Source organism: Mucilaginibacter sediminis (genome assembly GCF_051903035.1).
Taxonomy (GTDB): Bacteria; Bacteroidota; Bacteroidia; order Sphingobacteriales; family Sphingobacteriaceae; genus Mucilaginibacter.
Map to the genome: position 1 here is coordinate 5,879,566 of NZ_CP170602.1, position 230,686 is coordinate 6,110,251.

Genomic DNA, 230,686 nt, shown 5'->3' on the forward strand with positions numbered 1-230,686 from the left:
GCACTGGTGTATAAAAACAGGCCTTCGGATTTCGGAAGTGGTGATGGAGAATGAGCTGGCGTGGCGTACTGAACAGGAAACCCGTGCAGGTGTGCTGAATATTTTTAAGGCTTTAAAAGAGTGTATGTACCGCGGCTGTCATACCACAGGCCAGTTACCCGGCGGTTTAAATGTGGCCCGGCGTGCCTTTAAACTGAATGCAAAACTAATAAACAACAGGCCATACAGTAATTACGATGAATGGGTTACCGCCATAAGGGAAACAGGCGATGGCTTTAAAAATATATTGGATTGGGTGAGTTGTTTCGCGTTGGCTGTAAACGAGGAGAATGCCTCTTTTGGTAGGGTAGTAACCGCGCCAACCAACGGCGCTGCCGGCGTTATCCCTGCCGTATTACAATACTATATTGTTTTTTGCGAGGGTAACACTGATGAAAAAGTCATCCAATTTTTGCTGACTGCTTCCGAAATTGGGAGCATCTTTAAAAAAGGCGCCACCATATCGGCGGCTATGGGCGGCTGCCAGGCCGAAATTGGTGTTTCATCTGCCATGGCGGCGGCGGCTTTAACAGAATGCCTTGGGGGCACCCAACGGCAGGTACTCATGGCTGCCGAAATAGCCATGGAACATCATCTTGGCCTTACCTGCGACCCTATTGGCGGCCTGGTACAAATCCCCTGTATCGAGCGCAATACCATGGGGGCCATAAAAGCCATCACGGCATCGCAGTTAGCTTTACAAAGCAATCCCGAAAAAGCTAAAGTAAGCCTTGATGCCGTAGTAAGAACCATGTGGCAAACCGCGCTGGATATGAATTCTAAATATAAAGAAACATCAGATGGCGGGCTGGCTATTAACATACCTATCAGCTTACCGGAGTGTTAAGCCCCTGGGCCCCTAAAGGGGAGTTGTGTATCAGGTCAAACTGACTCGTCCTGAAATAACTATACACTAAAAGAAAGTGTATGAAAGAAGAATCGGAACAAAAAGGGAGTCAGATTCGCGTTACTAAGCGATGTCACTTTGAAAGCAGCCTACGGGATGAGATCATAAAATCGATAGAATCAGGGACCCCGCGGAGCGTGATAGCCTATCAGTATGGCATGTCGCGGGCATCTCTGAGTAAATGGATGCGCGACCGCGGCTCGAAAGAGTACCAGGAAAAACAGCGGGGATATCATTTAAGCGACATAGAAAAAAGATCCGTCGTCCGCCAGGTTGAGCAAGGCATTCTGAAACCTTATGCAGCGAGGAAGTCATACGGACTAAGTGGAGAAACGTTAAATAAATGGCTTAAGGCCTCGTTGAAAGAAAATGCCGAACTTGCGGTTCATGAAAAGTTTGAGATGAAGGATAAAGCTGAAGGGCAGTCTGGTGTGCCGGACCCGGAAACGGAAGCTTTAAAAAAGGCTTTGGAATATGCACAGCTAAAGATCAGTGCCTTAAATACCCTTATTGATGTAGCAGAGGATCAGTTTAAGATCAAGATCAGAAAAAAAGCTGGGGCCAGGCAGTCATGATAATGAAGCAGGATTACGCGCATTTAAGCTGGGCGTTTCTATGCGGACTGTTTGGCAAAACCCGCCATGCGCACTATGATCACTTATGGAGAAACCAGGATGACTCTATCAAAGAGGAAATTATCCTGCAGCTTGTTCATGAAATAAGGAAGCCTTTACCCCGGTTAGGGACAAGAAAGATGCTTTATCTGCTTAAGCCGCAACTGGCTTCTCATCATATAGAAATCGGCAGGGACTACCTGTTTGACTTGCTTGACGCTCATAAGCTGCTGATCAGGCAGTGTAAACGAAAAGCAATCACCACCGATTCCCGGCACTGGATGCATAAGTACGCCAACCTGGTAAAGGAAATGCATATTATACGGCCGGAGGAACTTTGGGTAAGCGATATAACTTACATTCGGGTGCAAAACCAATGGGGCTACCTGTCACTGATAACAGATGCATTTTCACGTAAGATCATGGGTTATTGTTTCCGCCTGGATATGCTGGCGCTGGGGCCTATAGCGGCCTTACAGATGGCCCTGGATGTCCGCAGTTACAGCGGGCAAACCCTTACCCATCACTCTGACAGAGGGTCCCAATACTGCTCTAAGGATTATGTGGAATTGCTTGGGAACGAAACTATTTCCATCAGTATGACTGAACGGGGTGACCCGTATGAGAATGCACTGGCCGAACGAATGAATGGCATCATCAAGGGGGAGTTCGACCTGTACATCAGCCCGGTTAACTTTGAGCAGACTTATAAAAAGATCGATAGCAGTATTAAGGCATACAACGAATTGAGGCCCCATGGAAGCTGTGACTACCTGACGCCTTGCCAGGCGCATGAACAAGGTGATGTACTGAAAAAACGCTGGAAGGAATACCCGGGCAAATGGGAGAAGGAAAAGCCGCTGGCCATACCCGCCTGACAGATGAGTTATCAACAAAAAGAGGAGGTTCAGCAAAAAGAAAAAAAGAAGCAAAAAAAGAAAAACGTGTTGAAATATGGAAAACTGAAGGAGTTTCCCACATTCCAACACAACAAACAAACAAACAACAAGTTATTTAACTTTATCTTTAAAAAAAGAACCTGTATAGTGTTTACAGGATTAACTCACAAATCTGTATAGTTATTTCAGGACGGGTCATGCATCTAACTGGGTTAACATAACTTAACATATTTCAGATATGTTTTTTGTAAATATTTGATAATCAATGTTTTGAATTTTAACATGGTTAACACTAAACTGATTGCGCAATGGAGGCGAATCAAAAAATATTTGTGCATGGTGTATTGAAATAGCAGTTATCTTATCAGAATTCCAGTGGGGTTGTTTATTACTCAACGTTATACAGGTAAACTATCCGGCCCAAATTACCGTCGGCATCAATTCCTTCCACGGTTACGCGGTAAGTGCCCCTGGTATCGGCGTTAAAAAACTCAAATTCGGCAACGGCTTTGTCGACTATAATGGTTGGGTTCCAATAAATGGTTGTACGCAAATCGGGCTTTGAGTCGCTTTCATTGATCTTATCATATTTGGGCGAATAAAACTCCCTTGCCTTGTATAATCCGTTTGATTGGTATGTGATAACATCCGGTGTTGATGGTTTAATTGCGGTGCCGGAATGTTTCCTGGAAATGAGGTAAAGTACTTCCCTTGCGCCTGTTGTCATATCCATTTGCCCGGTTGTTCTGATTACTTCGGCACTTTCAATATCTGTCAGTAAAAGGGCACTAAAAATGGCCGGGTCAATAATACTTCCGTCAAGCTTTACCATCATTGGCGGCGGGTTTGGGTAATATTTAGCTATAGACCGTGCGGTATAAAACGAAGCGCCTTCTGCCGAGCTCCTCATCTCGATACCGCGTAGGCGTACGCCCAAAAAAGTGCTCAGGCTTTCTCCGGTCGGCTCTTTCGGAAAATCATTTATCACCTGGTCGGGGTGTTCTGCATGGCTAAAAATGTCTTTTGGCGTATCCTTTTTGTCTTTTATCACCACTTCTTTAAGTTGTATAGTGCGCTTGTCTAAACTTAATTTTAGTTGTTGTTTAACCTGCTTTTGGTAAGCAGTTAATTCTTTTATTGTATCCTTTTCGCCGGGTGCGTTTCTAAACGCAAATGATTTATGACCGGATAAGGTATCAAGCACAACCATTACATTTTTTTTATCCTTATCGGTGCGTGCTTGTATCACGTACCTTGCGCTATCCTCAGGCAGCCTGTTAAAGCTGAATTTTCCGTTTTCATTGGTTACGGTATCCAGCATGAAAATGCCAGCTTTAGTTGTTAACAGCTTTACTTTGCCGTTGGGTACCGGTTTGCCATCTAAAGTTTTTACATATCCGGAAATCTGTAATGATTTTTCGGCTTCAAATACCGGTTGCTGGTGCTTATCAGCTAATACCTGTTTCCATTCAAAACGACGATAACCCTGCGTAAGCATTAATATATCCAGGTCGGCCCGGGTTTTATCGGTTATATCAGTAAAGTAGTAGTTGGGCTGCTCGATATATCCTTTAATATCCGAAGTAAGCAGCAAATTGTTCAGGATCGTGTTTTCTGACAATTCATCCACAGGTGTAAAATCTTCGTTGATCACAGATACCGAAAAGCTTCCTGTAGTATAGCTATCGTCGGCAGTTTTGGCATCTAAGCTAAATTTTACTTTTTGCCTGGCTGCAGAAGTTTTGCCTGCCGATGTTACGCTGAGTTTGAGTGCATGGTTATTTTGGATAAAGACTACGCGTTCATTAAGCGGCTCGCCATTTGCAGCAAATAGTGTAAATCGTGTTATCCCTGTTGGGAAACGTTTTTTATCAATAACCGTATTGAAGCTTTGTGCCGCCAGCCTGAATGCGGCTGTGTAACAAATTTTACCAGCCGACTGTGCAAGCAGGTAATAGCCTGCGCTTTTTTGAGTTTCAAATAGCTTATTTGAGGCAACTATGCGTACACTTAAACTATCGGCCTGTGTATTATTAATGGCGATGGCAAAACCTTCATCATGCGCTTTTGGTAAATCAAAGGTATACCGGTTGCCATTTTTACACGTTATTTTAACCTTGTAAAGTTTGCTTGCTGCCGGCGTAATGGCAATTACCCCCATTCCTAAATGCCGGGTTTTAAATTCGGCTACTTCATTGTCGTCATTATCTGTTACTAATCCTTCCAGGTCTTCGCCCAGTCCTTTTTCATCTACCGACTTTATAGCTACTTTTGATCGCAGGCCGTTAATGAGTAGGCCCCCCTCCGGAAAAAACTGCACATCGGGCTTGGCCGTTATATTTTGTTTTTTTGCCTTTATCGCCTGTAAATCGCCTATGCTTATCTGTTGGCTAAAGAAATATGCCGGATCATCGTTACGCATCCAATTAGTATACGCCCGTAATTGATATTTACCCGTTTTTAATAAGACAGGCAAGGCAATATCTCCCCATCCTATGCCCGAGCTTAAAGGCAAGGCCATCCGGCTTAATACCGAATCTTTTGCTGTAAGTAATTCAACATACGCCACGTTGCTGATTGACGACAAGGAGTGGTTTTCGCCGGTTACCACATAGGCCTTAAACCAAATGGTATCGCCAGGCATATACCCCTGTTTATCAAAATGCAGATGAACCTTCTCTACCGGGTTTGCCGATGAATATTTTTCGAGCGCATTAATGGTGCGGGCCAAAAACGCCGAATCGGTTTGGGCAAAGCCGTTCAATGCGCAAAATAAAGTAAACAGGAAAATGAAGGTTAGGCTAAGTTTCATAAAAAAACAATAAATGCAATAGTTGAGGGGGGACGCAATAATTAACTGCTACCAACCCGGTTTACTCCACCTTATAGGTATAAACCTGCCGGCCAAGGTTACCCTCAACGTCAATTCCTTCAATTAAAATGCGGTAAGTGGCTTTAGCATCTGCATTAAAAAAAGAAAACGTGGCATTGCCATCTTTATCCGTTATAATATTAGGTTTCCAGTATATGGTTGAGCGTAAATCCTGCATCTGTGTATTGGTTTTAGGATCGTCATACGCCGGCGAATAAAATTCGCGGGCTTTGTAATATCCCTTTGGTGCATAGGTTACAACGCCCGGTGCATAGCGGTTGTAAACAGAGCCATCGCCGCCGCGCCTTGTCGTGATAACCAAAACGCCACCTCCACCACGAAAGCCATAAATTGCCGTATTGCCTATGGTGCGTAAAACTTCAACACTTCCTACGTCATTTGTAGATAAAGTATTTAAATAATCTCCATCAACCTGCATTCCATCAACCATAATGGTCATCGGCTGGTTTTGGCTACGGGTTGAGTAAGGGACTCCATTTCTAAAAGTCACCCCAAATATTTTCATTTGTAAGGAAGAGACAAAGTTTCCGCCCATGTTCTCAAAATCTTTGTAAGTAAGTACCTGGTCGGCGTTGCCGGGGCCATTTAAATTGTTGGAGTTTTTAACAAGGTCTTTTTTGCTCTTTACGTCCTTTATAAATACTTCTTTTAAAACAATAGTATGGTTGCCAAGCCCATATTTAATGTCCTCGTTAAACTTGCTTTTGCTGTTTTTAAGGTAAATAGCCTGGCCATCGCTAATGTTTACCTGTATATCGGGAGCATTTTTGTTTTTGCCTGTGGCTTGCGGGGCAATATTATCCAGTTCAATTTCCAGGTTTTTGCGGTCTTTAGCGGTGCGCGCCTGTATTACAAACCGGATGCTGTCCCTGAAAACAAGGTCTTTAAAAACAAAGTTACCCTTATCGTCAGATACCGTATCAATCATAAAAACACCGCCCGCTGTAGTGAATAACGTTACTTTACCCCTTACGACAGGTTTGCCCCAAAGGGTTTTTAAATGGCCGGATACCTGCAATGTTTTTTCGGGTTTATAAACTATTGGGTTAAAACTATCATTCAGTATTTTCTTCCATTCAAAACGACGATAGCCTTGCGTCATGAGCAGCACATCCAGGTCGGCCTGCGCATTTGCGTTCGCGTTGTGAAAATAATAGCCCGGTTTTTCGATATATCCTTTCAAATCGGACGAAAGCAGGATATTTGATAGGATAGTTTCTTCTGCCGTTTCATCAACCGAAACTTTCGACAAATCAATAACCGCTGCCGAGAAACTGGCGCTTACCGGCTTGTCCTCGGTATTTTTGGCGTTCAGGCTGATGGTCACTTTTTCACGCGGGGCGTATTTTTGCTTGTCGCCGGTTACCGAAAGTTTTAAATCATCATTGTTTTTAACAAACACCAGGCGCTCGTTTAGCGGTTCGCCCTTATCCGAGAACAGGGTAAATTGCACAATCCCCGATGGAAATTTGCTTTTGGGTATAGTTGCTGTAAACGTTTTACCTCCGTTGGGGCTGTTGCCTGCATAATAAATCTGGCCGCCCACCTGGGCCACCAACAAAAGGCTGGTTGCCGGGGTGGCGCTATTTAGCAGGTCTTTACCGGGCAGTATTGTAACCTCTATGTCGTCATCAGCGGAATTATCTATAGCCAAAGAATAGCCATTATCAACGGCCCCGGGTAAATCAAACACCCCTTCGGAGCCATCGGGATAAGTAACATGCGCTTTATAGGTTTTTCCTGCAGATGGTGCAAATTTAAAAACGCCCATGCCCAGGTGGGTACTGTTAAAGGCGGTAACCATTTGGTTTTGGTTATCGGCTACGGTTCCTTTAATATCTACGCCCAAACCATCGGCGCCAACTGCTTTAAATGCTATTTTTGAGTTTACCCCGTTAACCAGAGTGCCGCTTTCGGGAAAAAACTGAACGTCAATTTTATTAGATACTGCTTTTATTGCGATCGTTTTATCGGCTGTTTTCTTGTCGGCGTATTTGATGGTTGTTAGAATTTCCCCCGTGGCAGCTAAATCATTAGTGGTATTTATAAAGCTTGCATTAATATTGCCCTTATCGTCGGTAATGCCTTTGCCTTTAAAAATGTTTTTGCCATTTAGCTGTATTTGGTAGCCTACTTCTTTAGCCACGTAAGGTTCGCCATTGATATTGCTGTAAGTGATAAGCGCGTTTACTTTTTGTTTGCCGTTTTGGGTGGTGTAGGTAAACGCCGTTTTAGTAAAAACATCATTCCTGATGCTATTTACAACAGTGATGGTTTTATCAAAAAAATAAGCATCGCTTTCGTTACGCATCCAGTTGGTATAAGCGCGGACGCGGTAGGTGCCTTCCTGCATCGAATCGGCAAGGGCAAAATCGCCATTGGCCAGGCCGCTAATTAGTGGTAGTTTGATGCTGCGTTTTACAGAGTCATTTTCATCAATCAGGTCTACATTCAAAATTTCGCTTAATGCCGAAAGCTGGTGTTTATTACCGATGGTTACGTACGCCTTAAACCAGATATCATCGCCAATGGCATAGCTGGGCTTATCAAATTGCAGGTAAACTTTTTCCTGCGGATGCTCGGCCCGCCATTTATCAAGCTGGTCGACCATTTTGTGTAGCAAATCTTCGCCCGGGCCCTTAAAACTCAAAATAGCTGTAGCGATTACAGTTATCAATAAACCGGCAAAAAGAGGTTTGTTTTTCATCAGGTAAATAATTCTCAATCTACGGAAAATATTATAATAATATTATAACAAGTGTGTTACGGCAGGGGAGGCTCGGAAAATGGTTTAGGTTTTACGTGCTACGTTATAAGTTTTACGTTGATAAAACTGTGTTTAAAGTTATGGAGGTTTTGGGTTTTCATAGGTAGAGGTTTTGGATAGTTGGCGGTTTGACTGTTGGTTTAGGTAAAGGTTTAATCCGTCGGAAAAAAAAGTGAACATGTTTCTTACGACTAAAGGCTAATTAGCCCTAAAAAAAATGCACAACGTATCACGTATAACTTACAACGTACTAAAACTTATTCTTCCACATCATGCTTTCAACCGGGCGGGTGGTAGGGTTGTTGTATTTGGCGTTGTTTTTGGTGTTGTACAGGGTTTCAATTTCGCCTTCAACAACAAAATATATCAGTTGGCCAATGGGCATGCCGGCGTATACGCGCACGGGTTGGGCGCATGATATTTCAAGTGTCCAGGTGTTGCAAAAACCAACGTCGCCTTTGCCGGCTGTGGCATGTATATCAATACCCAAACGGCCAGTGCTCGATTTTCCTTCCAAAAAGGGTACATGTTTATGAGTTTCGGTATATTCTACCGTTACGCCCAGGTAAAGGGTGTTGGGCTGCAGTACAAAGCCCTCTTTAGGTATCTCAAAGGCATCAATTTCGTTATGTTTTTTGGCATCAAGTACCCTATCGCGGTAAGTAGCCAGGTGTTTACCCAAATGCACATCATAGGAATTGGTGCCAAGTTGCTCGCGAGCAAATGGTTCAATAATGATGGTTCCTTTTTCTATTTCTTCGAGGATGCGCTTATCAGATAATATCATAGCCAAATTTGATGAGGGGCGAAAATATAACTAATTACCGCAACAGGCAACAGTAAACAATCAAACATTGTGGAAATTGATTGTTGAATGGAATTTGGTATACAGTTAATTAAAAATCAATCGTTTATGAATATGATATGGCAATTATTATAATTAAATTTATTTGGCATAAGTTTGCGTCCGATTTTGCAATTTTACTTTTATGGCGATAGCATACCGGCAGCGTATTGATGATGACACTGAGTTTGCACTCTGGAAAATAGAGGAGCAGGCAGATGACCTGTATAAGCAATTGCAATTGGATGAAGATGAGAAAGCTTATGTTGAAAAGCTAAGCCACAGTAAGCGCTACCTGCATTGGCTTGGTACCCGCGTATTGTTGCGCAAAATGCTGAGCACTGATGAATATATTGATTGCAAGGTAGACGCGCATGGTAAGCCGTACCTGGTAAACCTGCCATACCATATTTCGCTGAGCCATTCGTTTGATTATGCCGCTGTGATGATTAGCAAAACCCATAAAGTGGGAATTGATATTGAGCAGATAAAAGAAAAAGTTGAACGCATAGCCGCTAAGTTTATGCGCCCTGACGAACTTGCTTTTATTGGCGATGATAAAAAGATAGAACACCTGTATGTGTGCTGGTGTGCCAAAGAAGCCGTTTATAAATGCAACGGGCAAAAAGAAGTGTCATTTGTCGATAACATTTTTTTAGAGCCTTTTAACTTTGAACACCATGGCGTATTAAATGCCAACCTGCATAAAAATGAACTTAATTTGGATTACACAGTTGGCTATATGCAATACGCCGATTATATGATTGGCTACGTAAAAGGGGATAGGTGATGAAAAACAAGAAAGTATTTTTCCAGGATTGGGGCCTCATAGATTACCAGCGGGCCTGGGACAGGCAGGAAGACCTGTTTTCGGCAACTGTAAAAACCAAACTGGATAACCGCAATAACGAGTTGGCCTATGCCGAGGCAGCTAAAGCCCTGGTGCCGGCAAATACATTTGAGCCTTTTGAAGCCGATGAAACCTTCAATTACCTGGTTTTTTGCGAACACCCTCATGTGTATACCTTAGGCAAAAGCGGCAAACCCGAACATTTACTATTAGATGAAGCCGGGCTGAAAGAAAAGCAGGCCGTTTACTATACCATCAACCGTGGCGGCGATATTACCTATCATGGCCCGGGACAAATAGTATCGTACCCGATATTGGATTTGGATAATTTTTTTACTGATATCCACCTGTACCTGCGTACACTGGAAGAGGCTGTGATATTAACCCTGGCCGATTATGGTTTAAAGGCCGGCCGTTACCCAGGCTACACCGGTGTTTGGTTTGATGCCGATAACGACAAGGCCCGCAAAATTTGCGCTATGGGTGTGCGCTGCAGCCGTTGGGTAACCATGCATGGCCTGGCATTTAACGTAAACCCCAACCTCGATTATTTTAAAAACATTGTGCCTTGCGGTATTGATGATAAAGCCGTAACCTCCATGCAGCAGGAACTTGGCTACGAGGTAAATATAAATGAAGTAAAAGAAATCCTTAAACACCACATTTCCGTATTGTTTGATATGGAGATGTTGTCATGAAAGCACTATTTTTAATTTTATTTTCGATAAGCGCCCTAACCGCGTGCTCAAAAAAGACCGATCAGATGCAAAAGATAAACAGCGGTGCCATTCCGCAGCCTGCAGATACAGTGCCGGTAACCGGCGCTGCAACAGATACCCTGAGCTACCTTGCTTTGGGGGATTCATATACCATAGGTCAGTCTGTTAGCCCTGAAGAGTCTTTCCCTTATCAGCTTGCAGCCATTCTGCCTGGGTTTAAAGTAACCGAACCAACAATTATAGCGCGTACCGGCTGGATAACCGACCAACTGATAGATGCCATCAAAAACAGCACTATCAATGATAAAACCTATGATTTTGTAACGTTACTCATTGGTGTTAACGACCAGTACGGAGGCTATAGTAAAGATAACTACCGTATTAAATTTGCAGCGGTTTTAAACACGGCTATTAAGTTTGCAAAAGGCAATAAAAAGCATGTATTTGTTTTATCTATCCCGGATTATGGTGTAACGCCCTTCGCCAATGGAAATGATGCGTTGATTGGACCCGATATAGACAAGTTTAACGCCATTAACCTGGATGAGAGCAAAAAGGCAGGAGTTATTTATGTTGATATTACCGCCATCTCAAAACAAGCCGCATTTGACCTAAGCCTTCTGGCTAACGACAGGCTGCATCCATCTGCCAAAATGTACAACCAGTGGGTGTTAAAGCTGATACCCGAGATACTGCCACAGTTTAAAAAATAGGGCTGGGCTTTGGCCGGTGGTTATCGGCTTAAACCCAGGCCCGGTAATAAATTGTTAATTTTTATTGAGGTAAAACTTTTCCCAAAAATCGGTTGATTTGGAAAGTTCGCTGCGGCTGCCTTCGGCACCGCCGCCGCCCATGCCTCCTCCGCGACCGCCCCTGCCGCCACGTCCGCCGCCACCTCCCATACCGCCGCCACGGCCTCCGCGACCACCGCCGCCGCCCATGCCGCCACCTTGCCGTTCGCCATTGTTTTCCGTTCCGTCACCTTTTGGTTTTTGGATGCCGTTTATTTTAAAATTGAACGCCCATTCGGTTTTAAACTGGTCATCGGCATGGAAAAAACTTAAGGGTATCGCCATTTCATAAATGAGGTTGCCTTCGGCGTCATAATTAATAGCAGCTTTAATTCCGTAGGTATTTGAGGTGGTGATCATGTCGCCTTCAATATCTTTAAAACCAACTACTTTAATGTCGCGTAATTTGGTTATGCGTTCGCGCTGCAAATCGTCGCGGTCTTGCTGGGTAACTTCGGTATTGTCGTCGGGGCGTTTGCCAAAATCGGGTTTGCTTCCCGGTTCGGCTAAGGGGAAGGTGAGCGAGAAGCTTTCTTTCTTTTTACCTTTATTATCAATGCTTAGGGTGATGCCTGCATTCAGCGTACGCATCTGGTCCATTTTATCGGTTATTTTGATGGCGGCGTAAAGGGTTGTCTGGTCATTGGCCAACGCGTAGTTTAGTTTCCGGTCTTCGTTAAAGTAGCGCAGGCTATCGCCCCAATCTTTGTCGTCGCCGTCTATTTTGATTGTTGGCGGTGGGGGTTGTAACCTGGCCGGTCCGCTTTTGGATGCCTGAGCGTTTGCTGTGGCAATGGTAAATAGTTGAACTGCTAATGGGATGATAATGCAACCAGCGATTTTTTTCATGTTGTTTAGATTGTCCGGTGTGTAGCAGGCACACAGTTGGGGTATGTTTTTAAGTGAATTGAACACGATTTTAGTATTTTTATTATTGTTTTTGAGTAATTTTGTAGTTACGTATGCCAACTGAAACACAGGAAGAAACATTTACCCTCGAAGAATTGCTGGCCGGACTTAAAGAAGTTCACCGCCTGATATTATGGAACGATGATTTCAACACGTTTGACCATGTGATCCACTGTATGATGAAATATCTGGATTACTCCGAACCGCAAGCCGAAAAAATTGCCTGGAAGGTACATAACGAAGGCAAATGCGCAGTGCTGGAAGGCTCCTTTACCGAAATGGAGATTTACCGTAAAATTCTTCAGCAAGAAGGATTGACCGTATCGGTTGATTAGCGTTGTACGTGGTACGTTTGACGTTGTACGTTTGCCGGAATAGGAGGAAATCAAAGTAATTTAGATATAATAATAAAAAGGAGTGATGCGGTAGCATCACTCCTTTTTATTATTTAAAACGTACAACGTCAAACGTAACACGTTATCCGACCAGGTAATTCCAGCCATGGTTATCTTCGGCACGGCCGTATTTAATGGCATCAAGGGTGGCCAATACTTTTTGCGAAAACTCGCGCGTTTTTGGATCGCTCAGGAAATATTCCTCGCCATCAACGCTGATAGAGCCTACCGATGCGATAGTTGCGGCAGTGCCTGCACCAAAAGCATCGGTTAGTTTGCCGGTTTTGGCGCCTTCGATAATTTCGGCAACCGAAACTTTGCGGGTTTCAACCGCAATGCCCCACTCTTTGGCCAATGCAATAACAGTATCGCGGGTTACGCCATCTAAAATGGTGTCTTTTGCTTCGGCGGTTATTAGTTTGCCATCCAGCATAAACATGGCGTTTGCGGCACCCATTTCTTCAACGTATTTATGTTCTTTGGCATCTGTCCATATCAGTTGGTCAAAGCCCTCTTCGGCCGCCTTGCGCGAAGGTAACATCGCGCTACCGTAATTGCCGGCTGCTTTTGCGTAACCCATACCACCTTCGGCGGCGCGGGTATAATAGGTTTCAATTTTTACACGCAGGGTTTTTGAAAAATATGGTCCAACAGGCCCGCAAATTACCATGTATTTATACGTTGCCGATGGTGTTACACCCAGGTAAGGATCTGTTGCAAACATGAACGGGCGAATGTATAAAGCATGGTTTGGTTTTGATGGAACCCACTCGCGGTCAAGGTCAACCACGGCGGCCATGCTTTGTAAAAATATTTCTTCGGGCAGGGTAGGCATACAAAGCCTTTCTGCCGATTTGTTAAAACGGATAGCGTTTTTATCAGGACGGAAAATGGTAACCTTTCCATCAGCATGTTTGTAGGCTTTCAATCCTTCAAAAAATGACTGGCCGTAATGTAAGGCCGAAATTGCCGGGCTCAAACCAATTTCGCCGTAGGGAATGACCTGCAGGTTTTTCCATTCACCATCAGCATAATCGGCCACAAACATGTGGTCAGAAAATGTTTTTCCGAAAGGTAAGTTGTCAAAATCCGTTTCTGCTAAACGGGAATGCGTGGTCTTGGTGATCTTGATGTCCAGCGTCTCTGTCATGGCCTTAAGTATTATAAATTAGAAAACGGCAAGTTAGGAATTTTTTTGTTTAGGTAGTGTAAGGAATTGAGTGTAAGTATGTTTTTTGACGGGGGATTGAATAGTCATTAATTCTTCTTTAATAACTTTTGACTTTTTATAACATCATATCCAAGTAAACCTTTGTCAAGCGTGAGTATAACCACGTCAAGATTTTTAAGATTTAAGGTATCACATGGAAATACCAGATATTTTTGCACCTCTTCATACTCAACTTTTATATTAAGACTATAGCAGCCATTTCTATTACTATAGGAGTGCTCTGAATGCAAAATAGGCAAGGTTACAGAAGATATGTCTCCTTTACCCCAGTTAAAATTGACTGCCATAAAAAGAGCGGCAACTACGCCACCCCAGGAAATTGTATTAAACACATATTGCCAGAGTAATCCACTTCCGTCTAAAGTTTGCCGAAGGGTGTTAAGAAAAAACGGCGTTGAAAGTACCCCGCTAATAATATATATGGAAACAGGGATGTATATTGGGATGAATGTTTTTTGATAAATATGTATTTCAAATATGGTTGACGCCAATCCAGTGAAAAATAGTATAGAAAAAAATATTTTACCAGGTTGATTGTCGACTTGTTTGAGAGGAGTAAAGTGTTTTTTCACAAATAAGTACTGATTAAAGAATTCTAATTTTAAGCGCGGGGATTTGATTCTTTTGATAGCAAATCGAGATCCGCGCTAAATCGTTCTTGATTGAACCCTGGCTACCTAATTGATGTAAGCTTATCTTTGCTGACAACCATGCCACCCGGCCCTAATTCCAAATTTCCTCCATTTACCACCCAATCTTTTACATTATCAGATATTCTCCAGATGTTGTTTAATTTATGGAGCCTTTTATCAATTAAGCGTGATACTTGCATACCCCAATTTTTATGCTTCTGCCTTAGTGCTTCATGTTCTACCCATCCGGCCTTATAAAATATACGACCAGGCGAAATTAATGTTGGCGTTCTTTTACAATCGGTAAATTGTATGATTGGGTCTTTGTAATTGTTGAATACATACAGGTCCTTATTAAATCCATGATTCATTTTTACCCCTTTTGCTTCCCTAAATTCATTTTTTAGCCAAAGCGTAAAGTAGTCAGAATCAATTGACGTGGTGATTTTGCTAACAGGGGCTGGTTTTTCTTGTTCAAAAGCGCCTCCGATAAAGACGTCAACTTCGCATGTGTCGATAAGGGCATTTAGTATACTGATTGTTTCATCACGGGTTATGAAGAAGTTTAATTGGCTCATTGATGTGTGGAGGATTCAGGTTAGGGTTGATAAAGACTTACGAAGTTTTAAAAACTTCGTAAGTCTTGGATGTATACGATAATTGTGGCCCCTTCAAGTTGATCTGCACAGTTCGCGATTGCTTCGTGCCTCGCAATGACATGGCGGGGAGTAATTCAAAAGTCTCCCCCTTCAGGGGGAGATTTAGAGGGGGCCTACACCGTCAACTTCTTATACTTAATCCTCTTCGGCGCAACATCACCTACGCGTTTTTTGCGGTTTTCTTCGTAGTCGGAGTAGTTGCCTTCAAAGAAGTAAACCTGCGAGTTGCCTTCAAATGCCAGGATGTGGGTACAGATACGGTCGAGGAACCAGCGGTCGTGGCTGATCACTACGGCGCAGCCGCCAAAGTTTTCAAGGGCTTCTTCCAGGGCACGTAAAGTGTTTACGTCGATATCGTTGGTTGGCTCATCCAGCAGCAACACGTTCGATCCTTTTTTAAGGGTGATGGATAGGTGCACGCGGTTACGTTCGCCGCCGGATAGTACGCCTACTTTTTTTTGCTGATCGGCACCGTTAAAGTTGAATTTTGATACGTAGGCACGGGAGTTTAATGGCTTGTTGCCCACCATAATAGTTTCCAGGCCGCCGGTTACGTTTTCCCAAACTGATTTGTTAGGGTCAAGGTCGTCATGCATCTGGTCAACATAACCTAAGGCAACGGTTGGGCCTACGCGGAAAGTACCTGCATCCGGCTGGTCCTGCCCGGTAATTAAGCGGAACAGGGTGGTTTTACCAGCACCGTTGGGGCCTATGATTCCTACAATACCTGCGGGAGGTAACGAGAAGCTCAGGTTATCAAACAATAATTTATCGCCGTATGACTTACTTACGCCGTTGGCCTCAATGACTATATTACCCAAACGCGGGCCCGGGGGGATAAACAGCTCCAGTTTATCTTCGCGTTCTTTGGTTTCTTCGGATGCCAGTTTTTCGTAGTTGCCTAAGCGGGCTTTTGATTTGGCATGGCGGCCTTTTGGCCCCATGCGTACCCACTCCAGTTCGCGCTCCAGGGTTTTCTGGCGTTTGCTTTCAGTTTTATCTTCCTGGGCCAAACGTTTGGCTTTTTGATCCAACCATGAGGAATAATTTCCCTTCCATGGGATACCTTCTCCACGGTCAAGCTCCAGGATCCATCCGGCAACGTTATCCAAAAAGTACCTGTCGTGCGTTACGGCTATAACGGTACCTTTATATTGTTGTAAATGTTGCTCCAGCCAATCTATCGATTCGGCATCCAGGTGGTTGGTAGGCTCATCTAACAGTAACACATCCGGCTCTTTTAATAAAAGGCGGCACAAGGCCACGCGGCGGCGCTCACCTCCCGATAATACCGAAATTTTGGTATCCGGCTCCGGGCAGCGCAAGGCGTCCATGGCGCGTTCCAGCTTGGTATCCAGTTCCCAGGCGTTTACGGCGTCAATCTGGTCCTGCAATTCGCCCTGGCGGTTCATCAGCTTGTCCATTTTGTCGGCATCGCTGTAGTATTCTTCCAGGCCAAATTTTTCGTTTATTTCTTCATATTCCTTTAATAAGGCCGTGGTTTCGGCAACGCCTTCCTCCACAATTTCGCGAACAGTTTTCTCCGGATCAAGCTCGGGCTCCTGGCTCAGGTAACCTACAGTATAACCCGGCGAAAAAACAACCTCGCCTATATTGGTTTTATCAATGCCTGCAATAATTTTTAATAAGGATGATTTACCCGAGCCGTTTAAGCCGATAACGCCGATTTTGGCGCCATAAAAAAACGATAGGTAAATGTTTTTTAATACTGTTTTTTGCGGGGGATAAACTTTGCTAACCCCAGCCATTGAAAAAATGATCTTTTCGTCTGCCATTATAATTGATTTGAAATGCTGATGAACATTTTATGGTGTGAGTAGCTGTTTCTAAAAATAAAAAGTGTCGTTTTGAACGCAGGCGACGACTCACCCCGACCAGGCTTCGCCGGTCGGCCCTCTCTCTGGCTTCGCCGCAAAGAGGGTAAGGAGATCAGCACTCTTCAAGCCCCTCTTTCCACCGCAGGTGAAGAGAGGGTGGCGGGCGTAGCCTCGCCGGGTGAGTCTTTCCCTGGTTAGTTTACGGCATACTTGCCTGTAACCTGCACCCGGATTTTCCTCACCCCAATAACAACTCTCTATTTAAGAGCTATACTCACACTATAAATGAATATCGCAACAAATATGAGTAAAATAGATGGATTCGCTTAAAAAACCGGTGGCAGAAAAATTATTTACTGCCAAATGCAACTCCATGTTACTTTATACATACTTGTAAGTATTTAATTGCGTTTAACACAGTAAAATGGCAACTGTTTTGCTTGTTTTTGCGTACATATAGATGAAGACAACGTAAATATTATGTTAATGCCTTTATGGCATATGTTATGACGAAATGCCTGTTTTGTTGCTATCGTTATAATTTATTAACAAAATGTTTAAACTATTTTGAATTTTTTGTATCAAAATGGTAAGTTTCGTTCGTATATTGTAAAAAAATTGGGTGGTTGTTGGATTTTTTGATAAAAATTATTGTTTAAACCCAAACTTTAATAGCTTGCATATCATATCAATGTCTGTTTCTGCAAAGTGTTAAATGTTGGCAATATTGTTGATAAATGTTAAACCGTGCGTCGGGTTTGTAAAAACAAAATTTATAGATTGCGGCGTTCATAATAATTGAAAGGTATATATGGAAGCTAAATTTTCGCCGAGGGTTAAAGATGTCATTCAATACAGCAGAGAAGAGGCATTGCGCCTTGGGCACGACTATATAGGAACAGAGCATCTTTTACTGGGCCTCATCAGGGATGGTGATGGCGTAGCAATTAAATTGCTGAAAGGTTTGAACGTTGATACTGCAAAGCTTCGCCGTGCTGTGGAAGATGCCGTTAAAGGTACCATTGGAACCAATGTACACATAGGCAGCATCCCCCTGACCAAGCAAGCCGAAAAAGTATTAAAAATTACTTATCTGGAAGCCAAAATATTTAAAAGTGATGTAATTGGAACCGAGCACCTGCTGCTATCTATATTACGCGACGAGGATAATATCGCATCGCAGATATTGGTACAGTTTAACGTAAACTACGAGGTGTTTAAAGGTGAAGTGGAATCACATAAAAACGATGTAACTGACGAAATGCCCGGATCACCAACCGGCGGCGATGACGACTTTAAAGAAGAAGAATCATTCAGCCAGCCTAAAAAGGTATCTGACATTAAATCAAAAACACCGGTATTGGACAACTTTGGCCGCGATTTAACCCGCGCCGCCGAAGATGGGAAACTTGACCCGATTGTTGGGCGCGAAAAAGAGATTGAGCGTGTATCGCAAATCCTGTCGCGCCGTAAAAAGAACAACCCCATACTAATAGGTGAGCCAGGTGTAGGTAAATCGGCCATTGCTGAAGGCCTTGCACTGCGCATTGTACAGCGTAAAGTATCGCGTGTATTATTTAACAAACGCGTGGTAACGCTTGACCTTGCTTCGTTGGTTGCCGGGACAAAATACCGTGGCCAGTTTGAAGAGCGTATGAAGGCGGTAATGAACGAACTGGAAAAATCTCCTGATGTAATTTTATTTATTGATGAAATTCATACTATAGTTGGTGCAGGTGGTGCCTCGGGCTCGCTTGATGCATCAAATATGTTTAAACCCGCTTTGGCAAGGGGCGAAATTCAATGCATTGGCGCAACTACGTTAGATGAATACCGCCAGTACATCGAAAAGGATGGCGCTTTAGACCGTCGTTTCCAAAAGGTAATGGTTGAACCAGCTACCCCGGTTGAAACGATCGAGATCCTGAACCGCATCAAAGAGAAATACGAAGAGCATCACGGTGTAACATACACCCCCGAAGCTATCAATGCCTGCGTTAACCTAACCACCCGTTACATTACCGATAGGTTTTTACCGGATAAGGCTATCGATGCTTTAGACGAGTCGGGCTCGCGTGTTCACTTAACCAATATTCATGTGCCACAAAATATACTGGATATTGAGCAAAAGATTGAGCAGATAAAAATCGAGAAAAACAAGGTTGTACGCAGCCAGAAATACGAGGAAGCTGCCCAGTTACGCGATACCGAAAAGAATTTGATTGCCGAACTTGACCAGGCCAAAGCTGTTTGGGAAGCCGAAACCAAATCAAAACGCTACACTGTAACCGAAGATAATGTTGCCGAAGTAGTATCTATGATGACCGGCATCCCTGTACAAAGGGTAGGCCAGGCCGATAGCCAAAAGCTATTGAACATGGCAGATACTGTTGCCAGCAAAATTATTGGCCAGGACGATGCTATCAAAAAGTTAACACGCGCTATACAACGTACCCGTGCAGGCTTAAAAGATCCTAAAAAGCCAATCGGGTCGTTCATCTTCCTTGGCCCAACAGGTGTTGGTAAAACCGAGCTTGCCAAAGAGCTTGCCCGCTTTATGTTTGATACCGAAGACGCGCTGATACAAATTGATATGAGCGAGTACATGGAGAAATTCGCGGTATCGCGTTTGGTAGGAGCGCCTCCAGGCTATGTAGGTTACGAAGAAGGCGGACAGCTGACCGAAAAAGTACGCCGTAAACCATACGCTGTAGTATTGCTGGATGAGATTGAAAAAGCTCACCCGGATGTATTCAACATATTGTTACAGGTATTGGATGAAGGCCAGCTAACCGATTCATTGGGCCGTAAGGTTGATTTTAGGAACACCATCATCATCATGACCTCGAACATCGGCGCCCGCCAGTTGAAAGACTTTGGGCAGGGTGTAGGGTTCAGCACCAATGCTAAAAACTTACAGGCCGATACACATTCAAGAGGTGTTATCGAGAACGCTTTGAAACGTGCTTTCGCCCCTGAGTTTTTGAATCGTATTGACGATGTTATTGTGTTTAACTCATTAGGTAAAGAGGAGATCTTCAAGATCATCGATATCGAACTGGCATTCCTGTTTAGCCGTGTAAATGGCCTGGGATACAAAATCGAGCTTACTGAAGCCGCTAAGGAATTCATCGCCGAAAAAGGTTACGATTCGCAATTTGGGGCACGTCCGTTAAAACGTGCTATCCAGAAATATCTGGAAGATCCAATTGCCGAAGAGATCCTGAAAGGCGAATTGAGCGAAGGTGATATTATGAAAGTTGATTTCGACAAAGAAACCAGCCAGATCACCATCATCGACGAAAAAGGCGAAAGCAAAACGCCAACCGAAGAGGAAACCAAATAAGCAAGTTATTATTTAAAAATACAACCCCGTTTGCGCAGGCAGGCGGGGTTTTTTTGTGGGTGGCAGTTAAGTGAAAAGTACTAAGCCATAAGCCTAAAGCTGAGTTTTTTCTTTAGAACCGGAGACTTGGGACTAAATACTATCCTTCTATTTATAGATACATGACACCGGAATGATTTTAAGGAAAATAGTTCGCAGGCAAAACCGTTGCTATGCCGGCTGCGGCCCAAGCGCCCTCGGTAACAATGCTTTGCGGATTTATTATCCCATTGACGCCAAAAAATGCATATTGTTCATTAAAGGTAATTATAGTGGTTGCATATGGCGGAGCATAGGCCGGGAGATTAATTGCATTTACGTTTGTACGGTCATGCTTTTTTGTATAAATAATATATAAGCAATCAGTATAGCTCAGTGCAAATGTCCCTATCTTATCTGTTTTATGAACAAGGCTGTCTATTAGCAATGGTTTGTCCTTATATAATGTCTGGATATATGGCAGGCCATAATAGCCGGGCGTATTATAGTCCGGATTAGGCTTTCGGGTTAATTTTAACACCTTAAACCCCTCTTCTTCTACCTGATTGCCAACTACCGACCTGAAGAAATGCATCGATGAGCCAAAGTATGCCGTCTGGCGTTGCTTTTTCCATCTTTTCTTGTCAGAGTCGCTACCCTTAAGTTCCTCAAAAGCAGAAGTTCCATCGATATATGCCGATCCGTCCGGCCTGTAATAAAAGATACTTAATTTATATTTTATAAGATATCCTAAGGCCTTGTTTTCAATTTCAATATCTTCATCAGAAAAAGCGGTGATTTTTTTTAACAGTTTGTTATATTTTACAAAAATAACATCCGGGTTTAAAATGGTACATTGTTTTGCATTGTCAGAACGGCCCAAAAATACCTCTTTAAAAATACTAAGATCGCGTTCGCGGTCCTTGTAGTATTTGTTGTTAACAACATCCAGTTCATCTAAAAGCAACAGGTTAATATCTGGTACTACAACATTATTGTCATATACAATCAACGTATTGGCGTATGTTTCATAGTCTGATGAACTTACTACCAGTACATACTCGCCAGGTTTAACATTGGTAATGCTAAACGCCCCATCAGCATCTGTTTTGTATTTTGTTGTATCCTTATCCAAAAATACCCTGGCGTTTGCCACTGGATTTTTGTGACGTTTATCAACAACCTTTCCTGTGATCTTAAATTGGGAGAAACACACCGTGGGGAGCGATAGAAGTAATAAGAGTAAAGGTTTTAACATGAATAAAGCTAACCAATAAATTTTATTTTATAAATAGCCTATACGTACCATATGTCGGGTTTATTTGGTAACAGCGGGACCATAATCCACCGGCAGCAACTCCGCAATCCGGCTTTTGCCCCAATCCCCTTCAAATACGATACTGTGCGGATTGGCAATAATGCCGTTGTTATCAAAAAAAGCATAAGGTTCATCAAATGCAAGGATGGTGACCGGGTGGTTTGGGATCTCGAGCGGATGATAAACAGATAGGTCAGTTTCTTCACGTTTTTTGGTGTAGATGATATATAGGCAGTCGGTAAAGCCAATGGCAAATAACCCGGGCTGGTCGGTAGGGTGCGCAAAGTCTGGCGGTCCCAGCGGTGGTTTGGTGTATAGCGACTGGATATATTTATAATTGTTATTGCCCAGCCGCCCTTCTTTATAATCGGGATTTGGTTTGCGCACAAGCCGTAAAACCTGGAAGCCTTCCTTATCTGTTTGGCTGCTGATAACCGAACGTAAAAAATGCATAGACGAGCCAAGGTAAGCTGCCTGTCGCTGTTTTACCCACTTGCGCTGCTGCGATTTACTTCCTTTCATTTCCTGGAATACAGAGAGGCCCTCGTAATAAAAAAAGCCTTTAGCATCATAACTGAATTTCGAAAGCTTATACTTTATCAAATAACCCAGGGCCTTGTTTTCAACCTCGATAAAGTCGTCATTACTGGTGGCCGACAGGATCATCGTTTTGGTGTCGAAATCAACGTCCACAACATCTGGGTTCAGGATTTTACACAGGGCGGCATTATCTGAAGTGCCAAGGAACAAACGTTTAAAATCGGCATAATTGCGCTGCCGGTTTGGGTCGGGCCGGATGTTAACTTCCTGCAGCATGATTGTTTTTGGAGCCAGCGAAATATCAGCGAGCACAATATTGGCCGCACCCGCCATCAGGGTAACGCTATGGGTTTCGAAACCGATGGCGGTAACAATGAATGTATACTGGCCGGGTTTTACATTGCTAAGCGTAAATGTGCCATCGTCGGCAGTTTTATCGCCAACTATGGCGTTGTTTAAAAACACACTGGCATTGGCGATTGGCTTTTGGTCGGCAGTATTAATTACTTTGCCGGTAATTTTTATTTGCGCCAGGCAAACTCCGGGTATCAGCAACAAAAGCAAGGCAAGGGTCTTTAGCATAGATAAATTAAACTAAAATTTTAGTTATTTCAAAATGCTTTTATTCGCGCCTCGTATACCGCCTGTGGATGATGGTTAATTGTATCTTTATAGCCTATAAATGCGGGTTAATTCATTGTTTTAATTGGTAATGCGGGTAAATAAAAAGGTTATCTATAAATGGCTGTTTGTGGTTTCGGTTATGCTGAACGTGATTACGGCGGGCTATTTTATCGATCGTAAAGTTTATTTTGGTTACATGCGCCGCCACCAGTTTGAGAAGCAAAAATGGGATGCGCTTTTCAGCACTCAAAGAGATAACCAGGAAATTATATTTATAGGTACAAGCTTAACCGAAGGCTTCGCGTTAAGAAGCAACTTCGACAACATCCACCTGAAAAACATGGGCTTTGCCGGGTTGGAGACTGATGGGATCCTGGAAAACCTGAAAAGGATCATTATACGCAAACCACCGAAAATATTTTTGGAATCCGGGATAAACGATGTACGCAATGGCAAGAGTATGGACAAGGCTTACAATAACTTTGTGGAAATGAATATGGTAGCTAAAGCTGCTTCGCCCGCAACCAAACTGTATGTACAATCGGTATTGCCTACTTTGAACAGCCAGTTTAACCAAAAGATAAAAGCCTATAACCGCAGGGTGGCCGACTATTGCTTAATCAATCACGTTACTTATATAGATATGTATGATCACTTTTTAGTTGATAATAAGCTAAACGCCCTTGCAACTACCGATGGTATCCATCTTACTCCGTATGGCTATTATTTATGGAAAAAGCAGATAGAAAAATATATTGCCGAATAGTTAATACTGTTTTTGAAATAAATTATCTCAGATTCCGTTAAACCTTTTTAAATTATATTGTTCTTACAATATATACAATCGAAACATTATGAAAAAAATCTTGACTTTAATTTGCTGCACTATACTGTTGGCAGCTACATCATGTAAAAAAGAAACAATTATCGGCCCTGGTGCAACAACTGTTTTTACATCAACTACCGGTTGGAGTTTTGATAGCACAATAGGCAATAACGGAGCTTATACTTCGGACATTCCGATGCCTGAAATTGATAATTATTATGACAATCACGGAGCTGTATTAGTTTATCTGGATGACAGTGGAACTTATGAGCAGCTTCCGGATGTGTTTGACGGGATTACCTACAGGTTTGTTTATACCAAAGGGCACGTGTATATTGACGCTCAGAATGCCGATGGTAGTAAATTAACAGTTGCGCCCCCAAAGCTTAATGTTAAGATAGTTTTGGTACAATAAAGCCTAAACAGTAAAATAAAGAAGCCCCTTTGCATTTGCATAGGGGCTTCTTTGTTGAATAGTATTTTTTTATTTCGCCATCTGATCTATAACAGCTTGCGTTACACCGGTAAAGGAGAAGCCACCGTCATGGAAAAGATTCTGCATGGTAACCATTTTTGTTAAATCGCTGAACAGGGTGATGCAATAATCAGCACATTGGTCGGCATCGGCATTGCCAAGCGGGCTCATTTTTTCGGCAAATTCAATAAAGCCATCAAAGCCTTTAACCCCAGATCCTGCAGTTGTACGGGTTGGCGATTGTGATATAGTATTTACGCGTACTTTTTTGCTTACGCCGTATTCGTAACCAAAGTTACGGGCAATGCTTTCTAAAACGGCCTTGTTATCGGCCATGTCATTATAGCCGGGGAAATAGCGCTGGCCGGCTATGTAACTTAAAGCAACTACAGATCCCCAATCGTTAATGGCATCATGTTTCATAGCTGCCTGTAAAATGCGGTGCAGGCTTAAGGCCGAAATATCAAAACCTTTATGGGTAAAATCGTAGTTGTTTTCGTAATAAGGAATGTTTTTACGCACATTGATGCTCATGCCAATAGAGTGCAGGATAAAATCAACACCGCCGCCAAAATGTTCTTTTGTTTTGGTAAACAGATTGTTGATGTCATCATTACTGGTAACATCGGCACCTATAACGGGCGCATTGCATTCTTCAGCAAGTTTATTGAGTTCGCCCATGCGTAATGCAATAGGCGCGTTTGATAATACAATTTCGGCACCTTCCTGTACAGCGCGCTGCGCTACCTTCCAGGCGATGGATTGCTCATTTAGGGCACCAAATATGATGCCTTTTTTGCCTTTTAATAAATTATAAGCCATGTTTTGATTTTTTACAATTGGGCGTAAAGTTATAATATTAGTATCAAGTAGTTAGTATCAAGTATCAAGATTTTTTCTTCAAGTAGTAAGTATCAAAATTTTTGACTGTCGGACTAAAAGGCTTCCAGACTTCCGGTCTTACTACCTGATACTTGCTAATTACTACTAAGTAGTTCCCTGGCATTCTGCAAAGCGCTTTCGCCCGGTTTATCACCGCTCAGCATTTTGGCAATTTCCAATATGCGCTCCCGGGCATCCAGTTGTTTCATGCGGGTATAGGTAGTTGCCGCGCTATCGTCCTTATAAACAAAGTAATGGTTTTTACCCTTGCTGGCAATTTGCGGCAGGTGGGTAATGGTTATCACCTGTAAATTATCGGCAAGGCGCTCCATAATAGTTCCTACTTTATTGGCTACTTCGCCCGACACCCCGGTATCGATCTCATCGAAAATAATGGTTGGCAACGCAGTGTATTTAGCAATGATAGATTTGATGCTCAGCATCAGCCTGGATAGCTCGCCACCGGATGCTACCTTACTCATTTCGGCCAAAGCATGCCCTTTATTGGCTGAGAAAAGGAACCGTACGTGGTCGACACCATTTTTGGTGAGATGGTCCGCAAGTCCGAAAGTCCGCAAGTCCGGAAGATGGTTTGACTTTCCGACTTCCGGACTTTCCGGCTTCCGGACTATATTTTCAATCTTCAACGCCGAGCTTCCCATCCCCATTTCGGTAAGGGTATCAATTACCTGTTTTTCGATGGCAGGGATGGCTTTCAGGCGGTTTGCAGTTAATTTGCCTGCCAGTTTTTCAAGCTCAGCTTTATCGGCAGCAAGTTGTTTTTGCAATTTTTCGATGGTTTCATCGCCAAATAAAGCCTGTTGTATTTTCTCCGATAGGTCATCCTGTATCTGCAATAGTTCGGCGTTACTATTTACCCGATGCTTTTTTTGCAGGTTATATATCAAACTAAGCCGGGTGTTAATTTCATCAACCCTGGCATCGTTGGTATGTGTTTTTTGTTCGATGCCTTCTACTTCGGCGGCAATGTCTTTCAGTTCGATAATCGTGCTGTTCAATCGCTGGTGCAATTCCTCAATCTGTGCATCAAATTTTTCTATTGCGCCTAATTGCTGTCCGGCCTCGCGCAGTTGCGCCAGGGCAGCGGTTTCGCTTTCCTGTACCAGGTAATAGGCTCCGTACAGGTTACGTTTTATTTCTTCGGCATTGTTTAATGCGTATAGCTCTTTTTCAAGCGGCTCCTGCTCGTCGGCAGCCAGGCTAACTTTTTCAAGTTCATCAAACTGAAACTGGTAATAATCAAGGTCGGCTTTGGCCTTATCGCTTTCGGCAATCAGTTGGGCAAGCTTGCCGGTGTCTTTTTTAAATGCGCGGTATTTAGTGCGGTAGTCGTTCAGCAAATCGTCGTGTTTGGCTACCGAATCAACCACCAATAGCTGAAACTCCGGGTCATTAATCTCTAATGTGGCGTGTTGCGAATGGATATCAATCAGTTTTTCGCCTAATTGTTTGAGCGATGTAAGATTCACCGGTGTATCATTTACAAAAGCACGCGATTTACCATCGGAAGATATCTCGCGGCGTAAAACGGTTTCTGCTTCATAATCCAGGTCGTTCTCTTCAAAAAAAGAGCTTAAATGAAAGCCGCTGATTTTAAACGAACCTTCGATAACGCACTTTTTTTGCTGGTTAAAAAAGTAACGGCTTTCGGCACGCTGCCCCAAAATAAGCGACAGTGCACCCAAAATGATCGATTTACCTGCGCCGGTTTCGCCGGTGAGTATATTTAAACCTTCGCCAAAACTTATCTCCAGGTTATCAATCAGCGCGTAATTATTGATGGTTAGCTTTTGAAGCATAAAAAAAGTATCCTTATTTTATTAAGGATACTAAATTAAGCATTAAGCTTCTTTAAAATAAAATTTAATAAATTATTGCTAAATAATTTAGTGTTGGTCTTTGGTCGGAAGTCCGGAAGTCGGAAAGTCAGAAAATGCAATCCAGACTTAGGTCTTTCCGACTTCCCGACTTTCGGACTTTCCGACTTCAATTATTCTTTGTCGCTGTCCATCAGGTAAGCCTCTTTCTTGGCTTCGGCTATGCGCTTTTTAAATTCGGGGCTGTTGGTATATTCGCGCAGTTTTTTACTGGCTTCACGTAATTGTGCTTTTGCCTGTTTCATTTCGGCATTATCCTGGTAGCTACGCATTTGTTCGCCAAGTTTTCTCATCTCCTGCTTTTGCTCTTCCATTTGTGGGTTGCGGAAGGCTTTTCTCAAACTATCGCTCATTACCCTAAGCTCCTCGCTTTTTTTGCGAAATTCTGGTGAGTCATAATGACCGCGCATTTCCTCGCCCATTTTTTTCAATTGTTCGGTTTGCTCTTTTACCTCGGGCGATATTTTGCTTTGCAGTTCGTCCTGGTATTTGCGATAGTTTTCATCCTTGCGGTCATCATGATATTCGCCTTTTATACCATATTTTTTCCTCAGTTCGGCATTCATGCGTTTAAAATCTGCGCTGTTGTAGTATGCGCCAACTTGTTCGCCCAGCTTGCCCATTTGCTCGCTCATTTTGGTGGTTTCACCGGTTTCGGCCCAGTTTTTCTGAAAATCTTCGGCTATTTTTTCCTGTTCTTCCTGTATCTTCTTTAATTCCGGGTTGTTGTAAAACTTCTCCATTGCTTCGCCTTTTTCTTCCATCAACTTTTGCAGTTTTTGAAAATCGGCGCTGTTGTAGTACTTATCAATCTGTTTTGCGTACTTATCAACTTCGGCAGTTAGCTTGTTCAACTCTTTGTCATCAAAGTTATTGTAACGCTCTTCGGCAAGCCTTTTGTTCCTGATGGCGGTTTTATTGGCTACAACCTTTTTTGCTTTAACAACCTTTTTTCGGGTAGTATCGGTTAGTAATTCTTTTAATGCGGCTGGGTAGGTAATTTTTACTTTTTTGATAGCTATTTTACCATCGGCTATGGTTGGGTTAAGCCAGGCAATACTGCTGATGCCTGCTGTAAGTATTGCAACAGCCACTAAAAGGTGGCGTATGTTGCCTATTGGTTTTTGGGTTTTCATGATCCGTTCAATTCTGTTTAATAAATGATATTTTTTCCCGGTGGCGGCAAGGGCCATTTGCAGGTTTACCTGTCTTTTTTGCTCCAGTTTTAATAGTGCATGCGCATACACTAAGGGCTGGGCAGTGGTTTGTACTACCAGGTCATCGCACCGGTTTTCGCGTTCCTGGTTTATTATCCTATTAATTAATTGGGCAAAGGGGTTAAAGAAAAGCAATATGCTCATAAACTGCTGCAACAGGTTGAGCAGGTAATCGTTACGTTTGATGTGCGATAGCTCATGTAATAAAATAGATTTTATCTCGTCGGCAGATAAGTAAGTAGTGAGCGAAATAGGCAGCAATATTATCGGGCTAAAAAAGCCAATCATGCAGGGCACATCCACAAAACGACTGATGTTTACGCTCACATATTTTTTAATGTTCATTTGCCGGCAAAGCGTATCCACGTAAACCTGTACGGCATCAGATGGCATCATGGTGCGTTTTATGTGATTGATTTTTTGCCAGTTGAGCCCCATTTTTAAAATATTGAATGTGAGCCCGATAAAGTAGATGGCCGATATGTAGGGCAAATAACCCTCAATAGCGTAATAGTAATAATTATGTTGTGCTGTATAATGGATGTTAACCAAAGGCAGGTTAAGCGCAGGTAACATGTCAGGGGCATTTGTTGCAGCCAAATTTACCCACGCATGCGCCTGTAGCTGGTTTACAAAGGTATAAACAAACCACACGCTTATAGCCAACATGGCAACCATAGCGGTGTTGTGCTTTTTTATGGTTGATAACGATGGCGCGCACGTTAATAACAGGCGCAAAGCAAACCAAACCAATAACCCCTGCCATAATGAGTGGATAATAGTGATACCCAAAACCTGGCTTATATTATAGAACACACTTTCCATAACGTTTTATTTTTTGTCCTGATCAAACTGATTTAAAAAGTTTTTAATGGCATCTATCTCATCCTTTGAAGCCCGGTGCTGGCCAAGTGCCTGTATCACCAGATCGGATGTGGAGCCTTTAAACACAGTAGACAATATTTTATCCAGAGCGTTGCTTTGCGCCTGCTCTTGTGTAAATAAAGCTTTGTATAAATGTGTTTTAGAGGTGGTATCACGCTCAACCATACCTTTATCATGCATAATCTGCATTAGTTTAAGGGTAGTAGTATAGCCTGCATCTTTAGTTTTGGCCAATTCTTCGTGTACATCGCGTACGGTGCATTGTCCCATTCTCCAGATTACCTGTAAAATTTCCAGCTCGCTTTCTGTTGCTTTTATATCCATTTTAGTTTAATACGAATTTATTCGTACAAATATCTACGATAGATTTCGTATATGCAAGGGTTTTGTGAAATTTTTTTGGTGAGTGGTTGATTGGGTTGATTGAGTTGGATTAGGTTGATTAAGTTGGATTGGGTTGATTGGGTTGGATTAAGTGAATGTCTGAACTAGAATTTCCCGAATTAGCTTTTTAAATTCTGTTCATTCTTTATTTCTGTAAATTCAGGTTCAGGCAAATGTGTTAGCGATTGCAGCGAATACCGGCCATGCGGGTAATGCCCGTGCAGTATAAGCGTAAAGCCCGGCCGCAGGCAACACCATTATTTAGATGTGAGATATTAGATTTGAGACCGAAGAACTGGGGGAAGAACGATACTGAAGCAGGATTCAAATAAACGAATCAAAAACTCTCCCTTCAGGGGGCTGGAGGAGCTATTTTAAAGCCTGGTACTTATTCCCATTGGCAGGATCGGCCTGTAAAAATAAATTCATGGCCTGTACGCGCTCCTGCGGATCGGCCTTGCTGTATAGGGATACCAGTTCATCGCTTTTGGCGGTATAAAATATGAGTGGGAACATAGAGCCTACACGCTGCCTGTCGACCTGCTGCAGGGTGGGTAAAAAGGAAGAGATAGCTTTACGCCCTTTATTCACATTGTCGGCCATTAAATCGAGGCCGTTGCGGTGGTAATCGTACATAAAACCGCGTAGCTGGGCGTAAAGTTTGTTGTTTAAATTTTCGGATAACCAATAACGGTTGGTGTTGCCGTCAAACGCTTTCCAGCCTTTGTATGATCCGGTTTGGGCGTTGTTTACCACTGTTTGCGCTGCAGCAAAATAGGGGCTGCCCCCAAAGCGCGAAAAGGTATCATAATCCATCCCTACAATAATGTAGGCGTAAAATGCCATTACCGAACTTAGGTTGCTTTGAAAATTCTGATCGCTATAGTCAACTGTCTGGCCTTCATTATAGGTGAAATCAACGTCGCGGTCGTTAATATTAATCAGGGTTGTGCTGTATGACGACCCGAAAACGGGCCGTGATGATTGTACCTGCAATTCGCCGCTAAAGTTGCTGCCGCCATCCCAGTTTGTAATGTTCAATACAAAATTACAATCAATACGCTCCTGTGGCAAAATAGGGTCGGCACTCCACTTACGGCCATTTAAAAAATCTTTCATGGCCGTTTCCAGTGTTTGGAAAACCCGCTTATTGCTCACCTGTATTTTTGGCGAAACTACCGATACACGTGCATTCAGGTCCTGTGCGGTGCACCTGAAACCCCAAAAAATCAGGATAGCGTAAATGGCCAGTTGTTTCATCCGGTTATAAGTTGTGCAAGTTTAAGGCAAATATCATGTGCCACTGCCTCCTTGCTTTTTAGTGCGAAGGTTGTTTTTTGCAGGTTACGGTCAATAATGGTAATTTTATTGGTATCCTGTTTAAAACCGGCGCCGGCATCATTCAACGAATTTAATACAATAAAATCTAAATTCTTCTTTTGCAGTTTGGTTATTGCATTTGTTTCCTCGTCGTTAGTTTCCAGCGCAAAACCAACCAGGACCTGACCGGGAGCTTTTTGGCCGCCCAGTGTTTTTAAAATATCGGTGGTGGTTTTCAGGCTGATATTAAGCGCGGCATCCTTTTTTTTGATTTTTTGCGGTGCTACCTCGGTTGGAGTATAATCAGCAACGGCTGCGCTCATGATGCAGGCTTTTGCATCTTTATAATTGGTTAAACAGGCATCCAGCATTTCGGCAGCCGATGTAACGTTTATGCGTTTAACAGATTTTTGTTTGCTAACCTGTGCTGTTGGGCCGCTTATTAATATAACATCGGCGCCCATTACAGCCAGCTCATCGGCAATAGCGAAACCCATTTTGCCAGATGAATGATTGCCTATAAAACGTACCGGATCAATAGCCTCATAGGTTGGACCGGCGGTTACCATGATTTTATGCCCCGCTAAAAGGAGTTTTTTTTTAATTGCCGACGACAAAAAATCCACAATTTCTTCGGGTTCGGCTAATCGCCCTTCGCCGTACAGTCCGCTGGCCAGCTCACCGCTGCCGGGAGCTATCATGATGTTGCCAAATGATTGCAGCCTGGCAACATTTTGGCGGGTTGCCGGGTGCAGCCACATATCCAGGTCCATAGCGGGGGCAAAGTACACCGGGCATTTGGCAGATAGGTAAACGGCTGTAAGCAAGTTATCGCAAAACCCGTTGGCCATTTTTGCCAGGGTATTTGCGGTAGCAGGGGCTATAATGAGCATATCGGCCCAAAGGCCAAGCTCCACATGGTTATTCCATTCGCCGGTTTCGGTTTTGTAGTAATCAACCAGTACGGGCTTTTTAGATAGGGTAGAAAGGGTAAGCGGTGTTATAAAATTAACAGCATCTGGTGTCATCACCACCTGCACGCTTGCCCCGGCCTTAACCAATAGCCTAACCAGCAATGCCGATTTATATGCAGCTATACTGCCGCAAACTCCCAGGATAATGTTTTTACTTTTTAAATTCAAAATTCAAAATTCAAAAGTCAAAAAATATGACTTAGTCAACGACATCGATATGGCTAATTCAAAAAAGATAATTTAAATAACCATGTGAATATAGCTAAAAAAACAAAAGTCAAAACCCAAAGTAACCATACAGATCACTTTTGAATTTTGACTTTTGAATTTTGCCTTAACGAAGCTTACGCTTCTTTAGCCGGGTTACGGTAGTAAATCTTATCGTCTAAAAACTCCTGAACGGCAACCAATGATGGTTTTGGTAGTTTTTCGTAATATTTAGAGATTTCGATTTGTTCGCGGTTTTCAAAAACTTCTTCCAGGTTATCGTTCGATGATGCAAACTCAGAAAGTTTTTGGTGTAACTCTTCTTTAATATTATTTGATATCTGGTTCGCCCTTTTAGACATGATCACAAGCGACTCATATATGTTATCCGTTTTAACGTCCAGCTCGCGTAAATCGCGGGTTACAGTGCTGCTTGCTACTGCTGGTTTGTTGGTGTTGTTAGCTGTCATATCTTAATTTTTTTAATTATGGTATCCTCTGGTTCTGATTCTTTTCTGATGGTGGCTGCGTTTTGATGGTATCTTTTTTTGCCAGCTTTTTTGCCAGTTTATCATCTGCCAATGCTTCGGCCATTACGCGTTTGGCATCCACTATACCTATTTGACTGTCTTTTTTTAGCCCGGCAACTTCGTGGTTATATTTGCTTTTAGGAAACTTGTCGGTAAACTGATCGGCATAAGTTACAGCCTGTTCAAAACGTTCTTCCTGCCTGGCTTCAAAACTATGACTGGCGTATTGATACTGTGCCTTTATGATCAGGAACTCAATCTCTTCACCATATTTGGTATCCGGGTAATCGCGCAGCACATTATTAAAGGCAATAACCGCCGATTGATAATCGCTGATGGTTAAATATAATTTGGCGTTTTCATAAGCCTTTTGTTCCAGCTTATCGCGCAGGTTTTGTATCAGCTTGCTTGCCTCTGTTACACGGTCGCTTTTAGGGTAAAGGTTAATAAACAATTGTAACGTTTCAATAGCCTTTAACGTGTTTTCCTGGTCAAGCGAGTAAGTAGGCGAATCGAGGTAGTAGCAATAAGCCGAAAAGAAACGGCATTCCTCGGCCCTTGGGCTCGATGGGTAAGTATCGGCAAAGGTTTTAAAATGAAACCTTGCAGATGTATAATCCTTTAGCTTATAGTTGGTGAAGGCATAGTAATAAAACAGGTCTTCGGCAGCGCTGCGGCCACGATAGCGTTCAACCAGCACATCAAATAAACCAAGCGCTTTTTCGTACTCCTGTTTATTATAGTATTTAATAGCCTCCTGGTATTTTTTGGCGTAATCGTTACTTGCTTTTAACTTTTCGTATTTGCTTTTACAACTTCCCAATGTAATAATCAACAGGGCTAAAACACAGGCGAATAACGTTAGTTGTTTTTTAAACATTTTGCAAAGATAGGTGATTAATGTAAATCAGTCAATTATTTATTTAGGTGCTAATATATAACGTGTTTGGTGCTCCTTTTATACGTCGCGCGCGCTTTTAACATCTTTTAACTTATGTTAGTTTTAAACCACATATGCCGGGCGTATAAAGCAAAGGTTTTATTAACGTTGATTTTGCTGTAATAATTACTAGCTTGGTTTTAAATAGGCTTTGGAAAACACCTTGCCTTTTCTATTGTTTAAAAGCATATGAAAGTTTTACTTGCTGGTGCCAATGGTTACATAGGAACAAGGCTTATCCCGGTTTTGCTGGAGAAAGGTCACGATGTAATTTGCCTGGTGCGCGATAAGCGCCGCTTTCATGAACATAGTGATTTCAGTAAAAGGGTTACCCTGATTAATGGCGATTTGCTTAAGGAGGCGGATATTGAAGCTTTTCCGGAAGATATTGATGCCGCTTATTACCTGGTTCATTCCATGGCGCAGGCGCAGGATTTTGCTGCCCTGGAAATGCTATCAGCTTATAATTTTATAAAGGCCCTTGATAAAACCAATTGCAGGCAAACCATATTTTTAAGTGGTATTACCAACGATGAAAACCTGAGTAGGCATCTTGAATCGCGCAGACATGTAGAGGATGTATTGAATGAGGGCAAGGCTGCACTTACAGTATTAAGGGCAGCTATCATCATCGGCTCGGGTAGTGCGTCGTTCGAGATCATCCGTGACCTTACCGAGAAACTGCCTGTCATGACTGTTCCGCGCTGGGTAAATACCCGTTGCCAACCCATTGCTATTCGCGATGTGTTGGGCTATCTGGAAGCCGTAATGCTTAACCCCAAAACATTTAACAAAACATTTGATATTGGCGGCCCGGACATTTTATCTTTTAAAGATATGATGCTGGTGTATGCCAAGGTGCGTAAGCTTAAACGGCACATATTTATCGTGCCGTTTCTGTCGCCAAAAATATCGTCGTACTGGCTTTACTTTGTAACCTCCACCAGTTATACCCTTGCCCAAAGCCTGGTAAATAGTATGAAGAACGAAACCATCATGAAGGACCATGCCATTGACGATGTTGTACCACGCAAATGTCTTACGTATGAAGAAGCGTTAAACCTGGCCTTTGTTAAAATAGAACAAAACTCGATAGTATCCAGCTGGAAGGATGCCCTGAATATGGGCTACCTTAACAACAGCTTCATGGACCAGATAAAGGTGCCCCAAAACGGCACGCTTGAATATAAAGTAAAAGTGCCCTTTGAGCGTGATAGCCAGGACGTGTTTGTTAATTTTATGTCGGTAGGGGGCAACCGGGGCTGGTATTATTGGGACTGGATTTGGAACCTGCGCGGTTTTCTTGATAAATTATTCGGCGGGGTAGGCTCGCGCCGGGGCCGAACCAGCAGCATTGACATAGCGCCGGGCGATGTGATAGATTTTTGGAGAGTATTATTAGCCGATAAAGAAAATAAACGCCTTTTACTATATGCCGAAATGATGCTGCCGGGCGAGGCATGGCTTGAATTTAAAATAATAGAACGTAATGGCTCTAAAAATTTGAGCCAGGTAGCTACCTTTAGACCCAGCGGCCTTTGGGGCAGGTTATACTGGTATGCCATGTGGCCATTCCACCTGTTTATTTTCAACGGCATGGCCAAAGAGATTGTACACTATGGGGAGGTTGATTAGTCATTGTCGCTGCGCTTGTCATTGGTCATTTCGCTTCGCTGTCATTGGTCATTGATGGTTTGCAAAAATACTTTAGATAATCAAAACAATAAAAGCCCCGGCCAATTCCCACTAATGACTAATGACTAATGACTAATGACTAATGACTAATGACTAATGACTAATGACTAATGACTAATGACTAATGACTAATGACTAATGACTAATGACTAACATATTAATAACAGGCGGATCGGGAGGCTTAGGTAAACGGTTAAGTAAGCATTTGCTGGGCAAAGGCTACCATGTAAGCGTGTTGAGCCGGACACCGGGTGGCGACAACACTATTAAAACCTTTTTGTGGGATGTAAATAAAGGTACCCTTGATGAACATTGCATTGATGGAGTAGATACTATTATTCACCTGGCAGGTGCCGGTATTGCCGATAAACGCTGGACGGATGAACGTAAAAAAGAGATAGTTGAAAGCCGTACCAAATCAATAGCGCTTATTTATAACCTGATGAAAAATCGGGCCAATAAGGTTACAACGATAATATCCGCATCGGGTATTGGCTATTATAGCGATAGGGGCGATGAACTGCTGACAGAATCCAGCGCAGCTACCCGTGACTTTATATCCCAATGTTGTGTTGAATGGGAAGCCGCTGTTGATGAAGGCGAAAAGCTGGGGCTGCGGATACTGAAATTCCGTACCGGTGTGGTTTTGGATAAAGATGCAGGGGCATTACCAATGTTGGCCCTACCAGTTAAATTATACGTTGGCTCGCCCATAGGCAGTGGTAAGCAATGGGTCCCCTGGATTCATTGGCAGGATGTAATTGATATGTACCTTTTCGGCATCGAAAATAAGGGACTGAAAGGCGTGTACAATATGGTGGCGCCAAACCCGATTACCAATGCGCAAATGGTACAAGCCGTGGCCCGCCAGTTGCGTAAGCCACTGTGGGCTCCCAGGGTTCCGGCTTTTTTATTGAAATTATTGTTGGGCGAAATGAGTTCGCTGGTTTTGGGAAGTACTAAAGTATCGGCACGAAAAATTACGGATGCGGGCTTTAGTTTTAAATACCCCGAAGTAGCCGATGCGTTAAAGGAGATTTATGGATAATAATACACCCGTTACCATATTCTGGTTTCGGCGCGATTTGCGTTTAAATGATAATGCCGGTTTGTACCGGGCGCTAAAAAGTGACAACCCGGTTTTGCCCGTATTTATTTTTGATCAGGAGATACTGGACAACCTGGAAGATAAGAACGATGCAAGGGTAACTTTCATTTACAATACCATCGAAAACCTACGCAGCCAATTGCACAAACACGGCAGCAGTTTGCTGGTGGTGTATGATAAAGCAACAAATGCCTGGGACAAGATCATCAAAGAATACCCCGTTGCCGCAGTATATACCAACCATGATTATGAACCCTACGCGACGAAACGCGATGACGCTGTAAGGGAAAAACTAAAACAGCACGGAATCGCCTTCCATACTTTTAAAGACCAGGTAATTTTCGAAAAGGACGAGGTTATCAAGGATGATGGTAAGCCTTACACCGTTTACACGCCTTATCAGCGCAAATGGTACGCAACACTTAAGCCATTTTATTTAAAAAGCTATCCTACCGAAAAATACCTCGACAACCTGGTGAAAATCCATCACCTGCCGCTACCTTCATTAAATGAAATGGGTTTTGTGAAAAGTGAAGCCCATTTTCCCGACCAGGAATATAAAGAGATAATTGGCGACTATGCAGAAAAACGGGATTTTCCTGCCATCAAAGGTACCTCGCATATTGGCTTACACCTCCGTTTTGGCACAGCAAGTATCCGCGAGCTGGCTAAAACAGCGCATGGCTATCAAAATAAAACGTGGCTGAATGAATTGATATGGCGGGAATTTTATATGATGATACTGCACCATTTTCCGCATACGATGGATCATGCTTTCAGATCCGAATATGACCGGATAAAATGGGTAAATGATGAAGGCCAGTTTAAAGCCTGGTGCGAGGGGCAAACCGGCTACCCGATTATTGACGCAGGCATGCGGGAGTTAAATGCAACCGGCTTTATGCACAACCGGGTACGCATGATAGCAGCCAGCTTTTTAACTAAAGACCTGTTGATTGACTGGCGCTGGGGCGAACATTACTTTGCCCGTAAGCTGTTAGATTATGAAATGGCCAGCAACGTTGGCGGCTGGCAATGGGCTGCAGGATCGGGCACGGATGCTGCGCCTTACTTCAGAATTTTTAATCCCGAATCGCAAACCAAAAAGTTTGACCCTGAACTGAAGTACATAAAAAAATGGGTTCCGGAATATGCCGATTTCAGCAAGTATCCTAAACCCATTATCGATCACACATTTGCGCGTGATCGCTGTTTAAAAGTATTTAAAGCCGCCTTGGCTAAGTAATTTAATTTGTAATAGTAACTATTGTAAAATCAAACCGCAGGCTGGTGTTCCCTGCAATACCTGTGGTACCAGCCCTGCCGTAACCGTACCTTGAAGGCAACAGTAATGTAACTGCTGCACCAGTTGTAAGTCCTTGCAGGCCTTGTGCTACACCTGGCACTACACTATCAATGGAAAGAGACGCTCCGGTAGTATTGGCATCAAATTCAGTGCCCGTTAAAAATTTACCACTATACGTTGCTGTAAAAGTAGAGTATTGATCAATAGGATCTGTGCCTGTGCCCGGTATAGTTACTTTGTAATAATAACCGCCAGCAGATTTGGCAAAACCAGTTAAACTATTGGTGGCAATATAGTTTTTGATGATCTGATCGTCATATAGATTTTGATCGGATACTACATTTACATAGTAATCAAGGCATTGATTGCCTGCAATACGGGTGTTTACATTGCTTGAGCTGCCCGATCCGTAACCATTTACACCATAAGCCAGGCGCGATGGAATCAATATGCGTGCCCTTGTACCTTTATATTTGATAATATTATGTATAGCCAATTGCAACCCCTTAGGATAGCCGCTTTGGCTGATGTGTCCTGCAAAGCCATCAAAGTGGTTATTGGTAAGCGAATCGAGTGAGTTGTACTTGCCGTCAAACGATTTTAAGGTAAATACAAACTTTACGGTATCGGAGTAGGCAATGGGCGTGGTAGTTGCGCCCTGCGATAAGATCTGGTAGTAGATGCCGCTGGTGTCGCCATTTGACGTATCTCGAACCATTCCGGTAAGGCCATTGGCTTTAATGTAGTTTTGGATATTGGTGGCGTCGTATTGCGTGATATTCGGATCGTCGCTGGTTTTGCGGCAAGATAATAACCCTACAGAAAGAAGGAATAAAAGCGTAAAAGTAATTTTTCTCATTTATATTATTTGTTACCGGTAAACGGCGCGTAATTATCAACCTTTACCTTCATTATTGTCTTTTAGTTTGTTATGTTAAAAAGCTGTATATTAAAATCAAGCACCGAATTTGCCGGCAAATGTATCGAATCCTGTGCATATGGCCCGTAAGCATAGCGCGATGGTATCAATAAACGCACTTTGCCCCCTTTTTTTATCTGCGGAACGCCTAACTGCCATCCCTTTATCACACTCCCTAATGTGTACGAAGGGTGAAAATTATTGGTTTGCGCAAATGTATAACCCGTAGTCAATATCTGTCCCGTAAATCCTACAGTTATGGTTGTGGAACTGGTAAACAAATCGTTCCCTGACCCCTGCTCACCTGTTTTAATGATATAATATACCCCCGTAGTATCAATTCGTTTGGCACTGTCCCCGGGGTGTGCTGCTATGTAATCGCTTATGATCTTATCGTCGATACCCTTTTGAATATTATACTGCACCATCGGGTCGACAGATTTTTTACATGCGCCCAAGCCAGCCATCAAAACCAATAACAAAACCAGTAACCTGTTCATTTTTTCAAAAGGCAAATTTATTCTTTTATAATAGAAAAACGGCAGCTTAACATTTTTTAACACAATCAATAAAAAAAAGCACCAAGCCGGTATACAAAAACATCTGTATCAGCAAAAAACGTATTTCAATCAAAAAAATTATCTGTGCTTTTTTTAGTTCATTGGTTCACTTGTTCATTAGTTCATTGGTCTTTTCTGGTGGGATTGTCAAATAGGAGGCATTCAGCCAAAAAGCCACTTGCCCGCCATGCCCGCGTTCCAATGAACCAATGAACCAATTAAGGTTTATAGTTAAGGGTGAGTTTGTTGATCTTTTTGAGCATTTCGGTTAAGTACTCTTTATCAGCTTCGCTAATGTGCTCGTTGAGGTAGTTGTTAAACTGTTTTACTACGGCGCGGGCCTGGTGGCGTTTTTCTTTGCCGAGTTCGGTCAGGTAAATTTTTACCGAGCGTTTATCGCCCTGGTTTGATTCCCGGTAAATAAGCCCTGTTTTTTCCAGTTGGCTGAGCATCCTCGATAAACTGGTTGACTTAAGGCCCAACAAAGCTGCCGCCTGCGATACGGTGGTGCCCTCTTTTTCGTCAATATTGATCAGCAGGTAACCAATTGATTGCGTAATGCCAAACTCGGTAACCAACTGGTTATACCTGTTAGCCACAGTTTGCCACACAATCTTCAAAAAATAATCGATGGTTTCCTGGTGTTTTACGCTTTTATGCATTTTTATAAGTTGTACGTGATACGTTTTAAGTGATACGTTTTAAGTGATACGTTTTTTCACGCTGCTGGTTTATAAGTTTTTGCCCAACAAATATAGGCTGCAGATGTAAACGATGGTACGAAGGTACATTTTATTTTCTTCAACCTTAGCTGACGCGGGACGTTGTAAGTTTTACGTGATACGTTTTAAGTTACATGTTTTTTACCCTGCTGGTTTATAAGTTTCTACCCTCAAAAAATTATCGAATATAAAACGTACAACTTAAAACGTATCACGTACAACCTAATACCCTACCGTCGTATCATCTCCCCTTGGATCAGCGCCGCCTTCGTAGTAGCCCGATTGGGTTTTCAGGATGGCATCTACCCGGCCGATTGCCCCTCGGTTGGTTATTTTGTAGCCTTTACCTTGCAGTTTTAAAATTGTGGCGTCATCAACCCCATTCTTTTCAATAGTAACCTCGTCTGGCAGCCATTGCGAGTGGAAGCGTTTAGAACTTACTGCCTGCTGCATGCTTTGGTCAAATTCTATCACATTCAATATCGTTTGAAAAACAGAGGTTATGATGGTCGATCCTCCTGGGGTGCCTACTACCATAAACAGCTTGCCGCCTTTTTCGATGATGGTTGGCGTCATGGATGATAGCATGCGCTTGCCCGGCTGAATGCTGTTGGCTTTACCGCCCACCAGGCCGTACATGTTAGGTACGCCCGGTTTCGAGCTAAAATCGTCCATCTCATTATTTAATAAAAAGCCGGCGCCATTTACAAAAATCTTAGACCCAAAGCTATCGTTTAGTGTAGTGGTGATGGATACCGCATTGCCGTCCTTATCTACTATCGAGTAATGGGTGGTTTGGTCGCTTTCGTACCCTACAAAATTGCCGGGTTGTATGCTGCTGCTCGGTGTAGCCGCATCCCAGCTAAAGGTGCTCATGCGCGATGCAATATAGGCTGGTTTAAGCAGGCTATCAACAGGTACTTTATAAAAATCCGGGTCGCCAAGATATTTAGATCGATCGGCATACACACGGCGTTCGGCCTCAACAATTAACCTGATGGTTGAGTCCTGGTTATAGCCCCATCGCCTTAAGGGATATTTTTCTACAGCTTGTAATAGTTGCAGTAATGCAATTCCTCCGCTTGATGGCGGCGGCATGGTAATTATTTTGTAACCCTTGTAGTTGCCAGTTATGGCTTTGCGCCAAACCGAATGATAACTTTTAAGATCTTTTTTGGTCATCAGCCCGTTACCGTTTTTCATTTCGGCAACAATCTGATCGGCTACTACGCCTTTGTAAAAGCCCTTACGGCCTTTGTCGCGAATAAACTCGAACGTTTTGGCCAGGTCTTCCTGTACCAGCACATCGCCTTCATTCCAACCTCCTCGTTTTAAAAGATAGTTTTTACCGGGGTTCAGTTTTATAAATTGCGCCTGGGTGTAGTTCAGGTCGCTGGCCAGGTGTTTGGTTATTTTAAAACCGTTGCGGGCCAGATCAATGGATGGTTGTACCAGGTCGGCCCATTTAAGCTTGCCGTATTTTTTGTGGGCGGTTACCATCCCATCTACCGATCCGGGAACTCCGGAGGCCTGGTGGGTATAGAGGCTCATATCCGGAATTACATTCCCCGCTGAATCGAGATACATATCTGCACTGGCGGCACCAGGGCCCTTTTCCCTGAAATCAAGCGTTTTGGTTTTGCCTTTGCCCGACCGGAAAACCATAAAGCCGCCGCCACCAATATTACCGGCCTGCGGATGCGTTACGGTCAACGCGAATTGTACCGCTACGGCAGCATCAACAGCGTTGCCGCCTTTCTTTAAAATATCAACCCCCACCTGCGAAGCATCCGGATAGGCGCAAACCACCATTCCATTGCTGTATTGACCATTGTTGTTTGCACGCGGTTGTTCCTGTGCGTATCCGGCAGGTATAAAAAAAAGTGCCGTCAAAAAAAGAGTTAAGTGTTTGTTGTTTTTTATTTTAAAGCAATGTAATATCATTATAACCAAAATTTATTTTCACTAAAATAACTTATTTGAAGGCATAAACGCATTGAAAGCTCAAATTTTTGGATTGAAAATCAGTTGAATGAGCACAATCCAGGCGTGATTTTGACCTAAAATAGCATAAAAAGCATATTTGAGCGTTTATCTACCTGAACATTTGGGACGAAAATTGGTTAAGCCTATGTTAAATTCAAATGTCATTGTATTACCTGTTTAATTCATTTACTAAAACTACTACATGAAAAAAATCATCTACATCCTGTCATTATCGGTTTCGTTTTTATTGATAAACCAGCGTTCGCAGGCGCAGGATTACAAAGCTGCGGCCGGTTTAAAGTTTGGCGCTTATGAGATAGGCCCATCAGGAAAATACTTTTTAAACCAAACAACTGCTATTGAAGGTATCCTGGGCATACGCGATCATGGCATTGTAATTACCGGTTTGTACGAAATTCATACCCGAGCTTTTAACGTTGATAAACTGAACTTTTTTTATGGCTTTGGCGGTCACTTAGGCTCGATAGGCAGCGGCTATTACAAACGTTTTGGCAGCGATGACCAATATTATAAAGACAGGCATCTTTTATTTGGCGCCGATGGTGTAGCAGGCCTGGAGTGGGTAATACCCAACAGCCCCATAGCTGTAAGCCTTGATTTGAACCCGCGCCTTGAAATAGCTACCGGCCCGTTTTTTGATATTGCGCCGGGTGTTGGCGTGAAGTATACTTTTCAGTAAAGAGCCTCACCCTGCCCTCTCCAAAGGAGAGGGTTCTTAAATATCTCGAAATTCGCCATCACGCAAATCAAAAGCCCTCTCCTTTGGAGAGGGTTTGGGTGAGGCTTAATGCACCACAATTACCTTCTTGGCATAAGCTTTACTCCCCAGCATCGCCCTTAATATATACACGCCGGGCTGCACTCCTGTTACATTTATTGCCGTGCTGAAATTGCCCTGCGGGATCCTTTGCTTTTCGGAAACTATAGTTTGCCCCACGGAGTTTACCAGCGATAAGTCAAGATCGGCAGCGGTATTTGCTTTAAAAACAACATACAGGTTGGCACTTGCAGGTACCGGGAAAACGGTTAACCCAATATCGGTAGATTTATCAACGTTGGATGCCGTACGGGCATAAGCAAACACATCCGATATAACTGCGCAACCACTGGCCAGTGTATCAACAACCTGGTAATTTCCACTTTGCAAAGGGTCAAACGTAACGTCTGTTGCACCCTGTATGGATTTGCCGTTTAACAGCCACTGGTTGCCTGTTGTAAAGCTGGAGTTTAAGGTATTGTTACTTTGTGTAATAACTGGTTTAGTTAAGGTAACCGCCTTACGCGCTGCCGAAGCACAACCCAGGCTTTGTACCTTCATGTCATAAAAGTAATAGTAAAAGCCTTTGTAGTAAGTAGTATCGGCAGCATTATCACCCGTGGCATCATTGCCCACTATGCTGAAGATTTTGCCGATGCTAAACGGGTAACTTGTTACGCCTGCATTATTACGATATATAGTGGCTGTGTTGTCATAGGCGATGGATATCAGGTAATTGCCGGCCGCAGGCAATTCCAGGTTAAGGTCATACACTTTGCCCTGGTCGGCAGGGTCATCGGCCTGGGCACCGGGTAATGGGGTGGTACGTGTGGCCTGGGCATTAATGCTGTTAGTGGCAACTATTTGCCCGCTGCTGTTACTTACGTTAAATGTTATTTTGCCCGAATTGCCAATATATAAACGTGCCGACTGTATAACCACAGGAACCTTAGTGTTCACAATTACCGATGGCGTAAACTGATTATATCCGCCACCGGTAAAAATGTTTTTTGTTGCCGGCCCAACAGTGCCTTTAAAATCATTTACACCCGCGTAAAAGGTGTTATTTACAGGCGTTGTAGTAGTATTTGCAGGGCTGCCTGCCGCAATTGGCACAGCGTCATTCGCATTTTGATACCAAAGCATGGTGCCATCGCCCTGCCCCAATAGTTGGTATTGTTTGGTATCGGTACAATAATAGGCACTTAAATCGCCTATTGCCGATGGGCTGTTGATGACAATGGTTGTGGTAACCGTATCGTTATTTTTTACCGGATCGCCGGTTAAATTGCTGATGGCCGTTATGGTATAAGTGGCGCCGGCCAGGGCATTAAAGTTTTGGGCGAAGGTAAAGTTATCCTGATCGCCGGGGGCAAGGGTACCTGTGTAAGTACCGTTAAATGTAGTTACCGTATTATCGGCGGCGGTTATTTTTACGGTTAATGGCACGTTGGTGATAGCCGCACTGCCAAAGTTTTTAACCGCTATAGTAACCGGCGTACTTGCCGAACATGCCCCGCTTGAACCCGGATTAACTATAGATAGCACGCCGGCATCAATACTGGTTTGTAAAAACTGTACCCGGTAGTCCTGCGTTTCGCCTTTGGCATAGCTGCCGCAGGCTGTAATGCTGGCCGCGCTGTTGGTTTCGCTGAGTACTACCCGCATCAGGCTATAAGTTCCGGCTACAACGGTTGCCGGTATTTTGATGTTTGTAGTATAGGTGCCTGTGCCATTTATAATGCCGGTGGTTGCTACCAGTTCCGTATCTTCAAAAATGCCGTTCTCGTTATAGTCAATAAAAACTTTGGCGGCTTTATTGAAGTTGGCGCCGCAGGTGCCCAGTGTAAGGCTAAGCGGGTATGATTTATCCTGCTCGAGCTGAATGGTTAAATTGGTGTAGTCAGAATAGCTTTTGCAGCCTGCTGCCGGGCTGTTATCAATATTGGCCAGCTTGACATTGTTAATGCGCGAATCGGCATCGCTTAGAGGGGCAGACGTGCAATAGGCAGTGCCGCCTATCCCGGTAACTATAAGCGAGTAAGCCTGCGGGCCGGATGTTAAATTGCCTTTATGCGATACTGTTACGGTGTAAGCTTTACCCGGTACTGTATTGGCAATATATACCTGCTCCAAATTATCCCTGATGTTGTTGCCGGTTGTAGCGGCTGCCGATGGATGATCGGGATCTAAAACCCAGGCATTGTAAGTGGTGGTGCCATCACTTACTTTAATATCAAGGTCGTTAATTAGTTTTGGTGTGCGGCTGTTGATAGTGCCATCGGGCGAAACTGTTCCCTGGGGGTCTGTCCAGGCAATGGACGCAATCAAGGCGCTGGCGCCCGATGCCAGTACGTTAAAGGTTTGCGTTTGGCCCTGGGCAAGTGAGTTTTCCTTTACCATGCTTTTAACGCCATTATCGGTAATGGCCTGTGCCGCCTTGGGCATATCAAGCAATCCCCAGCCATAAATATAATCTGGGCCAACGTTGCCGGCATCAAAGGCGGTATGGCAAACCAGGCCTTTCAGTGTGGCCGATTTCATGAAATTTCCACTGTTTTTTTGAGCATAGTATTCCTGCAATAAATACAACGAACCGGTGATATTGGGCGCGGCCATCGATGTGCCCGATAGCGTAAGGTACGATGAACTGTTAGCTATCCCTACCGAAGTTACATTTACCCCATCCCCCATAATGTCTGGTTTTACGCGACCGTCGTCTGTAGGGCCCCAGGCGCTGAAATAGGCAACGCTCACATCGTTCCTGTTGGTAGGGCCCGATGGCAAGGGGTTTACTGCACCAACCGTCAGCGTGTTTTTGGCGTTACCGGTGGTGCTGATGATATCATAGCCGCTATTGTCGCTTATTGTTGAGGGGCGGGCGCCTTTATTTACCATAGTTTGATCGGTGCGGCTGCGGTAGCCGTAGTAAGTTGCACCTATGGCCGGCCCGTTGCTGGCCCTGCCGTTACCAGCCGATTCCACAATAAGGTAATAGGGGGCCGTATAGGCTATTTTATCCCATGACTGGGCGCGGGTATCGTAAAATCCAAAAGTGTAATCAACAGTATCACCCGGCAGGCCATACCACTCCCAGCGGCTGGCATCGCTGTTATAATCCCAGCCCGCAACATCGCCATAAGAATGGTTTGATAGCAACAGGCCCGCTGCAGCGCCACTCATTTCAGATACATCGTTATCAAAATCCCATGACAACAGGCTGCTCGCGTTAAACGCCATGCCTTTAGCCGGCGCGTAAACGCCTTTGGCAATCATGGTGCCGGCCACGTGAGTAGTATGATCAAGCGCCGAAGCGCCATCTTTTATCGTAATGGTTTTACCTGCAAATTCTTGGTGCGCGGCATATACCGAACCGCCATCCCAAATGGCCAGCTTACCAACAAGGTTGCTGCCAGATCCTGAAAGGTTTAGCCCTAATGAGCCACCTGGCTGCACGGCGTTAGTGCCCGTTGTGGCCGCAGCCGTTGTATTGTTGTGTGTGGTAAGATATATAGGAAAACCAAGGCTGTTAACACCCTGTAAAAACACGTGGTTACCGTTGCGCGACCGGCGTGTAACCGGCCAGCCTTTTTGCGCCGCCAATGAAAGGGCCTGTTGCTTATTTACATTGAAAGTACTCCTCAATTGCGAAGAAAAACTGCTTAATTCGGCTTTTTTTGCATCGCTAACCAGCGGTTGCTGAGCAAATGTTTGAACTGCAATACACAGCAAAAAAAAAGAAGTACATACCGCGGCGTATCGCTTATTCATAGGCTTGAAATATAGGTATTTTTAGTATGAATTAGTTAGTATCAAGTATCAAGATTTTTGACTTTCGAACAAAGTTTTTTTAGACTAATCCGCAACTGTCTTGATACTTGATACTAACTACTTGATACTTTTTTACGACAAATATTTCCCTACTATTGGCATCCTGCGGCCCATGCCAAATGCTTTGGGGGATACCCGTAATATTGGCGGGGTTTGGTAACGTTTATGTTCGGCGGAGTTGGTGAGTTTAATCACCCTGCGAACTGTTGCTTCGTCGTAACCCATTTTAATGATCTCGGCAGATGAGCGGCGGTATTCAATATATTCTTCCAATATCTTATCCAGTATATCGTATTCGGGCAACGAGTCGGTATCCTTTTGATCGGGTCTTAACTCGGCCGATGGCGGTTTTACAATGGAGTTTATCGGGATGATCTCTTTGTCTTTATTAATATGGCGGGCCAGGGCAAATACCTGGGTTTTGTATACATCGCCTATAACAGAAATGCCGCCGCACATATCGCCGTATAAAGTTCCGTAGCCAACGGCGGCTTCACTTTTATTACTGGTATTAAGCAATATGTAGCCAAACTTGTTACACATGGCCATTAACAATACCGCCCTGGTACGCGATTGGATATTTTCTTCGGCAATATTAAACGGAAGGTTTTTAAATTGGGGATGCAGCGACGTTTCTATAGCCTGGGTTATATCCTTTATGGCGATGGTCTCGCTCTTGCAACCCAAATTAGCCACCAGGTCTTCGGCATCTTTCAGCGAATGATCGGTTGAAAAACGGGATGGCAACAACACTGCCATTACATTTTGGGCACCCAGGGCTTCGGCAGCCAAAGCGCAAACCACGGCAGAATCGATACCGCCGGACAGACCTAAAATTGCCTGCTTAAAGCCCGATTTATAAAAGTAATCGCGGATGCCTAATATGATGCCCTGGTGAATTTGCTCAATATCGCCGGGGCGGTCTGTTTTCATGGTTGACGGATGCTCAAAGCTGATACTGTTATCCTCATTGAGGGTATAGTATGCCGTACTTTCTTCAAAATAGGGCATTTCATCTATCAGTGTCCCTTTATTATCAAACACCAGCGATCCGCCGTCAAAAATCAGTTCGGTTTGTGCGCCTATATTATTGATATATAAAAGAGGCAGCTTGTAACGGCTGGCATTATCGCTTAAAATAGCAATCCGCGTTTCATCATGGTTATAAGCAAATGGCGAAGCTGCGATATTAATCATTACATCGGGCCGCTGATGGATCAGGATATCCATAGGTCGGGTGATGTATAAAGGGTTTTCAATCGTGTTCCACAAGTCTTCGCAAATGGTAAGCGCTATTTTTTTGCCTTTAAATTCAATACAGTTAAAATCCGTTGATGGTTCAAAATAGCGGTATTCGTCAAATACATCATAGTTGGGTAGCAGCGCTTTGTTTACAATCGCCTTTACTTTACCATCCTCAATAAAATAGGCCGAATTATTTAAGTCCTTGCCTTCGGTTTTATTGTTAACTGTAGGCAGGCCGATAATACAGGCGATATCAATACACACTTCGGCTATTTTTTTTGCCGATTCTTCGCACAGGCCAATAAACTCGTCAAATTCCAGGAAATCACGGGCTGGGTAGCCGCACACGCATAGCTCGGCAAAAACCACCAGGTCGGCACCGTTTTGTTTGGCTTTTAATATATGGTCAATTATTTTGGCTGTGTTTGATTCGAAGTTACCTATATGATAGTTAAGCTGGGCTAATGCAATTTTCATGGATGGTATAGTAACGTATTAATGCAAATAAAAATTATTTTTGCTCAAAGGATAAATATGATAACTACCCGGTATAAAGCAAAACAAATTTACTTAATTTTTTTTATCGGTATGATATTGTCGGCCTGCCGCGGCAACAAAAAGGTTGATGTAAGTAATATTGACCTTGAGGTGAAGATTGAACGCTTCGACCAGGATTTCGACGCCATGCGTACCCACCCTATGGCACAGCAAGCTATCCACCTGCATAATAAGTATAAGGTGTTTTACCAGGATTTTATTGAGCGTATTTTGCCGGTAGGCAGCATTAAGGATACCGCTTATTTTAAAACCCTGCGCAATGTTTTTGCCAACAAAGCATATAACGACCTAAGGCACGATGTGGAGGCTACTTACCCCGAGCTGGATAAGCAGGAAGCCGAACTTACCGATGCCTTTAAGCATATTAAATATTATTACCCCCAAAAAAGGATTCCTAAGGTTTACAGTTATTTTTCGGGCTTCCAGGCGCAAACATCCATAGGCGATGGGTATTTTGCTATCGGGCTCGATTTGTTTTTGGGTGCCAATTCGCGGTTTTACCCTTCCATCACCAGCGCGTTCCCGCATTATTTATCAAGGCATTTTACGCCCGAAAACATTACGCCGCGGGTGGTTGAAGGCATTGCCCGCGAAGATATGTTCCCCGAAAGTGACGATGATAAATCGTTGTTGACAAAAATGATTTACAATGGTAAGATCATGTATTTTATGGACAAAATTTTGCCCGATGCCGGCGATACCCTGAAAATAAGCTACACCCGCGACCAGCTAAAATGGTGCACCGATTTTGAGCCTAAGATATGGGCTTACTTTTTAGAAGAAAACCTGCTGTACGAAACCGACTATCCCAAAATTCAAAAATACCTTACCGAAGCACCCTTTACCCCCGGCCTTGGCGAACGCAATGAATCGGCCCCAAAACTGGCCGTATGGACGGGCTGGCAAATTGTACGCGCCTATATGGATAAACATCCCGAAGTTACCCTGCAACAATTGATGGCCAATAAGGATGCGCAGAAAATATTGAATGAATCGAAGTACCGGCCAAAGTAAAGCGAAGCCAGCCGGAACCTGAAGGCACTGGTGTTAAGAAATGCAGCGGTAACAATCTTCCGGGCACCTACAGGGACAAATCAATCAAAGTGCTGGCAAAAAATTTTGCAAGTAGCGTTCAAAACTGATAAAATTAACCGCAAACTGTGTGTACCGGTACAGGGTGAAACACCCTGGTACGGGGTGGTACACCACCCGTAGTTAATTTTTTTAACCCTGGTGATGTTCGGGGTTAAACTTATCGGATTAATTCGCCCGTATTAGATAGGGGTTATTGGTAATTACAAAGCTACCTGGTGGCCTATAAGGATGCTCAAAGATATTGAGTGAATCAATGTACATGCCGATTAGGACCCTCGGCCCCCTGAAAGGGGAGTTTTTGATTTACTGTTAAAGAAAGTTTAATAGCATCAAGCGAAGGCCTGTTATCCTGAGCCTGTCGAAGACTCGCGCGGAGAGGCATTTGTCCGTAAAGGGTCCCTTAACATGACAGTTTTTTATTTTTGAATGTCATTTCCGCTTTGGTATTTTGACAATTTTATAACTGAATATGACCACTTTTTAAAAATGCACAGAAATCAAAAAAGCCCCATCCAAAAAATGAACGGGGCTTCTTTATAATATGTATTTTCCCAAACTCCCCCTTTCAGGGGGCAGGAGGGCTTTACTTCATAATTGCGAAAACAGCTTTTAAAGCTATCAGGGTACCAATTAACAATGCTGCGTTGGCTATCCATGAGAAATAAGCTGAGTTTTCATCACCTGCAAAACGGATAAATACACCAAAAATGCCTATGATGATTGCGACAACTAATAGTTTGTAATGTTTCTCTGCGTTAGCGTTTTCCATTGACTCCATGATACCGATATTTTTTGTACCGCAAAAATAGAAATGTTTACCGAAAATGCTACTAAATTTTTATGATTTTATAGTGCCGAAAAATGCCGGGTGTTTTCGCCTATAATACCTGAACAATAGCCATAAACAGATGGCAGCTAAAACGAATACCCAGATATTGGCGAAACCAACGGCCAGATTGATAAAAAGCGACCATCCATAAATTAATGCGCTAATCAAACGTTTAGAAGCAGGCAACTGATATGCTGATGCATCATTACTTGGCAGTACCTCTTTTAAAACTGTTCTGCTTTGGTAAAAACTTAATATTACAGTACTAAACTTTACATCCTGGTCTGTTTTAAGGTTAGCAATTTTTCTGTCGACAATGTCATCTTTAGCCGTGAGTTGTTTTTCCGGGTCGGTCTTTTCACCGGTGTTCGCCTCCTGTTTTACAGCATTTTCCCTGTTTTCGCGCTTGAGCTTTGATGATAAATAATCAAGAGATTTATCTTCGATGTTCATTTTCCGGTTCTCGACATATAGTCCTATCTGGGCAACCTGGTTCATGAAATCTTCCAGGCGATTTGGAGGAACGTTTACTGTCATATCGGCAACGCTGCTAAACGAAGATATGTGCATCACAGAATCATTACCGACGCTTAGGTCCTGGCTGCCTTCGTTTGTGGTTTGCATTTGGTGATGAATTACCATGCCTCCATATTTTGCAGTTAAGGCGGTAACCGTTTCTGTGGCTTTGCCAACATCTTTTACTTTAATACGCATATCGGCCGTTTTAACCAGCTTAGCATCGTCAAGTTTGTCGGTTTTGGCCGTAACTGCAGCAGGCGATACGCTGGCCGTATCTGCGCTATTGGTGCTTTTTTCGTTGTCGTAGCTTCCGCCAGAACCCTTACAGGCGCCCAGCAGCAAGACCCCCGCCGCAAGGGCAGTAAAAATTTTTGTTTTCATGATGTTAATTTGTTTTTTGGTTACTATTGATACAAAAAAGGGTATTTAGGTATCCGTTATGTTTTTAGAAAATCAGTAAGTTATGACGAGCGCCTGGACGTTGGTTAAAGATTCACCCCGCTCATGGGTATTATCTAACCATAATCTGCTCCACGCCATTTTCAACGCCCTTCGTCGCCTTTGCCGAAAGGAATGAAAATGCTATTCAGGGTTTTATCGCACCTAAAAAAGCCGGGTGTTTTCTTTTATAATATCTGAATAACATCCATACGCCTATCGCGGCTAAAACAAATACCCAAAGATTGGTAAGCGCCAAAATTAATTCGGTAAACAAAAACCAACCGTAAGCCACCGAATTGAAAAAACGTTTGCCGAAAGATAGCTGATAGGCCGATGGATCATCGTTGGCGATGTTTTCCTGGATGATGGTATTGCTTTCATAAAAGTTAAGGGTAATTACGCTAAACTTAACGGCAGCATCTATTTTAAGATTGTCAATCTGCCCGTCTACCATATCATCCTTTAACAACAATACATTCAGCGGATTTTTGATGGTCACCTTGCCTTTCTTTTGCTGATCTACCAGTTCTTTGCGGCTGTTTAGTTTTAGTTTTGCGGATAGATAATCGAGCGATTTATCTTCAATATCCATTTTGCTGAGGGTAACATGCGTACCCATATGGGCCACCTGGTACATAAAATCCTCCAGTTTATCCGAGGGGACTTTAATGGTCATGTCTTCGTTGGTATTGAATGCCGATACCCTGCGTACGGAGTCACCGCTGATGCGGTAATCCTGGCTACCCTGCGCCGACGACTCCATTTGGTGGTGCATTACCATGCCGTTGTTTTTCACCGTGAGCGCGGTTATTTTCTCGGCCGTTTGCTGAACATTTTTTACTTTGAAACGCATATCGGCCGATTTTACAAGCTTGGGCTGTACAAATAAGGAGGTATCGGCCATCGTTTCTTTATCTGACTTAGCCGAATCGGCGCTGCTGCTGTTGTTTATAGCTTCGTAATTTCCCGACCTGCCTCCCTTACAAGCGCCCAGCAGCAATACTCCCGCCGCAAGGGCAGTAAAAAATTTTGTTTTCATGATGTTAATTTGTTTTTTGGTTACTATTGATACCAAAAAGGCCATTTAGGTAACCCTACGGACGAGATAATCAGGGGATTAAAGTTGTGGGGCCGTAAGGGCAGATTGACTTCATGAAGTATTTGGCGGAACGCTGGCGACGACTCACCCGGTCGAGGCTGCGCCCGACCACCCTATCTCCGGCTGCGCCGCAAAGAGGGTGTAGCTCATTTTTTATATCTTTTAGCCCCTCTATGCGCGAAGCGGAGAGGCAGACGGGCGTAGCCTCGTCGGGGTGAGTCGTCTCCGCCGCGCACGATTTATCCCAGCTTTTCACCAATGAACTAATGAACCAGTGAACTAACCGAACCAATGAACTAACCCTCCTCCTTTAAACTATCCACCGGATTGGCCATCGCCGTTTTGATAGATTGAAAGCTCACGGTTATCATCGCAATTACAACAGCTGCCAGTGCGGTAAGCACAAATACCCACCATTGGATGTTTTGGCGGTAAGCATATCCCTGCAGCCATTTTTGCATGGCCAGCCAGGCTAAAGGTGTGGCAATGGCTATGGCAACCAGTACCAGTTTGATGAAATCTTTTGATAGCATGGTTACTAAACGGAACACCCCGGCACCCAATATTTTGCGGATACCTATTTCGCGGTTACGCTGGCTGGCGGCATAGGCCGCAAGGCCAAATAAGCCCAGGCAGGCTATCATAATGGCAAGGGTAGTAAATACCACAAATAGGCTCCCCATGCGCTGCTCGGTGCGGTAAAGGGCGTCAAAATCGGCATCCATAAATGAGTATTCAAATTGCTGGTTTGGGGCAAGCTTTTTCCACTCATGTTCTGCATGGTTTAAAAAAAGCGGCAGGTTTTTGGTATCCACTTTAACGCAAAGCAACTGCCGCCAATCCTGGTTCATGACCATTACCAGCGGACTGATGTTATCCCTTAACGAACTGAAGTTGAAATCTTTTACCACACCTATAACATGATATGTTCTGGCATTTGGCCCCTGCCCGGTAGTAAGCGTTTTATTTAAGGCATTGTTATTAAAGCCCAGCATATTGGCAGCTGTTTGATTGATGACCATTCCCGATGAGTCGGAACGGAACTGGCCCGAAAATCCGCGGCCTGTTAACACGTGCATGCCCATGGTATGCAGGTAATCTTCGTCAACCGACCAATATTCGGCCATCAAGCCGCTTTTATGCTCGCTGCTGATGCTGTTTGGGAAGTGGGTTGTGTTGGTAGGGTAGTAGGCGCTAAGTGTGGCGTTAACAACGCCCGGTAATTGCTTTACCTGCTGTTTTAACAACTGCGGATTATTTAACGCGTTTACATTTTTTATTAGCAGTAGCTGGTCGCGGTTAAAGCCAAGGTCTTTATTTTGGATATACCTGAGTTGGTTGTAAACTACCATGGTGCCAATGATCAGGAAAATGGATATCGAAAACTGGAATACTACCAAGAAGCTGCGCAGCATGCCTCCTTTAAACCCGGTTGATATTTTGCCCTTTAAAACATGAGCAGGGTGAAAGGCCGACAGGAAAAAGGCAGGGTACGAGCCGGAAACAATGCCAACAATGATGATGATAACCGCCAAAGCAGGCAACAGCCAGCTAACCAGTTGCTTGCTTATCGTTATCTGTTTTCCGGCCAGCTGGTTAAATGCAGGTAGCAACGCCCATGCCACTAATACCGCTATGATAGTAGCTGCCAGGGTAACAATAAATGATTCGGACAGGAACTGTACAATGAGCGACCAGCGCGAGGAGCCCAGTACTTTGCGCACCCCAACTTCGCGGGCGCGGTTGGCAGCGCGGGCGGTTGAAAGGTTCATGAAGTTGATACAGGCCAGCACCAATATAAACAATGCAATAGCCGAGAATATGTATACGTACTGGATGTTGCCGTTTGGCCCCAGTTCGCGCTGGCGGTTTGATTGCAGGTGGATGTTTTTTAGCGGCGTTAAATTCAGACGGATATAATTACCGCCTTTTTCAAATTTATCCATGTTCATACTGCCGTTAAGCCATTGGCGCATCAGGGCCGGGAGCTTGGCTTCGAGGCGGGAAGCGCTTGCACCGGGCTTCAATAAAATATAGGTGCTAAAACTAAAATGATTAAACGTTTTATCGCGCGATGATTCCTGCGATAAAATTGACAGGAAGAAACCGGCCGTAAAATGCGATTGCACGGGTACATCTTTAACAACCCCGGTTATTTTATGCGGGATGCTATCGGTATTAATGGTGAGTGTTTGGCCTACTACGTCGGTTTTGTTAAAGTATTTGATGGCCGACGATTCGGTAAGTACAATGGCGTTCGGGTCATTCAGCGCGGTTTTCGGGTCACCATCAATCATGGGTAAGGTAAATATCGAAAACAGGGATGGGTCGCAATAGACCACTTTATCTTCGGCAATATCCTGGCTGCCTTTTTTAAAGCGGATATTTAAGGCAGGCGAGATCCTTACGGCGTTTTCTACTTCCGGGAAATTGTTTTTTAAAGCATCGCCCACGGGTGGCGCGGCAATTGCAAATGAGGTTATAACGCCGCCATATTTTAAATCGGTGTTTACCCGGTAAATGCGTTCATATTTTGCATTGTACCTATCGTAGCTCAACTCATCAACCACATATAAAACAATCAGCAGGCAGGTTGCCAGGCCCATCGCCAGCCCTAAAATATTGATAAAAGTAAAACCCTTATTTTTTAACAGGGAACGGAACGCGGTTTTGATGTAATTCCTGATCATAGCTTTATTGGTTGATAGGATAAAGCTATAACTAAATATTTAGTTAATCAAGGATTGAAAGAAAATGGATCTGATTTGTTTTTGCCATATCAGTAAACAGAGATATTATGGCGGCGCACTCGAGAAAGATCGTAGTGAAATTTTGACCCTTTATTTACTATGTTTTCATTTAATTATCATTCATTTGCAGTATAAAAACACGCATTATGTCATTACAACCAGGCCAGGCGGCACCACAATTTACATTAGTATCATCAGGGTTGAAAACTGTATCACTGTCCGATTTTAAGGGACGCAAGGTGGTATTACACTTTTTCCCTTTGGCATTTACCGGCGTTTGCACCACGCAACTATGCACCATGCGCGATAGCTTTGGCTATTACGATGGGTTAAACGCTACCATACTGGGCATCTCGGTGGATTCGCCTTTTTCGCTGGCCAAGTTTAAAGAAGAAAATGGTTATCAGTTTGATTTGTTATCCGACTTTAACAAAGAGGTATCTACCGCTTACCAAGCCATTTATGCCGATTTTGTAATGGGCTTAAAAGGCGTTTCAAAGCGTGCCGCATTTGTTATCGACGAGGAGCAAAATATCATTTACGCCGAAGTACTGGTAGTTGCTACCGACCTGCCAAACTTTGCGGCCATTGCCGAAGTGGTAAAATAATTTTGTATACTATAGCACACCGAGCCTGTTAAGCCGAAATGCCTGGCAGGCTTTTTTATGCCTTTTTGTTTTTAGCAAAATGTTTCTTCAGCTTTAAGAAAAACTTCTCGTAATAAAAATATGATAACACCGGCACCAGCGCCAGGAACAGCAGGTTGATGGGATATTTGGTAAGCGGGAACCTGGTATCATTAGACAGGAACAGTTGCTGCCAGATGTAGATACTGTACGATAGTACGCCGATGAAACTCAATGCCGTCAAGTTCAGAAATTTATATACCAAATTGGTTTTGGGGCTGATGTTATTGACAATGATAATGCCGATAAAAATGGATATGAACAAATTGATAAAGCAAGATTGCAGCGTAAAAAAAGCATCGAACTTTAGGTAAAATATCATAAAAACGGATACCAGCGTAGCCGCCAGGCTCAATTTGCCAAAGTTTAAATAACCTTTAAATAACAAAACCGAAAACAGGCAACCCACAGCTATGCCCTGGAATTTAACCAGGTAACGTAAAGCTGCAGATAGCACGCCGTTATTTAAAAAAGCGATTATTGTTTGAAGGTAAACCAGTACCGGCACCAGCAGAATGATTACCAGCAGGATAGTTACGTATAGCTGAAACTTCTTTTTGATAAAAACCGGGAACAGAAGGTAAAACTGTTCTTCGACCGATAGCGACCAGTAATGGGCCAGGCTCCAGTCGAACTGTAACCTTCTGAAATAGGAAAGGTTGGCGATGAACAGCGCCGATGAAATAAAGCTTAACGCGCCTACCTGCAATTTGAAAAAATAATTAAGTATGGCAATCACCACTATGTACAGGTAAGCCACCGGGAGGATTCTTAACGCGCGGCGGATGTAGAAGTTTTTGAGCGATAAATCGCCGGTTGTGATTTTCTCCTTAATGCATAAAGTGGTGATTAAAAAACCGCTGATCACAAAAAACACATCAACACCCAGGGGGCCGATAAATACAAGGCTTTGAAAATAAGGGTTGTAGTTGAGGATGAAATGATGGATAAGCACCATGATGATTGAAACGGCCCTTAACCCATCAAGCGACGGATACTTTTTTTGATCTAAAATAGCAGGCACCGATTTTATTTCGGAGAAAAGGCTGGCGCTATTGTTAAACTTCACGTTGGTTATTATCCGGTTAAAAATTTAAAGATATAAAAACAAATAGCTAATTATGAAGCAAAGTAAGACCATGCAAAACTGCGGTTTATGGGTTTTTTGAAAAAAAGTATGAGAGATTAAAAAGAAATTCTATCTTTGCATTCCGTTTCGAAAAGCACTCGTAGCTCAATTGGATAGAGCGTCTGACTACGGATCAGAAGGTTAGGGGTTCGACTCCCTTCGAGTGCACATAAAATATGCCTTTAAATGGTTTTGTCCATACAGGTACAAAGTTAATCCTAAGCCTTTCTGTGTTGTACCGAAAGGCTTTTAATTTATAACGAGCATGCTAAACCTGGTATTGTTTGGTCCACCCGGAGCCGGGAAAGGGACTCAGTCACAAAAGCTTATTGAACAATATGGATTGATCCATTTATCAACCGGCGATCTTTTACGTGGCGAAATTGCGCAAGGAACAACACTTGGGTTAGAGGCCAAGAAGCTGATGGACGATGGTAAATTGGTTCCAGATGCGGTTGTAATTGGCATGATCAGCAACAAGCTTGATGGCAATAAAGACGGTAAGGGTTTCATTTTTGATGGTTTCCCCCGCACGGTTGCACAGGCAGAAGCGCTGGATAGCCTGTTAACCAGCAAACAGTCGGCTATATCGGGCATGATAGCGCTTGAGGTTGATGATGATGAATTATTGCGTCGCCTATTGCTTCGTGGTAAAGATTCGGGCAGGCCTGATGATGCTAACCCGGAAGTGATTAGCAAACGCATCCATGAATACAATGATAAAACGGCGCCTGTGGCCGGTTTTTATAAAAACCAGGGTAAATTTAAAAGCATTAATGGCATAGGCTCGGTAGATGAGATTTTTGGCCAGATACATGCCATTATTGAAGCCTGGTTAAAAGATTAATATTTAAAGTCCGGAAGACGGGAAGTCAGTAAAGTCCGGAAGTTAGGAAGGATAAAGTCGGGAAGAGAGGAAATCGGTAAAGTCCGAAAGTTAAGAACGTCAAAACTCTTAAACTTTCGGACTTTACTGACTTTCGGACTTTCGGTCTCCAAGAAAAAAGAGAAAAATTATGTCGCAAGGTTCCAATTTTGTTGATTATGTGAAAATCTGTTGCCGCAGTGGCCACGGAGGGGCGGGCTCTGCGCATTTACACCGTGATATATTAACCTCAAAAGGTGGCCCCGACGGTGGCGATGGCGGCCGTGGCGGCCATGTTATTGTTAAAGGTAATGCCCAGCTATGGACCATGCTGCACCTTAAATACCGCAAGCACGTTATTGCCGGCGACGGTGATTCGGGCGGCAGCTCATTACGCAGCGGCAAAACCGGAAGAGACGAGATTTTGGAGGTACCCCTGGGCACAACCGTTAAAAATGCCGAAACCGGCGAGGTGATCTTCGAGATAACCCAGGACGGAGAGACCCGTATTTTAACCCCTGGCGGCCGTGGCGGCCTGGGCAACTGGCACTTTAAAACCCCAACCCAGCAAACCCCCCGCTTTGCCCAACCCGGCGAAGATGGTAAAGAAGACTGGAATATACTGGAACTAAAAATCCTGGCTGATGTTGGTTTGGTAGGATTCCCTAATGCCGGTAAATCTACCCTGCTTTCGGTAGTATCCGCCGCCAAGCCCGAAATTGCCGATTACGCTTTTACAACCCTGGTACCCAACCTGGGCATCGTATCGTATCGTGATAACCGCTCATTTGTAATGGCCGATATCCCGGGCATTATTGAGGGTGCATCGCAGGGCAAGGGTTTAGGCTTTAGGTTCCTGAGGCATATCGAGCGTAACTCGGTACTATTGTTTATGGTACCCGCTGATACGCCGCGCACCATCAAAGAAGAGTATGAAATATTACTAAACGAGCTGCAGGAATACAATGCCGAACTGATGCACAAGCCCCGCGTTTTAGCCGTAACAAAAATGGATTTACTGGATGACGAACTTCAGGCCGAAATGAAGAGGGAGCTGCCGGAAGGAGTGCCTTCGATTTTCATCTCGTCGGTAGCCCAAAAAAACCTTACCGGATTGAAAGATTTGCTTTGGGCTGAGATTAATAAAATGAGCGTTTAAAAGCAGAGAGTTTAGGTCCCAAATCAGAAAGCTGGTTTCCCCAATAAGTTGTACACCCAACTAAAAACTTTAGGCTTTCAGCTTTACGCCTTCAGCTCATTTAGCTGAATACAGTACATATTTGTCACTCAGCATGTCCATACGAAAACCCTTATAACCCGGGAAACATTTGCGTATGATGTTTGATTTTGGTCCCATGTAACTTGCCGGGAGCATGATAAAGATGGGACCGGCATGGCCATAATGTACATAGTCATCAAACGCAATTTTTACATCGGGGCCAATGGGGTCTAATATTACGTAGCGGTTATGGTTTATCTCCAGGCCCAGGTCGGGGCTGATAAATACAAAAATAGCATCGGTGTTTTTCCGGTCGAGTTCCATAATCTGGTCTAACGATTGTTGATCAATAAACAGCTGCGCTATACCAGATGTTCCCCTGGCATTTTTGGTTGCATTTTGATAATAGCTTGGGGCAAAATACCTGATACTTAAAGCAGTAATAAACAGGCACATCAAACCAAAACCAATTTTAACAGGCTGCTTACTTAAACTTACCAGGTAAACAATGCCCGGCGTTATCAGCAAGCCTATGATCCGCAAATGCCTTCCCTCGTAAGAGATATTGGCCTGCTTTAAAAAGCTATACCCAAAAAACAATATTGATACCGAATAAAAAACGGCAAGCAGCAGCGTATAGTTTTTTTCAGGAACAACCCTAACAATACGTATTACTAAAATTACGCTTAATACCGCGGCCAATATCAAAACCACTAACGACCACAACGGATTAAGTATGGGTGTATTGCTATGCGTTATGAGGCCGTTTAATATATCATCTAAAGAAAAGCCCGTCAATACCGGCGAAGCTAAAGGAAAACTTAATGCTTCCCAGCTAAATTTAAACCCAAATGATATGCCGGCCGGGTTTGCCCCTTTTGACATATATTGAAAATAAATTACAGCAAATGATAGCGTGGCGGGAATACCAATCCAGATGCCATTTTTAATCCAATCAAGTACTGCTGTTTTATTTTTAGAAAGGCTGATCCACAGGTAGATACACCCGGCGCCGTACATCCACAAAAAAGATGACTTACAGAAGAACCCTATCCAGGCGGATAGCAGCAAAAATAAGGTAAGCTTCCAGTTGGCATTGTCGAAGCTAACACAACCATACAAAAACCACCCCAGGAAGCCGAAAAGTAAAACCTCGCCACCATTATAAAATATATAAGGTACAAAAAAAGCCTGCTGAATAACTATAATCAGCACGCTCACGGCAGCTAAAAGCTTTGTAAAGCCCACCTTTTTAAAAAAGGCATACAGCCCGGCTATACCTAACAAACCGCATACAGCAGTAGTAATGGCCGCTGCGCGCCCATCGTTAACACCAGGCAATGATCTAAAAAAGTACGGAGCCAGATATTGCCCCGGCGACCACCATGATAAAAACTCGCTGTAGTTTTTGCCGATATCAGCAGGGTCTGGCTTGTTTGTAATATTAAAAGCCCCGCCTGCCTGCATTTTATGCATCACCTGTAAACCCCAGGCCGGATCCGGAAAAATGGCTGCCGGGGCTATAAATATCATTATTCCTAAAATGAGCACAAACAAGCTTAATGCTATCAGTATAATTTTATGCGTTTGAGATTGCTGTGCGATCATATATAGTGGTTGTTTTTTACAGGCTAATTTCGCGGTCGCGGATTTTTAATGCCGGGTTACCCTGGTAAATGCTGTAAGATTCCATGTTTTTTGTGGCTATTGAGCCGGCGGTAAGCATAGCGTGGCTGCCGGCAGTTATACCCAGGTTTACCATAGCGCCGGCGCCTATCCAAACCCCATCCTCCAAAACAACGCTTTTGGTTATCAGGTTAAACGATGCTGTTTTATAGTTGTGGCTGCCGGTTAGCAGTATTGCCCCTTGTGATAAGCATACGTTGGCGCCAATGGTAATCATTACCAGGCTATCTATCCAAACGTTTTCGCCAACCCAGGTATGGTCGCCAATTTGCAAAAACCAGGGATATTTGATATTTACGCAAGGCTTTATAGTTACTTTTTTGCCTATCCTGGCGCCAAATAGCCGCAATAAAAATACTTTAAAACCACTTGAAGGTATAAAGCTGGTTTTAAAGAAAACGGCATTCACATAAAACCATAATAGCCTTTTTAACGCATTGCCACCCGGGTGAAAAGGGTGGTTGTTATAAGTTGACAGGTTGGTTTTGTGCATGTTTGTTTAAGTGATTGTCGCCTTGTTTAACCCAAAAATACAGGCTTGCCATTATAATGATGTACAAAATGATATTAAATACCGTATGATGGTCAACAATCCGGCTTGAATTTTTATTCCAGAATAATGCCAACAGCACAAAACGCAAAATGTTTAAAAACTGGATGGCTAAAATCCCGGTGACTAAAAAGATAACTTTTTGCTTTGTTTTTGTAGGATAGGCAATAACAAATGCCGCAAAAAAACTCATCAGCCCAAGCCCGAGGCAGGAGTATACCAGCACTATAGCCCCTTTGCCTGCCACCAGCAATTCGGTGCCATTATGAATAGCCGAAAAACCAAACCAGTTAAGTACCTGGGCGCTGATACTCAGCAATAACCAACGGAGGCCCCGTATGTAATTTAAGTGATTAGCCAAAAACGGGTAGTAATGTTTGCCCGGATTGGTTATCCCAAAAAACAAAATGTTAAAGTAATAGAACATCAAAAACAACGCAAGAAACCTGAAGATAAATTTCACTGGCGAGATATGGCCTGTTGTTGCTGCCCTGGCTTGTTGCCCGTTTCTCAGGATTTCATCAATTTTAACATCTACAATCAGCCTGAACCAGAAACCTTGTAAAAAATGAAAAATTACGCCTGTACGTCCATCTAATACACCCAATTGGAATATCATACGATAGGTAAAATAAAGCATTGGCCTTACATAGCGGGGCAATTGCCACCACAATTGCTTAAGCCAGGCGGTACGCTCGTCCGGCGAGCCAGATAATGATGGCTTAAGGGTTTGCTGCCGCATTTTTTGCATGCGTTCCACCTCTTCCTGGGCCAGTAAATCACTGTACCGGTTATGTTTGGCTATCCAGAAACTGATGTGGTTCTCTTTCAGGTTTTCTTCCAGGATATGCCCGTCTTTCCATACTTCGGTTTTGCCAGGTACGATGAACCGGTGACCATGGCATTCCGCGTTTGGGCGGTGTGGCCATTTTTGTAAGCTTTACCATTACTACACTGTTATTTAGCATAATTGATAAAGCACTCCCGCTCAGTTATGTGCTTATTTCGTGCATCATACTTTTTGCAATGGGATTAAAGGACGATCTTTCCGGCGTTAATTCAAGCACCAAGTTTTTAATCCAGTTTGTAGTTGCGTTAATATTGGTATTGCTGGGCGATATCCGTATTACCAGTATGTATGGTGTATTTGGCATTACGCTGTTGCCCTACCTGCCAAGCGCTGCATTATCTGTATTGCTTATTATGCTTATCGTAAATTCTTTCAATTTAATAGATGGGATAGATGGTTTGGCCGCTACTACCGGCATTATTGTAAACGGCGCATTTGCGTTTTTATTTATGTATATCAGGCAATATGAGCTTGCCGCCATTTCGCTGGCAATGGTGGGTGCTGTTATCGGGTTTTTAAAATTCAATATTACGCCTGCCAAAATATTCATGGGCGATACAGGCGCGTTGCTTATTGGCTTAATATCGGCAGTGATGGTTGTTAAGTTTATCGAGGTAACAAAAATTGAGCATAAAAACATCCCGGCTATCAGTCATGCACCCGCATTGGCTATAGCCATATTGATAGGCCCGGTATTTGATACTTTAAGGGTGTTTGTCTTGAGAATTGTAAGCGGTAAATCGCCTTTTGAGGCCGACAGGAACCATGTTCATCACCGTATTTTGAGGTTAGGACTTAATCACCTGCAAACAACCCTGTGCTTATCAATAATAAATTTATTATCAATAGGGATGGTGTTTATGTTTGATGGCTTGAGTAATTCATTGCTCATCGTGTTCATCCTGTTTATTTCGATAATAACTAACTGGATTATTACATTTAGCCTGCGCTCAAAAGAACGTGAGCGAGTTGCTCTCCGTAATTTTTTCGCTTAATCACATTTGTTTATTTTGCCATCTTTTGTAAAGTATTTACAACTAAAGTATTTACAACGTCACTAAATCAGTGTCGTTGTAAATACCCGTTCATCTTCATTAACTTTGCGCTCTCCATAAAAAAAACACAAAAGAAGATGAAGATCGCTATAAATGGTTTTGGCCGTATTGGGCGCATATTTTTGCGAAATATCCTAAACCGGCCAGGTATCGAGGTAATTGCTATTAATGACCTTACCGATACCCAAACCCTTGCCCACTTATTTAAATATGATTCGGTTCATCGCGGTTATAAAGGCAAGGTAAGTTTTGATGCCGGTAATCTTTATATTGATGGTAAAGCAATAAAGGTTTTGGCCGAAAGCAATCCTTTGGCATTGCCATGGCAAAACTTGGATATAGACCTCGTGATCGAATCGACCGGTAAATTTACGTCAAGGGAAGGTGCGCAATTGCATTTAGCCGCCGGTGCAAAGCAAGTAATCATCTCGGCACCGGCAACAGATAAAAGTGTGCCAACAGTGGTGCTGGCTGTTAATGACGGGCAGGTTGACTTATCATCGCCCATATTGTCAAATGCCTCGTGCACCACCAACAATGTAGCAGTAATGGTAAAAATTCTTGATGAAAACTGGGGTATTATTGATGGTTATATTACTACAGTACATTCGATGACCGGCGATCAGAATTTACATGATTCGCCGCATAAAGATTTGAGGCGGGCCCGTGCGGCATCGGCCTCCATTATTCCAACTACTACAGGTGCTGCCAAAGCTATAACTGCCATATTTCCGCATTTAACCGGTCGTTTAGGGGGCGCGGGTATCAGGGTGCCGGTGCTCAATGGTTCGTTAACCGATTTTACCTGCAGTTTAAAAAAGCAGCCAACTATAAGCGAAATTAACCTGGCATTTAAACAGGCGGCTTACGGGGATATGAAAAACGTACTGGAATATACAGAAGATCCAATAGTATCCACTGATATTTTAGATAACCCGCACAGCTGTATTTTTGATGCCCAGCTTACATCAATAGTTGGCGGGCTGGTAAAGGTTGTTGGCTGGTACGATAATGAAATGGGTTACAGCAGCCGCCTTGCCGACCTGGTTGAAAAAATAGCCCATTTTAAAAAATAACATCTAAAGTGCCTTGATATGCCACCTGCGGTTGTGTTTTATTAGCTTAACGCTTTACAAAACACAGGTTTGCACTTTTAATATTAGTTTTAAGCATGATAAAATTTATTGAGGTTGAAGCGTTACTACCCATTAGGAACGAAGTATTGCGCGAGGGGCGGCTTACCCCTGATGAATGCCGTTTCCCGACAGATGTAATAGCAGGGGCTTTTCATTTAGGGTACTACAAAAATGATGAATTGGCTTGCATCGCATCTTTTCACCCACAAAACTATGGCGAATTTAGGGGCACTGGCTACCAGTTACGCGGAATGGCTACTATCCCCCAATATAGAGGGCAGGGGCTGGGCAACCGGCTGGTGAATTTTGCGCTTACCTATCTGCGCGGCCAAAAGGTAAATTATGTTTGGTGCAATGCCCGCAAAAAAGCTGTTCCATTTTATCTCAACGCTGGTTTTGAGGTTGTTTCGGCCGAGTTTGAAGTACCGGGAATAGGGCCGCATTTTGTGATGTATGTTAAGTTAATATGAAATATTGGGCAAATTAGAACAGCTTTTTACTTTTTTAGTTAAGAATTAAGAATAAAATGCTGAATTTGCGCGCCTTACCATTAAACGACCCATATTTTATATGAAAACCGTAGATCAAATTAGTTTTGCAGGCAAAAAAGCCCTTATCAGGGTTGATTTTAACGTGCCTTTGGATAAAGATTACACCATTACCGACGATAACCGGATGACGGCTGCGTTGCCTACTATAAAAAAGATTTTGAAAGATGGCGGCAGGGTTATCCTGATGTCGCACCTGGGCAGGCCAAAAGATGGCCCTAATGAAAAAGATTCTTTGATACACGTAGTTACTCATCTTTCAGATTTGTTGGGCCAGCAAGTGCAGTTTGCTAACGACTGCATTGGCGAAGAAGCGGTTGAAAAGTCAAAAAACTTAGGTAACGGCGAGGTGCTTTTATTGGAAAATCTTCGTTTTTATAAAGAAGAAGAAAAAGGCGACGTTGCTTTTGCCGAAAAGCTTTCAAAATTAGGCGATATATATGTGAACGATGCTTTTGGTACCGCTCACCGCGCGCATGCCTCAACATCAATCATCGCGCAGTTTTTTCCTGATGCCAAATATTTCGGTTATCTGATGGCCGGCGAATTGGCTAACGCCGAAAAAATACTGAACGGCGCTACCAAACCTTTTACGGCTATCATGGGCGGATCTAAGGTTTCTGATAAGATTCAATTGATAGAAAAATTGTTGGATAAAGTAGATAACCTGATTATTGGCGGCGGTATGGCTTATACTTTTGCCAAGGCAGATGGCGGCAATATTGGTACATCATTGGTAGAAGCTGATAAACTTGACCTTGCAATAAGCCTGAGGCAAAAAGCTAAAGATAAAGGTGTAAACCTTTACTTACCGGTAGATAACGTTATTGCCGATGCTTTTTCAAACGAAGCTAAAACAGGGGTGGCCAAAACCGGCGAAATTCCGGATAACTGGATGGGATTGGATATAGGCCCCGAAACCGTAAAAATATTTAGCAAGGTAGTTGAAGAATCAAAAACCATTTTATGGAACGGCCCGATGGGGGTTTTTGAAATGGAAACATTTTTGGTAGGTACCAAGGCTATTGCCGAAGCCGTAGTTAAAGCAACCGAAAATGGCGCATTTTCCTTAATAGGAGGTGGCGATTCTGCAGCGGCAGTTGCTAAATTTAACCTTACCGACGAGGTGAGCTACGTATCTACAGGTGGTGGCGCACTGCTTGAATATATGGAAGGTAAAGAACTGCCCGGCGTAAAAGCAATTAACGAATAACTTGATATATGTAAGCTTTTTCGTGCCGGTTTTAAACGCTGGTACGAAAAGCCTTACTTCTCCCAATTAATTGGCAGTACATTTCAACCAATCCCCCCCCGGGAAATAAGCGTAATAGCACGGCCACTCGGCATAACTTATTTGCACATCAGTATTCTGTAATAATTCTTACAACCTGCACGCAACCTTATGATTGGTTAAGTGGTTTTTAACTACATTTGCACCATGATTGAATTGCCGGTAGTTCCTGCAGCGAGCCAGATCCAACGTAAGCCAGATTGGCTTAGGGTGAAGCTCCCCATCGGAAAAGAATACGCTCACGTGCGCGGCCTTGTTGACGAGCACAAACTACATACTATTTGCGAAAGTGGTAACTGCCCTAACATGGGCGAGTGCTGGGGTGCCGGTACGGCCACCTTTATGATACTTGGCAATATTTGTACCCGCTCATGTTCATTTTGTGCCGTAGCAACCGGCAGGCCGCTGGCTGTTGATGTTGATGAGCCAAACCGCGTAGCTACTTCGGTTAAATTAATGCAGGTAAAACATTGCGTTATAACCTCTGTAGATAGGGACGACCTTAAAGATGGTGGCTCCATCATCTGGGCCGAAACTATCAATGCCATCCGCCGCGAAAGCCCTGAAACTACTTTGGAAACCTTACTGCCCGATTTTCGTGGTAACTGGGATAACCTTGCCCGCGTACTGGAAACCCGCCCCGAGGTAGTATCCCACAACCTGGAAACTGTAAGGCGCCTGACTAAGGAAGTGCGTATCCAGGCTAAATACGACCGTAGTTTGGAAGCATTGAAACATGTATCAGCCGCCGGTTTGCGTACCAAATCGGGCATAATGCTTGGCCTGGGCGAAACTGAGGACGATTTGCTGGAGGCGATGGATGATTTGTTGATGGCAGGTGTGCACATATTAACCCTGGGGCAGTACCTGCAGCCAACCCGTAACCACCACCCTGTTTTGGATTGGGTTCATCCGGATCAGTTTGCCCGGTTAAAACAAATTGGCCTGGAAAAAGGTTTTAAATATGTAGAAAGCGGCCCGCTGGTAAGATCATCTTACCATGCCGAAAAACACTTATTTGAATTATAACAATTCCTTTATATATTCACCTCGTTGAGTAAGAAACATAAAATATCGCTTTCGGAAGATGAGTTGGTGCTTGCATTGAGGAAGCATGAAAAAATTGCTGTCGAGGCGCTTTATGACATGTACTCATCGTCGTTATATGGTGTAATATCCCGCATTGTTGTTGATACCGCCGTAGCTGAAGATATTTTGCAGGAAACTTTCGTGAAAATCTGGCATTCCTTTTCCAGTTACAGCGCCGAAAAAGGTCGTTTATTTACCTGGATGGTTAACATTGCCCGTAACCTGGCAATTGACAAAATCAGATCAAAAGATTTTAAAAACCAAAACAAAAACCAGGAGATTGAAAATAACGTAACTTTTATTGACGAACAAAGGAGCACTGCTTACAAGCCTGAGTTAATGGGGGTTAAAGATTTAGTTCAGACTTTGAAGCCTGAACAGAAATCAATTATCGACTTGGTTTATTTTAAAGGGTACACACACGTGGAGGCAGCCGAAGAGCTGGGTATTCCGCTGGGTACTATTAAAACAAGGCTGAGAATGGGTATACAGGAACTCAGAAAACATTTTAATTGAAAGTGGAAGATTTAAAAGCATATATAGAGACAGGGATACTGGAACTTTACGTTTTGGGGGATGTAACCCCCGACGAGAAGCGCCAGGTGGAAGAGATGGCTTCAAAACATCCGGAGATAAAAGCCGAGCTGGATGGAATTGAGCGCTCGATGGAATTATATGCAAAGGAAAACGCTGTTGAACCATCAGAAAATTTACGCAGCCGGGTTTTAGGCAGCCTGCTCACCAACTTAGGCGATGACAGGAATTTCAGTAAAGCACATCCGCAAAAGGACAATGAGACCGATGATGAGGATGAAGATAATGAAGATAATATTGTAACCCTGCCTGTTCAAAAAAAGGAAAGTGGTTTTTACAAATATGCTTTCGCGGCCAGCCTGGCGCTGTTGGTAGCAAGTACCATTGCATTGGTAAATGTTTACAGCAAGCTGCAGGCCTCAAATGAGCAACTGGTTGCACTACAGGCCGACAAACAGCATTTTGCCAACCAGGTTAAGCTAATGGATGGAGAATTGACGGTTTACCGCGATACCACCTACAAACTGCTAAGATTAAAGGGCACAGCCAAAACGCCGGAGTCGGTATTAACTGTTGCGTTTAGCCCGGTACATAAAAAAGTTGTTATCGACCTGGCCAATATGAAAATGCCAGTGAATGATAAAGCACATCAATACCAGCTTTGGGCCCTGGTAGGCGGTAAGCCGGTTGACCTGGGCGTTTTTGATTCGGGTGCTGATACCCTAACCAATATTAAAGAGATGAAGTCGCTGGCCTCGGCAGATGCATTTGCGGTAACACTTGAACCGCGTGGCGGCAGTGTTAACCCAACTATGGACCAGATGATGGTTATTGGCAAATTTTAAAAAAAACACGCAGTCCTTCCCTAATAATTATAATTTAAAGCAGCTAACACGGGATGTTGCTGGCTTTTTATATCCAATAATTGTCATTTTGAGGTAATTTGAGGCGTATTTGTTAAGCTAATACCCGGTTTGCAAAATATTTAATACTTATTTAACAATAAGCCAAACCATTTATTCGTTTTTTTGTAACTATTAGGATGTCACCGACGTCTTATAACCAGTTAGATTAAACAGAGCCTGTGAAGTAACGAAAATGAAAGTGATAGATCTAACTCATAAACATGAGTATTTAGTTCTTTATAAGATCAGTTAATAGTTAATAAAAAAGGATGTATGATACTTGCATCCTTTTTTTATGCCATCAACTTTGCCATGGTAACCGGCAATTGAGAAATGATTTTGCCTGGCAACACTACATTAAGCCGGCTTGGTAAAGCAAGTTCGTCCCCGGCCTTTCCATGTATATAAATTCCTGCCAAACAGGCTTCTAAAGGTGTGTATTTTTGAGCCAGCATAGCTGTAATTACCCCGGTAAGTACGTCGCCCATGCCTCCTGATGCCATAGCAGCGTTGCCTGTGGGGTTAAAATAACATTTGCCCCCGGGTGTTATAGTTATAGTATAGTCATTCTTTAATACAATATAAATATTTAGCTGCCGGGCTTCTTCCAGTCCGGTTTCAAGCCTTTTCCACCAACTTGTATGCGGGCCAAACAGGCGGTCAAACTCCTTCATGTGGGGCGTTAAAATGCTACCTGCGGGCAATTTTTTTAGCAATTCTTTATCCTGGGCTAATAAATTAAGGGCGTCGGCATCAATAACCAATGGTTTTTTATAGTTTTTTATGAGGGCCGCTAACAGTTTTGCGGCATCATCGTGCTTGCCCAAACCAGGCCCAATGGCTGCGGCGTTAAATTTCTCCCATTCAATCTCCGGCAATTCATTTTCATTACGTACAATCACCATAATTTCGGGCAGATAGCTATTTAAAGCAGTCAGACCGCTTGCGGGTACGCAGGCCGTTGTTAAACCAGCGCCCGCATGTGCCGCGGCCGATGCGCTAAGCAAGGCCGCTCCCATGGTTTTTTCCTGCCCGGCTATAATCAGCGCGTGCCCGTAAGTGCCTTTGTTACTAAAAGGGCGGCGGGGTTTCAGTATTTTGCGAATGTCTTTCTCTTCAATAAACTGGTATGCGGAGTTTAGCCATTGCACAAAACTTTCATTAATGCCAATATTTACGGCTTCCCAGCAATTGATGTAAGGTGCCGATTCGGGCAGCAGGAAACTGATTTTAGGCTGTTGAAAAGTAATCACCAGGTCGGCTTTTATAGCTGCGGCGTTCGGTAATATCTCGCGTTCCGAAAAAAAGCCGGTTGGCACATCTACGGCAACTATTGTTCTGTCAAGGTTATTGATGTAGTTTACCAGGCGTTCATAGTCGCCGCTAAGCGGTTTGTTTAGCCCGGTGCCAAGCAAGGCATCAATTAATATAATGCCGTCGTCTGGTGGCAGCTCTGCGCTTTTGTTTATGTTAATAATAGTAACACCGGTTTGCTTTAACCTTTGCAGGTTGGCCTTAAAGTCGTCGGTCTGCCGTTCGCTGAAGTAAGCTATTTTAACGCTTAGTCTTTTATATTGATGATCTTTAAGCAGTCGGGCTATGGCCAGTCCGTCGCCGCCGTTATTACCGGTGCCGCAATAAAAGGATATACCTACATTTTTATCCGGAAAATGGTTGATAAACCATCCTACAAACGCTTTCGAAGCCCGTTCCATCAAATCTATAGAAGCTATCGGCTCATTGGCGATGGTAAAAGCATCGGCCTGGCGTATTTGTTCGGAGAGGAGTAAAGGCAGCATATAACCTAAAGTTAGGAATTATATGTTTTGTTTGGGATTGAAATGATAATTGAAAATTATCTGCCCCAAAAGTTTTTTTGGATACCGGCGGTTACACTTTGTAAATAGAGCTGTTTTGGTGAAGCCGCTCCATCAAACGCAGGGTCCCAACATTTCTTTGCGGTAACGCATATAAAATTACCATTATTTGCGTTTAGTGTAACTTTAGCCATTTACCTTTGTCCTATCGATACATCACCCAATAACAAATTGGGGCATCCTATGAGTAAAACATGCCCATTTTGACCCTGACCAAGCCCTATACCGATCAGCAGCTCCTGGATTTGATCAGGACGGATGACCGCAGTGCATTTACCGAACTGTACAACCGTTACTGGGATAAAACCTATGCTGTTGCGCTGCACCGCCTTGAAGACGAACATGAGGCCGAAGAAGTAGTACAGGAAGTGTTTTTAAGCATCTGGCAGCGGCGGGCTACACTACAGTTAACCCACACAGTGGCTACTTACCTTGCTGTTGCCGTAAAATATAAAGTGATTAACCACCTGGCCAAACAGCACCGCCGGCAATTGCAGCATGATGAGCTTACCATCACATCGCCGGTTGTTGCCGACAGCACTGCCGACTGGCTGCATGAAAAAGAATTGCGGCAACTATTAGAGAAAACCGTCAGCCAGCTCCCCGAAAAATGCCGTATTGTTTTCCTGCTCAGCCGCGACGAAAATAAAACCTACGCCGAAATTGCCGCCGAACTGAACATATCGCAAAAAACAGTAGAAGCACACATGAGCAAAGCCCTGCGCGAATTAAGGGAAACGCTGGGCGTAACGGCACCCGTATTGGCTTTCATATTGCTTAATGCAGACCGGTTTTTGTAGAGTAAATTAGTACCTTAGATAAACCACTAATACATTCGGGACATGAGGAAGCCATCTGTAGATATCAGTAACAAAGAATTTGAACAAAGAGCCGAAATCAACCCGACTAAACCTTCTTTAAGTAAAATTGAACTGCGTGTTTACAACAGCCTGAAAGCGTCGTTTGAACAAATCAAATTACACCAGAAAGGTAAAATTAAGCTGCAAAATGCAAAAGAAGCCTTGGTAGAAGTAGAAGCATCGATTAAAGCCAATGACCTTTGATGTTGTTTTAACGCCATTAGGTATCTTTCCGCATTAGGCCCCCCAATGTTATTGAGTTAAGGATTTAAGTTCGATTTAATATCGAACAGCGAATGTCCAATTTCGAATAATGAAGGAAAAACTTCGGTGTTGGACATTCGAAATTCAATGTTCGATATTGTTTTTTCTTTTTCCTTAACTTAATGACGTTGCCCTCCCTCAAAATAAATTTCATTTCTCACTAAGGGTATCCGGCCCCGCCGTTGACTATATGTACAAAAGGTAGATATATTTTACGATGGAAAACAACGCCTACGATATTAAAGAGCTTGCCCATAAACTTGAAAACGGAACCATTACTCCCGAAGAAATGGCCTGGTTTGAGCAATGGTACCAGCGGTTTAATGATGAAGAAGTACTGCTCACTGGCAGCAGGCACTCCGGCACCAATGAACTTAAGGATAGTATTTTTAATCGTATTGCATCGCAAATGGAAGCGCCTGCGCAACCAAAACGTAAGGTAATTTCCTTATGGCGTAACGTAGCTGCTGCAGCGGCTATAGTGTTATTGGTTGCCTTTGCGGCCTTTTACAAAAACGCCATCCTGGATATTGTCGATCCGGTAAAACAGGTGGATTTAACGAGCAAAGCAGGCGAGCACAGGCAAATCAGTTTGCCCGATGGTACCCTGGTGTGGCTAAGCCCGTCTACCCACATTAGCTACCCGGATAATTTCAGGGGTGCGCAGCGTTTGGTAAAACTGGATGGCGAAGCATTTTTTGATGTAAAGCACGATGCAGCGCATCCGTTTGTTATTCAATCGGGGGCCATCAAAACCGTGGTGCTGGGTACCAGCTTTAACGTAACGGCGTATAAGGATGCAAAAACGGCCGAAGTTACCGTGGTAAGCGGCAAGGTGGGCGTGCTCACATCGGCAAGCGGCAAAAATCAGCGGCAAATCATGACAGCCAGGCAAAGGGCGGTATTCAACAAAACTGATGGCTTGCTGGTGAAAGAAAACTATCCCGACGCCGAAAAATTTCTTGGCCAGCGTAATGGCAATTACGATTTTGAAGGCGCATCAATGCAAACCGTTGCTGATGAACTTGGCAGGCAGTATGGTGTACAGATAAATGTTGACCCGCGTATTGCCAATAGTTTATACTATGGGCACTTAAACACCGCACGCCTCATCGGTACCGAGCTTGATGTGCTTTGTACCGTAATGGACAACATCCGTTGGCAAAAAGTGGGCAACCAGTATTACATCCGGGAAATTATTGCTAAACATTAACCTTTTGATCCGGCTGATTACCGGGCATGAAAATCAACTCAAACCAGGGAAAAGTTTTTAACAGGCTTACCCACATTTAAAAAATCTACACAAAATGAATAAAACCAAACCCACATGGTTATCCATGTTGATTTGCGCTGTACTGCAAATACCTATCCTGTTCCGAACGTTACTTTGCGCCATCGTTTTATTGATAGCAAGCCAACAGGTTTACGCGCAAAGCCCGCTTGATAAAACCGTAACCATCAGCCTAAATAATGAACCTGTTAAACAGGCCTTAGATAAAATAACCGCTGCCTGCGGTGTTAGGTTTACCTATAACCAAACCGTTGCCCAAAGCTTGGTGAAAATTAGTATTGACGCCAAAAAACAGCCTTTAGGCGATGTGTTAAAGCAAGCTTTTGCATCGGCCCCCTTCAGCTTTTCGGTGTTGGACCAGGACATCATGATTAAATATGATGCGGCAAAAATAAAAAAGTTGCCGGCCGCCGTGGCAGGCGGCAAATTCACCCTAAGCGGTACCGTTAAATCAAAACAAAGCGGCGAAACCATTATTGGCGCCACCATCAGGGTTCCCGACGGCAGCCAGGGCACCTCGAGCAACGAGTACGGCTTTTACTCCATTACCCTGCCGGCCGGCAGCCATCAGCTGGCTATCAGCGCTGTTGGCCAAAAAAGCACTTTTGTGCAGGTGAACCTGACAGCCAACCAGCAGCTTAACATCAGCATGGATGATAACGAACAAGCCCTGCAGGAGGTTACCATCAGCGCCAAGGCACCTGGCACCCGCGATTTGGCCAGCCCGCAAATGGGGGTTGAACATTTAAGCGTACAGGAAACCAAAAACATCCCTGTGTTGCTGGGCGAGCGCGATATCATTAAAACCATACAGCTGTTGCCTGGCATCAAATCGGCTGGCGAAGGCAGCGGCGGCTTTTACGTGCGTGGCGGCGCATCTGATCAAAACCTGATACTGCTGGATGAAGCGCCTGTTTACAACGCATCGCATTTGCTGGGGTTTTTCTCCACCTTTAACTCCGATGCCATCAAAAACATCAGCATTTATAAAGGTGATATGCCTGCCCAATACGGCGGCAGGCTATCATCCGTGCTGGATATTAAAATGAACGAGGGCAACAACCAAAAGTTTGGCGTAAGCGGCGGTGTTGGGTTGATAGCCGCCCGCATTAATGTAGAAGGCCCTATCCAAAAAAATAAATCATCGTTTTTGATCTCGGCCCGCCGTACTTATGCGGATGCTTTCCTGGCTTTCTCTAAAGATTCCATCGCCAAAAAAAGTCAGCTGTATTTTTATGATATCAACGCCAAGGCCAATTATATTTTGGGCGATAGGGACAGGATTTTCTTATCCGGGTACTTTGGTAAAGATGTATTGAAGGCCAGCGATATAGCAGGCATTAACTGGGGCAACACCACCGGCACCCTCCGTTGGAACCACATTTTTAACAGCCAGCTATTTTCAAACACCTCGGTTATTTACAGCGACTATGATTATAAGATCAATATTAAAGAGGATGTAAACCAGTTCCAGATTTTCTCGCAGATAAAAGACCTTAACCTGAAGGAAGACCTGCAATACTATGCCGGCGATAAAAATACCATCAGCTTTGGTTTTAATGCCATTTACCATACCATTAAGCCCGGCGAAATTTCATCCACCGGCAACTCGGGTATAATATCGCAGAGCCTGCAAAACAGGTACGCGCTTGAAAATTCGCTGTATGCTACCAATACCTGGAAAGCATCTGATCGTTTTAGTCTTACTTATGGCGTACGCCTGTCGGCCTTTACCATCCTGGGACAGGGCGATTATTATACCTTTGATGCCGATGGAAACATCACCGGCACAAAACACTATTCATCGGGACAGGCGGTTAAAACCTATGTTAACCCCGAGCCACGCATCGCTGCAGCCTATTCGCTCAATGATTATAGTTCGGTAAAGGCTTCGTATGCACGTAACGCGCAAAATTTGCACCTTATCTCCAACTCCAACTCTGGTTCGCCAACAGATAAATGGGTGGCCAGCACCAACGTTATTAAACCCGAACTGGCCGACCAGTTTTCGGTAGGCTATTACCGCGATTTCGGCGACCATAAATATGAGTTCACCTTTGAAACTTATTATAAAAAAATGCAAAACCAGGTTGATTACCGTAACGGCGCCAATATTTTTACCAACCAGCCTATTGAAACCCAGCTGCTTTACGGCAAAGGCCGTGCTTATGGCGCCGAGGTGCTGCTTAAAAAGAAAACCGGCCGCTTAACCGGCTGGGTAAGCTATACCCTGGCCAAAACCGAACGGCAGATAGATGGCATTAACAACAACCAATGGTACAATGCCCGGCAAGACCGTACGCACGACCTGGCCATTGTAGCCATGTATAAAGCCACCGAAAAGTGGACCCTATCGGCCAATTTCATATACTACACCGGTGATGCGGTAACTTTCCCTAATGGCAAGTACCAGGTAGATGGGGCCAATTACTATTACTACACCAGCCGTAATGCCGACAGGATGCCTGCCTATAACAGGCTTGACCTTGGCGCCACCCGCCAGCTAAAAAAGAGCGGCAAATTTGAGTCGGATTTAACTTTTAGCCTGTACAATGCACTGGGCAACCACAACGCTTACCGCATTTATTTCCGCAATAATAAAGACGATGCCAGCCGCACCGAAGCTGTGAGGACCACCCTGTTCACCTTTGTGCCTTCCATCACCTATAACTTTAAATTTTAACCGTATGCACACCACTATAAAATATATCATACCCGCCCTGTTTGCTATAGCGCTATGCTCGTGCGAAAAGGCCATTAACCTGACACTGAAAGATACCACGCCCCAATATGTTGTTGAAGGTGTACTTACCAACGAAACCGGCGGATGCAAGGTAACGCTAAGCCAAACCAAAAACTTTACCGATAACAACGATATAGTAGGTATTGATGGCGCACAGGTAACCATAACCGACGATAATACCGTTTATCCGCTTACCGCATCGGGTGGCGGCATTTATAAAAACAGCACCCTGAAAGGGGCCTATGGCCATATTTACAAACTGAATGTGCTTGTTGCCGGCAAAACATTCGCATCAACCTGCGCCATGCCCGCATTGGTACCACTGGATAGTATTTACCTGGTAAAAAGCGATTTTGGTAACAATAAGGATGGCTCCATACGTAAATATGTAACCGTGAAATACCATGATCCTGTGGCTACCAAAAACTACTACCGTTTTGTGCAATATGTAAACAATCGCGAAGAAGAATCGGTACTGTTGGATAACGATGAATTTACCAACGGCCAGGAAGTAAACACCCGCCTTAATTTCGACAACAATAATGACGATCCGGCCCGCGACATCCGCCCGGGCAACCAGGTTACCATCGAGATGCAAAGCATCGACCCGGCCGTGTACAAATACTTTTTTAGCCTTACCGCAGGCGCCACCGGCGACGGCAATAACGCCGCCCCGGCCAACCCGCTTAGCAACGTTACCGGCGGCGCGTTAGGCTATTTCAGCGTGCACCCAATTTCAAGGAAAACCCTAACCGCGCCGTAATGGGGCCGCGGGGTGGTGGCGGTTAAAAAAATATTGATGTGTGTAAATAATAGATATGATATGCAAATCCCGGATGTTAGTTTATGTCCGGGATTTTGTATTTTTAACGCCATGTCTTTAGGACAGGTCGTCGTTTTAAGTTATCTACATCCCATCACTTTAATCTAAAAATACAAAAAAACAGGCGAAACTTAAACATCAGGTGTTGCATACTCATTACTTAGCAAGGTTCTTATCGTGGCCGGGTGAAATAGCTGCCGTTTTTTTCTTAACGGATGTTATTATGCATTAAGTTTCTTATTTTAGGTGCAATAAAAAAGATCAACATACTAAACCCTCACAAGTGATAAAACCTTTACACCTGTTATGTGCAGTTGCGTTTTTGTTTTGCGGCTGTTCAAAAGATAAAATGCCTGCAAAAAGCAGTTCCTACAAAGTTGCGCTTACCACAATCGGTTATGCAGTTTCGTCGCCCGGCTGGACACATGTTTTGGGCGGAAATGCGACGCTTACCTGCAATGTAAAAGCTACCGATAGCGATATATCGCTTTCATCATTTAGCCGTAGCATGGTGCTGGATAACTCCAACAGCTATACGCAGCAGTTAGCAGGTGCCACCTATGACATCGCCCTTAAAACAACCAGTACTGCAGCAGCCGATTTGTTTATAAGGTTTAACGCCTCAGTAGCCGACTATAAAATTGATAAGGATGGAACTATAAGCCTGCCCGCCATGACAACCGATGGGCTGATCACAATAAGTACTGCTTATGCCGATACAACGCAGGTGCCCACATTTACGGCAGTCGGGACAACTAATAGTGTTGATTTGGGTAAAGCTAACGGTTATTATTTTTTATATGTAAAGGGAGGCATTAGCGGGCGGTTAACATTTACCCAGGCTGTCACTGGCGATATTTTTATAAAAGATATTACGGTAGCAGCCCTTAACCAATATGATGTTTTGCCAAAGCCTAACGCTGCCCACGGGGTTGATATTAACGCTATCCCATTTAAAATAAACAACACTTTGCTCCAATAACCTATCGCCTTAAAAATGAAAAAGTATTTTCCAATTTTGTTTCCTGTGTTGTTGTTTATGATAAGCGGGTGTAGTAAAAGTAAAGAGCCGGTTATAACCGTTGATCCGGAGTTAAGCATCCAGGATATTAAGTTGCCATCTTTTTTAAATAGCAGTTGGGTAAACGTAGCAGGCGGCACCCTATTAGTTAAAATTGATGCGGCTGCTAACGCACCAGGGGGGCAGGCATCTGTTACCGATAGTTTAACCTTCAGCAATTTAGCATCCTATCATAAAAAGCTGGCCGAAGGACATTATGATATCAATATATCGTCAAAATATCAAACAGCAATTGCCGATACCTTTTTGCGCTTCAACGCGCAAATAAACAATTATGACCTTGCAAAAAGCCGGGCTGTTTCACTAACAGCATCAACTACCGACGGTTTAATAACTATTGCTAAAAGCTACATTGCCGATAATACCATTCCGTTTTTTACCAGCCAGGGCGCATCAAAACAATACAAAATGGGGCTTAGCAATGGTTTTTATTATATTTACGTTAAGGCCGGCGCCACCGGTTCGGTTGCGTTTACGGCAAAAGCAAGCGGCCAATCGGTTGTAAAAGTAATGCCCGCTGTTACAACGCTAACGCATAGCAACCTGCAGGTGATAATAGATAAGGGGCAATTGCAGGTAATTTTTGCAAAGTTTGCGTATAACCAGTTACCTGTTGGCTCAGCAACGCTGGCAACAGTCAATATCGATTTAAACGATTATTATATCGCCCATGCCAGCAGTGTTTATTTTGTAGCTACTGATATTACAGGCAATATTATAAGCGAATTGCAGTACCTGGCCGGAACGCGCACCTTCAAATTAAACTCCCAAAATCCTTATGAAGCCGACCGTTTTAACCTTTTTGTGATTATCAATCCTGGCGATGGCGGCAAATCGCATGTTGAGGGTTACCTGCAGGTTAAAAAGGGAAGTACGTACAATAACTTTTATGCTGTTTTGCCGCAGCAAGAAAAAAAACGTTTGCAACTGTATTATGAGAATGCCACACCGTACGATTACCTGTTGGTAAGTTCAAACGTTAATGCTGCCATTTCGCAATCGCTTGCAGACACTACCACTATGGGCCCGCTAACGTATGTAGATGACAATGCCAGGTTATACGCGCAGATGAATAAAAATAACAAACAAACATACGCCTTTTTTAATGTAACGCCCGACTCATATGTGCGTATCGACTTCGCCGCTATCAATAAAACACCGCTGGTGAAAACAGTGACGGCCCCGGTAAGCAATTTTGCATTTTCGGTGTATGCAAAAAGTAAACCCGATTACTTTGATGCAATGGTATTAAGTTCGGGTACATCTCCCCTAAATACCATTAATGTTGCTTACCCAACCGAAACATTTCCTGAATACGATACTTATGCCAGTTACCGGATAGGAGATAAAATGTACGAGATAGTAACCACCGGAACAACAATTCCGGCTAAGATAGATGGCTTTGATGCCACGTTCAATGTATCGGGCACAACGCTTGCCAATTTTGTGCCTTCATTTTCCGGAACGTTTGATTACTACCATGCCAATTTCGAAAATACTAACGGACCAGGTATCATTACAGATCTGTATTCGCCTGCGGCCGCCAAATTTACCAATATAAAAATGCCCGATCTTTCAAAATATCTCCATGTAACCACTATCAACCTTAACACACAAAAATTAACAGGGTTTCAGTTGGAGCAATACACCGGCTTTGATGAAAAAGTTTTCCGTTTTAAACCGGCCAATGCCATCAGGAGCGCGCCCGATTTTAATGCAAAATCGGTAAGCCAGGGGTATTGATTAAAAGGTAAGTCTACAAGGTTACATTGAGTGGCTACACTACTGCAAGTGCTTTTTCGTACCCGCAGGTTGCCGTTTATTTTCGCTGCTGCAAGTATCCTGGCATCTGCGCCTATAAGCCATGTCTTTAGTAAATCGACGATATTGGTTGTTAACCTTAGTACTTTTGTGTTATTCTTTTGCCCCGATTAAAAATACAAAACTCCCGGATGAAGCTTAACCATTCGGGGGTTACACATTCAATAATTAGCAAGATTCTTGCTATGGCAGGATGAAATCCTACAGTTACAAACCACGAGCATAGTGGTTCGAAGTTGGAAAATAGAACAGTGGTAGACAACAGGCAACAAGGGTTAAAACGCATGCTTGCCAGCCTGTGGTCGTATCTTTTTTAACTTAGCCGAGAACCTTTTGTCAGTTAATGAAGTCAGGAGACTCTCCAGGTCGTTTTTTTCCTGTTCGGTTAAGCCCATTGGTGTGTTAAGCAGGGTATCGCGGTTTATAGCGTGCGGCACTAATTTATCCGGATCATTATAGTAATCAATAACCTGCCGCAGTGTTTTAAACATGCCGTTATGCATATAAAGAGCGGTTATAGCTACGTTTCGCAAAGCGCCTATCTTGAACCTGCCCAGGTCATTTTCTTTTTTGGTTACGCAGGCCCGGCCGCTGTCGATTAGTGTTTTTTGATCATACAGGCCGATGGAGCGAAATTCCACATCGTTGAAATCGGGGCCGAAATGGCATTGGATACACCGGCCTTTGGTATTGAAAATAGCAAAGCCCCTTTTGGCCGATTCGGTTACGGCAGCTTCATTATCATTCAGGCGCCAGTCATCAAATGGCGAATCGCCTGTTTCTAATGTCCGTTCAAATGCTGATAATGCGTTCGCTAAATTAGCAGCATTGGGCGCTTCCCGGAAAACAGCAAAAAAAGCATTTTTATAGTAAGCACTATTTTGCAGGCGCCATATGGCGGTAGCTAAGGGCAAATCCATTTCTATCGGATTTTGAAGCGGAATCAGCGCCTGTTGCTCCAGCGTAGTGGCGCGTCCGTCCCAAAAGAAAGCTACCTGCAAGCTCATATTCATGGCCGAGGGCGTATTCCGCACACCTTTCCTGCTGTGTACCCCTAAACTAACGGCAGAAGTATCCGAAAAGGCAAATTCTTCTTTATGACAGGATCCGCAGCTGATTTTTTTTGTGCGGGATAATATCGGGTCAAAAAATAGTTTGCGGCCCAGTGCTACAGCGGTTACCGGTTCATCGTTTTTAAAAGCGCTTTGCGAAAAGATCAGGATAATACCCAACGCAAAAAGGATAATGCAAAACTTTTTCATTCATGCTATTGCTATTTGACCGTAGTTATTTTTTTAAACAGAAATCCATCAGTCCCTTCCCTGCGGCCTGTACAGGTATCCTGTATCACATGAAACCTAAGCGAATCAAGTTGGCCTAAAAATTGAACTTTATAAATACCTTCATACTTAGCATTACAGGTTGGATCGGAAATGTACATCGTATCGTGTTTCATGTGATAGGTGCCGCTCACAAATTCTTTTTTGTTGATAAAGCCATCAAAAGTGCTGTTGGCCCTGAAAATCGCCAGCAACTTAAAAGGCTGTCCCTGGGAAGTGGTCGAATATTCCCATTTCCCAACAAGGGGATTAGTATCGTTTGTAAAGGCGATAACAGAGAATAACAGCACAACTAAAACGCCGGCCAGGTAAAACTTATTCATGGTAGTTTTTTTGATGTTTTCAAAAAAACAAAATAATGCGCGGTATAACTTTTGAGTTTGTTGCAAATACTTTAGTATTTGTTGCATTTGCAACAGATGGGTAATTTGATATATCACCGCTCAATATTTTGCGCAGGCACGCCGGTACACGCGCCAAACGCACGCTCAGGGAAACTACGTCGAATCTCAGCTTAGGTCAAATCACAAATCGCTGGTTTTTTGATATTTTCAACCAATACCTTTATATTTATTCTGTTTATGTAAACGTACTTGTCACCGCCGCAGGAATGAACTTATCGCAAAGCCCTAAGACCGAAGTTGTACCACACAAACCCTGGGTTAAAGGCGCGCACTTTATTATTACCCTTAGTTTCCTGGTGCTTACGGTTAGTGGTTTTGTTATCCTGATGTCGCACCCCAGGCTTTACTGGGGCAAGGCAGGTAACGACCTTACCCCGGCACTGTTTGAACTCCCGATAAGCCGCAACTACCACCATGGCGGCTGGAATAAAAGCATACCGTTTAAGCACGTAACCGGGCAGCAGGTAACCGCGGCCCGCACTTACGATATTTTTAATGAAAATGGCTGGGGGCGTAGTACGCACTTTTTGGCCGCTTGGTTCATGGTGTTAACAGGCATCATCTATTTTATAGCAGGGTTTTACAGCGGGCATTTTTGGCATAACCTGGTGCCGCGCAGCCGCGAATTTAGTTTAAAGCTACTTTGGCGCGATGTTGCCGCGCATTTGCACAGACGCATGCACTACACGGGCAAATATGGGCTATTGCAAAAGATCACCTATCTATCAGTTATCTTTTTGCTGTTCCCGGTGGTTATTTTAACCGGCTTCACCATGTCGCCGGCTATTACAGCATCTTATCCCTTTTTGCTGAAAATATTTTTCGGCCATCAATCGGCGCGCACTATCCACTTTTTTGCGGCAGTTTTATTGTTGCTGTTTTTGCTGGTACATGTGGTTATGGTGATCAGATCGGGGTTTAAACGAAATATTTGGGCAATAACTTTTGGCAGGTAGTTATGAAAAGAAAACTACTGATGAACCGCCGCCAGGCTATTTTAACAGGACTTACCTCCGCCGGTGCGCTTTTGCTTTCGGGCTGCCTTAAAAAAGCACCGCCCACCTACGGCAATATTTTGCGGATGGGCGACGATTTAACCTACATTGCCCAGCGCGGCCTGCTTTCGCAGCGGGCCCTGGCTGTGGAGTATCAAAAAAGCGAGATAACCAGCTTCCCGGTAACCGATATTGGCGACCCCGCCGATCCGGCGAGCAAAAAAGCCTACAGCAAAGCCTATCAGCAGCTGCAACTCAATAATTTTAAAGATTTTGAACTTGTTGTAGAAGGTTGCGTGGCCAAATCGCGTAAATATTCGATGGATGACCTTAAGAAACTGGGTGCGCGAACCCAAATAACCCGGCACACCTGCGAGGAAGGCTGGAGCGCCATTGCCGAATGGACAGGCGTACCACTAAGCGCCCTGCTAAAAGATGCCGGCATTTTAAAAACCGCACGTTATGTAGCCCTATACGGCTTCGACAACTATGCCGAAAGCATTGATATGCTTGATGCATTTCATCCGCAAACCATACTGGCCCATACCATGAACGGCGAAGACCTACCTGCGCGTAACGGCGCGCCCTTACGCCTGAGGGTAGAAACGCAGCTGGGCTACAAAAACGTTAAATTTTTGCAGCGCATTGTGGTGACTGATAAATTCACTGATCCGGGGCCCGATATTACTTCAGGGTGGTCGTGGTATACCGGCATCTGATTTTGGGGGCTTTGGTTTATATCTGGCTATTGATAGACGCCTATGACCGGCTCTGCCACCACCATGGCAAGACAATGCGCAAGTTTTACCGCTGACTCAGCCTGGGGCGGTGTGATGACACCGAACACAGGCTGAAAATCAAAATACTTACTGTCAGATTCTTTATCATTAATTTAGTGGCATTGCACAAACGATAGCGAAGGTGAAACTAAATTATACCAGTCCGTCCCGTATGGTCTTATTAATCAGTTCTACGGTACTTGCCGAACCTGTTTTACGCAGCAGGTTTTTCCGGTGAGTATCTACGGTATGTTTGCTGATATACAAAATATCGGCTATTTGTTTGCTTGGCTTGCCTTCCGCTAAAAGATAGAGTATTTCTTTTTCACGTTTACTTAATAAGTTACTTTCTTCCCGGAAATGATTTTTAACATCTACATCCAGGTACGAAGGCTCACCATCCATGCCGATGTATGACATAACAGGCTTGCCGTCCTTTTTGAGGTGGCTAATATCCGTTAAAACTATCAGGCATCTGATTATTTTCCCATCATCATCGTTTTGTATGACTACTGCCTGGTGCATTACCCGTATATATTCGCCGCTTTGCTTTTTAATTCTGTAATCAATCCGCAATTTATACTTCATTTGCGTTTGCGGACTCAGGCTGAATAAAAATTGCCCGGACGTTTCCTGGCAGTTAAGAAACCAGGCCCTGTCATCGGGATGGATATTTTGGATAATGTGATCAGCTGAAAATTCCTGCCTGTTATAACCAAGCAATGTCTTGACTTCTTCGCTTATAAAATCAAAATGGACTAACTGGAAATTGAAGATGAGGTAGCAGCTTTCACCGATCTGAAAAAAGATAAGTAGTTTCTTATATACATCAATCTCAAGTTGCAGCAGTTCGGCAGTACGTTCTTCGCTATCTGATATACGTTTCCAAATCTTAGTCGCCTCGTTGTTAAACAACTCAAGTTTCATATAAGAGTTCCAGGTTGAAATATAGGTGCTAAAATAAAATTTTTGTTGAAAAAATCACTATAAATGGTGATTGCGGGTAAATGAAGCAAGGGGTAATTTTAAACTAATATTTTACCCATTACCAGCCATCAGGTATAATAAATTTCAAAATCAATAAAGCCTCGTAAGCCGAAAAGGGAATAATAGATAATTAAATTTTACTATGGAAAATACATTGAAGCCAAATTCAGAAAATTTCGCCTTTAAAATTGAGTTTGGTCAATCATTTCAAGGCATTGATGATATGCTATTATTTATGAAATCTGAAGTAACAACAAAGCCGACAGCACTTCATTCTAAGCTCTACAATACGATAGTAGAACTAATTGAAGTAAGCACTCCGCAAGAAATAAAAAATCCGATTTGTCCTATTCAACCAAAAGATTTTGTTGTCTATTGGAAATGTGGAAGTTGCGGTGAGCCTGGGGCAACTGCGAATGAAGCATATTACGAATACCATTTTAATAATGGCGTCGTTATGGGCGGTTGCGCTATTTGTGCTCGGTAATAACCATTTTTAATATCCTACTTTTTTTTTCGTGCCTTTTCCTGAAAAACACTGCAAAAAAATTTAAAAATAAAAATGTCAGAAGAAACGCAAATAACTTCAGAAGATTTAAAGAAAATGCTTCAAGAAGTAAAGCAGCACTGCAATTCAATAAAAGAAGCCATTATTGTGATTGTCCCCAACGACTGTAGTGCAAATCCAATAAATAAGCAAACGTTTTCAGAACAGAATCATTTTTTGCGTTTTACTAATAAACAAGTTTTCGAAGGTGGCATTCAATTATTCGTTAAATCAATGACAGACATACTTCAAATATATAGCCACAACTTGATCTGACTGTCGGGTGGTTTTATAGATTGTCAGATGGAATTTGTGAATATAACCATTTCTCGTCTAAATAGCTTAACCACACACTAACCTAAAAAAAGCTTAATTCTGAAAAATTCAGTGTGTTTCAGTTCATTAAATCAACCCTTCCCGGATTGTTTTATTGATCAATTCAATAGTGCTTGCCGTGTTGGTTTTACGCAGCAGGTTTTTCCGGTGAGTATCTACCGTATGTTTGCTGATATACAAAATATCGGCTATTTGTTTGCTTGCCTTACCTTCAGCTAACAGGTAAAGTATTTCTTTTTCGCGCTTGCTTAACAGATCGCTTTCTTCGAGGAAATAACTTTTTACATCTACATCCAGGTAAGATGGCTCGCCATCCATGCCGATATATGACATAATCGGTTTTTCACTTTTCTTTAATTGGGAAATATCCGTAAATACCACCAGGTTTCTTAATATTTTTCCTGAGTTATCGTTATGTATAATAACCACCTGGTGCATGATGCGAATATATTCGCCGCTTTTCTTTTTGATCCGATAATCAATCCGTACTTTATATTTCATCTGTTTTTCAGAAGGTAACCCTAAAACAAAGTTTACCGAAACATCCTGGCAATTCAGAAACCACGCACGATCATCGGGATGGATGCTTTCCATGAGCAGTACCGGTGTGATTTCATCTTTGGCATAACCCAACATTGTGGTGGCCTCATCGCTTATAAAGTCAAAGCGTATTTGTTGGAAATTGAAGATAAAATGGCAGCTTTCGCCGATCTGGAAAAAAATAAGCAGTTTTTTATAAAGGTTTATTTCAAGTTGCAGGAGTTCGGTTGCTTGTTCTTCGCTATCGGAAGCTCGTTTCCAAATCTTAGTCGCCTCACTGTTAAACAACTCAAGTTTCATATAAGAGTTTCAGGTTGAAATATGGGTACTAAAATAAAATTTTCTCTTAAAAATCACTATAAATGGTGATTGCAAAAAATTTGAGGAGACAATAATTTTATTCAAAAAGGGATGTACTTCCTAAGTAATTCCATAATTGAACTATTGAAATGTCCTAATTGATCATGAAAAAGCACTTTTTTATCTTTTTGATGCTGTTATTCAGCTATTTTATAAGTAATGCTCAATCCAGCGATAATCCTTGCAATATGCACTGGACTAATGTAGTAACGCCATTAAGCACAAGTCTTGGTAACTTAATGTATCAGGTACAGTATCCGCAAAATTGCGGATGTGGCTGGCCACAGGTGGCGATAGGGCATACATTCCCTTTCCCGGTAAAACTTTACGTTACCTTGCGGGGCGTTAAATGTGATGGCACAACAGGCGAATCCGGGTTTTCTACAGGAGGAAATGAAGTAGCTGGCGGCTACATTCACAAAGAAAATAATCAGGGTAACTGGCATGTATTTAAACAAGTAATAAAAACGGTGGCTGCAGAGGTCCGCTATACACAAAACGGCGATACTTACCGGTTTTATTATGATGAGAATAAAGGAATAAATACAGTGCAGGAAACCATTAACGGCTTAACTGTAGCAGAATATAATACCCGTAAGCAACAGCAAAATAGCAAGAACACTGCATCAAACTCAAACAATAACTCTTCTGGCAATTCATCGCAAAATGGTTCTTCCTATCATACGGCTATGAACGCTAATGATCCGCGAGGCAATACCGGTAATTCTGCTTCGCAACAAGAAGTGCAACGACAAGAGCAACTAAATATACTAAATCAAAAGTTGAATTATCAGGCACAAAATTATAACAATGTGGCCGACGCGGTGAAAAGCCTGGCAAATTTGCTTATTGGCTCGATGACGCAGCATTTTATAAACGAAGATATTAAAGGCAGGAATGAACGCTTTGCCGAGTTGCAAAATAAGGTTAATACAAAACCGGGTATCTTGGTAGATTGCAGCGAATGTAACGGCGAAGGCTATTTTACGTGTACGCAATGTAATGGTAGTGGATACACCGGAGACGGCAATGACAGAACTGTATGTTCTAAATGCTATGGCTTGGGCAAAACACAATGTGTTCATTGCAGGGGCACGGGCGAAGAGTTTAAGGAAGATTATGAGGCAGAGTATGGCAGAAAATCTTCTTCTGATAATAGCAATACTGATAATACACAGCAGAATAATGAAACAAGCGGTATAATGTCTGTATCTAATGATAATATAAGTGCTGATGAATGTTATAATAAGGGTGTAGAATATAATAGAGAAGGTAATCAAACTCAAGCTTTTTATTGGTGGCAAAAAGCAGCAGATCAAGGTAATGCGAAAGCCCAATCAGCATTGGCATCGTGCTATTACAGTGGCTCTAATGTCGTAGAACGAAATGATGCTAAAGCCATTTATTGGTATCGAAAAGCAGCAAATCAAGGTAATGCGGAAGCCCAGGGACAATTAGGTTTAATGTATTTATATGGTATAGCAGTAACTGCAAATTATACACAGGCGGCTTATTGGTATCGAAAAGCAGCAGAACAAGGTGATGCGGGAGCCCAAGGACAATTAGGAGGGCTTTATTTAAATGGTGTAGGAGTTGCAAAAGGTTATGCCCAAGCCATCTATTGGTTTCGAAAAGCTGCAGATGCAGGAGAACCAGGTTCAATGTCGGCTATGGGAGATATGTACTACAACGGAACAGGCGTAACAAAAAGTTATATACAAGCAGTGCAATGGTATCAAAAAGCATTTGAACATAAGGACCTCTTTTCTCAATTAAAATTAGGAAAATTATATGAACAGGGCGGTTATGGCGTAACTAAAAATATCAATACAGCCATAGAATGGTATCGTAGAGCAGTAGCAAGTGGTGAAAATTATTTTACGCAGGTTACAGTTAATGGAATTACGACTAACATATCACTCAGCCAACAAGCAAAAGAGGCGCTTAAAAGATTAGGAGTACAAGAATAAAGCAATAGGAAACCTCAAACTTCGTAAGCTGAAAAGAGGATACATATTAAGCAAAAAAATACACTATGGAGACAGATATTTTTCAACCTTCGTCAGACGATAACTCTTCGGAAGAATTAGCAAATCTTGTAAGCCCATTTGCTTCAATAGGGAGTGTAATATTTAGTTATTTTAATTCTCTTTTTCAAGAAGGCATTGGCATTAATACCGTTTTAGACAAATTAACTCAAATTAGTACAGAGATACAGCAGCTTAAAATGACTATTCTTGACAAGCTAAATCAAACTTCTTTGAAAGAAAAAACGAGTGAAGTTTTTGGATTTCAAGATTCTCTTAATGATTATTATGCAACAAAAGATGAAAATATATTAGCTAATATAATCACAGAATCCGCCGCAACAAAACGTGGCATCATTCTCTCTTTGCAGGATCCTGACATATCTATTGAGTATTATTTCAGTTATATTAATTTGTTATCTATGTTGCAGCCGTTGCGAATAACAACTTTGCTCTTAGATGGTGCTAAATTATCTTCCAAACAAATCAATGATGAATTATCGGATTTTCTCCCATTTAAAGATAAAGGAATTGGCACTGCTGAAACTATTGGACGAGATAGAGTTATCCGCTATCAGGATCTTAAATCGTTTGGCGAATACAAAGAAACAATCTTTCAAGTCTTAGTAGATGGCAATGTAGAATATAAAAATAGCTTTAGCCCCATCGCTGTACCACCACAAGATTTGGGACAAATAACAATATCATTTGAACAAGCATATGAGTCTCTCGCTAATCAAAAAGCAAAAGAAACGTCAGAGAGTTTACGAGCTAATTTCGATAATGCCAAAAAATTATTTGATTCACTTATTTAATTGAAGAGCGAAAGCTGAACCTTTTTCAAACTCTATGCCAAATACATGCCAATTACTTACCGATAAAAGCCGCCTGCAAGTAATCTACTACATTCCACAGATATTTGCTCCCAACCATCAGTATGAAATAGAACAATGGGCACAATAATAAAATCGTTTGGACATTTCACACCCGATAAGAAAATTACCAACGATGCACTTGGTGAAAGGTTTAATATATCTAAAGAATGGATTCAGCCGGTGGTCGGTAGTTATCACCGCACCACTTCCAGTTGGCTTTTCGTATTCATTCAATCCGCTCAGATATGCTCCATATAGTGTGTAAGCAAATCGTTTTTGTCCCCTCGGGGTCTCTCGATAGAGGACTCCGAGGCCCTATGACAGTCGGCGTACCGGACCTTTCGACAATAATGCCCCCACAAAACGTGCCTACCTTTAAGCATCTTTAGATAGTTGGTTGTTGCTGCTACGGTTGTACCATTCGCCTTTTATAAAGTAATAGGTAATATTTTGGCGTATTTTTATTACCGGGAAAGTTCCTTTAAAATACCGAATAATATCTTTTGATGTTTTATAATCGTAAACGCTAAAGTATTGTGATACCACCCGGTGGTCGCTGTAAAAAACATGCTTATCGGGGTCAAAATTCAACACCATGGAGGTATCGATGCTATAATTGGTTTTAGGATCGCTTTTCGAGGTTGATTTGTCCTGCAAATTAATATTGAACCTGTAATTGCTTTTATTAGTGCCTGTTAAATGAGATTTTGACTGAAAAAAGCGGTGTTCGTCCAATACTAAGGTGTCGGTATCAGTATCCACAGCCTTGATGGAGGCATTTATAAAAGACATAATGTGTAGGGCCTGGCAAAGTTTGCCCTTGCTAACACACAGTAACAACAAATTGGTGGAGGCAATATCCGAGCCTGCATGTACACGATAAGTAATTTGCAAAAATTTGTTTTGGAGCACGCTTACATCCTGCATGTTGTTATAAAACCTCAATTTTAAACTGTCGTGCAGGCAATAGATGGTTACATTTTCATCATTGCTGCCGTGGGCTATTTTGATTTGGGTTTTAATACCTTCAAAGGATTGCACTGTAAATGTTTGTGCCCCGGCCGTTTCAATTAAACCGCAAACAAGGATAAATGATACAAGTAAAAAAGTCTTTGGTAACATTGCCTTCGAATGATATTCCCTTAAACCAGCGCCACACACTCCACCGAAACCAGGATACCACCAGGAAAGGGCATCACCTGCGGGGCGCTGCGTGCCGGCGGGTTTTTGGGGAAGAACCCGGCATAAATTTTATTGATGGCTGCAAAGGTTGGGTCCTGGCCGCTAACCATCCAGATGGTGGTTTTTACGATGTTATCCATATGGCTGCCGGCTTCCTGCAGTATGGTTTGGATGTTTGTGAAAGCCTGCCGGGCCTGCCCTTCAAAAGTATCGTCGATCAGTTTGCCGGTTTCGGGATTAAGCCCCGCCATGCCCGAAACGTATATTAATCCTCCTGCTATTACGGCCTGTGGGATAAAGGTGTTTAAACGCGATATTTTACCGGTATTGAAGCTAATTTTTGAGGCCATGGCGATAGGTTTTTGGGATGATTTACTGCTCTATAAATATAAAAATAAGCACTGATATATCTTGCAGGTGTAAATCAAATTGTCGTTAAACGATTATTTGATCCCGCCTACGCAATACTTCCGCCCAATCCGAAGTTTTGCCCTGGTTAAAAATATTAACCATTGGTAGTGTACCACCCCGTACCAGGGCGTAACACCCCGTACCAGGGCGTACCACCCTGTACCAGGGCGTGTCACCCTGTTTCACCCCGTACCGGTACACACACTTGCAATTAAATCCATTCGTCAACGTTGCCACGCTGGCTAAATATTACGGTACCAGGCGATCAACCGGAACTAATTAAAAAAATAAAAGGCGCTTTAATGTCTGTAACTTCAAATAACGCTTGATGTTCAATTAGTTAACCTTATTAACAGGTGTAACACAGTATATAAAAGGTGCAAAAGATGCTTGTAAAGTGCTGGTATTGCAGGCGGGAACAGCCACCTAAAACCCCTTCTTCCGGGTGATGCCGGGTTTGCGGTTTTTGCGGGTTTCGTCCACTTCGCCAACGCCTTCTGCGCCGTAGCGGCGGGCCATTTTGGCAATACGTTCTTCCATGGTTTCGGTGGTCAGTTTTTCCCGGCCAAGGCTGTCAACCATTATCGGGAACGCAAATGGGGTTGGCCGCTCAATGGTTTTCAGGATGATAGTTTGGGTGGCTATCCGCTGTAAAGCCGCCCGCAGTCTAAACTCCTCCAGCTGGAAGGCCAAAGCCTCGTTATATGCCTGGCGCACCAGCAGGTTATCCGGCTCATACTCGGTAAACACCTCGAACAATAGGGAGGTAGAGGCCTGCAAATGTTTATTTTTCACCTGCTGGCCGGGATAGCCGGTAAACACCAGCCCGCCAATATGGGCTATATCCCTGAACCGCCTGCGTGCCATCTCGTTGGCGTTAAGGCTATGCTGGATATCATCAATGAGGTTATCTATCGAAAAAAAGCTGGCATCTTCCAGTACATCTTCAATGGGTACGTCCTCGTCGGTAAGTAGCTCAAAGCCATAATCGTTCATGGCGATGCTGAAGCTGGCATTCCTGATTTTACTGATCCTGAAGGCCAGCAATGACGCCATCCCCTCGTGTACCAGCCGCCCTTCAAAGGGATAAAACAACAGGTGGTGCCCTTCGCGGGATTTAAACGACTCGATCAAAAACTCGTGGCTCTGGGGCAGGTGCGATAACTCCTGCTGCAATTTGAACAAAGGCTTGAGGGCGATGACTTCAACATCTTTTTCGATACCATGAGCCACCTCGTCCAGCTTATCCCTGAATACGGCAGCCAGTTGTGACGACAGGGGCATGCGCCCACCATTCCAGCTGGGTATTAAACCCTTGGTGGAGTTTGATTTTTTGACAAATGCCGTCATTTCCTTTACCCGGATAAACTCCAGGCTACGGCCTGCAAACCAGAAGGTATTGCCCGGCTTAAGCTTCGATACAAAGGATTCTTCGATAGTACCCAGGCTACCGCCGCTCAGCCATTTTACCCGGATGCTCAGCTCGCTGGTTATGGTGCCTATGCTTAGGCGGTGCCGCATGGCCACCCTGCGGCTGTTTACTTTGTACAGGCCGTTCTCTATTTCTACTTTTAAAAACTCGTCGTATTGCGCCAGTGTTTTGCCACCGGTGGTTATAAACTCCAGCAGCTGGCCAAATTCGTTGCGGGTAAGGTCGGCAAAGGCGTAAGTACCCTTTACCTCGTTAAACAGCTCATCGGCCCTAAAACCGTCGGATACGGCCAATGTAACCATGTATTGGATCAGCACGTCCATGGTAAGCAGCATGGGGTCGCGGCTTTCAAATATCCCACGTTTAATGGCGGCTTTAAGCGCGGCCCCTTCCAGCAATTCTAACGAGTGCGTGGGTACAAAATACGCCCGTGATACCGCGCCAGGATGGTGGCCGCTTCGCCCGGCGCGCTGCATAAAGCGGGCCACGCCCTTGGGGCTGCCCACCTGTATTACGCAATCAACCGGCCTAAAATCGACCCCAAGATCGAGGCTGGATGTGCATACTACCAACTTCAAAGCCTCGGCATGCAGGGCCTGCTCTACCCAGTTGCGCAACTCGTTATCTAACGAGCCATGGTGCATGGCCATAGTGCCTGCGTATTCCGGGTAATTATCTAAAATAGCATGGTACCAGATCTCGGATTGCGACCGCGTGTTGGTGAATATCAGCGTGGTTTTACTTTTGGCCACAATCTCCATCACTTGTGGCAGCAGCTTTAAACCAATATGGCCTGCCCATGAGTAATTCTCCACATTATCGGGGATGATGGACTGGATATCCAACTTCTTCTCCAGGTTGGCCCGCACCATCCTGATCTGATCTGCCGGGAAGTCATTGCCCAGCAAAACTTCGGCCGCCTGCTCCAGGTTACCTATGGTTGCGCTGATGCCCCAGATTTTGAGTTGGCAGTGAGCAGTTTGCAGTGGGCGGTGGGCAGTTTGCAGATCAATCTTATCAGAATTATCAGATAGCCCATTTTCATTTGATAGTGCATTGCCAACTGCTAACTGCCGACTGCAAACTGCCTTCAGGCGGGACAATCCCAGCTCCACCTGCACACCGCGTTTGGTGCCCAGGAGTTCGTGCCACTCGTCAATAACTACCACCTGCAGGTTGTTGAACAATTTGGGGTAGTCTTTTTGGGCCAGCATCAGGTGCAGGCTTTCGGGGGTGGTAAGCAGCACCTCGGGCAATTTTCGTTTCAGTGCGGCTTTTTCTGCTGCAGATGTATCGCCTGTGCGGGTGGCTATGTGCCAGGGCAGGCCCATTTCGTCGCAGGCTTCCTGCATGGCTTTGCGGATATCATTGGTGAGCGCACGCAATGGGGTTATCCATAGCATCAGCAAGCCGTTGTTTTTTTGCGTGGTGTAATTATCCGGGTGCTTGTTAATAAAATCGACCAGGAAGGGCAAAAACAAGGCAAAGGTTTTACCACTCCCCGTAGGGGCGTTAAGCAAGCCGGAGTAGCCGCCCAGGTAGGCCGCTTCCATTTCCTGCTGAAAGGGGAACTGTTGCCAGTTTTTTTGCTTGTACCAATGCTGTATAACCTGCCGGCCTTTTGTACTCATCTTTTGCCTAACAATTTAATTTGCGTTTAGTTAGCCAGTGCAACAAATACGCGCCAACAAATTAGTGATAAATCCTGTTAGCTATAGTATGATAAAAAATAGCCTGATCATATTGCTGGCAACAGGCCTGTTATCCTGTAACCAGCCAGCCCATAAACAACCAACTGCCGATACCGCCAAAACCGGGGCGGCTGATACTACCCTAACCGATAAATCTATCGTTGATGATTCTGCAGCCGATAAGCTGATATCATCAGATACGTCGACTATGGGCTCCGTTGCCACCGACCGCCTCATTTTGCCGGGAAAAGGAATAGGCCATATCCTGATTGACCAGGACCTGGAGCTGGCCTTGAAGCAATTAGGCAAGCCCGATAGCTCGGATGCTGCCATGGGCAGCTCATTAATGGTATGGTTTGCCAAACACGACACCAAAGGCTACCGCACCAGCATTTATTCGCACCGTAACATGGGTGGCAAAGATGAATCTATCAGCCGTGTCCAAAAAATACTGGTAACATCGCCGTGGTTTAAAACTGTCGGTCATTTGGGTGTTGGTACTGCTTTAGATGCTGTTAAAAAAAATTATTCGTTAAAACCCGTTACCAGGTATAAAGCCAACGGACACAATGTACAGGTTTATACTGATGCCGATAACGGCATATCCTTCGAGGTAGACGAGGTCACTAAAAAATGTGTAGCCGTTGTGGTGCACAAAGCACATGAGGCGGCTTCTGCTTATATCAATATGCATTAAGCGAAATACTATATTGATGGGCTCAACAAAAAGCGCCCTGCCAGGTAAACCAACAGGGTGCTTTTACTATCAGCAAAAAATAATTATTTCTTCTCGGGCAGTAAAATCAATTTGATGAAGTTTTTGCCGCTTAAGTATTTGTTGGCAGCATCTTTGGTGCTTTGTACGGTTACCTGTTCCAGGTTGCCTACGTGTTGCAAAATTTGATCCGGGTTTTCGCCGTTTTGTGACGACGATGCCAGGTATCCGGCCCAGAAAACATTTTCTTTCATTTGCTCGCGTGTGCTGCGGGCTTCTTCGGCTACAAATTTTTGGATATCGGTTGGCAGGGCACCATTTTGTTTAAGCTTGGCTATCTCATCCAAGGTAGAGGCAATCATTTTGTCAACATTCGCTGGCGCACATCCAAAATAAACGGTGATGCTATACCTGCCGCTTGGCGTTTTGTGGTAACCAGCCCTTACGCCAGGAGCATAAACACCGCTTTCCTGCTCGCGCAGGCGTTCAATCAATTTAATATTCAATACTTCCTCCAACGCATCCATTTGGATGTTATTGGCATCGTTATATTCATAATCTCCGCTAAATACCAGCTGCACGCTGCTCTTTTCGGCTTCACCCTTATTAACTATTTTGGTGATCTCTCCTGCCGGAGGTTGAATGTTCAAATTCTTGTAGGTTTCTTTGCTATTGGTTGATGGCAAACCTCCTAAATAATGCTCCAGGTAGGGTTTTACCATTTCCACATCAAAATTACCCACCAGGGTGAAGGTAAAATTGCTTGCATCGGCAAACCTGGCTTTATAAAAGCTGTAGGCTTTATCCAACGATGCTTTGCTCAGCCTTTCGGGCGTGGTAACCATTCCCCTGAAATTGTGGTTGCTTAATGTTGCTGATACCGTGTCCTGGAACACGCTCGGCGGATCGAGGCCCCTGTTGGCCAATACAGATTTTGTTTGGGCAATAGTTGATTGCCAGATATCGTTATCCTTACGCGGCTGGGTAAAGTACAGGTAAATTAACTGCAGCGCGGTTTCAAAATCGGCAGGCGAAGAGTTACCCGAGATACCCTGGGCAAATTCGCTGATGTAAGGCGTAATGCTCACATTTTTGCCGGCCATTTTTTTATCGAGCATGCCCTGGTTAAACTGGGCAATACCGCTGCTGCTAATGATAGACGAAGCCAGATTAGCCGATGTAAAATCATCATCGCTTGCTAACGACGAGCCACCAAAGGCATAGCCGTTAATCAGGATCTGGTCGTTTTTATAATCGGTTGGCTTTAATATCACTTTAAGGCCGTTGCCAAGGGTCAATGTAGTAGTACCGATCAGAGAATCGACAACGGTATTCACAACTTTGGTACCCTCGGGTAATTTACTCAGCAAAGGCTCCGATGATACATTGTCAACATAGGCCGTAACACCTTGCCCTGCCGCACTTATCCATTGCAGTAATGTGGCTTCGGTTGGTAAGGTAGCTTTATCTTTTTCGGGGGCTTCAACAATCACTGCCCTGTTCTGGTCGCCAATAAATTTACCGGCCAAAGCATTCATCTGGTCTACCGTGATCTTGTTAATATTGTTTACATAATAATTGTATTCATACTCAATACCGGGGATTGCTTCGCCTTCTAAAAAGTGTTGCTGATACTCACGTACAAAATTTGCTGACCGTGTTTTATCGCGCTCTTTATAGGCATTACCCATTTGCACCAGCGCATCCTGCTTGGCGCGTTCCAACTCAGTAAGGGTAAAGCCAAACTTGCGGGCGCGTTCTGTTTCGGCAACAACGGCTTTAATGGCGCCTTCTAACTCGGCAGGCGTTTTTGCAACAGCAATTGAAGTAAAGGCATCCTGTTCGCCCAAAAAGCCACCATAGCTTGAGCGGCCAAACAAAAACGGTGGATTTGGTTTTTGCAGCAATTCGCCTAAACGGGCATTCAGCATCTGGTTAAATAACCGGATCCTGACACTCTGCATATAGTCAACTGTGTTTTTAACCGTTGTGCCAGGATGTTTTACAATGATTTCGGCCAGCGTGTAAGGGAATTCTTTATCTGTAGCTATTTTAACAGCGGTACCCGGTGTAGCAGGCACGGTATACTTTGTGCGTGGTTTTTCGGCAGTCGGGTTTTGCAGGCCCGAGAAGTTTTGTTTTATCAAATCTTCAACATGTTTAGGGTCAAAATCGCCTACCGCAATTACCGCCTGCAAATCGGGGCGGTACCAGTCATGGTAAAAACTTTTTATTGTCTCGGGTTTAAAGTTTTTAAGGATATCTTCTTTACCTATAGGCAAACGCAACGCGTAACGAGAGTTATTGAGCAACACTGGTAATATCTGTTGCTGCAAACGTTCCTGTGCGTTTTTCCCACGTAGGCGCTGCTCTTCTAAAACAACACCACGTTCTTTATCAATTTCAGCAGGGTCGAAGCTTACGTAGCCTGCCCAGTTAGCCAATATTTTAAAGCCATTATTAAAAATAGCTGCCGTATCGGTAGGGATAGGCAACTGGTAAACAGTTTCGTTAAATGAGGTGTAGGCATTTAAATCGGCGCCAAATTTCACGCCTGATTTTTGCAGGTAATCAACCATTTGGTTTTTAGGGAAATCGCGGGTGCCGTTAAAGGCCATGTGCTCGGTAAAGTGGGCAAGGCCTTGCTGATCGTCGGTTTCTAAAACAGACCCCGCCTTGTTTACCAGGTAAAGTTCTGCTTTGTTTTTAGGTTCAACATTTTGCCTGATGTAATAAGTTAGGCCATTAGGCAGTTTGCCAATAATTACCTTATTATCTATGGGCAATACATCTGCTTTTGCAAGCAATTGCGATGCTACCGGTTTGCTTTTAGGCGATGGCGCCGGCTTTTTTTTAACTTGTGCAAAAGCACTTCCTGAAGCTATAAGGAAAGCTAAAGCGGCTACAGAAAGCTGTTTATTTAAATTCATATTGTTTAGGGAATGTTTAATGCTAAGATGCTAAACGAAAGTATTAGTTACAAATTGTGGCTCTTAATTATTGCCTGGCCGCGGGTGCTTCTTTTTTCGCAAATGCATCTTGCATCATTTGCTCCAGCTCAGGCCTGTGGTCGGCTATGGTTTTTTGTCCTAAAGCCATGCCTTTTTGCATTAAAATTGGAGTTTTCGCGCTTAACTTTTTGCCAAGCGGCGAATTGTAAAATGCCGTTAACTGATTGAGTTCATCTTCGGTATACTCTGTGGCGTATATTTTTGCAAATTCACCTTTCAATATATCCCACGAATAGTATTTGACCATAAAACGTTTCATTACGTTTACAAATTCGCCTCGTTGCGCTTCAGGAACCTGGGCGCTTGATGTATTTATCATGTTATCAACAATTCCTCCAAATTGGCTGTTTATACCGGTGGCTATTAAAAAATTTTCGGCCGCTTTTAATTGCGATGCACTGAAGGATGGAGTGGTGGTTTGCGCCTTTGAGTTGGTGATGCAGAAGAGCAAAATGCCCATTAAGGCGATAAGGGTTGGTTTAAATTTCATTTACTATATTTTGATAATTATTTTTCGAAGATACAATATCCACATCACCAGCCATAATATAATAACTGTAAATATGGCACTTGCCAATGAGGCATTCAGGGGCGAGAAATGGGGCGCAAAAAAGGTTTGATAAATAGATAAACCGCCAATTTTTATCATGTTCATATAATGCGGAATAAAACCCGAAAGCACATACGCCGTTATGGCGTTGGCCCCAAAAACCACAAAAGGATAGGTAAACCTTTTACGCCCCTGCACATCAATAAGCCAGTAGCTTAGTGCAAGCGCAATGGTGGCCAATCCGCCGGTATAAAGCACAAAAGAGCTTGTCCACAGGGCTTTATTGATTGGGAAAAATAAGTCCCAAACCAGGCCCGCAACAACGGCGATAACACCATAGGTAAACATCCAGCTAACCTTAACATTGTCATCTACATCTTTCCGCTTCAGCCAGGTGCCAATCCTGATACCGAACAATCCGGTTGCCACAGCAGGTAAGGTGCCCAATAAACCTTCGGGGTCCCAGGTGTGCGATTCACTCCAGAGGTGATTGGTGGTAAATACCAACCTGTCTATCCAGGCCCCCATGTTGGTGGCCGGCTCCAGGTTGGCATAACCTACACCCGGAACGGGGATAAATGTCATGATGATAAAATAACCAATTAACGCGCCGGCAAAAATCCAATCGCGTGTTTTTTGTGACGTTTTTAGATAGATGATGGTACAAATGAAATAGACCAAAGCAATACGGGGCAATACGCCGGGAAACCTTAAATGCGAAAAGCCACGGTCCCAATGAAATATCAATTGCGTTATCCAGGGGATGGCAATTAAGATAGCGGTGCGCTGCAGGGCTTTCAGAATTAGTTTGGAATGAGAAACGGTTGCTTTCCTGCTTTCCATGGCATAGGTAACCGATACCCCAACCATAAACAAAAAAAATGGGAATACCAGGTCTGTAGGCGTACATCCATTCCATTTGGAATGTTCAAGCGGTGCATAGATGTGGCCCCAATCGCCGGGATCGTTCACGAGTATCATGGCGGCAATTGTGACCCCACGCATTACGTCGAGGGAGAGAAGACGTGGGTTTTGAGTTTTGAGTGATGAGTTTTGAGTAGAGATCTCTTTTGTCATATACTAATTTCCTTTTCTTATTTTATCGATTAATGAAAGCATCATTTTCCGAATCTCGGTGTTACGATCGTTAAGTTCGTTCATGTTTTCGTCGCTTAGATACTTCAAAGAATTGGCAATGAGGAGGCAGTTTTCAACTTCATTGGCAGAACCTAAAGACATTTGCAAAAAATGAACTAAATCATTTTGCGTGAACCTACCACAGCCTTCGGCGATATTATTTGATATTGATATTACAGCGCGTCGTGTTTGACTAATTAAAGCATATTTTTCTTCTGATGGATACATTGCTGTATGCTGGTAAATAGCAGACACAAAATCGAACGATTTTTGCCAAACCAACAGTTTCTTAAAATCCTGCATTAATCAGATTATCGTTAATTAAAATGGCGCTTTTTTTAAACTCATCACTCAAAACTCATCACTCAAAACTTATATCGCTTAAAACCTTCCATGGCTTCATACTCCGCTAAACCCAGGCGATCATATTTCTGCGCGGTGTCTCGTGTCCTGTCTTCGGCACGTACCCAGAATTCGCGGGCATCATCACCAGGGAATACAGGCCTGTCTTTTTGCGATTGGTGTTTGAAGATAGCGTTGCGTTTACGAATTACCTCTTGCGGAGATAATGGCACGGCCATTTCAATTTCGTAAGTTTCAAATTCGTGCCATGCACCGCGGTACATCCATAACCAGCAGTCTTTCACCCAATCTTCGGTGGCTTTCAGGCGATCAAGAGCAGCTAAAATAATGTTAAAGCAAACCAGGTGGGTTCCGTTCGGGTCAGCAAAATCGCCGGCAGCAAAAATCTGGTGTGGCTTTATTTTTTGTAACAGGTCGATGGTTAACTGGATATCTTCTTCGCCAACGGTGTTCTTTTTGGTTTTACCTGTTTCGTAAAAAGGCAGGGCCATAAAGTGGATATGGTCGTCTTCCAAACCTGCATAACGGGCTCCCGAGATGGCTTCTGTTTTACGGATGAAACCTTTTACATTCCTAATCTCGCGGGTATCAATCTGGTTGGGTTGTTTTTGCGGGAAGAAGGCACGCATCTCTTCGTATAATTTGGTCAGGTGGCCGCCGTTTTCACCAATGCTATTGGTAAAGTCGATGGCGAATTCCATGTAACGCAGTACATCATCATCCCAAACTGCGGTGTTGCCCGATGTTTGGTAAGCAACATGCACATCATGCCCCTGGTCGACCAGGCGAATGAAGGTACCACCCATCGAAATCACATCATCATCCGGGTGCGGGGAGAAGATAACCGAGCGTTTTTTTGCCGGTAAAGCCCTTTCCGGGCGTTGTGAATCATCAGCATTCGGTTTGCCGCCCGGCCAGCCGGTAATGGTATGCTGTATCTGGTTAAAAATATCAATATTGATGTTGTAAACAGGGCCTTGCTCTACAGCTAATTGAGCCATACCATGGTTATTATAATCTTCTTCGGTAAGTTTTAATACCGGTTTGCCAATGGTATCAGCCAGCCAGATCACGGCTTTCTTTTTCAGCGTATTATCATCCCATGAACAATCTTTTACCAGCCAGGGGGTATCAAAGCGGGTTAATTCAGATGCTGCCGCTTCGTCAAGCACAAATTCAACATGCTCTGATAATTGCAGGTAGGTAGCAGGAACTTCACCGGATATTTCGCCTTCAACAGCTTTTTTTACAATCGGGGCTTTTTTGGCGCTCCAGGCCATCAGGATAATTTCGCGGGCTTTAAAAATGGTGCCAATACCCATGGTGATGGCTTTGGTGGGCACATTGGCCTTGCCGCCAAAATCACGGGCGGCATCACTGCGGGTCAAATCATCCAGGGTAACCAAACGGGTACCCGAATTTGGCGCAGAGCCAGGCTCGTTAAAACCGATGTGACCGGTACGGCCGATACCTAATATCTGCAGGTCTAAACCGCCTAATTCTTCAATTTGCTTTTCATAGTCCAGGCAGAAAGCTACCACGTCTTCTTTATCCAAAGTACCATCGGGGATATGGACATTGGCTTTATCAATATCAACATGACTGAAAAGGTTCTCATACATGAAAGTAACATAGCTTTGGGCGGCGTCGGGTTTCATGGGATAGTACTCATCCAAATTAAAGGTGATAACATCTTTAAACGACAAGCCTTCTTCCTTATGTAAGCGTACCAGTTCGGCATAAACACGGATGGGGGTAACACCGGTTGCCAGGCCAAGCACTGCCTGTTCGCCTTTTGCCTGCTTATCGCGGATAAGTTTGGCTATCCTGCCTGCTACGGCAATGGATGCCTCCTGCTGGTTGCCATAAACGCTTACCGGCAGCTTCTCGTACCGGGTCTCTTCCAATAAATTTAATCGGGCCATAGGATGGGTTGAATTTGGTTGAAAACAAATATATCAGATATTTATTGACCACACCCATTATTTTAACTTTTGTAAACGGCCAACAAATAGTAATTTAACCGGATGTTACCATTAAACCAGAATCTGCAAAAGCTTTTTGATATTGCACAAAAACCTGTCAAAACCGCCATTGGCTTAATGTCGGGCACATCATTAGATGGGCTGGATATCGCTTTATGCAGTTTTACGGGCAATGGCTTACAAACCCAATTTGAGTTACTACAATTCATCACGATACCATATCCCGAAAGTTTTAAAGCAGAAGTGCAGCAGGTATTCGCCCAAAAAACAATCGACCTGGAGAAACTGACTTTACTAAATGCTTTCATCGGCAACTATCATGGACAACTGGTGCTTCAGGCGCTCTCTGAATGGAATATCGAACCACGTACAGTTGATTTTATTGCCAGCCATGGCCAAACTATTTACCATGCCCCAAAACGGTTACATAAACAGGTGGGGTATCCGAATGCTACATTACAAATTGGCGATGGTGACCACCTGGCAGTAAAAACGGGGATATTAACCATAAGCGATTTCAGGCAAAAACATATTGCCGCAGGCGGAGAAGGTGCACCGTTGGCCCTATATGGAGATGTACTATTGGGCAGTAAACCCGGCGAAGAACGGGTTTTGCTAAATATTGGTGGTATTGCCAACCTTACTTATTTACCTGCTGATAGCGATGCAAGCAAGGTTTTATGTACAGATATCGGCCCCGGTAATACATTGATTGATGCGGCCTGCCGCAAGTATTTTAACAAAGCTTTCGACGAGGATTCTGCTATTGCCAACAGCGGTAAAGCAAATAATGATTTGGTTACCGCACTACTCAACCACCAGTTTTTTGACGAGGCCGCGCCAAAAACTACCGGGCCGGAATTGTTTAACCTGGCGTTTGTTGAAGATGCGCAACAACGATCACAAACAAAGGAGCTGGCTCACCAAGATCTGGTAAGTACATTAAGCGCTTTTACAGCTGCATCCATCATCAATTTTATCGAATCCAATATCGGGGCTGATGATCTAAAAATATTTGTAAGCGGCGGCGGAGCAAGAAACCCCTTTGTGATGGCCCTGTTGAGGCAGGTGTTTGCAAACATTAAAGATACCGGCAGTTTGGGGATCAACCCGGATGCTAAAGAGGCGATATTGTTTGCATTATTGGGCAATGAAGCTTTATGCGGCGAACCCATCGCTATAGGTAACAATCCAAGGGTATTGATGGGGAAATTTAGTTTTGCCCTATAAAAATTGTGTTAATCAGATTCAAATTAGGTATGATAGATAATCAATTTGCATTACAGTTTGCCGCTGATTGGATAACCTGCTGGAACAAGCAGGATTTAGATACGCTGATGGCGCACTACACTGATGATTTTAGTATTCAAACACCTTACGCCCTGAAAATATACCCCGATTGCGGCGGCATCATATTGGGCAAAAAAAACGTAAGACTTTATTGGGAAACCGCTCTGAGCAAACTGCCCGACCTGCATTTCGAGCTGTTGGAAGTACTTACCGGCGTAAACAGCATCAGCATATATTACCACAATACCGATAGCGGCAAAAATGCCGTGGAGAATTTATTTTTTAATGGTGATGGTATGGTGGATAAGGTTATTGTGACGTATAATTGAATGTTGTTGTATCTTAATATATTGCAAACGTCAGTTTGTGAAAGATACTTTTTTATATTTAACGGCATCAAAACCTTTACATGATTAAAAATAAGAAACCCCTCATCGTTAGCCTGATCTGTTTTATCGGTATTAATACCTCTTATTTTTGGGAAAGTTATACAGGTGCTTTATTGCTGCCGCTTACGCTGGCTTGTTTTATAACATTGGTTATTGCGTTTTTACTATTGTTAAGGCAGATATACATGGTGGTACGGGAGCGATTTGCCGATAAGTCAAGATTGTATACCACAATAGCGATAACCGTGTTGCTGGCTCTTATCGTAATTGAGCCGTTCGGGATCATCGATTTTGAAAAACTGGAGGGTAAAAGTATTTTCTCTGCCGGGTATAAAGGAGTTGCAAGCTGCAGTTCGGCTTTAAAGTTAACAGCAGATCATAAATATTTTGTACGGGGAGTTTGCTTTGGAGTAGAACACCTGAGCGGGACCTACACTGTTGCAAACGATACAATAAGGTTTAAGTCACCGGCATCTGGCCGATCAAACAGTTATTATGAGTTTGGTGTAATAAAGATGCATAGTAACCCGCCGGGTAGCCATATTATAGGCGAATTACGCCTGTACAGGTCCGTAAAAGATTCCATGCCATTGCCTATGGGTGTAACGCTGAACGAATTGAAAAGCGTTAATTGATACTAAAAGTTTCCTTGTGAGTAACCAAAAGATTGCAGCGTATTATGCCGCAGCTTTAACAGCTTTTTATCTTTTAAATAAACCATCCAGAATTTGGCGCGATCATCGGAGTTGCAGCCATATACGTTTGCGGAGTTACATAGTTTGGCAGGGAAACCAAGGCCCGGAATTATAACTCATTTTTTCAACGAAATATACAAAGACGCCAACATTATGATTTATCAATAAATAATGATAAGTTGGTATTCATTTCCATATAAACCGGGGATCAGCATAATGGAGGATAAAAAAGGTCGCAGAAGCTTTTTAAAAAAAGTGGGTGTTAGCGGAGCCATGGCCATGATGCCGGCTGCTGTTATAAATATTGCAGATGCCAAAGCGTTGGGCGAACCCGCTGTAGATATTAACGATACTTCGGGCAAACCTGTAAAACGGGCGTACAATACCGCCTATACCGGTGATCATTTAAACCGTGTTGCATTCCCTATAGGCGGTATGGGCGCGGGCATGTTTTGTTTGGAGGGCACGGGTGCTGTTTCGCATGTATCCATACGCAATAAGCCCGATATTTTTAACGAACCCGGTATATTTGCCGCCATTCATGTAAAGGGGGTTGCCCGGGGAGCAAAGCTTTTGGAAGGCCCCGTACCCGATTGGAAAAAGTTTGGCCTCCGCGATGCCGGCAATGGCCTCACGGGTTCAACTACCGGCTTGCCGCGTTTTCACGCCGCCGAGTTTAAAACCGAATTTCCGTTTTGCCACATTAAACTTATTGACCAGGATATCCCATTATCTGTTGGCATTACCGGGTGGAGCCCCTTTATCCCTACCGATGATGATAACTCGAGCCTGCCTGTCGGGGCCATTGAATATCAATTTACAAATACAGGCACATCTAAAGTTAGCGCGGTGTTTAGCTTTAACGCCCGCAATTTTTGGGGCGACGCAAAGGGAAAGGACGCGGTGCTACCCACAAAAAACGGGTTTACGGCTACAGCTACCGGCAACGGCGAAACCAGTTTCCCTTTAGATTTTACGGTATTTACCGATGATGACCATACGGTTGTTGATCATTGCTGGTTCAGGGGTGGCTGGTGGGATCCGTTTACTATGGCCTGGAACGCCATAAAAGATGGCCGGGTGGTTGATAATCCTGCTGTGCCTGCCAATGCCCCCGGCGCCAGCCTTTACGTGCCTTTTGATGTAGCGCCCGGCAAACAAAAAACAATAAAGGTGATGCTGGCCTGGTACTCGCCCGAAACCCGGCTAACATTTGGTACCCCGGGTAAAAAAAAAGAGGGCTGCGACCCGGCCTCGGGCTGCTGCAATTCGCCGGCAGATATTGGTTTGGATAAGTACGACAAGGATTTTGACGGTAAATTTTATAAGCCCTGGTACAGTAACCGTTTCGAAAATATAGATAGCGTAAGCAGCTACTGGCGACAAAATTATAACGACTTAAAAGCAAAGTCGCGGTTGTTTACAAAGGCGTTTTATGCCAGCACCTTACCGCCCGAAGTTATTGAAGCGGTAGCCTGTAACCTTTCTATTTTAAAATCGCCAACTGTAATGCGGCAGTACGATGGCCGCCTGTGGAATTTTGAAGGCTGCGGCGATGACTCGGGTTGTTGCCATGGTTCATGTACCCATGTTTGGAATTATGCCCAGGCAATTCCGCATCTGTTCCCCGCGCTGGAACGCAGCCTGCGGGCCACTGAGTTTTGCGAAGATCAGGCCGAAGACGGCCACCAAACCTTTAGGGCCAACCTGCCGATAAACCCGGTGGCGCATGATTTTCATTCGGCTGCCGACGGGCAACTTGGCGGCATCATGAAGGTTTACCGCGATTGGCGCATCAGCGGCGATAACGACTGGCTTAAAAAGATATTCCCCATGGTAAAAGTGAGTATGGATTACTGCATCAAAACCTGGGACCCACGGCACAAAGGTGTGATAGAAGAACCTCATCATAATACCTACGATATTGAGTTTTGGGGAGCCGATGGCATGCATACCAGCTTTTACCTTGGAGCGCTCCAAAGCTTTATAGCAATGGGCGGGTTTTTAAAACGGGATGTTGGTATTTACCGCGATTTACAGGCCAAAGGCAAGGCGATGATAGAAAACGCGCTTTATAATGGCGAGTTTTTTATACAGGAAATTAACTATACCGGCCTTAACGCCAAAGATCCATCCAAAGAAAAATCATATGGCGGCGAATACTCAAAAGAGGCTGAAGCATTGCTGCATACCGAAGGCCCCAAATACCAATACGGCAAGGGCTGCCTGAGCGATGGCGTACTTGGCGCCTGGATAGGCCGCATGTGCGGATTGGAGGATGTTATCGACAGCAAAAAAATAAACAGCCACCTGCAATCGGTATACAAATACAATTTTAAAAGCGACCTGAGCGAACATGCCAATCCGCAACGCCCGTCATTTGCGCTGGGTAACGAGGCCGGCCTGCTGCTTTGCACCTGGCCCAAAGGCGGCAAATTATCGTTGCCGTTTGTATACAGCGACGAAGTTTGGACAGGTATTGAACACCAGGTAGCATCGCACTTAATGCTCACCGGCAAGGTGGCCCAAGGCCTAAACGTGCTGCGTGCCTCCCGTAACCGTTATGATGGGAAAGTGCGCAATCCCTTTAACGAGTACGAATGTGGCCACTGGTATGCACGCGCCCTATCAAGCTACGGCTACCTGCAGGCACTCACCGGTGTAAGGTTCGACGCGGTTACAGGTGTATTACATATCGATTCGAAAATTGGCGATTTTACAAGCTTCTTATCAACGGCAACAGGTTTCGGTACGGTATCGCTTAAGGCAGGTAAACCATCCTTAAATGTTGTTTACGGGAGCATTAATGTTAAAAAGGTAATGGTGAGCGGGAGGGAAGTGGTGATGGGGTAACGGGATATTTGAAGTAAAAATGCTCCCTTTATAAGACTTGCGAAGTTTTTAAAACTTCGCAAGCCTGGTATTATCATTGTATTTTACGTCGTCAATTCTGCTTCCGCCAGTTTTGTGCCCTCAATCCTGGCTTTTATTTTCGCAAAGGCAGTTTCGCGGGTTGTGGATACATCGTCGCAAAATGGCGAGAAGCCGCAATCGTCGGTGGTGCCCAACTGGTTGGTATTGATAAAGGCTGCCGCTTCAAGTACCCTGTCGCGCACTTCTTCGGCAGTTTCTATTACGGGGTTAAGTACATCTATCACGCCAATAAACACTTTCTGATTGGGCTTTAGGTATTGTTTAATAACCTTCAAAACTTTTACCCTGTCGGGCTCGCTGGCCAGTTGCAAATAAAAGCTGCCTACATGCAGTTCAAATAAATCGGGTAAAAAATCGGCGTAATCAATATCCGCGCTATGGGTCGAATCGTGGTCGCCGCCGGGGCAAACGTGTACGCCCAGTTTTTGCTGTTCTTCAACGGTAAAACGGTCGAATACCTGGTTGTTAAGGCCAATGAAGTGTTTCAATACACCGCCGGATGGATCGAGCTTTAACGATAGCCGTCCTTCTGTAAAATCCATTTGTACTTTATATGCGCCCTGCTCCAGGCAAAGCCTGATGTCTTTTTCGCATTCATTCAGCAGGTCGGCAATAAATTCAGCTTGCGGATAGCCTTCAATTCCATCTGGCGGATAAATTAAACTAAGCGCGGATGCCGATATGATGGCTTGCTTAACGGGCAGACTGGTTAGTTTTTGAGCTGCGGCAAGATATTTTGATGCATAATTACCGTACCTGAACGGCCCTTTGGTAAGCAAAGGCAACTGCCGCGAGTGGCCATCCTCAAAATTGATGGTCATGCCTCCGGATGCTAAGTTGGTTAAGCCCTCCAGCGGATAAGTGACAAAGCTTGATTTGGTTTGCTCACCATCGGTAATAACGGGCGAACCGGTTTCAGCAAACTCCTTTAAAGTGTCGGCAATTGCAGCTGCATAAAGTTTATTTAACTCATCGGCATTGGCTTGTGTGGTAATTGCCGTTACAAGCTCAGGCGACCTCGGAATGCTCCCGATAGGTTCAGTTAGGATTTTCATAGACTTTAAATTGGGTTTATAGATTACATAAATCTACCGCAATTTTATATGGAATAAAAAATATTGCCTGGTAATTATTATAATAACTTGCCAAATGCTTTTAATAACCTAATTAAATATAGTTACTGAACCACTAAGCACCTGTTTTGTGCCTTTTGTGCTGATAACGTAATAGTATACCGAAGCGGGTAATTTACTGCCGTTATAGGTGCCATTCCAGGGCGTGGCATAACCTTGTGATTGAAATACCATACTGCCCAGGCGGTTATAAACCCTCACGGTTGTGGTTGGGTCGCCCTCCAGGCCGGCTATTACCCAGGTATCATTATGGCCATCGCCGTTGGGGCTAAATGCATTTGGTATATGTATATCATCGCAATGGCTGCTTATGGCAATGGTTTGTGATGCCTGGCACCCGTTGTTATCGGTTACCGTTAAAATAACCGATCCTAATTTATTGGTTGTAAAAGTGTTGGTGCCGGGTTGTCCGTTCCATTCGTATTTGACAAAACCTGCGGGGGCTGTAAGGGTAATGCTTTCATTGGTATACTGACAAAGCGTAGCCGATGGTACGTTTAACGTTGGATTGGGAAAATACTGCACCGTAGCAGATTCGTCAACCGTACAACCCGCCGTTGTTGTAACTGTAGCTTTGAATGTGCCCGAGTGCTGGATGCTTATTTTGTCGGATGTAGCGCCGGTACTCCAGGTAACAGTACCGCTTGTATAGCTTGCTTTAAGATCAACCGTTTGACCATCGCATAAGGTGGTATTCACAATTTGTTGAATACTGACGGTGGGCGGCGGGGTAAAACCTAAATTATAAACAGACGACGCGATACTGCACGAACCAGCACTTACAACGGTTACCGTATAGTTGCCACCTATATTGGTTGTTATGCTCGCTTTGTCCTGTTCGTCTGGTAATATATTTCCGTCCCTGAGCCAGCTTACAGTCGTAAACGGGTCTATATTAACATTCGCGATTAGTTGGGCCATATCGCCAATGCAATATGCCGGTTTACTGGCAGATACAACAGGTTTTGGCAGTTTAATGAAGTCGACCTGCAGCTCGGCGGACGAAACCGAGCCGGAACAACCGCTTACCGTCACTTTGTATTTGCCCGGTTGGCTCACGTTTATTGCTGCAGCACTGCCGGTTATGGGGCTGCCATCTTTATACCAGGCGTACTGGTAACTTGTCCAATTCAAAATAGCCGAGGCATCAATAAGTACTTTGGCCGATAGTGTAGCCTGGTCGCCATCGCAGTAGCTTGCTTTATCGGTAGCCAAAACCGGCGTTGGGATAGTAATAAAGTTTACCTGAACCTCTTTTGAAGCTACCCAATTGCCTGCACAGGCGCTTACTTCTACCTTGTATTTGGCGGTTTCGGTGATATTATCAAGCGTGGCTGTTGTATTGCCATTTAATACGCCATCCTTATACCAGCGATATTGGTAGTTGGGTTTGTCGTCGGTTTTTAAGCTCGCTGATGAACCGGCGCAGTAGTTTAATACATCGGGGTAATTAAAGCTGAATACAGGGGCGGCTACCTGGGTGACTGTTAAATGATTTGATTCAAAATGCACCTCTGAGCAGGGATCATACATCACCACATAATATTCGCCGGCCTCCTTAATTGAAAGCGAGGTGCCGCTTTGGTTAGCCATTTCTTTACCATCCTTATACCACTGTTGAATGTTGTCGTTATAAACATAGGAGCTGAAATAAGCGTTAATACTGACATTGGCGCAAAGTTCTATTTTGGTAACCTCTGGTCCATTTCCTTCAAATTGGATAGCTTGTAATTGCTGTTTTTTATCAACATAAGCGCCAAAATCGGGCTTTAAAAGATAAAGCCCGTCAATAGCGGCCACCCAAACGCCGTCTTCACAAACAGGTGTGGTATACGATGTAGCGTTAACGCAAATGTCATTAATCTTTTTATTGCCTAATGGGTCATAGTGGAAAAAGGTGTAATTTCCCATCAGGCCATCTATATTGTTTTTATATCCCGAATTGGTAAAATACAGGCCATTATCAGTGCCTGCCAATACGTTTTCTTTACTTATTGCCTTTTGGTTAAGATAGCCAAATCCAACCAGGCCTAAAATAGAAGTTACCTTGTTAATATTAATTCCTTTCAGGTATTGTTTGTGCGGCCAATCTAAGGTATAGGAGTAGTTCCGGTTGTTCTGAAATATGCCGTCCTCGGTCCCCCAAATCTGGATAAAATATACGCCTGCATTTGCGGTGTTCATGTCATCAATCCAGCCGTAGGTATAACATGCGGTATTAATGCTATTTGCGAAATCCTGATATTTATAATATAGCCAACCACCGTATATCGTCCATTGAGTAAGTTCAATTACGTCATATTGGTAATCCTGTCCGGGATACCACGGGCCATATTCCAGATCGCTGAACATTTCCGTGCGGTAGGTAGCATCGAATACTTTGGCCGGCACTTTAGACGACCCTGCTAACATGACATCATTGTCATAATCATAGTGGCACATACCTTTATCAGTGCCAATGATAATTGAATTGGCGGTAGGGCGCCCTGCCAAACCGCGCGTATTATCGGTAACGTAAGTTCCTGTATAATCTGTGCCTATTGACGTGATTGCGCCCAGCACCCCGTCTGGATTGCCTATTTTTTTTAACGCGCTGTTTTTATATTCCAGTAAAACATCGGCATTGGTGGCAACAAATACCAAATCCTTGTTAACGCCCGCGATGTCGGTAAATCGAAAATTGCCATATGCCGTAAACTTATCCGAAAAATCATCTACTTGTTTGGTGACGCTATTAATTCTGTAAACTTCATTGTTTTTTGCAAGCACCCACAAATATGGGTCATGAAAGTCTCTTTTTATTTTCAAAATATTTTTACCGGGAAGAAAAGTATTACTCAGATGCAAGTCCATATCCTGCTGAGCATGAACTTTGTAAACGGTAGCAATAAGGATTAACAGTAGCAAATAGCGCAAACGGGACATGACAAGGCTTTACAGGCAGAAAGATAAGATAAATATTAAAATATTTAAAACACTATTCTTCCCACCTGGCTGCTATCCCCCATAAATATTATGCTCCAGAAACGCGTTCCTGAATTTACCATGCGGGTCATATTCGGCAACCACCTTTTTAAAATCGGCTATTTTTTCATAACGTGAGGCCAGCACTTTCGGATCGAGCGTAAATACTTTACCCCAATGCGGCCGGGCATTGAAAGGGGCCAGGGCCTTTTCAATAACGGGGAGTAGTTTGGTAACAGCTTCTGTTTCGGGTTTCCAGGTAAAGTGAATGGTTACCGAGGTTTGATTATGGCAGGGGCTCATCCACAAGCTATCTGCCGCTATGGTGCGGATCTCGGTTATAAATAAATGCGGGCCAACCTGCTTGCCTAATTTAGCAATCGCCTCGATGGCCGCTACGGCATGTTTAATCGGCACAAAATATTCTGATTGCAGTTCTTTACCGCTGCTTGGGGTAAAGCCCATTTTAAAATGCGGCAAACGCTCGTACCATGGTCCGGGTACACCTAACTGGTCGGTGCAGCTTTCGGCGGGGTGGTCATAAATAGGGTGCAGGTTTTTGGTGGCTGCTTTGGCTCCATAAAATTCGGGGCCATCGTGATCTTTTTCGGTCATGCGGCTTTTTATCCAAACCTCGTTTACGTAGTCGTTTTGCCAATCGGTAAACAGGCTTACGCTGTAACCTGCAGATACTATCGTTTCAAAATGCTGCTTTACCTGTACCATAGGCAGTTTTAAAAAAACGCGCTGGCGCATCATGTAAGTAGGCTCAATGGCCAGGGTAACTTTGGTTATAACACCTATGGCGCCCAGCCCAACAACTACGGCATTGAACTTTTCCGGGTCGGTGGCTTTTGAAAAATGGACTATACTGCCATCGGCAACAACAACTTCCAGCGCTGTTACAGCGCTGGCCAGGTTGCCGTTTTTTACACCACTGCCATGCGTAGCCGTGGTGATTGAACCTGCAACAGAAATATGCGGCAGCGATGCCAGGTTATGTAAAGCATAGCCTTCTTTATGCAGGTAGGGGGCCAACTCGCCATATTTAATGCCGCCTTCAACAGTAACGGTCATGGCTTTTTTATCAATAGAAATTACTTTATTTAGTTCTTTGGTTGATAGCAGGTCGTCCTTACTATCGGCAATGCGGTTAAAGCAGTGCCTGGTACCCAGGGCCTTTAGCTTGCTGTGTTTTTTTATGAGCTGCTGTACCTCGGCCACCGTAGCCGGATACTGCACATTAGCCGTACTGTAAGTAAGGTTGCCCGCCCAATTTTGTAAAGGAGCCTGGCCGGCCAGGCTGATAACAGGAGATAAAAAAGGTGTAGCCATAAGTGTGCCGCCTAAACGGATAAAGGTTTTTCTTTTCATAACTAATTGGTTGATACAAGGTAGGATTTTAATTGCATAAAAAGTAAAATTAATCACAAATATGGTTGACAAAGTCAACCATATTTGTGAACTTAGCTTTTGTATCAGCATTATTTAAATGGAAACAAAGTCGTCAACGGTTCAACAAATTCGTGCATTTAGCCGTTTTTACACGGATATTATAGGCCTGCTGGATAAACACCTGCTGCAAAGTGATTACTCACTGGCCGAAGCCCGTATCTTATACGAGCTTTACGCCGCTAAAAGCATGCAGGCCTCGCACATTACCTCGGCCATGTATATTGATAAGAGCTATTTAAGCCGGTTATTGAAGAAATTGGAAAAGGATAAACTGATAGCCAGGAAACCTTCGGAACATGATGCAAGGGCGATGATGCTTTCGCTTACAGATAAAGGAATGGCTGAATTTGACAAACTTAACCAGGCATCAGATAAGCAAATTAACCAGCTGATAAAAGATTTACCTGCTGCCAGCCAGCTTGAATTGGTAGCACATATGCAACAGATTATGACTATTTTAAAATAAACAATGAATAACGAAAAGAGCACCACGTTAAACATCAGCGATATTAACATACGGACAGTATTACAACCCGGCGACCTGGGTTACATCGCTTACCTGCACGGAGATATTTATGCGCGGGAATGTGGCTACGGGCTTAACTTTGAGCGTTATGTATTACAAGGCCTGGCCGATTTTGCCAGCCAATACAACGCCGGTAAAGATAGGGTATGGATTTGCGAGCACCGGCAGCAAATGATAGGGGTGCTGGTTGGCGTTAACCGCGGCGATTGTATACAACTGCGCTATTTCATTTTCAGGCCCGAATACCGGGGGCTGGGCCTGGGCAAAAAACTGATGGACGGGTTTATAAACTACATGCGTGAATCGCAGATAAACAAATCGTACTTATGGACAACCAACGAACAGCATGCTGCCATCTCGTTGTATACCCGTTATGGCTTCCGGTTAACCGAAGAAAAGGTATCTAACGGGTTTGATAAAGAGCTTACCGAAAGGCGGTATGACCTGGAACTTAACGACAAATATTGACTACCCAATGCCGAACCCATGGCATTGAATAGTCAATATTATAGAAGCCAAAAGTAGAATGCACAAAGCTTAAGGCTTATACATTGTTTGATATCTGAAACTATATAATATCAATTGGCCGTGAGTGCCACCGGCGCCAGTTGCCTTGGCGAACCATCGGGCCCAACCGCTATAATATTATCAAAAATTACCCTTGAACCTGGCTTGATGCTGTTAAGGGATGCCGTCATGGAATCATTCAGGGTGTTGCCCGATCCAACCTGTACCGATGCGGTTTCGCGGGGGTTGGCTATAATAAGGCTGAACCGAGTGATTTTGAACCTGGCGTCAAAATCAAAATTATCCAGCATGGCAAAAATAGCATTCTGAGCTTTTAAGGCCACGGTAGGTACGCTGCCGCTTGACCGGCCCGAGAACTTTGCGACAGGATCTGGAATGCGTTTGGCCCTGAACTGGGTATGGCTTAATACCTGTACTTTACCCGGCGCAATTTCTGCCGATACCGAAACGGTTACCGTACCCGGAGTAGTCACCCTGGCTACATACTTCCCTTCGGAACCGCTGAGCGTGCCGCCGGAAATACCTATCCTGATGCTTTTTGAGGGGATACCCGGCACAGAAACCGATACCGGGTTATCCACCCCGATATAAAATACATTCATCTTATCGGGCGATACCACTGCCGATGGCCTTGAAACAATATAACGCTGCTCGGGTGTGGTATAAGTTTTTATAGTACCATCGGTTTGTTTTACGCTGATGGTGCCCTTCCAGTTAAATACCCCTTCGCGGCTGGTATTTACATTGTATACGCCCCGTCCATCCTTCACAGATATCGGGTTGCCGCCAACCTGTACAGTAGGGGTCGAGCGTGAATCATAAGCAGTTAAAAATACCTGCGCGGTGTAAGGCTGTCCTTGTATCAGGTACGATGTTGGCGCCACTGCCACTGCCTCAAATTTATCCAGATTCACTACGGCCTGGTCCATTTTGCCCAGTATCTTTTTTACTACTTCCGATTCGGCATTTTTGTTATCTGCCTGGATGCGCGATAGTATCGTAAACGTAGCGGTTAAAGGCACGCCTTCACCAAAGTTCAACTCTTCCCAGTTGCGGTGGCTGGGGCCTCGTTTTACCGGGTCATCGGCATTAAGATTGAATGATACCGTTTTGCTATCCTGCGGGCCTAACAAAGAGAGCAACCGTTCGCGGGTATCATTAATTTTTTGTTTAAGCGCGGTAGCCCGCTTTTTGTTAATCATTACATCAAAGCCGATATCAAGGTTGTCGCGCTGTTTTAAGTCGCCTGTTATAAGGTCGTACCCGTTGCTTTGATTACTAAGTTCTGCTTTGATGTCCCTGATGTAAGTATCCAGATCTGTTGTTGCTTCCCTTGCCTGTTTTGCTTTTTCATATACAGGTTTGGCCCGTTCGGGCGATTCCTTAAGGCGGGTTTGCTCAAAAGTGCTGAATAATTGCTGTACCGAATTACCCACATTTGCCGCCGAAGCAGTTAAGCTGTCGTTTATGGTTTTAAACGCGTCCAGTATGGTTTCTGATACATTCAGGGCCAGCATTGCCAATAAAACCAGGTACATGATATTGATCATTTTTTGCCTGGTGGTTTCTTTTCCTGCAGCCATTTTTTTAAAGTTTTAAATTGAATTATTAATTGTTTTGATAGGGTTGCCGGGTGTACACATTTTGTGGGATGTTGTTGCCCGTAGTGTATCGGGGTTGCTAAAACTATCGGTTTTGAACGCTGGTTAAGACTCACCCGGCGAGGCTGCGCCCGCCACCCTCTCTTCGGCTTCGCCGGAAAGAGGGGCTTGAAAGCGTTTTTGTTTACTTCCATTAAGGATATTCCCCGTTCAATTCCCTCTTTCCACCGCAGGTGAAGAGAGGGTGGCGGGCGCAGCCTTGCCGGGTGAGTTTCGCCGCCCTACATATCCACCATCCTATACCAGCGTTCCAACCCGAAAAGTCGTTCCCCTTTTACTGCATCCGCTGCTGATTCATAGCCGAAAGCATGTTGGCGTAGTAAACATTTAATGATGATATATTTTGCACCAGCTTGTTCACCTCATCCTTAAACACCCGGGTTTCGCCTGCCGACTCGTGCAAACTATTCAGGGTGCCGGTAAGGCCCTGGTAAAACTGGTTAATACGGCGCAGGTTATTATCGGCCCCGGTTAGCTCGCTCTCGTATAATGAGTTTAAATGTGCCAGGTTATGTGTTAGCTTTAAAACCTGTTGCTGATAGGCATGGGCATCATCGCGGCTATCGGCAATGGTAGCAAAGCCGGCCGATGCTTTTTCGAACATGGTACCCAACAGATCAAACTTGGACGAAGCGGTTTTTAGCTTCGCCGCAAATTCGTCTGTCCCTAATGATGCATCAGCTATAGCGTTTATCCGACTCATTTTATCCGAAAATTGTTTTAATCCCTCCCCAAGGTTGTTAATCTTTTCGGGGCTTAGGTCGGCATGAGTAAGCAAACCGTCAAGCGCCGCGGTAACGCCATTGGTTTGGTGCATTGGCCTATGGCTATGCCTTGGGAAGTCGCCCGCATAATCAACTGCCAGTTCAGGATATACCTTTTCCCATTCCGGCTCTTCGGCCGGAGGGAAAAAGCCAAGGGTAAAAAACAGCAGGGCTTCTACTGATAGGCCAAGCCCTATCATATAGGTGCCAAGCTGGCCACCCCAATGGTTAATTTTAAACATAGCGCCAAGGATAACTATACTGGCACCCCAAGAAATGGCTATATGCAGCCAGTTGATTTTTTTGCTCTTTAACATGATATTTGATTTTTAATGGTTTTACAGATCAGAATTTTACATAAATGGTTACCGCCGAATTAAGGCCAGGCAGCAGGCCCCGTAACCCGCTGCTTACTTTGCTGGCCTTATCGCCATAGGTTGATGTGGCCGAACTGGTTGGAATAAACCACCCCAAATCCGTACGCATACCTATGTTTTTGAACAGGTGGATATTACCCAGCCCGGTGCCGATATAGGGTCTTACTTTCGACATGTAGATAGTGTAGTTGGGTGTAGTGCCTATCCCTTCCCTATACACATTATTTGAAAAATAATAAGCAATACCGGTAGATATGTACCACTTACGCGCCAGCCAGTCGCTTTGGCCGTACAGGGGTTGCCAATCGGCAATGGCAAATACCGATGTGCGGTTAAATTGCGCGTCGCGGCCATTGTATTGTACCGTCATCCCCGGGAAGGCATTGAACCCAATCCTGGCGTTAAATGATTTCAAAAAACTGTATGATCCCTGGATGCCTAATCCCTGCGTACCAACCTGTACGCCAAATGATGATGTTGGGAATGCACTGTACTCGGGCAGTACCTGGGCGCTGGCCTTGCCGCAGCAAAACAATAGCCCCGATATAAGCATCATCAATAAAAACTCTTTCAATAATTTTGCTTGCGTTGTCATAGCTTGTCCTCCTTTTTGCTATCTGTTTGTGCTAAATTTTTTGCATTTACGCCCCTGGGGTTTTGCCAGATGTGTTTTTTCAGGTCGGCAATTTTTTGCTCAAGCAGTATAGCTTCGGTGCTGCCCGGCTCCAGTTGCCCGCTTTGTACCCCGCCCGGCGACGCTTGTTTTACCAGGTAGGCCGAAAACTTGTGCTGCATAAACACATCGTCCAGTGTAAAATCAAAAATGTCCTTATCTGGGTTGCTCACATCCTCCTGCACCAGCGTGTACCGCAGCTGCGGAAAATAAAGCCAGAAGGCCGGCGTAAATGCCAGGTTATCTGCCAGGTCGGCCGATGTGCTGATGTGCATCATGGGGGCCAGTGCTACAATGCGGGTATCAACCCGGCCGCGCTGCCTGTCAAAAAACACATCTTCCTTAATCCGGAACCGGCGTACTTTATCGGGGTTGAACTCGTTAAGCGCCATCCTTGAACCGGTTTGGTTGCCGTCTTTATCAAAAATTGGTATCAGCACCGAGTCGGCAAAACGCAGTTCCCCTTGTTTGGCGCTGAGTTTCTTTTTCAGGTCCTCTTTTTCATAAGGTGTGAGCTTGCCTGCTTTTATCCCCTTCATGATGTCTTCCATAAGGGATTTACCGGGGATAGTAAGGATACTGTTGCCTGAATCGGAAAGGTCGATATCCCGCCAAACCTGTGCATATAGCCTGATGTTGGCAGCATTAGCCTTTGGATAGGGGAAAGGCTTTGCTTTTCCTAAATCGGCCGATTTGATTAAATTATCATATGCGGGCAGGGTATCTGTTAACGTACTATCGGCCACTATTGCCTGGGCAAAGGACATACCCCTGCCGAAACCGATCAGCAGAAGGGTTTCAATCACTATCAGTATCTTTTTCATGAAATTATCGTTTAGCGTATTTTCTTGTTTTCACCTGCTCGCCGGGGAGTTCAAAGGCGGCCATCACGCAGCGGAAGCCTATGTAGGAGTGGGCGTTGCCCTGGTCTTCAAAACTGCGGGTATCACTGTTCAGCATCTCGCCGTTATCTTTCCATGATCCGCCGCGTACTACCTTTCGTTTTAATAGGGGCGAGTCTTTATCGGCGGCATCATACAGCAACGCCGGGTTTAAATCGTTTACCAGTTGCGATGCCGAAGGGCTAAAAGCGTCCATCGTCCACTCAGATACGTTGCCGGCCATGTTGTAAATGCCAAAGGCGTTGGGGGTATATGAGGTAACCGGCAGCGTAAATGTTGATCCATCGCTGGAGTAAGCGCCCTCGCCCTGTTTAAAGTTTAGCGAAAGTTTTTCCTTGCCGGTAGCCTTATCAATAGTGGTTTTTACTGTACGTTCTATGGTATCAGCTGGATCGAGCTTGGCTTCGGCAGCGTATTGCCATTGCGCTTCGGTAGGCAAACCAAAACTTAATTTGAAATTTTTAAGATTGGGATTGTTCCTGATGAGCACCTTTAACTGCGTACTGCGCCAGTCGGCATAAGCACGGGCCTGTTTCCAGGTTACCCCGACTACGGGGTTATACTCGTAAATTTTATTGCTGAAGTAGTTGGCATCCATCACCGTCATTTGCGCGTTCGGAAAATCCGTCGACCATACATGCTCGTTAGGATAAACGCCAACCGTATCCATTACATACTGGTTGTTTTTTTCGCCATCCATACGCACATAGTAAAACCGATAGTTCATTAATGCCGGGTCGGGCATACGCTGGCCATTGAGCATGGTCATCATACCGGCCAGCTTTTCTTTTACGTCTGCCGGTGCGCGTTTCCACAAGGGCGAAATCTTGTGCACTTTATCCCAGTCTATCAGCCTGATCTCCTTGCGGTTTTTACCAACGGTTGCCCCTGTGGATGGCAGATAAAAGGAATCATCGTGCAGGTAATCGGTAATAGCTACCGAATCGGCAACCCAGTTTACAAAGGCCTGGTATTGCTTATTTGTTACTTCGGTTTTGTCAATAAAAAAAGCGCTTACGCTTACATTGCGTTTTTCGGATTTATCATCATCATCCTGCAGTTTGTATTGGAAAGTGCCTGATGGTATATACACCATGCCTGCCGGCGGGATGAGGCGCTTTACAGAAACAGCGCGGGTGGCCGGGGTATTGTATAGTTTTGACTGGCAGGAGCTGAGCACTATTAGCAGCAAGCCTGTAATTTGAATTGACGATCTCATAATTGACTTATCGGGGTTTTAAATGAAAAAAAATAGTCGAGGTGAGATCATAGCGTTTTTTTAAGTGGTGAAACAATGACTCAAATATGGGAGGTGTGGACCCAAGGGGGCATAATGTGCCGATGAACAGACTAAATAACTCGACAAAGAAATTGCGGGGTAAAAAGTAGAATTTTTAGTTGGATGCCTGTGCAATATATCAACATGGATATGCGTTTTTAGCCGCGTTTTTGCATGTTGCACAGGGATTTAGGAGATTTTGGCTGAAAATATGGTATGATTTTTAGGCTTTATGGTTGGATATAGCGGCCCGAAATATCGATTTGCAAGAAAAGTATTTTGATAAAACGACGGACAAACAGGAGGGCAGGGCGCTATTTAAGCCACCGGTTTTCGGGACAGCGTTAAGTATGGTAGTGTAAAAATAAGGCCCCGCATTACACGGAGCCTTTGTAATATAAATCGGCTAAAAATTATTTTAAAATACTGCCCACATAACCTTCAACCGCCCGCTGAGGAGCGCGGTTAACATAAAACGATCTGTCTTGCGGCGCCCATGTGCCCAGGCCATCTACATAGCGGTTAAACATGCAAAACGATGCGGCTATCAGCACCGTGTCGTGTATCTCTATATCTGTAGCGCCTTCGCTTCGGGCGGCATCTACCTGTTCAATGGTTACATTTTTGCCCCCTTTTTGAACACTACCGGCAATAGTTAATAAAGCCTTTATTTTAGGCGATATATCGGCGGATGTAAAATCGGCTTTAATAGCATCTATATCGTCTATACTACAGTTAAGATAGTGGCCGGCTACCGCGCCATGCACGTTCTGGCAAAAAAAGCAGTCGTTCAGGTACGATACGTAAGTGCCTATCAACTCCCGCTCGCCTCGGGTTAGCGAGTTGTCTGAGCGCAGCAAAAATTCGGCAAGGGCATTCAAGGGGGCCTCGGTTTCGGGCCGGTAAAACATCAGGCCTCTTATGCCTGGCAAGTCGTTATTTAATTCAATATGTGCCATGGTATATTTTTTATGGTGAATAATTATTGCTTTGGTGTAGGTAATTCAATAACTAAAAAATGGAATTACAAATAATATCGAATAACGAATTTCGAATATCCAACACCGAAGTTTTTCTTCATTATTCGACATTGGATATTCGGTGTTCGATATTTAAATCAATCTTCGTTCATCACTTAGGAGCATTGGGAGGTAAAGTATACCCCTTTGCCATACGTACGCCCATTTCTGCATATGCTTCCGGATCTGTTGGTGTAAGGCTGGCCAGCCCGTCTACATAACGGTTAAACATGCTGAACGACGCCGCTATCAGTACCGTATCGTGTAATTCGCGGTCGGTAGCGCCAAGACTTTTGGCGGCGTCAATATCGGCCTGTTTAACTTCGGTACCCAGGATTTGCACTTTACCAGCTATGTTTAATAGCGCTTTCAGCTTATCGCTTACCGGGGCCTCCTGCATATCTCTCAATACCTCGTCAACAATAAGGGCATCGTCTTCATACAGGCACCTTGCCGCAGCGGCATGGCTACTGTAGCAAAAGGTGCAGTTGTTGCGGTACGATACATATGCGGCTATCAGTTCGCGCTCAGCGGGTGATAGGGTAGATTCGCCCCGCAGCAGTATCTGCGCCAGCTCATATAAAGGCTTACCTGTTTCGGGCCTGAACATGACCAGCGAACGGATGCCCGGAACGCCTTCGGGTACATTGATGTGTGCCATATTTTTATTGAATTATTGAATTATTGAATTATTGAATTATTGAATTATTGAATTATTGAATTATTGAATTATTGAATTATTGAATTATTGAATTATTGAATTATTGCTCTTTAAAAACCTTTTCGCTTTAACCTTTCAGCTTTTGCCTTCTCTTTTATGGCCAAAAAGCACTACCAGCAGACCTACCACAAATACTAACGAAAAAATGAATATAGCATTACCATAGCCGCCCAGGGCCGATACCAGTATGCCTACAAACAATACGGCTGTTGCGGTAAATATTCTGCCTATGTTAAAGCAAAATCCCGTTGCTGTGGCACGGATGCCGGTTGAAAATAGCTGTGGTATGTAGGCTGATAATACACCCTGGCTGGCGCCGAAAAATAAAGCCAGTACGCAGATCTCGGCATAAATAACAGGGCTGAAGGTGCTGTTGGTTTTAAACAACACGAACGATAAACCGGCACATACCGCAAAACAAATCAGCATCGACCGGCGCAAGGTAAGCAGGTTTACCAGCCACCCCGAAAGGAAACCACCTGTTAGGCCACCCATACCCAAAAACATCATGCTTAAGCCACGCTCTTTGGCTGCATCATGATTGGTGATAAGGCTTTGCACCCAGGTTGGCAGCCAGGAAAATATGGCCCACAGGCCTATTAACATAGTGCCAAAGGTCAGCGAACCTACTACCAACTCCCGGCGATGGGCGGGCGATAGTAATTTATTTAGCGGGTTGTTGCGGTTGGCAATATCGTTACGATAGCTTAGCCAGCCTGGCGATTCGGATAAAACCCAGGCGCCAATCAGCGCCAGGGCCAGCGGGATAACGCCGATCAGAAAACCTGACCGCCATGACGATACCACGTAATTGATAAGCCCGGCCGAAAAGATACCCACGGGGAAGGCGATAGACAGGATTCCGATAACAACGGCTTTGCTTTTGGCAGGCCAAACTTCGCTTATCAGGGTAATGGTTGTTACCAATACGCCGCCCACGCCAAAGCCACTCATAAAGCGGCATAGCACAACGCCCCACCAGGTGGGCATTTGCCCTGTTAAAATGGTGAAGATGCCATAACAGCTAATGGCCATCAGTAAGGCGGTTTTACGGCCCATTTTGTCGCTGATAACGCCCCAGGTAAAGCCGCCCAATGCCCAGCCAAAAATGAAGATGGCGTTAATATAGCCACTGATGGAGTTAATTTCGTTTGGAGGCAAATTGCCCTGCAAATCTTTAACTACTACCGGCAGATAAACCGACATCAGGGTAGATACCGTGCCGCCAAGCGCGCTGCTCAAAAAACAAATAGCAAATAGTATTGCCCGGTAAGGTACGCTGATATCTGTTTTCGGTTTTAAACCCGGCTTATCAATTACAAGTGTGCTCATGTTGTTTATTTTAAAAGGTCATCAAATACTATGGATACATAATAAATTGCGCCAATGGCCGGCGAACCGTACGACTGGTAGATGTGCTGGTTAAAAATATTGCTGCCACCCAGCTTAACTGTAGATTTGAATTTTGGGAGCTTTTTGCTGATCTGCGCATCAACCACCGAGTAAGCATCTACACGGCCCGGACGCGTACCGTTAAAAGTACCGTACCAGTCAAACGCGCTTTGCCAGTGCCAGGCCAGGTTAAAGCCAAAATTGTTGGCAAAATTGCTGTTGCCAAAAGTGGTATTGGTAGCCCATTTAGGCGTGTTAAAGGCTGCAATGTTATTTGGATTTGCGTTGCGCAGATTGAAAGTTGATAGCGTAGCGTTGGCACCCAGGGCATATCCTTTATCAAACAAATAAGTTAAGCCTGCGCTTGCGCCCTGTGCCGATACTTTATCGGGCGCGTTGGTGTATAGCTGGAAGGCATGTACCTTGCCACCGGGAATATCACTTGCCGATGCTGTGGTAACCTTGCCATCGGCACCTAATATTTGATCTTGTGGCTGTATTACTACCGTGTTCAGGATAAAGTTGGTATAGCTGCTGTAGTAATAGTTTACATCAACCAGTAATTTATCCATAATTAAGCCTTTATAGCCCAGCTCAAAGGCCTTTTGCTGCTCGGGCTTAATATAGGCCACATTTGATTTTTGCAATAACCCTTTGTTTTGCTCAACCGCTTGCGGAAAGGGTGTTCCGCCGGCAACAGCCGCACCAAATGCCGCACCAAAGGCACTTACTGATGATGCAGTGAACGAGTTTTCATAAACGTTTAACCCTGCACTGTTTTTGGGCGCGCCACCTAAAATGGTGATAGGGCCTACGTTAAGGTGAATAAACTGATCAACCGGGGTAGGGTTCCGGAAACCGGTTTGGTATGATGCCCTGAAATTATGGGTTTTATCAACGGTATAAACTGCCGAGAAGCGAGGCGTAAAGCTGCCTTTAAAGTTTTCGTTTTTATCGTAACGGATAGAGGCAGTTAGCTTCAGGTTATCGTCAAACAGTTTTTTGGCGGCCTGCATAAACGCGCCGTATTCGGCAATGGTTACTCGGTTGGTTTTATCATCAAACAAGCTGCCGTTGGTAAACATGCGGTAATCGCGGTAACTGCCGCCGGCCAGCAGTTCAAACACTTTAATAGCGCTCGAGAAATCGTATTGCCCATCAGCATGGTAAAATTTACTTGCACTAAATACACCCGCACCGCTTAGGCCGTAGTTATGGATAGATGCATCTTTGGCAGCGTTGAAGGCAGCTGTGCCCGGTAAAAAACGGCCCTGATCTGCAAAAGACCTTGCTGCCGCATTATCGTGGGCGGTTACGCCGCTGGCGTTGCCGTTGTATGCTGTTGAATAACGGATAAACCAGGTATCGTCGGCTTTATCGGGCGTAACGGTGTTACCGCTTAAATCCTGTACCCAATCGCGGTTGATGAACTGCGCCAGCGAGCGGGTATTATATGAATCGTGCGAGTTTTCGGCTACGGAGTATCCGCGGATAAAAAAGTTACTGCCTTTCAGCTCCACCCTGTGGGTTTGCAGTACAAAGTTATTCAAATCAAAACGGCTGCTGCCGGTATAGCTGGCGGTTCCTTTACCAAAGTTGTACTGGTAAATGGCCTCCAGGTTATTGCTGATGCGGTAATGCAAAGCGCCGTTTAACTTAAGGCTGTATACGTTATAATTCATCAGGTCTTTTTCCTCGTAACCGGTTCTCGATACCAGGCCGATGCCGGGAAGTGTGCGGGAGACTTCATCGCCGTAAATATTCAGCGCGTCGCGTCCGGGGTTATTGGGCCCCCGTTGGGCAACCGGGGTTGATGCGCTTACATCGGTATAGTTTTCGGCATACCAATCCCTGCCGGTTAAATACGAGGCGTTAATTTTCAAGGCAAATCTGTCGTTGAAGGCTTTGGCATATCGCGCGGCAAAATCATACAAACCCTGTGGTTTTACAGATGATTCGCCAAAGTGGTTCATTCCGGTTTTAACCTGCAGAGTTAAGCCCTGGTATTTGAAGGGATCTTTTGTTTTTAACGACAATAAACCATTAAAGGCTACGGGGCCATATAAAGCTGATGCCGCACCTGGTATAACTTCGGCGCTTTCGATATCAATATCCGATGCGCCGAAAAGGTTACCTACCGAGAAGTTGAGGCCGGGTGTTTGGTTATCAACACCATCAACCAACTGCAAAAAGCGGCCGTTACCAGTGCTGTTAAAGCCACGGGTGTTTACCTGTTTGTAGGTTAAGCTGCTGGTTACCGCTTCAACCCCTTTTAAGCTTTGCAAGCCATCATAAAACGTGAATGAAGGATTTTCTTTGATAGCTTTCAGGCTCATTTTTTCGATACTAACCGGCGATTGCAATATGCTTTGGTTAATACGGGTAGCAGATGATACAACCTCGTTTAGTACGATGGATTTTTGCTGTAATTTGAGGCTTACTTCGCCGGCGGCTGTAACATTGTTTTCTATTTGCTCATACCCTACGGCAGATATAATGAGCGTAAAGGGCGGCTTAATTTTATTAAGGTTGAGGGAGTAATTACCCTTCGAGTCGGTAATGGTACCGGTTAATTTTCCTTTAACGGTAATGCTGGCGCCGACAACAGCCTGACCGGTTGCGGCATCGGTTAGGGTTCCCGTTATTTTGCTTTCCTGTGCAAACAGGTTGATTGACGAGAGCAGTAATATGATAAATAAAAGTTTTTTCACAGTGATTTGGTTTTAAATTAGTTAGGGTAATGGCTTATTTTTTTAAGTGATCATAGCCTTGCGGCAGGCGGGTATAACCATGGTTAACCAGGCGATCGGCCAGGATGTTATAGTACCCCGCATCGGCAGGTAACGCTGTAGCCAGGCCATCAACATAGCGGTTGTACAGGCAAAAAAGCGCAGCTATTAGTACGGTATCGTGAATTTCGATGTCCGTCGCGCCCGCAGCTTTAGCCCGGTCAATTTCGGCGGAGGTTACATTTTTGCCGCTTTGGCCGGTTAGTTTGGCAATGGTGAGCAGTGCCTTCATTTTTTCGCTCACTGGTGCTGTCTCGATGTTTTCTTTGATTTTTCGGGCGGTATCATTTTCGCCTAAATACAGATCGGCAGCGGCGGTGTGGGCGGTAGTGCAAAACTTGCACTGATTGCCGTGCGATACGATGGTAGCTATCAACTCACGGTCACCCTCAGACAGGGTCGACGGGCCGCGGAGCAAAATTTGGGTAAGGTCGCGAATAGGAGCAGCACTTTCTTTGCTGTACTCCAACAGGCCGGTAATGCCCGGTAAATGGGATTCAAGAGGTATGTAAGGCATGAGTTTAATTTGAGGATTTGAAAATTTGAAGATTTGAAAATTTCCGAAGGGGTAATTAGCTTATCGATACTCTTACTACGTCGCTGTCGCGTTTGTGCTCTGGCTAAATGCAAAGCAGCAAACGCGTTAAAGCGCACAGGCAAATTCCAATAAAAGCAAATCATTGGTACTAACAGTACCGTCCGGAAAATGAATTAAAAAGAGGGGATTAGCAGCTGGCTTTTGGCGGTTGCTCAGGAATGTCCTGGTGGTAATAAACCAAAGGTTGTACGGGTTGTACAACGTTTTTCTGTAAGTTTTTTGTAGGGCAATTAAACTCAATTTGCGCAAAAGAGAAACTGATGTTTTCCTGCACAATGGTTTTGCCGTAGGGCACATGATCTTTTTGTGGTACCGGGATATCTTTAACGCCTTTGGCATTAACTACATTTTTATCAATATGTTGGGTGGTTTCGTAATTGGGGATGCACATCAGGTGTAAACCGGTGCGTGTCATCTTCATTTTTACGTAGTTGTAGTTGGTGTTCCCAAACTGGATTTGCCCTGCAATGTTCTCAAAATTTTTCCAGTCGCTGATATTAGGCAGGTTAACAGGGATAATTATCTCTGTTAAATCTTTAATATTGTAAAGACCTTTGCGGGTTTGTTCGGTATAAAACTTATCTGTTTTGTAAACCAGATATTGATGAAATGCCAGCTGCCCGCCAATATTTAGCAGGTGAATGTTGAGTAACATTAAGGCAATAAACTTTTTCAATCTGGTTTAAAGGCAAAAGAGTTGTTTAAAGTTGTGACTTTAAAACAAACTTTCAAAATTTTATTTAATAATAGCGTGAATATCTGCCGGGTTTACGCCCTATTTGCTCCGGAGTTAATTTTTAATGTACATTTATGCTGCCAACTTTATAAAACAGCAACCCGATGTTTAAATATTTTACCTACTGCCTTGTCTTCGTGACGTTTACTGTTAAAGTATTTGCCCAGCAAACGCCAACGCCACAATGGCGACCAGCATACCATTTTACGCCGCCCACCGGCTGGAGTAACGACCCTAACGGACTCCTCTTTCTCGACGGGAAATATAACCTGTATTATCAGCATAACCCTTTCGAAAATAAATGGGGGCACATGAGCTGGGGGCACGCCACCAGTACCGACCTGCTGCACTGGAAAAATCTGCCGGTTGCCATTCCCGAAATAGTGACCAAGGATACTTTAACCTATGTCTACTCCGGCTCGGCAGTGGTGGATAAAAATAATACCAGTGGTTTTGGTAAAAATGGTAAAGCTCCTATTGTTGCCATTTTTACTGCCGATCAGCCCAAACAGAAAAAAGAATCGCAATATATAGCTTATAGTAACGATGGAGGCATAAGCTATACCCAATACACCGGCAACCCAGTTATCGATTTGAATAAAAAAGATTTCCGCGACCCCAATGTTTTCTGGCACGAACCAACCAAACAGTGGATTATGACTGTAGCCATGGTTGACGAGCATATGGTAAGGATTTACGGCTCTAAAAACCTGAAAGAGTGGACAAAACTCAGCGATTTTGGCCCTGCTGGTTATACTAAAAGCGGCTGGGAATGCCCATCAATGGTGCCGTTGTTGGTCGATGGCAACAAATCGAAAATTAAGTGGGTGCTTTTTGTTTCGGCCTTTACAGACCGCGGTCCATCGATGCAATACTTTATTGGCGATTTTGATGGCACTACTTTTAAAAATAGTTATCCCGGTGCCGCAACCTTGCCGGTTGATGGTGGCGATGCTTTTTATGCTGCTATCCCCTGGCGTTTACCCAATCATAAAACTACTTTATTGGGTTGGTTGGTGCCTGGCAAACCAGATACCTACCCGTGGCGCGGCCAAATGTCTATCCCCCGCAATCTTTCCTTAAAAACTACAAGCCAGGGATTGAGGCTGGTACAACAGCCTACTGTCGACAGTGAAAAGAAACTTGATACAATGGCTGCCAGTGTTATTTTTAAAGACATCCAGATGAAAAAAAGCGATATACCATTGCCGGAAGCTGGCAACAGTAATGCTTATTGGATAGATGCCGAATTTGTTATGAGCACAACCAAACTGGCCGGTTTTAAAATTGCACAAAACAAGGATATGCCAGCCAATGATATAATTGTAGGGTACGATGCTGCTAAGCAACAACTGTTTATTGATTGCTCGAATGCCGAAAAGAATAATAAGCCAGCTGTTAATCACATTCAAACTATACCCATGCGGCCTATGAAACTCTTGAATACACTGGTGAAGATCCAGCTACTTGTTGACCGTAATTCAATAGAGATATTTGGCAACAATGGGGAAAAGGTTATTACTACGGCTTTTTACCCTGATGCAAAATCTACGGGGGTATCAATATTTGGCGAGTACGTTGACGTTAATTTGAAGATCAGAAGAATGGATAAATAAGGGTGTAATCTTAAAGAAAATGCGTTTTCTGTAAGTTTTATTTTATTAAACTTTCAAAATATTTTGAAAGTTTAATAATTTATTTAGATTTGTACTATCTAAACGGATAAAAATAAATAGCCTGTAAAATGAAAACCATAGGTTTTAGTATTCAGCAATTGATCTGGTTTGCGGGGCTGGCACAGGTTGGGCTGGCGGTTGGCAGCCTGGCCATTCCCCGGGTTTTAAATTGGCGGCCCGAGCTGTTAAAAGTGCAGCCCCTGATTAAGCAAATGTTTTGGACTTATGCCGCATACATCCTGGTTATTAACCTTTGCTTCGGGCTGCTTTCGGCACTGGCATCTAATGACCTTGTTAACGGAACACGGCTTGCAACATTGCTTACCGGCTTTATCGCCGCCTACTGGATCTCCAGGGTGTTGATCCAGTTTCTTTATTTCGACAGGGCAAATTTCCCTTCAGGTAAATTGCATAAACTGGCCGAGGCGGTATTGGTTGTTCTTTTTGTTTTCCTGAGTATTGTTTATAGCAGGGCCTGTTACTTTAATTATATGCAGTCATGATCACCACGACGGTACTATTACCCTTGTTATATTTCGGCATCACAAACGCTGTTGTTGTACTGTTGGGCTATGTTTTTATAAAATATAAAATGGTGTGGCAAAGCTGGGTTTTGCTGATTGTGAGCATCCTTATCGTTGATCTTATATTTTTACATGCTAACCCCATATTGCGAATGCTGGCCATTATTGCCACAACCTTTACCGCCATGAAGGTTATTGCTGTGGCTCAAAATTATAAAAGCAAAAAACTTACCCTTCGATTTAATCAATGGCTGGTTTTTGCAGGCGGCTGGGCCGGCATGCGTGCCGAACCTTTTGAAAACCTTGGGCATGCACCCTTAACCAATGCCTGGGCAATGATTTGGTTTGGCCTGGGCCGGGTAATAGCCGGCGGGGTATTTATTCTGCTGGGGCGCCAAATTGTATTGCTGCCTTTGGGGCCGAAGCCGGCTTACCTGTTAACCACCGCTTTTTTACTGGTTGGGCTAAGTCTTATTCTTCACTTTGGACTGTTGAGTATTAGCGCAGGTACGTGGCGACTTAAAGGCGTAAATACCTATTACCTGTTCAAACAACCTGCCAGGGCCATGAGCATTACTGAATTTTGGGGTAAACGCTGGAACATGGCCTTTAGCGAAATGACCTCCATAACCATCTTTCGCCCCTTGCGTAATAAAATAGGGCCGGCTGCCGCGTTAATGGTCGCATTCGGTTTCTCGGGACTGCTGCATGAACTGGCCCTTAGTGTACCGGTAAATAGCGGATATGGTTTGCCTATGATATATTTTATTATCCAGGGAGCTATGGTACTGCTGGAAAAAGTGTTGACAAATGGTGGGGCTGCTTTTTTAAAACACCCGTTCACCGCCCGTTTATGGACATTGTTTTGGGTGATAGCACCAATGCCCTTGCTGTTTCACCCGCAGTTTATCAGGCAAATTGTGTGGCCGATGGTGGGGTTACACGTGTAAGCTTAAAATAACGTGTATCGCATGGGCGTTCAATGGAACATTTGTGCAACTCCCTGCCCATGACATATTCTTTAAACTTCTCTTTTGTCATAGCGAGTGACAGAATCCGCAGTCAAGAAACTCCGGAGCTGGAATTGATTTTCAATGGTACACCCCACTCAAAAAATATGTGCACAATGCAGCATCCGAATTGCGACCTACACTGTTAGATAAACATCCGGCATCGTTGAAGGTGGATAAAGCAGGTTTATAATTAATGGAATAAAGTAGTTATCGGGCATTTTATACCTTTAATTACTTGCAAACTTGGGTATATTTGGGGTAAACGCATTTCAACGGTGAATGTACGATCAAAATAAAATAGACGATTTTTTTCTTCGCTCTGAACAAACTATTAAAACTTGTGATCGAGACAGTGCTTTCATACTTATTTCGTCTGAAATAGACAATTGCGAAACCAGGTATCTTAACGAATACATTACAGCTCTGAATTTTATACGTCATGAAAAAGCTTTAGACTGGATTGAAATGAGTGCCCATAGAATAACTGATGTAAATCTCAGTTGGGGGCACCTTGCAGCCAGTTCCTATTTTAACTGGAATAAGGCAGATAAATGGTTGACAAAAGGGAGGCCCTTGAGTTTAATAAGCCTTGATGCATTGGTGTTCTGCACGTCAATTGGAGAACGATTAAATCAATCGCCCTGGATGAGACAAATTCAGCCAAGGCTTGTTGATAATCCAAAGCCAGAAATTGTTGCTGCAAGAGTTCAAGAATATTTGAAAACAGACGCTGTGCCGAGAACAAAGCGGGTTGTTAATCAGATTATTGAAAATATTTTTGATGCCGGATATTAGTCATTAAGTATGCTGATTGTATTAAAAAGTGAGTTCAGCATCCCTGATTCTTCGAAATTGCGGAGTACTCACCCGCCTGTTCGCAGTAGTCGAACTGCACCGCTCTCGGGCGATTGCAGTGTACAGACGCTCGAAAATTTGAATTTTATTTCGCAAACCCTAAGCCTCGTTCAAGCCCCATCTTTCCTGCACAGCAGAAGAGAGGGGGACGAGCGCAGCGATGCCGGGTGAGTCTTTGCCTGCGTTCAAATATTTACCCCTAAAACACAAACACCCCGCTATGCCGGGCATAACAGGGTGTTGCTTAAGTTTATGATAGGTTAAAGGATAAAGGCTTTTAAATAGGCGTTTGCATAAGTGCCCCAATCTTTCATTACATTTTTTAGCGTAGCGGTCAGTTGCTGGTTGTTTACCACTTTTCCTTTTTTGGGTGGCATAAGCGCTTTGTCATCCACCGGCACTTCGTTTACTTTGGTGGCAAACCAGGTTACGTTTTCATGCGGCAGGGCAAGGCCCAATATCATCCCGGGAAGGCCTGTGAAACTTTCTGGTCCGCCAGGTACGGCAATGTCGTCGGCATAAAACGCTACCACATAAATAGAGTCCATAACCAGCGCGTTGGCACGGCGGCAGGTAAAGCCGGCTATTTCGCGGGTTTCACTGGTTATCTTCCAGTTTATTTTGCGCAGGGTGTCTTTTACCAGGAAGTTTTGCTCAAAAACCTTTTTCTGGTTGATGCTTAAGCCCGTGGTTAAATCGTCGGCAATGGTATTTACCTGGTTTACTACGGGGCTTTCGCCAAAGAAACCATTATCGGGCGCATCAGATTCGATAGGCGTAAACAATGTTTTGTTATTGGCAAATGTTAACGTGCTTTTAAGTTTTTTAAACTGTGGCTGTGTTTTTTTATAGGAGTCAAAAGCAGATCGAAGAAAGTCTTCATTGTTTTTATTGATCTGTTTTTCAAAAAAAGCAAACATGTTCACAGTTTTTTCAAACTCGATGGTGCCATTCATGGTAAAGTGCTTGTTTTGAGCAAACACGGCGCTACTGCCAAAGGCAATTATACAGGTGGTAAGTATTATAAGGTTTTTCATAGTGCTTATTTTTTAGGTGCTGCCCCGCCGCCAACATGGTTAAAATCCCAGGTAAGGGATAACATAAAATATCTTTTAATCGCAGTATATCTTTCCTGAGTAAGTATGACGGCAGATCCTGACCGGTTGTACCCTTTATTTTGGTTAAGCAAGTCGTTGCCGCTTAAAGTTATTTTAATACTTTCGTCCTTCATAAACGCCTTGCTTATGTTGGCATTTAGCGTGGTACGCTTAAAATCTTCAGGAAAAGATTGCGTTTTGGCGTTGTATTGGTAATTACAATCGGAGCCAATACCGAATTTTGCCGGTAAATAAATATTAAACCCGCCGTTGGCATTAAACCCGCTGCCGTTATTGTTTACATTTGGTAAAAGCGATGATGAGTTAAGCGTATAGGCGGGGCCGGCAGATGCCCATACATTATATTTTTTTTGCTTGTATTTTGATAAGTTAAAATTGGCCGAGTAGGTGTACGAGGTAGTTTTATTGAGCTTGTTGTTTGACAGGTTATAATAGGTATTTCCATTAGCATCGGCGCTTAAACCGGCGTTGATATCGCCAATCGGGATTTTGCGGCCGTAGTAAACATTAACGTACATATTAACAGTTTGCTTATCCAGGTTTGAAGATTGAAAAACACTTTTACCGGTTTGCGTATCGGTAACCACATTGCTTACAATAGGGTTCATGGTGCTGCTGTATGAGCCGCCTACGTACAACGATTGATCGCTGATAACCTGGTAAGAGTTGTACCATAACGAAAACCGGTTAGTAAATGATGGCTTCAGGTTAGGATTACCCAATGTAACATTGAGCGGGTCGGTATTTACCCTTACCGGCTGAATCTGGTCGATGTTTGGTTGCGAAGTATTACCGTTGTAACTGATACGGATAGATTGCTGCTGCGAAAACCGGTATTGGTATGTAGCCTGCGGAAACCAGTTTACAAAGTTGCGGGTCCGGGAATTGGCATCGTTAAATAAATCAACCTGTTTAAAATTAACCGTCGCTACTTTTGAGCCAAAGTTGAAAGTGGCCTTTTTACTTTTATAATTAAAATTTAAGCCAAACTGGTTAGAAAGCTGATTAAGCTTGTAATTATTGCTCAGCGAATCAATTTGTACGTTATAAACACCCGGGGCCGATTGGTTGTAGGAGCGCCTGTCTGAGGTTCCGTTGTTCACGTTGATGCCGTAATTTACAACAGCCGAAAACTTTTTAGATAGCGGCTCGGTATAGGTTACAGTGGAGCTTAATACATTATTTTTAGTTTGGGTGGTTTTACGCTGATCTATGGCCTGCGTACTGGTTGCATTTTCCAGCGTATCAAAAAACGCCGTGTTTGATTTCAAAAAGCCCTTCGCATCGCTTTCATTGTAAGCTTCGCTGATGTTTACCGATAATGTGCGTCCTACTCTTTTAAATTTTTTGGTGTAAAAAGCGCTTGCATGAAATATTTTGTCGGTAACATCATTGTTTACTGTCCGGTTATTGGTGTTTAGCTTAGTACCGTTTTGGCGTAAGCTTGTCGAGGTGTAAGTATTATCAACCTTGCTGTGTTTATCAGTTCCGTCAACCATCAGCTTTAAATTTGATGACGTATCCAGTTTTACCTGGTACGTTAAATCAAGCTTTTGGCGAAACATATATTTATGAAAGGTTTGATCGGAGTTGCTGTTGATAAAATTGCCCGGCAGTGTATTTTGGGTTAAGATGTTTTTTGTTCCATCCACATCAAGCGAGCCTATTTTATAATTGGCGTTGATTGATTGTTTATCAGCATTCCATTTGGTATCATAATGTGCACCGGCGGTGCGTGCTAATGGGATACCCTCGCCTTCAAACCTGCCATTCCAGCTGTCAAGGTCGCTCTCGTCGCCGCCTCCGTTAAAGAATAAGCCGCCGTCGTCGCTAAACTCCAGGCCGGTGCCGCCGTATTTATTTTCGTCTCTCCAGCCAAGGCCTATTTTACCGGTATTGCCTATAGTACCATAAACCGAAAACTTTTGCTTTCCCTTAAAGCGGTTAAACATCAGTTGTTCCTGGTAATATTTATCGGTACCGCCTTCAGCATCCAGTTTGCCAAAATAGCCGTTCTTTTTATCCTCTTTAAGCTTAATGTTGATGGTTTTATTTTTCACCCCGTCATCAACACCGGTAAATGCGGCCTGGTCGCTTTTTTTATCGTAAAGCTGTACTTTATCTACCATATCTGCACGCAGGTTTTTGGTAACCAGGGTTGGGTCATCGCCAAAAAATTCCTCGCCATCAACCAAAACCTTACTTACGGTTTGGCCCTGGGCGGTAATTTTACCATCCTTATCCACCTGGATGCCTGGAAGCTCCTTCAAAAGGTCTTCTACTTTTGCGTTCGGTTGTACAGTAAATGCATTGGCATTAAATTCGGTAGTATCGCCCTTAATTTTAACCGCCGCTACCTGGGCTTTTATAATAACTTCTTTAAGCAGCTGTGTTTTAAGTATCATGCCTATGCGGCCAAAATCGTGCGTGGTATGTGCCGAATCGAGTGTAAAACGCTCTACAAAATCGGCATAGCCAGAGTAGCTTACCAGCAAAATGAATTTACCTTTTTTTAGATTATTGATGGCAAACTGACCGTCGTTTACCCGGGTAAACTTTTGCAGGATAGAATCTTTGGCATTTAAAACAGCAACAGTAGCGTTGGTTAATTTAGAATTTGAAGCCGTATCGACAACTCCGCCTTTGATGGAATAAGTACTTTGTGCAAAAACAGAAGCTGTACCAAGCAGGAGTATTATTAGTGCAGTAATTGTGATTTTCATAAGGTTATTTATGGAAACCAAGATATAACTAAGTTTTTAGTAATCAAAACGATTTAACATTTGCACCTGTATATTTAACATTTAAAGCCAAAAATTTAACATTTATGAATTTTTTAAAGCATGCAAGCAATTGATTTTCATCTTAGTAAACAAATATGGTCTTGTAGTGTAATAATATTATTACATTTTACATAAAATACCGAAAGATAAGCGGCGAATAGCAAAGGGATAAATGTATAAAGCATGGTGTTATGCAAGCCAATAGTGTAAAATGGAAAATTATAACTTGGAATTGCTTTTTACCTTGAACTTAAGATTGAAATATTGTTGGTGATTGAACAAGTTAGAAAATATCACCTACTGCTTCTTGTTTTTTTGGTAAGCTACCCAAACGTAAAAAGGTACGCTCATCATCAGCAAAACAAAGCCGTAATACACGGCATCTTTGCCGGTTCCTACAATATTCCACAGCGCATAACCAAATGCTACTATAGCCAAAAACACTGCGCCAAGCCAGCCATCTGCCTGTTTATTTTTTACCTTGATAATAAGATAGGACGCAGCCGATAACAGGTAAGGAATAAGCATCGACAGCAGCGAAAGCAGCAGTAAAAACCGGAATTGTTCAACAAATCCTTTGGAGTAATTCATACTCATAAAAACAGAAACCAGTGTACTGCTAAGCAGGATTCCCATGTAAGGCACGCCTTTTTTATTTTGCTTGCTAAATATGGCGGGGAACAATTTATCCCTGGCTACAGCAAAGGGCATTTGCCCCTGCATTAGTGTCCACCCGTTAAGCGCGCCAAAAGCGGCAATGGCAACGCCGGCGCTTACCCAGTAGCGAATGTTGTTGCCATAAATTATAGCAGCTGCATCGGCGTAAGGGGTTTGCGATTTTGCTAATTCCGCAGCGGGAATAAGGCCCATTACGCTTACACTACCTAAAATATACACCAATGTAGCAATTAACAGGCCCAGCAATGTGGCACGCGGCACCGTTTTTTTGGGATTTTCCACACTCCCGGCGGGTATAGTGGCGCATTCAATCCCGATAAAAGAAAACAGGGTCATGGCTGCGGTAGTGCTTATTGCACCATAGGTACTTGTACCGCTGCTATTAAACGGGCTAAAGTTTTTGGCCTGTAAAAAAAACAGGCCGCCAAATGCCACAAGCACCAGTGGTAAAATTTTAAGTATAGTTGTAACCAGCTGCCATTTGCCGCTGGTTACAACTCCGCGTGTGTTGATATAAGTAAGCAGCCATATAGCGCACAGGCCGGTGGCTATTGCCGGCAGGCCGCTTGCCAGCGCCGGGAAAAACGTACTCAAAGCGCTCACCAGCGATTTGGTAATGGCCGCGCAGGCGCATGAGGTAGATAAGAAATAACCCCAGGCCACCAGGAAGCCTGCAAAATCGCCCAGTCCGTAACGTGTAAAGGCGTAGGGGCCACCCGTAGCATGTGGCAGCAGCTTACTCATGTTACTGAAAACCTTTGCCAGGAAAAACGAGCCCACTGCCGAAAACACCCACCCCAACAAACCAATACTCCCGAAGCTGGCCATAGCGGCGGGTAGTAAAAAAACACCTGCACCTATCATATTGCCCGCCACCAGGGAGGTGCTTGTCCATAAGCCTAATTTTTTTTCTGAGTTGGGCATTGCAGTAAATAAAATTGAGGATGATAAGATAGGGTTTTTATTAAATACTGCCGTAGTAATTTGTATAGGTGGCCAAAACTTTGTTTTGAAGGCATCTTGAATTTTGTTTAAACATTTCCCCTTCAAATTCCTTTTACTACCGGCACCTGCTGCCGATTTATAGTCGGCGTATAATTCCCGGATGAAGAAAAATAATTTTTTAGGCGCAAGAAAAACGGTTACAGTGCTTTTGGCCACGGCAATTGCGGCAATAACACTCGCTTTTGTTTTAAACAAACATTCTGACAAAACGCTAACTGCCGATAAAAATAACGGCGGGCTATACCTGCCGGGTAATTTCAAAGCCGTTATTGCCATTGATAGCCTGGCCGGCAGGGCACGGCACCTTGCCGTAAATACAAATGGAGATATTTATGTAAAACTCAGGTTTCCCGATTCTATTGGCGGCAACATTGCGGCACGGGATACCGATCATGACGGCAAGGTAGATACGATTAAAAAATTTGGCAACTATGATGATAAAGGGCCTTATGGTACCAGTATGCGGGTGCATAAAGGCTACCTGTATTTCAGTTCGGAGGTAAACGTTTACCGCACCAAATTAAATCCCAATACCCTGGTGCCCGATAGTCCGCTGGAATTAATATTACATGATGCTCATGGCGAGCACGAGCACGACGCCAAGCCCCTGGCTTTTGATGATGCCGGGCATATGTACGTGGCCTTTGGTGCTCCATCTAACGCATGCCAGGAGCAAAACCGGGTTCCCGGTTCGCCGGGGATAAAAGGCTGCCCCTTGTTGCAGGAGTACGGCGGCATATGGCAGTTTGATGAAGCCAAACCCAATCAGCAACAAAAAGATGGTATCCGCTACGCCACCGGCCTGCGCAGCGTGGTGGCCATGGATTGGAACACGGCAGATAATTGCCTGTATGTTGTAGCCCACGGCCGCGACGACCTGCGGTTGTTGTTCCCCAAAAAATTCAGCGCCTGGCAAAGCGCCGTAGCACCTGCAGAGGAATTTTTAAAAATAAAACAAGGTACAGATGTTGGCTGGCCTTACTACTATTACGACCCTATTAAACATAAAAAACTATTAAACCCCGAGTATGGCGGCGATGGCATAAAGGCGGGCGACGGCGCAAAATATGCCCAGCCATTGATTGCCTTCCAGGCGCATTGGGCACCCAATGATTTGTTGTTTTACACCGGCAACCAGTTCCCGGCCAGGTATAAGAACGGTGCTTTTGTGGCTTTTCATGGTTCAACCAATCGCTCGCCGTACCCGCAGGCCGGCTTTTTTGTGGCTTTTGTACCGTTTAAAAATGGCGTGCCGACGGGTAAGTGGGAAATATTTGCCGATGGTTTTGCGGGCCGTAACACCGTGGTAAGCGTAAGCGATGCGCTTTGCCGCCCCATGGGTTTATCCACAGGGCCCGATGGTTCATTATATGTAAGTGATACCGAATTAGGAAGGGTGTGGCGTATTTTTTATCAAGGCGATAAAACTAAATTTACCGGCGCTATGCTGGCCAAAATGGAACTGCGTAAAAAGCTGCCCAACTTTAAAATACCTGATCAGGCCCGCAATAATTTTGCTACCGGGATGCTTAAAGGCGGCGCAAAAATTTACACCACGCATTGTGCCAGCTGTCATCAAAAAAATGGCAAGGGAGATGGTAACCTTTTTCCCCCGCTGGCCGGATCGGAGTGGGTAACAGGCGGCAAATACATGGAAAAGGAACTTGCTATAAGGGTTTTATTAAACGGTCTGGAGGGGCCGGTTACCGTTAACGGCAAGCCCTACAATAGCGTAATGCCAAAGCATGATTTTTTGAGCGATGCCGAAATAGCAAGTGTGCTAACCTATATCAGGAGCAATTTTGGTAACAACAGCAGCCTGGTTACCGCATCTGAAGTAAAAAAAATAAGGGCAAGCCTGCCTGGTAAATAGCTCACTTATCCGTTATAGCTATCACCTTGCAGTAGGGGCCTATATATAAACCCCGTAACTCATTTTTAACCTATCCATTACTACATGGGTATAAAAACGCTGCACATCGGGGCTATCCATAAAATATTTTTTGCTGAATTGTTCGTAGTGTTTCATATCCCTGGTGTTAATAATAAGCACCAGGTCATAGGTTCCGGTTACGTAGTAGCACTGCGATACCTCGGGGCAATTTTTAATTTCGGCCTTAAATCTTTCGATGGTGCGCGAGCCATCTTCCTGCATGCAGATATCTATTATGCAGGTTAGCCCAACATCAGCCGCCGCGGGCGAAATGATAGCTACATCGGCCTCAATGATTTTTTCATCACGCAGTTTAGCCAGTCGCCTTTGTACAGCCGATGCGCTAAGGTCTACCATTTGGGCCAGGGCCTGGGCGGTAAGGCGGTTGTCTTTTTGTAATAAACGCAGAAGCTTTTTATCGTAGTCGTCAAGCGTGTACATAATTTACCCGTTTTAAGGGCTAAATTAAATAAAACATGCGCAATGCCGGCCAATAAGCGATTTTTATGCAAGGGCTTGTTGGTAGTTTTGAATTATCATCCACAGTAAACAAACAGGTAAATATTTATGAAACTATTAGCCAACAGCATATTCACTGCGGCCGAAATTGAGCAGTTCAGAAACGATACCATCGGCTGTACTTATGTTAATCATTTAAACAACGCGGGCGCAGCCTTGATGCCCAATGTAGTTACCGACGCCATTACCGGCCATATCAAGATGGAAGCCGAGATGGGCGGATATGAGGCCGCTGCCGCAAAGGCCGATGCCATTGCCGAATTTTATGTGCTGGCCGCCCGGCTTATTAATTGCAAACCCGGTAACATTGCCTTTACAGCAAGCGCTACCGACTCTTACATCAGGGCTTTATCTGCCATTCCATTTGTAGCGGGAGATATTATTTTAACCGATTGCGACGACTATATCTCAAACCAGCTCCATTTTCTATCTCTCAAAAAGCGGTTTGGGGTAGATATTGTCCACATAAAAAACGCTGCCGTAGGCGGTGTCGACCTTGCCGACCTGGAAGCTAAATTATATGAGCTTAAGCCCAGGTTGTTGGCTATAACCCATATCCCCACCAATTCGGGCCTGGTGCAGCCTGTTAACCAGATTGCAGCCATCTACGCCAAATACTGCCAGGAAAATGGTGATAAAACATGGTATATCTTAGATGCCTGCCAATCGGTGGGGCAGATGAAGCTGGATGTTGAACAGCTGCAATGCGATTTTTTATCGGCAACTAATCGCAAATTTTTACGTGGGCCGCGCGGCTCGGGCTTTTTGTATATCTCCGATAAAGCGTTGCAGGCAAAACTCGAGCCTTTGTTTATTGATATGCGCGGTGCGCGGTGGACAGAAAAAGACCAATACGTGCAACAGCCCGATGCCAAACGTTTTGAAGACTGGGAGTTTGCCTATGCTACAGTAGTTGGCGGCGCCGAAGCTATCAGGTACTGTCTGGCCATTGGCGAAGACCGGATCTGGCAGCAGGTTAAACAGCTATCTGCCTATTTGCGCAGCCGTTTAGCATCAAAACCAAATGTCAGGGTGTTGGATCAGGGGCCCGAATTGAGTTCGTCTGTTACCTTCACGGTTGCAAACTCATCGGCTGAGTACCTTGTGAAACAGTTTTTACAGCACAATATCAATGTGGTATCATCCTATCGTGAATTTGCAGTTATCGATTTTGACCAAAAACAGGTAGAGTGGGCTATCAGGGTATCGCCGCATTATTATAATTCCATTGATGAACTTGACGCGTTGGTTGATTGCCTGGCCGGTTTTTAATTTAGAGAGGCGTTTAACCCTCCAGTTTGCCCAACACCTCTTTGGCATATGAACTACCGATTGGAATACTTTGGCGGCCAATTTCAATATGGCTGCCGGTGTAGGCATTAATATGATTGATGGAAATTATGTAAGAACGATGTACGCGGATGAAATAATTGGCAGAAAGTTTTTCTTCCAGGTAGCCAAGGGTTTGGTAGGTGATAACGGGTTTATCTGTAGTATGTATTTTTACATAATCTTTCAGGCCTTCAATGTACAGTATATCTTTGAGTAGCAGCCGCACCATTTTTTTATCGGCCTTTACATAAATAAAAGCATGCTGATCGGGCTTTGATGACTGAAGGGGTGCGGGTAGGCTTATAACTTCGGGCGCTTTAGCGTTGATGAATTTATCAACGGCTTTTAAAAAGCGCTCAAATGATACGGGTTTCAACAGGTAATCAATCACATTAAGTTCGTAACCTTCCAGCGCAAACTCGCGGTAAGCTGTTGTCATGATAACCGGCGGCGGATTTTTTAGGGTGCGCAATAACTCTATCCCGGTTAATTGAGGCATCTGGATATCTAAAAACACCAGGTCGACGTTGTTTGCTTTAAGTGCATTGTAAACCTCCATGCCGTTGGCACAAATAGCAACCGGGTTTAAGTTTTGGAGCTTGCTTACATGGTTTTGCATAATTTCGCGGGCAAGCTCCTCGTCGTCGGCTATGATGCAGTTTATAGGTTTCATAGGTCAAGTTTCAGGTCGGCCTCAAAAATGCCATTGTTTTGGTTCAGTACAAGTTCATAATGGTCCGGGTAAGTTAGTTCCAGCCGCCGTTTAACATTTTTAAGCCCAAGGCCATAATTAGCTGGTTTGGGTAATGGTTGATAACTGTTTTCTACCTTTAAAAACAACCTGTTCCCAATAACTTTAATGTTAATGGTTATCCACCCATCGCTTTCGGCAAGGCTGTGTTTAAATGCATTTTCAACAAAAGGCAATAACAAAAGCGGAGCTATCATTTTGCCGGCAATATCGCCGGAGTATTGGAACGATAATTCAAGTCTGTCAGCAAAGCGCATTTGCTCAATGCCAATATAGTTTTCCAGGTGTTTAATCTCGTCCTGTAGCAATACCTTGTTTTCGCTTGCTTCATATAACATATAATGCATCAGATCCGACAGGCGAAGTACCACTTTTGATGCCTGTTCGCTGCCCTTTAGTGTGAGCGCATAAAGGGTATTTAGCGTATTGAAAAAAAAGTGCGGGTTTATTTGTGCTTTTAATAAGCCCATTTCGGCATTAAATTTTTCCTTCTCCATTTCTCGCATGTTTTTTTCCTGCTGATATGCATTACGCATAAGTTTAATAAGCATGGCAATAAATAGGACAGGAGCATTGCCCGCCGCATTTTTGAAGATGCGTACCGGAATCCAGAAGTCTGTTTTTTCCATTTTAAACATAGCCGGGTCATGAATTTTATCCCAGGGTACCCAAATGGCATAAGCAAAAAAGCGCGGCAGCAAACCACCAATTAATATTAGTACCAGCATCCCTATTGCGTACTGCATATACTTTTGAGGATAATAAAATAGGGGCATCAGCACATACAAGTTTAAATAAGTAACCAGCATGCATATGGGAACGCTTGTTGACAACTGCGGATCGAGCTTAAAAGCAAATACATCCTTATCTTCCCAACCGTTGTTTACACATTGGTACAGGATATAGGCCAGCCAAAACAGCAGGTGCCGTGTTATAGCCTGGTATGGTATCTGCCTGTTTTTTTGCATGTTGTAAAATTGAACATTCTAAGCTATTTGTGCCTGGTTTTTCGACAAATCTCCTTTTTTAAGCCGTTAATTATACGTTTACCACCTTTAACGGGTTTAAGCCCGGCAAAGGCGTATCGGCGGCTCGTAAGCGGCAGTATGTCTAAAAGTACAAAATAGAAGCTTTTAGCTCCATTTATTTGGGGTATGAAAATTTTTACGGCTTTAAGATTTAGCAAGAGTTTATGTTTATTGGCGGCATTTATAACAACCGGGTTACACCCGTTATACGCACAGGAAGCGTTTGCCCCGCTGCCTGTAGCAAACCGCCCGCATTTGCAGGCCACACGTGTTACCGGGCCAATAAATATAGATGGTATCCCCGATGAGGCCGCATGGAATAACGCGCCGGCAGCCGCTCATTTTACTACGGCTTACCCACGGCAGGGAGATAAGGCTACCTACGATACCGAAGTAAGGTTGTTATATGACGACAAAAATATCTACATCAGTGCCCGCTGCGATTTTCCGCCGGGGAAGAAAAGCCTCCAGGTACAGGATTTGCGCCGTGATTTTAGCTACAGTAATAATGAGCTTTTTGAGATCCTGATTGATCCTTTTAAAGATCCGCGCATGCCGGTAATGACATTTTGTGTAACGCCCTACGGCACCCAAATGGATATTATGCACTATGCCGATTTTAGTTACGACTATAAATGGGATGCGGTATGGCAGGCGGCCAGTAAAATACAGGAACATTCATGGACAACCGAAGTGGCTATTCCGTTTACCTCATTGCGGTATCCAAAAAACTCAACAGAGTGGAGCATTAATTTTGCCCGTAACATCCGGTTTATTGGCGAAACCAATGGCTGGTCGCCCTGGCCGCAGGCTTTTAGCGAAACCCAGCTGGCTTACGGCGGTATCCTTACCAACATGGTACCCCCGGACGCCAACTTCAATTTGCGGGTTGAGCCTTATGCTTTGGTAAATGCCCGCCGTGCTGATAGCGACAAGCCGCATCACAAACCCGAGTTTGGCGGCGAAATTAAGTATGCTATTAACTCCAACACCCTGCTTGAAGGTACCATCAATACCGATTTTGCCCAGGCCGATGTGGATAAGCAGGTAGTTAACCTGAGCAGGTCGAGCGTTTTCTTTCCCGAAAAACGGCAGTTCTTTTTAGAAAATTCAAGCCTGTTTTCTGTAGGTCAAAACGGCATTATTCAGCCGTTTTTTAGCAGGAGGATAGGGTTGAGCGACAATGGCTCGCCTTTAACCATCAATGGCGGCTTAAGGTTTATCCACCAGGATAACAAACAGTCTGCCGGAATACTGGTCATGAAACAAAATGGAGATACTACGGAAAACGGGGCGTTGTTTGGCGTTTTTAGGTACAAAAGAAGCGTTAGCCAACGCTTGCAACTGGGCGCCATGGAGGTATTGAGGCAAAATTTTGCCGGCCTAAATCAGTCTGCTTCTGTTAACCCTGTCGAGGTGGTGGATGCTTTTTGGCAGGTAAGCCAGCCGTTATTTATAAGGGGGATGGCATCCTATTCGGGCAACTCGCTAAGCGGGCAAAAGGGGCCGGCCGCCTTTGCCGAATTTAACTACTCGGCTACTCATTTTTTTATCGATTGGTTTCAAACGGCTGTATCTAAAGGCTACCAGGCACAAACCGGCTTTACCGCCAGGGACAATTTTATCAATACACAACCCACGCTGTATATTTTTATGCATAAAAAATGGTTCCCCAAAAATGTACAATTTTTCAGCCCGCAGTTTACTGCCGATATTTACCATGAGGCATCAAGCGGCAAATTCCAGGAGGCCAGTGTGGTGGTGATGCCGCTGCAATTGTTTTTTACCAATCAATCGCACCTTGATTTTAGTATCACCAGTTCCTGGGAGAACCTGACAGATAATTTTCAACCGGTGCGGAATGTTGACATAGCTGCGGCCAATTATCACTTTAACCGGTACGAATTTTATGGCATTACCAATGCTGCAGCCCCCTTTAGTGCCGAAACCCGGCTGAGTACAGGCGGCTACTATAATGGCAGGCTTAATAGTTATTATTTATCGTTACGTGCTGCTCCCGTACCCCAGCTATCGCTGGTAATGAGCTATACCCGCAACGATTTTAAAAATGTGGGCATAAACCAGGTATCAACCACTACCCACCTGCTGGCACCCGAATTGCGGGTAGCTGCAAATCCCAAAATGTTGCTCTCGGCCTTCTACCAATACAATACCGATGCCCGTAACGGATCGTTAAATGCCCGCTTCTCCTGGGAGTACAGGCCGCTATCGTTCATTTACCTGGTGATAAACAGCGTTAATAATTACTATAAAACTCCATTCGGAATTCCGCAGCGACAGCAGGGAGGTATCATGAAGCTTACTTATATCAGGCAGATATGATCCAGGGTTTAACTTCCTGCTCGTTTTTGCTCGTCTGCCGATCCGGAATCAATTTTTACTTTATTGGTTTTACCTCTTCCAAAACGGTAACTGAAGCTTAGGCTAACGTAACGCGAATAAAAATTAAAATATGAGTAGTGGTAAAGGCCGGCGGTGCGGTCAATGGCATAATGATCTTCGCTTTGCAGCAGGTTATTTGCATTTAACGAAAGGGATCCTTTATTGTTAAATAATTGCTGTTTGATACCGGCGCTTAACGTGTAATAACTACCAAATTCAGAGTTGATAAACCTGCGTTTTGATTCGTATTCAAAATCGCACCCGGCAGATAGCTTATCATTGATATGGAAACTGTTGTTGGTTATAAAATCGATAGAGGTAAGCCCGCCGTTATTTAAGCTGTAGCTGCCCGCCGAACCACTAAAAGCATTGTTATAAACCGATAGCGTGTTATCAACTGACCACCACGCTGTTATTTTTTTGGTATAAGCAAAATCAATATCCCAGGAATGTGCACCCTGAACGTTGATGGGCCTGCGGGTGATGGTGGTTTCATTGCTATCAACAAACGGCAGTGTACGGATGTAGTCCTTATCTATATCGTAGTTCACCGTAACAAAAAAGGCGCTATGGTATGCCCAGCTTAATTCGCTATGCCAGGATAGTTGTGGTTTAAGGTTTGGATTGCCCTGGAAATAAAGTGTTGCCGTTTGCGGCCGCCTGAAAGGTACCAGTTCATGGTAGTCGGCACGTTCAATGCGCCTGCCAAACCGCAGGGTTAGGGTGTTTTGTTCGCTCAGTTTTTTGCTCATGAAAACGGTTGGAAATAACTGCAAATAATTTTGATTAACCGACTCACCGCTAAGCGTCTGTTTACCTTTAGTTACCGTTTGCTCGGCACGCAACCCGGCCTGCGCTGTTAAGCCGGCGTAGGTTTTGTTAAGGTTAATGTAAGCAGTGTTAATGTTTTCTGAGTTTATGGAGTAATCGCTTTGCGAAAGATCAATGGTGTTTTGACCGCCGGTCTGGTTATAAAAAGTGTTATCGTTAGTGGCTTTTACATAGCTGAATTTTAGCCCCGTTTCAAACCTGCCTTTGTTTTTTAAAGGTAGTATATAATCGGTTTTTGCCGCGTAAATATCCAGTTTGCGGTCCTGTAATAGCAGGTAGTTGCTCTGGTTAATAAAGTTGTTCATTGCGTCGCTGAGTATGCTTACGTTGGTTTGCACCGGCGAATTGTGGTATGATGAACGATCGGCATCAATACTCCATACTTGCCCTGCCGTATCCAGCTGATGAGTTAGCTGAATGGCCGCGGTGTAGTTATCCGGATGATCCTTCACCCGGCTCGCAAAATCAGTGTGACTTGTTTTAACCAGGGCACTATCACTGATATACATTTTTGAAATGAGCAGGTTATTTGATAAGCCGAAGCCGGCCGTACCTGATGCGGTAAGCGTAGTTTTTTTGGAGAGATAAATATCTATACCTAATGTTGGCCTGTAATTACGGGTGTTATTTATTCCGTTGTTAACAGACTGTTGTTGGGTAAGTAACCTGTTTGCTGCATTTGAAATGTCTGTTGTAACATACCTGCGGTCGAAGCTTTTATTGTTGCCATAAGTATTGTTCAAAAACAAGTTGATATATTGATTTTTATAGCTTAGTGATAAGCCTGCATTGTGTTTACCGTAGTAGCTTTGTATAAAACTTCCGTTTACACTGCCGTTCAGTCCGTCGGTATGGTTCTTCTTTTTAACAATGTTAATTATGCCAACTAAGCCCGCAGCATCATATTTGGATGATGGATTACTCATAACCTCTATTTTTTGAATGTTTGATGCAGGCATGCCGTTTAAAAGGTTTGCCAGGTCATCGGCCGATAAATAGGTGGTTTTTCCATCTATATTAACATTTACCCCGGATTTGCCATTCATGCTAATTTGCCCATCTGGCGTAACTTGTACGCCGGGTAGTTTTTTCAGTAGTTCCATCACGGTCAACCCTTCGTTGGTTATGTTTTGAGCTATGTTAACCACTGTTTTATCCAGCGTTCGTTCAATTAACGGGGTTTCGGCTTTAACGGTTACTGTTTTTAATAATTGATTGGTGGTTTTTAGCTTTATGATACCCATATCAACTTCCATATGGTTTTGACTGATGGTAATGTTCAGGCTGTCTTTTTCAAATCCAAGCATCCCAATCTTTACTATGTAATTGCCCGGTGCAATATTGGGGATGATAAACCCGCCACGGCCATCGGTTAAAGTACTGCTATACAATACTGCAGTTGGGGTAGTTTTTAGCACAATAGTTGCATATGGCAGGGGTTTATCCTGGTCGTCAATAACAACCCCTTTAATTGTTCCGTTGTTAATATTTTGGGCACTGGCCCAACACGCGATGGTTGATAAAAGGCCAGTTAAAAAGTATTTACTGATAATCCGCATGCCCAATACTAAACAATAACATATCGCAGGAAGCTAAAGGGCGGCACACTTAGCTCGGGAGTAGATATACAGGCTATTTAACATGATAAACCTTGTACGGTTATGCTTTAAGTCGTTTTGGGGGGCGATATCGCCTGTCTGTCGACAAGGATAAATTAAGAAGCAGAAAAGTGTATACTTGTTTTTAATATGAGTTTTTCTGACAAGATAATTTCATTTAATAAAAACCATAAAATAGCCAGTCATGTACTATTCTGGTGTTTGTTGTTATTGGTGCAGCTTAGTTCCAGCAACTATTATAATTCCGACCAGGTACCCTTCCGCAATAACCTGATAGGCGACGGAACCAATTTGCTGGCCCAAATACCCGCTGCCTATTTCGTGGCCTATTTTGTGGTCCCCCGGTTTGTTTATAAACAAAAATACCTTTCTGCTTTTGCCGCTTTTTTAATAGGCAGTTATATTATTTGTGTATTGTCGAGGATTGAGGTTATTTACTTTGAAGAGCCTTTTTATGGCAGGCAGCATAAACCTGACGAAACATTTATAGAAATACTTACCGATATACCTAAACTGGTATATGTGTATTTCTTCCGCATTTTTTCGGTCGCTTTTATTTTCATGATCTTGAAATTGCTCAAAGATCAGCAGATGGTGCAAAAACGTACCCTTTCGTTAGAGAAAGAAAAGGCCGAAAGCGAACTAAAGTTGCTCAAAACACAGTTAAACCCGCACTTTTTATTCAATACCCTTAATAACATTTACTCACTTTCACTTAGTAATTCGCCGGTAACTTCTGCGTCGATAGCGCGACTGTCTGAAATATTGGATTATATCCTGTATCGGTGTAATAGTACGTTTGTGCCACTATCCGGCGAGATTGATTTACTCGACAACTATATTGGCCTTGAAAAACTGCGTTACGACAACCGGCTGAAGGTTAAGTTTAAAATAACGCAGCAGCACGATATCCAAATTGCACCGCTAATATTACTCACCATAGTCGAAAATGCATTTAAGCACGGCGCGGGTAATGATGCCGGTAATCCTGAGATAAATATTGAACTTTATGCTGATAATTCGCAGTTCAGGTTTACAGTGGTTAATTCCGTTTACACCAAAAAGAATATGAATAACAATGGAAACATTGGATTAAGCAATTTAAAACAACAACTGGACTTGTTGTATCACGGGAAGCATGACATCAAAACAATACATACGGATACCTTATTTACGGTCAAATTAAATATAAGCCTGCTTTGAAAATAAAATGCCTTATTGTTGATGATGAGCCATTGGCCACACAGCTTTTGCAAAAACATATAGCGCAGTTAGATTTTTTTGAAGTGACTGCTACCAGCAACAATGCCATAAAGGCCTTAGGTATATTAAACCAATACCCAATTGACCTGTTGTTTTTGGATATCAGGATGCCACAGCTTTCGGGACTTGAACTTTTGAAAATATTACGGCATCCGCCTAAAACTATTTTAACTACTGCTCATCGTGAATTTGCTTTAGATGGGTTTGAACTGGGGGTAATTGATTACCTGTTAAAGCCTATTACCTTCGATAGGTTTTTTAAGGCGATAGAACGCTATTTGGGAGGTACCGGCAGGGTAATTCCGGAAGTTATTTCGTCGTCTGAACCGCAATGTATTTACCTTAAATCTGCTCATAAATATTTTAAGGTAGATACGCGGGATATTTTATACGCCGAAAGTTTAAAGGATTATGTACATGTGCACACTCGTGAAAAGGTGATCACTTCAAAATACAAAATAAGTGAGCTGGAAAAAGAACTTGAGGGAAAAGGCTTTTTGCGGATTCACAGAAGTTTTATTGTTAACCTTCAACACATAACGGCCTTTACCGCTAACGACGTGGAAATAGGTAAAATAGAACTCCCCATTGGCGATACTTATAAGGCTTTGGTGCAACAGTTAAAGCGGTAACGTCTCAAAGCGTTTAAATTGCTTCTCAGGGAATCAAAAAATACAGGCCGCTTTAACAGGGTTCAAGGGGCAAAAGCGACAGTTTGGGGTGTTAATACAGACCTATACATAAATAGACGCTAAAAACTGTAAACGCATGTAAACAGGGTTAACATAACTTAACATAATTTTGATTTATTTTTACTTAAATCGTTTATAGTCAGTTTTTTAGTAAAAAAAATGATTGACATGTGTTAACCATGTTTTTCGCGTTTTCCAGATATGAAACTTAAGGTTGCTGCTGCAATACTATTTGTCAATTTATACTTGACATGACAGGATGAGGGTAGGCATTAAATATCAAACGCCGAAGCTGTACCTCAACTGACTACATCAACTCCTGTGTTTAATCAAACTTTTAACTAAAATCGGCGTTCTTTACTCCATTAATCCTGCTCCTCAAATAAATCAGTTTTTTCCAACTTCAATAATATGAAATGACCCAGGTACCTGCTTTGGGCGGGGTTTAGGATTTTCGGCCGTTACCACACCAGGTTCGGTTTTAGCTGCGGGCAGGTATAGTTTATGAGTAAGCAAGTCGATGCCGATGGTACGGGCGCTGGGTTCGGTCGGGATGTTTTCGACAAATTCAAATTTATCGGCGCTAAGCTCTTTTACCACGCTGATGGTTCCTTCGCCGTTTGAGGCATAGGCTAATTTTAGTTTAGGATCAAACACCAGCCCGTCGCAACCGCCTATCGGGAATTTGGCTAAGTTTTTACCATTGGCGGCGTCCATTACCACCATGGTGCTGTTACCACCGCAGCCAATAAACAGGCGATTGGTAGCACGATCGATATCTAAACCCGACGGTTCATCGCCGCCTTCAATTTTATAACGGGCTTCTGCTTTTAAGGTAGTGGCGTTAATAACAACCACCTCGTTAGTAGTTTCGGCATTTACAAATACTTTTCCTTTGCCGTCAGAAACGCCCGTTTCTGGCTTCGCGTCCAGCGGGATGGTAGCAATCACCTTATCGGTAGCCACATCAATCACCGAGGCATCTTTACTTCGGCCATTAAAAGTATATACCTTTTTTGCAAAAGGCTCATAAAATATAGCATCGGGATTGGTGCCAACGGCAATTTCGCCCAAAACTTTAAAGGTGGTTAAATCAAAAACAATCACTTTATTAACACGGCCGGCGCTGATGTAGCCTTTATTTAAAGCATGTACCAAAGCTATTCCATGTACCCCGGGTGTATTGGGGATATAACTTACAGAATCGCCGCTGGTTGATAATATATTTACCTGGTTGCCGTGCGACGTATAGATGAGTTTATTGGCCCCGTCAACCGTAATATAATCCCAACCACCCGTGCTTTTTATCGGGAAGCTTTTTAACATATGTAAGCCTGTTTTTTGCTGGGCCTGGGCATAAATTGGGTTAGCTAATATAAAAATAGCCATAAAGGCCAATCCAAGTATGAGTTTAGCGCTTTTCATGATTAATTGATTTGATGCAATCTACCGGATTGATTCTGTAGAAATGTTGGATACCGGAAAAGAAAATGTACCCGGAGGTTTTGGCTACACTTATCCCCGGGCTTAAAAACAAAAGAGCGACCTGTTTACACCAGTCGCTCTTTTACTTTAAATTTTATTTAAAAGATTACAGGCCAAAAGCGGCTTTCACTTTGTCAACATAATCCAGCTTTTCCCAGGTAAAAAGCTCTACTTCGCGCAGTAGCTGGCTACCATCATGGGCAATAAAAGTTTTTGTTACCGTTTCGTTGGGTTTACCAAAGTGGCCATAAGCTGCAGTTTCGCTATAAATAGGGTTGCGCAGTTTAAAGCGGGTTTCAATGGCATATGGGGTCATATTAAATACCTCTTCTACCTTTTTAGCAATTTCGCCATCGTGTAAAGCAACTTTTGCAGTGCCGTAAGTGTTTACGTAAATACCCATTGGCTGGGCAACGCCAATGGCGTATGATACCTGTACCAAAACCTCGCTGCAAACGCCGGCAGCTACCAGGTTTTTGGCTATATGGCGGGTTGCATACGCAGCAGAGCGATCGACCTTTGATGGATCTTTGCCAGAAAAAGCCCCGCCACCGTGTGCGCCTTTGCCACCATAGGTATCCACAATAATTTTACGGCCGGTTAAGCCGGTATCACCATGTGGGCCGCCTATAACAAATTTACCGGTCGGGTTAATATGGTATTTAATCTGATCGTTAAAAAAGTGAGCGTATTTTGGATACTTTGCTTTAACACGAGGGATAAGGATGCTGATAATATCCAAACTGATTTTGGCCAGCATAGCCGCCTCCTCGTCAAAATCATCATGTTGGGTTGATATTACAATGGCATCAATACGCTGTGGCTGGTTGTCATCACTATACTCCAGCGTAACCTGCGATTTTGCATCCGGACGAAGGTATTTGATCTCATTGTTTTCCCGGCGGATGGCAGCAAGCTCTATTAATAAAGCATGGGCAATATCTAATGCCAGTGGCATATAGTTCTCAGTTTCGTTGGTGGCATAGCCAAACATCATACCCTGGTCGCCGGCGCCTTGTTCTTCGGGCGCTTTGCGTTCAACACCCTGGTTAATATCCGGCGATTGCTCGTGAATTGCCGATAGTACACCGCATGAACTGCCATCAAACATGTATTCGCCTTTGGTGTAACCAATTTTATTAATTACCTCGCGGGCTATTTTCTGTACATCTAAATAGGCTTTTGATTTAACTTCGCCGGCTAAAATTACCTGCCCGGTAGTTACCAGTGTTTCGCAGGCTACTTTTGAGTTAGGGTCGAATGCTAAAAAATGATCAATCAACGCGTCTGAGATCTGATCAGCAACTTTATCCGGATGTCCTTCTGATACGGATTCAGAGGTAAATAAATATGGCATATAAACTTTTTATACAATTAATGTGAAACAGCCGAGCGGGGGATTTATGAGGGATCGTAGTAAAAAGAAGCATGGGTATTAGCACTTTTTTACGTGGTTGCAATCCTTTCCTTTCGATAAAGGGTGTTAAATCAGTCCACTTTCGGGTGGCAAAAATAAAACAAATTTTACAAAGCCGAAAATACATTTACTTTTGATACTTTAAATAATACAGATAATTGAAACGTAAAGCGTTGTTTATAATAAACCCCATAGCAGGGGGCAAAAAGAAGGATCGTGTGCCGGAGCTGATTGATCAACATCTTGACAAAAATGTATTTGATTACCATATAATATTTACCGATGGTGTTTCGCATGCACAACAAATAGCTGCGGAAGCTGCGGGTAAAGTTGATATTGTAGCTGCTGTGGGCGGGGATGGTACCGTTAACGAAATTTCGTCGGCCATAGTAGGCAGCACTACAGCGTTGGGTATTGTGCCATTTGGTTCGGGTAATGGCCTTGCGCGCTTTTTGGGCATCCCTATGGATACCGCGGCATCTATAAAAACGTTGGGTGGTTATAGGGTTGAAACCATCGATTCGGGTTTGATGAACGGCCAGCCTTTTTTTAATATGGCAGGCATGGGGTTTGATGCCCATATAGCCGAAGTATTTTCGCATGGCAAAAAGCGGGGTTTTTTAACCTACATCAAATCAACCATGCAGGAGATCATGAGTTACCGGCCTGAAAAGTATTGGATTGAAATTGATGGCAAAAAACATGAACGCGACGCTTTTATAATAAGTATAGCCAATTCATCGCAATGGGGCAATGATGTGCATATCGCTCCCGGGGCGTCGGTACAGGATGGTTTGCTGGATGTTTGCATTATCAGCAAATTTCCGGCTTGGCGCCTGCCCGAGATTGGCGCGCGATTAATGCTGAAAACAATTGAGGCGTCGACATATATTGAGATTATAAAGGGGAGGGACATTCATATTAAAAGAGTAGGCCCGGGCGCGATACATCTGGATGGCGAGCCACAGGTAATGCAGGCAGATTTACATATTAATATAGAACCAAAGTCATTAAAAGTTATTGTAGGGGCAGGCTATAAAGATTAATAATCATGGCAAAAAAGAATTTTACAGGGGTGGTTTATTCAACTGATCCCGATTTTGAATACCAGGAGAATGGCGGGCCCAACGCGCAAACGCTGCCTCCGCAACAACAAAACCTCAAAATATATCTCGACCGTAAAGGCGGCAGCAAACTGGTATCCAGGGTAAGCGGCTTTATTGGTACAGATGCCGATTTGGAGGCCATTGGCAAAAAATTAAAAACAAAATGCGGGGTAGGCGGTTCGGTAAAAGATGGCGAAGTACTGATACAAGGCGATTTCAGGGATAAAATACTGATACTCTTACAAACCGACGGATACAAAGTAAAAAAAGCAGGCGGATAGTTTATAAGTGCTTCATAGCCTATGCATTAAGCAGTATCATAGCGTATTTTATACACTAAAACATCATTATAAACCGGTGATTGCACCATAACAAATAAAGCACATAACATGTGTGTAACGAAATAGTAGCATAAATTTTATCACTATTGCTTGATAATATTAAAAAAAATGGTTTTCATTGCAAATAATTGTAGTGGCAACACACAATAATTTATCGGTATTACGTTATTTATATCCAATTGCACACAAAATGTAATTTGGTATTAAAAAATTGTAAAGAATAATATAAATGGTTTTTTTATTTCAATAAAATTCTATTTTTGTTATTCGCATTTAAGTAGCACATTTAACTAACTTATAACATAAACAAAAACTAAAACTAAAAATTTAAAAGTAATGGCAAACGCACCAACAAAACCAACTACTCCTGTTAAAAAAGAAAGCTCAAGTGCATCAAGCATATTTGCTTCTTTAACTATTCCAATTTGCCTGGTAGTAGCAATTTGTATTTTCGTATTTATACTTGGTGATCCAAGCAACTTTAAAGGTGGTGATGTAGCTAATGGTTACCCTGCAAACATTTATGGAACAGTTCACAAAGGCGGTGTTATCGTACCTTTGATCATGTCGTTCTTATTAATGGTTATTGTTTTCTCTATCGAGCGCTTTGTGGTAATTGGTAAAGCATCAGGTACTGGTAGTGTAGATTCTTTTGTTAGAAAGATCCAGGCTGCCCTTAACGCTGGTAACATTGCAGCAGCATCAGCTGAGTGCGATAAACAAAAAGGTTCAGTAGCAAACGTTATCAAATCGGCATTGAAAAAATATGGCGAAATGGAAGCAGAACCAAACCTTGATGTTGACCAAAAAACTTTAGCCATCCAAAAAGACATCGAAGAAGCAACAGCTTTAGAAATGCCTATGTTGGAGCAAAACTTAACTATCATCGCAACATTAGTATCTATCGGTACATTAACAGGTTTGTTAGGTACGGTTGTGGGTATGATTGGTGCGTTCTCGGCGTTAGCAACTTCAGGTGTGCCTAACCAGGTTGAACTATCTGCTCACATTTCTGAAGCTTTGATCAACACTGCATTTGGTATCAGTACTTCAGCTATCTCAATTATCATGTACAACGTATTTACGTCAAAAATTGATAAACTGACTTACGCTATCGACGAAACTGGTTTCAGCATCGTGCAAACATTTGCTTCGTCACATAAAAACAAATAAAAATATAGTAGTGCATCTGCTGCGTAATTAACGCCGGCAGCGTTAAAACACATTATACACTATATATTTTTAAAAAATTTTAATATGGCAAGGATAAAAGTTCCAAGAAAGAGTACAGCAATCGACATGACCGCCATGTGCGACGTGGCGTTCCTGTTGCTAACTTTCTTTATATTAACTGCAAAACCAAAAACGGAAGACCCGGTTCCAATCGATATTCCGAAATCTTCCATCCAGCAGCCTGTGCCTGAGTCGGATTTTGGGACAGTATCTGTAGGGTCTCAGAAAGCATTCTTCGGCGTTGAAGGGACTGACATTCGCAAGGCGCTTTTAACTCAAATGGGTGATATTTATCACATTACTTTCACCCCTGAGGAGCAAAACAGGTTTTCTACAATCACCTCTGTAGGCGTGCCTATGAGCCAGTTAAAGCAGTTTATTGCTTTATCTGCAGATCAGCAAAAGAAGTTTGTTGCACCAGGTATCCCAAGAGATTCTGTGAGTAACGAATTATTTAACTGGATTCGTGAAGCCCGTAAAGCAACTGTTGCATTGCATAATACGCAAATGCGTATCGCAATTAAAGGTGATAGCAAAGAAGAATACCCGGTTATTAAGGATGTTGTAGGTATTTTGCAAAAGCAAAAAGTTAACAAGTTTAGTTTAATAACAGATCTTGGTGGCGGTGGTACTGCCCCAAAAAAATAAAGAATCATGGCAGAATTAGACACCTCCGGGGGAGGGAAACATAAAGGCGGGAAGGTTAGAAGTAAAAAGCAATCAACCCGTGTAGATTTAACCGCGATGGTTGACCTTGCATTCTTGCTGATCACCTTCTTTATCATGACTACTACATTGGCCAAATCAAAAGCGATGGACCTTGCAATGCCTGATAAAGATGAAAAGACCAAAGATCAGTTGCCAATTGCCGCTTCACGTTCATTGACCCTTTTATTAGGTAGCGATGACAAACTGGAGTGGTACCTGGGCGAACCTGGTAAATCGGCTCCTGAAGTTACCAATTACCGGCCCGATGGCTTGCGTAAGTTGTTAATTGAAAAAGGCAAAGATGTACAGGCAAAAACGGGTAAGGTTATGTTTGTTGTAATAAAACCAAGTGATAAATCAAAATACAAAAACATGGTAAGTGTTTTGGATGAGATGGCTATCACTAACATAACAATGTATGGTATTGTTGATATCACAGCACCCGAAGTAGAGTTGCTGAAAAGAGAGAACATTTACAACGATAACAAATAATAATAAATAACGTTAATTACTATTAAAGCCTGACAAAAAATGTTTGGATCAAAATTAGACATATTAGATCAGAAATGGATCGACGTTGTTTTTAATCTTAGGAATAAGTCTTACGGGGCTTATGAACTTAGAAAGGATAACTCAAAAAATACATCAAGGGCGCTTATTTACGCCATTGTGTTTTTCGTGCTTGTTGTTTCTGCACCTACTATTATAGCGAAGATCAGGGGACTTATCCCGAAAGCTGATGACAAAGTGAAGATAACAGACGTAGTGCTGTTACCGCCACCACCGGTGGATCAAACCAAAAAACCACCTCCGCCGCCGCCAGAACCACCGAAACCAAAAGTTGACCAGGTGCGTTTCCCTCCTCCGATTGTAAAACCGGATAATGAGGTTAAGGAAAAAGATCCGCCAACTGTGAAGGAACTTCAGGTAGCTGACCCTGGTCAGAAAGATCAGAAAGGCGATCCTAACCAGGAGATCAGGATTGATGAGCCTGTAGGTAACTCGGATATTAAACAGGTTGTTGAGGAAGACCCTAATAAGATCTTCGCATCTGTTGAAAATTTACCGGAGTTTCCAGGTGGCCAGGATAAATTTATTGCTTACTTGAGTAAAACTATCCGTTATCCTGCTGTCGATCGTGAAAACGGTACACAAGGACGTGTAATTCTTACCTTCGTTGTGGAACGTGACGGCTCGTTAACTGATATCAAAGTTTCAAGAAGCCTTAGTCCTGGTACCGATGCGGAAGCTGTTCGCGCGTTGAAATCATCGCCGAAATGGAAGCCGGGTATTCAGAATGGCAGGCCAGTGCGTGTACAATATAGCGTACCGGTAAGCTTTGCATTAGCTGCCGATAATTAGGATAATGTCAATTAATTTCAATAAAGAGCAAAAATCGCCCAAAAGGCGGTTTTTGCTTATTTTAGGAACAGCCGCATTTATTTGTTTTATAGTTTTAGGCTTGATGATTATGTTTTGGGATGCACTCCCACTACAATTACAGCCATATCAGCGAAAACTTTTTGGAGCCTTTATAATAGGCTACGCTATTTTGCGTTTCTCAAGGGTATTCAAAAAAGATAAGTATGATGAATAAGTACACTAAAAAATGCGCTTTTTTTATGTTTCTTGCAGCAGCGTTGCTGCAGGCGTGTGAGCCTAATCGTTCTACTCACTCAGGAAGCGACACTTTTGATTCGGGAAAAGCACAATTTGCCGCGGACGAATCATTTGCCCCAATTATTGAGCAGGAAGAATATGTATTTAAAAGTAGGCACGCTGATGCTAACCCTACTTTTTTGTATAGATCAGAAAACCAGGCCATTAATATGTTGCTTAATGATAGCGTGCGGATGGCTGTATTGGCCCGTAATTTGGATACCGTTGAACGCAATGTGCTGATAAAGCGTGGTTTGAGTGTTGAGGTACAACGATTTGCAATTGACGCCGTGGCGTTAATTGTAAACCATGCTTCTAATGATACTACTATTACAGTAAGCATCTTGAAAAAAATGCTCAACGGACAAGGTGATCCGAATAAAACAATTGTTTTTGATAACCCTAACTCAAGTTTGGTAAGGTATTTGAAGGAGTTTTCGGGTAACAAGGAATTTAAGCAGAAAAACATTTACGCGCTTAAATCAAATAAAGAAGTTATAAAGTACGTTAGCGAACACCCGGACGCCCTTGGAATTACAGGTTTTAGCTGGCTGAACGATCCGGGAAAGGATATTGCCGCTTATGTGGACAATGTTAAAATAGTTAGTGTTAAGGATGAGGCCAGTAAGGAGTATTCCGGTCAATACTTTAAACCTTCACAGGAATCGCTTGTCTTAAAACAGTATCCTTTAAGCCGGGGATTGTACCTGGTTAATAGTTCGAGTAAGATTGGTTTAGCAATTGGTTTTGCAACCTTTTTAGGTAGCGATGTAGGGCAACGGATCATATTGAGATCTGGTTTGCTCCCCGATTCAATACCGCCACGGGAGATAATTTTAAAAAGTAAATAATTAAAATAAGATGAAAATGATCAGTAAAATAGCTAAGGCAACATTAGGACTGGTATTAATAGGTTCATCATCAGTTTTTGCGCAAAGTCTAGCCGACGCCAAAAAAGCTATTGACGCCGAACAATATCAGAAAGCCAAATCGATGCTTAAAAACCTTACGGCCACGCAGGCCGACAAGGACGAGAATTTCTTTTACCTGGGTTGGGTGTACATCAAACAGGATTACTCCGACTCGGCTAAGGCGGCCTTTAACAAAGGTATTGCCGTAAACCCAAAATCTGGTTTAAACTATGCCGGTTTAGGTGCTGTTGCCCGTTTGGATAAAGACAAAGCAGGTGCTACAACAAACTTTAACCAGGCCGTAGCCCTTGCAGGTAAAAATGCGAAGCCTTATGTATTTGTGGGTAAAGCTTATTTGCTGCCGGTAACTACAGATGGTAAAGTATCTGTTGACGATGCAAGCGCTGCAATCGCGGTGTTGCAAAAAGGTAAGGTTGTTGCCCCTAAGGATGTAGAACTATTGATTACGTTAGGTGATGCTTATGCTTCGCAAATAAAAAGTAATGAAGCTTACCAGGCTTATTCTGATGCATCAACCATCGACCCTAAAAACCCTGCTGCTAAAGTTGCAACCGGCGTTTTATGGAGGTATGCTAATAACTTTGAGGATTCTGAAAAGCAATTCCAGGATGCTTTAGCCATCGACCCTAACTATGGTCCGGCTTACCGCGAGTGGGCCGAAACAGATAACCGTTGGGCAACAACTGACCCTAAAATGGCGTCAGTAAAAATTAAACAAGCAGTTGAGGAATATAAAAAATATATAAGCCTGACAGATCAATCACCAGAATCGCAAATGCGCTATGCCGACTTCCTGATAAGTGCAGGCCAATACGCCGAATTACAGCCTGTTGCTTCTGATTTGGTTAAAAACGCAAATTCAAACTTAAGGGCTTATCGCTATCAGGCTTATGCCGCTTATGAAAACAAAGATTATCCTGCCGGTTTAACAGCTATGAATACCTGGATGACAAAAGCGGATCCTAAAAGGATTGTTCCCCGCGATTATTTATACCTGGGGCGTTTACAGATGAAAACAGGTACAGATTCGGTAGGTATCAATACTTTGAAAAAAGCGTTAACAATGGATTCAACACAAACAGATGTGTATGGAGAAATTGCGAAGTCATTATTCCAACAGAAAAAATACCTTCAGGCTGGTGATGCTTATAAGTTAGTTACCGTAAAAGGTGGCCGTGCTGTGAAACTTACCGACTATTTTTACGAAGGTATTAGCTATTACTACGGTTACGACGAAAAGAAGCCAGGTGCTGACTCGGTAATTGCTAAAGCTGATTCGGCTTTTAGCTATGTTACTCAAAAAGCGCCCACAACTTCAGATGCATACATTTACCGTGCACGTGTTAACGAGTTGAAAGATAAAGACCGTAACAACATTGTAGGCTATGCCAAGCCGTTTTATGAGAAATACATTGAAGTTGCAACTGCTAAAGGAGCACCAGATGATAAAACTAAAAAGAACCTTGCAGAAGCCTATGTTTATTTAGGTACTTACGCCGAATTTAAGGAAAAAGATTTGGCCAAGGCTACCGATAACTACACCAAAGCAAGGGACAACGACCCCAATAATAAGCAGGTGGTAGCTTTCTTTGCCCGTAAAGCAGGCGGAGCCGGCAAAAGCAAATAGTTTTTAGAACCAAGAGTTAAGAATCAAGAGTCAAGACGAGGAAAAGCAATGCTTTCCTTATCTTGACTCTTTTTTTGCGCCGGGTTGCAAGAGGGGGTAAGAGTTAATATCAAAAGGCGACGCGGTTATTATCTGATCGTCGCCTCATATTTTCACTGGTGTACAGACTATATGAAGATATTTTTTTGCCTTAACTCTTGATTCTTGACTCTTGAATCTAATAAGGCTTTTTTATTATCAATCCATTAGTATATTTGCACCATGGAAGCACACAGTTTACCGGGTAGCTATCTGCCCATTATATTTCAAATGCTGGTGGCGTTAGGGTTTGTTGTTACTACCATGTTTGTAACACATAAAATTGGTCCTAAACGTAAAACAAAAGATAAGCTTACACCTTTTGAATCGGGTATTGAGGTTGTGGGTAATGCCCGTACGCCTATTTCTATCAAGTATTTCCTGGTAGCCATCCTGTTTGTATTGTTTGATGTGGAAGTTATTTTTATGTACCCATGGGCGGTTAATTTTAAAGCTATGGGCGAACAGGGAATGATTGAGATGTTCATCTTCATGGCTACCCTTTTATTAGGTTTTATCTACGTTATTAAAAAGGGCGCTTTAGACTGGGATTAGTTTAGAACAATTCTAAATATAGCCATCAGCTACGCATAGTGTACCTTTTACATCGTTATTTATGTAATTTTGCGCTCGTTACCTGTTAAGGCAGGTAATGTTTTCTATTAACATTATTCAATGAGTGATATTCAAATAGTTAATGCCCCTATGGGGGTTGAAGGTTCCGGTTTTTTTGCCACATCGCTTGATAAGGCGGTTGGCTTGGCCCGCGCTAACTCACTATGGCCATTGCCTTTTGCCACATCATGCTGCGGTATTGAATTTATGGCTACAATGGCTTCTCACTACGATCTTTCGCGTTTTGGTGCCGAGCGTTTAAGCTTTTCGCCACGCCAGGCAGATTTGCTGATGGTTATGGGTACTATAGCCAAAAAAATGGCCCCGGTACTGCGCCAGGTTTACCTGCAAATGGCCGAGCCCCGCTGGGTTATGGCTGTTGGCGCTTGTGCATCAAGCGGTGGTATTTTTGATACTTACTCTGTGTTACAGGGTATCGACGAAGTTATCCCGGTAGATGTTTATGTACCAGGATGCCCGCCACGCCCCGAAGCTATCATTGATGGTTTTATGAACATACAGGAACTGGTAAAAACTGAAACTGTGCGCAGAAGAAATGAGCCTAAATACCAGGAATTATTAGCTAAATACGGAATTCAATAGTAATGGCCCAGATACCCAACGAAGAGCTTTTAAAAAGAATCGGCGAGAAATTTGGCGAGCAGGTTACCTTAGTGGGTGAGCCTTATGGTTTGCTGACGGTAGAAACAAGCCGCGAGCAGATCATTGACCTGTTAACTTTCCTGAAAACAGACCCGGCCCTTAAGTTTATATTTTTAACAGATATTACCGGCATTCACTACCCAGAGCAGGAAAAGCAAATTGGCATTATTTACCATTTGCACAGCCTTACTACCAACACCCGTATCAGGATAAAGGTGTTTTTGGCTGATGGCGATGTCCATATCCCGACTGCCACTGTACTATGGGAAGGTGCTAACTGGATGGAGCGTGAAACTTACGACTTTTTTGGAGTGATCTTCGATGGTCATCCCGACTTGCGTCGTATTTTAAATGTTGACGATATGACAGCTTTCCCCATGCGGAAAGAATTCCCGCTGGAAGATCCTAACCGTGTGGATAAGAAGGATTACTTTTTTGGAAGATAAATACATGCCGCACAGGGTAACCTTACGCGGCATCACTATATAAAAGAAATATAAATTATACTGATGCAAAACCATCCTGTATATACAGATAACGATCCGCAAAGCGAGCTTTCAACCTTAAACCTCGGCCCAACCCACCCTGCTACCCACGGTGTGTTTCAAAATGTGCTGCAGTTGGATGGAGAAAGAATTGTGAGCGGCGTATCAACCATAGGCTATATTCACCGGGCGTTTGAGAAAATTGCCGAACACCGCCCTTTTTACCAGATAACCCCGTTAACCGACAGGCTTAACTACTGTTCATCACCCATCAATAACATGGGCTGGCACATGACGGTAGAGAAACTGTTAGGCATCACCACACCAAAGCGTGTTGACTATCTGCGTGTAATTGTGATGGAACTGGCCCGTATTGCCGACCACATTGTTTGTAACGGCGTATTGGGTGTAGATACCGGCGCTTTTACCGGGTTCCTGTATATGATGGAATTCCGCGAGGCTATCTATGAAATTTATGAAGAGGTTTGCGGCAGCCGCCTAACTACAAACATCGGTCGTATTGGTGGTTTTGAACGTAATTTCAATTCTATCGCTTTCGCCAAACTGCGTAAGTTTTTAGTTGATTTCCCTAAAACATTAAAAGAGTTTGAATCGCTGTTTAACCGTAACCGCATTTTTGTCGATAGGACAAAAGATGTGGCCGCTGTTACCGCCGAAGATGCCTTAAGCTATAGTTGGACAGGCCCTTTACTGCGCGCTGCCGGTGTTGATTACGATGTAAGGGCCATGAACCCATACTCGTCATACGAAGATTTTGATTTTGAAGTACCGGTAGGAACCAATGGCGATGTTTACAGCCGCTTTTTGGTACGCAACGAAGAGATGTGGCAAAGTTTGCGCCTGATTGACCAGGCCTTAACCAAACTGGACAAAGAGCCATCGGATGTTTTTCACGCCGATGTGCCGGAGTTTTACCTGCCTCCAAAAGAAGAAGTTTATAATAACATGGAAGCCTTGATCTATCACTTTAAAATTGTGATGGGCGAGATACCAACCCCTAACACCGAGGTTTATCATTCGGTTGAGGGCGCTAATGGCGAGTTAGGTTTTTATTTGGTGAATGATGGTGGGCGTAGCCCATACCGTTTGCATTTCCGCAGGCCAAGCTTTATCAATTACCAGATGTACGCGCCAATGAGCCGTGGGATGTTATTATCAGATGCGATTATTAATATGAGTAGTTTAAACGTTATAGCCGGAGAGTTAGATGCTTAGAGTTGAAGATACTCAGGTTTCGGTTGAGTTTAGCCCGGAACTGCTGAATAAATTTGCTGATGTGGTTACCCGCTATCCTGCAGGTAAACAAAAATCGGCATTGTTGCCTATCCTGCACTATGTACAGGCCGAGTTTGGCTGGGTAAGCCCGCAGGCTATGGATAAGGTAGCAGCCTATTTGGATATATTGCCGATAGAGGTTTACGAAGTAGCTACATTTTATACCATGTACCTGCTTAAGCCAAGCGGTAAATACGTATTGGAAGTGTGCCGTACAGGCCCATGTGGTGTAGTTGGTGCCGATAAGATCATGGATCATATTGAGCAAACACTTGGTGTACCCGAAGGCGAAGTTACTGCCGATGGCTTATTTAGCTGGAGAGGTGTAGAGTGCCTTGCAGCGTGTGGCTACGGCCCTGTTTTACAAATAGGCCCCGAATATACTTTTTACGAAAATTTAACTAACCAATCGGTTGATAAACTGGTTAGTGATTTAAGGGCAAAAGCAAAAAATTAAAGCAATGGGACGCAAATTACTTTTAGAACATATAAACGTACCCGGCATCAATACATTTGATGTGTACCGCCAAAAGGGTGGTTATGCATCTGTAGAGAAAGCTTTAAAAACCATGACGCCTGAGGCGATTGTGGAAGAGGTAAAAAAATCAGGCTTACGCGGTCGTGGTGGTGCGGGTTTCCCAACCGGCATGAAATGGAGCTTTTTGGCTAAACCCGAAGGGGTAGAACGTTACCTGGTTTGTAATGCCGATGAATCGGAGCCTGGTACTTTTAAAGACCGCTATTTGATGACTTACATCCCTCACTTATTAATTGAGGGGATGATTGTTGCCAGCTTTGCGCTGGGTGCCAAAACGTCATATATCTACGTTCGTGGCGAAATGATGCCGCAGATCCGCATCCTGGAAAGGGCCATCGCGGAAGCAAAGGCAAAAGGATTTTTAGGAAAAAATATATTAGGATCGGGCTACGACCTGGAGCTGTATGTACAACCGGGCGGTGGTGCATACATCTGCGGAGAGGAAACCGCCCTGTTAGAATCATTGGAAGGTAAGCGCGGTAACCCGCGTATTAAACCACCATTCCCGGCTATTGCTGGCTTGTATGGCTGCCCAACAGTGGTAAACAATGTGGAATCAATTGCCGCCGTAGTGCCTATTATCAACGAAGGTGGCGACGAGTATGCAAAAATAGGTATTGGCAGAAGCACAGGCACCAAGCTGATCTCGGCTGGCGGTAACGTGAAAAAACCAGGTGTTTACGAAATTGACCTTGGCCTGCCTGTTGAGGAATTTTTATACTCCGACGAATATTGCGGTGGCATCGCCAACGGCAAACGCTTAAAAGCCGTGGTAGCAGGCGGTTCATCTGTACCGATTTTGCCGGCTAACCTGTTCATGAAGACCATTAATAACGAACCACGCCTGATGAGCTATGAATCATTAGCTGATGGTGGATTTGTAAGTGGTACCATGATGGGTTCGGGTGGTTTTATAGCTTATGATGAAGACCAATGTATAGTACGCAATACCTGGAACTTCACCCGTTTTTATCACCACGAAAGTTGCGGGCAATGTTCGCCATGCCGTGAAGGTACCGGATGGATGGAAAAAGTATTGCACCGTTTAGAGCATGGCCATGGTAAAATGAGCGATATGGACCTGCTGGTTGATGTATCTAAAAAGATTGAAGGAAATACCATTTGCCCGCTTGGTGACGCGGCAGCATGGCCGGTAGCCAGTGCTATCCGCCACTTCAGGGATGAGTTTGAATGGCATGTAACTAATGGAGCAGAAGCAGTGACCCGTAATTTCGGTTTGGCACACTACGCAGATCCATTACCGAAACCAGAGGTTTTGGCATAACATAATACACCGCCCCACTATGTCATTGCGAGGAACGAAGCAATCTCATAGAAAGGGCGACGACTATGCATACGACGAGATTGCCACGCTACGCTCGCAATGACATATCGGAAAATAAAATGCTTCTAAACTTTGGAGTTTAGATAATAGGATTTAGAGTTTATACGAGGACGTTATATATATAAATGTCGATGAAAGTAACGATTGACGGAATACCCGTTGAAGTAGAACCAGGAACAAGCATACTTAATGCCGCGAGGCAGATAGGTGGCGACATTGTTCCGCCTGCTATGTGCTATTACTCCAAACTGGAAGGCAGCGGTGGTAAATGCCGTACCTGTTTGGTTAAGGTGACCAAAGGATCTGAAAAAGACCCTCGCCCTATGCCTAAACTGGTAGCATCATGCCGTACCGGTGTTATGGATGGCATGGAAGTGCAAAATATTACATCGCCCGAAGTTATTGAGGCCCGCAAAGGTGTGGTTGAAATGTTATTGATCAATCACCCGCTGGATTGCCCTGTTTGCGACCAGGCCGGCGAATGTCACCTGCAGGATTTAGGCTTTGAGCACGGCGCGGCTAAAACCCGCTACGAATTTGACCGCCGTACTTTTGAAAAAATTGATATCGGCGATAAAATTCAGCTGCACATGACGCGCTGCATCCTTTGCTACCGTTGTGTTTTCACTGCCGACCAAATCACCAATACCCGTTTACACGGTATCCTGAACCGGGGCGATCATTCTGAGATATCTACTTACATCAGCAAAGCTGTTGATAACGATTTCTCGGGCAACGTAATTGATGTTTGCCCGGTAGGCGCGTTAACTGATAAAACTTTCCGATTTAAAAACCGGGTATGGTTTACCAAACCGGTTGATGCACACCGCGATTGCGATAAATGCTGTGGTAAAGTAACTTTATGGTATAAGGGCGAGGATGTAATCAGGGTAACCGGCCGTAAAGATGTTTATGGCGAGGTAGAGGAATTTATCTGCAATACCTGCCGCTTTGATAAAAAGAAAACGGCTGATTGGGTAATTGAAGGCCCGCGTAAAATATCGCACAAATCGGTTATCAGCTCAAATCATTACGAGTTTACGCCGCTGCCGGTTGTAAAAACAAACCCGGTATTACTGGAAGCCAATAAAGAACAATTTGAAAGGGATACACGCTTATAATGGGAACCGATTTAATATTTAGGATTGTACTGATCGTTGTTATTTTCCTGATCAGTTTGGTTGTGGCCATGTACTCAACCTATGCCGAGCGTAAAATAGCGGCGTTTTTCCAGGATAGGATAGGCCCTAACCGTGCCGGTCCGTGGGGGATTTTACAGCCGCTTGCCGATGGTGGCAAGATGTTTTTGAAAGAGGAGATCATCCCCACAAATGCTACCTCGTTCCTGTTCATTGTAGGCCCTTGTTTGGCTATATTAACGGCCTGTATAGGCTCGGCAGTTATTCCATGGGGGCAAAAAATGGTTATTGGCGGTCATATTGTCGATTTGCAGGTTACCGATATTAACGTTGGTGTATTATATATCTTCGGCGTGGTATCATTGGGCGTTTATGGCGTAATGATTGGCGGCTGGGCTTCGAATAATAAATACTCCTTGTTAGGCGCTATCCGTGCGGCATCACAAAATATCAGCTACGAAATTTCGATGGGCTTATCCATCATTGCCCTATTGATGCTTACCGGTACTTTAAGTTTGAAAGAGATTGCCGAGCAGCAACACGGCTGGAACTGGAATATATTGCGTCAGCCATTAGGCTTTTTGATATTCATCGTATGCGCGTTTGCGGAAACTAATCGCACACCGTTTGACTTACCCGAGTGCGAAACCGAGCTTGTAGGTGGTTACCATACGGAGTACTCATCAATGAAATTAGGTTTCTATTTGTTTGCAGAGTATATCAACATGTTCATCTCATCGGCAGTGATGGCTACCCTTTACTGGGGCGGTTATAACTACCCGGGTATGGATTGGGTTACAGCACATGTAGGCCCTGCAATTGGCCCGCTGATTGGCACAGTTGTGCTTTTTGCAAAAATATTCCTGTTCATCTTCTTCTTCATGTGGGTACGCTGGACAATTCCGCGTTTCCGTTATGATCAACTGATGGATTTGGGCTGGAAGATATTGATACCATTGGCTATTGCCAACATAGTGCTTACCGGTGTGGTGAGTACAGCACTTAAACACCTTGGATTTTAATTAAATGGAATCATTAAGCAATAAGAAAAAAGTATTGGAAGTAAAGCCGCTCAATTTTCTGGAGCGTGCTTACCTGCCGGCCATTGTTGGCGGTTTGGCCACTACGATGAAGCACTTTTTCAGGAAGCCGGTAACCATCAGCTATCCTGAAGAGAAGCGTGAGTTTTCTGAAAACTTCCGCGGCATGCATTCGCTTAAGCGCGATGAGGATGGTAAAGAACGTTGCACCGCATGTGGTTTGTGCGCTTTATCATGCCCTGCTGAAGCTATTACCATGACAGCCGCCGAGCGCCAAAAAGGCGAAGAGCACCTGTACCGGGAGGAAAAATACGCCGCTGTTTACGAAATAAATATGCTGCGTTGCATTTTTTGCGGCTTATGCGAAGAGGCCTGCCCTAAAGAGGCCATTTACCTTGACGGAGATATTGTGCCTGCCGACTATTTAAGGAAGGATTTTATTTACGGTAAAGACAAATTAGTAGAGGCACCCTTAAATCAATAAAGAAGTTTTATACCTTTGCCCAACCTTAAAGCAGGGCAAAGGTATTTTGTAAATATAAACATGAGTACATTTTACTTCATCGCGTTTTTGTCCATATTCTTTTCGATATTGGTAATCTCGGCCAAAAATCCGGTACATAGTATCCTTTATCTTATACTTACCTTTTTTACGTTCACCATTCACTATATTTTACTGAATGCCCAGTTTTTGGCTATTGTAAATTTCATAGTGTACATGGGCGCTATCCTGGTATTGTTCCTGTATACCCTGATGCTCATTAACCTGAATAAGGAAAGCGAGCCGGTTAAACCGTTTATGATCAAAATAGCCGGTGTATTTGGCGGTGGCATTCTTGCTGTTGCAATTGCATCGTCATTAAAACTGGTTGCCACATCAAACCCGGTGGTACTGCAAAACCCCGACCTTGGGTTGGTGAAAAACCTGGGTAAAGTATTGTTTAACGAATTTTTACTGCCATTTGAAGTATCGTCTGTATTGCTGTTATCGGCAATGGTAGGCGCTGTTTTGCTGGCTACAAAAGACCCTAAAACTACATAATGGAAAGTTTAACAAATACCATGCACGCGGTGCCGCTTAATCATTACATATTGTTAAGTGCCATTATTTTTTCGATTGGCGTAATGGGAGTATTAATCCGCCGTAATGCCATCGTGATTTTTATGTCGGTTGAGTTGATGCTGAACTCGGTAAACCTGTTGCTAACTGCATTTTCTGTTTACAGGGGCGATGCTACCGGCCAGGTTTTCGTATTCTTTATTATGGCGCTGGCTGCTGCCGAAGTAGCTGTGGGCCTTGCTATCATCGTGATGATCTATAGAAACACAAATTCGATAGATATTAACGTGCTGAACAGACTGAAGTGGTAAGGTGATTTTAGATTTCGGAATTTCGATTTCGGATTTTAGAATTATAACAAATATAAAACATACTGTCATTGCGAGGTACGAAGCAATCGCCGATAGGCAAACCGGATTTGCATTGGGAGAGAGTTTTAATCTGGCGACAGACGAATAAATAAATTAAAAACGTATAACGTAGTACGTAAAACGTATAACTCAAAACATGAATCAATATATCTGGCTTATTCCCATATTACCGTTAGCCGGTTTTATTATTAACGGACTTGGCCGTAATTCATTATCAAAAGGCGTAATAGGCTTTATTGGCAGTGCGCTGGTATTGGCATCGTTTGCCTTAAGCATTGCTGTTTTCTTCCAGGTAAAAGCAACCGGGGTAATTAACGTTAACTATTTCGATTGGATTAACGCGGGTCCCGTAAAAGTGCCTTTCGCGTTTCTTGTAGATCAATTGAGTTCTATAATGTTGCTTATAATTACAGGTGTAGGTTTCCTGATCCACTTGTATTCTATTGGCTATATGCATGATGATAAAGGTTTCGGTAAGTTTTTCTCTTACCTGAACCTGTTTGTATTTTTCATGCTTTTACTGGTGATGGGCTCAAATTACATTATCATGTTTATAGGCTGGGAGGGTGTTGGTTTATGCTCATACCTGCTGATAGGCTTCTGGTATACCAACCCAAGCTATGCGGATGCCGCCAAGAAGGCTTTTATCATGAACCGTATTGGCGATCTTGGCTTTTTAATGGGCGTATTCCTTATTATCTACGCTTTTGGCACTGTTGAATTTGCAACTCTTTTCCCTAAAGTAGCGGCAATGAAAGTTGGTGCTGCACCGCTTACAGCTATTGCTCTACTGCTGTTTGTGGGTGCAATGGGTAAATCGGCACAGTTACCGTTGTTTACCTGGTTACCGGATGCTATGGCCGGCCCTACACCGGTTTCGGCATTAATACACGCTGCAACAATGGTTACCGCCGGTATTTATATGATTGCCCGCTCAAACATTATTTATACACTATCGCCATTTGCTATGGAAGCGGTTGCGATAGTAGGTTTAGCTACGGCCTTGTTTGCCGCGCTAATTGCCCTTACACAAACTGATATTAAAAAGGTACTGGCTTATTCAACTGTGTCGCAGTTGGGGTATATGTTTTTGGGCCTGGGTGTTGGCGCTTACACTGGTTCTTTCTTCCACGTGTTAACCCATGCTTTTTTTAAAGCTTTGTTATTCCTTGGTGCGGGTTCTGTTATTCACGCAATGGGCGGCGAACAGGATATGCGCAAGATGGGGGGACTGAGAGGTAAGATAAAGATCACCTTTTGGACTATGATGATAGGTACCATAGCGATATCTGGTATCCCGCCATTCTCGGGTTTCTTTTCAAAAGACGAAATTTTAGCCCACGCCTACGAACATAGCACTACATTTTATGTAATTGGTGTGTTTACAGCGATGCTAACATCTTTCTATATGTTCCGGATGATGTACCTTACCTTCTGGGGTAAATTCCGCGGAACGCATGAGCAGGAACATCATTTGCATGAGTCGCCGGCTACCATGACTATTCCTTTGATTGTATTGGCTATATTATCCATGGTGGGTGGTTTAATAGGTGTGCCCGAAGTATTAGGCGGCCACCATGAGTTAGGGCAGTACCTCGCGCCTGTATTTAAAGCATCAACTGCCGCGTTGCCAATGCATGAATTATCTACAGGTACAGAAAAAGCATTGATGATAATTTCGGTAGCGTTAGCATTTGCAGCATTAATTTATGCTTATGTTAAATATGTTAAAAACGGCCGCGTACCGGTGGCTGATACCGAAGAGCGCCCGGCACTAACCAGCTTATCATACCATAAATTTTATGTTGATGAACTGTATGATTTTCTTATCCGCAAACCCCTGGATTTTCTGTCGACCTTCTTCTACAATGTAGTAGATAAAATGGGTATCGACGGCCTGGTGAACGGGATTGGTAAAGGTACAATTGAAACCAGCAAAGGCTTGCGTTTACTGCAAACCGGTAATGTAGGTTTTTACATATTTGTAATGGTACTGGGTATTATAGGCGTGCTGCTGTATACCGTATTTGGATTAACTAAAGTATAAACGATAGCGTTTAAAACATAAAATGACCGTTAGTATATTAATTTTTTTACCGGTAATTGCTGCAGTTATAGTAGCCTTTTTAAAAGGCAACACAGCTAAATATGCCGCCTTATTTTTTGCAATAGCCGAGCTGGCAGTAGCGGGCTTGTTTTTAAGCAAGTTTGTACCCGATGCAACTTCGCAGTTTGTTATAGATGCCCCATGGATACCAAGGTTAGGCATTTATTTTAAAGCGGGTATTGATGGGATTAGCATGATTGTAGTGTTACTTACGGTATTGCTTGTTCCGCTTATCATATTAAGTACATTTAAGCATGAGTACAAAAACGCGGGTGCTTTTTACGGCTTGATTTTGTTTATGCAGGCTGGCTTGTTGTTGGTGTTTACTGCGATGGATGGCTTTTTGTTTTACGTAGGATGGGAGGCTGCATTAATTCCAATTTACTTTATATGCGCCCTTTGGGGTGGCGAAAATCGTATCCGCATTACGCTTAAGTTCTTTATCTACACGTTTGCAGGTTCGTTGTTTATGTTGGTGGCCATCATCTACCTGTACTTGCAATCACCAACGAAAACGTTTGATATACATGCCTTTTACACTTTAAAATTAGGCACTCAGCAGCAATCATGGGTGTTTTTGGCGTTCTTTTTGGCATTTGCCATTAAGATGCCTGTATTCCCCTTCCATACCTGGCAGCCCGATACTTATACAGAAGCCCCAACCGGCGGTACCATGATGCTATCAGGTATTATGCTTAAGATGGGTGTATATGGCGCTATTCGCTGGATGATCCCAAATGCACCTGCAGGTCTTGACCACTGGCAGGCCATTATCACTTCGTTAGCAGTAATAGGTATTGTTTATGCATCAATTATCGCTTTTAAGCAAACTGATGGCAAGCGTTTGGTGGCTTACTCGTCTATTGCCCACGTTGGCTTAATTGCCGCAGGGATATTTTCATGGAGCCAGCAGGGTGTACAAGGAGCGATGGTGCAGATGCTTAATCACGGTATAAACGTTGTTGGTATGTTTTTTATCTGGGATATCATCAGCACCCGTTTAAACACCCGCGAGATAGGAAATCTTGGTGGTATTGCTAAAGTAGCACCTAAATTTTCCATAGCGTTTTTAATTATTGTATTGGGTACTGTAGGCTTGCCGTTAACCAATGGTTTTGTAGGCGAGTTTTTACTGTTAGATGGGGTGTTTCAGTATAGCGCATTCCATTACATGAATATTGCTTTGGCTGTTATTGCCGGTACAACCATTATTTTAGGTGCGGTTTATATGCTGCGCATGTACAAAAATGTAATGCAGGGCGAAGCCAATGAGTTGACCAGTAATTTTAAAGACATCAGCGGATCTGAGCAATTGGTGCTTGGTATTATCTGCATATTAATAATTGGCATAGGTATTTATCCGCAACCTATTTTGCACATATCTGAGGCGGCTGTTACTAATTTGATAAATACTTTGAATACAAAACCAGCCTTTTAATGCTGGCTGCGCGCATTTAGAGTTTAGAATTTGGCTTTTAGAATTTATTAAAAACATGACTACTTTAATCATCATATCTGTTTTACCAATAGTGTTGCTGTACCTTGGCTTGTACAAGGCTTCAAAGGCATTATTACCTGTTACCATTGTTGGTTTGCTTGCTGCGCTGGCTTGCGCTGTGGGCGAATACAAAAGGCCCGATACCACAATTCCTACTTTTCATGGTATGATGATGTTCAATAATTTTTCTGTTGTATTTTCATCAATAGCTATAATAACAACTATTTTAATCCTGCTCTTATCAGCGGAATATTTTGAGAAGATAAGTAACCACGTTGCCGAGTATTACGCTATTATCCTATTTTCATTGACAGGGATTATTGTAATGGTTTCTTACTACAACCTAACCATGATGTTTATTGGTATTGAAATCATGTCGGTAAGTTTATACATCCTGGCGGGCATCAAGAAGAGCGATTTTGCATCAAACGAAGCTGCTTTAAAATATTTTCTGATGGGGGCGTTCTCAACAGGTTTCTTATTGTTTGGTATTACTTTGCTTTACGGCACAACAGGCTCTTTTAGCCTCGAGGTTATTAATGATTGGGTTGTCGCGCATCCACACGCCGATCCTATGTTTTATACAGGCATAGGGCTTATCATCGTGGGCCTTTCCTTTAAAGTGGGCGCTGCTCCGTTCCATTTTTGGACACCGGATGTATACGAAGGCTCGCCAACCCTTATAACCGCTTTCATGTCTACAGTAGTAAAAACTGCAGGCTTTGCTGCATTCCTGCGTTTGTTTTCGGTATGCTTCGCGCCGCTGTCTGATTTCTGGACACCAATTTTACTGGTTATCACTGTAGCAACATTATTTATAGGCAACATTACTGCATTATATCAGCAATCCTTTAAAAGGATGCTTGCTTTTTCAAGTATCTCGCATGCTGGTTACCTGCTTTTTGCAATTGTTGCTTTAGGCGCAAGTTCGGCTAATTCGGTATTTATTTATGCAACTGCCTATTCTGTTGCATCCATTGTAGCATTTGGTGCCCTTATTTTGGTACAGCAACAAAGCGGCAGCGATAATTTTGAGAGTTTTAATGGCCTTGCAAAAAAGAACCCTTTTCTGGCATTAGTACTTACTGTTGCCATGCTTTCGTTGGCCGGTATCCCGCTTACTGCAGGTTTTATGGGCAAGTTTTATATGTTTACCGGTGCACTTGCTAAATACCAGTTTTGGCTGGTTATAGTAGCTGTTGTAAACGCAATCATCAGTATTTTCTACTACTTCAGGGTTATTGTGGCTATGTACTTCAGGGCGGCAGATAGGGCCGAGCTGGTAGTGCCGGCTTACTATAAAATTGTTTTTGCTATTTCGGCATTGGCAACTATCGTCATCGGTGTTTACCCTGATTTTATTTCCTATTTCATTTAATAGTAACTGGGTACTGCAAATTGATATAATATTTGTAGTTTTACAGATATAGTGAATGGAAAGTTTTTGGGATTACCTTCAAAATTTAACGGACGCTCAATCCATCATAAGTAGGGGAGGTTTTTATTTCCTGCTTATTGTTGTTTTTGCTGAAACCGGGTTGTTTTTTGGTTTTTTTTTACCAGGAGACTATTTGCTATTTATGGCAGGCTTGTTGTGTTCTGCAGGCAAGGTTGACGTAAATATATCTACATTGGTGTTATCGCTCATTGCAGCAGGCATATTAGGAAATTTTACGGGATATTGGTTTGGTCATCGAACGGGGCCTGTATTGTTCAATAGAAACGACTCGCTGTTTTTTAAGAAGCGATATGTGATACTGGCCAGCGACTTTTATAACAAATACGGCGGTATGGCTTTGATTTTGGGCAGATTTTTCCCTATCGTTAGGACATTTGCCCCTATATTTGCAGGTGTTGTTAAAGTTGATCTTAAAAAGTTTGCTTTATACAACCTTGTTGGTTGCGTAGCATGGGTGTGCACCTTTACCTTGGGCGGTTTTTTTTTAGGAAAACGGTTCCCGCAGCTGAAGGATTACATGCAGTATGTAGTTTTAGGGCTTATAGTAATTACTACCATACCCCTTGTTGTTGCGTACGTACGGAAGAAAATTGCAGAGAATAAAGAACAGAATATTAGATAATAAATATACTACAAATACCAAATGAGTACACAACATCCATGGCACCAGGTTTCTCCTGGCGATAACATTCCCGAAATTGTTAATGCTATAATCGAAATACCTAAAGGCTCAAAAGCCAAATATGAAATTGATAAGGATTCTGGTTTATTAAAATTAGATCGCGTTTTGTTTTCATCAGTGATGTATCCTGCTAATTACGGCTTTATACCGCAAACCTATTGTGATGATAAAGACCCGTTGGATATATTGGTGCTCTGTTCAATCGATGTGTTTCCTATGTCAATAATTGAGGCAAAGGTAGTAGGGGTAATGCACATGGTTGATAATGGCGAGCAGGACGATAAAATTATCGCTGTTGCAAAAAACGATATGTCGGTTAACTATATTAACGACCTGAATGAATTGCCGCCACACGCCATGACTGAGATTGTACGTTTTTTTAAAGATTACAAAAAACTGGAAGGCAAAAACGTAACTATCGAGCATTTATTAGGTGTGCGTTATGCGCATAAAGTAATAAATGAGAGTTTGGAATTGTATAAGTCTACTTTTCCGGTAACCCAATAAATATTAGATGGACCCCGCGCATTACGAAATAAGTACTTTTTATTTAATTGCAACCGTATTCCTGGTTTTGCTCAACGGTTTTTTTGTAGCCGCCGAGTTTGCCATGGTGAGAGTACGGGGTTCACAAATTGAAATTAAAGCAAAATCGGGTAGCGGAGTTGCCAAAGTTGCCCGCGGCATACTACACAATCTTGATGGATACCTGGCTGCTACGCAGCTGGGTATTACCATTGCTTCACTGGCTCTTGGTGTCGTGGGCGAAGAGGTTGCCACCAATATTGTCATCCGGGCATTTTTAGCTGTAGGGATAACACTTTCGCCCGGTTTTATTACAGCCAGCCACATCCTTGCCTTTACCTTTATTACGGTACTGCATATTGTATTTGGCGAGCTTGCCCCCAAATCAATAGCCATTCAAAAGTCGGTACGTACAGTGCTGGCCATTTCGCTGCCGCTACGGTTTTTCTTTGTGTTTTTTAAACCCTTGATTTGGGTACTGAACGGCTTTGCCAATTTTATTTTGGGACTTTTAGGTATAAATACTTTAGAGGGAGGTGAAGCACACCACAGTTCTGAAGAATTACAATACCTGCTTGAACAGGGAAAAGAATCGGGCGCATTGGATTCAAACGAACATGAGCTGATCCAGAACGTTTTTGATTTTAACGAACGTGTAGTTAAAAATATCATGGTGCCGCGTACCAAAATTTCGGGCATCGATATCAGTTCAACCAGGCAGGAATTGCTGGATATGATCATTGATGAGGGCTATTCTCGAATGCCTGTTTATGACGACGTTATAGATAAAATTATAGGCATTGTACACGCCAAAGATATTTTGCCGCTACTGGCACGCGACGAGGAAATTGTGTTGAAAAATATAATCCGCAAGCCGTACTTTATTCCCGAAACCAAAAAGATAAATGATTTGATGGCCGAGCTTCAGCAAAAACGTATCCAGATAGCCATTGTACTGGATGAGTTTGGCGGAACCGCAGGGATGGTTACCCTGGAAGATATTGTGGAAGAGCTGGTAGGTGAGATACAGGATGAGTACGATGAGGAAAAACCAATTGTAGAAAAAGTTAACGAGCGCGAGTTTATTGTAAATGCCCTTGCGCCCATATATGACGTAAACGAACACCTACCCCATGACTTGCCCGAAGATGGCGACTTTGATACGGTAAGCGGCTGGCTGGGCGACATATTCGGTAAAATTCCGGATGTTGGCGAGCAAAAGGAATCAAATGGCTATAATATTACGGTGCTGCGCAAATCAGATCAGAATATTGAATCTGTGAAACTGGAATTGCTGATAAATGAAGAAGATGCTGTAGATTTACATTAATCTGCTTAGCCAATGCATCTTTTTTATACACCTGATATCGCCCCCTCGCACCCCCAATATTTTCTCAGTGAAGAAGAGAGCAAGCATGCTATACGTGTTTTGCGGCTGGAGGCAGGTGACGAAGTTCAACTGATTGACGGGCGTGGAGGGTTTTATAATGCGGTTATTCACGATGCACATCCTAAACGCACCATCCTCAATATCACATCCGTTACTCCGGAGTTTAACAAAAGGAACCATTTCCTGCACATAGCTGTAGCACCCACCAAAAATATCGAGCGCCTGGAATGGTTTTTAGAAAAAGCCACCGAAATTGGTATTGATGAAATATCGCTTATCATTACCCAGCGTTCTGAGCGTAAGGAAGCCAAAGTTGACAGGCTTAACAAGATTATTACCGCTGCTATCAAGCAATCGTTAAAAGCATACCATCCTGTACTAAATGATGCGGTTAAATTTAACCAGCTATTAGCTCTCCCTTTTGATGGACAAAGGTTTATTGCTCATTGTGAACCAGGCGATAAGCTCGATTTGCGTAAAGTAATAAACCCGCAGGGGCGTTATTTAATATTGATAGGACCTGAGGGTGATTTTAGCCCTGCCGAAATTGAGCTGGCTTTGGAAAGCAGCTTTAAACCGATAACTTTGGGTGAGGCCAGGTTGCGTACCGAAACCGCTGCCCTGGAGGCCTGCTTTGAGGTTAATTTTTTAAACCGGCTATGAAGAAACTTACGTATACTGCTATAGCTTTTACCGCATTTGTTGTAATGTGTGGCTTTTGTGCACCAGCATACAAAATGGCGCGGCTTAAGTACGCCGGCGGGGGCGATTGGTATGGCGACCGAACTGCTTTAACTAACCTTGCAAAATTTTGTAATGAAAACCTGAAAACTAATTTTGATGCCGATGATGAGGTAGTAGAAGCAGGCAGTGCATCTATTTTTAATTATCCATTTGTTTTTATGACAGGGCATGGTAACGTGATTTTTAGCGACCAGGAAGCCCGAAACCTGCGCAAATACCTCACAGGTGGTGGCTTTTTGCATATCGATGATAACTACGGACTGGATAAATTTATCCGCCCGCAAATGAAAAAGGTTTTCCCAGAACTTGAATTTGTTGAACTGCCACTTAATCATCCCATTTATCACCAAAAATACAGCTTCCCTAATGGCTTGCCCAAAATACATGAACATGATGGTACCCGCGCACAAGGTTTTGGACTGATATACAAAGGGCGATTAGTGTGCTTTTATGACTACGAGTGCGACCTTGGCAATGGCTGGGAAGATTATGGCACCTACGCGGGCGATACCCAGGAAACCCGCATTAAGGCGCTTAAAATGGGTGCCAATATGGTGCAGTATGTTTTTACACAATAGTTATATATCCGCTGAGGTTTTAAATTGACAGTAAATTTTAATTTGCCACTGGCGGTAGTCGGGATATTTGCATAACTTTAATTTATCCTTACGTTAAAAACTACACTATCCTGCAACTCAAACCCTGCAACACATGTATCAGCTAAAAATAAATGAGAAGTATAGCTTTGAGGCGGCGAGAAACGATGACGGCCTGCTTATTAATAATAAGGCTACCACTGCCGATATTAAACATATCGGCGAAGGCATCTATCATGTTATAGAAGGCAACCAATCTTACAATGCCGACGTAGTATCTTTTAACAGCGTCGAAAAAACTGCCCAAATTAAGATAAACAACAATATCTATACAATTACGGTAAAAGATCAGTTTGATATTTTGCTGGATAAATTGGGACTGAGTAGTTTATCCGGCGCCCAGCTAAGCGAGATTAAGGCCCCCATGCCGGGTCTTGTACTCAAAGTATTTGCTGTTGAAGGCGATGAAGTTAAAAAAGGGGATAACCTTTTGATACTTGAAGCCATGAAGATGGAAAACATTATCAAATGCCCTGCTGATGTTACTATAAAAAAAATCAGGATAAAGAGCGGGAACAAAGTAGAAAAAGGGCAAATCCTGATTGAGTTTTAAAATTCGGTTATTTTTTACGCTAATTTTTGTATTGTGTTTGTAAAAACGCAGGCAATCTTAATTGCTTTAATTGTTTTTTTGCCTTTTTGTTAATAACTTACTTTTTTTAAATTAACATTTTAACTCTATGAAGAAAAATCTACTAACAATTTTGTTGTTATTTTCCTGCATTTCATTCGTTTTTGCTCAAAACCGGATTATTACAGGTAAGGTAACAGATCAAAAGGATGGTTCGCCCTTACCTGGGGTAAGCGTGACCGTGAAAGGTGCCGCCAGTATTGGCGTTCAAACAGATGTAAGTGGAGCCTACAAACTTTCGGTACCTGCTACAGCCAAAGTTTTAGTCTTTAGATTTATCGGTTATACACCGGTAGAAATTGCAATAAGTGGTATGGCTGTTAATGCGAGCCTGGCCGTTGATGCCAAGCAGCTTAACGAAGTTGTGGTTGTTGGTTACGGTACTCAAAGCAGGGCATCGTTAACAGGCTCGGTTTCAAAAATTAAAGGCGCCGACATAGAAAATATTCCTGTACCAAGTTTAGAGTCGGCTATTCAGGGCCGTACACCGGGCGTATATATCCAGGCACAAAACGGTAAGCTGGGGCAAGGCATACAGGTGCGTATCCGTGGTGCTTCGTCTGTATCAGCAGGTAACCAGCCTTTATACGTGGTTGATGGTTTGCCTATCACTGTTGATGATTTTTCAAGCAATGGTGCGTCAACCAATCCGTTGGTCGATCTGAATCAAAATGATATCGAATCTATTGATATATTAAAAGATGCATCTGCTGCTGCTATTTACGGTTCAAGGGCGTCAAATGGTGTGGTTTTAGTTACAACCAAGAAAGGTAAGGCCGGCGATACCAAAGTAACCTACAACCAGTATTACGGCTTTAGCAAACCGACACGCGAGCGCGAGTTTTTAAATGCCGAACAGTATGTTACTTTATTAAGATTGGCTGGCGCTGCCGGAGGGTATTCAACAACTTCTGTTGAGGCGCGGTTAAAGAGGTATGCTGCCGGCAGTGACAATTATAAAACGTACGCTGTAAATACCGACTGGCAAAAAGAAATTACTCAACATGCCCCCGTGCAAAATTATAATCTTGTACTGTCAGGAGGTACCGATAAAACCAAGTTTTACATATCTGGCACCTATAATAATCAAAAAGGCTTCCTGATAGGCAATGCTATAAACCAGTACAGTTTGCGTACCAATGTTAGTAACCAGGCTAATAAATGGCTGGAAGTGGGTGCCAATTTAAGTGTATCGCGTACCAAAAATTATCGTTTATCAAATGATGATCAGTTTTCGACCCCCGAGCAAATTGTTGCATTAAGCCCGATCACGCCCGTTATCGATCCGCGTACAGGTTTAACAAGTGGCGCGCTTGATCCTACTACAGGTACACCAAACAGTAATTTTCCTATTTATTATAATCCATTATTAAATGCGCAAAACGCATATTTTAATACAATAGATTACAGGAATCTTGGAAACGTATATGCGCAGGTAAAGCTGCTCCCTTCTTTAAGTTTCCGGTCGGAAGTAGGTGTGGATATATTGAATTCAAGTGAAGATAGTTACGCAGGTAGTTTAACCTCCCGTAATTCAGGTACACCAAACGGGGTTGGCTTTAACTCGTCCGTTACATCGGTAAATTTTAACACCAATAACTTTTTACAGTTTATAAAAGACTTTGGTAAAAGTAATATCAACGCGGTAGGTGGTATGACCTATCAACGTCAACAAAACGATCTTAACTCTATCAGCGGTGACCAGTTTCCGAGTGACGCTTATAAAAAGCTAATCAGTTCCGCCGATATCACCGCCGGATCGTCATCATCAACAGCGTACTCATTGCTTTCGTACTTTGCCAGGGCAAATTATAAGTTTGACGAAAAGTACCTGTTATCGGTAAGTGGCCGTATTGATGGCTCATCAAGGTTTGGGGCAAACCACCGTTATGGATTTTTCCCGGCAGGTTCTGTTGGCTGGGTTATTTCGCAGGAAGGTTTTATGAAACAGCAACAACTGGTTTCTGATTTAAAATTACGGGCGAGTTACGGTATAACGGGTAACTCAGAGATTGGAAACTTCCCATCGCGCGGGTTATTTTCTGAATTTGGTTATGCGGGTGTTGCGGGATCAAGGCCTACCCAATTGCCAAACCCGGATTTGAAGTGGGAAACATCGGCTACAACAGATATTGGCTTAGATGTTGGGTTTTTTAACGGAAGGCTTTCCGGACAGTTTGACGTTTACTTGCGAAAAACTAAGGACCTTTTGTTAAACGTACAAGTGCCTGCAACCTCTGGTTATACAACAATTACTCAAAATTTAGGTAAGCTGCAAAACAAGGGTTTTGAAATGCAGATAGATTCTAAGAACATAGTGGGCAAAGAGGTTACCTGGTCGACCAGCTTTAACTTTTCAGTTAACCGTAATAAAATTACCGATTTGAAAGGCCAGGTTATTACCGGAAGCGGAGATGGCGTAAACCGTGCAGTTGAGGGACAACCATTGGGTGTTTTTTATACTGTTGAATTTGCGGGTGCCGATCCGGCCAATGGTGATGCACTTTATTATAAAAACACCGATTTGGGCGGTGGTAAGCGAGACCGTACAACAACCAATGATTATAATGCAGCAACTCCTGTTGTAGTTGGCGACCCTAACCCTAAATTTATTGCCGGCTTAAATAACACTGTTAGTTATAAAGGAATTGACTTTAGCTTCCTGTTGCAGGAAGTAAATGGCGATAAGATTTATAATGGTGGTGGGCAGTACATGTCGGTTGGTTTTAATAACGGTGCCGACAATCAAACTCTTGATCAGCTTCAATCATGGAAAAAGCCGGGCGATATTACAATGGTTCCTGAGGCCCGCTTATTTGGTGGCAATGGCGTATCGCCAAGTTCGAGGTACTTAAGTGATGGATCATACCTTCGTTTGAAAAATATTGTATTAGGTTATAATTTCCCCAAAAGTATACTTGAAAAAATTAAACTACGTAGTTTGAGGATTTACGCGCAAGCTACAAACTTAGCCACCTGGACCAAGTACAAAGGTTGGGACCCTGAGCTGAATTCGGACGCGTTTTCTGGCAATATTACCCAGAACTATGATTTTTATGCAGCGCCGCAGGCTAAAACAATAACATTTGGTATTAACGTGGGATTTTAATTTAAGCTGAAGAAGATGAAAAAAATAAAATATTCAATTATAGCATTGAGTACATTAGCAATGCTGTATAACTCTGGCTGTCAAAAGCAGTTAGATATTAAACCGCAAAATTCAGTCGAAGCTGACCAGGCTCTCAAAACATCAAAAGATGTGGAAGGGGTGCTTATCGGAGCATATACCGCAGCCGGTTTAAGAGGGCTATATGGCGGGCGGTTGCAAGCAACTACTGATTTTTTGGCCGATGACGGAGATTTCTCTTATTTCGGGACATTTTCTGACTACACCGAACTCAACGATAAAAAGATTACGATTAACAACTTTTTTGTTGAAGGGGCATGGGACAGTGGTTACAACACCATTGGAGTATGTAATACAGTTTTAGCCAATCTAAACCTGGTTATTTCAACAGATAAAGCAGGTGTTGAAGGAGAAGCCAGGTTTTTACGCGGGATGACTTATTTTGATTTGGCCCGGGCTTTCGGCAGAGCGTGGAATGATGGCAGTCCGACAACTAACCTTGCTGTGCCTCTTGTTTTAACACCAACCACGACTATAGCCGGCATTCAAAAAGTAAAAAGAAATACAGTTGCCGAAATATATGCACAGGCCATTGCAGATTTGAAGATTGCTGAAGCTAATCTCCCAAATAAATCAACTTATGCAAGCTCGGCGGCTGCTTCGGCTGTTTTGGCACGTATTTACCTCACCCAGGAAAATTATGCCCAGGCAGAGGTTGAGGCATCTAAAATAATAGATGGGGGTGCGTACAGCCTTATTGAACACTTTGCCGACGAGTTTCAACATCCGGATCAGGCTACACGCGTATTTAATACCGCCGAGGATATTTTTGCTATTCAAATCTCAAATCAATCGGGTTTTAATGCATTGAATGAGGTTTACGCAAGTTCTGATTACGCTGGCCGTGGCGAAACTTATATCAATCAACAACACTTTGACCGGTACGAAGCAGGCGATGACAGGGCCAATGAGTTTACCGATGATCCCTTCACAACCAAGTTTAATAACGCATTCGGTAACGTTGTAACTATTCGTCTGGCCGAGATTTATCTTATCCGCGCCGAAGCCAGGATCAAGAAAGCCGTTCCCGATCTTGTTGGTGCAGCTGCTGATATAAATAAGGTTAGAAACAGGGCCGGTTTAGCTAATACTGCAGCTGTAAGTGCTACTGCTTTGTTTAATGCTGTGAAGCAGGAGCGCCGGGTCGAGCTTCCTTTTGAGGGCTTTAGGTTAGGCGATTTGAAACGTTACAAAGAAACTACCCGATCGGTAGATGGTGACGGTAACACTGTAGAGACATTCGATTGGGACTCTCCGAAATTGGTATTCCCTATACCAAAACGTGAAATAGATGCCAATTCTAATTTGGTACAAAACCCAGGTTATTAGTAAGCACTACACTATATAGAATGAAATCCCGGTAGCTGATGTTGCCGGGATTTTTTTACCTCATGGGAGGCCAATCTAACCCGATTAAATAGAACATACCAGATGTCTGGATATAAGGCTCATCAACGCCAATGCCAAATGCCATGGGGTTTGTGGCATCGGCTGTTAACAATTGCATTACGGCATTTGTAGGGAATATGATATGGCTGTTTCCAGGCAGTGATAGCCTTGACAAGACTATATAAAATAATTTATGGCGCTTTGATGGCTTGATAGTTGCAACTGATACAGAGGATCAACGGAGTCCGGATCTTATTTCTGAGCTGCGAACGGTGCGGGCACTTTAATCCACCACAACAAACAAGGCCATTCAAATTGAACGGCCTTGATACTTAAGTTTAAAATTGGGTATTTTATTTAGCCTTAAATGGCTTTGCTTTTTTAACAGGATAGTGTGGCTTGCCGTTAGGATAAACTTCCGGGGCACCTACTAAGGTCATCGCGCAACGGAAACCAACTTCGGCACTTGATTCTTCCTCGTCCATGAAGCGGCGGGTTGCCGGGTTCATCCAATAGGCAAGGTCATTCCATGAGCCACCTTTATAAACTTTCGAATGATCGTTTACCAATGTTGTGTTACCGTATAAGGCTGTATTTACTGTATCCTTTTCGCCCCTGAAATCAGGATTGTATTTTTTGCCGGAATCTTTAACCAATGAGCTAACAGTAGCATTAGGAGCTGCCGCATTTGGCTGTGCCCCCGGAGTTGCCGGCGCGCCGTTGGCAGGTGTACCCTGTGCCGGTGCACTGTTAACAGTATTCGGGTCCTGGCCTTGTTGTAATGCCAGGTAATCGGCATACTTCATTTTTTTGTTTGATTTGGCAGGATCTTTAATAGGCTTGCCATATTTATCTTTGGCGTATAAGCCTTTAGATGGGTCGACCAGGCGTTTGTTGGTATATTGGTTACCGCGGAAAGGGTTAAAATCTTCAAATTCCTCAAAAGATGTTTGGCGGTAGGTGTCCTGCACCCACTCGTTTACGTTGCCCGACATTTGGTAAAGGCCAAAATCATTTGGAGGATAAGTACGCACAGGTGCGGTTATGTCGGCTTTATCATTCAAATAACCACCCACACCCATGTTGTCGCCGGCACCCCTTTTAAAGTTGGCTAAAATTAAGCCACGGGTTTTGCTCTTTGCCGAACGAACCCCCATGCCATTCCATGAGTACATTTTACCATCATCAATATTTTCAAATTGGGTGTTGCCTGCCAGTGCCAAAGCCGCGTACTCCCACTCGGCTTCTGATGGTAAACGATAAGCCTGTTTCAATATACCATCTTCCATACGCACGGGCCTTACGGGTTTAGCATTTTTGCCAGTACCTGCGGCAGCGTTAGGGCTTAAGTTAGGCATCATTTTTTTACCGTCTATTCCGGCACCTTTCATTTGGCCATTCAGGTATATATCGGTATTAAAAGGCTGCGATGCTCCCGTCGCTGCTGTAGCGCCGCCGTTTTTGCCTTTTGCGTTTTGATCTTTCCAGGCTACCATACGCCCGGTTTCACGCAAAATGTTTTCGTTGGTACGGTCGGTACGCCATGCACAATAATCTTGTGCCTGGTCCCAGCTAACACCCACCACCGGGTAATCCTGAAACGCGGGATGGCGCAGGTAGTTATCAACGTAAGGATCGTTATATGATAATGGTTTACGCCAAACCAATGTATCTGGTAAGGCATTGTAATACAATTCACGGTCTTGAGGGAAAGTAATGCTTAACCAATGCAGGTAGTCAAGCCAATCCTGGTTGGCAACTTCTGTTTCGTCCATATAGAATGACGGTACAGTTACTCTGCGGCGTACATTGTTATAATCATAAGTAACGTCCTGATCGGCGCTGCCACCCATTACAAAGGTACCACCTTCAATAGGTACCAGGCCAGGGCCTGGCGCGGGATGTGTTTGCCTGTAACGCTCATAGCCACCATTATTTTTGTTATTATAAACTAAACCGGTTTTTTGCGATACCGATGGTTTACTACAGCTGCTTACCAATGCACATACAGCCGCAAGGGCTAAAGCAGTTTTAGTAAAAAGTATTTTCATAATTTTACAATTATATTAATGACGTAAATTTAGAAAAAAATGAGTATAATGCTAACGCTAATGCATCTTCTTCTAAATAAATCAAACAATTATTGATGCTTTTAACGGAAATGGTGCAACGTTGGTTGCAATGTTTTGTTTTTTTTTAGTCGTTTGCAACCAAATGTCTTCACAAAAAATCCGATATAAATTATGAGCGGATATTTATCAATTTAAATAATAAAGCTAAATTGCACCCAATGAAGTTTTTTACATTTCGGAATATAACCTTCTTATCATTGTATTTACTGCCATTTACGGTTGTAGGGCAAACGAGTACTGACGGAAGCGCATACAGGGGATCGCGCGTTGAAGTACCGTTTTTAAACATTACCCCCGATTCACGTTCGGGTGCGATGGGCGAGGCGGGGGTTGCTATTTCGCCGGATGTTAACGCTAATTTCTGGAATCCCTCGAAGCTTGCTTTTGTTGAAAGTAATGATGCACTTTCGTTGTCATATTCTCCGTGGTTAAGGCACCTGGTGCCCGACATTAGTTTGTCGTACCTAAGCTATGCCCATAAAATTGACGATCGTAACACACTCGGTGCTTCGTTGCGCTATTTTAATTATGGCTCATTGCAGCTTAATGACGACCAATCCAATAACCAGGGTACTTACACGCCAAATGAGTTTTCGCTCGATGTTAGTTTTGCGCGTAAGTTTGGCGAGAATTTTTCATTGGGGTTAACCGCTCGTTACATTCATTCAAGCATTTCCAGTGTGTCGTTTGCCACTGCGGGATCAACCCAAACAGGCAGGGCCGGCAATGCTTTTGCTGCGGATGTATCGATGTTTTATAAATCGAGCTATGGCGATGATAACCTGTTTGCTTTTGGTGCCAACATATCCAACATTGGCACAAAAATTAGCTATACTACCAATGGGCCTAAATATTTTTTACCTGCCAATTTAAAGTTAGGCGCGGCCAACACCTGGAACCTTGACGAAAATAACCAGATAACGGTTGCCTTTGACATAAACAAGCTGCTAACACCTACTCCTCCTATAAAAGATGCCAACGGCACAATTATAAGTGGCAAAAATGATGATGTATCGGTACCATCGGGTATTTTTCAGTCATTTGGGGATGCCCCTGGTGGTTTTAGCGAGGAGATGAAGGAAATAAGCCTGTCGCCCGGCGCCGAGTACTGGTACAACAACCAGTTTGCCATAAGGGCCGGTTATTTATATGAAAACCCAAGCAAAAGCGACAGACGTTATGTAACCCTCGGTTTTGGTGTTAAATATGATATTTTTAAGTTCGATTTCTCATACCTGGCAGCCAGCCAGCAAAATAGTCCTTTGGCCAATACCTTGCGTTTTAGTTTGTCGGCAAGTTTTGGCGGTACCTCCAATGTGTCAAAATAATAATGGGTAAAATTAAAGTAGGGTTTGGTTTTGACGTTCACCAACTGCGTGAGCAGCACCCATTTGTTTTGGGCGGGGTTAATTTAGAGCACCATTCGGGCGCTTATGGCCATTCAGATGCTGATGTACTTTTACATGCTATTTGTGATGCCTTGCTTGGCGCCGCTAATATGCGCGATATAGGTTTTCATTTCTCCAATACAGACAACCGCTGGAAAGGTATCAGCAGCCTTATTCTGCTTCAGCATGTTGTTAAATTAATAAAAGAAAAGGGCTTCAGCATTGGCAACATTGATGCCATGGTATGTTTGGAAGCACCAAAGATAAACCCCCACATCCCGGCTATGAAGGTGCATATAGCCAAAGCGGCATCTATCAGCGAAGATGATATATCTATAAAAGCTACCACTAACGAGCAATTGGGCTTTATAGGGCGTCAGGAAGGCGTTGTTGCTTATGCGGTTTGTTTGATCGAAAGAGAATAACCTAAAAGGCAAGGAATCAAGACAAAATACATTCCAGACGCGGGGTGTTTTTGCCTTGACTTGCTTACAGTTCTTTAACTTACATATACCACTTTTTTACCACCCAGAATACAATCGCGGCAATTATAAGCAATGTAACAATAATGTATATTGCCGAGTTGCTCTTCTTTTGACCGCCCTTAACATTTACGTTACCGGTACGTTTTAGTACGCCCCAGCCGCTTAACTCGCCTTTAAGGGCCTTACGCATCGATTTAAACAGTACGTAATACATCAGCTGTCTCCACAGGAATCGTTGCGGTATAATGTAAATAAGCTTCCTGTAATCTTCTTTTTCCATTCGGAAAGCAATAATGCCCACAATGAAATCGATAACCACAAAAGCCACATAGTATATCAGCATTTTCTCCGGCTTCTCGCCAAACAGCGCGAAGATCATCATCAGATCGGCCAACGGGGAGAATAATGGTAATATAATCTGGAAGATGAGGATATTGGGCATGCCCACCATCCCAAAGAATTTATACTTTTTGTTGAACAATGCGTCGCGGTTTTTCCAGAAGCTTTGAATAACCCCGAAACTCCAGCGGAAACGTTGTTTAAGTAACATATTAATGGTTTCCGGTGCTTCGGTATATGCAATAGCTTCGGCACAGTTTTTTACAATGTAGCCTTGTTTGAGGATGCGCATAGTTAAATCACAATCCTCGGCCAGGGTATCGTAAGTAAAGCCGCCGGCACGGAAAATGGCCGATTTGCGGAATGCTCCAATAGCGCCTGGTACTACCGTAATGCTATTGATGAGGTCGAAAGCGCGGCGGTCCATGTTTTGGGCGGTAATGTACTCTATTGATTGCCACCGGGTAATAATATTGGTTTCGTTGCCAACTTTTACTGTGCCTGCCACAGCGCCAATTTCCTCATCGGTAAAGTAGCTCATCAATTGATAAATAGCATCGTTTTTAAGTTGCGTATCTGCATCAATACAAACAACAAAATCGCTGGTAGCATGGGTTATGCCAAAGTTAAGGGCCGATGCTTTGCCGCCATTGGGCTTGGTTAATATTTTAACCAGCGGATGACCTTCATAAGCAGCCGATACTACTTCAAACGTTTTATCTTTTGATCCGTCGTCAACAAAAATAATTTCAAAAACCGGGTATTCGGTTTTTAATAAACTTTGGATAGTGGCAACGGCATTTACCTCCTCGTTATAAGCTGGTACGATAATACTCACAGGGGGAAGTGGCAAATTGTCGCCACGCAGTTTTACGGTTTTTTTGTTCTCGCTGTTTTGTCTTACCGCAAGTATAGCAATCAAAACAATACGGCCTATTGCCAGGAATATAGCCGACAAAAACACATATATCAAAAACCAGTTGAAATAGTAATAAGCATGTACCGCGACATCATACATAGGGCCAAAAATGCCGGTATGATCGTCTTTTATAGGTGGCATCAGGTCATCTTTGGTTTTGTCAAGCACATCGGCAATGGTAGTAAACTGGTAGCCATGTGTTTTAAAGTAGTGTATAATGGCTGGTAATGCCTTTACTGTTTCTTCACGGGTATCGCCGCCGGCATCATGCAGCAGGATCATCGATCCATTGTTGGCCTGCCTGATGGTGCGGGCAACAATGCTGTCGGCTGTTACGCCGGGCTGCCAATCCCATGGGTCGATAGATTCGCCAATAGTGATATAGCTTTGCCTGCGACTTTCGGCTACAGGGATTACTTCGGCCAACGTTTCGGGCTCGGCATCTGCATTAAATGGCGGGCGGAACAGGATGGTACTGCGGCCTGTAACCGATTCGATGATTTTGCGGGTAGCGTTTAGCTCAAGCACCACGCGTTGCAGGCTGATGGTTGATATATCCGGATGGAAGAATGTGTGGTTTCCAATTTCATAACCGTCCTCATAAATTCGCCTCAGGATGGCTATGTTTTTTTCGGCCATGGAACCCACTACGAAGAAGGAGGCCGGAACTTTTTCTTTTTGCAGGATATCAAGAATGCGCGGGGTGTAATCCGGGTCGGGTCCGTCATCAAAGGTCAAAACAACCTTTTTAGGCTTATACCCATACTTACGGATCATGTACTTGGTGGGCAGTCTTTTATAAGTTTGCGCAGTGATGGTATAGTTGCCTGTATCCAGTTTTACATCAATCTCGCCGGTTTGGGGCGTGGTTATCAGGTCGAGCACCTCGCCATCGCCATCATACTCTACGTTTTTACGGCTATTTAAACCAACAGAAGTTAACTTTTTTAAGTCGACACCGGTTTTACGCAGCGAATCGATAGACAGGTTTTTCTGGAAGAACGACCATAGCCTTGGATCTTCGGTACCCATGCGCCACAGAGCCACCCCGCCGGTTGCCCAGTCATCGGCCATGCGGATGACGTTAAAGTTGGTAGCAGCGTCGGCAAAATAAATGGTATGGTCAAGGCTATCCTTATCCATATAGGTAAAATGAGAATTTGCCGAAGCCGGATCAAATGTGATCTTGCTTTGGTTTTCTTCGGCAGCGCTAATAGCCTGCTGATAACCTATGGATTTGCCGATGCTGGTTTCGCGCCAATCATAAGCGCCGCCTGCAAAAGTCAATATAATTTTTTCGCTGGGTACCTGGCTGCATACATCATCCAGTATCTGTTCAACCCAGTGCTGGTTTGATAAATCGCCCGGATTGCTTAGCTCATTATGCTCATCAATGGCCATAATGAACAAAAAATCGTTAACATGCTGCAACCTTATAATATTGTAAGCCTCATCTTCGGGCACTACGTTTTGTGTAACCAGGAAACCCTTGGCTTTTAATGTTTTATAAAGCTCGGTTTGAAAAGCAATATAAGTTTTGCTGTTGCGGTCTTTAATTTCGTCCAGATCTACATTGATGCCTTTAAACTTATATTTTGTAAGGGCATTTACAATACTGTTAATAAAACCGGCACGCAAAGCAGGTTTTTTAAAAATGCGCTCAATATCATAGCTATCATAACCGCCTTCCTGGTTGTTTTTATTTATATAGTTTGATAGTGTGAGTACAATGGGCTTATTATATTTTTTATTAACGTTGATGAGCCCCGTATCAACTTTGGTAATTACAGTGTCGACACCCGGAAGGATAGAAAAACCTTCGCTTACCACCATATCAAGCTTTGGCATGTTATCCAGCAACGAATAATAAGCCTGTGGCTCCCATGGGCGGTAAAAGGCCACATTCAGGCGGTCTTTATTATTAGGATGTTTGCGTTGATGCAGGCGTTTTGCACGTTCAAGGGCCTCAATTTCGCCTTTTTGTATTTTAAACGACCGGTATTTGGTTGACCGCTTGATTTGCGCAAGCTCCTCTTTCGACATTTTTTTTGGCGCCAGGTCGAGGCTTGGCAAACTGGGGTAATAGGTAGATTTAATGGTAACTATTACGGCAACAATACCTACTGCCAAAAAGGCAAATAGTATGCGGCTGAGCCATTTAAAACGGTTCCATCTGTTTGGTGAGTCTGCCTGAAAAATTTGCTTATTTGAAGCCATTAAGTGAGATTACTTCTGGTTTAAAAGTATAGGTAACAAATGAAGATATGATGAATGGATGTTGTAACCTATTTGTCTGTTTTGCCAGGCTCGATGCCCGAAAAATCAACACCGCATTTACAATTGCCACCGCAACTTTTTTTAGCGGTGAGGCTTTTATACATCATACGGCCAATGTAAAAAACAGCAGCGGCAAAAAGAACAATAACTAAAATTACCTGGATGTTCATAGTGCAAAAATACTTAATTTTTAATATATACGTACAGACGCTTTTAATAGTATATAGTTTAACGTGGCATAAAGGCAATTGTTCCGCCAACCCAGTCAAAATCTTTATTATAACGTACGCCAATCATCTTTCCGCGGCTTAACCGGGCCAGGTTTATGGCCAGTGTAGGTTTTTCGTCTCCGTCCGGCCATAAGTACAACAACCTGATTTCGGCTTTTACCCCACCATCTGGCGATTGCACAACAGGTTCATAATTAACTTTTTGCTGTAATATCCAGTTTTCCGGATCTTTAATACTGCGGGTATCATCCAAAGTAACATCAATAATTACACCCTGGCCGGCAAAAGAAAACAATGGCTTCAATACATAGTTTTCCAGGTCGGCCGGCAGGTAATCTACCTGGTGCAAAAACTGTGTTTTGGGAATGTAATCGCCGCTTAAAAAAGGCATGGTAAATTTACTGATGCGGTAAAACCAATTGGGGTGTGTTATCCACTCCACATCAACAGGCTTCCTGATATCAACAACCTTTTCAAAAATCTCCGGATCGTTATCAATTTCATCAAAAATCAGGCGGTTATAAATACGCTTAATTAATTGAAGGCCGCTATCTGTTTTATAAAATAGCTTATTTTGTTGTTGCACCAGCTCGGTTAAAGATACCACCGGGATGCCAAGGTATTTTTCAGTAATATAAAAGTCGACTGCGGTTTTTTGCTCCGGGGCATTTACATCCATTAAAACCACTTCGGCCGGTTTGCAATCGCCTATAATCGTTTTCCTGAGCAGGTCAATGTAACTGGCTTTGTTCAATCCGTTAAAATAAACGGTTTCATCACCGGCAATATCAAAAACATCCGCATAAACATCGCCCAGCAAAATCTGGAACCCGTATAAGGATGGAAAGCCCTGCATTTCTATCAGCTTAGGTACAATATTGCCGTATTCATCTTTGCATACGCCAAAATCAATTGCGATAAAATGAGGATGACCGGTCTCATTGGCAACACGCCATTTATCGGGAATTGCCCGTTCAGTAAGTTCCTTAAAACCGGGTCGGAGGATGGTATCTACAATGTCGTTCCCGGCGGCACTCAGCCTGTCGCGAAAATCGGTAGTCAAAAAAACAGGTGTCTCGGCCACACGAAATTGAACAGGGCTGTGCAGCCCCTCGTTAAGTTTGCTCAAAAATTCCTGGTATTTGGCATCGGTAAAGCCTGCGTTAAATGTTTTCCTGGGTGATGGGTTCATATGGTAAAAAAAAGTTTTATCCCCCTGTCATGCTGAGGAACGAAGCATCTGTTTGCCGCTTTTCAGGCGGCGATGCATGTCGGCCAACAGATCCTTCGTTCCTCAGGATGACAGCGCTTGATAGCAGTGACACTATAAACAAACTTAACCAATTTAGTTTATCATTTTAAAGGTCCACTAATCTTTAGTCCTCATTAAAAAAAACACCTCTTGCCTTCAACCTTTCGCCTTTAACCTTTCCCCTTATCTGAATAAAAATTCCTTAATTTGCTTTGTCAATTAAAACTTAAACCTGGCATTACTACTTTAATTTATTAAATGTATAACAAAAAGATAACCGTTGTTGGCGGAGGAAGCTGGGCTACAGCCAATGTAAAAATGTTGGCTGATAATACTACCGAAAAGGAAATTTTTTGGTGGATGCGTAATACGCAGGCGGTTGAGCACCTAAACAAATTTGGGCATAATCCCCATTATTTAAGCTCGGTAGAAATAAAGCTGCCTAAACAAAATATTTCAACAGATTTAAAATCATTGATACAAGTGGCTGATATTGTGTTGCTAAATGTGCCGGCTGCTTTTTTAAAAGAAGCACTAACTGGCATTAGGCCTGCAGATTTGGCTGGCAAAAAAGTTGTATCGGCTATAAAGGGTATTGTGCCCGATGAAAATTTAATTATCGGCGAGTTTTTACACCAAAAATATGGTATTCCGTTTGAAGATTTTATTGTAATAAGCGGACCTTGCCATGCCGAAGAAGTTGCATTAGAGAAACTCTCTTACCTTACCATTGCATCCGGTGATGCTGCTTTGGCTACGGAGTTTGCGGGAATGATTAATACCCGTTACATAAAAACCAATGTATCTGATGATATTTATGGCACCGAGTGGGGGGCTGTATTAAAAAATGTGTATGCCATTGCGGGTGGTATTTGCCATGGAGTAGGGTATGGCGATAATTTCCAGTCGGTGCTCATTTCAAACGCGATACGCGAGTTGGAAAGGTTTGTTGATGCAGTGCACCCTATTAACCGGGACATTAAAGAATCGGCTTACCTGGGCGATTTGCTGGTTACCGCTTACTCGCAGTTTAGCCGTAATCGTACTTTTGGCAATATGATAGGGAAGGGGTATACCGTTACATCGGCCCAGCTGGAAATGAATATGATAGCCGAAGGATATTATGCAGTAAATTGCCTACAGCAGGTTAACAAACAGTACAAGGTAAACATGCCCATTTGCGATGCTGTTTATGCTATTTTATATCAAAAACACTCACCGGTGGTTGAAATGAGGCTTTTGGCCGAGAAATTGAGTTAAATGCTAATAGCATTAACTTAATTTATTTACTACCATGAAAAATTTATTCAAAATTGCAATGTTTGCAGCCGGTACATTTATGATATCGCCGGCATTTGCACAAACCCACAAAGACAGTACAATTGGGCATAAAATTTCAAGAACGGCTAAAAAGGTTGGCCATAGAACATCACAGATTGCCGCCAACGGCGCATCGGCTGTAGTTGATAAGAAGTACGAAGGAAAGGTTGGACCTGGCAACCATACGGTTTATATTGACGAGCACGATAAATACTATTACGTGAACAAAAAAGGCCACCGCGTTTATATAAAAAAATCTCAGCTTATTGATAAGCCGGAAAAATAAAAGTTGTATCTTAACAGTGCAGGCTTAGGCCTGCACTTACCATGTTTGTCATGAAAAAATATGCTTTAGTAATGCCCGCTGTTTATGCCCTCACGTTGTTTGCTTTTGCATGCAACAGTAACCAGGCTGCAAAAAGCGAAGCTAACAAAAAATTAATGGGCAAATGGGTATCAAAAGACGGTGCCACTAAACTGGAGATAACAGAAAAAGGTTTTACTACCGATGATGGACAACCGGTTACTGAAGATTATTTTGTGCAAAAAGATACCATTTTTACATCGTACCAGGGTAGCAGGCCATATACTAAATTCCTGATAAAAAACCTGGATGATCATAAACTCACACTCTTTTACCCGGATTCGGATTTGGTGGAGTTTGCGAGGTAGGGGCTGTGAGTGGTGAGTAGAGAATAGTGAGTGGTTTTATTGTGAAGGTTGAGATCTTTTTTTCGTGTAGTCTCCCGTGTGCAAATCCAACTTGCAAATTCGCCTGTCTGGCGGGAGACGCAAAATGTTGCGTCGCTACGGTGGGGAGGTATGTCAAAAAACAAAAGCCCTCATGCTGGCGGCATTGAAGGCTTTGTTAACAAAACTAAACTAAAACTCGCTTCCTTACCAGGGGAAGCCCATGAAAACTATCTTTTATCCAGTAGTAAGTATTTAGTATCAAGTATCAAGACAGCTTCAATAAGTTAATATTATCTTGCTACTTGATACTTACTACTTGATACTAAACTTAGAATCTTCTTTTGCGTTCCGGGCGATCTTCGCGGGGTTTGCCGGAGAAGTCACGGAAGCCACCACTACGACGATCACCGCCGCCTGAGTTGCTTCTTTCGCCACCACGGTAACCACCACCTTCTCTGCGTTCACCACCACGGTAACCACCTTCACGACGGTCGCCGCCACGGTAACCACCACTGCTTTCACGACGGTCGCTGGTGCCTTCGCCAGATACTTCTATCCGTACGGGGCGACCTTTGTACTCGGCGTCTTTAAAGCCTGCGCTTACCTTTTCAACATCTTCGTTAGGTACTTCAAAGAATGAATAAACACCTTTAACATCTATTTTACCAACGCTGCGGCCGCTAATTTTTGATGTGTTGCAAATGTAACCTAACAAATCGCCGCGGTTAAATTCATCAACCGAACCTAAGTTTATAAATAAACGGGTGTAAGCAGAGGGGCCGCTTGAAGCACCACGTTCGCCTCGCTCACCACGGTCATCCCTATCCCTGCGGCCACCTTCTTCAACGCTTGCGTTAAGATCAGGTGCATTTTTGTAATAATCAAGGAAACGGTTAAATTCAATTGATGCAAAGCGTTTGATAAACTCTTCTTTGCTCATATCCTTAAACTCTTCCATAATACGCGGGATGTATTGCTCAATTTGCTGCTCATTAACCTGTACGTTGTGTACTTTATGAACAATGGAGAATAATTGTTTCTCGCAAACATCAAACCCGGTTGGAATCTCGGCTTTAACAAAGCGCTTACCCAGGGTGCGCTCAATCTGGCGTATTTTACCTAATTCTTTGGCGTTAATAATGCTGATAGATACACCTGTTTTACCTGCACGGGCTGTACGGCCGCTACGGTGGGTGTAGTTTTCAACCTCGTCTGGTAACGAGTAGTTAATAACGTGTGTTACATCATTAACATCAATACCACGTGCAGCAACATCAGTAGCAATTAACAATTGCAGGCTGCGCTCGCGGTAGCGTTTCATTACCTTATCGCGTTGCTGTTGCGACAGGTCGCCATGTAACGAATCGGCATTGTAACCGTCTTTGATCAGGGCTTCTGCAATATCCTGGGTTTCTATTTTGGTACGGCAAAATACGATACCAAAAATATCAGGATTAAAATCAACAATACGTTTAAAAGCGGCATACTTATCACGGGCACGTACAATGTAGTACTCGTGCTCAATGTTGGCATTGCCGGTGTTTTTTGTGCCCATGGTAAGCTCAAATGGCTCGTGCATGTACTTTTTCGCTATACGGCGAACTTCAGTTGGCATGGTGGCCGAAAACAGCCAGGTTTTTTTCTCGTCCGGAGTGGTAGATAAGATATTATCAATGTCTTCCTGAAAGCCCATATTGAGCATTTCATCAGCTTCATCCAATACTACAAATTTTACCTTCGAAAAATCTATCGCCTTACGGTTAATGATATCAAGCATACGGCCTGGTGTGGCCACAACGATCTGTACGCCGCGTTTAATCTGGCGTAACTGATCCATAATGCTTGCTCCGCCATAAACGGCCACAACGTGAACGTTGTCCATTTTTTTGGAGTAATTTTTAATGTCGTTCGTGATCTGTAAACAAAGTTCACGTGTTGGGCATAAAACAAGTGCCTGTGGATGATTTTCTTCAAAATCCAACAGCTCTAATAATGGTAGGCCAAAGGCAGCAGTCTTACCGGTCCCGGTTTGGGCTAATCCGACAAAATCGTTGCTGCCTGTTAACAATACCGGAATTGACTGTTCCTGGATTGGCGTTGGGTTTTCAAACCCTAACTCGGAGATGGCATTAACAATATCATGACGGATTCCCAGTTCAATAAATGGGTTCATGAATTAAAATAACGAATTTGGCAACATCGCCAAATCGGGCGCAAAGATAGCGCTAATATTTTATAAAAGCAATAAGTATATGCAATCAAAATCGCTTTTGAGTAATCTATTTTGATTTTGGCGGTAATAGCCTTTGAAATAACAACTTAATTATGGATTTTGTGAATTTTACGGATCATTCCGGGAGTGCCGGACGTGTTTTGGATTGGATTAAAACACGTGTTATCGCTTTTTTTGCCTTTTGTAGCAAAGCTATCCAAGCACAGGTTTTTAATTTGCACTATTACTCGTTAAAACTTCGCTCATATAATATTATCTTAACCTATCGGCAGATTTGATCAGCTTTTCATCATTTTTGATACCCTTGGTGGCCAATAGCAGCATAATAATGCTTATTGATGTCAGGAACAAACCAATTCCCATTGTATGCGTATCTAATTGAACGCCTTCGCCTACCGCTTTTTTTACAGTTTGCGCCATCCAGAAACTGTAGCCAAACAATACCAATATAGCGCCATAGCAAAAAGCCAGTTGCTGCTTGCGGTTTTTGAAAAGGAAAATTATAACAAGTGGTATAAGCGCCACTACAGCCGTTATGGCCGTAAGCGCCGTAAAAGATTCGATATGTTTTTGCGCGCCGTTAACATCCTGAAAAATGCCGGTGACGGTAATAGTTACAGGGACATTATTTACGTAAACGTTATGAGCCAGCGGAAAAAAGTAAAGGGCAAACAAAACCAGGCTGGCTGCAAGCAGGTAAATGCTTTGTATTCGTTGTAGCATAATGTTAAAAATATAATGGCAAATATAGTTGTTTTAGCCATTGCGTTATTGTTTTTTAATGGAGATGTAATTTGCTTTTTATGATAATTATTATAGTATCTTTAAACAGATTTTCCAATAATTATTAAGCGATGACCCCAAGCCCTGATAAAAACCTATCGCCACAGGAGGTGAAGTTTGAAGATGCGCATCTTAAAAAAATTTTCCTCGAACACTTAAACAGCATTTATTGCGGCAAGCTGCATCTTATTCATTTTTTTGAGGAGATAAAAACCCTGGCAACACTGCAATATTTAAAAAATGCCATACAAGATTGCAGTGATGATGCTGAAAACCAGATGGTACACATTGACGGGATATTTAGCGCGATAGGCGAAGATCAATCAAAAATAAGCGTACTGGGCATGAAAGCCATGACGCTTGAAGCCTATATAACTGCCATCCGGTCGGGAAAAACGCCTATGGAGCGTGATGTTTTTATTGTATTTTATCTGCAACTGGTTGAAGGTATCGAGGTTACATATTTTAAGGTGCTGAAGAACCTGGCGAAGGCGATAGGCTACAGTAACACTTTTTTAGATAAACCATTTAAACAGGCAGTAGAAGACAAGCTAATGTTTGAAGGTATTTATAAAGAATACATAACCCAGCCATCTGCCGGTTAAACAACAGCTTCGGGTAAAAAAATGAATAATATTTAGTTTGTTGATTATTAGATAAAGATCGCTGATAGTCAAATGTTCCGTGTCCTGCCTGTTCCAAGGCATTTTTGTAAAATGGTACCACCGCTGCCGCGAGTTTTTGTGGCTGATAGCTGCCTCGTACCTGCCCTTGATAAAGGTGTTTTTCGCAACATATCATTTCTTTCTCCCAGATTGATAATCATCTATCAAAATGATAGGCAATATTCATCAATTAAATCCATTTTGTCGCAGATGTTAAATGTTAATTAACTGTAATTCAGTTATTTGATAGGTGTTGTCATTTATTGGCATCTACTTGGTAAAGCTCTCTGCAAAAACATAAGAATATGGATATTTTACAGATTGCAATTTACATAGTGACTTTCGTGGTCATCTTCTGGATCTTCTTCAAATCAGTTAATTACTTCGAAAAAATCTAATCATCATGATCGCATTATTCATCGTGGCAGTGGCTGTGTTTGTATACATGGTGTATGTGCTGCTTAAACCCGAAAAATTTTAAACTATTAAACCATGAACACTGAAATTTCAGGTGTAATTTTTACTTACCTGCTCACGCTGGCAATAGCCATCCCTCTGGGCCGTTACATCGCCCGCATTTTTAAGGGCGAAAAAACCTGGCTCGACTTTTTAGCCCCGTTTGAACGTTTCATTTTTCGTTTCAGCGGCATTGATGCCAAAAAGGAAATGAACTGGAAACAGCATTTATTTGCCCTGCTTACTATCAATAGCGTATGGCTTATTTATGCATTTGTTTGTTTAATGGCACAAGGCCATCTGCCACTTAACCCGGATGCAAATCCGGGCCAGTCGCCTGATACGGCTTTTAATACAGCCATCAGCTTTTTGGTAAACTGTAACTTACAGCACTACTCGGGCGAAAGCGGCGCCACTTACTTTACACAGCACTTTGTGTTTATGTTCCTGCACTTTGTATCGGCCGCTACCGGTATTGCAGCGCTGATTGTGCTGTACAGGGCCTTGAAAGATAAAGTGACCGATAAACTGGGTAATTTTTGGGATTACTTTGTAAAAGCCATTACCCGTATATTATTGCCTATATCATTTGTAATAGCTGTCATCTTCGCCTTTAACGGCATGACTACCAGCTATGCGGGTAAAGATACTTTCATTAGCATGCAGGGTGATACCGTTCATGTATCCCGCGGCCCGGTTGCTGCACTGGTAGCTATTAAACACTTAGGTACAAACGGTGGTGGCTGGTTTGGTGCAAACTCTGCCCACCCTATCGAAAACCCTAACTACTTAACCAACACAGTTGAGTTGGTTGCACAGCTTATTATTCCTATAGCGCTGGTATTTGCCCTGGGCTTTTACCTTAATAAAAAGAAATTTGCTTACGTAATTTTCGGGGTGATGACGTTGGGAATGCTCATGCTGATGATACCAACCATTAATGCCGAACTAAACGGTAACCCGGCTATAGCCCACATGGGTGTTAGCCAGCCTACCGGTGCTATGGAGGGCAAGGAAGTAAGGTTTGGACCGGCCAATTCCGCATACTGGAGCATAATGACTACTGTTACTTCAACAGGTTCGGTAAACTCCATGCATGATAGTACCATGCCTTTATCAGGTTGTATGCAATTGCTGGGTATGATGGTTAATTGCTTTTATGGCGGTGTGGGTGTTGGTTTCCTTAATTTTTACATCTTTATCATCATCGCGGTATTTATATCGGGCCTGATGGTAGGCCGTACACCGGAGTTCCTGGGCCGCAAAATTGAAGCCCGGGAAATGAAGGTAGCTTCGCTGATTGCTTTATTACACCCATTCATCATATTAGTAGGCTTAGCCGTATCATCATACGTGGTGGTACACGTGTCTGGTGCCGATTGGGCAGTAAAACCGTCAACATGGTTAAATAACCCCGGTAACCACGGTTTTTCTGAAATGCTGTATGAGTATACTTCAGCAGCGGCCAACAACGGTTCGGGTTTTGAAGGGTTGGGCGATGGTAACATTTTTTGGAACGTAACTACCGGTATTGTAATGGTGCTGGGCAGGTTTTTACCAATAATTGGTCCGCTGGCTATAGCTGGTTTATTGGCCAATAAAAAATACATTCCTGAATCTGCCGGAACACTTAAAAGCGATACCTCAACTTTTGGGCTAATGATATTCGCGGTGATTGTAATTATAGCCGCCCTGTCGTTTTTTCCTGCACTGGCTTTAGGTCCAATTGCTGAACATTTTTCACTTAGATAATCATGAAAACCTCAAATACATTATTTCAGGGCGATCAGATGAAAGAGGCTTTTAAACAGTCGTTCATCAAACTAAACCCACGCATACTGTTCCGTAACCCGGTTATGTTTACCGTTGAAATAGGAACGGCAGTAATGCTTATTGTAACTATATTTTCCTTTGCAAATAAAGGACAGGGCAGCTTTGCCTATAACTTCACCGTGTTTTTGGTATTGTTGCTTACCGTGCTGTTTGCCAACTTTGCCGAAGCTATTGCCGAAGCACGTGGTAAAGCCCAGGCCGAAAGCCTGCGCAAAACCCGCGAGGAAACTCCTGCCCGCTTACTGGTTAACGGTAAAGAAACCATGGTAATGTCGAGCCAGTTAAAAAAAGGCGATGTGTTTATCTGCGAAACAGGCGATAACATCCCTACCGATGGCGAGATCATTGAAGGTATTGCTACCATCGACGAATCGGCCATCACAGGTGAATCTGCCCCGGTTATCCGCGAATCTGGCGGTGATAAATCATCAGTAACTGGCGGTACCAAAGTATTATCGGATAAGATAAAGGTTATGGTAACCACCCAGCCCGGCGAAAGCTTTCTGGATAAGATGATTGCGCTGGTTGAAGGTGCATCGCGCCAGAAAACACCAAACGAGATAGCTTTAACTATCCTGCTTGCAGGCTTTACGCTCATCTTTGTTATTGTGTGCGTTACCCTGAAACCTTTTGGCGATTATTCAAATACCCCGATAACAATTGCCGCATTCATCTCATTATTTGTTTGTCTTATTCCGACCACTATCGGTGGCCTGTTATCGGCCATCGGTATTGCCGGGATGGATAGGGCATTACGCGCAAACGTGATAACCAAAAGCGGTAAAGCGGTTGAAACTGCAGGCGATTTGGATACCTTGTTATTAGATAAAACAGGTACCATTACTATTGGTAACCGTAAGGCAACCAATTTTTACCCCGCCACAGGTGTTAGCAACGCCAGTTTTGTAGCCGCATGTGTATTAAGTTCTCTGGCCGATGAAACCCCCGAAGGTAAATCGATAGTGGAACTTGCCAACGAGGATAAAACCTTACCTAAAGTGGTTGCCCCTGCAAATTCGGTATTTATAAAATTCACCGCCGAAACCCGCTCAAGCGGTTTGGATACCCCCGATGGTTTACGCATCCGTAAAGGGGCTTTTGATTCCATTCGTAACATTGCCTTAAAGGCTGGTCACGCATTCCCAACCGAGGTTGAGGATAACGTTAAAAAAATCTCGTCAAATGGTGGTACACCGCTGGTAGTATCGCAAAACGAGGAGATAATGGGTGTAATTGAATTACAGGACATTATTAAACCAGGCATTGCCGAACGCTTTGACCGCCTGCGTAAAATGGGCGTTAAAACGGTAATGGTTACTGGTGATAACCCTTTAACTGCCAAATTTATTGCTGAAAAAGCTGGTGTGGATGATTTTATTGCCGAGGCTAAACCCGAGGATAAAATGAACTACATTAAAAAAGAGCAACAAGGCGGCAAACTGGTAGCCATGATGGGCGACGGTACAAACGATGCCCCAGCCTTGGCCCAGGCCGATGTTGGTGTAGCCATGAACAGTGGTACCCAGGCTGCCAAGGAAGCCGGTAACATGGTTGATTTGGATAACGACCCAACCAAGCTGATTGAGATTGTGGAAATTGGTAAGCAATTGCTGATGACCCGCGGTACGCTTACTACCTTCTCGATAGCTAACGACGTAGCCAAGTACTTTGCTATTGTTCCGGCCTTATTCATGGTATCTATACCATCATTAAGGGCGCTTAATATCATGGCATTGCACAGCCCCGAATCGGCCATATTATCGGCAGTAATATTCAACGCCATCATTATCCCGCTGCTGATACCATTGGCCTTGCGTGGTGTGGAATATAAACCGATAGGTGCCAGTGCGTTGCTACGCCGTAACCTGTTGATTTATGGCCTTGGTGGTATACTGATACCATTTATCGGTATTAAATTAATTGACCTTGCCGTAGGCGTATTTATATAGAAGAGATTTGAGAGGTGAGATATGAGATTTGAGACAAAAAAAGAATGTCGAAAATCTCATATCAAAGCACTCAGATCCAATTTAAAAGATGTGAGATAAGGAAATCTCATATCTCAAGTCTCATATCTCAAATCTAAAATAAAATGAAAACATATTTGTTGCCATCAATCAAGTTAACTATCATCCTGATAGTAATTACAGCCGGTATCTATCCATTAGCTATAGCCGGTGTTGGTAAATTAACTCCCGGCCACGGCGATGGGGAAACCGTAACATACAAAGGCCGCGTAGTTGGTTATGCCAACGAAGGCCAAAAATTTACTAAAGACGAATACTTTTGGAGCCGCCCATCTGCAGTTGATTATAATGCTGCCGGTTCGGGAGGTTCAAACAAAGGCCCTTCAAACCCCGATTATTTGAAACAAGTAGAAGGCCGCATCCAGGATTTTTTAAAGCATAATCCCGGTGTAACCCGTGCCCAGATCCCTGCCGAACTGGTTACCGCATCGGGTAGTGGGTTAGATCCTGATCTTTCGCCTGCAGGCGCAAAGGTACAGGTAGTCCGTGTTGCCAAAGTACGTGGCCTATCTGCCGATGTTGTAACCAAACTGGTTGATGAGCATACCGAAAAACCATTATTTGGCGTATTTGGCCCATCAAAAGTAAATGTGCTGAAGCTGAACGTGGCGTTGGACGAACTAAAGAAATAGCCCTCTCTAAATCTCTTCCCGGCGTGGGCTACGGCGTGTACACCTCTTTTGTTATAAAAGAAAATGTCATTTCGATGGAGCAAAGGGAGGAATGAGTGGGGCGCGAAAGAGAAACTACCTCTTGAGCGTAGCGAAAAATCTTATACGCCAAGCATAGTTCGCTTAGCATATCACTTAAGATTTCTCCTGGTATCTCGTTCGAAATGACAAGGGGTTTTTAAGAGAACTGAACTATATAAATGAAAAAGAACATATTATTATTCGCAATACTTTTAATTGGCTTTAATGTTGTAAAAGCCCAGGACACTGTTAAAACAACATCCGATGCGCCATTGGTGATCTTTGGATCGGTTGATACTTATTATAAATACGACTTTGCTGATAAAGGCAGCCAGATCCCTACCAGTTTTGCTACCGACCAAAATTCAGTTTCGATTGGGATGATAGACCTGGGGATTAAGAAGAAAGTTGGTAAAGCTGCCTTTTTAGGCGAAATGTCTTTTGGCCCAAGGGGGCAGGCGCAATCCGTACCTAACGGGCCAAACGGCGACTCGTATCATATCCAAAACCTATATGTAGCGTATGATGTAACCGATAAATTAACCCTTACCGGTGGTTATATGGCAACTTTTATTGGCTATGAGGTGATAAGCCCTGTTGGTAATTTTAACTATTCCACATCGTATCTGTTCACTAATGGCCCGTTCCAGAATGCTGGCGTAAAAGCAACCTATGCTTTTACCGATAAAATAAGCCTGATGGTTGGAGCATTTAACGATAACTGGAACGCTTACCAGTCTACCAAAAGGGTTAACAACTTTGGCGCTCAGCTAACGGTTATCCCGGTAAAGGGATGGACAGCTTATTTGAATGTTATTACCGGTGGTTTGCAGGGAACAGAATTTGATTTGACCACCGCTTACCAAATAACAGATGCGTTTAAATTAGGCTTAAACGCTGCCGACTATAAAGCTAACAATGGTATAACAGGAGGTTTTAACGGGGTGGCGTTGTATCCGCAATACGCGGTTTCAAAAGATGTGACCTTAGGCCTTAGGGGCGAGTACTTTAAAACAAAAACCGGTAGCTATACCTCTACAGCCGCGCCTGCACCCGGCGAAAATGTAACAGCAATAACTTTTACAGCAAATATTAAGGCTGGTCCGCTGGCATTGATACCCGAGTTTAGGGTCGACAATGGATCGGCAAACGCGTTTAAAAATCACTCGGGCGACCCGACTAAAACTGCCTCGCAATTTGTGCTGGCAGCGGTGTACGCCTTTTAATTTAAGAAAGATATGTATGAATGGTTGTATAGTTAATTTTGGTTTAATTATATGTTAGTTTGAGAAACATTCATACCTTAAAAGGGGGGCCGCGAGGGCTCTCCCTTTTATTAGTTTAAGAGAGAAGTATATTATCTACATACTTAATCAAATGAAATTTGTCATTTCGAAAGAGCCGGAGAGGTAAAGCGCGGGGGAGCAAAAGAGAAACTATCTCTTGGACGTAGCGAAAAATCTTCGACGCCAGGTTATCGATATGAATAGTCGAATTGTAAGGTGTCGAAGATTTCTCCTCGTACCTCGTTCGAAATGACAATAGCTTAATAGAAATATGGACGGCGAAAAAGAACGATCGGTTGAGCATTTCCTGGAGCTGATAAAAAAATCAAGGCGCGGGAAATTCAAGGTTTACATAGGCATGAGCGCAGGCGTGGGTAAAACCTTTCGCATGCTGCAGGAAGCCCAGGCTTTGATGCGTAACGGCATCGACGTTAAAATTGGCTATATTGAAACGCATAACCGCAAAGAAACCGTTGCTCAATTGGAGGGTTTGCCGGTAATACCCCGCCGCAAACTGTTTTACAAAGGTAAAGAGCTGGAAGAGATGGATTTGAAAGCCATCATTAGCCTGCGCCCCGAGGTGGTTTTGGTTGATGAACTGGCACATACCAATATTGAAGGCAGCAGCAATGAAAAACGCTGGCAGGATGTGCTGGAGATATTGAATGCCGGTATCAATGTTATCAGCGCGGTAAACATCCAGCATATGGAAAGCCTGAACGAAGAGGTGGAACGGATAACCGGGGCCAAAATAAATGAGCGGATCCCCGACAAGGTTTTGCAACTGGCAGATGAGGTGGTAAACATCGACCTTACCGCCGATGAACTGATAGACCGCTTAAAGGAAGGCAAAATATATGATGAAAAAAAAGTGCCTATGGCGCTCAATAACTTCTTCCAGGCCGATAGGATTTTACAGCTGCGCGAACTGGCCTTGCGTGAAGTTGCCCACCAGGTAGAGCGTAAGATAGATATTGAAATACCCAAAACTATTAAACTACGGCCCGAGCTTTTTTTGGCCTGCATTAGTACCAATGACGAATCGGCCAAAATAATTATTCGTAAAACGGCAAGGTTATCGTCATATTACCGTTCAAAGTTTTTTGTTTTGTATGTGCAAACATCACGGGAAAGTAGCGATAAAATAAACCTTGCATCGCAGCGCCACCTCATTAATAATATGAAACTGGCAACACAACTGGGCGGCGAAGTAATTAAAGTGAAAAGCGACCGCATAGCCCAAACCATTTGGGAAACGGCCGAAAAGTACGACATTACCACTATCTGCCTGGGTAAGCCACGCTTTAAATTTTACCAGGTTATTATGAAAACGGCGGTTTTTACCCAATTGTTAAATAAAATGTCAAAAACTGATATAGACCTTGTAATACTATCATAACCATGACTATTAAAAATAAACTCCGTACAGGCATCGGTTTCTTGTTTGTACTGGCGCTCACCTGTTGCGGATTATCTGTTTACTTCCTTAACCGCCTGTCGGCCGATGCCGGGGCAATACTTAAGGATAATTATAAAACCCTGCAGTTTACCCAAAACATGCAGGATGCTATCGATGCGAATGATAAGGCGCTTTCGCCAAAACAAATTGCGGTTATCGACAATAACCTTAAACTGCAGCAACATAATGTTACAGAAAAGGGCGAGCAGGAATTAACAGATTCGTTGACGCTTGTTTACACGCAGATAAAGCAGCATAATAACAATATAGCAGCGCAATTGCCTTTAAGGAGCCATGCCCGCCGGCTTATTTATGGTATCATGCACCTGAATATGGATGCAATTTCTCGAAAAAATGCCATCGCCACTGATACGGCAAGCAGGGCAAATGTGCTGGTGGCCGTCAGTGCTTTTTTATTGTTTACTATCGCGTTCACTTTTGCGGTAAATTTTCCGGGTTATATAGCCGATCCTTTAAAAGAATTAACAGCAAGGATAAAAGAGGTATCAAATCGTAATTACCACCAGCAGATAGACTTTCACTCCGATGATGAGTTTGGCGAATTAGGGCAGGCTTTTAATAATATGACCCGGAAACTGGATGAGTACGAGAACAGTAACCTGGCCAGCATCCTGTTTGAGAAAAAACGGATAGAGACTATTATTAATACCATGCACGATGCTATTATTGGTTTAGACGAAAAGCAGTTTATCATATTTGCCAACGAAGTAGCGTGTAACCTGATAGGCATGACCACCGAACAGCTTACCGGCCGGTACGCGCCAGACATAGCGTTGGAGAACGACCTGCTGCGCAACCTGCTTATAAATGAACAGCCACGGTTAAAGATTTTTGCCGATAACCGCGAAAGCTTTTACAGCCGCGATTCATTATCTGTGAGCAGCAAAAGTAAAGTGATAGGTAAAGTAATTATCCTTAAAAATATTACCGAGTACCAGCAGTTGGATGAAGCCAAAACCAATTTTATTGCCACCATATCGCATGAATTGAAAACGCCCATATCGTCCATAAAAATGAGCCTGAAATTGCTTGAGGACGACCGCATAGGTAATGTAAATACCGAGCAAAGGCAACTGCTGGAAAATATTGATGATGATGCCCGCCGCCTGCTGCAAATAACCGGCGAACTGCTGGATATGGCACAGGTTGAAACCGGTAAACTACAGCTTAACTTTGGCAGTACACACCCCCGTAACATTGTTGATTATGCGGTAAAAGCCATCAAGTTTACTGCCGATCAAAAACACGTAAACATTAAAGTAAAATGCGACGATACCCTGCCCGAGGTACACGCCGACCTTGATAAAACTACTTGGGTACTTATCAACCTGTTATCAAACGCCATAAAATACAGCCACGAAAAATCAGTTGTGGAGTTAACCGTAAAAAAGCATAAGAACGACGAGATCGAATTTTCGGTAAAAGATCATGGTAAAGGGATAGAAGAGCAATACCTGTCGCGGTTATTTGAACGCTACTTTAAAGTCCCCAACGCCACCGCCGACCAAACCGGCACCGGCCTTGGCCTTGCCATTGCCAAAGATTTTATTGAAGCCCAAAGCGGCCATATTATGGTTGATAGCGAGATAGGGGCAGGGAGCCGGTTTGCCTTTACATTGAAGAGGGCGCTGTAGCGTATTTTTACTAAAAAATTGTCAATCCTGAGCGGTAAGTTTCGCGAACCTCTGAAGTGGAAATGACGTCTAAAAATAAAAGACTGTCATGCTGAGGAACGAAGCATCCATTCGCAAACTTTTTGGCGGATTATGCATGGCGTAGAACAGATCCTTCGTGCCTCAGGATGACAGCAAATTGGACATCTCATGAGTAGGTACGAAGGATGACAATCTTTATTTTGAACGATTTACTCCCCCTTCACAACCTCGCGAAATTTACCGCTCAGGATGACAATAAGTAATACAATTCTAATTCACCTCCACAATCTTCATCCCCCACGGCTCCAACTGCATAGCAGAATTACTGCTCACACTTGCTCCCGAAAATAACTCTTTCCCATTCCCATAAGGATAGGTAAAGTTTACTTCCTTATCCGAGTAATTAAAATAATAATGCACCGTTTTACCCGCCTGGTTTACGCCGTACTTGGTAATTACAGGGAAAGCCAACTGCTGATCGGTACCCCAAAGACCTGCCTTTTTTACCGCGTCGGCCAGTATTTTATCGGTAACGGCGCTGGTTGTAACGCAGCCAATATAAGTTGCCAGGCCTTTGCCATAAGCGTTTTCGGTAATGGCCGCGTATTTGCCCCAAACCGGGTGGTCGTAATAGGCCAGTACCTTGGCGGTGGTAGGGGTGATGAGTTCCATCCAGGTATTCAATTTTTTATCTTCGGGTTTCAGGTTAAAATCGTCGCCTTTTAGTCCAACGTTTTCGGGCACGGTAAACTGGCTGTAGTAAATTCCTAATGCTTCATTAATTATGCCGGGCTGGTGGGTTGTGCGCACTTTAACATTTTCGTCGCTGAAGCCGCTTTTAAAGGTGTAGATGATGTGCCCGCCATTTTTTACGTAGCGGTTAAGTCGTTGTAATAAACTATCGGGTGCGGCATACAAAACGGGCACAATCAGTAGCTTGTAGTTTTCGATGTTCAGGCTGGCAGGGTCAACAAAATCGCAGCCTACGTTCATATGGTATAAGCCATCGTACAATTGGCGCAATACTTCATTATAACCGGTGCGTACACCCCAACCAAAGCCAAAAGCCTTAAAGCCCGTAAGCGCCTCGTTGCTGAATAGTATGGCTACATCGTTTTTCTTTTTCAGGTTGATGAGTTTCGGGCTTAGCCGGTCAAAATCCTTGCCGATTGTTTTAGCTTCGTTATAAACCGGGTTCGGCTCAAAATCATGACTTAGCAGGCCTTTCCAATAGGTCTCGATCGAGTTATGGATGGAGTGCCATGGCCAGTAGCCCACCATATTGGCGCCTGAGGCCAGGTGGCTAAAAGCCTGTAATCTCAATTGTCCTGGGTAAGGTGTCCATTGGGCAAAGCCCTGCGCTTCGGTCTCTATTGTCAAATAGTTTTTACCACCCTTCATAGATCGGGTAACATCGCCGCCAAAAGAAATCTCGGCACCTGTAAGCTTATCCTGGCTGGGGTGATAAATATCTATCCCTGCAATATCCATGGCCTTGGCAGCCGCAAAATGGTCAACATCGGGCTGGATACCGAAAGAAGAGCCACGCCAGTCCAGGTCGAAGTTTTGGGTAATAAATTGGTCGGGGCGTTTGTATTCGCGCACAATGGCTGCCTGCCAGCCGAGGTACTGGGTAACCACCTGGCGCTGAAACTTGGCAAATTCAGATGATAAGCTGCCATTGATGGTATTGTTCATCGATGGGAAATCTTCCCATGCGTTAATGCGGTTGCTCCAGTAATCCAAGCCGAAGATGTGGTTAATATTATCGAGCGTTTTATATTTAGCCTGCATGTATTTTACAAACAACGCCTGCACATTTGGGCCCGATGTACCGTATGATTTGGTTTCGTTATCAACCTGGTAACCAATAACTGCGGGATTATCTTTCACATGCTCCATTATCTTGCGGATCACCCGCTCGGCATACATCCTGAAATCGGTATTGGTAATATCCATATTTTGCCTTGGCCCGTATTGGTTTTGGCCCGATGGCGTAATAGCTAATATTTCGGGATGCTTTCGGGCCATCCAGGTAGGTATGGCGTAGGTAGGCGTGCCAACAATCACTTTGATGCCGCCTTTTTGCATGGCGGCCAGCATCCTGTCGATATGGGTAAAATCAAAAACACCATCTTGTGGCTCAACCGTACTCCAGGTACTTTCGGCAATGCGCACCACGTTTATGCCCGCTTCCTTCATCATCTTTACGTCTTTGCCAAGGCGCTCGTAAGGCATATATTCATCATAATAAGCTACGCCGTAAAGCAGCTTATCCATTTTGGGGTATTGCGCAAATGAAGCAGTGCCGAAAAATAATTGCACAATGAAAAGCAGCAGGAATCTCTTTTTCATAAAACTGGATTTTGGTACAAATTGGTTTACGCCATGAAATTAAGTAATAATTGTTTATTTAACACACATTGTTTGGTATTTCGGATTTCGGAAGTGAGATTTGGGATGTTTTGATTAGGATTGCACGGATTTTTGGATTGATTTACCGATTTTTTGTCAGAACCGGGATTTGTCGGATTTACGGATTACCGGATTTCTGCTTGCCGCTTGCCAATCAAAATCTAAAAAAATCTGATGAATCTGCTTAATCCGGGTTCAGACAACCTTTCCAACTACTCACAAATAAAAAACAGATATTTGCTTCACCAGTTATTATCTCATGAAAGTATTTTTACGTATAGCATTAATTTTGCTGTCTGGCATTTTGTTGCACAAGGCAACCGCCCAAACCAAGCGTTTAACCTACTGCAACCCGCTTAACCTCGATTACGGCTACACCCCTTTTGATAGTTTTGCAAGCTGGGGCAAACACCGCGCTACTGCCGACCCAACCATGACCTTGTTTAAAGGCAAGTACTACCTGTTCAGTACTAACCAGTTTGGCTACTGGTGGAGTGATGATATGCTGAACTGGAATTTTGTATACCGCAAATTTGTACGCCCCTACAACCAGGTTGCCGGCGATGAACTTTGCGCACCCGCCACGTTGGTTTTGGGCGATACCCTGCTGGTGATAGGATCGACCTATAATAAGGATTTTACCCTTTGGATGAGCACCAGCCCTACCAAAGATGACTGGAAAGCGGCTAAAGACTATTTTAAAGTAGGCGCCTGGGATCCTGGCATGTTTGCCGATGACGATGGCCGGGTTTACATTTATCATGGATCGAGCAATACCCTGCCGCTTTATGGGCAGGAGATAGACAGGAAAACATTTGAACCCATCGGCCCCAAAAAAGAAATGGTTAAGCTGGATCCCGAAAAGCATGGCTGGGAGCGCTTCGGCGAACATAATGATAATGTATTCCTGCTGCCCTTTATTGAAGGCTCGTGGATGAACAAGCATAACGGCAAATACTACCTGCAATTTGGTGCGCCCGGTACCGAACAAAGCGGCTATGGCGATGGCGTTTTTGTGGGCGATAAGCCACTTGGTCCGTTTACCTATCAAAAACATAATCCGTTCTCGTACAAGCCCGGCGGCTTTGCAAAAGGAGCGGGGCACGGAGCAACCTGGGCCGATAAGTATGGCAACTACTGGCATATCAGCACCATGGGGATTTCGGTAAAAAATAACTTTGAACGCCGCATTGGCTTTTGGCCTGCCGGTTTTGATAAAGACGGAACGCTGTATTGCAACACCGCCTATGGTGATTATCCCCAATATTTGGCCACCGGCGCCGAAGACCACCTGCAAAGTAACTTTACCGGCTGGATGCTGCTGAACTATAATAAGCCGGTAGAAGTATCGTCGACCCTGGGCGCTTACTACGCCAATAACGCGGTTGACGAAGATATCAAGACTTACTGGAGCGCCAAAACTGCCAGCAAAGGCGAGTGGTTTAAAACCGACCTGGGCGAAATCAGTACCATCAACGCCGTGCAAATTAACTATGCCGACCAGGACGCCACGTTTATGGGCAAATCAATGGGCGTTTACCACCAGTATATGGTTTACTCGTCGGTAGATGGAAAAACATGGAAACCTTTAATTGACAAAAGCCGAAATAAAAAAGATGTACCGCATGATTATATCGGACTAAAAACGCCAGCAAAAGCGCGTTATCTGAAAATGATTAATCTGCATATGCCTACCGGAAAGTTTGCGCTATCAGGATTCCGGGTATTTGGTAAGGGTGCAGGCGCAAAGCCTGATACTGTTCAAAACCTGATTGTGCTGCGTGGCGACAGCGAGCGCCGTAACTCCTGGCTTAAATGGAAACCCAATGATAGCGCCACCGGCTATACCATCTATTTTGGCATAGCGCCCGATAAACTGTACAACAACATGATGGTATACGGCAAAAACGAGTTTTATTTTAGCGGGATGGATAGGGATTTACCTTACTATTTCCAGATAGAGGCCTTTAATGAAAACGGGATTTCGGCAAGGACAAAGGTGGTAAAGGTGGAATAAGAAAGCGTTCTGTTCCTTGTTTAGTGAAATGTTTATTTTATATTATGAAATCGAAGAGTGGTAAGATAATGAAAGCCGAGTGCCGACCCCAATAACCATTCGGGTTTAGTATGCATCGGAAACCCTTTTTTATACTCCCCGCGTTTTTTAAGGTGGAGATAATTATCTTTATTAGTATAGAAATCATTAAAAAAGGAGCATGGATCAAAGACTAAGAAACCATATAGAAAAGATCGTGTTACTCAACGATGATGAGTATGAATTTGTATTAAGTCATTTCACCGCTAAAAAATTTAAAAAACATCAATTTCTTATTCAGGAAGGAGAATCTGTAAAACACAATTTTTTTATTCTGTCCGGGCTTTTAAAGCTGGTGTATATTGACGATACGGCAAAGGAGCATATTGTCTCGTTTGCTATGGAAGACTGGTGGGAAAGCGATTTTCTGGCCTATTATACGCAGACCCTATCGACCATGTCACTGATATGCCTGGAAGATACAGAAGTACTGTGCTTAACGCTGGAAAATTACCGCAATCTTTGTGATAGAATGGAAAAGATGGAAAAATTTTTTCTCGAAAAAGCCAACTTCGGCTTTCTTGGTGCACAAAGGCGCATCGTCTCTTTGTTAACCTCTAATGCAAAACAGCGTTACGAACAACTTCTTAAGCAATATCCTTCACTCGTTCAGCGGGTGCCGAAAAGTCAGCTGGCTGCATTCCTGGGAGTATCCCGTGAAACTTTGAGCCGTTTTAATTAATAGTGTGATATACCTCACATGATAATGGTGAGGTATATCAAGGCTTGATCCCGAATGTTATCCGGATTTTTGCACTGTAAATTTATACTGCAATTATGAAAAAGATCGCAAAACTGGCAACACTATTATTAACAATTACTGCACCTGCATGGGCGCAAACTTCAAAACATGCACAGATGGAAAAAAGGATAATCAATCCCTGGGGGTGGCAGGACGAACGCAGTTATGTACAGGCTGTTGAAGCAAGACATGTGGAAAGCACACTTTACATTTCGGGACAAACCGCTATAAGCGATGACGGAATATCAAGTAATGACGATATGAAAACTCAACTAACCAAAGCATTGCAGAATTTAGAGACTGTGATCAGCAAGGCAGGGTACAAACCTGAAGGGATCGTCCGCTTAAATATTTATACGACATCGACCTCTGAGCTTTTGTCGAATTTTAAGATTTTTCAAGATTGGGCCGTCAGGAATGGCGTCAAACAAGCACTTACGCTTTTGGAGGTGAAAAGCCTATTCGAAACTTTAAAAGTTGAGTTGGAAGCAACTGTCGTTAAATAAAGTATTCGTTCGAGGATTAGTGGAAACGGAAGACTCACCCGCCGGAATGGGTCTTTCGTTTGCATAACTTCTACAATCAATTATTAATTTAGGTTTCAGGCTTCTATCTTTGGGCATGAAGGTAAAGCAGCATAGGTCAGGGATATTAAGTAGGATTCGTTTTGATTATTTGGCGTATCGTATTTCATAACTATTACGCAAATTAAGAAAGGTGGAAGTTTATTGGCCTAATAGTTGTGGCTTTTTTGTAAACTGCAACCTATGCTGAAAACAATACCTGTATTTATAGCTTCCCTGTTTATTTATAGTGGAATTGCGGCGCAGACGCCCGATAGTACCTTGAAAAAATCGCCTGTTAAAACTTTAACTGATGCGCAGTATACCGCATTGTTAAAAGGAGATGATATTTATAATATGCCGCCGGTGGCACTGCTGAACCATTACCCAATGCCGGATGTGGCTATGCAGTTTAAAAAGGAGGCAGGCCTTAGCCCCATACAAATTACTAAGATTGAAGCTATTGCTAAAGAGCTGAAACGCAAACGAATTGAAATGGGGGGATTTATTGTTACCAACGAAAAGAGACTGGATGATTTGTTTAACAAAGGAACCGACGAAGGCAGCATCATTTTTTATAGTAACCGGTCGGGCTTGTACTACGGCGAACTGCGGGATGCCATTTTGATTGCCTGCTACAATACCTGGAAACTGCTATCGCCGGCCCAGATAAAAAAGCTGGAAACTTTGCAAAATCATAATTGATAAATTTGCCGATTGATTTGTTTAATTTAGCGGCCCCAAATAAAGTGTATGAAAATAACTTTTGATTTTGAAAAACCCCTTGCCGAGCTGATGCAGCAAATTGAAAAGGTGAAGCAGGTTGAAGATAAAAACAAGCTGGATATGTCGGCAACTGTTGCAGAGCTGGAAGCCAAATTGGAAAGCACCAAAAAAGAAATATACGGCAATCTTACCGGCTGGCAAAAGGTACAGATTTCCCGCCATCCCGAAAGGCCATATACCCTGCAATATATTGAGCTGATGTGCGATGATTTTATTGAATTGCACGGCGACCGTACAGTTGGCGATGATAAAGCCATCATTGGTGGTTTTGGAACATTAAATGGCCAAACAGTGATGTTTATAGGCCAGCAAAAAGGCCGTAACACCAAAGAGCGCCAGTACCGCAACTTTGGTATGGCTAACCCCGAAGGCTACCGGAAGGCTCTGAGGCTGATGAAAATGGCCGAGAAATTCAACAAGCCGGTTGTTACCTTAATTGACACCCCCGGAGCATTCCCCGGTCTGGAAGCCGAAGAACGCGGACAAGGTGAAGCCATAGCCCGTAACCTGTTAGAAATGTCGATACTTAAAGTACCTATCATCTGTGTTATTATAGGCGAAGGTGCATCAGGCGGCGCATTAGGTATAGGTATTGGCGATAAAGTAATGATGCTGGATAACTCCTGGTATTCGGTAATATCGCCGGAGAACTGCTCAACCATCCTTTGGAAAACATGGGAAAATAAAGAACGTGCCGCCGAAGTTTTGAAACTGACATCTACAGAAATGCTAAAAAACAAGCTGATAGACGGGGTTATTAAAGAGCCCCTTGGTGGCGCCCACCAGGATCCCGTAGCTATGGCTGCCACGCTTAAAAAGCAATTGCTAAAAGATCTTAAAATCCTCAAAGAAAAAGACGTTACCGAACTGGTTAACGAACGCATCGAAAAATTCTGTTCGATGGGTGTAGTAAACGAATAATAGTTTTCGGACTTTAATAACCATATACTAAAAAAAGCGGCGATTGCCGCTTTTTTTAGTATCACCCTTTTTGTTACAAGAGCGTCTATTCTTAACGTATTCGGTGGGAGACCTGTCAGTCTGAGTTGTAAAATTTCGCGAAATCCTGAAGGAAGAATGACAATGATTTCGCCCTAATGTCATGCTGAACTTGTTTCAGCACCCCACGTGCTAAGTATACTTCATGCGGGTCACCTGTCCTGTGGGATCCTGAAACAAGTTACAAGGATGACTTCCGTTTTTTAACTTGTCATGGGTAGCCTGTCGAAGACTCGCGCGGAGAGGCCTTTGCCCGCTATGGTTCGACGGGCTCACCATGACAGCCCGTTTAAATTCTTAATTCTATTTCCCCGTACCCATGCCTAATTTCTTCTCATATTCTTTAAACTGCGTGTTAAATTTGGCGTTCAGTTGTGGTTGTTTGTAGTTTTTGGTAAACTCTACCAACCCGTTCAGCATCGACATCGAATATTGGATATCGCGGCTCTCCAGCGTGGTATCGCCGCTTTGCAACAGTGTTAAATTATAAGCCAGAAGGTTGGTTACGTAAGCATCAACCAGGTTGGCCAGTTTGTTGGCCATTTGGGTTTCGCCCAGGCGATAGGCGGTTTCAATCAGGTAATATTTGCGGATGGCTATCTCGGTATTTGGGATGGTCTCCGGCATTACCTCGTCGTATTTTTTTAACGCGTTTTTAGCCAGGTCGGTTTTTCCTTCTTTTAACAGGTTATCGGCCAGGCTGGAGTATAACCTCGAGATCAGCGGGTAAAACATGGTGTTTGATTCATGATCAAGATAGCTGGCCGTTTTCATGTTGCCCCATTTGTATTGTGTCATCATGTTATGGTACATTACCGGGGTGTTAATCAAATCGGCCGCGTTTGCTGCAGTATCTACCTTTAATGGCATAAGGCGGTTTGCAAAACCTTCGCTATATAAATATTTGCCAAGGCCTATCAGGTTTTCATCGGGTACGGTGGTAGCAAAGTAAATCGGCCTTTTCCAGTTATTGTGGGCCAAAATATCCATCATAGCCAAAATATCCTTGGTTACGTATTTGCCGTTAAATGTCCAATCCATTTCGGGCGCTATCTGGTCCTTTTGGGCGGCAGGCACTGTTCCGGTTTTAACCACATCGTCTGCATTAACCGTTATTTTGAATTTTTTGGTTGGCAAGTAGTTGCCTATATCGCCATTACCATACTCGGCCATGGTAGCTTTATCATCCGAAGTAATAAAATCAAAAACATCCTTTAACTCGGTTGAGCCTGGCAGGTTTTTATCGCTTAAATAAACCACATCGCGCACACCCGCTTTAAATTTATCGTCGGGCATAGTAATAGGCAGAGGCTCCGATTGGTTCATTTTATGCTTCATGCCACGGATATACCAATCGGTTCCCAGTAAGCTTAAATTGACAATGCGTACATCTGGCCTTACATTTTCAACTTCCTGTATATACCAAAGCGGATAGGTATCATTATCGGCATAAGTAAACAAAATAGCATTTGGCGCACAGGAATTGAGGTAGTTGTAGGCCATATCATGCGGTGTAAGCTTGGTCGACCGGTTATGATCGTCCCACTCCTGGCTGGCCATTAGTATGGGAGCGGCTAATAAACAAACCACGGTAGCAATAATGCCGCTGGTTTTGGCATTAACTACCTTCCTTAAAAGCTCGGCTACGCCCATAACACCAAGCCCTATCCAAATTGCAAAAGCGTAAAACGATCCGGCGTAGGCATAATCACGTTCACGTGGCTGTAAAGGATCCTGGTTTAGGTAAAGTACAATGGCAAGACCGGTAAAAAAGAATAGTACCAAAACCACACCGGCGTTTCGCTGGTCGTTTTTAAAGTGGAAGAATAAGCCCACCAGGCCAATTATCAACGGTAAAAAGTAAAGGCGGTTATAGCTTTTGCTTTGGGTAACCTCGGCAGGCAAAGGCTTGTTAAAATTCCAGCCGCTTATCCAGTTGCCATCGGCACCGCTGTTGCTGGTTTGCCCGTCAAGGTCATTGGTACGGCCAACAAAATTCCACAGAAAATAGCGGGTATACATCTGGTTAACCTGCCAGGTGCCAAAGAAGCCCAGGTTGGTAGCAAATGTTGGTTTTTCGCCTTCGGCCAATTTACTCCATGCGCGGTAAAATTGTGCATGGCCTCCCTTGTCGCTAAACATCCGGGGGAAAATGGTATTACGATCATAAACAGTTGTTAGTTTTTTGCCGGCAACCTCGTACTGTGTTTTGCCGCGGCGGTAAATTTTAGCGCCTTCGGTTTGCTCGGTAGGCGTCGAGTCAAAAAATTGGCCGTATAATAAAGGCGTATCGCCGTACTGATCGCGGTTTAAGTAGCTGTTGAGTGCAAAAGCATCCTGCGGATCGCTGTTATTCAGGTTCGGGTCGGCCTTCGCGCGCACTACTATCATCACAAACGAGCTGTAGCCAAACAGGATAAACAACAGGCACACAAAAAAGCTATTGAGGGCAAAACGCTTTTCACGAATTTTAATCACGTACTCCAACAAGGCCAAAATACCTATGCCAATAACTGCACCAATAATGCCGGTACTAATACCCAGCGCCAATATAAAACATACCGCCGAAGCTATAATGGCAAGCTGCGATTGTTTAATAGTATAATAAATGCCAAAAGCAATGGTGCCTATCAATAATACAAAAAAAGCAATAGCACCGCTGCCGAAGCCCATACCCAGGGTGTTTACAAAAAGCAGATCGGAGAAGGCCGCGCCTTTAACTGTAAACTGGATAACGCCCCATAACACAAAAGCTACCGATACCACACCCGCAAAAAATGCCAGTAGCGTGCCCTGGGCGGTTATGGCTTTTGCCTTGCGGAAATAGATTACTAAAGCTATTGCCGGTATTACCAGCAGGTTTAACAGGTGGATGCCTATTGATAAGCCCATGATGTAGGCAATAAAAACAATCCAGCGGTTGGCGTTGGGTTCATCAGCATGGGCATCCCATTTTAGTATAGCCCAAAAAACGATGGCTGTACATAAAGATGATTGCGCGTAAACTTCAGATTCAACTGCCGAAAACCAAAACGTATCTGACCAAGCATAGGCCAAAGCACCAACCAAACCAGAACCTATAATGATAATCAGGCTGGCGATATTAATATCTTCGGCTTTTTTTACCAGTATTTTTTTAGCAAGCGCAGTAACCGTCCAGAATAAAAACAGGATAGTTGCGCCGCTGGCCAATGCCGAGGCCATATTGGCCCAGTAGGCAACCCTGGTATTATCGCCCATAGATAACAGTGTAAATACTTTACCTATCATGGTAAACAAAGGCGCTCCCGGTTGATGAGCTACCTGCATGCGGAAGATACAGGCTATAAATTCGCCACAATCCCAAAAGCTGGCCGATGGTTCAAGTGTTAGAATATAGGTAATGGTAGCGATAATACCGGCTATCCAGCCAAAAATATTGTTGATCTTAGTGTAGTTCATGTCAGGTACTTTCGTATATCAAAAGGCTTAATTGAGCCGAAATTAGCAAAAAACTATTATGATGCCGAAACCAAACGGCTTACCTTAACTCTTTTTAATCGTTTTTAGCTGTAAAACAGGCTTGTAAATACTTTTTTCAAATTCTGTTTTGAGAGTTAAAAAATCGTCTTATATTTGCATTCCTTTTCGGAGAGTAAAACATCCAGGGAGATTGCCTGATAGTATAATGGTAGTACGACGGTTTTTGGTACCGTTTGTCTAGGTTCGAATCCTGGTCGGGCAACAAGAAATTTCGGATTTCGAATTTTTGATTTCGGATTTATTCCGTTTTAGAAAATCGAGGTCCGAATTGTATTTTAGGGGGTTGTTAACGGCCTGGTTTATTTTATTTTAGCTTGATAAGCAATTGAAAATTAACCAAATCCGAAATCAGACATCCGAAATTCAAAATTCAAAAAAATGCCATTACAATTTAATCCGGTTAAATTATTTGCAGGTTCGGGCTCAAAAGCGCTGGCGCAAAAAATTGCTGAAGCCTATGGCCGCGAATTGGGCGATGTAGTACTTTCACGTTTTAGTGATGGCGAATTTCAACCACATTTTAATGAAACTGTAAGGGGATGCGATGTATTCCTGATACAAAGTACCCACCAGCCTACTGATAACCTGATGGAATTGCTGATGATGATTGATGCCGCCCGCCGTGCATCGTCACATTATGTAAACGCCGTTATCCCGTATTTTGGTTTGGCGCGCCAGGACAGGAAAGATAAACCCCGCGTAGCTATAAGCGCAAAACTGGTAGCCAATTTATTGGTGGCAGCCGGTATTAACCGCATCATGACCATGGATTTGCACGCAGCGCAGATACAGGGATTTTTTGATGTTCCGGTTGATCACCTGGATGCCTCTATCATTTTTGTGCCGTACATTAAAAGCCTTGGTCTTGGTAATTTAACCATTGCATCACCAGATATGGGCGGCTCATACAGGGCGCGCAGCTTTGCTAAATTTTTTAATGCCGAGGTTGTAATTTGCGATAAACGTCGTAAACGTGCCAATGAGATTGAATCGATGACATTGATTGGCGACGTAACCGACCAGGACATTGTATTGATTGATGATATTTGCGATACAGCCGGCACGCTGGCCAAAGCAGCAGGCTTAATTATGGAACGTGGTGCACGCAGCGTACGCGCGGTTTGTACACATCCCGTATTATCTGGTAAAGCTTACGAAACTATCGAAAACTCGGTATTAACCGAACTGATAGTTACCGACACCATACCATTGAAATACGAAAGCCCTAAAATAAAAGTACTATCAACTGCCGAATTGTTTGCAAAAGCTATAAGCAATGTAAATGAACACGGCTCGATAAGCCAGTTGTTTAGGGTAGACTAATTAGTCCATAGCTGATGGTCAATAGTCTATTGCAGAGGGAACACGCATTAAAACAAATCCATGGTCTATTGACTATCGACCATGGACTTAATAAATAATAAATAAAATAAAAACAAATGAAATCAATTGCTATTAGCGGTTCTCCAAGAGAGAACGTAGGGAAAAGAGACGCTAAAGAACTGCGTTACCAAGGCTTAGTGCCTGCAGTACTTTACGGTGGGCCAACCCAAACCCACTTTTCAGTGTCCGCAGCTGATTTGAGAGCCGTAGTTTACACTCCGGTTGTTCATTTCATCGATCTTGACGTTGCTGGTGTTAAATCACAGGCTATTATTAAAGATTTGCAGTTTCACCCTTTAACTGAACAAATTATCCACGTAGACTTTTTATTGCTTGACGAGAAAAAGCCTATCACTATCGAGATCCCTGTTAAATTAACCGGAACTTCGCCAGGTGTTAAAGTGGGTGGTAAATTAGTTCAAAAACTAAGAAAACTGCGCATCAAAGCATTACCTAAAGATCATTTAGATGCTATTGAAGTAAGCATTGCAGCTTTGGAAGTTGGTAAATCAGTAAAAGTGGCCGAAATTAAATTGCCAAACTTAACTATTACCAATGCACAGGAAGATACTATCGTATCTGTAACTACTTCACGTGCATTACGTCAGGCTGAGCAGGAAGCTGCTTCAGGTAAAAAATAATTTTTACCCCCTGGTAAAAAAAACGCGATCGGGCTTTGCCTGGTCGCGTTTTTTTTGGGTCAAGAATTTTTGGCAAAAGCAAGGTTTTTAAACGCCTTGTTGTGGTTGATTGGTGGTTTGAGTCGGAAGTAAGCAACAAGCGAAAATGACTTGAGACTTGCAACTAAATACTTTTGACTTAGCGTTAGCTGTTTGAATTTTGTAATATTTAGTTTGATACTTATAACCGCATCGCTTTGCAGGTTGTTTAAATTTGTATCAACAAAAACATAATACCTATGAAATACAGAAATTTAGGGAATACCGGCGAAAAACTATCTGCCATTGGCTTAGGCTGTATGGGCATGAGTTTCGCCTATGGCCCGATAGATAACGACGAATCATTAGCTACACTTAACCTGGCGCTCGACCTCGGCATTAACTTTTGGGATACTGCGGATATGTATGCCAACGGCAAAAACGAAGAACTGATAGCCAAAGTACTGAAGCAAAACCGCGATAAAGTATTTATAGCCACCAAATTTGGTTTCAGGGTGAGGGATGTCAACGCCCCTTATGCGGGTAGCGGCACCGCCAATGTTTATTTTGATGCCTCGCCCGCTTATATGAAAACTGCGGTTGAGCAAAGTCTCAAACGACTAAATATCGATACCATCGATCTATACTACGCGCATCGCATCGATCCCAATGTGCCTGTGGAGGAAATGGTGGGAGCTATGGCCGAATTAGTTAAGGAAGGCAAGGTTCGTTACCTTGGTTTATCAGAAGCATCGGCTGCAAGCATCCGTAAAGCACACGCCGTGCATCCTATTGCTGCCCTGCAAAGCGAGTATTCATTACTTACCCGCGATGTAGAGAACGAAATACTGCCGGTATTACGCGAGCTAAATATTTCATTAGTGCCTTATAGCCCGCTATCGCGTGGCCTGGTAACCAATACCTTAAATAAAGAAGGACTTGCCGACGGCGATTTCCGTAAAACATTGCCACGTTTTAACGAGGACAACTGGGACAATAACCAAAAACTGGCCCGTGAATTTGCTGTCCTGGCACAACAAAAAAATGTTGCACCTGCACAATTAGCCTTAGGTTGGGTGCTGGCACAGGGCGATGATATTATCCCTATCCCCGGCACCAAAAAACGCAAATACCTGCAGGAAAACGCAGGAGCTGTTGATGTGAATTTATCAGCTGTGGATTTACAGGAGATAGACACGCTGTTAAAAAAATATCCAGATACCGGTCAGCGTTACTATGAAGCATCTTTAAAAATGACCAATCTGTAATTTTATTTAGGGGTGTTTATTTTTATGGTGATATTAGATCATGAAAGATCATCACTATAAAACCACCATCACCTGGACAGGTAATACCGGTGCCGGTACTAAAGATTATAGGTCATATGAACGTGGCCACACCATCAGCATTGATGGTAAGCAGGATATTTCAGGCTCCTCAGATCCAAGTTTCAGGGGGGATAAATCCCGTTATAGTCCCGAAGATCTGTTGCTTGCATCAGTAGCTGCCTGCCACATGCTGTGGTACCTGCACTTGTGTTCGGTGGCGGGCGTGGTGGTAACCGCGTATGAAGATAGGGCAGAAGGTACGATGGTTGAAACCAGCGACGGCGGCGGTTATTTTACCGAAGTAATATTAAAGCCGGTGATCACCCTTAAAGAAGCCGCTATGCAGACCAGGGCGGATGAACTGCACCACGAGGCTAACAAATTATGCTTCATAGCCAACTCGGTAAAATTCCCGGTTTTGCATCATGCGGAGTATAGGGTGGCGGACTAAGGTAAATTGCGTTTGGCTTCTTAATGAAAAAGCTCCTACCTGTGTAATAAATAAAAAGATGGAGTAATATTTCGATTCCCGGCGTAATGGATTGAAGTACCAGGGTCCGGCAATTATGCCAGGCTCACTTTTTTTGACAAGCTTTTGTTGTATATTCCTGTTGTTTATTCCTTGTTTGCTAATAATTCACTTTGCAATTGTTTTTTACCCCAATTGTGTAAATGCTCTATAAACGGGATTAATTCCCGCCCTGTCTCGCTCACCGAATATTCTACTTTGGGTGGCACTTCGTGATACATTTTCCGTGTTATTAATTTATCGTCTTCCAATTCCCTTAAAGTCTGGGTAAGCATTTTGGTGGTAATATCGGGCAAAGTACGGGTTAGCTCGCCGTAGCGCAGTACAGTTTTTGAGTGTAAATACCATAAAATCCTCGCCTTATATTTTCCGCCGATGCGTTTAAACGCATATTCAACGCCACAATTCTGGATTTGCTCAGGGATTTCGCGTTTATTTTTCATTTTTATTTTATATAAAATATTGATAATCAATTATACATACTTTTTGGTATATAACATACAAATAAGTACATACTTGCCAAAAATATACAAATATATTAGTATTGCAGCTCATTAAAAGCAATAAAATGGACTTAAAGTTAAAAGATAAAGTTGCGGTGGTTACAGGTGCATCAAAAGGAATTGGTGCCGGAATTGCAAAAGCATTTGCAAAAGCAGGTGCAAAAGTTGTGGTCAATTATGCATCGGCGAAGGTGGACGCAGATAAAGTAGTTGATGAAATAACAAAAGATGGTGGCGCTGCCATCGCTGTTCAGGGTAACATAACACTATCGGCAGATGTGAAAAGGTTGTTTGCCGAAACAAAAACAGCGTTTGACAGGCTGGATATCGTGGTAAATAATGCCGGCGTTTTTACTTTTGAGCCCTTAGAGGCCGTTACCGAAGATAGTTTTCATGCACAATATAACACGCATGTGCTGGGTAATTTGTTGTGCACCCAAAGCGCGGTAGCCCTGTTTGGTGAGGAGGGTGGTAGTATTATAAACATCAGCTCGACAGTAAGCCAAAATCCCATGCCCGGCCTGGTGGTGTATTGCGCGGCAAAATCTGCCATTGATACGATGACAAAGCTATTGGCCAAAGAACTGGGCGGACGGAAAATACGGGTAAATACCATTGCCCCCGGCGTTACCGAAACAGAAGGAACACGCAGTGCCGGTATAATTGGCGGCGATTTGGAGAAACAAATGGTGGCCAACACACCGCTGGGCCGCACGGGTCGGCCGGAAGATATTGCAAAAGTTGCAGTATTCCTAGCTTCTGACGATGCAGGTTGGGTAACAGGTGAAAGAATTACCGTTGCCGGTGGGTTGTTGTAATGCAAGAAAAACGGTTAGGTTTCAGGCCAGATAAGCGGAACAAATTGCGCTTAAAAAGTAAATCACCGCATCGCGCGGTGATTTACAAACCCAAAAGGGACCAGAGACCAAGCTGCCCCTTTGATATAAAAAGTAAACAAGAAACTATTTTTTTAGCGCCAGGTATTGGTAAGGCTGAATAGTAAGCTGGGTACCTAACGTGATATTTGCTTTGGTGAAGCCGTTGGTCCAGGTGGTACCTTGGAGGGCTGCCGGAACGGCGTAGGTAACGCTGCTGTTTTTTGAATTTACCAGTACCAATACATCATCCGCTGCCGTCTTTTTCTCGAAGGATACAATATCATTATCGTTATAAGCGGTTAATGTTCCTGTTTTAACAGCCTCGTGCGCCTGGCGGAAGGCTATAATCTTTTTGTATTCGGCAATCATATCCGGGTTGGCGGTATAATCAACCGGTACATTGTTAAAAAAGTTGATGGAATTTGGATAGCCAACTTCCTGGCTGCTGTATATTAATGGCACACCATCCATATAGGCCGCCAAAACAAACGCGGCCAGCGCACCCTGCTTGCCTTTATACTCGCTGATGGTGCTGCCATCTGACGATGCATTATCATGGTTGGTAATATACCTTAATTTAATACCATTGGCCGGTAACGAAGCTTTTTCGGCAGTGTTTGTTGAGTATAGGGCCGATGGGCTGGATGTACCTGCAAATACGTTTTTAAGCGTACCGTAATAGCTGAAGGCAAAATTCATCTGGAAACCCGCGCTTATTTCGGGGCCTTTGGTGCCCTCGGCTAAATATATCAGCTTATGGGTGGTAATTTTGTTTAAAGTATCTATTGCCTGTACCCAGAAATCATTAGGGATATTATCGGCAAAATCGCAGCGGTAGCCATCGATATTGGCTGTGTACACCCAGTATTTCATGGCCTTAATCATGGAGGCACGCATGCTGGCGTTGTTGTAATTTAGCGCGGCAACATCAGCGTAGTTTGTGCCTGGCGGAATAATGATATTGCCCGATGCATCCTGCTGGTACCAGTCTTTATTCTGGATCCATGCATTATCCCATGAGGTGTGGTTTGCTACCCAATCCAATATAACGGCTATGCCCAGCGTATGTGCTTTGGCAACATAAGCCCGCAAGTCATCCAGCGTGCCGAAATCGGCGTTTACAGCCGTGTAATCCTTAACCGCATAGGGTGATCCTGAAGCTTTCAAAACGCCTACCGGGTAGGTTGGCATTAGCCATACCACGTTAACGCCGAGCGCTTTGATAGAATCTAAACGAGCCATGGCACTGCTCAGGCCAACCGGCGAGTAAGTTTTTAAATTCACCTCATACATCACAATATCTTTGGTTGCGGGTACGCCGGTAAAAGGGGTGCCGTATTGGGCAGGGTCGGTATTGGTTGGGGGTGGGGTAGTGCCGCCGTCATCTGTCGTTGGCGATTTTTTGCCGCAGCCCAGTAGCGAGCCTATTAGCATTATAAATAGAATTAAACTGTTCATCTGGTTTTTTTTGTTACTCATGATCATACTCACACTTCCTTTTTAATAATTTATCTGGATGTTATTTGGGGCATTACTGATGGTTACCGTTTTAACAGGGCTGCTATCGGGCCTGTTTATGCTCCCTTGCGGGTCGGTATTTGCTGCGGCACCTAAAAACGCGATGCTGCTATCCTGTAACTTTAAATTGCTGTTGCCTGCTTTAACTGCTGTTGATTGTTCAAAGCCGTGCAGCACCAGCCTGATGTATTTAAAATTGGTTTTAAAGCTCCCTTCTGCTTTATCAAATGTGATGGTTTTTTTATAGGGATCAAAACTGATGGTACGTTTATAAAAATCACCTTTCTGGTAGCTGAAGCTTTTGCCATCATCTTCGTAATACACAAAATGATTGGCTTTGCTGCCCTTATATACATGCACGGCGAGCGTATCGGTAGGCAATTCGGCAGTTGATTGGGTAAGCGACTGCATGGGGATAATGCTGCCGCCTTTTATGTAAACCGGCAGTTTGCTAACCGTTAGCGGGATAGTTACCTCCTGTGCGCCTTTTTGCGCGGCACCGGTATAAAGATCATACCAGCTGCCTTCGGGAAAATATACTTTGCCAAAAGCCGCGGTGCTTTCAAAAGGGGCAACCATAAAGCCGTTACCAAACTCGTACTGGTTTTGGAAGGTGGCGTCCATTACTTTCGGGTCAAAAGTATAGTTGATAGCCAACGAGCGCATTACAGGTAAACCGTTTTGCGTCGACTCATAAAAGCTGGAGTATAAATAAGGCATTAACTGGTAGCGTAAGCTGATGTAGTTTCGTGCAATGTCCAGCACATCCTCGCCAAAAGCCCAGGGCTCGGCAGCGCGGCTATTCAAGGCCGTGTGGTTACGATAGTAGGGGATAAATGCGCCAAGCTCAATCCAGCGGGTATATAAGGACGTGGTGGGATTGCCGGTAAAGCCGCCAATATCCATCCCCGTAAACGATACGCCGCTTAGGCCAAGGCTGTTCATTAAACGTACGCCCAACAACATGTGGTCTTCCTCGGCACGGTTATCGCCTGTCCAAATGGCCGAGTAGCGCTGCAAACCTGCATATCCCGAACGGCTTAAAATAAACGGGCGCTCTTTAAAATGTTCGAGCGCGCCTTCGTAGCTTGAACGTACCATTTCTAATCCATACACGTTATGCGCCTGTAAATGGGTAGTTGGGTGGCCGTCATAATCAAACAGAACATTATCGGGCATTTTTTGGCCCCAGGTAGATATTTCGTTCATATCATTCCAGATACCGCTCACGCCCGATTTTGCGAAGAAATCGACCTGGTTACGCCACCATGCGCGGCCTTTATCGCTGGTAAAATCGGTAAAGTTGCACCAGCCCGGCCAAACCTGGCCGGTGTATGGTGTACCATCGGGGTATTTGATATATACATCCTGTTTCAGGCCGCTTTCATAAGCGGGGGCGCCTTTTTCAACTTTAATCCCCGGATCTACAATAACGGTAAGCTTCAGGTTCATTTTGTTAAGCGCATCGGTCATTTTTACAGGATCAGGGAAACGGCTTTTGTTCCAGGTGAATAGTTGGTACCTGTCCATGTAATGAATATCTAAAGTAATACCATCAGCAGGGATTCGCTTTTCGCGCAGGGTTTGGGCTATGCGCATTACCTCGGCTTCGGGGTAATAGCTGTAACGGTTTTGCTGGTAGCCTAAAGCCCATTTTGGGGGCAAAGGCATGCGGCCGGTAAGCCAGGTGTAGGAGGCAATAATATCTGCCATTTTTTTATGGTAGATAAAGTAGTAGTTCATTTCGCCACCGTGCGCGCCGAATGATGAGAAGCGGTTATTACTGGCGCCAAAGTTAAAATCGCTTTGGTAGGTGTTATCCATAAAAATACCATAGTTTAAGCCATGGTGAATGCCGGCATAAAAAGGGATGGTGGAGTAAAGCGGATCGGCCATGGTACTGTAGCCATATACATCCGAGTTCCAGTTGGTGTAGGCGTTGCCCCTGCGGTCAAGGTTGCCGGTTTTTTCGCCAAGGCCTACAAAATGCTCATCATCCTGCATTTTTTTATAGGTAATTACCGCATCGTTTACCCATGACGTGGTTAAACCGGGTTCGTCCTGGTTAATTATCCTGCCATCAATTGTATAGAATGTTATGCTGAAAGGTTTCTTTTGGATTACCGCTTTTAACGAATCGGTGCTGATATCAATCTCATTATCTGTTTGGCTGATCTGCACTTTTACAGCATGCGCTTTGCCAACTACAGCGTACGAAAAATCGTCGCCCAATACCTTTTTATCCAACCGCACCCGAATGATGGATGGGCTGTAAACAGATATGCTGCCGTAAGCATTGGTTGTTTTTAAAGAAACTTCCTGTTGCCCAATGGTAACGGTTTCGATATTTCCGGGCGTTACTACCGGCGATTGCGCCATAACACACGGCAAGTTTAAAACGCAGGCAAGTAAAAGTGTGATCGTAATAAATTTCATGTATAAAAGGGGTGATGAATTGTTATCGGAAGGTAACTGGCAGTAAAAATCAGGAGCCCGGCAAACCCGGTTACTCCTGAAAATCAACTAATGCACACTTGTAAAATCCGTTAACATACTCAAAGTATATTAAAAAAAGGTATGATGTAAGGCAGCAAACGCGCTGCCTTACCGGTTAATTTTTCTTTAACTTAAAGTTGTAATTATTTGGATCATGCAAATCCAGCGTAATGGTATAATTACCATTTGACGGTACAGTTAAGTTGCCTAACGAGCCGTTGTACGGTAATGCAGGGTTATCGGCGTATTGAATTTTGCCATCTGCTGTGATGCCAAAATCAATAGCCCACTGGTTATTAGCCCTGAATTTGAACGATCCGCTTGCAACCATATTGGCAGTAACCGTCCACACTTGTTTAGCCGGGTCGTACGTCATTTGGGTATCCGTGCTCCAGCCGCCTGGTGTGGCATCGCCAATTATACCCCAGGTAACCAGGGTGTATGACCAGGTAAGGGTTTGCGGGTTGGCAACCAGTTCATAAACACCCGGGCCAGGCAAAACCAAATCGCCTTTGGTGCCATCAGTGGTCAATAAGCCCGGGCCGCCATCGCCGTAGTTAATGTGGTTCCAATCGGGAGCGCTGGTAAACTTAAAGTGATAGCTGCCACCTGCAGGCTCATAAATGTAGCCTTCGTAAATGTTAGGTACCGATGCCGCTACTGTGCCAGCGGTGCCCGGCGACCATCCCTGGTAATCGCCCGGAAGGTATAATACCGGGTAATTGTTGCTTGGCGGCAGGATAATTTTATACGGGCTGATAGTTAATGTTACCGCTTTTGAATAAGTATTCCTATCCTGGTACGCCTGCATCCTGAACACCATTTTACCCACTTCATTTGGCGTAACGCCCAATGCGAGGGCCAGTGTGTTTAAATCGCTGCCTTTGTAAGTTTTGGTTAGCACATCGGTTCCAATTAATACCGATGTAGCGTTTTGCCAGGCGGTTGCGCCTACGGTATCGGCAGGCAAATCGGCCTGCAGGGTGTAGGTTACGTGCGATTTGTAAGGGTAAACTACCGCAGGCCAGGTAAAGGTAATTACCGACTGATCGTCGGTAGTAGCAGACAGGGTGACTGTAGTTGTTGAGGCCGTCATGTTACCCGTAAAGGCAACCGGTTTCAGCGTGGTCAACTCCGCCTGCTTATGGCAGGCAACGGTCATGAAGGCCATTGCTGCAAATGTTAAGTTGATTATTTTTTTCATCACTTTATGAATAATTAATAACCTGGATTTTGTTTCAACGTGGTATTGGCGTTAAGTGCTTCTGTCGGTATCGGGAACAGCATCCTGTAAGCAGGTGTAGTTTGAACAAAACCGTGCGGTAGCAAAAACTTGCCAAACCTGATCATGTCCTGCCTGCGGTGGCCTTCCATGTTCAATTCAAATCCACGCTCATCGTAAATGTTATCTAACGTAGGTGCTGCAATATCGCTAAGGCCGGCACGCTCCCTTACCTGGTTCAGGAATGGGGCTGCGGCTGTAACATTGCCTAAGCGTACATTACACTCGGCCTGCATCAGCAGTACATCGGCATAACGGTAAACCGGGAAATCGTTTGATTCGCCGCTGCCGTCAGATGGTTTTACGGGGAAGAATTTATCGTCACGGATACCTTCATTAGGGCCCGCACCCGGATCAATTAGCGACGATACCTCTTTGGTATAAGTAATACCGCCGGCCTGTGCGCCAACCAGGAATTGTTTTTTACGTACGTCGGCATTATCAAACTTATCATAATACTCTGATGGGATAATGGTACCATTCCAGCCGGCAAAGCCTATAAGGGCCACGCCATTGGGGCTGTTTAAGCTCCGGATGGTGTAAATGTTACCACTGATAACATTTTGCGTAATGTATAAGGCAAAAATGGTTTCGTCGTTGGGGCATACATCGCCAAAAAGGTCGTAATAGGTATTACCAAGTGGTGCCGTTGTGCTTGCACCGGCGGCATGTAATGTAAAACCACCCGATGCTACTTTGTTGGCTGCTGCCAAAGCTTCGGCCCAATGTGGGGTGCCGGTATAAACCTGGGCATTTAAGTAAACCTTGGCCAATACCATGTAACCTGCCCACTTGTTAAAACGGCCGTAATAGGCGCCGCCACGTGTTTCAGAAAGTAAATCAACATTGGCTTTAAGCTCGTTTACCACAAAATTGTAAACATCGGCACGTTTTGCCTGCGGTATTTTTGAAACGTTGGTATTGTTGTCGGTATAAAACGGCACATCACCAAAATCATCTATCAACAGGTAATAGATCCAGGCACGCATCACTTTGGCCTCGGCAATTTTTGCCGGATCGGCTTTGGCCGATGTAAGCTGGGCAATGGCCAGGTTGGCGCTGTAAATTGTAGAGTAAGCCCAGTTCCAGGTATTATTGATGATGCCCAGGTTTGGCAATTCGGTACGGGTATACAGTTGGGCAAAGTCAAGCTGCCAATCGCCGGTGTTACGGTGAGGTATTACCTGCTCATCTGATGAGAAGCTATTTAAATCGTACCAGCAATTATCGCGGCCTGCATAGTTTGAGCCCCAGCTGCCGGTAATTTTTGAGTACACATTGGCCAAAGCATCATCGGCACCCGCCGCGGTTGAATAAAACTGGTCAGCCGTATATTTGTCATACACATGCTCATTAACCTTGGTACAGCTTGCAGCAAGGCTAATAATACAAATACTGATTAATATTTTTTTCATGATCAAATTATTTTAGAATAACATTTAAACCTAAAGAAAAGGTCCTGGTGCGCGGATAGGTACCGTAGTCGCCGCCCGATGAGCTGTCGCCACTAACGTTCACTTCAGGATCAAGGCCTTTGTATTTGGTTATAATGGCAAGGTTTTGGCCGGTTACAGATAAGCGTAAAGCGCTGATGTATTTTACTTTGGCCAGGTTAAACCTGTATCCTAACGAAAGATTTTCCCACCTTAAATACGAGCCGCTCTCCAACCAAAGGTCAGACCCATAAGGCGACGACTGAATGCCTAAAGGTATCGCGCTGGTAAGCACGTTTGATTTTCCCAGGTTTTCCAGAAGGCTTAAATCCTGGCGAAGGCCGTTATAGATTTTATTACCGCCCGATCCGCGCCAAACCATTGATGCATCAAAGTTTTTGTAAGTAAAAGATGGTGTAAAAGCATAGGTATATTTAGGCAGCGATTGGCCTTCTTCGTACCTGTCTTTACTTTGCGATCCCTGGTCGATGGTGCCGTTTTTATCACGGTCAACAACGGTTTCGGCGCTGTTGGCATCTTTGCCAAGGTGTTTTAAAATAAGGAAAGTGCCCACTGGCTTGCCTACAACAAGGTAAGCGTTTGGTCCCCAGCCAACATAGTTGGTAGGTACATCAAAGCCTTGTATGTTGCCGCCTAATTTAAGTACCTTACTTTGCAGCAATGACCCGTTTGCAGCAAGGGTAAGTGTCATATCCTGGCTTTTTATCACCGTATAGCTTAACGAAAGCTCGACACCTTGCGAACGCAGGCTACCTACGTTTGCCAGAATGTTGTTTACAAAAAACTGGCCTACAACGGGTACAGTGTAGTGGTACAACAAATTATCGGTAGTGGCCCTGTATACATCAAAAGTACCGTTCAGCCTATCATTAAACATCGAGAAATCGAAACCGGCATTGGCCTGTTTGCGGGTTTCCCACTTTAAGTTAGGATTGGCATTTTGTGTATAAAAATAGTTGGGAATGGTTGATCCTCCGAAGAACACCGAACCTGCCTGACCTACCAAAGCAATGGAGTTTTGCGGGGTAATGCCTTGTTGGTTACCGGTAACGCCATAACCCACACGTAACTTAAAGCTGCTGAACAGGGTTTGGTTTTTCATAAAGTCTTCCTGGTCAACCCGCCATGCAAGCGCTGCCGACGGGAAGTTACCCCATTTGTTATTAACCCCAAATACGGTTGAACCATCGCGCCTGATACTGGCGGTTAACAGGTACTTGTTGTTGTACGAGTAATGGATCTGACCAATGTATGAAATAAGCCTCCTGTCGTTTTTGTAAGAAGAAATATCGCCCTGTAAAACTTTGGAGATATCGCCCAGCTGCAAAGCGTTATAAGTAGCAAAATCGTTCACAAAACCACGGCCCTGTGCAAAGCTGCCGTTATATGTTTGTGCCTGCCACTCATAAATAGCCGATGCATCAAAATGGCTTAACCCAAATTCATGTTTGTAGCTCAGGCTGATGTCCATCAGTTTTTCGTCAACATGGTTATTGCTGATGTTGGCGATGCCTGTGTTATCAATAGCGGTAGCTATGGTTGATGCTACCGGCGCGTAATAACCTGTATTCGTATCAGATTTTCTCCAGCTGCCAAACCATCCGGCAGATATGCCTTTGTAAATATCCAGGTCGCCCCTTAAACTGGTGAACAGGTTGTTGGTGTTCACATCGTTTTTAACCGTTTTTGCAACAGCGTAAGGGTTGATGTACTGGAATACGTTAGGGTCTGAGTAGTATGATCCATCGGTGTTAAATACAGGATCGGTAGGTCTCGAGATGTATGTATTGCTGATCAGGTTTGAAGTAAAAGCTGCCCGGCCGATGCCGATAGGGCTGTAAACATCATTGTTGATGCCGCTATTTACATTCATGGTGAGGGTTAACTTATCATCAAGCGCTTTTTGCGTAGCGGTAATGCGGCCTATATATTTTTTATAGTTGGAATTGATAACGATACCGGTTTGGGTAATGGCACTTACCGATGCACGGTAGTTAAAGCCATTGGTACCACCACCAAAAGCAAGGTTATGGTTTTGCGTAACGCCGTTTTGGGTAAGCAGGTTAAACCAGTCGGTATTGGAGCCATGGTTTGCAGATACATCCACACCTTGTTTTTCGGCTTGTGCAGTCCATTGCACGGCGTTTAGTTCCTGCAATTTGTGGGCAATTACGTCCAGCGAGCTATTTTCGGTATACTCAACACTGCTTTTGCCGGCGGCGGTTTTCCTGGTAGTGATCAGGATAACACCCGGGGCGCCGCGCGAACCGTAAATAGCGGTGGCCGATGCATCTTTAAGGATGTCTATTGATGCAATTTCACTTGGCGGCACCTGATTTAGCAGGTCCATGTT

191 protein-coding genes, 2 tRNA genes and 1 pseudogene (2 of these 194 running past the window's edge) are annotated in these 230,686 nt (G+C 43.5%); 111 read left to right on the forward strand and 83 right to left on the reverse strand.

The window, feature by feature from the left end:
- From ACFGVS_RS24320 to ACFGVS_RS24335, 4 genes are all read left to right on the forward strand, one after another.
- A protein-coding gene (locus ACFGVS_RS24320) for an L-serine ammonia-lyase (protein WP_439699264.1) crosses the window boundary here: on the forward strand, positions 1-886 show its 3' portion. The gene continues 542 nt to the left of window position 1, outside the view; only the last 886 of its 1,428 coding nucleotides appear in the window; its start codon lies beyond the left edge, outside the window; it ends in the stop codon at positions 884-886.
- An 80-nt stretch (positions 887-966) separates the two neighbouring features.
- On the forward strand, positions 967-1,521 hold the full coding sequence (locus tag ACFGVS_RS24325) for a hypothetical protein (RefSeq protein WP_439695475.1): 555 nt from the start codon (positions 967-969) through the stop codon (positions 1,519-1,521).
- A 2-nt stretch (positions 1,522-1,523) separates the two neighbouring features.
- Positions 1,524-2,438, forward strand: a complete 915-nt coding sequence (locus tag ACFGVS_RS24330; RefSeq protein ID WP_439695476.1) for an IS3 family transposase — start codon at positions 1,524-1,526, stop codon at positions 2,436-2,438.
- Positions 2,402-2,578, forward strand: a complete 177-nt coding sequence (locus tag ACFGVS_RS24335; RefSeq protein WP_439695477.1) for a hypothetical protein — start codon at positions 2,402-2,404, stop codon at positions 2,576-2,578. The genes ACFGVS_RS24330 and ACFGVS_RS24335 overlap by 37 nt, the downstream gene beginning before the upstream one ends.
- Positions 2,579-2,847: 269 nt before the next feature.
- Here ACFGVS_RS24335 and ACFGVS_RS24340 read toward each other — a convergent pair whose 3' ends face one another.
- The 3 genes from ACFGVS_RS24340 to dcd form a co-directional block, all read right to left on the reverse strand.
- Positions 2,848-5,271: a TonB-dependent receptor gene (locus ACFGVS_RS24340; protein WP_439695923.1), complete on the reverse strand. Its 2,424-nt coding sequence runs from the start codon at positions 5,269-5,271 to the stop codon at positions 2,848-2,850.
- A 61-nt stretch (positions 5,272-5,332) separates the two neighbouring features.
- Entirely contained in the window at positions 5,333-8,059 is a 2,727-nt protein-coding gene (locus tag ACFGVS_RS24345) for a TonB-dependent receptor (protein ID WP_439695924.1), read from the reverse strand.
- Between the two features lie 310 nt (positions 8,060-8,369).
- Positions 8,370-8,906 (reverse strand): dCTP deaminase, encoded by a 537-nt coding sequence (dcd, locus tag ACFGVS_RS24350; RefSeq protein WP_439695925.1) that lies wholly within the window; start codon positions 8,904-8,906, stop codon positions 8,370-8,372.
- Between the two features lie 202 nt (positions 8,907-9,108).
- Between dcd and ACFGVS_RS24355 the strand changes: the two genes are divergently transcribed.
- The 3 genes from ACFGVS_RS24355 to ACFGVS_RS24365 all read left to right on the forward strand — a co-directional run bounded on the left by ACFGVS_RS24355 (position 9,109) and on the right by ACFGVS_RS24365 (position 11,245).
- Positions 9,109-9,753 carry a 4'-phosphopantetheinyl transferase family protein gene (locus ACFGVS_RS24355; RefSeq protein WP_090641487.1) on the forward strand — a complete coding sequence of 215 codons (645 nt, stop codon included), beginning with the start codon at positions 9,109-9,111 and terminating at the stop codon, positions 9,751-9,753.
- Positions 9,753-10,511, forward strand: a complete 759-nt coding sequence (gene lipB, locus ACFGVS_RS24360; protein ID WP_090641490.1) for a lipoyl(octanoyl) transferase LipB — start codon at positions 9,753-9,755, stop codon at positions 10,509-10,511. The genes ACFGVS_RS24355 and lipB overlap by 1 nt, the downstream gene beginning before the upstream one ends.
- Positions 10,512-10,576: 65 nt before the next feature.
- Positions 10,577-11,245 carry an SGNH/GDSL hydrolase family protein gene (locus tag ACFGVS_RS24365; RefSeq protein WP_274209922.1) on the forward strand — a complete coding sequence of 223 codons (669 nt, stop codon included), beginning with the start codon at positions 10,577-10,579 and terminating at the stop codon, positions 11,243-11,245.
- Positions 11,246-11,299: 54 nt separating this feature from the next.
- Here the strand turns inward: ACFGVS_RS24365 and ACFGVS_RS24370 are convergent, their stop codons facing one another.
- A complete protein-coding gene (locus ACFGVS_RS24370; RefSeq protein WP_439695926.1) occupies positions 11,300-12,172 on the reverse strand; it encodes a hypothetical protein in 873 nt (290 codons plus the stop codon).
- A gap of 113 nt (positions 12,173-12,285) precedes the next feature.
- Between ACFGVS_RS24370 and ACFGVS_RS24375 the strand changes: the two genes are divergently transcribed.
- A complete protein-coding gene (locus ACFGVS_RS24375; protein ID WP_090641497.1) occupies positions 12,286-12,567 on the forward strand; it encodes an ATP-dependent Clp protease adaptor ClpS in 282 nt (93 codons plus the stop codon).
- A gap of 142 nt (positions 12,568-12,709) precedes the next feature.
- Here ACFGVS_RS24375 and ACFGVS_RS24380 read toward each other — a convergent pair whose 3' ends face one another.
- The 4 genes from ACFGVS_RS24380 to ettA form a co-directional block, all read right to left on the reverse strand.
- Complete coding sequence (locus ACFGVS_RS24380) at positions 12,710-13,777, reverse strand: branched-chain amino acid aminotransferase (RefSeq protein WP_439695927.1); 1,068 nt, start codon at positions 13,775-13,777, stop codon at positions 12,710-12,712.
- A 107-nt stretch (positions 13,778-13,884) separates the two neighbouring features.
- Positions 13,885-14,430 carry a hypothetical protein gene (locus tag ACFGVS_RS24385; RefSeq protein WP_439695928.1) on the reverse strand — a complete coding sequence of 182 codons (546 nt, stop codon included), beginning with the start codon at positions 14,428-14,430 and terminating at the stop codon, positions 13,885-13,887.
- Positions 14,431-14,531: 101 nt separating this feature from the next.
- Complete coding sequence (locus tag ACFGVS_RS24390) at positions 14,532-15,068, reverse strand: hypothetical protein (protein ID WP_439695929.1); 537 nt, start codon at positions 15,066-15,068, stop codon at positions 14,532-14,534.
- 194 nt (positions 15,069-15,262) lie between these two features.
- Positions 15,263-16,945, reverse strand: coding sequence for an energy-dependent translational throttle protein EttA (gene ettA / locus ACFGVS_RS24395; protein ID WP_439695930.1), 1,683 nt, complete (start codon positions 16,943-16,945; stop codon positions 15,263-15,265).
- A gap of 853 nt (positions 16,946-17,798) precedes the next feature.
- Here ettA and ACFGVS_RS24400 point away from each other — a divergent pair.
- Positions 17,799-20,333 carry an ATP-dependent Clp protease ATP-binding subunit gene (locus tag ACFGVS_RS24400; RefSeq protein WP_090651656.1) on the forward strand — a complete coding sequence of 845 codons (2,535 nt, stop codon included), beginning with the start codon at positions 17,799-17,801 and terminating at the stop codon, positions 20,331-20,333.
- Between the two features lie 178 nt (positions 20,334-20,511).
- On the opposite strand, the gene ACFGVS_RS24405 is transcribed toward ACFGVS_RS24400, so the two are convergent.
- Both ACFGVS_RS24405 and ACFGVS_RS24410 read right to left on the reverse strand, forming a co-directional pair.
- Positions 20,512-21,609 carry a beta-sandwich domain-containing protein gene (locus ACFGVS_RS24405; RefSeq protein ID WP_439695931.1) on the reverse strand — a complete coding sequence of 366 codons (1,098 nt, stop codon included), beginning with the start codon at positions 21,607-21,609 and terminating at the stop codon, positions 20,512-20,514.
- 60 nt (positions 21,610-21,669) lie between these two features.
- Positions 21,670-22,791 carry a carboxypeptidase-like regulatory domain-containing protein gene (locus ACFGVS_RS24410; protein WP_439695932.1) on the reverse strand — a complete coding sequence of 374 codons (1,122 nt, stop codon included), beginning with the start codon at positions 22,789-22,791 and terminating at the stop codon, positions 21,670-21,672.
- A gap of 130 nt (positions 22,792-22,921) precedes the next feature.
- Between ACFGVS_RS24410 and ACFGVS_RS24415 the strand changes: the two genes are divergently transcribed.
- Positions 22,922-23,599, forward strand: coding sequence for a GDSL-type esterase/lipase family protein (locus ACFGVS_RS24415; protein ID WP_439695933.1), 678 nt, complete (start codon positions 22,922-22,924; stop codon positions 23,597-23,599).
- Positions 23,600-23,687: 88 nt separating this feature from the next.
- Entirely contained in the window at positions 23,688-24,074 is a 387-nt protein-coding gene (locus ACFGVS_RS24420; protein ID WP_439695934.1) for a hypothetical protein, read from the forward strand.
- Positions 24,075-24,143: 69 nt separating this feature from the next.
- Here ACFGVS_RS24420 and ACFGVS_RS24425 read toward each other — a convergent pair whose 3' ends face one another.
- From ACFGVS_RS24425 to ACFGVS_RS24460, 8 genes are all read right to left on the reverse strand, one after another.
- Entirely contained in the window at positions 24,144-24,956 is an 813-nt protein-coding gene (locus ACFGVS_RS24425; RefSeq protein WP_274209909.1) for an enoyl-ACP reductase FabI, read from the reverse strand.
- 155 nt (positions 24,957-25,111) lie between these two features.
- Positions 25,112-26,836: a DNA repair protein RecN gene (recN, locus tag ACFGVS_RS24430; RefSeq protein ID WP_439695935.1), complete on the reverse strand. Its 1,725-nt coding sequence runs from the start codon at positions 26,834-26,836 to the stop codon at positions 25,112-25,114.
- 191 nt (positions 26,837-27,027) lie between these two features.
- Positions 27,028-28,956: a M56 family metallopeptidase gene (locus ACFGVS_RS24435; RefSeq protein WP_439695936.1), complete on the reverse strand. Its 1,929-nt coding sequence runs from the start codon at positions 28,954-28,956 to the stop codon at positions 27,028-27,030.
- Positions 28,957-28,962: 6 nt separating this feature from the next.
- A complete protein-coding gene (locus ACFGVS_RS24440; RefSeq protein WP_090651664.1) occupies positions 28,963-29,340 on the reverse strand; it encodes a BlaI/MecI/CopY family transcriptional regulator in 378 nt (125 codons plus the stop codon).
- A gap of 429 nt (positions 29,341-29,769) precedes the next feature.
- Positions 29,770-30,660: a DUF4835 family protein gene (locus tag ACFGVS_RS24445; protein WP_090651665.1), complete on the reverse strand. Its 891-nt coding sequence runs from the start codon at positions 30,658-30,660 to the stop codon at positions 29,770-29,772.
- Complete coding sequence (gene coaBC, locus ACFGVS_RS24450) at positions 30,657-31,862, reverse strand: bifunctional phosphopantothenoylcysteine decarboxylase/phosphopantothenate--cysteine ligase CoaBC (RefSeq protein ID WP_439695937.1); 1,206 nt, start codon at positions 31,860-31,862, stop codon at positions 30,657-30,659. Before coaBC ends, ACFGVS_RS24445 begins: the two co-directional genes overlap by 4 nt.
- Before the next feature lie 176 nt (positions 31,863-32,038).
- On the reverse strand, positions 32,039-32,371 hold the full coding sequence (locus ACFGVS_RS24455) for a DNA-directed RNA polymerase subunit omega (RefSeq protein ID WP_090651667.1): 333 nt from the start codon (positions 32,369-32,371) through the stop codon (positions 32,039-32,041).
- A gap of 16 nt (positions 32,372-32,387) precedes the next feature.
- Positions 32,388-33,311: an outer membrane protein assembly factor BamD gene (locus ACFGVS_RS24460; protein WP_090651668.1), complete on the reverse strand. Its 924-nt coding sequence runs from the start codon at positions 33,309-33,311 to the stop codon at positions 32,388-32,390.
- A gap of 249 nt (positions 33,312-33,560) precedes the next feature.
- Between ACFGVS_RS24460 and ACFGVS_RS24465 the strand changes: the two genes are divergently transcribed.
- The 3 genes from ACFGVS_RS24465 (at position 33,561) to ACFGVS_RS24475 (ending at position 37,420) form a co-directional block, all read left to right on the forward strand.
- A complete protein-coding gene (locus ACFGVS_RS24465) occupies positions 33,561-35,006 on the forward strand; it encodes an SDR family oxidoreductase (protein WP_439695938.1) in 1,446 nt (481 codons plus the stop codon).
- Between the two features lie 205 nt (positions 35,007-35,211).
- Positions 35,212-36,114 (forward strand): TIGR01777 family oxidoreductase, encoded by a 903-nt coding sequence (locus tag ACFGVS_RS24470; RefSeq protein WP_274209904.1) that lies wholly within the window; start codon positions 35,212-35,214, stop codon positions 36,112-36,114.
- Positions 36,107-37,420 carry a cryptochrome/photolyase family protein gene (locus tag ACFGVS_RS24475; RefSeq protein WP_439695939.1) on the forward strand — a complete coding sequence of 438 codons (1,314 nt, stop codon included), beginning with the start codon at positions 36,107-36,109 and terminating at the stop codon, positions 37,418-37,420. The genes ACFGVS_RS24470 and ACFGVS_RS24475 overlap by 8 nt, the downstream gene beginning before the upstream one ends.
- Position 37,421: 1 nt before the next feature.
- Here ACFGVS_RS24475 and ACFGVS_RS24480 read toward each other — a convergent pair whose 3' ends face one another.
- From ACFGVS_RS24480 to ggt, 4 genes are all read right to left on the reverse strand, one after another.
- Complete coding sequence (locus tag ACFGVS_RS24480; RefSeq protein ID WP_090651672.1) at positions 37,422-38,339, reverse strand: FKBP-type peptidyl-prolyl cis-trans isomerase; 918 nt, start codon at positions 38,337-38,339, stop codon at positions 37,422-37,424.
- Positions 38,340-38,401: 62 nt separating this feature from the next.
- A complete protein-coding gene (locus ACFGVS_RS24485; protein WP_143065497.1) occupies positions 38,402-38,899 on the reverse strand; it encodes an FKBP-type peptidyl-prolyl cis-trans isomerase in 498 nt (165 codons plus the stop codon).
- A 278-nt stretch (positions 38,900-39,177) separates the two neighbouring features.
- Positions 39,178-39,621 carry a MarR family winged helix-turn-helix transcriptional regulator gene (locus tag ACFGVS_RS24490; protein WP_274209902.1) on the reverse strand — a complete coding sequence of 148 codons (444 nt, stop codon included), beginning with the start codon at positions 39,619-39,621 and terminating at the stop codon, positions 39,178-39,180.
- Between the two features lie 282 nt (positions 39,622-39,903).
- Positions 39,904-41,625 carry a gamma-glutamyltransferase gene (gene ggt / locus ACFGVS_RS24495; RefSeq protein WP_439695940.1) on the reverse strand — a complete coding sequence of 574 codons (1,722 nt, stop codon included), beginning with the start codon at positions 41,623-41,625 and terminating at the stop codon, positions 39,904-39,906.
- A gap of 244 nt (positions 41,626-41,869) precedes the next feature.
- Between ggt and ACFGVS_RS24500 the strand changes: the two genes are divergently transcribed.
- On the forward strand, positions 41,870-42,367 hold the full coding sequence (locus ACFGVS_RS24500; protein WP_090651675.1) for a hypothetical protein: 498 nt from the start codon (positions 41,870-41,872) through the stop codon (positions 42,365-42,367).
- Between the two features lie 105 nt (positions 42,368-42,472).
- On the opposite strand, the gene ACFGVS_RS24505 is transcribed toward ACFGVS_RS24500, so the two are convergent.
- Positions 42,473-46,216 (reverse strand): S8 family serine peptidase, encoded by a 3,744-nt coding sequence (locus ACFGVS_RS24505; RefSeq protein WP_439695941.1) that lies wholly within the window; start codon positions 46,214-46,216, stop codon positions 42,473-42,475.
- Positions 46,217-46,348: 132 nt separating this feature from the next.
- Positions 46,349-47,998 carry an NAD+ synthase gene (locus ACFGVS_RS24510; protein ID WP_274209899.1) on the reverse strand — a complete coding sequence of 550 codons (1,650 nt, stop codon included), beginning with the start codon at positions 47,996-47,998 and terminating at the stop codon, positions 46,349-46,351.
- A gap of 57 nt (positions 47,999-48,055) precedes the next feature.
- Between ACFGVS_RS24510 and gldB the strand changes: the two genes are divergently transcribed.
- On the forward strand, positions 48,056-49,093 hold the full coding sequence (gene gldB / locus ACFGVS_RS24515; protein WP_439695942.1) for a gliding motility lipoprotein GldB: 1,038 nt from the start codon (positions 48,056-48,058) through the stop codon (positions 49,091-49,093).
- Positions 49,094-49,757: 664 nt separating this feature from the next.
- Here the strand turns inward: gldB and ACFGVS_RS24520 are convergent.
- The 4 genes from ACFGVS_RS24520 to ACFGVS_RS24535 form a co-directional block, all read right to left on the reverse strand.
- Positions 49,758-49,952, reverse strand: a complete 195-nt coding sequence (locus ACFGVS_RS24520) for a hypothetical protein (protein ID WP_090651678.1) — start codon at positions 49,950-49,952, stop codon at positions 49,758-49,760.
- A gap of 60 nt (positions 49,953-50,012) precedes the next feature.
- Positions 50,013-50,903, reverse strand: coding sequence for a DUF4349 domain-containing protein (locus tag ACFGVS_RS24525; protein WP_439695943.1), 891 nt, complete (start codon positions 50,901-50,903; stop codon positions 50,013-50,015).
- 205 nt (positions 50,904-51,108) lie between these two features.
- A complete protein-coding gene (locus ACFGVS_RS24530) occupies positions 51,109-52,002 on the reverse strand; it encodes a DUF4349 domain-containing protein (protein WP_439695944.1) in 894 nt (297 codons plus the stop codon).
- A gap of 356 nt (positions 52,003-52,358) precedes the next feature.
- On the reverse strand, positions 52,359-54,752 hold the full coding sequence (locus ACFGVS_RS24535) for an ABC transporter permease (protein ID WP_439695945.1): 2,394 nt from the start codon (positions 54,750-54,752) through the stop codon (positions 52,359-52,361).
- Positions 54,753-54,958: 206 nt separating this feature from the next.
- Between ACFGVS_RS24535 and ACFGVS_RS24540 the strand changes: the two genes are divergently transcribed.
- A complete protein-coding gene (locus ACFGVS_RS24540; protein ID WP_439695946.1) occupies positions 54,959-55,420 on the forward strand; it encodes a redoxin domain-containing protein in 462 nt (153 codons plus the stop codon).
- Between the two features lie 55 nt (positions 55,421-55,475).
- On the opposite strand, the gene ACFGVS_RS24545 is transcribed toward ACFGVS_RS24540, so the two are convergent.
- Positions 55,476-56,567 carry an acyltransferase family protein gene (locus tag ACFGVS_RS24545; protein WP_439695947.1) on the reverse strand — a complete coding sequence of 364 codons (1,092 nt, stop codon included), beginning with the start codon at positions 56,565-56,567 and terminating at the stop codon, positions 55,476-55,478.
- Between the two features lie 154 nt (positions 56,568-56,721).
- Here ACFGVS_RS24545 and ACFGVS_RS24550 point away from each other — a divergent pair.
- The 3 genes from ACFGVS_RS24550 (at position 56,722) to obgE (ending at position 58,651) form a co-directional block, all read left to right on the forward strand.
- A tRNA-Arg gene (locus tag ACFGVS_RS24550) sits at positions 56,722-56,795 on the forward strand.
- A gap of 97 nt (positions 56,796-56,892) precedes the next feature.
- Positions 56,893-57,474: an adenylate kinase gene (locus tag ACFGVS_RS24555; protein WP_439695948.1), complete on the forward strand. Its 582-nt coding sequence runs from the start codon at positions 56,893-56,895 to the stop codon at positions 57,472-57,474.
- 169 nt (positions 57,475-57,643) lie between these two features.
- Positions 57,644-58,651, forward strand: coding sequence for a GTPase ObgE (gene obgE / locus ACFGVS_RS24560; protein ID WP_439695949.1), 1,008 nt, complete (start codon positions 57,644-57,646; stop codon positions 58,649-58,651).
- Between the two features lie 96 nt (positions 58,652-58,747).
- Here the strand turns inward: obgE and ACFGVS_RS24565 are convergent, their stop codons facing one another.
- From ACFGVS_RS24565 to xrtY, 3 genes and pseudogenes are all read right to left on the reverse strand, one after another.
- Entirely contained in the window at positions 58,748-60,319 is a 1,572-nt protein-coding gene (locus ACFGVS_RS24565; protein WP_439695950.1) for a hypothetical protein, read from the reverse strand.
- A 16-nt stretch (positions 60,320-60,335) separates the two neighbouring features.
- Positions 60,336-60,890 (reverse strand): putative colanic acid biosynthesis acetyltransferase, encoded by a 555-nt coding sequence (locus ACFGVS_RS24570; RefSeq protein WP_439695951.1) that lies wholly within the window; start codon positions 60,888-60,890, stop codon positions 60,336-60,338.
- A pseudogene (xrtY, locus tag ACFGVS_RS24575) lies at positions 60,862-61,842 on the reverse strand (exosortase Y); the annotation flags it as partial. The pseudogene xrtY and the gene ACFGVS_RS24570, both read right to left, overlap by 29 nt.
- Positions 61,843-61,868: 26 nt before the next feature.
- Between xrtY and ACFGVS_RS24580 the strand changes: the two are divergent.
- The 7 genes from ACFGVS_RS24580 to ACFGVS_RS24610 all read left to right on the forward strand — a co-directional run bounded on the left by ACFGVS_RS24580 (position 61,869) and on the right by ACFGVS_RS24610 (position 68,295).
- Entirely contained in the window at positions 61,869-62,792 is a 924-nt protein-coding gene (locus ACFGVS_RS24580) for an MraY family glycosyltransferase (RefSeq protein ID WP_439695952.1), read from the forward strand.
- A 137-nt stretch (positions 62,793-62,929) separates the two neighbouring features.
- Entirely contained in the window at positions 62,930-63,928 is a 999-nt protein-coding gene (gap, locus tag ACFGVS_RS24585; protein WP_439695953.1) for a type I glyceraldehyde-3-phosphate dehydrogenase, read from the forward strand.
- 95 nt (positions 63,929-64,023) lie between these two features.
- Positions 64,024-64,458 (forward strand): GNAT family N-acetyltransferase, encoded by a 435-nt coding sequence (locus tag ACFGVS_RS24590; RefSeq protein WP_274209858.1) that lies wholly within the window; start codon positions 64,024-64,026, stop codon positions 64,456-64,458.
- 100 nt (positions 64,459-64,558) lie between these two features.
- The gene (locus tag ACFGVS_RS24595; protein ID WP_090651721.1) at positions 64,559-65,749 is read left to right on the forward strand and encodes a phosphoglycerate kinase; all 1,191 of its coding nucleotides are present in this window, start codon (positions 64,559-64,561) and stop codon (positions 65,747-65,749) included.
- A 225-nt stretch (positions 65,750-65,974) separates the two neighbouring features.
- Positions 65,975-66,856, forward strand: a complete 882-nt coding sequence (gene lipA, locus ACFGVS_RS24600; protein WP_439695954.1) for a lipoyl synthase — start codon at positions 65,975-65,977, stop codon at positions 66,854-66,856.
- Between the two features lie 24 nt (positions 66,857-66,880).
- A complete protein-coding gene (locus ACFGVS_RS24605; protein ID WP_090651723.1) occupies positions 66,881-67,432 on the forward strand; it encodes an RNA polymerase sigma factor in 552 nt (183 codons plus the stop codon).
- 2 nt (positions 67,433-67,434) lie between these two features.
- Positions 67,435-68,295, forward strand: a complete 861-nt coding sequence (locus ACFGVS_RS24610; protein WP_439695955.1) for an anti-sigma factor — start codon at positions 67,435-67,437, stop codon at positions 68,293-68,295.
- Between the two features lie 353 nt (positions 68,296-68,648).
- On the opposite strand, the gene ACFGVS_RS24615 is transcribed toward ACFGVS_RS24610, so the two are convergent.
- On the reverse strand, positions 68,649-70,154 hold the full coding sequence (locus tag ACFGVS_RS24615) for an NAD(P)H-hydrate dehydratase (protein ID WP_439695956.1): 1,506 nt from the start codon (positions 70,152-70,154) through the stop codon (positions 68,649-68,651).
- A 272-nt stretch (positions 70,155-70,426) separates the two neighbouring features.
- Here ACFGVS_RS24615 and ACFGVS_RS24620 point away from each other — a divergent pair, with 272 nt between their 5' ends.
- From ACFGVS_RS24620 to ACFGVS_RS24650, 7 genes are all read left to right on the forward strand, one after another.
- Positions 70,427-71,032: an RNA polymerase sigma factor gene (locus ACFGVS_RS24620; protein ID WP_439695957.1), complete on the forward strand. Its 606-nt coding sequence runs from the start codon at positions 70,427-70,429 to the stop codon at positions 71,030-71,032.
- Between the two features lie 42 nt (positions 71,033-71,074).
- Complete coding sequence (locus tag ACFGVS_RS24625; protein WP_439695958.1) at positions 71,075-71,296, forward strand: hypothetical protein; 222 nt, start codon at positions 71,075-71,077, stop codon at positions 71,294-71,296.
- 277 nt (positions 71,297-71,573) lie between these two features.
- Positions 71,574-72,569, forward strand: coding sequence for a FecR family protein (locus ACFGVS_RS24630; protein ID WP_439695959.1), 996 nt, complete (start codon positions 71,574-71,576; stop codon positions 72,567-72,569).
- 94 nt (positions 72,570-72,663) lie between these two features.
- On the forward strand, positions 72,664-75,330 hold the full coding sequence (locus ACFGVS_RS24635; protein ID WP_439695960.1) for a TonB-dependent receptor: 2,667 nt from the start codon (positions 72,664-72,666) through the stop codon (positions 75,328-75,330).
- A 4-nt stretch (positions 75,331-75,334) separates the two neighbouring features.
- Entirely contained in the window at positions 75,335-76,153 is an 819-nt protein-coding gene (locus ACFGVS_RS24640; RefSeq protein WP_439695961.1) for a DUF4249 domain-containing protein, read from the forward strand.
- A 343-nt stretch (positions 76,154-76,496) separates the two neighbouring features.
- On the forward strand, positions 76,497-77,195 hold the full coding sequence (locus ACFGVS_RS24645) for a hypothetical protein (RefSeq protein WP_439695962.1): 699 nt from the start codon (positions 76,497-76,499) through the stop codon (positions 77,193-77,195).
- Between the two features lie 15 nt (positions 77,196-77,210).
- On the forward strand, positions 77,211-79,037 hold the full coding sequence (locus ACFGVS_RS24650) for a hypothetical protein (RefSeq protein WP_439695963.1): 1,827 nt from the start codon (positions 77,211-77,213) through the stop codon (positions 79,035-79,037).
- 353 nt (positions 79,038-79,390) lie between these two features.
- Here ACFGVS_RS24650 and ACFGVS_RS24655 read toward each other — a convergent pair whose 3' ends face one another.
- Both ACFGVS_RS24655 and ACFGVS_RS24660 read right to left on the reverse strand, forming a co-directional pair.
- Positions 79,391-80,377: a cytochrome-c peroxidase gene (locus ACFGVS_RS24655; protein ID WP_439695964.1), complete on the reverse strand. Its 987-nt coding sequence runs from the start codon at positions 80,375-80,377 to the stop codon at positions 79,391-79,393.
- Positions 80,378-80,388: 11 nt separating this feature from the next.
- The gene (locus ACFGVS_RS24660; protein WP_439695965.1) at positions 80,389-80,778 is read right to left on the reverse strand and encodes a hypothetical protein; all 390 of its coding nucleotides are present in this window, start codon (positions 80,776-80,778) and stop codon (positions 80,389-80,391) included.
- A 128-nt stretch (positions 80,779-80,906) separates the two neighbouring features.
- On the opposite strand from ACFGVS_RS24660, the gene ACFGVS_RS24665 reads away from it, so the two are divergent.
- Together ACFGVS_RS24665 and ACFGVS_RS24670 are read left to right on the forward strand one after the other, a co-directional pair.
- On the forward strand, positions 80,907-81,815 hold the full coding sequence (locus ACFGVS_RS24665; RefSeq protein WP_439695966.1) for a cytochrome b/b6 domain-containing protein: 909 nt from the start codon (positions 80,907-80,909) through the stop codon (positions 81,813-81,815).
- 2 nt (positions 81,816-81,817) lie between these two features.
- Positions 81,818-82,573, forward strand: a complete 756-nt coding sequence (locus ACFGVS_RS24670) for a molybdopterin-dependent oxidoreductase (RefSeq protein ID WP_439695967.1) — start codon at positions 81,818-81,820, stop codon at positions 82,571-82,573.
- 213 nt (positions 82,574-82,786) lie between these two features.
- Here the strand turns inward: ACFGVS_RS24670 and ACFGVS_RS24675 are convergent, their stop codons facing one another.
- On the reverse strand, positions 82,787-83,560 hold the full coding sequence (locus tag ACFGVS_RS24675; protein WP_439695968.1) for a LuxR C-terminal-related transcriptional regulator: 774 nt from the start codon (positions 83,558-83,560) through the stop codon (positions 82,787-82,789).
- Positions 83,561-83,762: 202 nt separating this feature from the next.
- Here ACFGVS_RS24675 and ACFGVS_RS24680 point away from each other — a divergent pair, with 202 nt between their 5' ends.
- Positions 83,763-84,107, forward strand: coding sequence for a hypothetical protein (locus tag ACFGVS_RS24680; RefSeq protein WP_439695969.1), 345 nt, complete (start codon positions 83,763-83,765; stop codon positions 84,105-84,107).
- A 75-nt stretch (positions 84,108-84,182) separates the two neighbouring features.
- Positions 84,183-84,443 carry a hypothetical protein gene (locus ACFGVS_RS24685; RefSeq protein ID WP_439695970.1) on the forward strand — a complete coding sequence of 87 codons (261 nt, stop codon included), beginning with the start codon at positions 84,183-84,185 and terminating at the stop codon, positions 84,441-84,443.
- A gap of 126 nt (positions 84,444-84,569) precedes the next feature.
- Here ACFGVS_RS24685 and ACFGVS_RS24690 read toward each other — a convergent pair whose 3' ends face one another.
- The gene (locus ACFGVS_RS24690; RefSeq protein ID WP_439695971.1) at positions 84,570-85,343 is read right to left on the reverse strand and encodes a LuxR C-terminal-related transcriptional regulator; all 774 of its coding nucleotides are present in this window, start codon (positions 85,341-85,343) and stop codon (positions 84,570-84,572) included.
- Between the two features lie 164 nt (positions 85,344-85,507).
- Here ACFGVS_RS24690 and ACFGVS_RS24695 point away from each other — a divergent pair, with 164 nt between their 5' ends.
- Together ACFGVS_RS24695 and ACFGVS_RS24700 are read left to right on the forward strand one after the other, a co-directional pair.
- A complete protein-coding gene (locus ACFGVS_RS24695) occupies positions 85,508-87,373 on the forward strand; it encodes a hypothetical protein (protein ID WP_439695972.1) in 1,866 nt (621 codons plus the stop codon).
- A 65-nt stretch (positions 87,374-87,438) separates the two neighbouring features.
- Positions 87,439-88,245 (forward strand): hypothetical protein, encoded by an 807-nt coding sequence (locus ACFGVS_RS24700; RefSeq protein ID WP_439695973.1) that lies wholly within the window; start codon positions 87,439-87,441, stop codon positions 88,243-88,245.
- Between the two features lie 435 nt (positions 88,246-88,680).
- On the opposite strand, the gene ACFGVS_RS24705 is transcribed toward ACFGVS_RS24700, so the two are convergent.
- The 3 genes from ACFGVS_RS24705 to ACFGVS_RS24715 form a co-directional block, all read right to left on the reverse strand.
- Positions 88,681-89,427, reverse strand: coding sequence for a hypothetical protein (locus tag ACFGVS_RS24705; protein ID WP_439695974.1), 747 nt, complete (start codon positions 89,425-89,427; stop codon positions 88,681-88,683).
- Positions 89,428-89,447: 20 nt separating this feature from the next.
- A complete protein-coding gene (locus ACFGVS_RS24710; RefSeq protein ID WP_439695975.1) occupies positions 89,448-89,837 on the reverse strand; it encodes a RidA family protein in 390 nt (129 codons plus the stop codon).
- A 487-nt stretch (positions 89,838-90,324) separates the two neighbouring features.
- The gene (locus tag ACFGVS_RS24715; RefSeq protein WP_439695976.1) at positions 90,325-92,961 is read right to left on the reverse strand and encodes a ligase-associated DNA damage response DEXH box helicase; all 2,637 of its coding nucleotides are present in this window, start codon (positions 92,959-92,961) and stop codon (positions 90,325-90,327) included.
- A gap of 88 nt (positions 92,962-93,049) precedes the next feature.
- Here ACFGVS_RS24715 and ACFGVS_RS24720 point away from each other — a divergent pair, with 88 nt between their 5' ends.
- Positions 93,050-93,718, forward strand: a complete 669-nt coding sequence (locus ACFGVS_RS24720; RefSeq protein WP_439695977.1) for a hypothetical protein — start codon at positions 93,050-93,052, stop codon at positions 93,716-93,718.
- Between the two features lie 83 nt (positions 93,719-93,801).
- Here ACFGVS_RS24720 and ACFGVS_RS24725 read toward each other — a convergent pair whose 3' ends face one another.
- From ACFGVS_RS24725 to nagB, 5 genes are all read right to left on the reverse strand, one after another.
- Positions 93,802-96,666 (reverse strand): M16 family metallopeptidase, encoded by a 2,865-nt coding sequence (locus ACFGVS_RS24725; RefSeq protein WP_439695978.1) that lies wholly within the window; start codon positions 96,664-96,666, stop codon positions 93,802-93,804.
- A gap of 67 nt (positions 96,667-96,733) precedes the next feature.
- Positions 96,734-97,237 carry a DUF2059 domain-containing protein gene (locus tag ACFGVS_RS24730; protein WP_090651742.1) on the reverse strand — a complete coding sequence of 168 codons (504 nt, stop codon included), beginning with the start codon at positions 97,235-97,237 and terminating at the stop codon, positions 96,734-96,736.
- A gap of 3 nt (positions 97,238-97,240) precedes the next feature.
- On the reverse strand, positions 97,241-98,374 hold the full coding sequence (locus ACFGVS_RS24735) for an acyltransferase family protein (protein WP_439695979.1): 1,134 nt from the start codon (positions 98,372-98,374) through the stop codon (positions 97,241-97,243).
- A 3-nt stretch (positions 98,375-98,377) separates the two neighbouring features.
- Positions 98,378-98,737: a four helix bundle protein gene (locus ACFGVS_RS24740; protein ID WP_147053479.1), complete on the reverse strand. Its 360-nt coding sequence runs from the start codon at positions 98,735-98,737 to the stop codon at positions 98,378-98,380.
- A gap of 62 nt (positions 98,738-98,799) precedes the next feature.
- On the reverse strand, positions 98,800-100,722 hold the full coding sequence (nagB, locus tag ACFGVS_RS24745; RefSeq protein WP_439695980.1) for a glucosamine-6-phosphate deaminase: 1,923 nt from the start codon (positions 100,720-100,722) through the stop codon (positions 98,800-98,802).
- A 102-nt stretch (positions 100,723-100,824) separates the two neighbouring features.
- Between nagB and ACFGVS_RS24750 the strand changes: the two genes are divergently transcribed.
- The 4 genes from ACFGVS_RS24750 (at position 100,825) to ACFGVS_RS24765 (ending at position 106,009) form a co-directional block, all read left to right on the forward strand.
- A complete protein-coding gene (locus ACFGVS_RS24750) occupies positions 100,825-102,012 on the forward strand; it encodes an anhydro-N-acetylmuramic acid kinase (RefSeq protein ID WP_439695981.1) in 1,188 nt (395 codons plus the stop codon).
- 29 nt (positions 102,013-102,041) lie between these two features.
- Positions 102,042-102,401 (forward strand): nuclear transport factor 2 family protein, encoded by a 360-nt coding sequence (locus ACFGVS_RS24755; RefSeq protein WP_439695982.1) that lies wholly within the window; start codon positions 102,042-102,044, stop codon positions 102,399-102,401.
- An 80-nt stretch (positions 102,402-102,481) separates the two neighbouring features.
- The gene (locus ACFGVS_RS24760) at positions 102,482-103,096 is read left to right on the forward strand and encodes a hypothetical protein (RefSeq protein ID WP_439695983.1); all 615 of its coding nucleotides are present in this window, start codon (positions 102,482-102,484) and stop codon (positions 103,094-103,096) included.
- 276 nt (positions 103,097-103,372) lie between these two features.
- Positions 103,373-106,009 (forward strand): GH116 family glycosyl hydrolase, encoded by a 2,637-nt coding sequence (locus tag ACFGVS_RS24765; protein WP_439695984.1) that lies wholly within the window; start codon positions 103,373-103,375, stop codon positions 106,007-106,009.
- A gap of 83 nt (positions 106,010-106,092) precedes the next feature.
- Here the strand turns inward: ACFGVS_RS24765 and ACFGVS_RS24770 are convergent, their stop codons facing one another.
- The 3 genes from ACFGVS_RS24770 to ACFGVS_RS24780 all read right to left on the reverse strand — a co-directional run bounded on the left by ACFGVS_RS24770 (position 106,093) and on the right by ACFGVS_RS24780 (position 111,561).
- Entirely contained in the window at positions 106,093-107,145 is a 1,053-nt protein-coding gene (locus ACFGVS_RS24770; protein WP_439695985.1) for a cobalamin-independent methionine synthase II family protein, read from the reverse strand.
- A 108-nt stretch (positions 107,146-107,253) separates the two neighbouring features.
- A complete protein-coding gene (locus ACFGVS_RS24775; protein WP_439695986.1) occupies positions 107,254-110,148 on the reverse strand; it encodes a gliding motility-associated C-terminal domain-containing protein in 2,895 nt (964 codons plus the stop codon).
- A 72-nt stretch (positions 110,149-110,220) separates the two neighbouring features.
- Complete coding sequence (locus ACFGVS_RS24780) at positions 110,221-111,561, reverse strand: FAD-binding protein (protein WP_439695987.1); 1,341 nt, start codon at positions 111,559-111,561, stop codon at positions 110,221-110,223.
- A gap of 118 nt (positions 111,562-111,679) precedes the next feature.
- Here ACFGVS_RS24780 and ACFGVS_RS24785 point away from each other — a divergent pair, with 118 nt between their 5' ends.
- Together ACFGVS_RS24785 and ACFGVS_RS24790 are read left to right on the forward strand one after the other, a co-directional pair.
- Positions 111,680-112,108: a MarR family winged helix-turn-helix transcriptional regulator gene (locus ACFGVS_RS24785; RefSeq protein WP_439695988.1), complete on the forward strand. Its 429-nt coding sequence runs from the start codon at positions 111,680-111,682 to the stop codon at positions 112,106-112,108.
- Between the two features lie 3 nt (positions 112,109-112,111).
- Positions 112,112-112,636: a GNAT family N-acetyltransferase gene (locus ACFGVS_RS24790; protein WP_439695989.1), complete on the forward strand. Its 525-nt coding sequence runs from the start codon at positions 112,112-112,114 to the stop codon at positions 112,634-112,636.
- A gap of 110 nt (positions 112,637-112,746) precedes the next feature.
- On the opposite strand, the gene gldM is transcribed toward ACFGVS_RS24790, so the two are convergent.
- The 11 genes from gldM to ACFGVS_RS24845 form a co-directional block, all read right to left on the reverse strand.
- Complete coding sequence (gldM, locus tag ACFGVS_RS24795; protein WP_439695990.1) at positions 112,747-114,279, reverse strand: gliding motility protein GldM; 1,533 nt, start codon at positions 114,277-114,279, stop codon at positions 112,747-112,749.
- 352 nt (positions 114,280-114,631) lie between these two features.
- Complete coding sequence (gldL, locus tag ACFGVS_RS24800; RefSeq protein ID WP_439695991.1) at positions 114,632-115,438, reverse strand: gliding motility protein GldL; 807 nt, start codon at positions 115,436-115,438, stop codon at positions 114,632-114,634.
- A gap of 28 nt (positions 115,439-115,466) precedes the next feature.
- Positions 115,467-116,093, reverse strand: a complete 627-nt coding sequence (locus ACFGVS_RS24805) for a hypothetical protein (RefSeq protein ID WP_439695992.1) — start codon at positions 116,091-116,093, stop codon at positions 115,467-115,469.
- Positions 116,090-116,995: a gliding motility protein GldN gene (gene gldN, locus ACFGVS_RS24810; RefSeq protein WP_439695993.1), complete on the reverse strand. Its 906-nt coding sequence runs from the start codon at positions 116,993-116,995 to the stop codon at positions 116,090-116,092. Before gldN ends, ACFGVS_RS24805 begins: the two co-directional genes overlap by 4 nt.
- A gap of 4 nt (positions 116,996-116,999) precedes the next feature.
- A complete protein-coding gene (locus ACFGVS_RS24815) occupies positions 117,000-118,292 on the reverse strand; it encodes an SUMF1/EgtB/PvdO family nonheme iron enzyme (protein WP_439695994.1) in 1,293 nt (430 codons plus the stop codon).
- Positions 118,293-118,765: 473 nt separating this feature from the next.
- Entirely contained in the window at positions 118,766-119,311 is a 546-nt protein-coding gene (locus ACFGVS_RS24820) for a carboxymuconolactone decarboxylase family protein (RefSeq protein ID WP_274209812.1), read from the reverse strand.
- Positions 119,312-119,483: 172 nt separating this feature from the next.
- A complete protein-coding gene (locus ACFGVS_RS24825) occupies positions 119,484-120,032 on the reverse strand; it encodes a carboxymuconolactone decarboxylase family protein (RefSeq protein ID WP_439695995.1) in 549 nt (182 codons plus the stop codon).
- 135 nt (positions 120,033-120,167) lie between these two features.
- Positions 120,168-121,424, reverse strand: a complete 1,257-nt coding sequence (locus ACFGVS_RS24830) for an MFS transporter (protein ID WP_439695996.1) — start codon at positions 121,422-121,424, stop codon at positions 120,168-120,170.
- Positions 121,425-121,429: 5 nt separating this feature from the next.
- A complete protein-coding gene (locus tag ACFGVS_RS24835) occupies positions 121,430-124,195 on the reverse strand; it encodes a TonB-dependent receptor (protein ID WP_439695997.1) in 2,766 nt (921 codons plus the stop codon).
- Between the two features lie 34 nt (positions 124,196-124,229).
- On the reverse strand, positions 124,230-124,790 hold the full coding sequence (locus ACFGVS_RS24840; RefSeq protein ID WP_090651764.1) for a carboxymuconolactone decarboxylase family protein: 561 nt from the start codon (positions 124,788-124,790) through the stop codon (positions 124,230-124,232).
- A gap of 208 nt (positions 124,791-124,998) precedes the next feature.
- Positions 124,999-125,526, reverse strand: coding sequence for a hypothetical protein (locus tag ACFGVS_RS24845; protein ID WP_439695998.1), 528 nt, complete (start codon positions 125,524-125,526; stop codon positions 124,999-125,001).
- A gap of 185 nt (positions 125,527-125,711) precedes the next feature.
- On the opposite strand from ACFGVS_RS24845, the gene ACFGVS_RS24850 reads away from it, so the two are divergent.
- The 4 genes from ACFGVS_RS24850 to ACFGVS_RS24865 all read left to right on the forward strand — a co-directional run bounded on the left by ACFGVS_RS24850 (position 125,712) and on the right by ACFGVS_RS24865 (position 129,615).
- Entirely contained in the window at positions 125,712-127,223 is a 1,512-nt protein-coding gene (locus ACFGVS_RS24850; protein WP_439695999.1) for a glycoside hydrolase family 32 protein, read from the forward strand.
- Positions 127,224-127,351: 128 nt separating this feature from the next.
- On the forward strand, positions 127,352-127,786 hold the full coding sequence (locus ACFGVS_RS24855; RefSeq protein WP_274209805.1) for a hypothetical protein: 435 nt from the start codon (positions 127,352-127,354) through the stop codon (positions 127,784-127,786).
- Entirely contained in the window at positions 127,783-128,757 is a 975-nt protein-coding gene (locus ACFGVS_RS24860; protein ID WP_274209804.1) for a wax synthase family protein, read from the forward strand. Before ACFGVS_RS24855 ends, ACFGVS_RS24860 begins: the two co-directional genes overlap by 4 nt.
- A 342-nt stretch (positions 128,758-129,099) precedes the next feature.
- Entirely contained in the window at positions 129,100-129,615 is a 516-nt protein-coding gene (locus ACFGVS_RS24865; RefSeq protein WP_274209803.1) for a hypothetical protein, read from the forward strand.
- A 320-nt stretch (positions 129,616-129,935) separates the two neighbouring features.
- On the opposite strand, the gene ACFGVS_RS24870 is transcribed toward ACFGVS_RS24865, so the two are convergent.
- The 3 genes from ACFGVS_RS24870 to ACFGVS_RS24880 all read right to left on the reverse strand — a co-directional run bounded on the left by ACFGVS_RS24870 (position 129,936) and on the right by ACFGVS_RS24880 (position 135,178).
- On the reverse strand, positions 129,936-130,712 hold the full coding sequence (locus ACFGVS_RS24870; protein ID WP_274209802.1) for a GLPGLI family protein: 777 nt from the start codon (positions 130,710-130,712) through the stop codon (positions 129,936-129,938).
- A 5-nt stretch (positions 130,713-130,717) separates the two neighbouring features.
- The gene (locus tag ACFGVS_RS24875) at positions 130,718-133,516 is read right to left on the reverse strand and encodes an outer membrane beta-barrel protein (protein WP_439696000.1); all 2,799 of its coding nucleotides are present in this window, start codon (positions 133,514-133,516) and stop codon (positions 130,718-130,720) included.
- A 357-nt stretch (positions 133,517-133,873) separates the two neighbouring features.
- Positions 133,874-135,178, reverse strand: a complete 1,305-nt coding sequence (locus tag ACFGVS_RS24880; RefSeq protein WP_439696001.1) for an amino acid permease — start codon at positions 135,176-135,178, stop codon at positions 133,874-133,876.
- A 181-nt stretch (positions 135,179-135,359) separates the two neighbouring features.
- On the opposite strand from ACFGVS_RS24880, the gene ACFGVS_RS24885 reads away from it, so the two are divergent.
- Positions 135,360-137,132 (forward strand): c-type cytochrome, encoded by a 1,773-nt coding sequence (locus ACFGVS_RS24885; RefSeq protein WP_439696002.1) that lies wholly within the window; start codon positions 135,360-135,362, stop codon positions 137,130-137,132.
- 39 nt (positions 137,133-137,171) lie between these two features.
- Here ACFGVS_RS24885 and ACFGVS_RS24890 read toward each other — a convergent pair whose 3' ends face one another.
- On the reverse strand, positions 137,172-137,633 hold the full coding sequence (locus tag ACFGVS_RS24890) for an Lrp/AsnC family transcriptional regulator (RefSeq protein ID WP_439696003.1): 462 nt from the start codon (positions 137,631-137,633) through the stop codon (positions 137,172-137,174).
- A 126-nt stretch (positions 137,634-137,759) separates the two neighbouring features.
- Between ACFGVS_RS24890 and ACFGVS_RS24895 the strand changes: the two genes are divergently transcribed.
- Entirely contained in the window at positions 137,760-138,983 is a 1,224-nt protein-coding gene (locus ACFGVS_RS24895; RefSeq protein WP_439696004.1) for an aminotransferase class V-fold PLP-dependent enzyme, read from the forward strand.
- A 13-nt stretch (positions 138,984-138,996) separates the two neighbouring features.
- On the opposite strand, the gene ACFGVS_RS24900 is transcribed toward ACFGVS_RS24895, so the two are convergent.
- Both ACFGVS_RS24900 and ACFGVS_RS24905 read right to left on the reverse strand, forming a co-directional pair.
- Positions 138,997-139,716 (reverse strand): LytR/AlgR family response regulator transcription factor, encoded by a 720-nt coding sequence (locus ACFGVS_RS24900; protein WP_090651775.1) that lies wholly within the window; start codon positions 139,714-139,716, stop codon positions 138,997-138,999.
- Positions 139,713-140,762, reverse strand: a complete 1,050-nt coding sequence (locus ACFGVS_RS24905) for a sensor histidine kinase (protein ID WP_439696005.1) — start codon at positions 140,760-140,762, stop codon at positions 139,713-139,715. Before ACFGVS_RS24905 ends, ACFGVS_RS24900 begins: the two co-directional genes overlap by 4 nt.
- A gap of 186 nt (positions 140,763-140,948) precedes the next feature.
- Here ACFGVS_RS24905 and ACFGVS_RS24910 point away from each other — a divergent pair, with 186 nt between their 5' ends.
- A complete protein-coding gene (locus ACFGVS_RS24910) occupies positions 140,949-143,165 on the forward strand; it encodes a DUF5916 domain-containing protein (protein WP_439696006.1) in 2,217 nt (738 codons plus the stop codon).
- A gap of 8 nt (positions 143,166-143,173) precedes the next feature.
- Here ACFGVS_RS24910 and ACFGVS_RS24915 read toward each other — a convergent pair whose 3' ends face one another.
- Positions 143,174-145,615: an outer membrane beta-barrel protein gene (locus ACFGVS_RS24915; RefSeq protein WP_439696007.1), complete on the reverse strand. Its 2,442-nt coding sequence runs from the start codon at positions 145,613-145,615 to the stop codon at positions 143,174-143,176.
- 189 nt (positions 145,616-145,804) lie between these two features.
- Between ACFGVS_RS24915 and ACFGVS_RS24920 the strand changes: the two genes are divergently transcribed.
- Entirely contained in the window at positions 145,805-146,878 is a 1,074-nt protein-coding gene (locus ACFGVS_RS24920) for a sensor histidine kinase (protein WP_439696008.1), read from the forward strand.
- On the forward strand, positions 146,875-147,570 hold the full coding sequence (locus ACFGVS_RS24925) for a LytR/AlgR family response regulator transcription factor (protein WP_439696009.1): 696 nt from the start codon (positions 146,875-146,877) through the stop codon (positions 147,568-147,570). Before ACFGVS_RS24920 ends, ACFGVS_RS24925 begins: the two co-directional genes overlap by 4 nt.
- Positions 147,571-148,017: 447 nt before the next feature.
- On the opposite strand, the gene ACFGVS_RS24930 is transcribed toward ACFGVS_RS24925, so the two are convergent.
- Positions 148,018-149,055, reverse strand: a complete 1,038-nt coding sequence (locus ACFGVS_RS24930; protein ID WP_439696010.1) for a YncE family protein — start codon at positions 149,053-149,055, stop codon at positions 148,018-148,020.
- A 166-nt stretch (positions 149,056-149,221) separates the two neighbouring features.
- A complete protein-coding gene (gene metK, locus ACFGVS_RS24935; protein WP_274209791.1) occupies positions 149,222-150,472 on the reverse strand; it encodes a methionine adenosyltransferase in 1,251 nt (416 codons plus the stop codon).
- A gap of 218 nt (positions 150,473-150,690) precedes the next feature.
- Between metK and ACFGVS_RS24940 the strand changes: the two genes are divergently transcribed.
- The 30 genes from ACFGVS_RS24940 (at position 150,691) to ACFGVS_RS25085 (ending at position 180,976) form a co-directional block, all read left to right on the forward strand.
- On the forward strand, positions 150,691-151,578 hold the full coding sequence (locus ACFGVS_RS24940) for a diacylglycerol/lipid kinase family protein (RefSeq protein WP_090651781.1): 888 nt from the start codon (positions 150,691-150,693) through the stop codon (positions 151,576-151,578).
- 5 nt (positions 151,579-151,583) lie between these two features.
- Positions 151,584-151,919 carry a translation initiation factor gene (locus tag ACFGVS_RS24945; RefSeq protein WP_090651782.1) on the forward strand — a complete coding sequence of 112 codons (336 nt, stop codon included), beginning with the start codon at positions 151,584-151,586 and terminating at the stop codon, positions 151,917-151,919.
- Between the two features lie 396 nt (positions 151,920-152,315).
- Entirely contained in the window at positions 152,316-153,152 is an 837-nt protein-coding gene (locus tag ACFGVS_RS24950; RefSeq protein WP_090651783.1) for a MotA/TolQ/ExbB proton channel family protein, read from the forward strand.
- 84 nt (positions 153,153-153,236) lie between these two features.
- The gene (locus ACFGVS_RS24955; protein WP_090651784.1) at positions 153,237-153,860 is read left to right on the forward strand and encodes an ExbD/TolR family protein; all 624 of its coding nucleotides are present in this window, start codon (positions 153,237-153,239) and stop codon (positions 153,858-153,860) included.
- A 6-nt stretch (positions 153,861-153,866) separates the two neighbouring features.
- Positions 153,867-154,412: an ExbD/TolR family protein gene (locus tag ACFGVS_RS24960; RefSeq protein ID WP_090651785.1), complete on the forward strand. Its 546-nt coding sequence runs from the start codon at positions 153,867-153,869 to the stop codon at positions 154,410-154,412.
- A 39-nt stretch (positions 154,413-154,451) separates the two neighbouring features.
- Positions 154,452-155,282, forward strand: a complete 831-nt coding sequence (locus ACFGVS_RS24965) for an energy transducer TonB (protein ID WP_090651786.1) — start codon at positions 154,452-154,454, stop codon at positions 155,280-155,282.
- A 224-nt stretch (positions 155,283-155,506) separates the two neighbouring features.
- A complete protein-coding gene (locus ACFGVS_RS24970; RefSeq protein WP_274209789.1) occupies positions 155,507-156,430 on the forward strand; it encodes a PstS family phosphate ABC transporter substrate-binding protein in 924 nt (307 codons plus the stop codon).
- A 16-nt stretch (positions 156,431-156,446) separates the two neighbouring features.
- Positions 156,447-158,138 (forward strand): tetratricopeptide repeat protein, encoded by a 1,692-nt coding sequence (locus tag ACFGVS_RS24975; protein ID WP_439696011.1) that lies wholly within the window; start codon positions 156,447-156,449, stop codon positions 158,136-158,138.
- Positions 158,139-158,399: 261 nt separating this feature from the next.
- A complete protein-coding gene (locus tag ACFGVS_RS24980; protein WP_090651790.1) occupies positions 158,400-158,771 on the forward strand; it encodes an NADH-quinone oxidoreductase subunit A in 372 nt (123 codons plus the stop codon).
- A gap of 120 nt (positions 158,772-158,891) precedes the next feature.
- Complete coding sequence (locus ACFGVS_RS24985) at positions 158,892-159,434, forward strand: NADH-quinone oxidoreductase subunit B (RefSeq protein WP_090651791.1); 543 nt, start codon at positions 158,892-158,894, stop codon at positions 159,432-159,434.
- 2 nt (positions 159,435-159,436) lie between these two features.
- Positions 159,437-159,940: an NADH-quinone oxidoreductase subunit C gene (locus ACFGVS_RS24990; protein WP_439696012.1), complete on the forward strand. Its 504-nt coding sequence runs from the start codon at positions 159,437-159,439 to the stop codon at positions 159,938-159,940.
- Positions 159,941-160,003: 63 nt separating this feature from the next.
- On the forward strand, positions 160,004-161,215 hold the full coding sequence (locus ACFGVS_RS24995) for an NADH-quinone oxidoreductase subunit D (RefSeq protein WP_439696013.1): 1,212 nt from the start codon (positions 160,004-160,006) through the stop codon (positions 161,213-161,215).
- The gene (locus tag ACFGVS_RS25000; RefSeq protein WP_090651794.1) at positions 161,208-161,732 is read left to right on the forward strand and encodes an NADH-quinone oxidoreductase subunit NuoE family protein; all 525 of its coding nucleotides are present in this window, start codon (positions 161,208-161,210) and stop codon (positions 161,730-161,732) included. The genes ACFGVS_RS24995 and ACFGVS_RS25000 overlap by 8 nt, the downstream gene beginning before the upstream one ends.
- Before the next feature lie 4 nt (positions 161,733-161,736).
- A complete protein-coding gene (gene nuoF, locus ACFGVS_RS25005) occupies positions 161,737-163,098 on the forward strand; it encodes an NADH-quinone oxidoreductase subunit NuoF (protein WP_439696014.1) in 1,362 nt (453 codons plus the stop codon).
- Between the two features lie 191 nt (positions 163,099-163,289).
- Entirely contained in the window at positions 163,290-164,279 is a 990-nt protein-coding gene (locus ACFGVS_RS25010; protein ID WP_439699265.1) for a 2Fe-2S iron-sulfur cluster-binding protein, read from the forward strand.
- Positions 164,279-165,319 carry an NADH-quinone oxidoreductase subunit NuoH gene (gene nuoH / locus ACFGVS_RS25015; RefSeq protein WP_439696015.1) on the forward strand — a complete coding sequence of 347 codons (1,041 nt, stop codon included), beginning with the start codon at positions 164,279-164,281 and terminating at the stop codon, positions 165,317-165,319. The genes ACFGVS_RS25010 and nuoH overlap by 1 nt, the downstream gene beginning before the upstream one ends.
- Before the next feature lie 4 nt (positions 165,320-165,323).
- The gene (locus ACFGVS_RS25020; protein ID WP_090651798.1) at positions 165,324-165,821 is read left to right on the forward strand and encodes a NuoI/complex I 23 kDa subunit family protein; all 498 of its coding nucleotides are present in this window, start codon (positions 165,324-165,326) and stop codon (positions 165,819-165,821) included.
- A 60-nt stretch (positions 165,822-165,881) separates the two neighbouring features.
- Positions 165,882-166,379, forward strand: coding sequence for an NADH-quinone oxidoreductase subunit J family protein (locus ACFGVS_RS25025; RefSeq protein ID WP_090651869.1), 498 nt, complete (start codon positions 165,882-165,884; stop codon positions 166,377-166,379).
- Complete coding sequence (gene nuoK, locus ACFGVS_RS25030) at positions 166,379-166,708, forward strand: NADH-quinone oxidoreductase subunit NuoK (protein WP_090651799.1); 330 nt, start codon at positions 166,379-166,381, stop codon at positions 166,706-166,708. Before ACFGVS_RS25025 ends, nuoK begins: the two co-directional genes overlap by 1 nt.
- Positions 166,709-166,904: 196 nt before the next feature.
- A complete protein-coding gene (nuoL, locus tag ACFGVS_RS25035; RefSeq protein ID WP_439696016.1) occupies positions 166,905-168,815 on the forward strand; it encodes an NADH-quinone oxidoreductase subunit L in 1,911 nt (636 codons plus the stop codon).
- Between the two features lie 22 nt (positions 168,816-168,837).
- A complete protein-coding gene (locus ACFGVS_RS25040) occupies positions 168,838-170,313 on the forward strand; it encodes a complex I subunit 4 family protein (RefSeq protein WP_274209780.1) in 1,476 nt (491 codons plus the stop codon).
- A 55-nt stretch (positions 170,314-170,368) separates the two neighbouring features.
- The gene (locus ACFGVS_RS25045; RefSeq protein ID WP_439696017.1) at positions 170,369-171,751 is read left to right on the forward strand and encodes an NADH-quinone oxidoreductase subunit N; all 1,383 of its coding nucleotides are present in this window, start codon (positions 170,369-170,371) and stop codon (positions 171,749-171,751) included.
- A 55-nt stretch (positions 171,752-171,806) separates the two neighbouring features.
- Entirely contained in the window at positions 171,807-172,454 is a 648-nt protein-coding gene (locus ACFGVS_RS25050) for a DedA family protein (protein ID WP_274209778.1), read from the forward strand.
- Between the two features lie 21 nt (positions 172,455-172,475).
- Positions 172,476-173,021 (forward strand): inorganic diphosphatase, encoded by a 546-nt coding sequence (locus ACFGVS_RS25055; RefSeq protein ID WP_274209777.1) that lies wholly within the window; start codon positions 172,476-172,478, stop codon positions 173,019-173,021.
- Between the two features lie 7 nt (positions 173,022-173,028).
- Complete coding sequence (locus ACFGVS_RS25060) at positions 173,029-174,369, forward strand: hemolysin family protein (protein ID WP_274209776.1); 1,341 nt, start codon at positions 173,029-173,031, stop codon at positions 174,367-174,369.
- A 12-nt stretch (positions 174,370-174,381) separates the two neighbouring features.
- On the forward strand, positions 174,382-175,092 hold the full coding sequence (locus ACFGVS_RS25065) for a 16S rRNA (uracil(1498)-N(3))-methyltransferase (protein ID WP_274209775.1): 711 nt from the start codon (positions 174,382-174,384) through the stop codon (positions 175,090-175,092).
- Between the two features lie 44 nt (positions 175,093-175,136).
- On the forward strand, positions 175,137-175,751 hold the full coding sequence (locus ACFGVS_RS25070; RefSeq protein WP_439699266.1) for a DUF4159 domain-containing protein: 615 nt from the start codon (positions 175,137-175,139) through the stop codon (positions 175,749-175,751).
- 133 nt (positions 175,752-175,884) lie between these two features.
- Positions 175,885-176,382, forward strand: a complete 498-nt coding sequence (locus ACFGVS_RS25075; protein WP_090651807.1) for an acetyl-CoA carboxylase biotin carboxyl carrier protein subunit — start codon at positions 175,885-175,887, stop codon at positions 176,380-176,382.
- Positions 176,383-176,509: 127 nt separating this feature from the next.
- A complete protein-coding gene (locus ACFGVS_RS25080) occupies positions 176,510-179,569 on the forward strand; it encodes a SusC/RagA family TonB-linked outer membrane protein (RefSeq protein WP_439696018.1) in 3,060 nt (1,019 codons plus the stop codon).
- Positions 179,570-179,584: 15 nt separating this feature from the next.
- Positions 179,585-180,976 (forward strand): RagB/SusD family nutrient uptake outer membrane protein, encoded by a 1,392-nt coding sequence (locus ACFGVS_RS25085; protein WP_274209772.1) that lies wholly within the window; start codon positions 179,585-179,587, stop codon positions 180,974-180,976.
- Between the two features lie 55 nt (positions 180,977-181,031).
- On the opposite strand, the gene ACFGVS_RS25090 is transcribed toward ACFGVS_RS25085, so the two are convergent.
- Complete coding sequence (locus ACFGVS_RS25090; RefSeq protein ID WP_274209771.1) at positions 181,032-181,211, reverse strand: hypothetical protein; 180 nt, start codon at positions 181,209-181,211, stop codon at positions 181,032-181,034.
- A gap of 178 nt (positions 181,212-181,389) precedes the next feature.
- Complete coding sequence (locus tag ACFGVS_RS25095) at positions 181,390-183,087, reverse strand: SUMF1/EgtB/PvdO family nonheme iron enzyme (protein ID WP_439696019.1); 1,698 nt, start codon at positions 183,085-183,087, stop codon at positions 181,390-181,392.
- 239 nt (positions 183,088-183,326) lie between these two features.
- Here ACFGVS_RS25095 and porV point away from each other — a divergent pair, with 239 nt between their 5' ends.
- The gene (porV, locus tag ACFGVS_RS25100) at positions 183,327-184,496 is read left to right on the forward strand and encodes a type IX secretion system outer membrane channel protein PorV (RefSeq protein ID WP_439696020.1); all 1,170 of its coding nucleotides are present in this window, start codon (positions 183,327-183,329) and stop codon (positions 184,494-184,496) included.
- Between the two features lie 2 nt (positions 184,497-184,498).
- Entirely contained in the window at positions 184,499-184,981 is a 483-nt protein-coding gene (gene ispF, locus ACFGVS_RS25105; protein ID WP_090651812.1) for a 2-C-methyl-D-erythritol 2,4-cyclodiphosphate synthase, read from the forward strand.
- A gap of 79 nt (positions 184,982-185,060) precedes the next feature.
- On the opposite strand, the gene ACFGVS_RS25110 is transcribed toward ispF, so the two are convergent.
- The 3 genes from ACFGVS_RS25110 to ACFGVS_RS25120 all read right to left on the reverse strand — a co-directional run bounded on the left by ACFGVS_RS25110 (position 185,061) and on the right by ACFGVS_RS25120 (position 189,998).
- Positions 185,061-188,516 (reverse strand): glycosyltransferase, encoded by a 3,456-nt coding sequence (locus ACFGVS_RS25110; RefSeq protein WP_439696021.1) that lies wholly within the window; start codon positions 188,514-188,516, stop codon positions 185,061-185,063.
- Between the two features lie 68 nt (positions 188,517-188,584).
- A complete protein-coding gene (locus tag ACFGVS_RS25115) occupies positions 188,585-188,746 on the reverse strand; it encodes a FeoB-associated Cys-rich membrane protein (RefSeq protein ID WP_274209767.1) in 162 nt (53 codons plus the stop codon).
- Between the two features lie 58 nt (positions 188,747-188,804).
- Entirely contained in the window at positions 188,805-189,998 is a 1,194-nt protein-coding gene (locus ACFGVS_RS25120) for a hypothetical protein (RefSeq protein ID WP_439696022.1), read from the reverse strand.
- 29 nt (positions 189,999-190,027) lie between these two features.
- On the opposite strand from ACFGVS_RS25120, the gene ACFGVS_RS25125 reads away from it, so the two are divergent.
- The 4 genes from ACFGVS_RS25125 to ACFGVS_RS25140 all read left to right on the forward strand — a co-directional run bounded on the left by ACFGVS_RS25125 (position 190,028) and on the right by ACFGVS_RS25140 (position 192,050).
- The gene (locus ACFGVS_RS25125) at positions 190,028-190,168 is read left to right on the forward strand and encodes a hypothetical protein (RefSeq protein ID WP_439696023.1); all 141 of its coding nucleotides are present in this window, start codon (positions 190,028-190,030) and stop codon (positions 190,166-190,168) included.
- A 148-nt stretch (positions 190,169-190,316) separates the two neighbouring features.
- Positions 190,317-191,318, forward strand: coding sequence for an NAD(P)H-dependent glycerol-3-phosphate dehydrogenase (locus tag ACFGVS_RS25130; RefSeq protein WP_274209765.1), 1,002 nt, complete (start codon positions 190,317-190,319; stop codon positions 191,316-191,318).
- 34 nt (positions 191,319-191,352) lie between these two features.
- Complete coding sequence (locus tag ACFGVS_RS25135; RefSeq protein WP_439696024.1) at positions 191,353-191,664, forward strand: hypothetical protein; 312 nt, start codon at positions 191,353-191,355, stop codon at positions 191,662-191,664.
- 50 nt (positions 191,665-191,714) lie between these two features.
- Positions 191,715-192,050: a hypothetical protein gene (locus ACFGVS_RS25140; RefSeq protein ID WP_274209763.1), complete on the forward strand. Its 336-nt coding sequence runs from the start codon at positions 191,715-191,717 to the stop codon at positions 192,048-192,050.
- 349 nt (positions 192,051-192,399) lie between these two features.
- Here the strand turns inward: ACFGVS_RS25140 and ACFGVS_RS25145 are convergent, their stop codons facing one another.
- Together ACFGVS_RS25145 and ACFGVS_RS25150 are read right to left on the reverse strand one after the other, a co-directional pair.
- Positions 192,400-194,244, reverse strand: coding sequence for a DEAD/DEAH box helicase (locus ACFGVS_RS25145; protein ID WP_090651819.1), 1,845 nt, complete (start codon positions 194,242-194,244; stop codon positions 192,400-192,402).
- A 312-nt stretch (positions 194,245-194,556) separates the two neighbouring features.
- Positions 194,557-195,027, reverse strand: coding sequence for a DUF4293 domain-containing protein (locus tag ACFGVS_RS25150; protein WP_090651820.1), 471 nt, complete (start codon positions 195,025-195,027; stop codon positions 194,557-194,559).
- Positions 195,028-195,158: 131 nt separating this feature from the next.
- On the opposite strand from ACFGVS_RS25150, the gene ACFGVS_RS25155 reads away from it, so the two are divergent.
- The 8 genes from ACFGVS_RS25155 (at position 195,159) to ACFGVS_RS25190 (ending at position 205,160) form a co-directional block, all read left to right on the forward strand.
- Complete coding sequence (locus tag ACFGVS_RS25155) at positions 195,159-195,692, forward strand: DUF892 family protein (RefSeq protein WP_090651821.1); 534 nt, start codon at positions 195,159-195,161, stop codon at positions 195,690-195,692.
- A gap of 463 nt (positions 195,693-196,155) precedes the next feature.
- Positions 196,156-196,233: a K(+)-transporting ATPase subunit F gene (kdpF, locus tag ACFGVS_RS25160; RefSeq protein ID WP_090651871.1), complete on the forward strand. Its 78-nt coding sequence runs from the start codon at positions 196,156-196,158 to the stop codon at positions 196,231-196,233.
- A gap of 11 nt (positions 196,234-196,244) precedes the next feature.
- Positions 196,245-197,960 (forward strand): potassium-transporting ATPase subunit KdpA, encoded by a 1,716-nt coding sequence (kdpA, locus tag ACFGVS_RS25165; RefSeq protein WP_439696025.1) that lies wholly within the window; start codon positions 196,245-196,247, stop codon positions 197,958-197,960.
- Between the two features lie 2 nt (positions 197,961-197,962).
- The gene (kdpB, locus tag ACFGVS_RS25170) at positions 197,963-199,990 is read left to right on the forward strand and encodes a potassium-transporting ATPase subunit KdpB (RefSeq protein WP_439696026.1); all 2,028 of its coding nucleotides are present in this window, start codon (positions 197,963-197,965) and stop codon (positions 199,988-199,990) included.
- A 143-nt stretch (positions 199,991-200,133) separates the two neighbouring features.
- Complete coding sequence (locus ACFGVS_RS25175; protein WP_439696027.1) at positions 200,134-200,700, forward strand: K(+)-transporting ATPase subunit C; 567 nt, start codon at positions 200,134-200,136, stop codon at positions 200,698-200,700.
- A 239-nt stretch (positions 200,701-200,939) separates the two neighbouring features.
- Positions 200,940-201,986, forward strand: a complete 1,047-nt coding sequence (locus ACFGVS_RS25180; protein ID WP_439696028.1) for a porin — start codon at positions 200,940-200,942, stop codon at positions 201,984-201,986.
- Positions 201,987-202,317: 331 nt separating this feature from the next.
- The gene (locus ACFGVS_RS25185; RefSeq protein ID WP_090651826.1) at positions 202,318-203,445 is read left to right on the forward strand and encodes a sensor protein KdpD; all 1,128 of its coding nucleotides are present in this window, start codon (positions 202,318-202,320) and stop codon (positions 203,443-203,445) included.
- A gap of 2 nt (positions 203,446-203,447) precedes the next feature.
- Entirely contained in the window at positions 203,448-205,160 is a 1,713-nt protein-coding gene (locus tag ACFGVS_RS25190; protein ID WP_274209756.1) for a HAMP domain-containing sensor histidine kinase, read from the forward strand.
- Between the two features lie 291 nt (positions 205,161-205,451).
- Here ACFGVS_RS25190 and ACFGVS_RS25195 read toward each other — a convergent pair whose 3' ends face one another.
- Positions 205,452-207,536, reverse strand: coding sequence for a beta-galactosidase (locus ACFGVS_RS25195; protein WP_439696029.1), 2,085 nt, complete (start codon positions 207,534-207,536; stop codon positions 205,452-205,454).
- 319 nt (positions 207,537-207,855) lie between these two features.
- Between ACFGVS_RS25195 and ACFGVS_RS25200 the strand changes: the two genes are divergently transcribed.
- The 5 genes from ACFGVS_RS25200 to ACFGVS_RS25220 all read left to right on the forward strand — a co-directional run bounded on the left by ACFGVS_RS25200 (position 207,856) and on the right by ACFGVS_RS25220 (position 212,703).
- Positions 207,856-209,613: a family 43 glycosylhydrolase gene (locus ACFGVS_RS25200; protein ID WP_439696030.1), complete on the forward strand. Its 1,758-nt coding sequence runs from the start codon at positions 207,856-207,858 to the stop codon at positions 209,611-209,613.
- Between the two features lie 199 nt (positions 209,614-209,812).
- Entirely contained in the window at positions 209,813-210,373 is a 561-nt protein-coding gene (locus tag ACFGVS_RS25205) for a Crp/Fnr family transcriptional regulator (protein ID WP_090651829.1), read from the forward strand.
- Between the two features lie 95 nt (positions 210,374-210,468).
- Entirely contained in the window at positions 210,469-210,939 is a 471-nt protein-coding gene (locus ACFGVS_RS25210; RefSeq protein ID WP_255369890.1) for a RidA family protein, read from the forward strand.
- 261 nt (positions 210,940-211,200) lie between these two features.
- Positions 211,201-211,701 (forward strand): hypothetical protein, encoded by a 501-nt coding sequence (locus tag ACFGVS_RS25215; protein WP_090651830.1) that lies wholly within the window; start codon positions 211,201-211,203, stop codon positions 211,699-211,701.
- Positions 211,702-211,749: 48 nt separating this feature from the next.
- On the forward strand, positions 211,750-212,703 hold the full coding sequence (locus tag ACFGVS_RS25220) for an acetyl-CoA carboxylase carboxyltransferase subunit alpha (protein WP_090651831.1): 954 nt from the start codon (positions 211,750-211,752) through the stop codon (positions 212,701-212,703).
- A 381-nt stretch (positions 212,704-213,084) separates the two neighbouring features.
- On the opposite strand, the gene ACFGVS_RS25225 is transcribed toward ACFGVS_RS25220, so the two are convergent.
- Positions 213,085-216,222, reverse strand: coding sequence for a DUF2723 domain-containing protein (locus ACFGVS_RS25225; RefSeq protein ID WP_439696031.1), 3,138 nt, complete (start codon positions 216,220-216,222; stop codon positions 213,085-213,087).
- 212 nt (positions 216,223-216,434) lie between these two features.
- Here ACFGVS_RS25225 and ACFGVS_RS25230 point away from each other — a divergent pair.
- The 5 genes from ACFGVS_RS25230 to ACFGVS_RS25250 all read left to right on the forward strand — a co-directional run bounded on the left by ACFGVS_RS25230 (position 216,435) and on the right by ACFGVS_RS25250 (position 220,124).
- Positions 216,435-216,505 (forward strand) — tRNA-Gln (locus tag ACFGVS_RS25230).
- 176 nt (positions 216,506-216,681) lie between these two features.
- Positions 216,682-217,626: a ribose-phosphate pyrophosphokinase gene (locus ACFGVS_RS25235; protein ID WP_090651833.1), complete on the forward strand. Its 945-nt coding sequence runs from the start codon at positions 216,682-216,684 to the stop codon at positions 217,624-217,626.
- A gap of 116 nt (positions 217,627-217,742) precedes the next feature.
- Positions 217,743-218,327 (forward strand): 50S ribosomal protein L25/general stress protein Ctc, encoded by a 585-nt coding sequence (locus ACFGVS_RS25240; RefSeq protein ID WP_090651834.1) that lies wholly within the window; start codon positions 217,743-217,745, stop codon positions 218,325-218,327.
- A 278-nt stretch (positions 218,328-218,605) separates the two neighbouring features.
- Entirely contained in the window at positions 218,606-219,613 is a 1,008-nt protein-coding gene (locus tag ACFGVS_RS25245; protein WP_439696032.1) for an aldo/keto reductase, read from the forward strand.
- Between the two features lie 40 nt (positions 219,614-219,653).
- The gene (locus ACFGVS_RS25250) at positions 219,654-220,124 is read left to right on the forward strand and encodes an OsmC family protein (protein ID WP_439696033.1); all 471 of its coding nucleotides are present in this window, start codon (positions 219,654-219,656) and stop codon (positions 220,122-220,124) included.
- A 164-nt stretch (positions 220,125-220,288) separates the two neighbouring features.
- Here ACFGVS_RS25250 and ACFGVS_RS25255 read toward each other — a convergent pair whose 3' ends face one another.
- The gene (locus ACFGVS_RS25255; protein ID WP_439696034.1) at positions 220,289-220,645 is read right to left on the reverse strand and encodes a winged helix-turn-helix transcriptional regulator; all 357 of its coding nucleotides are present in this window, start codon (positions 220,643-220,645) and stop codon (positions 220,289-220,291) included.
- A 125-nt stretch (positions 220,646-220,770) separates the two neighbouring features.
- Here ACFGVS_RS25255 and ACFGVS_RS25260 point away from each other — a divergent pair, with 125 nt between their 5' ends.
- Positions 220,771-221,523 carry an SDR family NAD(P)-dependent oxidoreductase gene (locus ACFGVS_RS25260; protein ID WP_439696035.1) on the forward strand — a complete coding sequence of 251 codons (753 nt, stop codon included), beginning with the start codon at positions 220,771-220,773 and terminating at the stop codon, positions 221,521-221,523.
- 144 nt (positions 221,524-221,667) lie between these two features.
- On the opposite strand, the gene ACFGVS_RS25265 is transcribed toward ACFGVS_RS25260, so the two are convergent.
- The 5 genes from ACFGVS_RS25265 to ACFGVS_RS25285 all read right to left on the reverse strand — a co-directional run.
- Positions 221,668-223,041 carry an alpha-amylase family glycosyl hydrolase gene (locus ACFGVS_RS25265; RefSeq protein ID WP_439696036.1) on the reverse strand — a complete coding sequence of 458 codons (1,374 nt, stop codon included), beginning with the start codon at positions 223,039-223,041 and terminating at the stop codon, positions 221,668-221,670.
- Between the two features lie 42 nt (positions 223,042-223,083).
- A complete protein-coding gene (locus ACFGVS_RS25270) occupies positions 223,084-225,537 on the reverse strand; it encodes a glycoside hydrolase family 31 protein (protein WP_439696037.1) in 2,454 nt (817 codons plus the stop codon).
- A gap of 175 nt (positions 225,538-225,712) precedes the next feature.
- Positions 225,713-226,801, reverse strand: coding sequence for a SusE domain-containing protein (locus tag ACFGVS_RS25275; RefSeq protein WP_274209745.1), 1,089 nt, complete (start codon positions 226,799-226,801; stop codon positions 225,713-225,715).
- Positions 226,802-226,815: 14 nt separating this feature from the next.
- Entirely contained in the window at positions 226,816-228,294 is a 1,479-nt protein-coding gene (locus tag ACFGVS_RS25280; protein WP_090651840.1) for a RagB/SusD family nutrient uptake outer membrane protein, read from the reverse strand.
- 7 nt (positions 228,295-228,301) lie between these two features.
- Positions 228,302-230,686, reverse strand: the 3' portion of a protein-coding gene (locus ACFGVS_RS25285; protein ID WP_274209744.1) for a SusC/RagA family TonB-linked outer membrane protein. 573 nt of this gene lie beyond the right edge of the window; 2,385 of the gene's 2,958 nt are visible here — the last part of the coding sequence; its start codon lies off the right edge, out of view — the gene reads right to left on this strand; it ends in the stop codon at positions 228,302-228,304.

Bases quoted from the DNA above. Each gene is read 5' to 3' on its own strand.
- ACFGVS_RS24325 (WP_439695475.1), top strand. From the start codon at position 967: ATGAAAGAAGAATCGGAACAAAAAGGGAGTCAGATTCGCGTTACTAAG.
- ACFGVS_RS24330 (WP_439695476.1), top strand. From the start codon at position 1,524: ATGAAGCAGGATTACGCGCATTTAAGCTGGGCGTTTCTATGCGGACTG.
- ACFGVS_RS24335 (WP_439695477.1), top strand. From the start codon at position 2,402: ATGGGAGAAGGAAAAGCCGCTGGCCATACCCGCCTGACAGATGAGTTA.
- ACFGVS_RS24340 (WP_439695923.1), bottom strand. From the start codon at position 5,271: ATGAAACTTAGCCTAACCTTCATTTTCCTGTTTACTTTATTTTGCGCA.
- ACFGVS_RS24345 (WP_439695924.1), bottom strand. From the start codon at position 8,059: ATGAAAAACAAACCTCTTTTTGCCGGTTTATTGATAACTGTAATCGCT.
- dcd (WP_439695925.1), bottom strand. From the start codon at position 8,906: ATGATATTATCTGATAAGCGCATCCTCGAAGAAATAGAAAAAGGAACC.
- ACFGVS_RS24355 (WP_090641487.1), top strand. From the start codon at position 9,109: ATGGCGATAGCATACCGGCAGCGTATTGATGATGACACTGAGTTTGCA.
- lipB (WP_090641490.1), top strand. From the start codon at position 9,753: ATGAAAAACAAGAAAGTATTTTTCCAGGATTGGGGCCTCATAGATTAC.
- ACFGVS_RS24365 (WP_274209922.1), top strand. From the start codon at position 10,577: ATGCAAAAGATAAACAGCGGTGCCATTCCGCAGCCTGCAGATACAGTG.
- ACFGVS_RS24370 (WP_439695926.1), bottom strand. From the start codon at position 12,172: ATGAAAAAAATCGCTGGTTGCATTATCATCCCATTAGCAGTTCAACTA.
- ACFGVS_RS24375 (WP_090641497.1), top strand. From the start codon at position 12,286: ATGCCAACTGAAACACAGGAAGAAACATTTACCCTCGAAGAATTGCTG.
- ACFGVS_RS24380 (WP_439695927.1), bottom strand. From the start codon at position 13,777: ATGACAGAGACGCTGGACATCAAGATCACCAAGACCACGCATTCCCGT.
- ACFGVS_RS24390 (WP_439695929.1), bottom strand. From the start codon at position 15,068: ATGAGCCAATTAAACTTCTTCATAACCCGTGATGAAACAATCAGTATA.
- ettA (WP_439695930.1), bottom strand. From the start codon at position 16,945: ATGGCAGACGAAAAGATCATTTTTTCAATGGCTGGGGTTAGCAAAGTT.
- ACFGVS_RS24400 (WP_090651656.1), top strand. From the start codon at position 17,799: ATGGAAGCTAAATTTTCGCCGAGGGTTAAAGATGTCATTCAATACAGC.
- ACFGVS_RS24405 (WP_439695931.1), bottom strand. From the start codon at position 21,609: ATGTTAAAACCTTTACTCTTATTACTTCTATCGCTCCCCACGGTGTGT.
- ACFGVS_RS24410 (WP_439695932.1), bottom strand. From the start codon at position 22,791: ATGCTAAAGACCCTTGCCTTGCTTTTGTTGCTGATACCCGGAGTTTGC.
- ACFGVS_RS24415 (WP_439695933.1), top strand. From the start codon at position 22,922: ATGCGGGTAAATAAAAAGGTTATCTATAAATGGCTGTTTGTGGTTTCG.
- ACFGVS_RS24420 (WP_439695934.1), top strand. From the start codon at position 23,688: ATGAAAAAAATCTTGACTTTAATTTGCTGCACTATACTGTTGGCAGCT.
- ACFGVS_RS24425 (WP_274209909.1), bottom strand. From the start codon at position 24,956: ATGGCTTATAATTTATTAAAAGGCAAAAAAGGCATCATATTTGGTGCC.
- recN (WP_439695935.1), bottom strand. From the start codon at position 26,836: ATGCTTCAAAAGCTAACCATCAATAATTACGCGCTGATTGATAACCTG.
- ACFGVS_RS24435 (WP_439695936.1), bottom strand. From the start codon at position 28,956: ATGGAAAGTGTGTTCTATAATATAAGCCAGGTTTTGGGTATCACTATT.
- ACFGVS_RS24440 (WP_090651664.1), bottom strand. From the start codon at position 29,340: ATGGATATAAAAGCAACAGAAAGCGAGCTGGAAATTTTACAGGTAATC.
- ACFGVS_RS24445 (WP_090651665.1), bottom strand. From the start codon at position 30,660: ATGAAACAACTGGCCATTTACGCTATCCTGATTTTTTGGGGTTTCAGG.
- ACFGVS_RS24455 (WP_090651667.1), bottom strand. From the start codon at position 32,371: ATGACAGCTAACAACACCAACAAACCAGCAGTAGCAAGCAGCACTGTA.
- ACFGVS_RS24460 (WP_090651668.1), bottom strand. From the start codon at position 33,311: ATGTTTAAAAAACAACTAACGTTATTCGCCTGTGTTTTAGCCCTGTTG.
- ACFGVS_RS24465 (WP_439695938.1), top strand. From the start codon at position 33,561: ATGAAAGTTTTACTTGCTGGTGCCAATGGTTACATAGGAACAAGGCTT.
- ACFGVS_RS24470 (WP_274209904.1), top strand. From the start codon at position 35,212: ATGACTAACATATTAATAACAGGCGGATCGGGAGGCTTAGGTAAACGG.
- ACFGVS_RS24475 (WP_439695939.1), top strand. From the start codon at position 36,107: ATGGATAATAATACACCCGTTACCATATTCTGGTTTCGGCGCGATTTG.
- ACFGVS_RS24480 (WP_090651672.1), bottom strand. From the start codon at position 38,339: ATGAGAAAAATTACTTTTACGCTTTTATTCCTTCTTTCTGTAGGGTTA.
- ACFGVS_RS24485 (WP_143065497.1), bottom strand. From the start codon at position 38,899: ATGAACAGGTTACTGGTTTTGTTATTGGTTTTGATGGCTGGCTTGGGC.
- ACFGVS_RS24490 (WP_274209902.1), bottom strand. From the start codon at position 39,621: ATGCATAAAAGCGTAAAACACCAGGAAACCATCGATTATTTTTTGAAG.
- ggt (WP_439695940.1), bottom strand. From the start codon at position 41,625: ATGATATTACATTGCTTTAAAATAAAAAACAACAAACACTTAACTCTT.
- ACFGVS_RS24500 (WP_090651675.1), top strand. From the start codon at position 41,870: ATGAAAAAAATCATCTACATCCTGTCATTATCGGTTTCGTTTTTATTG.
- ACFGVS_RS24505 (WP_439695941.1), bottom strand. From the start codon at position 46,216: ATGAATAAGCGATACGCCGCGGTATGTACTTCTTTTTTTTTGCTGTGT.
- ACFGVS_RS24510 (WP_274209899.1), bottom strand. From the start codon at position 47,998: ATGAAAATTGCATTAGCCCAGCTTAACTATCATATAGGTAACTTCGAA.
- gldB (WP_439695942.1), top strand. From the start codon at position 48,056: ATGATAACTACCCGGTATAAAGCAAAACAAATTTACTTAATTTTTTTT.
- ACFGVS_RS24520 (WP_090651678.1), bottom strand. From the start codon at position 49,952: ATGGAGTCAATGGAAAACGCTAACGCAGAGAAACATTACAAACTATTA.
- ACFGVS_RS24525 (WP_439695943.1), bottom strand. From the start codon at position 50,903: ATGAAAACAAAAATTTTTACTGCCCTTGCGGCGGGGGTCTTGCTGCTG.
- ACFGVS_RS24530 (WP_439695944.1), bottom strand. From the start codon at position 52,002: ATGAAAACAAAATTTTTTACTGCCCTTGCGGCGGGAGTATTGCTGCTG.
- ACFGVS_RS24535 (WP_439695945.1), bottom strand. From the start codon at position 54,752: ATGATCAGGAATTACATCAAAACCGCGTTCCGTTCCCTGTTAAAAAAT.
- ACFGVS_RS24540 (WP_439695946.1), top strand. From the start codon at position 54,959: ATGTCATTACAACCAGGCCAGGCGGCACCACAATTTACATTAGTATCA.
- ACFGVS_RS24555 (WP_439695948.1), top strand. From the start codon at position 56,893: ATGCTAAACCTGGTATTGTTTGGTCCACCCGGAGCCGGGAAAGGGACT.
- obgE (WP_439695949.1), top strand. From the start codon at position 57,644: ATGTCGCAAGGTTCCAATTTTGTTGATTATGTGAAAATCTGTTGCCGC.
- ACFGVS_RS24565 (WP_439695950.1), bottom strand. From the start codon at position 60,319: ATGATCGCACAGCAATCTCAAACGCATAAAATTATACTGATAGCATTA.
- ACFGVS_RS24570 (WP_439695951.1), bottom strand. From the start codon at position 60,890: ATGCACAAAACCAACCTGTCAACTTATAACAACCACCCTTTTCACCCG.
- gap (WP_439695953.1), top strand. From the start codon at position 62,930: ATGAAGATCGCTATAAATGGTTTTGGCCGTATTGGGCGCATATTTTTG.
- ACFGVS_RS24590 (WP_274209858.1), top strand. From the start codon at position 64,024: ATGATAAAATTTATTGAGGTTGAAGCGTTACTACCCATTAGGAACGAA.
- ACFGVS_RS24595 (WP_090651721.1), top strand. From the start codon at position 64,559: ATGAAAACCGTAGATCAAATTAGTTTTGCAGGCAAAAAAGCCCTTATC.
- lipA (WP_439695954.1), top strand. From the start codon at position 65,975: ATGATTGAATTGCCGGTAGTTCCTGCAGCGAGCCAGATCCAACGTAAG.
- ACFGVS_RS24615 (WP_439695956.1), bottom strand. From the start codon at position 70,154: ATGCTGCCTTTACTCCTCTCCGAACAAATACGCCAGGCCGATGCTTTT.
- ACFGVS_RS24620 (WP_439695957.1), top strand. From the start codon at position 70,427: ATGCCCATTTTGACCCTGACCAAGCCCTATACCGATCAGCAGCTCCTG.
- ACFGVS_RS24625 (WP_439695958.1), top strand. From the start codon at position 71,075: ATGAGGAAGCCATCTGTAGATATCAGTAACAAAGAATTTGAACAAAGA.
- ACFGVS_RS24630 (WP_439695959.1), top strand. From the start codon at position 71,574: ATGGAAAACAACGCCTACGATATTAAAGAGCTTGCCCATAAACTTGAA.
- ACFGVS_RS24635 (WP_439695960.1), top strand. From the start codon at position 72,664: ATGAATAAAACCAAACCCACATGGTTATCCATGTTGATTTGCGCTGTA.
- ACFGVS_RS24640 (WP_439695961.1), top strand. From the start codon at position 75,335: ATGCACACCACTATAAAATATATCATACCCGCCCTGTTTGCTATAGCG.
- ACFGVS_RS24650 (WP_439695963.1), top strand. From the start codon at position 77,211: ATGAAAAAGTATTTTCCAATTTTGTTTCCTGTGTTGTTGTTTATGATA.
- ACFGVS_RS24655 (WP_439695964.1), bottom strand. From the start codon at position 80,377: ATGAAAAAGTTTTGCATTATCCTTTTTGCGTTGGGTATTATCCTGATC.
- ACFGVS_RS24660 (WP_439695965.1), bottom strand. From the start codon at position 80,778: ATGAATAAGTTTTACCTGGCCGGCGTTTTAGTTGTGCTGTTATTCTCT.
- ACFGVS_RS24670 (WP_439695967.1), top strand. From the start codon at position 81,818: ATGAAAAGAAAACTACTGATGAACCGCCGCCAGGCTATTTTAACAGGA.
- ACFGVS_RS24675 (WP_439695968.1), bottom strand. From the start codon at position 83,560: ATGAAACTTGAGTTGTTTAACAACGAGGCGACTAAGATTTGGAAACGT.
- ACFGVS_RS24680 (WP_439695969.1), top strand. From the start codon at position 83,763: ATGGAAAATACATTGAAGCCAAATTCAGAAAATTTCGCCTTTAAAATT.
- ACFGVS_RS24685 (WP_439695970.1), top strand. From the start codon at position 84,183: ATGTCAGAAGAAACGCAAATAACTTCAGAAGATTTAAAGAAAATGCTT.
- ACFGVS_RS24690 (WP_439695971.1), bottom strand. From the start codon at position 85,343: ATGAAACTTGAGTTGTTTAACAGTGAGGCGACTAAGATTTGGAAACGA.
- ACFGVS_RS24695 (WP_439695972.1), top strand. From the start codon at position 85,508: ATGAAAAAGCACTTTTTTATCTTTTTGATGCTGTTATTCAGCTATTTT.
- ACFGVS_RS24700 (WP_439695973.1), top strand. From the start codon at position 87,439: ATGGAGACAGATATTTTTCAACCTTCGTCAGACGATAACTCTTCGGAA.
- ACFGVS_RS24705 (WP_439695974.1), bottom strand. From the start codon at position 89,427: ATGTTACCAAAGACTTTTTTACTTGTATCATTTATCCTTGTTTGCGGT.
- ACFGVS_RS24710 (WP_439695975.1), bottom strand. From the start codon at position 89,837: ATGGCCTCAAAAATTAGCTTCAATACCGGTAAAATATCGCGTTTAAAC.
- ACFGVS_RS24715 (WP_439695976.1), bottom strand. From the start codon at position 92,961: ATGAGTACAAAAGGCCGGCAGGTTATACAGCATTGGTACAAGCAAAAA.
- ACFGVS_RS24720 (WP_439695977.1), top strand. From the start codon at position 93,050: ATGATAAAAAATAGCCTGATCATATTGCTGGCAACAGGCCTGTTATCC.
- ACFGVS_RS24725 (WP_439695978.1), bottom strand. From the start codon at position 96,666: ATGAATTTAAATAAACAGCTTTCTGTAGCCGCTTTAGCTTTCCTTATA.
- ACFGVS_RS24730 (WP_090651742.1), bottom strand. From the start codon at position 97,237: ATGAAATTTAAACCAACCCTTATCGCCTTAATGGGCATTTTGCTCTTC.
- ACFGVS_RS24735 (WP_439695979.1), bottom strand. From the start codon at position 98,374: ATGACAAAAGAGATCTCTACTCAAAACTCATCACTCAAAACTCAAAAC.
- ACFGVS_RS24740 (WP_147053479.1), bottom strand. From the start codon at position 98,737: ATGCAGGATTTTAAGAAACTGTTGGTTTGGCAAAAATCGTTCGATTTT.
- nagB (WP_439695980.1), bottom strand. From the start codon at position 100,722: ATGGCCCGATTAAATTTATTGGAAGAGACCCGGTACGAGAAGCTGCCG.
- ACFGVS_RS24750 (WP_439695981.1), top strand. From the start codon at position 100,825: ATGTTACCATTAAACCAGAATCTGCAAAAGCTTTTTGATATTGCACAA.
- ACFGVS_RS24755 (WP_439695982.1), top strand. From the start codon at position 102,042: ATGATAGATAATCAATTTGCATTACAGTTTGCCGCTGATTGGATAACC.
- ACFGVS_RS24760 (WP_439695983.1), top strand. From the start codon at position 102,482: ATGATTAAAAATAAGAAACCCCTCATCGTTAGCCTGATCTGTTTTATC.
- ACFGVS_RS24765 (WP_439695984.1), top strand. From the start codon at position 103,373: ATGGAGGATAAAAAAGGTCGCAGAAGCTTTTTAAAAAAAGTGGGTGTT.
- ACFGVS_RS24770 (WP_439695985.1), bottom strand. From the start codon at position 107,145: ATGAAAATCCTAACTGAACCTATCGGGAGCATTCCGAGGTCGCCTGAG.
- ACFGVS_RS24775 (WP_439695986.1), bottom strand. From the start codon at position 110,148: ATGTCCCGTTTGCGCTATTTGCTACTGTTAATCCTTATTGCTACCGTT.
- ACFGVS_RS24780 (WP_439695987.1), bottom strand. From the start codon at position 111,561: ATGAAAAGAAAAACCTTTATCCGTTTAGGCGGCACACTTATGGCTACA.
- ACFGVS_RS24785 (WP_439695988.1), top strand. From the start codon at position 111,680: ATGGAAACAAAGTCGTCAACGGTTCAACAAATTCGTGCATTTAGCCGT.
- ACFGVS_RS24790 (WP_439695989.1), top strand. From the start codon at position 112,112: ATGAATAACGAAAAGAGCACCACGTTAAACATCAGCGATATTAACATA.
- gldM (WP_439695990.1), bottom strand. From the start codon at position 114,279: ATGGCTGCAGGAAAAGAAACCACCAGGCAAAAAATGATCAATATCATG.
- gldL (WP_439695991.1), bottom strand. From the start codon at position 115,438: ATGTTAAAGAGCAAAAAAATCAACTGGCTGCATATAGCCATTTCTTGG.
- ACFGVS_RS24805 (WP_439695992.1), bottom strand. From the start codon at position 116,093: ATGACAACGCAAGCAAAATTATTGAAAGAGTTTTTATTGATGATGCTT.
- gldN (WP_439695993.1), bottom strand. From the start codon at position 116,995: ATGAAAAAGATACTGATAGTGATTGAAACCCTTCTGCTGATCGGTTTC.
- ACFGVS_RS24815 (WP_439695994.1), bottom strand. From the start codon at position 118,292: ATGAGATCGTCAATTCAAATTACAGGCTTGCTGCTAATAGTGCTCAGC.
- ACFGVS_RS24820 (WP_274209812.1), bottom strand. From the start codon at position 119,311: ATGGCACATATTGAATTAAATAACGACTTGCCAGGCATAAGAGGCCTG.
- ACFGVS_RS24825 (WP_439695995.1), bottom strand. From the start codon at position 120,032: ATGGCACACATCAATGTACCCGAAGGCGTTCCGGGCATCCGTTCGCTG.
- ACFGVS_RS24830 (WP_439695996.1), bottom strand. From the start codon at position 121,424: ATGAGCACACTTGTAATTGATAAGCCGGGTTTAAAACCGAAAACAGAT.
- ACFGVS_RS24840 (WP_090651764.1), bottom strand. From the start codon at position 124,790: ATGCCTTACATACCTCTTGAATCCCATTTACCGGGCATTACCGGCCTG.
- ACFGVS_RS24845 (WP_439695998.1), bottom strand. From the start codon at position 125,526: ATGTTACTCAACATTCACCTGCTAAATATTGGCGGGCAGCTGGCATTT.
- ACFGVS_RS24850 (WP_439695999.1), top strand. From the start codon at position 125,712: ATGTTTAAATATTTTACCTACTGCCTTGTCTTCGTGACGTTTACTGTT.
- ACFGVS_RS24855 (WP_274209805.1), top strand. From the start codon at position 127,352: ATGAAAACCATAGGTTTTAGTATTCAGCAATTGATCTGGTTTGCGGGG.
- ACFGVS_RS24860 (WP_274209804.1), top strand. From the start codon at position 127,783: ATGATCACCACGACGGTACTATTACCCTTGTTATATTTCGGCATCACA.
- ACFGVS_RS24865 (WP_274209803.1), top strand. From the start codon at position 129,100: ATGTACGATCAAAATAAAATAGACGATTTTTTTCTTCGCTCTGAACAA.
- ACFGVS_RS24870 (WP_274209802.1), bottom strand. From the start codon at position 130,712: ATGAAAAACCTTATAATACTTACCACCTGTATAATTGCCTTTGGCAGT.
- ACFGVS_RS24875 (WP_439696000.1), bottom strand. From the start codon at position 133,516: ATGAAAATCACAATTACTGCACTAATAATACTCCTGCTTGGTACAGCT.
- ACFGVS_RS24880 (WP_439696001.1), bottom strand. From the start codon at position 135,178: ATGCCCAACTCAGAAAAAAAATTAGGCTTATGGACAAGCACCTCCCTG.
- ACFGVS_RS24885 (WP_439696002.1), top strand. From the start codon at position 135,360: ATGAAGAAAAATAATTTTTTAGGCGCAAGAAAAACGGTTACAGTGCTT.
- ACFGVS_RS24890 (WP_439696003.1), bottom strand. From the start codon at position 137,633: ATGTACACGCTTGACGACTACGATAAAAAGCTTCTGCGTTTATTACAA.
- ACFGVS_RS24895 (WP_439696004.1), top strand. From the start codon at position 137,760: ATGAAACTATTAGCCAACAGCATATTCACTGCGGCCGAAATTGAGCAG.
- ACFGVS_RS24900 (WP_090651775.1), bottom strand. From the start codon at position 139,716: ATGAAACCTATAAACTGCATCATAGCCGACGACGAGGAGCTTGCCCGC.
- ACFGVS_RS24905 (WP_439696005.1), bottom strand. From the start codon at position 140,762: ATGCAAAAAAACAGGCAGATACCATACCAGGCTATAACACGGCACCTG.
- ACFGVS_RS24910 (WP_439696006.1), top strand. From the start codon at position 140,949: ATGAAAATTTTTACGGCTTTAAGATTTAGCAAGAGTTTATGTTTATTG.
- ACFGVS_RS24915 (WP_439696007.1), bottom strand. From the start codon at position 145,615: ATGCGGATTATCAGTAAATACTTTTTAACTGGCCTTTTATCAACCATC.
- ACFGVS_RS24920 (WP_439696008.1), top strand. From the start codon at position 145,805: ATGAGTTTTTCTGACAAGATAATTTCATTTAATAAAAACCATAAAATA.
- ACFGVS_RS24930 (WP_439696010.1), bottom strand. From the start codon at position 149,055: ATGAAAAGCGCTAAACTCATACTTGGATTGGCCTTTATGGCTATTTTT.
- metK (WP_274209791.1), bottom strand. From the start codon at position 150,472: ATGCCATATTTATTTACCTCTGAATCCGTATCAGAAGGACATCCGGAT.
- ACFGVS_RS24945 (WP_090651782.1), top strand. From the start codon at position 151,584: ATGGCAAAAAAGAATTTTACAGGGGTGGTTTATTCAACTGATCCCGAT.
- ACFGVS_RS24950 (WP_090651783.1), top strand. From the start codon at position 152,316: ATGGCAAACGCACCAACAAAACCAACTACTCCTGTTAAAAAAGAAAGC.
- ACFGVS_RS24955 (WP_090651784.1), top strand. From the start codon at position 153,237: ATGGCAAGGATAAAAGTTCCAAGAAAGAGTACAGCAATCGACATGACC.
- ACFGVS_RS24960 (WP_090651785.1), top strand. From the start codon at position 153,867: ATGGCAGAATTAGACACCTCCGGGGGAGGGAAACATAAAGGCGGGAAG.
- ACFGVS_RS24965 (WP_090651786.1), top strand. From the start codon at position 154,452: ATGTTTGGATCAAAATTAGACATATTAGATCAGAAATGGATCGACGTT.
- ACFGVS_RS24970 (WP_274209789.1), top strand. From the start codon at position 155,507: ATGATGAATAAGTACACTAAAAAATGCGCTTTTTTTATGTTTCTTGCA.
- ACFGVS_RS24975 (WP_439696011.1), top strand. From the start codon at position 156,447: ATGATCAGTAAAATAGCTAAGGCAACATTAGGACTGGTATTAATAGGT.
- ACFGVS_RS24980 (WP_090651790.1), top strand. From the start codon at position 158,400: ATGGAAGCACACAGTTTACCGGGTAGCTATCTGCCCATTATATTTCAA.
- ACFGVS_RS24985 (WP_090651791.1), top strand. From the start codon at position 158,892: ATGAGTGATATTCAAATAGTTAATGCCCCTATGGGGGTTGAAGGTTCC.
- ACFGVS_RS24990 (WP_439696012.1), top strand. From the start codon at position 159,437: ATGGCCCAGATACCCAACGAAGAGCTTTTAAAAAGAATCGGCGAGAAA.
- ACFGVS_RS24995 (WP_439696013.1), top strand. From the start codon at position 160,004: ATGCAAAACCATCCTGTATATACAGATAACGATCCGCAAAGCGAGCTT.
- ACFGVS_RS25000 (WP_090651794.1), top strand. From the start codon at position 161,208: ATGCTTAGAGTTGAAGATACTCAGGTTTCGGTTGAGTTTAGCCCGGAA.
- nuoF (WP_439696014.1), top strand. From the start codon at position 161,737: ATGGGACGCAAATTACTTTTAGAACATATAAACGTACCCGGCATCAAT.
- ACFGVS_RS25010 (WP_439699265.1), top strand. From the start codon at position 163,290: ATGAAAGTAACGATTGACGGAATACCCGTTGAAGTAGAACCAGGAACA.
- nuoH (WP_439696015.1), top strand. From the start codon at position 164,279: ATGGGAACCGATTTAATATTTAGGATTGTACTGATCGTTGTTATTTTC.
- ACFGVS_RS25020 (WP_090651798.1), top strand. From the start codon at position 165,324: ATGGAATCATTAAGCAATAAGAAAAAAGTATTGGAAGTAAAGCCGCTC.
- ACFGVS_RS25025 (WP_090651869.1), top strand. From the start codon at position 165,882: ATGAGTACATTTTACTTCATCGCGTTTTTGTCCATATTCTTTTCGATA.
- nuoK (WP_090651799.1), top strand. From the start codon at position 166,379: ATGGAAAGTTTAACAAATACCATGCACGCGGTGCCGCTTAATCATTAC.
- nuoL (WP_439696016.1), top strand. From the start codon at position 166,905: ATGAATCAATATATCTGGCTTATTCCCATATTACCGTTAGCCGGTTTT.
- ACFGVS_RS25040 (WP_274209780.1), top strand. From the start codon at position 168,838: ATGACCGTTAGTATATTAATTTTTTTACCGGTAATTGCTGCAGTTATA.
- ACFGVS_RS25045 (WP_439696017.1), top strand. From the start codon at position 170,369: ATGACTACTTTAATCATCATATCTGTTTTACCAATAGTGTTGCTGTAC.
- ACFGVS_RS25050 (WP_274209778.1), top strand. From the start codon at position 171,807: ATGGAAAGTTTTTGGGATTACCTTCAAAATTTAACGGACGCTCAATCC.
- ACFGVS_RS25055 (WP_274209777.1), top strand. From the start codon at position 172,476: ATGAGTACACAACATCCATGGCACCAGGTTTCTCCTGGCGATAACATT.
- ACFGVS_RS25060 (WP_274209776.1), top strand. From the start codon at position 173,029: ATGGACCCCGCGCATTACGAAATAAGTACTTTTTATTTAATTGCAACC.
- ACFGVS_RS25065 (WP_274209775.1), top strand. From the start codon at position 174,382: ATGCATCTTTTTTATACACCTGATATCGCCCCCTCGCACCCCCAATAT.
- ACFGVS_RS25070 (WP_439699266.1), top strand. From the start codon at position 175,137: ATGTGTGGCTTTTGTGCACCAGCATACAAAATGGCGCGGCTTAAGTAC.
- ACFGVS_RS25075 (WP_090651807.1), top strand. From the start codon at position 175,885: ATGTATCAGCTAAAAATAAATGAGAAGTATAGCTTTGAGGCGGCGAGA.
- ACFGVS_RS25080 (WP_439696018.1), top strand. From the start codon at position 176,510: ATGAAGAAAAATCTACTAACAATTTTGTTGTTATTTTCCTGCATTTCA.
- ACFGVS_RS25085 (WP_274209772.1), top strand. From the start codon at position 179,585: ATGAAAAAAATAAAATATTCAATTATAGCATTGAGTACATTAGCAATG.
- ACFGVS_RS25095 (WP_439696019.1), bottom strand. From the start codon at position 183,087: ATGAAAATACTTTTTACTAAAACTGCTTTAGCCCTTGCGGCTGTATGT.
- porV (WP_439696020.1), top strand. From the start codon at position 183,327: ATGAAGTTTTTTACATTTCGGAATATAACCTTCTTATCATTGTATTTA.
- ispF (WP_090651812.1), top strand. From the start codon at position 184,499: ATGGGTAAAATTAAAGTAGGGTTTGGTTTTGACGTTCACCAACTGCGT.
- ACFGVS_RS25110 (WP_439696021.1), bottom strand. From the start codon at position 188,516: ATGGCTTCAAATAAGCAAATTTTTCAGGCAGACTCACCAAACAGATGG.
- ACFGVS_RS25115 (WP_274209767.1), bottom strand. From the start codon at position 188,746: ATGAACATCCAGGTAATTTTAGTTATTGTTCTTTTTGCCGCTGCTGTT.
- ACFGVS_RS25120 (WP_439696022.1), bottom strand. From the start codon at position 189,998: ATGAACCCATCACCCAGGAAAACATTTAACGCAGGCTTTACCGATGCC.
- ACFGVS_RS25125 (WP_439696023.1), top strand. From the start codon at position 190,028: ATGCTGAGGAACGAAGCATCTGTTTGCCGCTTTTCAGGCGGCGATGCA.
- ACFGVS_RS25130 (WP_274209765.1), top strand. From the start codon at position 190,317: ATGTATAACAAAAAGATAACCGTTGTTGGCGGAGGAAGCTGGGCTACA.
- ACFGVS_RS25135 (WP_439696024.1), top strand. From the start codon at position 191,353: ATGAAAAATTTATTCAAAATTGCAATGTTTGCAGCCGGTACATTTATG.
- ACFGVS_RS25140 (WP_274209763.1), top strand. From the start codon at position 191,715: ATGAAAAAATATGCTTTAGTAATGCCCGCTGTTTATGCCCTCACGTTG.
- ACFGVS_RS25145 (WP_090651819.1), bottom strand. From the start codon at position 194,244: ATGAACCCATTTATTGAACTGGGAATCCGTCATGATATTGTTAATGCC.
- ACFGVS_RS25150 (WP_090651820.1), bottom strand. From the start codon at position 195,027: ATGCTACAACGAATACAAAGCATTTACCTGCTTGCAGCCAGCCTGGTT.
- ACFGVS_RS25155 (WP_090651821.1), top strand. From the start codon at position 195,159: ATGACCCCAAGCCCTGATAAAAACCTATCGCCACAGGAGGTGAAGTTT.
- kdpF (WP_090651871.1), top strand. From the start codon at position 196,156: ATGATCGCATTATTCATCGTGGCAGTGGCTGTGTTTGTATACATGGTG.
- kdpA (WP_439696025.1), top strand. From the start codon at position 196,245: ATGAACACTGAAATTTCAGGTGTAATTTTTACTTACCTGCTCACGCTG.
- kdpB (WP_439696026.1), top strand. From the start codon at position 197,963: ATGAAAACCTCAAATACATTATTTCAGGGCGATCAGATGAAAGAGGCT.
- ACFGVS_RS25175 (WP_439696027.1), top strand. From the start codon at position 200,134: ATGAAAACATATTTGTTGCCATCAATCAAGTTAACTATCATCCTGATA.
- ACFGVS_RS25180 (WP_439696028.1), top strand. From the start codon at position 200,940: ATGAAAAAGAACATATTATTATTCGCAATACTTTTAATTGGCTTTAAT.
- ACFGVS_RS25185 (WP_090651826.1), top strand. From the start codon at position 202,318: ATGGACGGCGAAAAAGAACGATCGGTTGAGCATTTCCTGGAGCTGATA.
- ACFGVS_RS25190 (WP_274209756.1), top strand. From the start codon at position 203,448: ATGACTATTAAAAATAAACTCCGTACAGGCATCGGTTTCTTGTTTGTA.
- ACFGVS_RS25195 (WP_439696029.1), bottom strand. From the start codon at position 207,536: ATGAAAAAGAGATTCCTGCTGCTTTTCATTGTGCAATTATTTTTCGGC.
- ACFGVS_RS25200 (WP_439696030.1), top strand. From the start codon at position 207,856: ATGAAAGTATTTTTACGTATAGCATTAATTTTGCTGTCTGGCATTTTG.
- ACFGVS_RS25205 (WP_090651829.1), top strand. From the start codon at position 209,813: ATGGATCAAAGACTAAGAAACCATATAGAAAAGATCGTGTTACTCAAC.
- ACFGVS_RS25210 (WP_255369890.1), top strand. From the start codon at position 210,469: ATGAAAAAGATCGCAAAACTGGCAACACTATTATTAACAATTACTGCA.
- ACFGVS_RS25215 (WP_090651830.1), top strand. From the start codon at position 211,201: ATGCTGAAAACAATACCTGTATTTATAGCTTCCCTGTTTATTTATAGT.
- ACFGVS_RS25220 (WP_090651831.1), top strand. From the start codon at position 211,750: ATGAAAATAACTTTTGATTTTGAAAAACCCCTTGCCGAGCTGATGCAG.
- ACFGVS_RS25225 (WP_439696031.1), bottom strand. From the start codon at position 216,222: ATGAACTACACTAAGATCAACAATATTTTTGGCTGGATAGCCGGTATT.
- ACFGVS_RS25235 (WP_090651833.1), top strand. From the start codon at position 216,682: ATGCCATTACAATTTAATCCGGTTAAATTATTTGCAGGTTCGGGCTCA.
- ACFGVS_RS25240 (WP_090651834.1), top strand. From the start codon at position 217,743: ATGAAATCAATTGCTATTAGCGGTTCTCCAAGAGAGAACGTAGGGAAA.
- ACFGVS_RS25245 (WP_439696032.1), top strand. From the start codon at position 218,606: ATGAAATACAGAAATTTAGGGAATACCGGCGAAAAACTATCTGCCATT.
- ACFGVS_RS25250 (WP_439696033.1), top strand. From the start codon at position 219,654: ATGAAAGATCATCACTATAAAACCACCATCACCTGGACAGGTAATACC.
- ACFGVS_RS25255 (WP_439696034.1), bottom strand. From the start codon at position 220,645: ATGAAAAATAAACGCGAAATCCCTGAGCAAATCCAGAATTGTGGCGTT.
- ACFGVS_RS25260 (WP_439696035.1), top strand. From the start codon at position 220,771: ATGGACTTAAAGTTAAAAGATAAAGTTGCGGTGGTTACAGGTGCATCA.
- ACFGVS_RS25265 (WP_439696036.1), bottom strand. From the start codon at position 223,041: ATGAACAGTTTAATTCTATTTATAATGCTAATAGGCTCGCTACTGGGC.
- ACFGVS_RS25270 (WP_439696037.1), bottom strand. From the start codon at position 225,537: ATGAAATTTATTACGATCACACTTTTACTTGCCTGCGTTTTAAACTTG.
- ACFGVS_RS25275 (WP_274209745.1), bottom strand. From the start codon at position 226,801: ATGAAAAAAATAATCAACTTAACATTTGCAGCAATGGCCTTCATGACC.
- ACFGVS_RS25280 (WP_090651840.1), bottom strand. From the start codon at position 228,294: ATGAAAAAAATATTAATCAGTATTTGTATTATTAGCCTTGCTGCAAGC.